Here is a 226,195-nt window from a genome sequence, read left to right as displayed (position 1 = left end):
GACGCGGGCCCTGCGGTGGGGCGGGAGGTCGCGCCACTCGGGTGCGGCGGCGGCCGCGGCGGCCGCGTGCGCGGCCTCGTCCACGTCCTCCGCCGAGGCGGCGTGGCCGGTGGTGAGGACGCTTCCGTCGGCCGGGTCGACGGTGTGGATCGGACGTCCGCCGCCACGTCGCCACTGTCCCGCGATGAGTATCTCGTCGGCTGGGATGCGCGGCATGAAGGGCCTCCGGGTGGGGTGCGTCTAAGTGCTAGAAATCTAAGGGCTTAAATATTTTTCCCGCAAGGGGCCGCCGTCGGAAATTTTCGACGACGTCAGGAGTAAGCCTTGCCTAACCTCGGCTGGCTACCGGTAGAACTTAAGCGCTGAGAAATTCAGCGCCTACATAAGTAGGGCGCGCACCTCTCCAGCCCTCACCGCCGCCGGGCACGCGGTCGCTCCGCCGTGCCGTGCGGCCCGAACCGTCCCGTGCGGCCCTGTAGCCTCCCCTCCGTACGGGATCCGGAGACCTCACCATGACGATCGACGCAGCTCGCGACACCCCAGGCCGACATGGCGACCAGGCCGAGCTCGCGGCCGCCATCGGCGCCCGCTTCGAACGCCTGCCCCTGTGCCGCTGGCAGGTGATGGTCCGGCTCGTCGTCGGCGCCGTCACCTTCTTCGAGGCGTTCGACCAGCTTCTGATCGCCTACGCCCTGCCGGACCTGCGCGCCGAGTGGCACCTGGGCACGACCCAGGTCACGGCTCTGATGACCGTCGGATCCATCGGCATGCTGGTCGGCGCCCTGGTGTCGGGCAGGCTCGCGGACCGCATCGGCCGGGTGAAGGTGATCGCCGGCTGCATCGCCCTGTCGGGCCTGTGCAACCTGGCGCTGACGCTCTGCACCTCGCCCGAGCCGTTCATGGCGCTCCGCTTCGTCCAGGGCATGGCCATCGGCGGCGAGGTACCGATCGCGGCCACCTTCATCGCGGAGATCACCCGCGCCCACAAACGCGGTCGCTTCGTCCTCCTGTACGAGCTGGTCTTCCCGGCGGGCCTGACCGCCGGCGCGCTGCTGGCCGCCTGGCTGGTGCCGGTGCTCGGCTGGCGCTGGGTGTTCGGCCTGGCGGCCGTCCCCGGCCTGCTGTGCTTCGCCCTCGCCCGCTACGTGCCGGAGTCGCCGCGCTGGCTCGCCGACCACGGCAGGCACGAGGAGGCGCTGACGACGATGGCGTCGATCGAGCGGAAGGTCGAGAGGATCACCGGCGCCCCGCTGCCCGCCCCCGCTCCCGCGTCGCGCGTCCGGTCGGCCGCCGCGGGCAAGGGCGGCGGCCTGCGCGAACTGCTGAGCGGCAGGTACGGCAGGCGCACCCTCGTCATCGGAGCTCTCTGGTTCACGGGCTACTTCGCGAACTACGGCATCACGTCCTGGCTGCCGACCATCTACAAGGACCACTTCGACCTCAGCCTGTCCACGGCACTGCTCTACTCGACGGTGACGAGCTGCGCGGGCCTGGTCGGCTGCCTGGTCGTCGCCCTCACCGTCGACCGGGTCGGCCGCCGCAACACGGTGATCTGGTGCATGGCGGCCGCGGCCCTCTGCCTGCTGCTCCTGGGCCTGACCGCCGGCGGCTCGGCGGCGAGCGTCCTGGTCTGGACGTCCCTGGCGGCGGTCTTCCTCTTCGGCTCCAACATCTGCCTCTACCTGTACACCCCGGAGCTGTTCCCCACCCGGATCAGGGCGCTGGGCTCCAGCGTGGGCGGTGCGGCGAACCGCCTGGGCGTCATCCTCGGCCCGGTCGTGGTGGGTGCCATCTACGCGGGCGGGGCGCTGGGCGGGGTCTTCGTGACCCTGGCGGTCGTCTCCGTCGCCGGCTCCCTGGTGGCGGCGGCCTGGGCGGAGGAGACCAGCGGCCGCACGCTGGAGGACATGGCGCCGTAGCCGGCGCTCACCCGGCGTGCGTGCGCGCGATCCCCGCCGCGAGCCGGCGCACCAGCTCCCGGGCCGCCTCCGGGGCGACGACCTCGATGTGCTCGCTGAACTGCAACAACTGGCGTACCGCGTCGATCCGGTCGTACGCCACGGTGACCTCGACCCGCCCGTCCGCCCCCGGTTCGCCCGCCGTCCTGAGCCTGGCGCCCAGGATCCGGCGGGCGAGGTCGAGGCTGCCGGCGTCGACGCGGGCGGTGACCACGACGCGCTCCTCGCTCTCCAGCGCCTCGCCCAGCTCCCGCGCCGTGCCCACGAGGTCGGCACCGGGCCGCAGCCGGCGGGCGCTGTCGAGTACGGTCCAGCGCTGGAGACGGGAGAGGGCGAACATGCGGGGCCGCCCGTCGCGGTCGGCGACCAGGTACCAGCGCCCGCCCCGCTGCACGAGCCCGTACGGGTCGACCACGAGGTCCCGCGCGGTCGTGGCGCCGCTGCGCCGGTAGACGATCCGCAGCCGCCTGGCCGTACGCACGTCGCGGACCAGGCCCGCCACGTCGGGCAGGGGCGCGGCCTCCTCGAACCAGGGCCGGTTGTCGATCGCGATCACGTCGGTGAGGGCCAGCGGCAGGTCGTCCCGGGCGGGCGGCGGTGACCGGCGTGAGGTGAGCTTGCGCAGCGCCGACCGGGCGGCCGCCTCGCCGCCGAGCTGGCGGGCCCGGTCGAGATCGAGCCCGACCGCCCGCAGCAGGTCCGCCTCTCCGGTCGTCAGCTTCGCCAGGTCCACCTGGTCGCCGGGCAGCAGGCTGATGCCCCCGTACTTGCCCCGCTCGGTGAAGACGGGGATGCCCGCGTCGACCAGCGCCCGCACGTCGCGCAGCACGGTCCTCGTCGAGACGCCCAGCTCCTCGGCCAGCGCCTCGGCGGTGGTTCGCGGATGCGCCTGCAAGGCGGCGAGCAGCTCGATCAGGCGCTGGGGCCGGCTCATGGCGACAGCTCCCTCGTAGGACTCACTCCGCCGGATCTCCTCGTCGGAACACGACAATCCCTGTCATGTTCTCACGCGAGGCTGTACCGCGAGGGCCGGAACCGGCCCGCCCGGAAGGAGCCCGACAGCCATGCCCGCACCGAATCTCTTCCTCGTCTACGTCACCGACGTAGAGCGCGCGACCGCCTTCTACTCCGACCTGTTCGACATCAAGCCGGTGATGACCACACCCCGCTACGTTCCGTTCGAGGTCGCCCCGGGCGTGCTGTTCGCGCTCTGGAGCGGCGGCGCGGACCAGGTCGCCCCGGGGACGCCGCGCACCTCGGAGGTCGGCCTCATGATCCCGGGCTCCTCGGCGGCCATCGACGGGATCCACGCCGCGTGGGTGGCCAGGGGCGTCACGGTGGTCGAGGAACCCCACGACGAGGTCTTCGGCCGCACCTTCGTGATCGCGGACCCGGACGGCAACCTGATCCGGGTGTCGCCGGTCGACTAGCTGTGTGGGCATGGATAGCAGAGGGTGCGGGGTGGGCATCAACTCGCCGTCGCGCTGGAATGTGCTTGTGCCGCAGGGACAGGATCGTCCCTGACGCGCGAATGTCCCAGCGTGATCAGTGGATTGTTGACTGGAGGTCTGCGTGCCGAGTGAGGCAGTTGAGTCGTGGCAGCGTGTTGTGTCCTGGCTACGTGAGTACGCCCCGGTCAGTCACCGCGCTCTGGGGGATGCGGCGAGCGAGGAGGAGATCGCTGCTGTCGAGGAGAAGACGGGTGTTCGGTTCCCGAAGGCCCTGCGTGCCTATCTGAAGGTCAACAACGGGACCGTCACCCGGCTCGACGCGTCGAACGGCCTGACGGGGTCCTGCCCTGAAGGCGAGTTCCTCGTCGGCGGATGGGCGCTGCTGCCTCTGTCGAGTATCGAGCGGCTGCATCATCAGATGATGCCTGGTCCGAGCGAGGATGAGGACTATTGGAGGAAGGGCTGGATTCCCTTCGCCGCCGAGTCCTACTCGTGTGGTGAGATGTACGGCTTCTTCATCGACGCGGAGACAGGTTCGGTGGGGCAGTGGAGTGACGGCGACGTAGAGACCATGGGTCTTTTCCCGGACCTGTCGGAATTCTTCGCATCGGTTCTCGAGGATCTGGAGCGGATCCTCGGTCCGGAGGAAACCAGTCAGCGGATCCAGTGTGGCTGCGTCACCCTCAACTGAGGCACACGGGGAGCTTCTGGGTCGTGGTGGTCGGCGCCCATCCGGTGATCGTTTCCGGTCAGCGCACTACCGAGCCGAGCGGCACGCCGGCGTCTCCTCCTACCGCCGCGGCAGCCGCCGGATCAGCAGGCCAGTGACCGCAGCCAGGGCCCCCAGCAGCCACGAGCAGTCGATCAGCGCCCGCGTGAAGTCGGTGGCCGACAGGGAAGCCGCCGTCTCCTGCGGGTCGGCGCCGAGCAGGGCGACGAAGAGCGTGCCGAACACGGCCACCCCCAGCGAGATGGCGGCCTGGTTGACGGTGAGCAGGATGGCGGAGCCCGCACCGGCGTCCTCCGCGGGAACGGTTGCGAGGATGCTGCCGACCAGCGGTGCCGCCACCAGTCCGCCGCCCGCACCGGCGACGAGCAGCGCCGGAGCCATGGTGAGCGCGGCGAGGGGCGGGTCCGGTGCGGGGCCGGGCAGCAGAGTGACGATGAGGACGAGGTATCCGACCGCCATGGCTCCGGCTCCGGCGACGAGCACGGCCTTCCCGTACCGCGCCACCAGTCTCCGGCCCACCATCGAGGCACCGGCGAACCCGACGCCGAGCGGCAGGAACGCGATGCCCGAACCGAGCGGCGACAGGTGCAGCCCGTCCTGGAAGACGTAGGCGAGCAGCAGGAACAGCCCGTAGTTGCCGCTGTAGAAGAAGACGACGACGGCCAGTCCCAGACTGAATCCGCGCTTGCGCAGAAGGGAGGGCCGCACGAGCGGCATACCTCCCGAACGGGCACTTCGCTGCTCCACCCGCCACAGCGCGGCCAGCGCCAGCGCCGAGCCGCCGAACATCGCCCAGATCCACGGCGGCCACCCGCCCGCCTGGCCCCGGATGAGCGGATAGATGAGCAGGGTCATGGCGATCGCGGTCAACAGCAGCCCGGGAATGTCGAGTTCGTGCCGGTCCCCGGGCCGTGACTCGGGGAGCAGGGCGGCAGCACACGCCGCCGCGACCAGCCCGATCGGCACGTTGACCAGGAAGACGGAACGCCAGCCCAGGCCGAACACGTCGAGTTCGAGCAGCAGCCCGCCGAGAATCTGCCCCGCGATCGCCCCCATCCCCAACGTCGCCCCGTACAGCGCCAGGGCGCGGGGCCGTTCCTGCGGCGAGAAGACGGTCTGGATCAGCGCCAGCACCTGAGGCAGCATCAGAGCGGCCGCCAGCCCCTGCCCGATGCGCAGCAGGATGAGCGCCCCGGCCGTCGGCGCCGCCGCGCACGCCGTCGACATCACCACGAACGCCACCAGGCCCGTCACGAACACCCGCTTGTGCCCGTACGTGCCGCCCAGCCGCCCTCCGGTGGTCAGGGCGACGGCGTACGCCAGCACATACCCGCTGATGACAAGCTGGAGATCGGCGAACCCCGCGTTCAGATCGCGCTGAATGGAGGGGGCGGCGACGTTGACGATCAGTACGTCGAGGATTCCCATGAACGTGGCGGCGAGCAGCACGGCCGTCGCACCTCGCCGCCGCCCTCGCCCGCCATCGCCGACTGCCGTGTCTGCTCGGTCCATGGCCGACACCTACCACCCTCGGGGCGGCGGACCGGATCACCCGGCCCCGGTGTCCGGCGATTCCGCCGGGATGCCGCCGTGCCCCTCACGCCGTCCGCGCCTCGCGAGCAGCGGCCGTACCCAGCTCGCACCAGACGTACTTGCCCCGGTTGCCCTCGCGGGCCAGCGGCTGCCAACCCCACACGTCCGCGCAGGCCCGCACCATCGCCAGCCCCCGCCCGTCCTCACGGTCCAGGGCCCGGTCGAAGGGCTGCGGCGGCTCCGGCGGCGAGGGATCCGCGTCCCAGGCGCCGAGGCGGAGGACTCCGGTCCCGGACCAGCGCACCCGGAGGGCGGCGGGCCCCTTGGTGTGCCGTACGGCGTTGGAGACCAGCTCCGTCGCCAGCAGTTCGGCGAGGTCGACCAGGCGGATCAGGCCGTGCATCGTCAGGATCAGCCGGAGGGTACGGCGGCAGACGGTGACTGCGCGGGGGTCGTTCGGGATGTAGAGGGAGTACTCCCACGGATCGTTTTCGGGCATGTCGGCTCCTGTGACGGGGAGGGTGGAGGCGGTGCGGTGTCATGCCGCGTCCGTCACGGCATGACGGAGCGGTGCGCTTCCAGCACCATGCGTTGCACGTTGCTCACTTCGCGTCACTGACGGTAGGGCATATATTTATTACTCAGCAAGCCGATCGCGTAATCTTGCCGCGAACGAGCCAACCACGGGCGTTCGTTGAGCGAGGAGGAAGCTGTGCCGCCCAGACGTACGCCCACCGCGCGCCAGGAGCGCCTGGGGTCTGAACTACGAAAGATGCGGGAAGCCGCGGGCCTCAAGGCCACCGAGGCGGCCAGCCTACTGGGCGTGAACTCCGTCCAGATCAGCCAGATCGAGTCCGGGATCGCGGGCGTGAGCGAGGAACGCCTGAGGCGACTCGCCGCGCATTACGCCTGCACGGACGACGAGTTGGTCTCGGCTCTGGCCGCGATGGCGACGGACCGCACGCGCGGCTGGTGGGAGGAGTACCGGGGATCACTGCCGAACTCGTTCTTGGACCTCTCGGAGTTGGAGCACCACTCCTCCCTCCGGTGGGACGTGGATTTCCTGCACATCCCGGGGCTGCTTCAGACCGATGACTACGCCCGCTCCCTCTTCTCCTACGTGAACCCGCAGTTCTCGGCGGACGAGATCGAGCGCTGGGTGGAGCACCGCAGGAAGCGCAGGGTCATCATCGAACGGTCGCGGCCGATCCCGTACGAGGCGGTCATCCATGAAGCGGCCCTGCGGATCAAGGTCGGCAACGACATCCAGGCGAGAGCACAGCTCGCCCACGTCCTGGATCTCTCCGCGTCCGACCACGTCACCGTGCGCGTCATCCCCTTCTCGGTGGACGGCTTCGCCGGAGCCGGCAGCGCCATGGTGTACGCGGGTGGACCCGTCCCCAAGCTGGACACCGTTGTACGCGACGCGCCTCACGGCACCCTTTTCGTCGACGCGGAAGCCCAACTGGGTCACTTTCGAACACTTTTCCGTAGGGTGGGAGAAGTGGCGTTCGAGCCGGAGCGTTCCCGTGACTTCATCCATGAGCTGGCGAAGGAGCTGTGAGACCTGATGACCCCCGGCGCATGGAAGAAGTCGTCCCACTCCGGCGGGGGTGAAGGCAACGCCTGCGTGGAGGTGGCCCCCCGTCCCCCTCGGATAGCCGTCCGCGACTCCAAGGCGCCCGACCGCGCCGTACTCACCTTCCCCGCCGCCTCCTTCGCCGCCTTCCTCGACACCCTCCGGAAGCCCGCCCGGGAATAACCGGAGACCCCCTCCTGTTACGTCGCCGAGCGACCCCGCCACGCCACACGCAACAGGAGGCACCCCGCCATGCCCGCAGACGCCGCAGACGCCGCCGAGGAGATCCGGGGCACCGCCCAGGGCACCGCCCCCGTCCCCCTCTCCGTGCTGGACCTGGTGACCGTCGGCGCCGGACGGACCGCCACCGACGCCCTGCGGACCAGCGTGGACATCGCGCGCCTGGCCGAGCGGCGCGGTTTCCACCGGTACTGGGTCGCCGAGCACCACTCCATGCCCGGCGTCGCCTCCTCCTCCCCCGCGGTGATCCTGGCCCACCTCGCCGCCCACACGGACCGCATCCGGCTCGGCTCGGGCGGCGTCATGCTGCCGAACCACGCCCCCCTCGTCATCGCGGAGCAGTTCGGCACGCTGGAGGCCATGGCCCCCGGCCGCGTCGATCTCGGCCTCGGCCGCGCCCCCGGCACGGACGGGGCCACCGCCGCCGCCCTGCGTCGCACGGACCGGCTGAACGAAGGCGCCGACGACTTCCCGCAGCAGCTCGCCGAGCTGATCCGGTTCCTGGACGACGACTTCCCCGACGGGCATCCGTACGGGCGTATCCACGCCGTGCCGGGGCCCGTGCAGGCCACCTCGCCCGGGGGCGTGCAGTCGGCCCACCGGCCGCCGGTGTGGCTGCTCGGCTCCTCCGGGTTCAGCGCGCGGCTGGCCGGCACCCTCGGGCTGCCGTTCGCCTTCGCGCACCACTTCTCCGCGCAGAACACCGTCCCGGCCCTCGACCTGTACCGGGACTCCTTCCGGCCGTCCGCCGTCCTGGACGCGCCCTACGCGCTCATCGGCGTCTCCGCGCTCGCGACCGACGACGAGAAGGAGGCCCGCCGCCAGGTGCAGGCGGCCGCGCTGAACATGGTGCGGCTGCGCACGGGCCGGCCGGGGCTCGTGCCGACGCCCGAGGAGGCCGAGGCGTACGACTTCAGCCCGATGGAGGAGGAGTTCGTGCGGTCCTGGAACGCCAACGTCATCCACGGCACCGCCGACGAGGTGCGGACCGGCCTGGACGACCTGCGCAAGCGCACCGGCGCCGACGAACTGATGCTCACCGCCAACGCCCACGGCGGCGACGTGCGTCTGCGTTCCTACGAGCTGATCGCCGACGCCTACGGTTTGCCGGCCGCCTGAACCCCGGCCGCGCCGGGCCCGGCGGAGCCCAGCAGCGCGGAGATGCGGTCCGGTGCCACCGGTCGGGAGTACAGCCAGCCCTGACCGGTGTCGCAGCCGATGCGGCGCAGGCGGGTCGCCTGGTCGGAGGTCTCCACGCACTCGGCGGTGACGGTCAGGCCGAGCCGGTGGGCGAGCTGGACCATCGCCTCGACGATGACCTCGTCGGCCGGGTTGCCCTCGGCGGTCGCGGCCGACCCGGCACCGCCGACGCCCTCGTACTGGAAGCCCCGCACGAAGGCGCCGTCCAGCTTCAGGACGGAGACCGGGAGCCGGCTGAGGTACGCCAGGTTCGAGTAACCGGTGCCGAAGTCGTCGATGGCGATGTGGACGCCCATGTCGCTGAGCGCCTTGAGAACCTGGAGCGGGCGGCCCGCCGAGCCCATGACCGCCGACTCGGTCAGCTCCAGCTGGAGCAGGTGCGGGGCGAGGCCCGTCTCCTCCAGGGTGCGGGCCACGTCCGCCACCAGGTCGGAGTCCCAGACCTGGCGGACCGCCACGTTGACGCTGACGAAGATCGGCGGATCGTCCGGGTGGGCCAGCTGCCACCTGCGCGCCTGGTGGCAGGCCGTGCGCAGGATCCAGCGGCCGAGCGGAACGATCGAGCCATCCTCCTCCGCCAGTGCGATGAACCGATTCGGCGCCAGTACGCCGAACTGAGGATGATTCCAGCGGATGAGCGCCTCGACGCCCCGCACCCGGCCGTCCTCCATGCCGACCAGCGGCTGGTACTCCAGCGCGAACTCGCCGCGCTCGATGGCCGGACGGAGCGTGGCCGCGAGCGCCTGACGGGTCATGCGGGTGGCGTTGCGCTCCGGGTCGAAGAGCGTCCAGCGGGCCCGGCCGTCGGCCTTGGCCCAGTACAGGGTCGTGTCGGCCGCCTGCATCAGGGCGGTGGGGGTGGTACCGGCGGTGTGGCGTTCGACGACGCCGACCGAGGCGGTGACCGAGAGACGGCGCTCGGACAGCTCGAACGGCGGCTGGAGGGCCGCCAGGACGGCTTCCGCCAGATCGGCGACCTGTTCGGTCCCGGTGGAGTCCTCCACGAGCAGGGCGAACTCGTCGCCGCCGAGCCGGGCCACCAGCGGGGCGCCGCCCGAGCGAGTACCGGCGGCCTCCTCCGCGCACCGCGTCAGCCGCTCGGCCACGGCGGCCAGCAGGCGGTCGCCGACACGGTGGCCGTGGGTGTCGTTGACGGCCTTGAAGCCGTCCAGGTCCAGGTAGCAGACACCGATCCGGCCGGTGCCGCCGTGCTCGTAGGTCTCCGCCTCCAGGGCGGCGGTCAGCCGCTCGAAGAACAGGGCGCGGTTGGGCAGCCGGGTCACCGGGTCGTGCATCTGGAGGTGGCGCAGCCGCGCCTGGAGTTCGCGCCGCGCGCTGACGTCGGCGACGGACAGCAGCAGGCCCGGGGTGTCCCCGGCGTCGGCCAGCGGCTCGACCGTCACCTGCGCCCACAGGGAGTGCCCGTCGGCCCGCTTCAGCCGCCGGGTGCAGCGCAGCCGGGGCTGCCGGCCGCGCAGCACCTCGCGGTACGCGTGCCAGATACCGGCGTCGGAGGCGAGGTCGACGAGGTCGGCCGCCACGCAACCCACCAGCGCGCCCGGGTCGTTGCCGAGCAGGGTGCCGAGGGTGTCGTTGGCGCTGACGACCAGGCCCTCGGCGTCGACGACGGCCATGGCGAGAGGGGCGGCGGTGAACACCGAGCGATAGGCCGCGGGTCTCTCGCGCCCCGTACGAGGAGCCAGGTCATGGTCACTCTCCGTGACGGCCGACCGGTCGAGGGCTGCCGCGGACGTCGGCCCTTCGGAGGTTCCGTTCACCGCTCGCTCCCGCAGTGCCTCGATCTCTGTTCGTGCTCTGTTGGTGCAGGAAAGTGTGCCGATCATAGAGGCTGACACCGGACCCTTCCAGCCGCCTTTCCGCGTTCCGGACCAAGCGGCCACTCTGAGAGATCGTTTCTGCTCACACCTGGACGGGTTCTTCGCGCCTCCGACCAGTTGTGACGTTCCGTGAGTGCTGCCGGGGTGTCGACCGGGAGGCCGACGGCGAAGCCGCGGACGGCTCACCCATCCGGTGCAGGCGAACAGGGCGTAATACGACAATCATGCACAAGCTGGGTGCGGTGTCCCGTCGACCGCCCCGGAGGTTCATGTGCCACGCCTGCGCACCACGGCGGCGGTGTGCACCACCATGTCGGCCCTCGCGGCGACCTCCCTGATCACCGCCCCCTCGGTCGCCGAGCCGTTCTCGCCGGAGCCCTGCGCCCTCGAGCGCACCGAGGTGCACCACTCCGAGGGCCTGGACACCTGGAACGCGGCCTACCCGCGGCCCGCCCGCGCCCTGGACGCGGTGATGATCTTCCTGTCCTTCCCCGACTCCCAGCCGCTGACGTCGCCGGCCGAACTCACCGCCGACCACTTCCCGGCCACCAGCCGTTTCTTCCAGCAGGCCTCGTACGGCGCCTTCAACCTGCGCCCGCACCCGATGCGGAACTGGATCCCGATGCCGAGCCCGTCGACGTCGTACGCCATACGGCGCGACTGGAGCCCCGAGCACCGGGCCGCCTACCTGCGTGACGCGCTGCGGGCCGCCGACCGGCACGTCGACTTCTCCCGCTACGACGTCGTCTACTTCGTCGCGGACCCGGACGCGCCCGGCGTGGACTCCGACGCCACGAAGGTCGTCAACCTGGAGCGTCCGATGCGGGCCGACGGCACCGCCCTGCGGCGGGTCGTCACGGTCTTCGAGAACCATCCGCCGGACCGGCTGGTCCTGGCCCACGAGACGGGGCACGTCTTCGACCTGCCCGACCTCTACCACCGGCCCCTCGACGGCGAGGGCGACTGGGACACCCACGTCGGCGACTGGGACCTGATGGGCAGCCAGTTCGGACTCGCCCCGGACCTGTTCGGCTGGCACAAGTGGAAGCTGGGCTGGCTGGAACCCCGGCAGGTGACCTGCGTGCGGGGCAGCGGCCCGACCCGGCTGACCCTGGAGCCGCTGGCGGCGGGGCCGGGGGTCATGGTGACCGGCGCGGCCGGGGCGCCGGCCTTCGGTCTCGGGCGGGGGACGAAGCTGGCCGTGGTGCGCACGGGCGCGGACACCGTGCTCGCCTTCGAGGTGCGGACCCCGGTCGGCAACGACGCCTCCGCCTGCCGGGCGGGGGTGCTGGTGTACCGGGTGCACAGCGGGGCGGAGTCCGGGGGCGGGCCGATCGAGGTGATCGACGCCCATCCGGAGACCGAGTCCTGCTGGGCCGACTCGGTCTACCCACCCCTGGCCGACGCCCCGGTGGGCCTGGGCGAGAGCTTCACGGTGCCGGGCGAGGGCGTCCACGTGGCGGTGGAGGGACGCTCGGAGTCCGGGGCGTGGACCGTACAGATCACACCCGGGTGAGGGGTGCCCCGACGCGAGGAGCCGCGGAGCGCGGCGAATCCGTGCAAAAACAACGATGGCGAGGCGGTTCGCGCTTTCCGCGAACATGCCTCGCCATCGCCAACGTGCGCCGCCAGGGACTCGAACCCCGGACCCGCTGATTAAGAGTCAGCTGCTCTAACCAACTGAGCTAGCGGCGCCTGCTGACGTCGTAGACCTTAGCATCCTGGTCGGCGGAGGGAAAAATCGAAATCCGCACCGCCGAACGCGCGGCCCGCACGGCCGCCCAGAGCAGGATTTCCGGGCCCGGCAGCCACGGCATGCGGGTGTCCGGCGCCACCAGCCACCGCGAACCGGAACGGGCGGGCCCGCCCGCGGGGGCCGGCACGGTCACCGCGTCCCCGGCGCCGTGACACAGCAGCGGCGGCACCGCGCCCGTACGCCCGTCACCCCTGCCGCGGGCGCTCCACTCCTCCCATTCGAGGAGCGAGGGCAGCCGCTGGGCGGTGCCCGGCGCGGCGAACAGCAGCATCCGGCCCCGGAACTCCGCCACCGGGCCGGACCCCGGGCCGTCGTCCCACATCCGGTCCAGCATCCGGCGCCCGAAGATCGCGGGGGCGCTCACCACGTCGAAGGCGGAACCGCAGGGCAGGACGACCGGGGCCTCGGGCCGGTCCTCCCACAGCGCCAGCGTGCTGCGCGGATACGCGCTCGCCGAGGCCAGCCAGGCGGCACCGTCCGAGGTGACGTCCGAGACGTGGGGCGTGGCGTTGCGTGTGCTGCTCATGCCGCATACATCTACCGGGCGTGAGGGAGTCGCTCCGCTGGGTTGCGGGAAATGGGGACAGGACGACAGGGAAGGGAGTATCTTGCCCACCCTCCTGGCATATGCGAACGGGCTACTCCGCCGACTCGCCGCGCATCAGATCGCGTCCGAACTCCACCATCTTCTTCGCGTAGTCCTCGGTCCACTCGGCGCGCTCGGCGATGTCCGCGGCGGTGAGCCGGTCGAACCGTCGCGGGTCGGCCAGCTGGGCCGCCGCGACCGCCTGGTACTCCATCGCGCGGTCCGCCGCCGCGCGGAAGGCCTGCGTCAGCTCGGTGGCGCGCTCCAGCAGCGCCCGGGGGTCGTCGATCGACTCGAGGTCGAAGAAGTGCTCGGGATCGGCGGCCGCCTCCGCCGGCTCGAAGAGCAGGGGCGCGGGGCGTAGCCGCGGTTCGTTCCGACGCGGCGTGGGCTCCGCCATGTCTTCTCCTCCTCGTACGTCACGACGACCCTCCCCCGCACGCGGGGGCACTCCGTCGGAGTGGGCCACCGTCCATTGTCCCGCGCCCGCGCAAGAGGGCGGGGCGTGCCCGGCGCGGCGCCCGGACACACCCCGCCCTCCGGGGCGGGACCACGCGGCTCGCTAGCCCGCGTACGTCTCGAACTCGGCGACCTTCGGGGTGCCCGAGGCGCCGGTGATCTCGAAGGTGATCTTCGTCAGGGAGACCGCCGGGAAGCTGATCACGCCCGCCCCGCTGCCGGTGGCCAGCACGGCTCCGGTGCCGTGGTCGACCAGCCGGTAGGAGCGGATGGCGCCCTCGGAGCCCGCCGCCTCCCGGATGGCGACCTTGGAGACCGTGGTGGGGGACGACCACTTCACGGAGACCGAGCCGGTCGTCCCGGCCGGCGACCAGTACGTACCCAGGTCACCGTCGCGCACGTTGCCGTAGCTGGTGCCGCTCGCCTTGGACGAGCCGTCGGCGCCGGCCCCGAGGCTGAGGTTGGTGCCGTTCGGCGGGTCGGTCGGGTCCGGGGAGGGCTCGGTCGGGTCGGTCGGGTCCGGGTCGGTGGGGTCCGGGGACGGGTCGGGGTTCTGCGGCGTGCAGCTGCCGTCGGACACCTTGAGGCCCTTGTTCGCGCCCGCCGTGGCGCTCACCACGGCGGGTACGCAGGAGGCGGCGTCCAGGCCGTAGGAGTACGGGATCGAGACCGTGGTGTTGGACTTCGGGTCGGGTCCGGCCGGGTTGGTGTCCTCGCCGGGCTCGGACCAGGTCACGTTGTCGAAGATGTTGCCGCTGACCTGCCAGTAGCCGGCCTGGTCGGTGTAGAAGGTGCCGAGGACGTCCTTGGAGTCCTCGAAGTAGTTGTTGTCCACCTTGGCCTTGGCGCCGGCCCGGGAGTTGATGCCGGACTCGTTGAGGCTCACGTAGTGGTTGTTGTAGATGTGCGAGGTGCCGCCGCGCAGCAGGGGGGTGCGGGAGTCGATGTTCTCGTACTTGTTGTGGTGGAAGGTGACGTACCCGTTGGACACGTCGCTCTCGCTGGAGCCGATCAGTCCGCCGCGGCCGGAGTTGCGCAGGACGCTGTAGGACAGGGTCACGTACTGGGTGTTGTCCTTCATGTCGAAGAGGCCGTCGAAGCCCGCCGACTCGCCGCCCGAGGCCTCCAGGGTGGTGTGGTCGACCCAGACGTTGCGGACGTCGCTCTCCATGCCGATGGCGTCGCCGCCGTTGGACGTGGGCGAGCCCGACTTCTTGACGTTCCGGACCGTCACGTTCTGGATGATGATGTTGCTGGACTCCCGGATGTGGATGCCCAGCTGGTCGAAGACGGCGCCGCCGCCGACCCCGACGATGGTGACGTTGCTGATCTGCTTCAGCTCGATCTTGTCGGCCGCCGTGCTGCAACTGTCGCCCGACACCTTGCTGGTGTTGCCGTGGTTGATGGTGCCCTCGACCTCGATGGTGATCGGGGTGGCGCTGTCCGCCCGGCCGCACAGGGCCTGGTGGATCGCGGTGCCGGTGGTGGCCCGGACCGTCTGCCCGCCCGCGCCGCCGGTCGTGCCGCCGTTCTGGGTCGCGTAGCCGGTGGCGCCACCGGCCGCGGCCGCCGCCTCGGGCATGGCCAGCACCACCCCGGTCGCGGCGGCGAGGGCCAGTGTCCCCAGCGCCGCCTGGAGTCGCAGCGCGACGGGTCGTCTCATCCTCGGTCTCCCCTTCGTCTTCACATGCCGGAACGAACGAACTGTCGTGATCATGTCAATACGACAGTCGGGAAAGCGCTTTCTCGCCGTGAGAATAGGGTTCGCTCCGAGACCTGACAAGGGTTCAGGTATTTTCAGGTAGTGGAACGATAGACATGTACATGAATCGCACCGGCGTCGATGTGCACCCCGGGCGGAGCTGAGGTACGCTCAAGCTGCCTGATCACGGGGGTCAACCCCCAAAAACCGGCAGTGCGTTGGTGGTCCAAGGAAAGACGCCTCACTTCCCGTGAGGAAATGCAGGTGCAAGGCCTGCCCAGCGCTCCATGGAGAACCCCGGCCCCGCAGCAGCGGGACCGGGGTTCTCGCGTGTCACGACCCCTGACGGGAACCTCAGGCCTGCACCACCGGCTCCCGGGTGAAGAGCGCGCCCAGTTCCGGGGCGTTGACCCGGCGGTCCGCCAGGCGCAGGCCCTCCCAGATGGTGACCTGGTTCGCCGTCAGGACCGGCTTGCCCAGCTCCTTCTCCAGGGCCGGGATGTGGGCCGCCGTGTGCAGGGCGGTGTCCGGCAGGAGCACCGCCTCCGCGTCCGGGCGGTCGGCGGCGCGGGCCAGCGCCAGCACCTCCGCCTCGGTCCAGGTGCCGACCTCGGCGGCCGTGATGATGCCCGAGCCGACCACGGCGACCACCTCGATGCCGGCGGCCCCCAGGAACTCCGCGAAGAGCTGTGCCACGTCCTGCGGATAGGTCGCGCCGATCGCGACCCGCCGCGCCCCGACCTCGCGCACCGCGTGCACGAAGGCGAACGAGGTCGACGAGGCCGGCAGTCCGGCGGTCTGGGCCAGGCCGCGCACCTGTTCCTGCGCGCCCTCCCAGCCGTGCACGAAGCTGCCGCTGGTGCAGGCCCACACCACGGCGTCGGCCCCGGCCAGCCGCAGCTCCTCGACGCCGGCCGCGAGCCGCCGCGGAGAGCCCATCTCCAGCAGGGCGTCCACCCGGTGCGCGTCCTCGCCGATGTCCGTGTGCACCAGGTCCACCCGGATGTCGCTGCCCAGCAGCTGCTCGATGCGTGGATAGTCGTCCTCGCCGGAGTGGCCCGGGTACAGGAACCCCAGTGCTGTCATGTCCACCCTTCCTGCTGCTGTTCGGTGTCCGGGCCGTCCGTGACGCCCGGGATGTCCGCCACTGCGGGGCCGGCCGGTCCCGGCACCGCGGGGCCGGTGCGCGCCGACGGGTCGGTCAGCGTCTGGTACGGCCCCACGGCACAGGTACCCAGTCGGCGCAGCGCCGCCCACATCGTCACTTGGTTGGCCGAGATCACCGGGATCCGCAGCTCGGCCTCCAGCTGCGGGATGACGTCGTAGGTGGGGAGGTTCGTGCAGGAGATGAAGAGGGCGTCCGCCGCGCCCTCGCCGGGTACCGCCTGGCGCGCCATGTCGGCCACGTCGCGGTACGGCACCTTCCAGATGTGCCGGGTCAGCCCCATGAAGGCGCAGCCCGTGACCGTCACTCCGGCCTCGGCGATGTACGCCTCCAGCGACCGGGTGACCGACACGGTGTACGGCGTCACCAGCGCGAGCCGGCGCACGCCCAACTCGGCCAGCGCGTCCAGCAACGCGCCGGAGGTGGTCACGGACGGGACCGCGCCCGCCCAGGTCATCGCCTCGCACATCGCCCGTTCGCCGGCGACGCCGCCGACGAAACTGCCCGAGGTGCAGGCGTAGGCGACGACCTCGGGGGCGATGGCGTTGAGGGTGCGCACCGCCTCACCGAGGGTTTCGTGCTCGCTGACCATCCGCGCGAGGTCCAGACTGACCTCGACGGGCACGAAAGGGGTTCGCGTCATGTGCAGCGAGACCTCGTCGGGCACCCATCGCCACAGCTCGCGATCGAGTGCGAAGTCGAACGGGGCGACCACGCCGACCCCGCGTTGCGGAGCTGGTCCGCCGAGAAAGGAGATGTCCATGGCACGCACCGGCCTCACACTGAGGAAGGAGAGGGCAACGCACCGTTACGCACGGCCGTGTTGACGAAGGTAGGTTGCGGTGCGAGCGTGGTCAATCCGCCCGCGTCACTCCCAGGTCAACAGCCGGTTAACTTCCGCGTCAACACCCGAACCGCCGCAGTTTTCCCCGTACCTCCCCCGTACCGGAGACACGCCTGCCGATGAGCACGCCCACGCTTCTCGTCCTGGATGCCGAACCACTCCCCCGGCTGGGCCGGCTGACCGGCCGGGCCCGGATCGAGCACACCGACGCGAAGTCCCTCGCCGAGCGGTTGCCGCACGCCGACGTGCTGCTCGTGTGGGACTTCAGCTCGCACGCGGTGCGCGAGGCGTGGCCCGGCGACGGCCCGCGGCCGCGCTGGGTGCACACGGCGAGCGCCGGGGTGGACCATCTGATGTGTCCGGAGCTGGCCGATTCCGGGACGGTGGTGACCAACGCGCGCGGCGTCTTCGACCAGCCGATCGCCGAGTACGTCGCCGCGCTCGTCCTGGCGATGGCGAAGGACCTGCCGACGACACTGCGGTTGCAGGGTGAGCGGACCTGGCGGCACCGCGAGTCGATGCGCGTGGCCGGAACGCGTGCCTGTGTGGTCGGTTCCGGACCGATCGGGCGGGCGATCGCGCAGACGCTCAAGGCGCTCGGCATCACCACCGCGCTGGTCGGCCGCACCGCTCGCACCGGTGTGCACGGGCCGGACGAGCTGGACCGGCTGCTGGCCCGCGCCGACTGGGTGGTCGCGGCGGCGCCGCTCACCGACGACACGCGCGGCATGTTCGACGCCCGGCGGTTCGGGGTGATGCAGCCCTCCGCCCGGTTAGTGAACGTGGGGCGGGGTCAGCTGGTCGTGGAGGACGACCTGGCCGAGGCGCTGACCAGGCGCTGGATCGCGGGTGCGGCGCTGGACGTGCTGAGCCGGGAGCCGCTCTCTCCGGAGAGTCCGCTGTGGCGGGTCCCCGACCTGATCATCTCCCCGCACATGAGCGGGGACGTGGTCGGCTGGCGGGACGAACTGGGGGCGCAGTTCGTGGAATTGTTCGAGAGCTGGGCGGCGGGCCGGCCGCTGGCGAACGTGGTCGACAAGAAGCGCGGATACGTGCCCGGACACTGACGTCCCAGGAAGCGGGAGGGTGCATGACGGACCTCGACCTCACCGAGCTGACCGCAGTACAGCTCGTCGACGGTTATCGCAAGGGTGTCTTCAGCCCCGTCGAGGTGACCCGGGCGGCGCTGGACCGGGCCGAACAGATCCAGCCGGAGGTGAACGCCTTCGTCCGGCTCACCGGCGAGGAGGCGCTCGACCGGGCCCGGCGGGCGGAGGAGCGGTGGCGGCGCGGGGAGCCGTGCGGGCGCCTGGACGGGGTGCCGGTCACGGTGAAGGACATCCTGCTGACGCGCGGTCAGCCCACCCTGCGCGGCTCCCTGGCCGTCTCGCCGGACGGCCCCTGGGACGAGGACGCGCCCTCCGTCGCCCGGCTGCGCGAGCACGGCGCGGTGTTCCTCGGCAAGACGACCACGCCCGAGTACGGCTGGAAGGGCGTGACGGACTCGCCGCTGTCCGGCATCACCCGCAACCCGCACGACCCCGCCCGTACCGCGGGCGGCTCCAGCGGGGGCGCGGCGGCGGCCGTGGCGCTCGGGGCGGGGCCGCTGGCGCTCGGCACGGACGGCGGCGGGAGCGTGCGCATCCCGGCCTCCTTCTGCGGCGTCTTCGGCCTGAAACCGACGTACGGGCGGGTGCCGCTCTACCCGGCGAGCGCGTTCGGCACCCTCGCGCACGTCGGCCCGATCACCAGGGACGCGGCGGACGCGGCGCTGCTGCTGGACGTCATCGGCGCCCCCGACGCGCGGGACTGGTCGGCGCTGGGGCCGGCGCCCGGGTCGTACACCGAGGCCCTGGCCGGCGGGGTGCGGGGGCTGCGGGTGGCGTACTCGCCCTCGCTCGGCGGGCAGGTGGCGGTGCGCCCGGCGGTGGCGACGGCCGTCCGGCGCGGGGTGCAGCGGCTGGCGGAACTGGGCGCGTTCGTCGCGGAGGTGGACCCCGACTTCTCGGACCCGGTGGAGGCCTTCCACACGCTGTGGTTCAGCGGGGCGGCCCGCGTGGTGCAGCATCTGCGGGCGGGTCAGCGGGAGCTGCTCGACCCGGGGCTGCGGGAGATCGTCGGGGCGGGCGCCCGGTACTCGGCGCTGGAGTACCTGGCCGCGGTGGACGTCCGGATGGAGCTGGGCCGCCGGATGGGCCGCTTCCACGAGGAGTACGACCTGCTGGTCACGCCGACGCTGCCGATCACGGCGTTCGAGGCGGGCGCGGAGGTGCCGAAGGGTTCCGGCCACCGACGCTGGACGGGGTGGACCCCCTTCACGTACCCCTTCAACCTCACCCAGCAGCCGGCGGCATCGGTCCCGGCGGGCACCGACGCGGACGGCCTCCCCATCGGCCTCCAACTGATCGCCGCCCGCCACCGCGACGACCTGGTCCTCCGCGCGGCCCACGCGTTGCAGGGGGCGGACCCGGCGTAGTCCCGTCCGGGGGAATCCCGGGTGGGGGGGTGGGCCCGGGCCGGGGTGATTCCAGCCCGGCTCCGTCCATGCCCGGCGCCGTCCAGGCACGACGCACCCCAGGCACGACGCACCCCAGGCCCGGCGCACCCCAGGCCCGGCGCATCCCAGGCCCGGCGCATCCCGGGCCCGGCAGGCAGCGGCGGACCGGCATGAGGGGCGCCCACCCCGAGCGGGGCCCACCCCGCGCGGGGCCCGGCCTGAGGGGAACCCCGACCCCCGCAACGCGTGGCACCCGCTCGACCCGGGCCACCACGCACCGCCCGTCGAGGGCCGCGACCGGCCGGCCCGGCGCAACCCAGGCCCGGCGCATCCCAGGCCCCGCAGGCAGCGGCGGACCGGCACGAGCGGCGCCGAGCCCGAGCGGGACCCGGCCTGAGGGGAACCCCGGCCCCGGCAACGCGTGGCACCCGCTCGACCCCGGCCACCACGCCCCGCCCGTCGAGGGCCGAGGCCGGCCGGCCCGGCAGGGGGCGTCGGCACGCCCGCACGGCCCCCGCCCACGCCATGACACAACGCCCCACGAAGACACGGCATCCCGCCCGACGGCAGAACCACGCCGCAGGCGAGATGACCGACACCGCGAGGGGGCAGGGTCCCTTGGCGGTAGGCCGGGCCGCCCAGCCGGGGGCCCGGGCCGCCCAGCCGGGAGGCCGAGACACCCAGCCGGGGGGCAGGGGCCCCGGCGGGAGACCGGGCCCCGCCGGGGCAGGGGCACCCAGCCGGGGGGCCTCCAGGGCACCCCGCGACGGGCCCCGCCCTCCCCGCCCCACCGCCGGAGGCTACGCGCGGCGGAAGCTGAGGGTCTCCCCCGCCGCCCCCGTGCGCCACAGGTCGTTGCAGGCCTCGGCCATCGCGGGCAGGCCCTCGACGATCTGGCCCCAGACGGTGCCGGGGACCCAGCCGACGTCGGCGTTGAGCAGGAGGTTGTTGCGCTCGTAGAACAGGGCGAGGTCGACGAGGGTGGTGCCCGCGCGGACCTCCCGGTCGTAGCCGTACGCCTTGGTGCCCAGTTCGGCGCCGGCGAAGGCGAAGTAGCACAGGTCGCCCGGAATGGGCGTTACCGTCGGATTCTCCAGTGGTGGCTCGGATGTCGCGAAGGGCGGGAAGAGGGCGTAGATCTCGTTACGCGCGTATTTGGCGTGATACACGTCGCTGCCGAGAGGGAGGGCGTCCCAGACGGCCTTGCAGGTGATCGGGGCCCGGTCGTCGAGCAGTTGGGCCGTGCAGGTGATTCCGCGCTTGACCAGCGAGACTTCGATGTAGCGATCAGCCATGCCTCCATGGCAGTGCCCCGCGGCCCCGCGGTCAAGGGCGCGGGGCCGAGGTATCGGACTGAAAACGGTCGGCATAACCCATCACGCTTCGGGTAGCTGCGCGCCCATGGCTCCACCACACAGAACCCCGCCATGGGGTATATCCGACCAAAGGTCCAGGACAGCCGGGCCCACACGCCGGTCGCTGCTCGCGGGGGTCGCGGCGCTCGGCGCACTGGGAGCGGCCGGCTGCTCGCGGGTGGCCACCGCGTCCGACGTGGAAGGCGGTGACCTTCTCGACCGGCTCAGGGCACAGGGCGTCGCCCGGCTCGGCATCGCGGGCGAGATCCCCTTCGGCTACATCGACAAGAACGGTGAGCTGACCGGCGAGGCACCGGAGCTGGCCAAGGTCATCTTCAAGCGCCTCGGAGTGGACCGGGTGCAGCCGGTGCCGACGGAGTTCGGCTCGCTCATCCCGGGGCTGGCGTCGCAGCAGTTCGACGTCGTGGCGGCCGGGATGTACATCAACCCCGAACGCTGCCAGCAGGTCATCTTCTCCGACCCCGACTACCAGATGCTCGACGCGTACATCGTGCGCAAGGGCAACCCGCTCGGGCTGCGCGACTACAAGGACGTCGTCGAGAAGAAGGCCAAGTTCGCGACCGGCACCGGCTACGCCGAGATCGCCTACGCGGTGGAGCACGGGTACAAGGAGGACGACATCCTGATCGTCCCCGACCAGGTGGCCGGCCTCAACGCCGTCGAGTCCGGGCGCGTGGACGTCTTCGCGGGAACGGCGCTGACCGTCCGCGAGGTGGTCAAGAAGTCCAGCAAGGCGGAGGCGACCGAGGCGTTCGCGCCCCTGGTCGACGGCAAGCCGCACGTCGACGGCGGCGGTTTCGCCTTCCGCCCGGACGAGACGAACCTGCGGGACGCCTTCAACGTCGAACTGCAGAAGCTCAAGAAGAGCGGCGAACTGCTGCGCATCCTCAAGCCCTTCGGTTTCACCGAGAACGAGATGACCGATCTGACCGCGAAGGAGCTGTGCGGCGGATGACCTCGGGACTGTGGGAACTCGTACTCCAGGGCGTCTGGGTCACCATCCAGCTGCTCTTCTTCAGCACCCTGCTGGCGACGGCCGTCTCCTTCGTGGTCGGCATCGCGCGCACCCACCGGCTGTGGGTCGTCCGCTTCCTCGCGGGCTTCTACACCGAGGTGTTCCGCGGCACCTCCGCGCTGGTGATGATCTTCTGGGTGTTCTTCGTGCTGCCCCCGGCCTTCGGCTGGCAGCTGGTGCCGATGTGGGCGGGCACGCTGGCGCTCGGCCTGACCTACGGGGCGTACGGCTCCGAGATCGTGCGCGGCTCGCTCGCCGCGGTCGACCCGGCGCAGCGGGAGGGCGGCATCGCGCTGAGCTTCACTCCCTGGCAGCGGATGAGGCTGATCCTGCTGCCGCAGGCCGTGCCGGAGATGATCCCCCCGTTCTCCAACCTGCTGATCGAGCTGCTCAAGGGCACCGCCCTGGTCTCGATCATGGGCATGGGAGACCTGGCGTTCAGCGGCAACCTGGTGCGGCTGGCGCTCCAGGAGAGCGCGGAGATCTACACGTACATCCTGCTGATCTACTTCGTGATCGCCTTCCTGCTCACGCGCGTGATGCGCGGCCTGGAGAAGAAGCTCAAGGCGGGTGTCGGCAAGGCACCGCGGAAGAAGACGGTGGCCGTGCCCGTGCCTGAGGGAAGTGGTGTGTCGTGAACTGGGACTGGAGCGCGGTCTCCGACTTCATGCCGCACTTCTGGGACGGTCTGCTGGTCACCCTGCAGATCCTGGTCCTCGGCTCGCTGGTCTCGTTCGGCCTGGGCCTGGTGTGGGCGCTGCTGATGCGGGTGCCGAGCCGCTGGGTGACCTGGCCGATCGGGGTGGTCACCGAGTTCATCCGGAACACTCCGCTGCTGGTGCAGCTGTTCTTCCTCTTCTACGTGCTGCCCGAGTGGAACATCACCTTCTCGGCGCTCACCACCGGTGTGGTCGCCATCGGCCTGCACTACTCGACGTACACGATGCAGGTCTACCGGGCCGGCATCGAGGCGGTGCCGGTCGGCCAGTGGGAGGCCGCGACGGCGCTCAACCTGCCGCTCGCGCGGACGTGGACGGCGGTCATCCTGCCGCAGGCCATCCGCCGCGTGGTGCCCGCCCTCGGCAACTACGTGATCTCCATGCTCAAGGACACGCCGCTGCTGATGGCGATCACGGTGCTGGAGATGCTCGGCGAGGCCCGGCTGTTCTCGCAGCAGAACTTCCAGTTCACCGAGCCCCTGACGGTGATCGGTGTGGCCTTCATCATCATCTCCTACCTGGCCTCCCTTGCCCTGCGAGCCCTGGAGCGACGCCTTGTCCACTGACACTCTCCCCAACCCCGAGAAGAGCCCCGACCGAGGCGGCTCCGAGCTGATCCGCCTGGAGCGGGTCACCAAGCGGTTCGGGGACAACACCGTCCTCGACAACCTCGACTTCGCCGTGGACGCGGGCAAGCACGTCACCCTGATCGGGCCGTCCGGCTCGGGCAAGACGACGATCCTGCGGCTGCTGATGACGCTGCTCAAGCCCGACGAGGGCACGATCACCGTGGACGGGCAGAAGCTGTTCCCGGCGACCGAGAAGGAGCGTCGGGAGGTGCGCAAGCAGATCGGGATGGTGTTCCAGCAGTTCAACCTGTTCCCGAACATGACGGTGCTGCGCAACATCACCGAGGCGCCGGTCACCGTGCTCGGCCTGTCCAAGGACGAGGCCGTGGAGCGGGCCAAGGAGCTGCTCGACATGGTGGGCCTCGGCGACAAGTGCGACGCCCACCCGGCCCAGCTCTCCGGCGGTCAGCAGCAGCGGGTGGCGATCGCCCGGGCGCTGGCGATGCGGCCGAAGGTGCTGCTCCTCGACGAGGTGACCTCGGCGCTCGACCCCGAGCTGGTCGCGGGCGTCCTCGACCTGCTCCGGGACATCGCCCGCAGCACGGACATCACCATGCTGTGCGTCACCCACGAGATGAACTTCGCCCGGGACATCTCGGACCAGGTGCTGATGTTCGACTCGGGCCGGGTCATAGAGGCCGGCCCGCCCGAGAAGATCTTCAGCGAGCCGGAGCACGACCGGACGCGGGAGTTTCTCAGCGCGGTCCTGTAATTGCACGGGGCGCCTGCCCCAACGTCCGAGGTCGGGGCGTTGGGGCAGGCCACCGGCATGTGCCAGAGGGCCTGCGCCGCAGATGAGGGCCCCGGAATCCGGTCAACAAGCCCTCACGAGAGGCTTCTTGGCGGCTATCGTGAAAGCCGGGATGCACCAGCGAGCGCAGGGGGAGACCACCGTGGCGCTGCAGCACAGGCCGACCGCGCCGCACCACTCGGCCCAGGACGCCCTGCGCGTCCTGGAGACGGTGACGCGGCACAGCTCCGGAGTCACCGCCGCCGAACTGGGCCGCGGCTCCGGTCTCGACCAGGAGCGGCTGACCGCGCTCCTGCGCATGCTGCGCCGCGAGGGCTACGTCGAGCAGACCGCCGACGGCGCGTACGTCAGCGGTGAGGCCCTGGCCCGCCTGGGCTCGGCCGACGGACGCGAGCAGGCGGTGCGGGACAAGCTCCAGCGCACCCTGGACCGGCTGCGCGACTCGGTGGGCGCCGCCGTCTACATCAGCCGGTACGTCGACGGCGAGGTCAGCGTCACCCAGTACGCCGACAGCCCGGCCACGCCCAAGGTCAACGAGTGGGTGGACTTCCGGGTCTCGGCGCACGCCACCGCGGTCGGCAAGAGCCTCCTGACCCAGCTGGACCACGCGGGCCGCCGCGACCATCTGGCCCGGCACAGGATGGCCCGGCTGACCTCGCGCACCATCACCAGCGACGCGCTCCTGATGTCACGGCTGGAGTCCCAGCCGCCCACCGTGCCGGTCCTCGACCTCCAGGAGTACGCGGTGGGCACGGTCTGCGCGGCCGTCCCGATCACGGCCGGCTCCTCCGTGGGCTGTCTGGCCCTGTCGCTCCCGGTGGAGCAGGCGCACCGGCTGCGCGAGGCGGCGGACGAGCTGAACCGGAACGCGGCGCCGGTGCTGCTGTCGCTGACGATCTAGCGCGGCCCCGGTGGCCGGGGGTGGTCGGGAGCACCCCCAGGGACCGGGTAGTATTTTCGTCGTCGCCGACCGCGTGAAGCGGACGGCGGGAGTCATGCGCCGCTAGCTCAGTTGGTTAGAGCAGCTGACTCTTAATCAGCGGGTCCGGGGTTCGAGTCCCTGGCGGCGCACAGCACAAGATCCCCCTCGCTCCGGCGAGGGGGATCTTGCTCGTTCGCGCCCGATCAGAAGGTGACGTCCGAGCACGCGTAGAACGCGTTGCCCGTGTCGGCGATCGTCCAGACCGCGACGATCACGTGGCGTCCGCTCAGCCCGGACGGCACGGTGCCGGTGTGGGAGAGCGTGGCCGGGGGCTGCTGGTTGTTGTAGGGCACCGTGAAGAACGGTGTCAGGTTGAGGTCGGACCGGGCCAGGTTGTGGTTCTGGTTCCAGCCCGGCTTGGTGACGTAGTACTTGAAGTCGGTCGTGGCGTGCCGGGCGGTGAACTGCCAGCGGAAGGTGTAGCTCTGCCCGCCGTTCACCTTGGTGGCGGGCCACGCCTGGCCGTTGGGCTGCTTGGGGCTGTCCAGCGGGGCGAACGAGCCGACCCCCGCGGAACAGATCTTCCCGTCGGCCGGCCCGGCCGCCGGGAAGCCCTTGGGGCCCTCGACGCTCTGCGGCTCCCACTGGATGGAGCCGCACCCGCTGACGGTGCCGTTCTGGCACACCTTCTGCCGGCTGACGGGCAGGTCGGTGTAGCCGTGACCGGTGGCGCCGCCGGACGAGAGCACGAGGGCTCCGGTGGTCGCCATACCCACCGCGGCGGCGTAGATCTTGGTCCTTGTGCGCATACTGCTGCTCCCTGTGACGTGTGGGGAAGTTCAGTGAGCCGTGCAGGTCTAGACCAAGTCTCAGATTATTGCCGTTAGTTGAACATGTCCATACCAATAGCGGAACCCGCCCGCCGCTCAGTGCCCGGTGTCCCCGCGCCCCGCGCAGAACGCCACCGTCAGGTCCTTGACCAGCATCTTGCGCTCGTAGTCGTCCAGTTCCACCAGCCCCCGCACGGTCAGCCGGGTCACCGTGTCCTCCACCGAGTCCACGACCGAGGTCAGCACGCTGGCCCGCTGGGCCGCGTCCAGCGCGGCGATCCGGCGCCGGTGCATCGCGGCGGCGACCTCCGGGGCGTACTCCACCCGGACCGGCCGCACCGAGAACACCTCCAGACCGACCGGCGCCGCGTCCGCCGCGACCAGCCGGGTCAGCGTGTCGCCGGCCACGTCGGCCGCGCTGCGGACCGTGCCCAGCGGCTCCACCGGGACCCGGGCCAGCGCGGCCTCGACGCACTCGCGCAGATACGTCTCGTGGTCCTCGACGCCCAGCGTGGCCTTCGCGGTGTCCCGCACCCGCCACACCACCAGCGTCACCGCCCTCAGCGCGACCCCGTTGCCGTCGGCCGCGGGCATCGGCTCGCTGCGCCAGTGCCGCAGCCGCACGTCGACCCGGCGGCGCAGCAGCAGCGGGTTCACCCACATCAGGCCGGTGCGCCGGACGGTCCCCCGGTAGCGGCCGAACAGTCCGAGCACCCAGGCCCGTCCGGTCCGGCCCCGGGCCAGCCCGCCGAACCCGAACATCCCGAGCGCCCCCGCGGCCGCGTACGCCGCCCACTGCGCGGGCCCGAGCCCGGCACCGGCGTACGCCGGCAGCCCCAGCGCCTGCGCCGCGAGCGGCGGTACGAGCCCGGCCCACCAGGAGGTGACCGCGCACCCGGCCGCCCCGCAGAACCCGGCGGCCACCCCCGCCGCGCCGGGCAGCACCCGCGCCGGACGCTCGGTCAGCTCCGGGTCGACCTGCGGTACCGGACGCGGTCGCGCCGCCTCGGGCCGCCGCGTCCGGGGCTGCTCGCCGGTGCCCTGCCGACGGCCCACGACCGCGGGCCGCAACGGCACCGGCGCCGGATCGGGGTCGTCGCGGAACAGCAGGTGGACGGGGATCTCGGTGGTGGCCTCGGTCCGGATCAGCCGGGCGGGCCGGTGGCCGGTCTCCGCGGCCGGCGAGGGACCGTCGGCGGCCGGGGCCGTGCCCTGCGGGTTCGTTGACGATGTCGTACTCATGCGTGCTCCAGCCTCCGCGCCAGACGCCTCATGAACGGGTGATCACCTCGGGGCGGGCGGTCAGGAGAAGAGCCGCCGCCAGGTCTCCGGGCCCGGATAGCCGTCCGCCGCGCCACCGCGCCAGCCCTGGGTGCGCTGGAAGGCCTGGACGGCCCGCCGGTCCGCCTCGCTCCAGCGCGGACCCGGTCCGGTCGTGTAGTACCTGCCGAACCCCTTCCGCACGAGCTGCCCGCCGAGCCGGGTGACGTACGGGTTCTCCGCACCCGGCCGGAACATCGCCCGGCCCGGGTAGCCGGCCACCCCGTGCGAGGCGGGGCCCGTGGCCGCGGCCGGGACGTCCTTGCCGCGGCCCTCGGCCAGCAGCCGCCAGGTACCCGGACCCGGCAGTCCGTCGGCCTCCCGGCCGCGCCAGCCCTGGGCCAGCTGGAACGCCTCGGTCGCCCTGCGGTCCGCCTCCGACCAGCGGGGACCGGGCCCGGAGGAGTAGAAGCGTCCGGCGCCGCGCGCGGTGAGCATCCGGCCCAGCTCGGTGACGTGCCGGTTGTTGGCGCCGGGCCCGAAGGACGACGCCCCCGGGTAGCGGGAGGCCGCGGCCGGCGCCCCGCCCGCCGTGCTCACCGGGCTCGCCGCGACGCCCTTGTAGCGGTAGGGCAGGTACTTCGCGGAATTGCTCCAGTAGGCGTAGGGCGTCGCGAGCTTCCGGGCGTTGGGCGGGGTCTGCTCGTAGGCCGTGTAGGCGGTGCGCGTGCCGTCCGTCCAGCCGCCGAAGATCACCACATGGGAGCCTTTCTGGGGGTCGGACGCGTTGTGGAAGAGCAGAATGTCGCCGGGCTGGAGTTCGCTCTTGGTGATCCGGTCGGCGACGGTGCCGAGGCTTCCGGTCCATTCGTTCGTCGGCAGTTTCCAGGCCATCGAGACATAGCCCGAGCAGTCCTGCCGGTATCCGTCGGACCAGTAGGCGGTCATGCTGTACGGCACCTTCGCGGTGACCCAGGTCTTGGCCCGGTTGATGATCTCCGTACGGCTGATGGTGGCCAGCTGCGTGCCGGGCGCGGGCGCGGGCCGGCCCGCCGGACCGTGCAGCGGGGCCCTGCCGCCCTGCGGGGTGTCCGGCTCCTCATCTGCGGGGACGCCCGGTCGCAGGGGTGCGTGGGCGGCGGCCGGGAGCGCGGCGGCTCCGCTCGCCCCCACTGCGGCGGCGGTGGCGGTGGCCACGATCAGCGTGCGCCGGCCCGTCGGGGAATGCGGCGGGACGCGCGTCCGGTGCCGGCAACCGGGGCAGTCGCAGTCGCTCGCGGCGTCGAATTCCTCGAATACGGGAGTCTCCATGCGATTCCCCTCACACTCCCGATCGAAATGTCCGCGGCGGTGCACTTCGGTACATGTCCGTCAGTTTCTCAACTGGTCTCCTCATTCGCATGTTGACGGTCCGAATGATGTAACGGGTCCCCTCGGGGCGGACTCCCGGGTGGTCCGGAGCACCGTCCGGCATCGGGTAGAGTTGTGCAGGTCAGCAGGCGCCGCTAGCTCAGTTGGTTAGAGCAGCTGACTCTTAATCAGCGGGTCCGGGGTTCGAGTCCCTGGCGGCGCACAGACGGCCGAAGGCCCCTCGTATCACACGGGGGGCCTTCGGCATATCCGGGTTCCGAACGCCTTGCGATCATGACGATCACCGTAGAAACCTGGTCCGGTTCGGGGGGCCGGACGCCGAGGGGCGTCATGCAACCGGGGGCTCTCGTTCCATGTCTATATAAGGTGTGTGTCGGCCGAGGGGGGCCGTTGCAGGCAAGGACCAACGAAACACGCATGACCCGCGTGTGGGGGGACAACACATGACGTCGACGCCGACGGGCGACGGACAGGGCCACGACCCGTCACAGACCACCCAGCTCAGGGTGCCCGGGCACAGGACCTGGAACACCGGTTCATTCCGCCGGATACGCAAGACCCTGCCGAAGTACGACTACGAGCACTACAGCCGGCTGGCGGGCCCCCTCACCCAGCCCGATCCGACCAAGCCGTACAAGGTCCAGTACCGCTCGCTCATATCCCAGGAGCCGCACCGCGTCCGGGTCGCGCTGATGCTGGCCGCCGCCCCGCTGCTGTCGGTGGTGCTGCTGGTCTGGCTGCTCCAGCCCACGCACTGGACCGAGCGCGACTACCCCGCCTTCGACTGGCTGCCCACGCTCGACATCGTGATGCTCGTGGCGATCGGCCTGATCGAACTCTTCCGCTGCCTGAACGTCCTGTCGAACGCGCACGCCACCCTGGTCGCCCGCGACCCGGTCCCGGTGGTGCCCGAGACCGGCACCCGGGTCGCCTTCCTCACCTCCTTCGTGCCCGGCAAGGAGCCGCTGGAGATGGTGACGAAGACCCTGGAGGCGGCCGTGCGGATCCGCCACCGCGGTCTGATGCACGTCTGGCTCCTCGACGAGGGCGACGACCCGGAGGTGAAGGAGGTCTGCGCGCGCCTGGGCGTGCACCACTTCTCCCGCAAGGGCGTCTCCAAGTGGAACCGGAAGAAGGGCCCGCACCGCGCCAAGACCAAGCACGGCAACTACAACGCCTGGCTGGACGCGCACGGCAACGACTACGACTTCTTCGCCTCCGTCGACACCGACCACGTGCCGCTGCCCAACTACCTGGAGCGGATGCTCGGCTTCTTCCGCGACCCGGACGTCGGCTTCGTCATCGGCCCGCAGGTCTACGGCAACTACGACAACCCGATCACCAAGGCCGCCGAGTCGCAGCAGTTCCTCTTCCACGCGCTGATCCAGCGCGCGGGCAACCGGTACGGCTCCCCCATGTTCGTGGGCACCTCGAACGCGGTGCGCATCAGCGCGCTCAAGCAGATCGGCGGGCTGTACGACTCGATCACCGAGGACATGGCGACCGGCTTCGAGATCCACCGCCACAAGAACCCGGCCACGGGCCGCAAGTGGCGCTCGGTCTACACCCCGGACGTGCTCGCGGTGGGCGAGGGCCCGAACGCCTGGACGGACTTCTTCACCCAGCAGATGCGCTGGTCGCGAGGGACGTACGAGACGATCCTCAAGCAGTACTGGAAGGGCTGGTACTCGCTGCCGCCGAGCAAGCTCTTCAACTACACGATGATGATCATCTTCTACCCGATGTCGGCCCTGAACTGGATCCTGGCGGCGCTGAGCTGCTGCCTGTTCCTGGGCCTGGGCGCCTCCGGCGTCAACATCGACCCCGCGGTCTGGCTGATGCTCTACGGCAACGCCTCCGCGCTCCAGATCGGCCTCTACGTCTGGAACCGCCGGCACAACGTCTCGCCGCACGAGCCGGAGGGCTCCGGCGGTGTGGCCGGCATGATCATGTCCGCGCTGTCGGCGCCGCTGTACGCCAAGGCGCTCATCGACTCCGTGCTGCGCCGCAAGAGCAAGTTCGTGGTGACCCCGAAGGGCGACTCGGCCAGCCCGGACACCCTGTTCGGGACCTTCCGGTACCACTGGTACTTCATCGTGATCTTCGCCGCGTCGATCACCGCCGGCTTCGTCCTCGGGCACTCCCACCCCGCGATGATCATCTGGGCGACGTTCGCGCTGCTGATCACCGCGTCGCCGATGTTCGCCTGGCGCCACGAACTGCGGAAGGCGAAGAAGCGGCCGCCGGCCGTCGCCGCCGAGCCATCGCCGGGGGTCCCGGCGCAGCACATGGCGCCCGAGCAGGCGTACACGCCGTACGCCCCGCACGCGCCGCAGCAGAAGCCCAGCTGGGCAGCCTCCGCCGACGGGGGCGACGACCAGACCATGCAGATCGCCCTTGGTGGACTTGGGGGACGTAAGGAATGAAAGACCGTGCCGGCCGCCGCCGCGCCCGTCGCTTCGCGATAGGTACGGCGGTGGTAGTAGCGCTGGCCGGAATGAACGGACCGTGGCTCTACCGCTTCGGAACCGAGAAATACCACCAGTACAAGATCAATCAGCCGGAGTACAAGGCCGCCAACGGCAAGTGGGAGATCGTCGAGTTTCCCGAGAAGTACCGGCAGAACACCATCCACGCGGCGCTGCTGCGCACCGGCAAGGTGCTGCTCGTCGCCGGGTCGGGCAACAACCAGGACAACTTCGACGACAAGAAGTTCGACACCCGGATCTGGGACCCCGTCAAGGGCACCATCAAGAAGGTGCCGACGCCGGCCGACCTGTTCTGCACCGGCCACACCCAGCTCGCCAACGGCAACCTGCTGATCGCGGGCGGCACCAAGCGGTACGAGAAGCTCAAGGGCGACGTCACCAAGGCCGGCGGCCTGATGATCGTCCACAACGAGAACCCGGACCAGCCGATCACCCTGCCGGCGGGCACCAAGTTCACCGGCAAGGAGAACGGCAAGACCTTCGTCTCCAAGGACCCAGTCCTGGTGCCCCGCGCCAAGAAGGTCTTCGACCCGCAGACCGGCGCGTTCGTGCGCAACGACCCGGGCCTCGGCCGGATCTACGTCGAGGCGCAGCGCAGCGGCGCCAAGTACGAGACCGGTACGCAGGACAACTACCGCGTCCAGGGCCTGTCGGGCACGGACGCGCGCAACACCTACGGCATCGCGCAGAAGCTCGCCCTCGACAAGAAGGACTTCCAGGGGATCCGGGACGCCTTCGAGTTCGACCCGGTCGCCGAGAAGTACATCAAGGTCGACCCGATGCACGAGGCCCGCTGGTACCCGACGCTCACCACCCTGAGCGACGGCAAGATCCTCAGCGTCTCCGGCCTCGACGACATCGGCCAGCTGGTCCCGGGCAAGAACGAGATCTACGACCCGGAGACCAAGGAGTGGACCTACACCGACAAGGTCCGCCAGTTCCCGACGTACCCGGCGCTGTTCCTCATGCAGAACGGCAAGATCTTCTACTCGGGCGCGAACGCCGGCTACGGCCCCGACGACGTGGGCCGCGACCCCGGCATCTGGGACGTGGACACCAACAAGTTCACCAAGGTGCCCGGTCTCAGCGACGCCGACATGCTGGAGACCGCGAACACCGTGCTGCTGCCGCCGGCGCAGGACGAGAAGTACATGGTGATCGGGGGCGGCGGGGTCGGCGAGTCCAAGCTGTCCAGCGAGAAGACCCGGCTCATCGATCTCAAGGCGGACGACCCGAAGTTCGTGGACGGACCGGCCATGGAGAAGGGCACGCGCTACCCGCAGGCCTCGGTCCTGCCCGACGACAGCGTGCTGGTCTCCGGCGGTTCGGAGGACTACCGGGGCCGCGGCGACTCCAACATCCTGCAGGCCCGGATGTACCACCCGGGCACGAACGACTTCGAGCGGGTGGCCGATCCGCTGGTGGGCCGGAACTACCACTCCGGTTCGATCCTGCTGCCCGACGGGCGCCTGATGTTCTTCGGGTCGGACTCGCTCTACGCGGACAAGGCCAACACCAAGCCGGGCGAGTTCGAGCAGCGGGTCGAGATCTACACGCCGCCGTATCTCTACCGGGACTCGCGGCCGGATCTGTCCGGCGGGCCGCAGACCATCGCGCGGGGAGAGTCGGGGACGTTCACCTCGCGGGCGGCGTCGACGGTGAAGAAGGTGCGGTTGATCCGGCCGAGCGCCTCAACGCATGTCACTGACGTGGATCAGCGGTCGATCGCGTTGGACTTCACGGCGGACGGGGACAAGCTGACGGTGACGGTGCCGGAGAACAAGAACCTTGTTCAGTCGGGGTGGTACATGATGTTCGTGACCGATGGGGAGGGGACGCCTTCCAAGGCGCAGTGGGTGAGGGTGCCGTAGCGCTCCCGCGGGTTGTGTCCCCAGGGTGCGGGAGCGCGGTGGCTTGTCGCGCTCCCGCGGCGGAGCCGCACATGTCACAGCCCCGCGCCCCTCAGGGGCGCTATCCCTGTGCCAGTTTCAGGGCGTAGTCGGGGTACCACTCGCCCGCCTTCGGGCCGCCCTTGCATTCGCCGTCCGACTCCCCGGGGCGCTTGACCCAGACGTAGGCGTCGACCAGGGGGTCGGACGTCTTCGTCGTGGGGGTTTCGCCCAGGGCGCGGCCCGGGGGGTTGCACCAGCGTTCGTCCGGGTTGCCGCCGGTGTAGGGGCCGTTGCCGTTGCGGCTGGTGTCGATGACGAAGGGCTTGCCGCCGACCTTGGCGGAGAGCTGCTTGCCGTAGGCGACGGAGTCCTCGGTGGTGTAGAAGTTCGACACGTTGACCGAGAAGCCGTCCGCCTTGTCGATGCCGGCCCGCTTCAGCGGGTCGAAGATCTGGTCGGGGTGGCCCCAGCCGGCGTTGCCCGCGTCCAGGTACACCTTGGTGTTCTTCAGGGCGGTGAGCTTGCCGATGGCCTCGTTGAGGAGGGCGTAGCGCTCCTCGTGGAACTGCTCCGGGGTGCAGCCGTCCACCAGGTGGAGCACGGCGTCCGGTTCCAGGACGACCGTGGCGGAGCGGTCGCCGATGCCCTTGGCCACGCCGTCGACGAAGTCACGGTAGGCGTTGCCGTCGGCGGCGCCGCCGCCCGAGTACTGGCCGCAGTCGCGGTGGGGGATGTTGTAGAGGACGAGCAGCGCGGTACGCCCGGCCTCGTCGGCGGCCTCGGTGAAGCCGCGGGCCTGTTCCTCGGGGTTCTCCGGGCTGAGCCACTCGCCGGTCGGCTGCTGGGCGATCTTGCGGATCTGCTCGGCCTGGTCCTTCTTGCCGGCCTCGGCCAGCGAGGCGACCTGCTGCGCGGCGGTGCCGTCGGGGTTGACCCAGAACGGGTCGGCCTCCTTGGGCTGCTGCGTGATCCCGGCGCCCGCGTTGCCGCCCTTGTCCTCTCCGTCGCCGGAGGAGGAGCAGCCCGCGAGCAGCAGTGCCGCGCCGAGCATCGCCGCCGCCGTCCGCCTCGTGGACAACGTCGCGGCCCCCCTGCTGCCGTACATCCAACCCCCCTGGGTGCGTTGCGAGGCTCAATCCTGACATACGCCTCCGGCACTCGAGCGGTTCCGGGACCGGGCGCCGGTTGCTGTGCTAGGAGTCGGCTCCGGTGAGGTAGGCGGAGACGACGACGTTGGCCGTGTAGCTGTTGGTGGTGCGGTCGAAGGTGCCGCCGCAGGTGATCAGGCGGAGTTCGGCGCGGCCCGTGGTGCGGGGGCCGTAGGCCTGCTGGGCGTCGAAGCCGGTGCGGGTGAGGACCTGGACGTCGTCGACGGTGAACTCGGCGGTCCCGCCGTCGTCGCGGGTCACCCGGACCGTCTCGCCGGGCTCCAGGGCGCTCAGCTCGTAGAAGACGGCGGGCCGGGTCTCGGTGTCGACGTGGCCCACCATCAGCGCCGTCCCGGCCGCGCCCGGGGTGACGCCGGCCGCGTACCAGCCGACGGAGCCCGCCCGGTCGAACGGCGGGGGTTCGATGGCGCCCTGGGCGTCGAGGTCGCTGGGCAGGACCGGGGCGCTGATGTCGAGGCCGGGGACGTCGAGCTGCTGCGGCCGGGCGTCGTCGAGGGGTGCGTGGGCGGGCGGCAGCGGTACGTCGGGGGGCCGGCCGGCCGCCGCCATGTCGCCGGTGGCGGGCCGGGATATGCCCTCGCGCACGTCGGTGGCCTCGCGGCCCCACAGCCACAGCCCGAGGAGCAGTACGGTCCAGGCGATGCCGGTCACCAGGCGGCCGCCGGGGGCGGTGGTGCCTCGCGCGTCCTGTCGGGACATGGTCAGTCCGTCCCGCGGCTCCGGCTGCGGACGCCGCGCAGTGCGACGGCGACGGCGGCGATGCCCGCGAGGACCAGGCCGGTCACGGTGTGCGCGGTGCCGGGGGGCTCGGGGCGGGCCTCCTCGCCGCCGCCGTCGGCGGCCAGCCGGGCGCTGCCGCCGCCGCCCGCGGGGACGGGGGCGACGGGAGAGGCGGGTGCGGCCGGGCGCCGCCGCTCGACGTTGACGGTGCCCTCGCGGGCGTCGCCGCCGCACGTGACCCGCACGGCGTAGACGCCTGCCTCCATGCCGGAACGGACCGTGCCGGTGCCGACGAGGACGCCGTCGTCCGCGGCCACGGTCAGCCGTGCCTCGGAGACGAACGCCGCCGACACGGCGACCGCCGTCCTCTCGGTGCAGTCGGGCACGCGCAGCTCGACATCGCCGCCGGGCGCGGGCGAGGACGGAGACACCGAGACGCCCCCGCCGTCGGTCGCGTACACGGGCGAGACCGGTGCGAGCGCCGCCGCCAGGGCGGCCCCGGCACAGAGAGTGACCTTCAGTGAGCCCATCGTGTACCTCCAGTTGTCTGGAGACTCCCCCGCGGGACCCGCCCCCGCATCCTGCGCGGGGGGCGGGCTGCTCCGTTCGGGTCACACCGGGCGATCTCGGGTTTACCGAAGGCCGGGTCAGACCCGTTCGACGAGGTCCGCGATGGAGTCGACCACCTTGGAGGGGCGGTACGGGAAGTGCTCGACCTGCTCGGGCCGGGTCAGGCCGGTCAGAACCAGGAAGGTCTGCATGCCCGCCTCCATGCCGGCCAGCACGTCGGTGTCCATGCGGTCGCCGATCATCGCGCTGGTCTCGGAGTGGGCGCCGATCGCGTTGAGCCCGGTGCGCATCATCAGCGGGTTGGGCTTGCCGGCGAAGTAGGGCTGCTTGCCGGTCGCCTTGGTGATCAGCGCGGCGACCGCGCCGGTCGCCGGGAGCGGACCCTCGGTGGAGGGGCCGGTCTCGTCGGGGTTGGTGCAGATGAACCGGGCGCCGGCGTTGATCAGCCGGACCGCCTTGGTCATGGCCTCGAAGGAGTACGTACGCGTCTCACCGAGGACCACGTAGTCGGGGTCGTGGTCGGTGAGGATGTAGCCGATGTCGTGCAGGGCCGTGGTCAGACCGGCCTCGCCGATGACGTACGCCGACCCTCCGGGCCGCTGGTCGTCCAGGAACTGGGCGGTGGCCAGCGCCGACGTCCAGATCGACTCGATCGGCACCTCCAGGCCCATCCGGCGCAGCCGGGCGTGCAGGTCGCGCGGGGTGTAGATCGAGTTGTTGGTGAGGACCAGGAAGGGCTTGCCGGACTCCCGGAGCCTCTTGATAAAGGCATCGGCCCCGGGAATCGGCACGCCCTCGTGGATGAGGACGCCGTCCATGTCGGTGAGCCACGACTCGATGGGCTTGCGGTCTGCCATTGCGACGAACTCCTGGCGTGCGGTGGGGCATGGGCGGGGGCGCCGGAACCACGGCGTACCGACGCCCCACAGCCTAATCAGGAGCCGGTCGGAGCGACCCCGCCGATCACCCGGAACCAGTTGTCGTCAGCTGCCGGTGGCGGACTTCCACGCGTCGACATACGAGGTGAGGTTCTCCTCGATGTCGTTCCAGTCGGGTTCGAAGACCTCGACGCCGTCCATCAGCTTGGCCAGGGCGATCGCGTTGGCGTCGGTGGCCTTGACGTCCTGGCGGGCCGCGAAGCCGCCGCCGACCTCGCTGACCTGGCGCTGGGCCTTCCGGCCGAGCATGTAGTCGAGGAGCTTCCTGCCGTTCTCGTCGTGCGGGGCGTCGGAGACCAGGCCGGCCGCGTAGGGCAGGGCGAAGGTGGTGGGCCTGCCGCCTTCGCGGGCGGGGAACCAGATGCCGAGGTTCGGCATGGACTTGGACTGGGCGAAGTTCATCTGCACGTCGCCGTTGGCGGCCAGCAGCTCGCCCTTGTCGACCTTGGGGGCGAGCTTGCCGGTGGAGGCGGACGGGCCGACGTTGTTGGCCTGGAGCTTCTTGAGGTAGTCCATGGCCGGCTTCTCGCCGCCGAAGTCGTGCATGGCCTTGATGAGGACGGCGGTGCCGTCGCCGGCGACGCCGGGGGTGGAGTACTGGAGCTTGTTCTCGTACGTCGGGTCGAGCAGGTCCTCCCAGGTGGCGGGGGCCTGCTTGAGCTCCTTGGTGTTGTGGACGAACCCGAAGTAGTTGTTGACGACGGCGGTCCAGGTGCCGTTCGCCGCCTTGTCGGCGCCGCTGACCTGGTCGACGCCCTTGGGGGCGTACTTCTGGAGCAGGCCCTTGCCGTCGGCCTGCTGGATGAAGGGCGGGAGGGTGACGAGCACGTCGGCCTGCGGGTTGCGCTTCTCGCGGGTGGCGCGCTGGACCATCTCGCCGGAGCCGCCCTCGACGTACTCGACCTTGATGCCGGTCTCGTTCTCGAAGTCCTTGAAGACCTGGTCGTACCAGCCGTCGCCGTTCTCGCCCTTGAGGCCGTCGGCGCTGTAGACGGTGACGACGTTCTCGTCGGAGGCTGCTGAGTTGCCGCCGCAGGCGGTCAGGGGGAGGGCGAGGAGGCAGACGGCGGCGAGCGGCAGGAGGGGCTTCCCGGGCATGGCGAGGTGAACTCCTTGCGGGAGACGGGAGACGGGAGACGGGAGACGGGAGAAGAGGGAAGAGCGACGGCGAATTCGGTCGGCTAGCGGTAGGAGGCCCTGGTGCGGATGCGGGAGACGGCGAGCAGCACCAGCAGGGTGGCCGCCATCAGGACCACGGCGACGGCGGAGCCGGTGAAGAGGGCGCCGCGGTCGGTGGCCGCGTAGACGAGGACCGGCAGCGGGGTCCAGTCCGGCGGGTAGAGCATCATCGTGGCGCTCAGCTCGCCCATGGACAGGGCGAAGCAGAGGCCCGCGGCGGCGGTCAGGGACGGCAGCAGCAGCGGCAGCCGCACCCGCAGCAGGACGCGCGCGGGGGAGGCGCCGAGGGAGGCGGCGGCCTGCTCGTACGCCGGGTCGAGGCGGGTGATCGCCGCGGACACCGACTGGTGGGCGAAGGCGGTGACCAGCACGGTGTGGGCGACGATCACGATCCAGCGGGTGCCGTTGAGGAGGAAGGGCGGCTGGGAGAAGGCGACCAGGATCGCCAGGCCGACGACGACGGAGGGCACGGCGACCGGCAGGACGAAGAGGGCGTCCATGATCTTGCGGTGGCGCTTCTTCAGCGCGGCGGCGGCGAGCGCGGCCCAGGTGCCGGCGGCCAGCGCCAGCAGGCTCGCGACGAGCGCGGTGACCAGGCTGGTGGTGAGGGCCTGGAGGGCCTCGCCGCGGGTCGCCGCCTGGTAGTTGGCGGTCGTCGGGCCGGACGGCAGGATGCTGGACCAGTGGGTGGCGAAGGACGCGCCCAGGACCACGAGCAGGGGGAGCGCGAAGAGGGGCAGGAAGAGGACGAGGAAGAGCACCCACACGGCCCACCTCGCCTTGCGGCTATGCACCAGCACGGCGGCTCACCACCCGGTAGAGGCCGTACAGGCCCACGGAGATCAGGACGTTGACGACGGCGACCACGCAGGCGCCCGGGTAGTCGGACTCCAGCATGGCCTTGCTGTACACGAGCGTCGGCAGGGTGGTGACGCCCTTGGCGCCGGTGAAGAGCACGATGCCGAACTCGTTGAGGCACAGCACCAGGACGAGGCTGCCGCCGGCCGCGAGGGCGGGCAGCGCCTCCGGCAGGATGATCCGCCGGACGATGCGCGGGGCGCGGGCGCCGAGCGAACTGGCCGCCTCCAGCTGGGCGGTGTCCAGCTGGGAGAACGCGGCGAGCAGCGGGCGCACCACGAAGGGCGTGAAGTACGTGATCTCCGCGAGCAGCACGCCCCAGGGCGTGGTGAGGAACTGGAAGGGTCCCTCGGACGCCCCGGTGGCGTCGGTCCACAGCCCGTTGGCCATGCCGACCGTGCCGTAGATGAACAGCAGGGCCAGCGTGATCAGGAAGGACGGGAAGGACAGGAAGACGTCGATGAAGCGGGCGACCGCCTTCGCCCCGGGGAACGGCACGAACGCGATGACCAGCGCGAGCACGAACCCGAGCACCAGGCACCCGGCGGTGGCGGCCACCGCCAGCCACACGGTGGTCCACAACGCCTCCCGGAACGCGTACGAGGCGAACACGTCGGCGTACGGCTCCAGGGAGGTCCCGCCACTGTCGGGCTGGAAGGACTGCTGGACGACGAGGGTGAGCGGGTAGAGGAAGAAGAGCCCGAGCAAGATCACTGGAGGCAATGCCCACAACAGCGCCCCGGAGGGGCGCGGGGCTGTGCTCGATTTGCGGCCGCCGCCGCCGGGGAGCGACCAGCCACCCACGGCCCGCGGCTTACGAGCAACCTCAGCCATGGTCCACCCCAGCGGGCAGCAGCACTCCGTCGTCCGGCGCGAAATGCAACGTCACCTCGTCGCCGTGAGCGGGCGGATCCCTGAGCTCACGCAGGTCGGCCATCACCCGATGTCCACCCACGTCGACGAACAGCCGATGTGTAGCCCCCCGCCACTGCACCTCCCCCAGCGTCCCGGTGAGCCGGTTGGGCCCGTCCCCGAGCCCGACGAGATGCGGCCGCACGCACAGGACGGCCGACGCGCCCCGCACGGCACCCCCCGTGTCGACCTTGATGTCCGCGCCCGCGAAGGACACTCCCCCGGTTCCGACGGTCACCGGCAGCAGGTTCGCGCCGCCCACGAAGGACGCCGTGAACTCGTCGGCCGGCGCCCGGTACAGCTCCCTCGGCGTCCCGCACGCGCGCAGCCTCGCCCGGTCCATGACCGCGATCCGGTCGGCGAGGGTCAGGGCCTCGACCTGGTCGTGGGTGACGTAGAGGATCGACACGTCGGGCAGCTCGCGGTGCAGGCGGGCCAGTTCGGCGAGCATGCCGGAGCGGAGCTGGGCGTCGAGCGCGGAGAGGGGTTCGTCGAGGAGCAGGACGCCGGGCCGGATGGCGAGCGCGCGGGCGATGGCGACGCGCTGCTGCTGGCCGCCGGACAGTTCGCGGGGGTGGCGGCGCGCGTAGCCGCCCATGCCGGTCATGTCCAGCGCCTCGGCGACCCGTTCCCGGATCTCGCCCCGGGGGACCTTGCGGGCGCGGAGTCCGAAGGCGACGTTGTCCTCCACCCGCATGTGCGGGAAGAGCGCGTACTGCTGGACGACCATGCCGATGCCCCGCCGGTGCGGGGGCAGGTCGGTGACGTCGCGGTCGCCGAGGAGCACCCGCCCCGAGGCGGGCCGTACGAACCCGGCGACCGCCCGCAGCGCGGTGGTCTTACCGGATCCGGACGGCCCGAGCAGCGCCATCACCTCGCCTGGTTCGACGGTGAGGTCGAGGGCGTCGAGGACGACGTTGCCGTCGTAGGCGACGGTGACCGAGTCGAAGCGGATGCCGCTGCTCGTGGTGCTCATCAGCCGTCGACTCCCCGCAGGAGGGCGGGCAGGCCGGCGACCGAGTCGAGGACGTGTCCGGCGCCCGCCTCGCGGAAGGCGTCGTCGCCGTGGGCCCCGGTGCGCACCCCGGCGACCAGTCCCGCGCCGGCCCGTACGCCGCTGAGCACGTCGTACGAGGTGTCGCCGACGACGGCGACCTGGCGTACGGCGTCGGCGGCCTTCGTGCGCAGGAACGCCTCCAGCACCATGTCCGGGTACGGCCGTCCTCGTCCGCCCGCGTCGGCGGGGCACAGGGTGAGCGGCACCAGGTCGCGCCAGCCCAGCGCGTCGAGGATGGCGTCCTGGGTGACGCGGGCGAAGCCGGTGGTCAGGACGACGGTACGGCCGTCCGCGGTCAGCTCCTCGACGGCCTCGCGGGCGCCGGGGACGGGGGCGATCAGGCCTCCGTCGACCAGCTCGCCGTACGCCTTCTCGAAGGTGGTGTTGGCGTGCTGGGCGCGGTCCTCGTCGCCGAACAGGTGCCGGAAGACGGAGATCTTGGACTCGCCCATGGTGGCGCGGACGTAGTCGAGCTTCTCGGCGTGGTCCGGGGTGCCGGGCTCGACGCCCAGTTCGCGGGCGGCGGCGTCGAAGGCGCGCTCGACGAGGCCGCCGTCGGCGACGGTGGTGCCGGCCATGTCGAGGACGACGAGGCGGATGTCTGTGGTGGTCATGGTCATGGGTGCTGTCACCAACCCAGTTCGTTCGCGGTGGTTTCGGCTATCGCGGGTGAGCAGGTCATGCCGCGCCCGCCGGGCCCGGTGACCAGCCACACCCCGTCGCGCACGCGCTGCCGGTGCACGACGCGGCTCGTGTCGGTGCACTGCGCGTACACCCCGGCCCACCGGCGGCGGACCTTGGGCAGCGGCCGGCCGAGGAGGGACTCGACGACGCCGGTGAGGTGGTCGTAGGGGTCCTCGACGGTGTCGAAGGCGAAGGGGTGCTCGTACTCGTGGGTGTCGCCGATGGTCAGTCCGCCGTCGGCGCGCTGCACCATCAGCAGCTGCATCCGGTGTTCCGCGGCCGTGGCCGGCTGCGGCTGCCGCGCGTTCAGCTCGTCCAGGGCGGGCGAGCCGTAGGCGGGGTAGTAGCGGAAGCTGTCGGCGTCGGCGACCGAGGTGGTGAGCGCTTCGCCGAGGGGGTCGGTCTGCATCATCTGGAGGCGGACCCGCCGCACCGGCAGGTCCGGCCCGGCCAGCTCGCGGACCAGGCCGCCGAGCCACGCGCCGGTGCACAGGACGACGGCGTCACCGGTGTGGACGTCGCCGTGGTCGTCGCGGACGGCGTTCTCGCCGATGACGTCGCGGACCTCGCGGCCGGGCAGGAAGGTGTACTTCGGGGACCGGTTGAGTTCGGCGCGCAGGGCGAGCTGGGCGGTGCGGGGTTCGACGGCGGCGTCCCGCTCGCAGTACAGCGCGGCGTCGAAATCGCCGCGCAGGGCGGGGTTCAGGGCGCGCGCCTCACCGGCGGTGAGCAGCTTGTGGCCCCGGGCGGCTGCGTCCGGGCGGGCCACGGCCGCCTCGGCGACCGCGCGTTCCAGGTCGCCGCGGACCGGGGTGAGGGAGCCGTTCGGGCGGAAGCCCAGCGCCGGGATCCGGGCGCCGATCTCCGCCCACAGCTCCCGGGCCCGCAGCGCCGTCTCCAGCTCCTCGCCGCCCGCGCGGCCACTGACCCAGATCTGGCCGAAATTGCGCAGCGAGGCGCCGCGGGCCTCCGTCTCGCGCTCGATCTGTACGACCTCATGGCCGCGGTTCACTGCGTGCCAGGCGTGCATGGTGCCCACCACGCCGGCTCCGACGACTATCACTCTCACGACGGCCACGCTCCTTGCCAAGGGGGAACCGGAGGAATCCGGCTGACAACGAGAGCGTGAACTGGTCATCACGTTTGGGCTAGACCCGTTATCTTTTCGTTATGAATCGAGAGGCTGGCCGAGTAGTGGTTTTCAGCCGCGCAGGTGGGTGGTGAAGGAGAAGCGGTCGCCCCGGTAGAGCGTCCGGACCCGCTCCAGCGGGAGCCCCTCCGTGTCCCGGGAGACGCGGTGGATGAGCAGCATCGGCAGGGCCGGCGGAGTGCCGATGAGCAGCGCCTCGCGCGGGGTGGCGAGCACGGTCTCGATGCGTTCGTCGGCGTCGCCGAAGGCGATGCCCTGCCCGGCGAGGTGGGAGTAGAAGGACGAGTCCGGGTCGAAGGTGCTGTCCAGGTCGGGGAGCCGGGCCACGGAGAGGTAGGTGCTCTCCAGGCCGACCCGCTCGTCGTCGGCGAGCAGCACCCGCTCCAGGTGCCAGACGGGCTCCCCGCGCGTGAGGCCGGTCTCGGCGGCGAGCGCGTCGGGGCAGGGGAAGCGGTCGAGGGTGACCAGCGCGCGGCCGGGGGTGCGTCCCTGGCGGCGTACGCCCTCGGTGTAACTGGCCAGGGAGAGCGGCTGCGCCAGCTTGGGACCGGCGACCACGGTGCCGCGCCCCTGGCGGCGCAGCTTGCCCTCGAGGACCAGTTCGCGCAGCGCCTGCCGCACGGTCTCGCGGGCGACCTCGTACCGCTCGGAGAGGTCCCGCTCGGTCGGGATGGCACTGCCCTCCCCCAGCTCGCCGACCAGACGGTCGATCCGCGCCTTGACGGCGTAGTACTTCGGCACGCGGCCGTGCTCCGGGATCCCGGAGCGGACGGGGGCGCCGGGGGCCTGGTCGTTCGGATAGTCCACGCAGGGATGGTCGCAGACGGGGGTGGGCACTGGTGGGGCGGTGGGCCGGCGGGGTCGGTGGGATCGGTGGGGCGGGTGTCAGCGGCGGCGTCCGCGGGTCAGCAGTACGGCCGTGCCGCCGGCGGCGAAGAAGAGGAGGGTGACCGCCAGGGCCGTCTCGACCCGGCCGGGTCCGGTGCCGGCGAGTTCGTCGGCGGAGGGGGTGCCGGTGCTCCGGTCCTCCGGGGTGGCGCCGGCGTCGGGGGAGGCGTCGGGAGAGGTGCCGGGGGGCACGTCGGCGGGGGCGCCCGGCCCGACGCGGAAGCGGTAGTCGTTCGACTGGCCGATCCACTCGCCGTCGCCGTCCCGGCGCTGGACGACCGCCGCGTTGGCGGTGACCTCGCCGGGGGCGGTGTCCGAGGTCAGCGAGAGGCGCAGCTTCACGGTGAGGGTCTTGCCGGGGGCGACGGTGAAGCCGGCGAAGGGGTCGGTGGCCGCGCCGTCGCCCTCATTCACGTCGTTCACGTCCTCGTCCTCGGCGCCCTCCTCGCCCTCACCGAACGCGCCGATCAGTTCGTGCCGGTCGGTCTTCTCGAAGCGGACGGTACGGGGGTCGGCGCCGTCGTAGAACTCCAGTTGGGGCTGCGAGGGCTCCAGGGCGCCCTCCTTGTCGACGAGGACGACGACCGGATGGACGCCCGAGCAGGTGCGGGAGGTGGTGTTGGTGAGGTCCAGGTACCAGACGCCGAAGCCCCCGCCGGGTTCGTAGCGGTCGGGGCCGCCGTGGACGCGGGTGGTGAGCGGGAAGGTGTGGTCGTCCGGGGCGGTGCAGGCGGGCAGGGGTGCCGGGGACTCCGCGTGTGCGGGGACGGCGGGCACGAGAACGGCGGACACGGCGGCGCAGGCGGCGAGCAGGGCGGCTGCCGCCACCGGGCGGGGGGACGTGGGCGTGAACAGTCGCATAAACACATGAGCGTGTCGGAGGGTCCGGCCCCACGGCACCGCCGTTCGGGGCACGCCCCTCGAACGGCGGCGGCGATGCGCTCGTTCGGCGTACCCGGCTCAGCCGCCGTCCCCCCGCCCGAACAGCGGCGCGAGCAGCAGCTGGGCCGCGCCCTCCGCGACCCCGCGCACCCCGCCGGGCGCGATCCGCACCGGTACGGCACCCTCCTCGCCGCCCTCGCGCCGGGCCCGGGCGTCGAGCACGGCGCCCACTCCCCGGACGAAGGCGTCGGGTGCGGCGGCGACGGTACGGCCGCCCAGCAGGACCAGGTCGATGTCGAGCAGCCCGGCGAGGTTCGCGGCGCCCGCGCCCAGCACCCGCGCCGCTTCCGCGAGGTCGCCGCGGCCGACGGCGGCGAGGCACAGGGCCTCTATGCAGCCGCGGGCGCCGCAGGTGCAGGGCGGCCCGTCCAGCTGGATCACCTGGTGCCCGAACTCCCCGGCCCCGGTCCGCGCGCCCCGGTGCACCCCGCCGCCGATGACGAGGCCCGCACCGAGCCCCGTACCGAGATGCAGGTAGGCGAAGGACCCGCCGTCGCCGCCCACCGCGCCGCCCCTCGCACCGCCCGCACCGCCCGCCGTGAGGCCGAGCGCCGCCGCGTTGGTGTCCTTGTCCACGACGACCGGCACGCCCAGGCGCCGCTCCAGCGCGTCCCGCAGGGGGAAGCCGTCCCACTCCGGGAAGCCGGTGACCCGGTGCAGCACACCCCGGACGTGGTCGAGCGGACCGGGGAGGGCGACGCCGAGGCCGAGGAGGGTGGGCGCGGCGGCGAGGGTGCCGTCCGGCGGGCGCAGGGTGTCCGCGGTCAGCTCCCGCGCCGCCCCGGCCACCGCCTCCACCACGTCGGCCGCCCCCGCGCCGAGGTCCAACGGCGCACGCCGCTCCCCCACCACCGTTCCGTCGAGGTCGACCAGCACCGCCCGCAGCTCGTCCCGGTCCAGGTGCACGCCGACCGCGTGGCCCGCCTCCGGCACCAGGCGCAGCACCGTGCGCGGCTTGCCGCCCGTGGACGCCCGGCGGCCGGCGTCGGCGGCCAGGCCCCGGTCGCGCAGCCGGGCGGTGATCTTGCTGACCGCCTGCGGGGTGAGCCCGGTCCGCTCGGCGAGTTCGAGCCGGCTGATGCCTTCCTGGCCGGCCCCTCGCAGCAGGTCGAGGACGAGGGCGGTGTTGTGGCTGCGCAGGGCGAGCAGATTGGCCCCACCGGCCCCGCCCCGCATGCCGCCACCCCGCGCCGCCCGCCCGCCGGCGCCTCCACCGACGCCTGCGCCGACGCCTGCGTCGACCCTCCTGCCCTCACCCGCGCCGGGGTCCCCACCACCGCCCGAACCGACGTCCCCACCACCGCCCGGACCGGCGCCCGCGCCGATGTCGCCGCCCAGGCCCCCGCCCGCCGCCGTACCTCCGCCGTTCGCTCCGTTCACGCCCCCCATTGTCCCCGGCGCTTGCACTTTGGCAACACCGTTGCGAAAGTGGGGGGCATGACTGGTACTCCTCCCGCCCACGCCCCCGGCGGTCCGCTGCGGGTCGGCCTCGTCGGCTACGGCCTCGCGGGCTCCGTCTTCCACGCCCCGCTGATCGCCGCCACCGAGGGCCTGACCCTGGACACCGTCGTCACCTCGAACCCGGAGCGGCAGCGGCAGGCCCGCGCCGAGTTCCCGGACGTACGGACCGTGGCGACCCCGGACGAGCTGTTCGAACGGGCCGCCGAGCTGGACCTCGTCGTCATCGCGTCCCCGAACAAGACGCACGTGCCGCTCGCGACGACGGCCCTGAAGGCCGGTCTGCCGGTCGTGGTGGACAAGCCGGTCGCGGGCACGGCGGCCGAGGCGCGCGAGCTGGCGGCACTGGCCGAGGAGCGCGGCCTGCTGCTCTCCGTCTTCCAGAACCGCCGCTGGGACAACGACTTCCTGACCCTGCGCGAGCTGATCGCCGAGGACGCCCTGGGCGACGTGTGGCGCTTCGATTCGCGCTTCGAGCGCTGGCGACCGAAGCCCAAGGGCGGCTGGCGCGAGTCCGGCGACCCGGCGGAGATCGGGGGCCTGCTGTACGACCTCGGCAGCCATGTCGTCGACCAGGCGCTGGTCCTGTTCGGCCCGGTCACGCAGGTGTACGCCGAGTCCGTCGTCCGGCGCGCGGGCGCGGAGGCGGACGACGACACGTTCATCGCCCTCACCCACGCGAGCGGCGTCCGCTCCCACCTCTACGTCTCCTCCACCGCCGCCCAGCTCGGCCCCCGCTTCCGGGTGCTCGGTTCGAAGGCCGGCTACGTCAAGCACGGCCTGGACCCGCAGGAGGCGGCGCTGCGCGAGGGCGCCCGCCCCGGCCCCGGCTGGGGCGAGGAGGACGAGGCGCTGTGGGGCCGGCTGGGCTCCGGCGAGTCCCCGGTGACCGGCGGCGGGGAAACCGCGCCGACCGTCCCCGGCGACTACCCGGCCTATTACGCGGGCGTGGCGAAGGCCCTGCTGGAGGGCGGCCCGAACCCGGTGGACGCGCGGGAGGCGGCCGACGCCCTGGACGTACTGGAGGCGGCCCGCCGGTCCGCCCGCGACGGAGTGGTGGTGGCCCTGTGAGCGCCGGACGGAACGAGACGCCCGTACCGGACGTGGCGGAGCTGGAGGAGCAGGAACGCCGCCTGGTCTTCCGCCGGTTCACCCACGACGACGCGTGGACGCTGGGCTCCCTGCTGGTGGAACTGGCCCGCGAGCGGCAGGCGCCCGTCGCCATCGACATCCACCGCGCCGGGCAGCAGCTCTTCCACGCCGCGCTGCCCGGCTCCACCCCCGACAACGACGCGTGGATCGCGCGCAAGCGCCGGGTGGTGGAGCGGTACGGCTCGGCGTCGTACCTGGTCGGCTCACGCTTCCGGGCCAAGGGCACGACGTTCGAGGAGTCGTCGCGGCTCGACCCCGACCGGTACGCGGCGCACGGCGGCTCCTTCCCGGTCACGGTGGCCGGCGTCGGCGTGGTCGGCTCGGTCACGGTGTCGGGGCTGCCGCAGGTGGACGACCACCGGCTCGTCGTGGAGGCCCTGGAGCGCTTCCTCGGCGAGTAGCCGGGGGGGCCGGACGCCGCCCGCCCGGCCCCGTACGCCCGTACGCCCGTACGGCGGCACCCCGGGAATCAAGCCCTGTCCCCTCCGGTTGGCACGCGGTGTACGCATGACGACCACCACGCCCCACCGGAGGGATCGCGGCTGATGAGCGACACGAAGGCTTCTTTGCGGGAATCGGTCGGACGCTACGGCGTCTGGAGCGTGCAGCTGCGCGCCGACGGCCCGTCGGGGGCCGCCGAACGCGCCGAGGCGGCGGCCGAGTTGGAACAGCTCGGCTACGGCGCCCTGTGGCTGGGCGGCAACACCTCGGCCGCGCACGCCACCCCGCTGATCGAGGCGACCTCACGACTCGTCGTCGGCACCAGCATCCAGAGCATCTGGGAGCACGAGGTGGCCGAGACGGCGGCGAGCTTCGCCGAGCTGGAGGTGTCGCACCCGGGCCGCTTCGTGCTCGGCCTCGGGGTGAGCCACGGCCCGCGCGTGAAGGAGTACAGCCGCCCGTACTCGACGATGGTCGACTACCTCGACGGCCTGGACCGGGCCGGGATGCGATCCGGTCACCGGGTGCTGGCCGCGCTCGGCCCGAAAATGCTGGACCTCTCCCGGGACCGGGCCGCGGGCGCGATCCCGTACCTGGTCACCCCGGAGCACACCGCGCAGGCCCGCGAGCGGCTCGGCGAGGGGCCGCTGCTGGCCCCGGAGTTCAAGGTGGTCCTCGACTCCGACCCGGCCCGCGCCCGTACGACGGCCCGGACCTATCTCGCCCGGTACCTGGAGCTGCCGAACTACACGAAGAACTTCCTCAACCTGGGCTTCACCGACGACGACGTCGCCGGCGGCGGCAGCGACCGCCTGATCGACGCCGTCTTCGCCTGGGGCGACGAGGCCACGATCCGTGCCCGGATCGACGCCTTCCTCGACGCCGGCGCCGACCACGTGGCCCTCCAGGTGGTGGAGGACGACATGACGCGGACCCCCAGGGAGGGCTGGCGGCGGCTCGCCGCGCTGCTGGGCTGAGCGGTCATCGGTGCCCCGAGCTGACGCCGAGCGTCTCGCAGTGGAACGGCACACTGCACGAGCCGTCGTACCGGGTGCTCCAGTACGACGGCATCGCACCCTGAGCCTGCCCGAGCCCGCGAGGCGTCAGGCGTCCTTCAGTTCCTGCCGCTGCCGTCCCAGCCCGTCGATCTCCAGCTCGACGACGTCCCCGGCGCGCAGGTACGGCTTCGGCTCGGGCTGCCCCATCGCCACCCCCGCCGGCGTCCCGGTGTTGATGACATCACCGGGACGCAGCACCATGAACTGGCTGACGTACCGCACGACCTCGCCGACGGGGAAGATCTGGTCCGCCGTCGTCCCGTCCTGCCGCAGCTCGCCGTTGACCCAGAGCCGCAGCGGCAGCCGCTGCGGGTCGGGGACCTCGTCGGCGGTCACCAGCCAGGGGCCCAGGGGGTTGAACGTCTCGCAGTTCTTGCCCTTGTCCCAGGTGCCGCCGCGTTCGATCTGGAACTCCCGCTCCGACACGTCGTGCGCGACCGCGTACCCCGCGACGCACGCGAGCCCCTCCTCCGCCGAGTCCAGGTAGCGGGCGGTACGCCCGATCACGACCGCCAGCTCCACCTCCCAGTCGGTCTTGACGGAGCCGCGCGGCACGAGCACGGTGTCGTGCGGCCCGACCACCGTGTCCGCCGCCTTGAAGAAGACGACGGGCTCGGCGGGCGGTTCGGCCCCGGTCTCGCGGGCGTGGTCGTGGTAGTTCAGCCCGATGCACACGACCTTGCCGATGTGCGCCACGGGCGGCCCGACGCGCAGCCCGGCGCCGTCCAGCGCGGGCAGCTCACCGGCCTCGGCGGCGGACCGTACCCGGCCGAGCGCGGCCGAGTCGGCGAGCAGCGTTCCGTCGATGTCCGTCACCACGCCCGACAGGTCACGCAGGATCCCGTCGGCGTCGAGCAGCGCGGGTCGCTCCGACCCCGCCGTACCGACTCGCAACAGCTTCATGATCCCCAACTCCTCGGTCTCGGGCAGCCCGCCCGATGAGGTGCGGCCCGGGTGCGGCAGGACGCGACGCCATCGGAGGGTTGGTCGATCCTCCAAGGTCAGGGTCCACTCCGCAATACCCCGTTCACGTACTGGACCGTAGCCTCGCCGGCACCGGTGCCTCACCGGTACAGGGCGGCCCGCTCCACGACGCTCCACGTGGTGCTGGTGACGACGTACAGCGCGGCGGCCAGCGGCACCACCGCCACGGTGACGAGCGTGAAGAAGGACATGAACGGCATGACGCCGGTGATCGCCCCGAGCCCCGGAACCCGCTGCCCGTCCGCCTCCGCCTCCGGCAGCAAGGGGCGGTCGGCCATCGTCCGCTTGGTCAGCCGGTAACTGAAGAAGGCCACCCCGGCGACGACGGCGAACAGCACGGCGTACACGAGACCGGCGCCCCCGAAGGGCCCGCCGTCGCCGAGCGCGTCGGCCCATCGCCCGCCGAGCGGGGCGGCGAGGAGCTGGTGGGAGAGGAGCGCGTTGGCCTCGCCGCCGATCGAGGAGCTGGAGAAGAGGTGGTAGAGGAGGAAGAACGCGGGGATCTGGCACAGGCTGGGCAGGCAGCCCGACAGCGGGGACACCTTCGCCTCGGTGTGCAGGTCGAGGACGGCCCGCTGCAGTCGCTCGGGGTTCTTCGCGTGCGTGCGGCGCAGTTCGGCGATCTTCGGCTGGAGTTCGGCGCGCGCCTTCTGCCCGCGGGCGGCGGCCCGGGACAGCGGGTGGACGAGGAGCCGCACGAGGGCGGTGAACAGGACGATGGCGGCGGCTGCGGCAGACCCGCCGAACAGCGGCTGGAGCAGGTCGGCGAGGTGCTCGACCAGGCTGGCGAAAACGGACATGAGTGGGTGAGCCCTCCGAGGGTCTCGTCGTGCCGGGACTGGGACTGCGGCATGACGACACGCCCCGCGCGGGGGTGACTTCCATGGCTTCGGTCGCCTCGGTGGCTTCCGTGACTTCCGTGGCTTCGGTGAAGCGGGTGCCCTACGCGGTGGTCGCCGGGAGGGCGTGTCCGGGCGCTCGGGGCCGGCGGCGGCCGGCGGCGTCGGGATCGCGTTGGGGCAGGAACGCGGTACGCAGGTCCCGGTCCCTGATGGCCGTACGCACCCGGGTCCGCGGCACGGCGGGCACGCAGCGCGCGGCGATGACGGCGCAGACGGCGAGCGCGGAGCCGACGGCGGCGGTCGCGGCGAGCGCGACGGTCGCGGAGAGGCTGCCCACGTCGACGAGCGCGACGGGGAGGAGGACGAGCAGCAGGACGAGCAGGGGGCGCGGGACGGCCCGTTCGGCCCGTTCCTGGGTCATCGGCGGCTCCTCCTCTCCCCTGCGTTCTCGCACGCGTACGGTCTCGTACGCGCGTTTGCCCCAGTTATACAGGACTTGGCTCGTACGGGAGGCGACTCGGGCGCTAGGCGGGACCGGCCGCCGACCGCTGCGGCTCGGTCTCGATCGGCTGGAGCAGCCGACGCGGTCCGAGCAGCGCCCGGCTGACGGGGTCGGCCGGGTCGGGGTCGAGTCCGGGGCCGGGCTTCATGTGGATGTCGCGGACGGCCACGACCGTCCCGCAGGCCGGGCAGGTGCCGTACGGACTGAGTTCCGTGCCGCAGTCGGCGTGCCAGAAGGTGCGCATCGGCTCCCCGCCGAGGTGCTCGCGCCCCCAGACCCCCAGTGCCCGCAGGGCCGGCCACAGGGCGATGCCGCGGTCGGTGACGACGTACTCGTCCCGGGGCGGCGACTCCTGGTACCGGCGCTTCTCCAGGATGCCCTGGGCGGTGAGCGCCTGGAGGCGGTTGGCCAGGACGGCGCGCGGGATGCCGAGGTGGACGAGGAAGTCGTTGTAGCGCCGGACGCCGTAGAGCGCGTCGCGGATCACCAGCAGCGTCCACCGCTCGCCGACGACCTCCAGCGCGCGGGCGATCGAACACTCCTGTGCCGCGTAGTCCTTGCCCAGTGCCATGCCGTCCACTGTAGCCACTTTCCCGTTGTTGGTTCATTGACCGAACCGATAATGCTAGGTTGAACCAACGGGTCAGTTCATTGACCGAACTCCAGCGGGCCGAATCGAGAGGGCGCAGCCATGAGCGACACCGGCACGGAACCGACCACGGCCGTCGCCCCCGGAGGGCCGGTGACCGACCGGGCCTCGCCCCCACACCCCGGCCGTACCCTGGCCGTGACCAGCGCGGCGACCGCCGTGGCCCTGATGACGTACACCGCGCCCATGGTCACGCTCCCGCAGACGGCCGCCGACCTGCACACCCCGGTCTCCGCCCAGGCCTGGCTGCTGAACGGCACCCCGCTGGGCCTGGCCGCGCTGCTCCTGGTGGCCGGCAGCCTGGCCGACGACTACGGGCGCCGCCGGATCTTCGTCTCCGGCACGCTGGCCCTCGGCGTCACCACGGTGCTGGGCGCGTTCGCCTCCACGACCTGGCTCTTCACGCTGGCCCGCATAGCGCAGGGCGCGTCGAGCGCGGCGCTGCTGGCCAGCAGCCTCGGCCTGCTCGTGCACGCCTTCCCGACGCCCGCGGGGCGGCTGCGCGCGACCGGCGTGTGGGGCGCCTTCGTGAGCGGCGGCATCGCGACCGGCCCGCTCGTCGCCGGGGCCATCCCGGACTGGCGGGTGGCGTACGGGGTGCTGGGCGCCGTCGCCCTGGTGGTCGCGGGACTGGGGACGCGAGCCCTGTCGGAGTCGCGGTCGCCGCGGGGTGGCCGGCCGGACCTCGCCGGGGCGGTGACGTTCGGGGCGGCACTGGTCGCGCTGGTGGCCGCGCTGACGCTGGGCCGGGAGGGCTGGCTGCGGGCACCGGTCGGGCTGCTGCTGGCGGCCGCCGTACTGCTGGGCACCCTGTTCGCCGTACTGGAGCGCCGGGCGGCCACCCCGATGATCGACCTGTCGCTGCTGCGCCGTCCGCGCTTCCTGGCCTCGTCCGCGGGCGGGCTCTTCACGGGCCTCGCGATGATCGGCCTGTTCAGCTTCCTGCCGGCGCTGCTGCAACAGGCGCTCGGCCTGTCCGCGCTGGACACGGCCTGGCTCTTCCTCGTCTGGTCCGGCCCGTCCTTCGTGGTCTCCCTCCAGGCCCGCCGCATCGCCCACCGCGTCTCCCCGCGCCTGCAACTGGCCGCCGGCTTCGCCCTGCACGCGGGCGGCGCCCTGTCGATGCTGGGCGCGGTCGACGCGGGCTCCTGGCACCGGCTGCTGCCCGGCCTGGTGGTGGCGGGCGTGGGCAGCGGCCTGGTGAACGCCGCGCTGCCGCTGCTCGCGGTGGAGTCGGTGCCGGTGGGGCGGGCCGCGATGGGCTCGGGCGCGCAGCAGACGTTCCGCTACATCGGCTCGTGCGCCGGGGTGGCCCTCACGATCGCGATCGTGACGTCGGCGGGCGGCCTGGGCCGGGGCGCGGACACCGCGCTGTGGGTGTCGGCCGGGCTGGCGGTGGCGGCCGGGGTGCTGGTCGGGGCCCTTCGGGAGCGGGACTGACCCGGCGGCGGCCGAACCGCCCGGTGGCCCGCCCGGCCACCGCCGGTGTCCGCCACCCGGGTGCCTCACCTTCGTCACCTCCCGGCAGTACGGTGTCCCCCATGCGCCCCGACACGCCCGCCGAGAACGTCGACCACGCCGCCGAAGCGGCCCGCCTGGAGCGGACCGCCGGCCTCTACCCCGAGGACGCGGAGGCCCTGCTGCTGCGCGCCGCGGCCCACTTGGAGCTGTCCGGCGACCGCCCCGCCGCGACCGCGCTCTACGACCGCCTGCTGTCCCCCGGCTCCCCCGCGCTGGAGAACCCGTCCCTGGTCCGCGCCCTGAAGGCGTCGAACCTCTGGGAGTACGACCACGAGGCGGAGGCCAGGGCGATCATCGACGGGGTCCGCGCGGCGGCACCGCGCGACCCGGCGGCCTGGGTGATCGTGGCCGAGGCCCTGGAGTCCCACGACGAGCTGGAGGCGGCGCACGAGACGCTCACCGAGGGCGCCCGCCTGCTCCTGACGGACGGCGCTGAGCCCCCGTACTCGACCCACCCGCTCCTCTACGGCCGCCACCGCGTCCGCAGGATGCTGGGCCTGCCCCACGACGAGTGGGACGCCTTGGCCGACACCCTCCACACCATGCCGGTCTCCCTGGACGAGCTGCACGACCCGAAGCGGGTCTGGTCCCTGGGCTCGGACGACCCCGCGGACCTGGAGGCGGAGATCTCCCGCCTCCGCGCCGAACTGGGCGCCTACCGCGAGGCACTGTCCCGCCCCTTCCCGGTGGCGATGCTGCACTGGCCGGCCGGTGAACTGACGGAACTCCTCGAGGCGTACCCGGCCCTGGCCGCCGAGTACCCGTCCTACGAGGAGCACCTGGCGACCATAGAGGCGGCCCTGCGCGAGCTGGCCTCGTCCGGCACCCCGAACCTGGGCGTGGTCCCGGGCACGGTCCCGTCCTACGAGGCCTTCGCGGCGTCGGAGAGCGCGTCCCCGGCCGACCCGTCCCTGCTCCCGCAGTACGCGACGACACTGGCGGCCCGGGGTCTGGCGGTGGCGTGGCCGCCGCAGCGGGGGTCGGCCTGCTGGTGCGGGTCGGGACGGGCGTACGGGGAGTGCCACGGCTCGGACTAGGGCCTGTCCGACGACTTTCGGTACGGGTCAGGCGTCGCGGTAGCGGGTGGCCAGGTCGGTGCTCTGGCCCCCGAACGCGGCGAGGTCGGCGGCGAAGACGTTCTCCAGGAGGCGGTGGTCCTCCACGCCGGGCGCGCTGACGGTCTCGCCGAGTTCCAGACCGCGCAGGGCGCCGGTGACGACGTCGGCGGCGCTCATGCGCGGGACGCCGCTGAGGTCCATGCCCTGCACGGAGTGGAACTCGGTGGCGACCACGCCCGGGCACACCACGTGGACGCGGACACCGGAGTCCTCGACCTCGGCGGCGAGCGTCTGTGACATCGCCACGAGGTAGGCGAGCGCACCCCCGTAGACGGCGCGGCGCGGCATCTGCTCCTTGCCGGCGGGGCCGGAGAAGGCGATCATCCCGGCGACGTTCACGACGGTGCCGCCGCCCCGGCGCTGCATACCGCCGACGGCGGCGCGCATGAGCTGGGTGGGGGCGAGGACCTTGACGTTCACCAGTTCCCGGGCCTTGTCGGCGGGCAGGTCGGCCAGCGCCATGTAGTGGGCGACGCCCGCGTTGTTGACGAGGACGTCGAGCGGCTCGTCGGCGCAGTACGCCGCCACCGCGTCGATACCGGCCTCGGTGGACAGGTCGGCGGCGACCGTGCGCACGGCGACCTCGGGATGCGCGGCGGCGAACGCGGCGAGGCGGTCCTCCCGGCGGCCGACGACGATCAGGTCGTAGCCGTCGGCGGCGAAGCGTTCGGCGAAGGCCCGGCCGATGCCGGAGGTCGCGCCGGTGACGAGGGCGAGCTTGCTCATGTGGGGTTCCTGTCGGTGGCGGGCGCGGCGGCCTGCGGGGTCGGGAGGTTCAGGACACCTCCCACCCTCGCCCCGGCCCGCCCGCCGAGCCAGTTCCCCGCGTATCCAGGGGAGTGACAGGGCCCCCTCTCCGGGTCCGGAGTCGGCCTAGCGTGGACGTATGAACGAGCAGCCGAATCTGCTGGGCGAGTTCCTGCGCGCCCGGCGCGAGCTGGTGACCCCCGAGGAGGCCGGCATCCCCGTCAGGGGCGTGCGCCGGGTACCGGGCCTGCGGCGCGAGGAGGTGGCCATGCTGGCGGGCATCAGCGCCGACTACTACCTGCGCCTGGAACGCGGCCGGGACCGCAGGCCGTCCCTCCAGGTCCTCGAATCGCTCGCCGGGGTGCTTCGGCTCGACGACGACACCCGCGCCCACCTCTTCGGCCTGGCCGCCGACCGGCCCCGCCGCACCCGGCGCCGGCACCGGGAGACGGTGCCGCCCAGCACCGCCCGGTTCGTCGAGCTGCTGCCCGTGCCCGCCTTCGTCGAGGGCCGCCACCTCGACGTCGTCACGGCCAACCCGCTCGCCGCCGCGCTCTCCCCGCGCCTGGTCACCGGCGGCAACCGGCTGCGGGACGTGTTCCTCGACCCGGCCGAGCAGAGCCTCTTCCCCGACTGGGAGGGAGCGGCGGCGGCCCTCGTCGCCGGCTTCCGGGAAGCGGTCGGCACGGACACCGACGACCCCCGCTGCATCGAGCTCGTCGGAGAGCTGTCCCTCGCCAGCCCGCTCTTCCGCAGACTCTGGGCCCGGCACGACGTACGCCCCCGCGGCAGCGCCACCGTGCTCTTCCGGCACCCCCAGGTCGGCGACCTCACCCTCAGCCGCGAGAAGCTCCACATCACCGACACGGACGGCATGATGCTGGTCGCCTTCCACCCGGTCCCGGGCACGCGGGACGCGGAACGGCTGGCGCTGCTCGGGGCGACGGCGGCGGGACGCTGATCTCTCCGTCTCCCCGGGTCGGCTTGGTCGGACCGATGAGTTCCCGCGGTGCCGGACGTCTACAGGTGCGACATCCCTGACGGACACCGCCGGAACCCAGGCGGTTACCGCGGCAAACGAGGAGACGGACGCCATGAGCACCGACCAGACCCCCGCCCCGGCCCGGACTGCGACCCCGGCCGACGGTCGCTCCTACACCCTGACCCGCACCCTGGACGCCCCCGCGTCCACGGTCTGGCAGGCCTGGACCACCCCCGACCAGTACGCCCAGTGGGCCCACGCGGCCCCCGGCTCCGTCGAGATGGACGTCCGCCCGGGCGGCCCCTGGAAGGCCACGATGCGCACGCCCGACGGCACGGAGTTCCCCCTCACGGGCTCCTACGTCGAGGTCACCGAGAACCAGGCCCTCACCATCGGCATGGACGTCCCGGGCCGCCCGGACCAGGCGACCATGACCGTCGAACTGACGGAACAGGGCCCGCGCAACACGCTGCTCGTCCTGCGCCAGACCTGCGACTCGGTGGAGGAGCGGGAGATGGCGGAGGAGGGGAGCGGGATGCTGCTGGACGGGTTGACGGCGTTCCTGGCGGACGGGACGAAGGGCTAGGTTGGGTCGCCGAGTGGCTTCGCGCTCTCGCGCCTCGCATCACAGGTGAGACGTCAATGGATCAGCAAAAGTGCGAGACTCTTGACGTCGAGAGGCTCGCACGTGACCATCGCCTCTCCCTGAACGACTCCTAGGAGGAGCGGCATGCCCCGCAGCGGCCAGACGCGACCGCGGTTCGCCTCGCCTTTGACCTCGATCGAGATCTGCGCGGGCGCTGGGGGGCAAGCCGTCGGACTGCACAACGCCGGCTTCGATCACCGCGCTCTCGTTGAGTGGGACGCGCACGCCGTGGCCACCTTGCAGGCCAACGTTGGTGGCTGGCCCGGCTGGGATCAGCGCAAGGCTGACGAAATCCGGCCTATGGATGTCAAGGATTTCCTGGATTCCGACGTAAGAAAAAATCTCGGCCTTGAGCCAGGAGAACTCGATTTGCTCGCCGGAGGCGTACCGTGCCCTCCGTTCTCCCTGGCCGGACACCGGCTGGGCCCAGACGATGAGCGCGACCTGTTCCCAGCAGCGCTGGACATCATCTCGGCTCTCCTGCCAAAAGCAGTGATGATTGAGAACGTCAGAGGGATCCTGGAACCGCCGGAAACCTTTATCGAGTACAGGAATTCTATTCTTGACACTCTGCGGGACCTTGGATACCTAGTTCCTGACATTGATCAGAATCAGTCAGCAACCAGCCAAGACGTAGTCATGCGCAAAGTCTGGCGACGCCTTGACGCAAAGGACTTCGGGGTTCCGCAACTCCGGCCCCGTGCGATCCTGGTGGCGATTCACCGATCTGCAGTAAGGCCAGGACACGTAGGATTCCAGTGGCCGACTGGAATAAAGGGCGATGAAGTCACCGCGTTTGAGAAGCTTGAGAAGAGCATGCTCGCGCGCTGCAAGCCTTTCTGGGACAAGAACGTAGATGGCGAGCGCGCCCGGGACGGCGAGCATTCCGGGAGGACCGTGTTCGAGGACTGGAAGAGGCGGATCACCCGGGCTTCGGCCGCGGGCAAGACCGTTGCCCCGACTCTCGTAGGTGGCTCCCGCAAGCACGGCGGGGCTGACCTGGGACCCACCCGCGCCAAGCGCGCATGGGCGGAACTCGGAGTCGACGGGATGGGTATCGCCAATGACCCAGAAGGCTGCGCTCCGGAACGCGACCTCTTCCGCCCTGCGGGTCCCATGCTCACGGTAGCTCAGGCGGCGGCCATCCAGGGATTCCCTGAGGAATGGAAGTTCCAGGGACGGAAGACGGCGCGTTACCGTCAGGTAGGGAACGCCTTCCCACCGCCAGTAGCCGAGGCTGTAGGACGCGCTATCGCCGCGGTCCTGCTCCCTGAATACGGTGACGCCCTCACCAGGGACTATGAAATGGAGCCAGCGGAATCGACTGCCGACGAGAGCATTCCACAGCAAATGGAAATCTCAGTCCCCGCCGACCGTCTCCCCCAGCCGTCGCGCAAAGACCGTCATGGCGATTTTGTCGGCACAGGCGCCTGACGGCTCGTGCTCCCAGAAGCGGAGAACGAGCCAGCCAGCTTCCCGCAGCCTTTCATCAGTGTCCCGGTCTCTCTTTACATTTCGGACGACTTTTTCTGACCAGTAACCGGAATTCGTCTTGGGCGGGACATAGTGTTCCGGGCAGCCATGCCAATAGCATCCGTCGATGAATACCGCGACCTTCGCCGAACGGAAGACCATGTCAGCAGTCCGGCGAAGGTCCGGGAGGGGGCGAGCGGCCACCCTGTATCGGAGCCCTGCGGCGTGTACGAGCCGCCGGATCAGGATTTCCGGCTTCGTGTCGCGGCTGCGGATCGCCTGCATGTTGCGGCGGCGGGCTGCGGAGGAAGCCCAGGATCCTTCCGGGGCCTCCCATTCGGCTTCGGGGGACACACCGCAGAGGGTAGTCCCGCACGGCTCGGGGACGCAGCCAGCCCTAGCGTCCTCCCATGTGACTCAACAGCGCCTCCATGTCACTCGACGCGAGCCCAGCCGCCACCGACGGCTCCTCCTCAAGATCGGCGAGCTGCTGCACGGTGGGGTCGTCCAGGATCCGTCCCATGAATTCCAGCTTGCGCTCCAGGCTCGCCGCCACAACCTCGTCGACGGAGTTCCGCACCGCCAGGACCGTGACCCGGGTCTCCGTACCGGGAGCCAGCCCGAGACGGTGGATCCGGTCAAGGCTCTGCAGGAACCTTCCGGCCATGAAGTCTCGGTCCACATAGACCGCGTCATGGCAGACGTGGTGCAGGCTGATTCCCTCCCCCAGAGTGGCCGGGTTGGAAATGAGCACCATGCACGCTGGGTCCTCCCTGAACCGGCGAATCTGCTCCTCGCGGTCAGGCGTACCTCCGTAGACCACTGCCGGACTGTACTTCTCCAGCATGCGCTCAAGCGTGGTGAGGCTCCTGACGAACGTCGTCCATACCAGCGTCTTACGGCCCTGGGCAGCGTTCTCCGCGATGATCGCCACAGCTTCCTTGTACTTCGGCGAAAGCTCGTAGTCGGGGAGATTCTGCATGAGCGAGTAGAGCGAACTTCCTTCGGGAATCTCCATCGGGGGCAGTTGATAAGCGAGCGGCTCGTACCGGCTGGCACCTTCCAGGAGCAGGGCGGGGCTCGTGGCGGCCATGAGAAGACGGAGGGCCGTCTTCCCAAGGGAACTCAGATCCTCTCGCGCAGCGCCGCTCCTTTCGCCGCCAACGATCGCTGTGTAGATCTCGTCATGCAGCGGCGGCATATCAACGAAGCGCAAGCCCAGTTGTACGGGAGGCAGGCCGAGTTCGTGCTTCGTCGTGCGGGTGAACAGGGGCCGGAGAACAGTGCTGGCATGCGCGAGATCCCCTCCGGCCACGGCCTGCACCACTGTGCGCTGGCCATGGCCAGGCCAGACGAATCCCAAGAGATTCTCCAGGTCCCGTGAGCCGTTGGGGGCCGGCGTACCAGTCAGGATCAGCCGACGCGTGGCCAACGGCCCCAGAGCCATACAGGCCGCCCCATACGTGCCCCGGGCCCCCAGCTTCATCCTGTGCGCCTCATCCAGAATGATCATCGAAGGGCCTGACTTGAGCCATCCAGCCAGCATGGGCAGTGACCGGTCGAGACGTTCGTAGTTCACGACGAGCACCTCAGCCCACTGATCCAGCGACCCGTCGAGGACGTTGATGCGCAGTGGATGGGTGAGGCACTCGGCGGTCTCGAATCGCCAGGATTCGTAGGCCGACTTCGGGCACACGACCAACAGTCGGCTCACTCGGCCGGCCGTCTTCTGAGCCGCGTATACCGCAAGCGCGACCCGGGTCTTGCCGGCGCCGGGCACGCTGAAGTTGGCGCCGTGCTGAAGGGACAGGAGCTTCGCGATATCCCTGCGCTGGAACTCGCTGAGTTCGCCCTTCCACGTATCGCCGAGAAGCACGGGCACGTCATCGGACGCGACCTCGCCAGCCGTCTGCTGCCCAGCAAGCCGCTGCTGCACGGTGTGGGCATCCTGAACCACTCCGGATACCAGGTCCCGAAGGTCATCCGCCCACTCCACACCACCGGGGTCTGACCAGGTACCGAGCAGGCCGAGGTCCGCGAGCAGCTCGTCCAGAGAGACCGAGGCGCTCAGCGGGCCAAGCTGACCGCCCGTACGAAAGCGGGCGGCCAGTTGTACGAGTTCCTGCTGGAACGATTCGGTAGTCCGCAACACCACCCGGGTCCGGGTCTCATCAAATCCGAGACGCAAGGACTTCACGCTGACGGGATTGGTCACCGGGAGCCCTCCGCAGTGACCGCTTCCAGCAGCCAGGCCACGCCGTCTCCCGGCTGAGGCACCCCGCGGCCCGCCTGCTGCGCGAGCTTGAGCAGGCTGCCACGCAGCTGGACCACAGCGTCATCGAACGCCTCCTCGTCCAAACTGCGGGAGGTCCGTGCCTGCACCAGGTCGTTTACGCACTGGTCGATGCTCGCGCAGGCTTCCGCCAGCCTGGCCGGGGCAAGCTGCTTGCGCTTGCGCAGCCGGGCGCTGCGGCCCGCCGCCTCAATCGCATCGTCGAACGCCTTCTTCGTACTGTCCCAGGTGTCCTGCGCGATGGTCTTCCGCTCGTCACCCAGGTCCGCAGTCCCGTTCCTCACCACTGCGGCGGTGCGGAGGAGCTCGTCGTTCATCGCCCGGGCCTCCGCCACGGCGGATGAGGCGGCGGGCACCTCCAGGCCCAGACCGGGGATGGACACCGACTGCGGCTGCGCGGCCGCCGCCCCGCCCATGGGCAACTGCTGCTCAAGCCCCGCCTTCAGGAAGTCCTCGTTGATGTGACGGACGTCCGTCTTGGAGAAGTCGAGGAGGATCGCGGCCAGACGCAACTCCTTCAGGACCTCGGCCTGGTCACGGTCTACCGTCTCCAGCTTCACGTACAGCCGGTGCAGTTCCTTGAGCCGCTCCTGCGCGCCCTCCCAGTCCACCAGCCGCAGTCCGTTGCCGCCGCCGGTGCGGCTGCGCTCGTTCAGCTCGCGGATCGTGCTGAGGATCCACCGCTCCTGGTGGTAGGTCCGCACCTGAATCCGGAAGTCCTTGGCGATCTGCTCCGGCGTACGGCCAAGCGCCGCCTGCTCCTCCATGGCGATGAGGCGGTTGATGTAGGAGTAGTCACGCCGGTGGTCCTTGCGAAGCTGCAAGGACAGCTCGACAGCGTTGATGTCAGCCCAGGTGAACGAGGCCGGCAGCACGCCGACGCGCATCGACTGCGCCCCGAGTTCGCGAAGCGCGGCGGCCCGGGTGTTGCCGTTGACCAACACCCCTTGCCGGGTCACCAGCCCGGGGTCGTTCTGCCCGAACTGGTCAAGGCTGTCCTTCAGCGCATCGAAGTCCTTGTCCCGCACACTCGTGTTCTCGGGGTCGGCCTTGAGCAGGAACCCGAGATAGTCCTGACTCTCCGCGCTCCAGGCATCCTTGTCCAACGCCGCGTCCCGCTCCGCGTCGTGGCTGCGCTGAGCCCGGATGCGGTGGGTGCCAGGGTTATAGAAGAGGCTGCTGAGCGGCAAGTCGATCACTTCGACATGGGCCTGCTGACCGTTCCAGTCGACGGTCACGGTCTCCCGGGTGCCGCCAGACGTCTTGACTTCCTCGACCTTCTTGCTGATCAGCTCGCTGAACTCCGCCGCCCGCGGTGGGGCCGGAAACTCGCGCATCATCGTTATCCCCGTCCTGTCTCAGTCGTCCGTACCGTCAAGAGCGTCGGCCACAGCCTTACGGGAGTCATCCGGCAGGGTCCGGTACATACCCCACAGCACCTCCAGCGAGCTGTACGTACGCTGGTCGTTCTTCACCCAGCCGCTCAGCACGCTCCGCTCAAGGGGAGCCAGCGACTCGATCCGGGAAAGCACCTCCCCCAGGTGCACGGCCCGGTCCACGGTGCCCCGGCCGCACCGCTGGCACTCGGTAACCAGCTGGTGGGTGACGCTGCCGTCCGCCAGCGTCACCTGCCGCCTGGCGATGTTGAGCACCGCCTGCGTGACACCGTCCTCGTACGCCTCGCCGGCCGCGATGCCGCACGTACGGCACAGATATCCGTCAGCCTGCATCACCTTCGCCCGCTGAGCGTTGGTGATGCTCGACTTGTGGCTCGGCCCCTTGGCCTGGCCCGGCACCCACACGTCCTTGCCACGCGTCACGAACCGACGCTCCTGCGGCAGCAGCTCCGGATCCTCGCGGGCCGTCGAGATCTCCCAGCCGTAGTCACGCAGGCCACGCATGCGCCGGTCGATCTGCGCGACGTCGGGGAAAGCCTCCCGCAGCTTGGCCACGGTGAAGATCTCGTCCTCCCCTACTACTTGGATCAGCCAGAGCGCGGCACGCGCCATGCTCCCGAGCTTGTGCTTTCCGACACTGGTCTCCTGCCAAGACGGCATCGTCATGACGGTCCCCTCCCCTAGAAAACGCACACGATTAGACGGCCTGCATCCAGCCCAAATGGCATGTACGCGCCATTCACGAACCGCGATTCCCTCTCCCTCACCAATGGCACCTGACTCCTAAATCGTGGCACATCGAAACCGCTTTGAACCCTCTCGACGGAACTTGCGCACTAACTGGCAAGAGAAGAATCAAAAACCGCCAGGCGGCGGCCAGTTGGCCTCCGGCACAATGGCGAACGACAGCACCAACCAGCGGCCAAAATCATCTGGTTCAGCCAAAAAACGGGGGGTTTGCCACCATGGCAGCGCGCAGCAGCAGTCGCCGTCCCTTCGCGTGGACGGAGAAGGAACTCGACGAAAGCGTGCCGCCAGACAGGCGGCGACTCGCTGCGGCACTGCAATCAATCTGCCGCCACCTGACCGTCACGGCTCCTCACGGGGCGGTGGTCATCCACCCGACACAGGCCCAGGCAGCCGAGTACTTGCACGTCAGCGAGACCGCACTGACGCGATACCTCCAGGGTCGGCGCATCCCACCAGCCGGGGTGGCCTCCCTGATCTTCGACATTGCTTGCCGGGACGCCGGAGGCAGCCAGACCATCCGCACCACAAAGGATGAGCTGCTGGAACTACGAGCCAGAGCCGAGCAGGAACGATGCGGCAACTGCTCGCGACACAGAGACGCGGCGCGTGTCGCTGGACAGAAACTCCGGGCCCTGCAGGAATCCCATGAACGGCTGGAACGGTCGGCGGCAGAAAGAGCCCGGGAACTCACGGAACTCCGCCAGCGCACCGCCGCACTGAAGCAGGAGACGCAACGGGCGAGGTCCTCTGACCCGACGCCGGTAAGCGAAGCCGGCCCGCGAACGGTTCAGGGGGCGGCTTGCACCGCAAGTCTGTTGCCGGTCCCCCCACGACGAGGGGACCGGCAACAGAGCAAAAGCGGAACCCTCGCTGCCCGCAACGTCGGCCACCGCGCTGAAGAGCTGCTCCACGGCGGCCGGCCGGACAGCACTCTCGCGCTTCTACGGCATACGGCCGAGGCATACACCCCGGCGGAAGTGGCCTTGCTAGTAGCTCTGCTGCGGACACAGGGGCAGGACGACCTGGCTGACAACCTGGTGCACATCTATGGCCGCGACCACAACGACCAGGACGTAGTGCGGGCAGCGCTGATACTGCACGAGCAACAGGCCGTCGAGGACGCGGAAGCACTTCTGCGGACGGCCGCCGCCCACCCAGGGTCGGCTCTCGCCCGAGCAGACGGGTACGGGCTGCCCAGATAGCAGGGCCCGGCTCGTCAGTGCCGTGCCGAAGCGGACCGAAACCAGGCTTGCCGCCGAGTGGGAACGCAGTACTGCTGGCTGAGCCCTGTGCACCCGCGCGCTGCCCTCAGGCGGCAACGCCCGGCTCAGCCTCGTAGTGCGACTGGGCTTGGTCCAGAATGTCGTCTGGATCGAAGCCACACGAAGCCGTCCAGTGCAGCAAGTCAGCGATCAGCTCCACAGCCGACTCCTTGAGGACGGCGTCTCGCAAACGACCCTGTCGAGTGGTGGTGCCCCCAGGTCGGTAGCCCTCCAGCGCCGCTACGGCCCGCTCCATCCGCTGACAGGCCTGCTCAGGCCCAAGTGCGATCTCGCACCACACCGATTTCCCGGCCGCCGTCAGCACCGTCCCCCGGTCCGCCGTCACCACGGCTAGCAAGTGCAGTCCACGCCCGCATTCATCGTCACAGCCGGCTGGGGACACTGAGGGCATCGAATGGCTCTTGTCGTGGACTTCTACACGCAACCGTTCGGTGCCCCACTCCAACACCAACGTGGCGGAGGTGCCTTCCCCTACGTGCTTGATGACATTTGTGGCCAGCTCTGTGACCACCAACTCCGTATCCGCCGCTGCATGAGGCACGCCCCACTGCCGCAACTGCGCTTTAGCGGCCTGCCGCAGCAGCCTCACCTCGTCAGGAACTGCCCTGAAAGGCACAACAGTTCGGGCCTGACGCTTCCTCACCTCGTTGCCGGACATGCTCATCTTCTCCCTCCCAGGCCACACACATGCCGCACCCGTCGTGTCCGGATGACTGCACTGCGTAGCGATCCGTAAGCGAGAATGACACAGAGAAGTCTCTCTATGTAACTTCTCACGAGACCCATCTGAGTGAATCTGATGGTGGGAGTTACCCTCGCTGCCTAGCCTGAGCAGGCCCGGAGCGACCGCCCGGCGCACGCGCAGGAGGAAGTCCGCATGACCGCGAGGACCACCACACGCCGCCGTCAACTCGGCGCGGCATTGCGAAAGTTGCGCGCCAGCAAGGGCCTGACCCTGGAAGAGGCTGGCCGACTGGTTGGGGTCTCCAAGGCCACGGTGAGCCGCTACGAGACGCAGGCGGGACCGGTGAGGTGGATCGTGGTCGATGCACTGTGCCGTGAATATGGAGCTGCCGAGGCCGAGCGCGAAGCCGTCGTACGGCTGGCCAGGGACGCCAAACAGCAGGGGTGGTGGAATTCGTTCGCCGACTCCATCCCCGAGAGCATGGACTTGCTGCTCACCCTTGAGGACGAGGCCGTGCGCGAGAACCACTTCGCATGCGTCTACGTACCCGGGCTCCTCCAGACTCGCGCCTACAGCACCGCCCTTCAGCGGGCCAATGAAATCCCCTTGCCGCCGGATGAGATCGAACGGCTGGTGGACATTCGCATGAAGCGGCAGGAGATCCTCACCCGCCCGAAGCCCCTGCATCTGTGGGCGATCATCGACGAGTCCGTTATCCGTCGTGTTGTGGGCTCACCGCAAGCGATGAAGGAGCAGCTCGACCGGCTGCTCGCGGCGAACGATGCACCTCACACGACGTTGCAGGTGCTTCCCTTCGCCAAGGGCGCCCATGCCGCTGCTCTCGGAAGCTTTGTCATGATCGGCGGCGCGGAGCCGGCACTCGACGTCGTGTACGTCGACTTCCATACCGGCTCCCTCTTCATGGAGAAGGAGGAGGAACTGGAGCGCTACCGACTTGCGTTCGAGTACCTCCGCGCACAAGCGTTGGACATGGAAGCTTCGTCTGCCTTGATCCAACGCGTCCGCAAGGAGCTGTGAATGTTTCTCCCTCTCCAGGGTGCCTCTGACCCGGCATGGTTCAAGTCGTCGTACAGCGGCGGCAATGCCACCGAGTGCGTCGAGTGCGCGTACGGCTCACCCCGAACGCTGATACGGGACTCGAAATGCGCGGATGGCCCTGTCATCGCCGTGGGCACTGAGGCTTGGCATCTCTTCATCGACGCGTTGTAAGCGAACCCGGGATGCCTGGGGACTCTGCGTCAGACCGGGACCTGCACAACAGGCCCTACACCGCGGCTGCCAAACGGATATACAACGCCCAGCACCCGTGAGGGCATGCCGTCACCCACCGCCAGTCAGGAAGCTCGAGCACCACCGATCCCCCTCACCACAACCCGCCCCCCACCATCCCCAAAGATTTCCCCCACCGCTCCCCTCCCGTTCGCCAAGCCTGGCTACCTTCGCCTCGCCCCGTCCGGTACAGGAGAGGTACACCCATGAGCAGCCCGGTCCACCGAACCGAGACACGGCAGTCCGTGGCCACCATCGTGTCGGCCCGGCAGCGTCGGGAAAGTGGACGAGACGGGGGTGCGTCCGGGCGGTCGGCGGAACAGGCGCTGCTCGGGATCCAGGGGAGCGCCGGTAACCGAGCCGCCACCGCAGCCGTGCAGCGGGCCCGGGGCGCCGACAAGGGCAAGGCGCCCGAGGGGGCCGGTGCCGGGGGTGACGGGGCGAAGACGCGGCGGAACTACCGGGATCGGATCGCCGGGCTGCTCGACCGGTTCAAGAAGAATCTCGAACCCATCGACACCTGGATCAAGGGCGTCCAGACGCCCACCAACGCCGGCTTCACCCAGCAGGCCGCCGTCTCGGCCAACGAGGGGCTCAAGCACTCCGCCGCCGCGTCGGGGACCTCCGCCGCGTCGGGGAACCTCCTCACCGAGGCCGCCGGCACCGTGGTCAGCGGTATGGACGCGTACAAGAGCATGAAGGACGCCAAGAAGGCCGGGGACGGGGCCGAGCACCACACCGCGAACAAGAGGGCCAAGACCAAGGGGACCGACGCGGTCGTCGGGGCCGCCGGTTCGGGGGCCTACAGCGCGGCCATCGCCAAGGAAGTGACGAAGATCCAGAAGGCGGCGGACGCCGCCGTCACCTCCGAGGCGAGCGGTATCGCCAGCGCCGCCGTCGCCGGGATGAAGAGCGTCCGGTCCGTGTTCCGGGTCGGCGGGGCGGCCCGCAAGTACAAGCGGGTGAAGGAGCTGGGCGATCCGCAGCTCGTCCACGCCGAGTCACTGGCCCGGCTGAACGAGTCGCGGGAGCACGCCAACTGGGCCGCGGCGGAGGCGTACGTCGCGCTGGACGCCTACTGGAAGCATGAGGGCGAGGGACGGCTGGAGCTGATCGGCGAGGCCGTCGACGCCGCCTGGGAGGCGATGGGGGAAGCCCGTGACGCCGCCGAGACGCTCCAGCGCGCCGAGAAGAACGTGGAGAAGCTGGGCACGGTCCAGGGGTACGCGAAGAAGAAGCAGCTCACCAAGATCGGCAAGGAGACGGTCGGTGGCGCGTTGGGTGAGTCCACCAAGGCCGCGGCCGGGGTCGTGACGGCGGTCGCGGCGGGAACGGCCGGGCTCGCGTCCAATCCGGTCGGCTGGGGCCTCGCCGGAGCCGGCGCCGGACTCGTCCTCGGCGTCACCCTGTACAAGGCGCTCCGCGCCGCCACCAAGCGGTACGAGGAAGTCCGCCACCCGGAGGTCTGGGCCAAGGAGGGCGAGACCCCTGCCGAGGCGGCCTCCCGCAAGGAATCGCTCCAGCACGCCCTGAAGTTCTGGAAGAAGGTGTCCAAGGGCGAGCGGGCGGCCATGGCGCGGGAGATCTACGCCCTCGCCGCGGGGCCCGACATTGCCGGGAGCGGCGGTACGACCGAGGAGATGCGGCAGTCCGGCATGTCCCTGCTCATCGCGCTCAAGTCGGGTCCCGCCGACCACAAGCTCGACCAGGAGGCGTGGGTGGCGAGCCTCAACGACCCGTCCAGGACGGATGGCTGGATCAAGGAGATCGCGGAGCAGCTGGCGTCGGGGTGACACCCACCTCCGTCAATTACCAGGGTGTTATGCCACAAGGCCAACCCCTTTTCGGCCAAGTGGGGTCAGCCGTCATCCGCGCATTTTTCGCCCCAATCCCCCGGCGGCCCCAGTTCATGGTCACGAGGCCGGCACGAGGCGTGAGCACAAGCGGTAGGGTCCCTTCCCGTACGTCGAACGACGGTCGTGGGTACGGGAGTTCGAGGCAGGTCAGGGCCCTCGCGGTCCGGGGTGCCCCGAGTCCGCGTCGTCGTCACCCCCAGCTCGTACAGGCCTCGTGTGTTGCTTGGAGACCCATGTCGTGCGTCGCCCTCACCGTCCCACGGATCGCCGACTCCTCGGCGCGCGGTGGTCCCGGCAGACAGCACCGGTTCTCTTCGGCCTGTTGACGACCCCGGCCGTGCCACGGGCGTGCCGGTGCGTCGTCCCGCGCCTCGCGCTCGGCGCCTTCGCGCTCCGCGCCTTCGCGCCGCCCTCCGCCGGTCTCGGCCCACCCCCACCGACGGCTTCCGATCCGTGAGGACCTGATGACTGAACTGATAGTGAGCGCCACCGCGTTGCTGGCGGTGGCCGGAGTCGGGGCCGCGTGGTATTTCCGGCGCAAACGCGACGAGGCCCGCCGCCGGGCCGATCAGCTGCGCGAGCACGCCGACCGGCTCACCCTGCAACTCGTCGCGGCCGAGCAGTGCGTGGGGCACCTCGCGGCCAACGTGATCCCCGCGGCGGCCAAGGGCGGTGAAGGACCCGAAGCGGGCGGGCTCCTCGTGCCGGCGCAGCTCGAAGGGACCCCGCTCGCCGAGCGGCTGCGTGCCGTCCCCGGGGCGGTCGCCTCGGCCGTGGCGGACGTGCGGGGGCAGGAGCGGGCTGCGGCCGCCCATGCCGCGGCCCAGGCCGCCGAGCAGGTCCGGCAGGACACCGAGCGGCACGTCGCGCAGGTGCGGCACGAGTCCGTCGGCGTGGCCCGGGCCGCCGTGCGCGGCTTCGCCAACAACGTCGTGGCCCGGTCGGCGCGGCTCGGCCGGGCCGTCAGCCAGGGCGTACGGCGGCACATCTCGGACGAGGCGTACGCGACGCTGGTGGAGATCGACCACCTCGCGCAGCAGATGCTGCTCACCGCGTCGGGGTACTCCGTACTCGCCGGGGACAAGCTGTCCCGGCGCTGGCCCGCCACCTCGCTGACCGACATCACGCGGGCGGCGATGGGCCGGATCGAGGGGTACGAGCGGATCAAGCACCCCGACATGGGGTCCGTGGTGGTCGAGGGACGCGCGGTGGAGGCGGTCGTGCACGCGCTCGCCGTCCTGCTGGACAACGCGCTGCGCTACTCCCCGCCCGCCGCAAGTGTCCACGTCTCCCTCGAACAGGGGCACCACGCCTGCTTCCTGATCGTGGACGACGCCGGGCTGCGCATGGACGACGAGCGGCTGCTGTGGGCCGGCAACGTGATGTCCGGCGAGCAGCGCGACGACATCACCCGCCTCGGCGCCCACCCCCAGACCGGGCTGCGCGTGGCGTCCCTGCTCGCGGAGAACTACGGCTTCCGCGTCGAGCTGACCGCGCCGAACATCTACCAGGGGACCCGGGCCATGGTCGTCCTGCCGAAGAACCTGCTCGTCGATCCCGCGGCGGGACGAGGGGCGGGGAGCGGGGCGGGGACTGCCGCCGGGGCTGTATCAGGAACGGCGGCGGGGTCCGTCACGGGGACGGCTGAGCCCGTCGCCGCGACCGCCGCCCCGTCGGCCACCGCTCCCACGCCCCCGGCGCCCGCGCCCGCCCCCACTCCCGCCCCGGCCCTCACCACCGAGCCCGCGCACCAGCCCACGCACGAGCCCACGCCGGAGCACGAACCAGCCGCCCCCAGCCCGGAACCCGCACCGGTACCAGCACCAGCACCGGAGCCCGCACCGGCATCAGCACCTGCGCCCACGACCGCGCCCGCCACCACCCCCGCACCCCCCACCACCACCGCCAGCGGCCTCACCGTCCGCCGCCGCTCCCCCGCCCCGGCCCCGTCGCGCCCACGCCCCGCACCGGCCGCCGACACCGAGCCCGGCCGTCCGGCCGTCGCCGCCGCCTGGGCCGCCGGCACCCGGCGCGGCCGCGACGGGGAGCCCGCACCGGCCGCGACGGATGCCGGGAGCACGGACCGGGGCACTCCCCGCGAGGCCGCCCAAGCCTCCCCCACCGCCGCCCACAACGCCCCCCACCCGGCCGCCCGCGACGCCGCTCACGACGAAGGACACTGATCGTGCAAGACACACACACCAACAGCCTGGGCTGGCTGCTCGACCAGGAACTCGGCACCGTCGAGGGCGTCCGCTACGCCGTGTTGATGAGCAGCGACGGGCTGCTGAAGGCCCGTACGGCGACGATCGGCCAGGACGACGGGGAGAAGTTCGCGGCGCTGACCGCGGCGCTGCGGGCGGCGGGCAAGGCCTGGGACGAGTTCACCGGCGGGGCGGGCATGCGCCAGCTGCTGATCGAGTCGGTCGGCTGCATCGGACTGACGACCACCGCCGCGAAGAACACCATGCTGTCGGTGTGCACGACCGGGCCCGACGCCGACGTCGGGCTGATCTCCCACCACATGGTGCGGCTCGCCACCCGGGTGGGGCACGAACTGGGCACGGCGGAACGCGTGCCGGTCGCCGAGGGCGCGACGGGCGCGGGAGGCGCGGAAGGCGGCTCGACGGCATGACGGGGCCGCGGCGTGACCCCGACATGGTCAGGCCCTACGTCCGTACCGGGGGCCAGGTCCGCGCGCGCGAGGACGTGCGCCCGGAGAGCGTGGTCATCGCCGCGACCGGCCCCACGGACACCCTCGCCCCGGACGCCCGCCGGGTGATGCGGCTGTTCGCCGGCGCGGACGGCGGCCTGGCCGTCGCCGACATCGCCGCCGCGCTGGAGCTGCCGCCCTCCACGGTGCGGATCCTCGTCTCCTCGCTGATGGACTCCGGCCACCTGTCCAGCCCGGTCGCCGCGACCGAGCACCAGCCCGACTTCGACCTGCTGCAGGAGGTACTCCGTGGACTGCGCTCCATGGTCTGACCCGCCCGTCACCTACGTCCCGGCCTCGGTGACGCGGTCGGCCAAGATCGTGGTCGCGGGCGGCTTCGGTGTCGGCAAGACGACGTTCATCGGCAGCGTCTCGGAGGTACGGCCGCTGCGGATGGAGGAACCCATCACGCAGGCCAGCGCCGGCGTGGACGACCTGCGCGGCACCCCGCACAAGACGACGACGACCGTGGCGATGGACTTCGGCCGCATCCACATGGCCGACGGGCGGCTCGCGCTGTACCTGTTCGGGCTGCCGGGGCAGTCCCGGTTCCAGCCGCTGTGGGAGGACCTGGCGGAGGGCGCCCTCGGCTGTCTCGTGCTGGCCGACACCCGTGACCTCGACGCGTCCCACGACGCCCTCGGGCTCCTGGACGGCGCCGGCATCCCGTACGCCGTCGCGATCAACACCTTCCCCGGCGCGCCGGGTTACCCCGAAGCGGAGCTGCGCGAGGCGCTGGCCCTGGAACCCGCCACCCCGCTGACGGCCTGCGACGCCCGCGACCGCACGTCCTCGCTGCACGCCCTGATCACGCTCACCGAGTACCTCTCCGAGCACCAGCAACAGCGCGAGCACCGCTCCGCCGCCCTCTTGGAGTCCCGCCCATGACGTCGCCCTCCGCCGAGCCCGCGCCGACGAGCCCAACGGGCCGGATCGCCCTGTACGAACCGGAGTTCGCGGCGGATCCGCACGCCGCGTACCGGCGCATGCGGCGCACCCACGGTCCGCTCGTCCCCGTCGATCTGGCGCCCGGTGTCCCCGCGACCCTGGTGATCGGCTACTACCAGGCCCGCCGCATCCTCAACGATCCGCTGCGCTTCCCGGCCGACCCGCGTGCCTGGGAGAAGCTGATCCCGGCGACCTGCCCGGTCCGGCCGATGATGGAGTGGCGGCCCAACGCGCTGCGCTCGGGCGGCGCCGAGCACGCCCGCTACCGGTCCGCCAACACCCACGCCATCGAAAAGGTCGACCAGCACGGACTGCGCGCCCTCGTCGAGAAGGTCGCCGACGGTGCCATCGACGGGTTCCGCACCGCCGGCTCGGCGGACCTGCTCACCCAGTACTCGTTCCCCATCGCCTTCAGCGTCCTGAGCGCGCTGCTGGGCTGCCCGGACGAGATCGGGCAGCGCATCGCCGACGGCATGGCGAAGATCTTCGACACCACGAACGCCCAGCGCGGCAACGAGATCCTCGCCCAGGCCGTCTCCGACCTCGTGACCCTGCGCCGGCAGCACCCCGGCGACGACATCACGTCCCGGCTGACGCTGCACCCCGCGGAGCTGACCGACGAGGAGATGGGCCATCAGCTCGTCACGCTCTACGGTGCCGGGATCGAGCCGCTGACCAACCTGATCAGCAACACGATCCTGAAGATCCTCACCGACGAGGAGTTCTCCGCCGACCTGCACGCCGGGCTGTCCACGGTGCGCGACGCGCTCGACGCCGTCCTCTACACCGACCCGCCGATGGCCAACTACTGCATCTCCTATCCCCCGTATCCCATCGACGTGGAGGGGGTGCTGCTGCCGGCCGACCAGCCGGTGGTGATCTCGATGGCGGCCGCGAACAACGACCCGGCCCTGACGGAGGGCGTGCCCGAGGGCCGGCACACGGGCAACCGGGCCCATCTGGCCTGGAGCATCGGCCCGCACTCCTGCCCGGCCCGTTCGCACGCCTACCTCATCGCGGAGACCGCGGTCACCCACCTCCTGGACGCGCTGCCGGAGACGGACCTCGCCCGCCCCCTCGCCGACCTCACCTGGCGTCCCGGCCCGTTCCACCGGGCCCTGGAATCGCTGCCCGTCACCTTCCCCGCCGCACACTAAGGAGCCAGGTCATGGCGACCCAGCAGTCTCCCCTCGTCCTCGACCCCACCGGTGCCGGTCACCACGCCGAGCACCGCGCCCTGCGGGAGCGCGGCCCGGCCACGCGGGTGGACGTGCTCGGCGTGGAAGCCTGGTCGATCACCGACCCCGCCCTGCTCAAACAGCTCCTGACCAGTCCGGACGTCTCCAAGGACGGGCGGGCGCACTGGCCCGCCTTCGGTGAGGTGGTGACCACCTGGCCGCTCGCCCTGTGGGTGGCGGTGGAGAACATGTTCACCGCGTACGGCCAGGGCCACCGCAAGCTGCGCCGGCTGGTGGCCCCGGCCTTCAGCGCCCGTCGCATCGAGGCGATGCGGCCGGCCGTGGAGGGGATGGTGGCGGGGCTGATCGACCGGCTCGCGGAGCTGCCCGCCGACCAGCCGGTCGATCTGCGGCAGGAGCTGGCGTATCCGCTGCCCATCGCGGTGATCGGTCACCTCATGGGCGTGCCCGAGGACCAGCGGGAGGGCTTCCGCGCCCTCGTCGACGGCGTCTTCGACACGACGCTGAGCCAGGCCGAGGCGATGGCCAACACCGCCCGCCTGTACGGGGTCCTGGACGAGCTGATCGCCGACAAGCGGGCCACGCCGGGCGACGACATGACGTCCCTGCTCATCGCGGCCCGGGACGACGAGGGGGACGGTGCCCGGCTCTCCCCCGGGGAACTGCGCGACACGCTGCTGCTGATGATCAGCGCCGGCTACGAGACCACCGTCAACGTCATCGACCAGGCCGTGCACACCCTGCTGACCCAGCCCGACCAGCTGGAACTGGTCCGCAAGTCCGCCGTCACCTGGGGCGACGTGGTGGAGGAGACGCTGCGTCACGAACCGGCGGTCAAACACCTGCCATTGCGGTACGCGGTCACGGACATCGCCCTGCCGGACGGGCGGACCATCGCCCGCGGGGAGGCGATCCTCGCCTCGTACGCCGCCGCCAACCGGCACCCGGACTGGCACACCGACGCCGACACCTTCGACGCGACGCGCGTGGTCAAGGAACACCTGGCGTTCGGGCACGGCGTGCACTTCTGCCTCGGCGCGCCGCTGGCCCGCATGGAGGTCGTGCTCGCGCTGCAGAGCCTCTTCGACCGCTTCCCCGGCATCCGCCTCGCCGATCCGGCGGAGGAACTGCCGCCCGTGCCCTCGCTGATCAGCAACGGGCACCAGCGGCTGCCGGTCCGGCTGTACGCCGACTGAACCGCCGGGACGGCGCGCCCCGGCGTTCGGGGCGCGCCGTCCACCGGCCGGGAGGCTCCGCGGATCAGCCGAACATGCCCGGCTCGTAGTCGCCCGCCGGCTGCTGGGTGATGACGTTCATGCGGTTGTAGGTGTTGATGATGGCGATCAGTCCGACCAGCGCGGTCAGCTGTTCCTCGTCGTAGTGCTCGGCGGCCTTCGCCCACGCCTCGTCGGTGACGCCGCCGCCCGAGTCGGCGATGCGGGTGCCCTGTTCGGTCAGTTCGAGGGCGGCGCGCTCGGCGTCGGTGAAGACCTTGGCCTCGCGCCAGGCGGCGATCAGGTTGAGGCGCAGGGAGGTCTCCCCGGCCTTCGCGGCGTCCTTGGTGTGCATGTCGAGGCAGAAGCCGCAGCCGTTGATCTGGCTGGCGCGGATCTTGACCAGTTCCTGGGTCGCGGCCGGCAGCGTCGAGTCGGTCACGGCCTTGCCGGCCGAGTTGATGTGGCGCAGGAGCTTGCCGGCGAGGGGGTTCGAGAACAGGGCGAGTCGAGCTTCCATGAGAGGGTCCTCCGTCGTGGGTCGTCCGACCGGTCCGGCCGGGTGGCCGGTGGTGCGCTCTGGGGCTACACCGCTACGACGGAGCGCGCGGGGGTGATGTGACAGGCTGCGGAGATCCGCGCATGTGACCTGCGTCTCACCCCTTCGCGGCGGGTCCTTCGGGCCGTTCGGGCCGTTCCAGCAGCCTGAGCAGGGCGGCCGTGACGTCGGCCGGGCGTTCGTCCATCACCCAGTGCCCCGCGTCGTCCAGCATCGTCAGTTCGGCGCGGGGCACGGCCGCGGCCAGCCCGGTCGCGATGTCCGGGCTCAGATACGGGTCCGCGCGGCCCCAGACCACCGCCGTCGGGCAGGTCACCGCGCCCAGGCGGCGGCGCAGCTCGGGGCGGGGCGGGGTGCGGTAGTCACCGAAGTAGTGGAGCAGCCAGCGGCGGCCCTCCGGGGTGTCCATCCAGTCGACGTAGCCGTCCAGGAGGCGGGCGTCGAGATGGCCCGCGCGGACGAGCGGGGCGAAGGTGCGGCGGTGCAGGGCGGCGTACGGCAGGCGCATGGCCGCGGGCCGGAGTGCGGGGGTGCGTCCGGCGATGCCGATCAGGCTGAAGACGGCGTACCAGCGGCGGGTGAACGTGGCGTGCGCGCGGCTGTTGAGGACGGCCAGCCTGCGTACCCGCGCGGGGTGGGTCTCGGTGAAGCCCAGGGCGAGGAAGCCGCCGTAGTCGTGACCGACCAGGTTCACCGAGTCGAGCCCCAGGGCGTCCAGGAGCCGGCCGAGCCGGGCGACCTCGGTGTCGTAGTCGAAGGGCAGGTGGAGCGGGCGGTCGGACTCGCCCCAGCCGAGGAGGTCCGGGGCGACGACCCGGTGGCGGGCCGCGAGGGGCGGGACCTGGTGGCGCCAGCAGTGGTGGCTGGCGGGGTAGCCGTGCAGGAGCAGCACGGGTTCGGCGTCGAGCGGCCCCGACTCCCAGCAGGCCACCCTCGCTCCGTCCACCCGGACCGACCGGGCGCGGGGCCGGTCCGTGCCGGGACTCTGCGTGTTCATCGGCTGCGCGCTCCCTCGGTCGTCCGTCCCCCCTCAACCGTGCGGATACCCGGAAGTGACGCGGCCAGGGCGCGGCTTGCGGCCGAACGGGGGGTACGCCCGCGCCGACGGGCGCGGGAGAGGCGCTCACCCCGGCGCGTGCGCCGGGCACGACGGTGATTAGCCTCGGAAGCATCAGTCGGTGGCGTGGCAGGAGGCAGAGATGGCGAAGGTTCCCAGTGCGGCGGTCGCCGCGGGCGGTCTCGTCGGCGGGTTCGGCGTGGCCCGCTGGACCAAGCGGCGGGAGCTGGGCGGGGCCGTGCTGGCCGTGGCGGGGGCCGCCGCCGCACAGCAGTGGCGGCAGCGGGCGGGCGGCGCAGCCGCCGGTGCCCTGACGGCCGCCTACGTGGCGGGCTTCGCCGGATCCCACCCCCTGGCCAAGAAGGTGGGCGCCTGGCCCGCCGTCCTCGGGGTGGCCGGCGCGGTGGCCCTGGCCTCCTGGGCGGTGGCCGACCGGCACGCCTGAGCGTTCTGGCGTCAGGAGCGCCGGGTCCGCCCTGATGCCCTCACCGTCCCGGCCTCGCGGGTCCCACCCCGGGCCGGGGAGGTGTGCACCTGGCCCGCCTCCTCGGCGTGGCCGACGCGGTGGCCCTGGCCTCCTGGGCGGTGGCCGACCGGCACGCCTGAGCGGTCTGGCGTGAGGCCGGCCGGCGAGCCTGAGCGGTGCGCCTGACCGGTGCGCCGCGCGGGAGTCGGTCAGGTGCGGTGGGTCAGGACGTTGATGATCTTTCCGTTCGGGTCCCGTACGAAGAAGCGCCGCACGCCCCACTCCTCGTCCTGAGGCTCCCGTACGATCTCCGCGCCCGACGCGGCCACCTGGGTGTAGACCGCGTCGACGTCCTCGACCTCCACGCTCAGGTCGGGGACGACGGGCGCGGTGCGTTCCTCGCTGAAGAGGCTGATCTGGGCGGTCGGGTTGGACGGCGAGGCCAGGGTCGTCACCCAGCCCATGTCCATGACCTCCTCGAAGCCGAGGAGCCCGTAGAAGTCGCGGCTCGAGTTCCACAGCTCCTCGGACTCGATGTGCAGGTTGGGGACGATTCTGCGGATGGTCATCGGGTGGCTCCTGATCCCGTTCTTCCCTAGGGCTGCGCCTTCACCGAGGACAGCGGTTCGGCGATGTCCTCAAGCGAACGGCGTTCCGCCTTCACCGCCAGGAACGCCGCCACCAGACCGGCCGCGCACATCAGCCCGGCACCGACCTGGAAGGCGAGAACAGTGTCCCCGACCACGCCGGACTCCGTCAGGTCGGCGAAGAGCAGCGGGCCGCTGATGCCGCCGGCGGCGGTGCCGAGGGCGTAGAAGAAGGCGATGGCCATGGCCCGGGTCTCCATCGGGAAGATCTCGGAGACGGTCAGGTAGGCGCTGGACGCGCCGGCCGACGCGAAGAACAGCACCACGCACCAGCAGGCCGTCATCGTCGTGGCCGTGAGCGAGCCGCGGTCGAACAGGTACGCCGTGCCGAAGAGCAGCACGCCGGACAGCAGATACGTACCCGAGATCATGATCCGGCGCCCGACCGTGTCGAAGAGCGGGCCGAGGAGCAGCGGGCCGAGGAAGTTGCCGGCGGCGATGACGGCGAAGTAGTAGCCGGTGCTGCCGGTCGGCACGTCGAAGAAGGTGATGAGGATGGTGCCGAAGCCGAAGGTGATGGCGTTGTAGAGGAAGGCCTGGCCGATGAAGAGGGAGAGGCCGAGGACGGCGCGGCGCGGGTAGCGGCTGAAGACGGTCTTGGCGATCAGACCGAAGCCGATGCTCTTGCGCTGGTGGATGGTGATCTCACCGGCCGGCGGCGGCAGCTTCTCGCCCTTCTCCGCCTCGATCTCCCGTTCCACGGACGAGACGAGGGTGTCCGCCTTCTCGCCCTGGCCGTGGATGAACTGCCACCGTGGGCTCTCCGGCACGTGCCGCCGTACGAGCAGGATGACCAGGCCGAGGACGACGCCGAGGCCGAAGCTGAGCCGCCAGCCGAGGTCCTTGGGGAAGATGTCGGTGTCCAGCATCACGATCGACAGCAGCGCGCCGCCGATGGCGCCCAGCCAGTAGCTGCCGTTGATGATGAGGTCGACCCGGCCCCGGTACTTGGACGGGATCAGCTCGTCGATCGCGGAGTTGATGGCCGCGTACTCGCCGCCGATGCCGAAGCCGGTGAGGAAGCGGAAGAGGAAGAACCACCAGGACTCGAAGGACAGGGCGGTCAGCGCGGTCGCCGCCAGGTAGACGACCAGGGTCGTGATGAACAGCTTCTTGCGGCCGTAGCGGTCGGTCAGCCAGCCGAAGAACAGGGCTCCCGAGCACGCGCCCGCCACGTACAGGGCGGCGGCGAGGCCGGTGATCTGGGCGGAGCTGATGTCGAGGCCGCTGCCGTCCTCGGCGATGCGTCCGGCGACATTGCCGACGATCGTGACCTCCAGACCGTCCAGGATCCAGACGGTGCCGAGGCCGATCACGATCATCCAGTGCCATCGCGACCAGGGCAGGCGGTCCAGGCGGGCCGGGACGGCCGTGGTGACGGTCCCGGCGGAGGCGGGCACCGGACCCGACGCCGATTCTGCTGTCATGGCTCCCTCTCCGTCGAGCGAACGCCTCCCTTGTGCCCGGCACCGCAGGGAACACGCCCGCCGCGCCGGGTGGCAGAAGGCCCGCCGGACCGGCGCCGGACGGGGCCTACGCCCCCAGCATGCGGGAGACCGTGTAGATCAGCAGCCCGGCCAGCGAGCCGACCACCGTGCCGTTGATGCGGATGAACTGGAGGTCGCGGCCGATGTTCGCCTCGATCTTCTTGGTGGTGTGCTCGGCGTCCCAGCTCGCCACCGTGTCGGTGATCAGGGAGGTGATCTCGCGGCGGTAGGTCGTCACCACGTACACCGCGGCGCCCTCCACCCACCCGTCGACCTTGCCCTGCACCTTGGGGTCGGAGGCCATCCGGGCGCCCAGGGAGAGCAGCGAGGCCCTCACCCGCAGCCGCAGTTCGCTGCGCTCGTCCTCCGCCGCGGAGACGATCATGGATCGTACGGCCGTCCAGGCCGACGCGATCAGGTCCTGGACCTCGCCGCGGCCCAGCACCTCGGTCTTCAGCCGCTCCACGCGCGCGCGGGTGTCCGTGTCGGACTGGAGGTCGGAGGCGAAGTCGGCGAGGAAGCGGTCGAGGGCGCCGCGCGCCGGGTGGGCGGGCATGTCGCGCATCTCGGTGACGAAGCGCAGCAGCTCCTTGTAGACCCGCTCGCCGACCCTCTTGTCCACGAACCGGGGCGTCCAGCCGGGCGCCCCGCCCTGTACGGCGTCCATCACGGAGTCGCCGTGCAGCACCAGCCAGTCGTGGGCGCGGGAGACGACCAGGTCGACGGCGCGTTTGTGGCCGCCGTCGGTGACGATCCGGTCCAGCAGCTTGCCGATGCCGGGGGCGATCTCCTGGGCGTCGGCCCGGCGTGTGATCGCCTCCCCCACCACGGCCTGCACGTCGGAGTCGCGCAGCACCGTGAGGGCGCCGCGCAGGGCGGCGGACAGCTCGGCCGTCACCCGGTCGGCGTGTTCGGGCACGGCGAGCCAGGCGCCGAGCCGGCTGCCGATGCCGACGGCGCGCAGCCGCTGCCGCACGACGTCCTCGGAGAGGAAGTTCTCGCCGACGAACTCACCCAGGGAGACGCCGAGCTGGTCCTTCTTCTTGGGGATGATCGCGGTGTGCGGGATGGGGATGCCGAGCGGGTGGCGGAAGAGGGCGGTGACGGCGAACCAGTCGGCGAGGGCGCCGACCATGCCGGCCTCGGCGGCGGCGCCGACATAGCCCGCCCAGGCGCCCGCGCCGCGGTGGGAGGCCCACTCGGCCAGCACGTACACCACGGCGACGAACAGCAGCAGTCCGGTCGCGGTGAGCTTCATCCGGCGTACGCCGCGGCGCTTCTCCTCGTCGGCCGGGCTGAAGGAGGTCATCGCGCGGTCACGGAACGCCCCCGCGCCGGTACCCGTGCGCTCCCCTGAGCCGCCGGGAAGTTCCGCCTTCGTGCGTTCCATCCGCTCCACCCGTTCGCTGATCCGTCCCGCTCACATTGTCCCTTCCTGACCGACTCCTGGAACGGAACACAAGTTCCCGGCGTCTCTCCTGGAGGGGTAACGCAGGGGGCTCGTGCGGCCTTTCCCCGGCCCATGCCTCATCATGGGTTCATCGGACCGGAGCCTCGGGGCTCCCCTCGCCCGAGGAGAACAGCACAACATGACCCGGGGTCGTGACGGGGGTGCGGGGGCACCTCCCACCAAGCACCGTGCCCTGCTGGCGGCGGTCGTCACCTTGATAGTGGCGATTTCCGCGGCCATATACGCCGGAGCGTCCGCGGACGACGGCAGCACGGAACAGTCGCCGCTCGCGGGCGGTCGATTCCCGCGCGGCGACGCCGCTCCCGCCTCCACCGGCTCGTGGGTCGGCGCGTGGTCCACCTCGCCGGCGGCCGCCGAACCGGGCACCGAGACGACGGGCATGGCGGGCCGTTCGGTACGCAACGTCGTGCACGCGGGCGTCGGCGGCACCAGCGCGCGGATCACCCTGTCCAACCTGTACGGGCAGTCGCCGCTGACCGTGACGCACGCCTCCATCGCCCTGGCCGCCGGCCCCGACACGGCCGCCGCGGTCGCCGACACGATGCGCCGGCTCACGTTCCGCGGCAGCCCCCGGGTGATCATCCCGGCGGGCGGCCAGGTGATGAGCGACATCGCCCGCATCACCGTCCCGTACGGCGCGGACGTCCTGGTCACCACGTACTCCCCGGTGCCGTCCGGCCCGGTCACCTACCACCCGCAGGCCCGGCAGACCAGCTACCTGGCCGCCGGCGACCGCACGTCGGACGTCACGGCCGTCGCGTACACCACCGGGACGCCGTACTGGCGCTACCTGACGGCGCTGGACGTGCTGAGCAACGAGGCCCGGGGCACCGTCGTCGCGATCGGCGACTCGATCACCGACGGCTTCGGCTCCGAGGTGAACGCCAACAACCGCTGGACCGACGTGCTCGCCGAGCGGCTGCACGACGCGGCCGGCGACGGGCGGGACGCGCCCCGCTACAGCGTCGTCAACCAGGGCATCAGCGGCAACCGGATCCTGACCAGCAGGACGGGCCGGCCCGCCGACAACCCGAGCGCGCTGAGCCGTTTCGAGCGGGACGTGCTGCAACGCACCAACGTCAAGGTCGTCGTGATCGTCCTCGGCGTCAACGACATCCTGAACAGCCCGGCACTCGCCGACCGGGACTCCATCCTCGTCGGCCTGCGCACCCTGACCGACCGGGCGCACGCGCGGGGGCTGCGGGTCGTCGGCGCGACGATCATGCCGTTCGGCGGCTACCGGAACTACACGCCGGCCCGCGAGGCCATGCGGCAGCAGGTCAACGAGGAGATCCGGTCCGGCCGCGTGTTCGACGAGGTCGTCGACTTCGACAAGGCCCTGCGCGACGCCTACGACCCGCGCCGGCTCCGTGGCGACTACGACAGCGGGGACCACCTGCACCCCAGCGACAAGGGGTACGCCCGCATGGGCCAGGTCCTCGACCTGGACTCCCTGAAGGGCGCGGTCCCCGTCGAGGCGTGAGCCGCCCCGGCAGACCGGCGCCGGCGGCGGCTCAGGAGTCCCGGCGGCGTTCCAGCTTCTGCTGGCGGCGCTCCTCCTTGATCCGGAGCTTCTCCGCGCGGGTCAGCTTGCGTTCCACGCCGACGCCGCCCCAGAAGGCGAAGCCGGTCACGATCACGCGCGGGGCGCCCGGGTCGCCGGGGACGCCCTCCTCGCGGTGGTCGAAGCCGCCCATGATCCCCATGCCGCGGACGATCACCTCGACCCCGGGCGGCACCACCACGTTCATCCCGCCCATGATCGCGACGCAGTTGATCACGACCTCGCCGTGCGCGAAGTCCGCCTCGCGCAGGTCGATGTCCCCACCGCCCCAGAACGCGAACGAGCTGAACCGCCGGGGCACCGTCCAGCGCCCCTTGCGCTGGAACCCGGACATCACCGCGACCGCCCACGTCGACGAGGGCTCGCCGCCGGTGATCCGGCCCGCCCAGTCCCCCGTGGCCGCCGGCTCCTTGGTCATCGACACCTTGGGCACCGCGACCGCCGTACCCACCGGCAGGTCCCGGGTGATCGGCGCCAGCTCCCCGTAGGTCCGCGCGCTGTACGTGGCGTCCAGCCGCTCCTCGAACTCGGTCATGTCGAGGCGGCCCTCCGCGAGGGCGTCCCGCAGGACCTCGGCGACTCGTTCACGGTCGGCGTCGGATGCGCGGAGCTCCGGGGCGTCGTCGGTCATGTACAGCAGCCTACGAGGTCACCGCGCCGGGCACTACGCGCTCGCGCGTTCCGCGTACATCTTGGCGATCACCGCTTCGATGTCCGGTTCCCGCACCGACAGGTCCACCAGCGGATACTCCGCGGCGATCCGCGCCACCAGCCCCGCCGCCGACGCGGACGCCGGGAACGCCAGCCACTGCCGCGGCCCCTCCACCCGCACCACCCGCGCGGGCGCCGGCGCCTCGATCGGCGGCAACTCCCGCTCCAGGTCCACCACCAGCGTCCGCTCGCTCTCCCCCGCCTCGTGCAGCCCCGCCAGCGGACCGTCGTACATCAGCCGCCCGTGGTCGATGACCATCACGCGCGAGCACAACTGCTCGATGTCCTGGAGGTCGTGCGTGGTCAGCAGCACCGTCGTGCCGCGCTCCGCGTTCAAGTCCCGCAGGAAACCCCGCACTTTGGCCTTCGACACCACGTCGAGGCCGATCGTCGGCTCGTCCAGGTACAGCACCTCGGGGTCGTGCAGCAGCGCCGCCGCGATGTCGCCGCGCATCCGCTGGCCCAGCGAGAGCTGCCGCACCGGCACGTCCAACAGCTCCTGCAGCTGGAGCAGTTCCACGCAGCGGTCCAGGTTCTCCCGGTAGCGGGCGTCCGGGATCCGGTACATGCGGTGCATCAGCCGGTAGGAGTCGATCAGCGGCAGGTCCCACCACAGCGTCGTCCGCTGCCCGAACACGACCCCGATGCGGTGCGCCAGCCGCGTCCGCTCCCGGGACGGGTCGATCCCCGCCACCCGCAGCCGGCCCCCGCTCGGCGTCAGGATGCCGGTGAGCATCTTGATCGTCGTCGACTTCCCGGCGCCGTTCGGCCCGATGTAGCCGACCATCTCGCCGCGCGCCACCGTGAAGGACAGCCCGTCCACGGCCCGCACCTCGTGCCGCTCCCGCTTCAGGAAACCCGTCTTCCTGCGCACGTCGAAGACCTTCTCGACGCCGTCCAGCTCGATGAAGGCCCCGCCCTGCGGCGCGGCGCTCTCCCCCTCGGTCATCGCCGTCGGCTCCCTCACTCGTCAGCTCCCTGTACTCCGGTACGAAAGCAGCCCCGCCCGCCAGGCCAGCCCCGCCAGCGCGCAGCAGACCACCGCCACCAGCGGTGACGTGAACGCCACCCACTCGGGCAGGTCCAGCGGGAAGGGCCGGTCCAGCACATACCCCGCCGGCAGCCAGTTGACGAAGGCCAGCGGCACCACGAAGGTCACCCCCCGCACCAGGTCCAGCGCGAACACGGTCGGCGGATACTGCAGCATCGTCGTGCCGCCGTAGGTGAACGCGTTCGACACCTCCGCCGCGTCCTGCGCCACGAACTGGAACGCCGCCGCCGCCACGAACACCGCGCAGAAGATCCCCGCCCCGCTCAGCAGCATCACCGGCATCAGCAGCAGCTTCGCCGCCGTCCAGTCGATGTCCAGCAGCACCAGCGCGTAGACCAGCACCAGCACCCCCTGCGTCACCCGGCCGAGGCGGCGCAGCGCGAACCGGTCCGCCGCCACCTGCGCCAGCACCGGCGCCGGGCGCACCAGCAGCGTGTCCAGCGTGCCGTCGCGCACCCGCCGGCCCAGCCGCTCCATCGAGCCGACCGCCAGGTCGGCCAGCCCGAAGGACACCCCCGCCACCCCGTACAGGAACGCCACCTCGCCCAGCGACCAGCCGCCCAGCGCGTCGACGCGGGAGAACATCAGCAGGATCGCCACGAAGTCCAGCGCGGTCGCCGCGAAGTTCCCGAACGTCGTCAGCGCGAACGACGTCCGGTAGGCCATCGTCGACCTGATCCACATCGTGGCGATCAGGCCGTACGTCCGCACCCCCTCCGCCACCCGGCCGCGTTCCCGGGCCGCGCGCGCCGTCTCAGCCACCCTGGACCACCACCCGCCGCGTCGCCGCCGACTGCGTCAGCCGCCCCACCGCCAGCAGCGCGACCGCCCACCCGGCCTGGAAGACGAACGTCGCCGGCGCGTCGGCCTCACCGAGCAGCACGTCGGCCGGCGCCTGGAGCAGCGACGACCACGGCAGCATCCGGACCACCTCGCCGAGCGCGCCCGGGAACACGTTCAGCGGAAGCAGCATCCCCGAACAGAAGAACCCCGCGAGCCACGCCATCTGCGTCACCCCCGCGCCGTCCATCAGCCAGAACGCCGAGAGCGCCACCAGGTACCGCAGCGCGAAACTGACCGCCGCCGCCAGCACCACCGCCACCAGGAACGCCGCCCACCTCGACACCTCCCCCGGCAGGGCCACCGGGAAGAACAGCGACCCGAACGCGAACGGCACGACCCCGCGCCCCAGCAGCTGGAACACCGCCCGCCCCAGGTCCGCCGCCAGCCACCACAGCTGGAGGTCGGCCGGCCGATACAGATCGACGGCGATGTCACCCGTACGGATGCGCTCCATCAATTCGTCCTCGAACCCCCCGCCACCGATCGCCAGCGCCGCCAGCAGGGCCTGCCCCAGCCAGACGAACGTCACGGCCTGCGCCTGGTCGTAGCCGCCGAGCTGCGGGTTCTCCTCCCACAGGGCCAGATAGGTGTAGACCAGAATCAGTCCGAAGACCGTGTTGGTGAACACCCCGGCGGCGGTGGCCGCACGGTAGGTCGCGTACCGTCTGAATCCCCCCGCCGCGACGGCCACGTACAACCGCCCCGAGCCCACGCCCACGGCCCCTCCCCCTCCGACCGGCACCAAAGCGCAGGAGCCTAGTGCGACGGCGACCCCCCGTGCCACGGAATTTCACGGGTGTGCCGCCGAGCGGGAACGGAACCCGCGGTGCGAGAGTCTTCACCAGAGGGCCCAGAAGACCCAGAGGGCGCAGAGGCGCACAAGGCCGTACGAGTCCAGACCGTACGACGCGAAACAGGAGTCCGTGCACGACATGAGCGACGAGCCGCAGCCGCAGCAGCCGCAACAGGGCTGGGCGCCGAGAGAGCCACAGGCGGCCGGCGACGGGGACGCGAAGAAGCCCAAGCGGCCGAAGCGGACCGGCTGGCGCAGGCTGATCCCGACCTGGCGCATCGTGCTGAGCACCTGTGTGATCGGCCTCCTGCTGCTGGTCGGCGGCTTCTTCCTCGGCTACCACCTGGTGCAGATCCCGGCCGCCAACGCGGCCGCCACCAAGCAGTCCAACGTCTACCTGTACGCCGACGGCAGCGTCCTCGCCCGCGACGGCGAGGTCAACCGGGAGAGCGTCGGCCTCGCCCGCATCTCCAAGGACGCCCAGCACGCCGTCCTGGCCGCCGAGGACCGCGACTTCTACAGCGAGTCCGCCATCGACCCGGGCGCCATGGTCCGGGCCGGCTGGAACACCGCGACCGGCAAGGGCAAGCAGTCCGGCTCCACGATCACCCAGCAGTACGTCAAGAACTACTACCTGGCCCAGGAGCAGACGGTCACCCGCAAGGTGAAGGAGTTCTTCATCTCGATCAAACTCGACCGCGAGAAGAGCAAGAGCGAGATCCTCGAGGGCTACCTCAACACCAGCTTCTTCGGCCGCGGCGCCTACGGCATCCAGGCCGCCGCCCAGGCCTACTACGGCATCGACGCCAAGGACCTCACGGCCGGCCAGGGCGCCTACCTCGCCTCCCTCCTCAACGCCCCCAGCCAGTACGACGTCGTCGCCCACCCCGAGAACAAGGGCGCCGCCGAGTCCCGCTGGAACTACGTCATGAAGGGCATGGTCGACAAGGGCTGGCTGAGCGCCTCCGAGCGCGCCGCCGCGAAGTTCCCCGTGCCCAAGCAGTCCACGGTCTCCACCAGCATGTCCGGACAGCGCGGCTACGTCGTCAACATCGTCAAGGACTACCTGGTCCAGAACGGGATCGTGGACGAGGAGGAACTCGACCGCGGCGGCTACCGCATCACCACGACCCTCCAGAAGGACAAGCAGAACGCCTTCGTCAAGGCCGTCGACGACAAACTGATGTCCCAGCTGGACAAGAAGGAACGCAAGGTCGACAACTACGTCCGCGCGGGCGGCGCCTCCGTCGACCCGAAGACCGGCAAGGTCGTCGCGATGTACAACGGCATCGACTACGTCAAGCAGTACACGCCCAACGCCGTCCGCCGGGACTTCCAGGTCGGCTCCACCTTCAAGCCCTTCGTGTTCACGTCCGCCGTCGAGAACCACTCCGAGACACAGGACGGCGACACGATCAACCCGAACACACGCTACGACGGCACCAGCGAGCGCCCCGTCAAGGGCTGGAGCGGCGGCCGCTACGCCCCCGAGAACGAGGACCACCGCGACTACGGCGACGTCACCGTCCGCGAGGCCACCGACAAGTCCATCAACGCCGTGTACGCCCAGATGGCCGTCGACGTCGGCTCCGACAAGGTCATGGAGACCGCCATCGACCTCGGGCTCTCCAAGAACACCCCGGAACTGACGCCCTCCCCCTCCATCGCCCTCGGCGTCGCCACCGCCAGCCCCCTCGACATGGCCGAGGCGTACGCGACCCTCGCCAACCACGGCAGGCACGGCACGTACACGCTGGTCGAGCAGGTCATGAAGGACGGCAAGCACGAGGTCGAGCTGCCCGAGCGGCGCGAGCGCCAGGCCGTCAGCCGCGAGTCCGCGGACACCACGACGTCCGTGCTGCGCAGCGTCGTCGAGAACGGCACCGCCACCGCCGCCCAGGCCGCCGGCCGTCCCGCGGCGGGCAAGACCGGCACCGCGGAGGAGGACACCGCCGCCTGGTTCGCCGGCTACACCCCCGAACTGGCCACCGTCGTCGCCGTCATGGGCCAGGACCCGAAGACCGCCGCGCACAAGTCGCTGTACGGCGCGACGGGGTTGGCCAGGATCAACGGTGGCGGCGCGCCCGCCGAGATCTGGGGCCAGTACACCCGCAAGGCGCTGGAGGGCGAACCGGTCAGCGACTTCGACCTCCAGCTCCAGACCGGTGCCGACGTCACCGCGCCCCCGTCCGCCGACGCCTCGGACGAACCGGGCTCCGGCGACGAGAGCGGCAGCAGCGAACCGGACGACGAGTCCACCGGCGACGAGGACTCCGGCACCGAGACCCCGGGCGACGGCAGCGGCGGCACCAGCACCTCGCCCGGCGACTCCGGCGGCTCGGGCGACTCCGGCGGCGAGACCGGCGCCCCGACCACCGGCGGACCCTCGGGCGGCGCCAGCACGGAGCCGGGCCCCACGGGCGGCGGCGGAGGCGACGACTCGGCGAACGGCGGCACCACCGAGGGCGGCGGCGGGGACACCGACGGGGCGGGGGGCGGCGGCTCCGACCCGACCGCCGGCACCGTCGCCGGCGTCCCGGTGACACCCCGGCGTCAGTGACCCGAGGTCGCCTTGAGACCCACGACGGCGACCAGCAGCAGACAGATGAAGAAGATCCGGGCGGCGGTCACCGGCTCACCCAGCACGACCATGCCGAGCACCGCCGCCCCGGCCGCACCGATCCCCACCCACACGCCGTAGGCGGTACCGATGGGGAGCGTCCGGGCCGCGTACGACAGCAGCACCATGCTCGCGACGATCCCGGCACCGGTGAACAGACTGGGCACGAGCCGGGTGAAACCGTCGGTGTACTTCATCCCGATCGACCAGCCGACCTCGAGCAGACCGGCGACGAGCAGCAGAACCCAGGCCATGACGGCACCTCCGTGAAACGAAAAGGAACGGTGGTGCGTCGTCTTTTCGCTCAACCCGGTACGGCGCGTCTCGTCGGGTGCCTCCAAGGTAGCAAAGACAGCGGAGAGGGGCGGTGACACCGGTCACCGCCCCTCTCCGTACAACGGGCTCCGTACTGCCGGCCCTACAGATACAGCCCGGTGGAGTCCTCGGACCCCTCGAACCGGTCCGCGGCCACCGCGTGCAGGTCACGCTCCCGCATCAGCACGTAGCCGACCCCCCGCACCTCCACCTCGGCGCGGTCCTCCGGGTCGTACAGCACCCGGTCGCCCGGCTCGACGGTCCGTACGTTCTGCCCGACGGCGACGACCGCCGCCCAGGCCAGCCGCTTTCCGACCGCAGCCGTGGCGGGGATCAGGATGCCGCCCCCGGAACGCCGCTCGCCCTCACCGGTGTCCTGCCGCACGAGTACGCGGTCGTGCAGCATCCGGATGGGCAGCTTGTCGTCCTGGGAGCCGTGCTCGTTTCTCTTGGCGCTCACGCCCCGAACCTACCTGCCCCGGCTCAGCGCCCGCGCCGCCGGGTACTGCCCAGGGCGAGCAGCCCCACGACCCCGACCACCACGAGCGCGACGGGCACGACCCGCTCAAGACGGGGCGCGCCCTCCTCGTCCACGAACTGCGACTTCACGTCGCTGACCGCGCTGTTGACCTTGACGTACGCGCGCCCGAGGGTGTGGTCGACGCTGGAGGCGACCTTGGCCTTGGCGTCGCCCACGATCGTCTTCGGGTGCACCCGCATCCCGAGCTCGTCGAGCGTCTCGGCCAGCACCTCGCGTCGGCGCTTGATGTCCGCCTCGATCTGCGCCGGGGTCCTGCTGTCCGACGTGTCCGCCACCGTACGCCTCCGAAGTCCTCTGACACTGTCCCGCACAGTCTGTCAGCTACTCGCTTCTCCGCACTGTCAGGACCCCCGGTTACGCTGATTCGATGAGCGAGCGACTCCAGCCCGGGGACCCGGCCCCCGCCTTCACCCTCCCGGACGCCGACGGCAACGAGGTGTCCCTGTCGGACCACAAGGGCCGCAAGGTCATCGTCTACTTCTACCCTGCTGCCCTTACCCCCGGCTGCACGAAGCAGGCGTGCGACTTCACGGACAACCTGGAGCTGCTGGCCGGCGCCGGGTACGACGTGATCGGCATCTCCCCCGACAAGCCGGAGAAACTCGCCAAGTTCCGCGAGGCCGAGTCCCTGAAGGTCACCCTCCTCGCCGACCCCGACAAGAAGGCCCTCGACGCGTACGGCGCCTTCGGCGAGAAGAAGAACTACGGCCGCACCTACATGGGCGTCATCCGCTCCACGATCGTCGTGGACGAGGAGGGCAAGGTCGAGCGGGCCCTGTACAACGTCCGCGCGACGGGCCACGTCGCCAAGATCATCAAGGACCTGGGCATCTGACCCCTCTTCCCTGCGGGGCCCGTACCGGACCTTTCCGGTACGGGCCCTTCCGCATGCCGTGCGTGACTGTCCGATAGTCGGTTCGTTACTCCGTACGAGGCTGCGAACGCGTGGCCGGGATGGAGGGGACCTGGTGGGGGCGAGTGCGTACAGCAGGGAGCGGCTGGAGGAGGCTGCTCGGGGGGCTCGGACGTTGTCGGAGGCGTTGGTGTGGTTGGGGGTGGATCCGAGGAGTTGGAAACGGCGGTACATCTTCGATCGGATGCGCAAGCTGGGGGTGGACGTCTCACACTTCGGGCGCGAGGGAGTGAAGTGGACGAGGGAGATCCTGGAGCCGGTGATCGCCGAGTCGGCGAGTGTCAACGAGGTCCTCCGTCGACTGGGACTCGACCCCGTGGGAGGGCATCACACGAACCTCTCCCGGCGGATCAAGGCGTACGGAATCGACACGTCGCACTTCACGTCGGTAGCCCGCACCGAACGGCAACGCCACAACCGGCGGCGCCGGACTGCTGACGAAGTCCTCATTGAGGACACGTCGGACCACGCAAGGCGAGTCCCGGGCAGCCGCCTCAAGAGGGCGATGCGCGAATTGGGGACGGAGGAACGGTGCGCTCTCTGCGGAATCGAGCCGGTGTGGTTCGGGGAGCCATTGCCTCTCGAGGTCGACCACATCGATGGCGACTGGCGGAACAACCGCATCGAGAACCTTCGAATGCTCTGTCCGAACTGCCACTCAACAACGGACAGTTACCGGGGCCGCAGCAAGAGGAGCACCTCGTGATCACCGGCACGCGGTACACCCGCGAGTTGTTGGCCGAAGCAGCCGCCAGATGTTCCGACATCTACGAGGTCGTCACCTTCATCGGCACCCAGCCCTACCGCAATCTCCGTCGGCATCTGTACAACCGCTTCGAGCACTTCGGCATTGACATCTCGCACTTTCCCCGTAGGAGGCGAGGTGTGGCGCCTCACCCAAGACCAACTGTTGACGAGCTACGAAGCGCGGTCGCAGGAGCGATCTCCATCGCAGGAGCCCTGGAGTCCCTGGGGAGACCCGGCAACGGTCGGTTTCGCAGGCTGTTTCACGAGTGGGTCGCGGAAGACGCCATCGACACGTCCCACTTCCTTGGGCAGGCACACCAGCGGGGCAGGACAAGCTCGACAGCCAAGGGTGCTGCGGACATCCTGGTCCAGCGGGACAACGGCCGCCGGACGAAGACCTCTCTGCTGCGCCGTGCGCTTCGCGAAGTCGGCGTTCCCGAGGAGTGCGCAAGGTGCAGGGTTGCTCCGGAGTGGCTCGGCAAGCCCATGACGCTGGAGGTCGACCACGTGAACGGGGACTGGCGCGACAACCGACGTGAGAATCTGCGCCTGCTGTGCCCGAACTGCCACGCGATCACCAGCACCTGGTGCAGAGGCGGGCGCCGAATGGCCCGCGGAGCCCAGTAGAGTAGGTGCCGCTGCGGGCCCGTACCCCAGCTGGCAAAGAGGGCGCCGGTTTAGGTCCGGTGTGTCGTGGGTTCGAGTCCCACCGGGCCCACAGGTAGGGCGAGCCCCGCACCTTCGATTCGTTGGTGCGGGGCTCGCTTTCTGACTCTAGCCGAGCAGCTCCCGCACCACCGGCACCAGTGCCCGGAACGCCTTCCCCCGGTGGCTGATCGCGTTCTTCTCGGCCGCGCTCAGTTCCGCGCACGTGCGGGTCTCGCCCTCCGGCTGGAGGATCGGGTCGTAGCCGAAGCCGCCCGTGCCGGCGGGGGTGTGGCGGAGGGTGCCGCGGAGTTGGCCCTCGACCACGCGCTCCGTGCCGTCGGGCAGGGCCAGGGCGGCCGCGCAGGCGAAGTGGGCGCCCCGGTGTTCGTCGGCGATGTCGCCGATCTGGGCGAGGAGGAGGTCCAGGTTGGCCTGGTCGTCTCCGTGGCGGCCGGCCCAGCGGGCGGAGAAGATGCCCGGCGCACCGTTCAGGACGTCGACGCAGAGGCCGGAGTCGTCGGCGACGGCGGGCAGGCCGGTGGCCTGGGCGAGGGCGTGGGCCTTGAGGAGGGCGTTCTCGGCGAAGGTGACGCCGGTTTCCTTGACGTCGGGGATCTCCGGGTAGGCGTCCGCGCCGACGAGGTCGTGGGGCAGGCCCGCGTCGGCGAGGATGGCCCTCAGTTCGGTGATCTTTCCGGCGTTTCGGGTGGCGAGGATCAGGCGGGTCATGGGGACCAGTATCGCCGGACCGCGCCGCCCGGGCTGGGGGCCCTCCCCTACGGCGTGCAGACCTTCGTCAGTTCGCCGGCCGCGTCGGTGACGGGGCTGAGGTCGGGGGTCTCGTCGCCGTTCTGCACCGAGGTCCGGACGTTGTCGACGGCCTTGCCGAGGTCGTCGACGGCCTGGTTGACGTCCGTGTTGTCGGTCTGGTCGCCGATCTTGTCCAGGTTCTTGTCGATGGAGTCGAGGGACTCCTCCCACTGGGTGGGGTCGGACGTGTTCTCCACGGCCTGCTGGAGTTCGGTGACGCTGTCGGCTATCGCGTCCGCCGTGCGTACGCAGTCGAGGGCCTTGTCGACGGCGTCGCAGCCGGTGGTGAGTCCGGCCGTGAGGGCGACGGCGGCCAGCGTGGCGGCGACGGTGGCGGTGCGGCGAAGGCTGCGGTGGCGGCTCGCGGCCATGGATCTCGTCCTCCCCTTGGCACCGGGCCGGGCGGCCCGTGTGCGGTGCGGCGTCGGGCGTACGGCCGGTGTGGCCGTACGCCCGTGGTGCTGTACTGCTAGGGACGCGGTCGCGGGCGCGTGAGTTGCGTGCCCGCACACACTTCCTTGAGCCGCCCTTGGCTCTCTCTTTACCTTTCCAGGGTCTCGTCGAGCGCCTTGCGCTGGAGTTCGGCGAGGTCGGCGCAGCCGGCGGTGGCGAGGTCGAGGAGCGTGTTGAGTTCGTCGCGTGCGAAGGGCTCGGCCTCGGCGGTGCCCTGGACTTCGACGAAGCGGCCGTCGCCGGTGCAGACGACGTTCATGTCGGTGTCGGCGCGCACGTCTTCCTCGTAGCGCAGGTCGAGGAGCGGGGTGCCGTCGACGATGCCGACCGAGACGGCGGAGACAGTGCCGGTCAGCGGCTTGCGGCTGGGCCTGATGAGCTTCTTGGTCTGGCCCCACGCGATGGCGTCGGCGAGGGCGACGTAGGCGCCGGTGATGGCGGCGGTGCGGGTGCCGCCGTCGGCCTGGAGGACGTCGCAGTCGAGGACGATGGTGTTCTCGCCGAGTTGCTTGTAGTCGATGACGGCGCGCAGGGAACGGCCGATGAGGCGGCTGATCTCGTGGGTGCGGCCGCCGATGCGGCCCTTGACGGACTCGCGGTCGCCGCGGGTGTTGGTGGCGCGGGGAAGCATGGCGTACTCGGCGGTGACCCAGCCTTCGCCGCTGCCCTTGCGCCAGCGGGGGACGCCTTCGGTGACGGAGGCGTTGCAGAGGACTTTGGTGTCGCCGAAGGAGACGAGGACGGAGCCTTCGGCGTGCTTGCTCCAGCCGCGTTCGATGGTGACGGGGCGGAGCTGCTGGGGGGTGCGGCCGTCGATGCGTGACATGCGGGTGAGCCTAGCGGCCCATGCGGAAGGGGCCTTGACCGCAGTGGAAATGCCGCTGCGGTCAAGGCCCCTTGCCGGTGAACCCGATGGGTGGGGTCACATCATGTCTTCGATTTCCGCGGCGATCGGGTCGGCGTCGGTGCCGATGACGACCTGGATGGCGGTGCCCATCTTGACGACGCCGTGGGCGCCGGCGGCCTTCAGGGCGGCTTCGTTGACCAGCGCGGGGTCGTTGACCTCGGTGCGGAGGCGGGTGATGCAGCCCTCGATCTCGTCGATGTTGTCGATGCCGCCGAGGCCGGCGACGATCTTCTCAGCCTTGCTGGCCATGTTCTTTCTCCCTGATCCGGACCGCTTTGTCGCAGTAACCCACAGTTGGCCCATCTTCGCGAGCCATTGTGCGGCGGGTGCCGAATGATGGCGTCACGGCGACGGAGCCGTCTGTCAACTGGTCTACACCAGTGTACCGGCGACCGGATGGAGACCGGATGAGTGCCGACAGTGCGGTCAGCCCCGCGCGCGCCCGTTGGAACAAGGCGTTCCAGGGCCTGCAGAAGATGGGCCGCAGTCTTCAGTTGCCCATCGCGGTCCTGCCCGCCGCCGGCATTCTCAACCGGCTCGGACAGCCGGACGTCTTCGGGGACGACGGTCTCGGCTGGTCGAACGTCTCGAAGGTGATGACCGGGGCGGGTGGCGCGCTGCTCGACGGTGCGCTGGGGCTGCCGCTGCTGTTCTGTGTGGGCGTGGCCATCGGGATGGCGAAGAAGTCGGACGGTTCGACGGCGTTGGCGGCGGTGGCGGGGTTCCTCGTCTACTGGAACGTGCTGCGGCAGTTCCCGGAGGACTGTCCGGAGGGGTCGGAGGCCATCCCGCAGATCGGGTGCCGGCTGACCGACGGGTCGGAGACGGTGACGGCGTTCACCTACCAGAACCCGGGGGTCTTCGGCGGCATCGTGATGGGGTTGCTGGCGGCCTATTTCTGGCAGCGCTTCCACCGTACGAAGCTGGTGGACTGGCTCGGCTTCTTCAACGGGCGCCGGCTGGTGCCGATCATCATGGCGTTCGTGGCGATCGCCTTCGCGGCGCTGTGCCTGTGGGTGTGGCCGCCGATCGGCAGCGCGCTGGAGAGTTTCAGCGACTGGCTGAACGGACTGGGGGCGTGGGGTTCGGGCATCTTCGGGGTCGCGAACCGGGCGTTGCTGGTGATCGGCCTGCACCAGTTCCTGAACGTGCCGATGTGGTTCCAGTTCGGCTCGTACACCAAGCCCGACGGCACGGTGGTGCACGGCGACATCAACATGTTCCTGGCGGGCGATCCGACGGCGGGTCAGTTCACCACGGGCTTCTTCCCGATCATGATGTTCGCGCTGCCGGCGGCGGCGCTGGCGATCACGCACTGCGCGAAGCCGCACCGGCGCAAGGAGGTCGGGGGCCTGATGCTGTCGGTGGCGCTGACGTCGTTCGTGACGGGGATCACGGAGCCGCTGGAGTACTCGTTCCTCTTCATCGCGCCGGCGCTGTACGCGGTGCACGCGGTGCTGACGGGTGTGTCGATGGCGGTGACGTGGGCGCTGGGCGTGAAGGACGGGTTCAGCTTCTCGGCGGGGCTGATCGACTACGTCATCAACTGGAATCTGGCGACCAGGCCGTGGCTGATCATCCCGATCGGGCTGTGCTTCGCGGTGGTGTATTACGCGGTCTTCCGGTTCGCGATCACAAAGTTCGACCTCAAGACCCCGGGCCGGGAGCCCGAGGACGAGGTGGAGGACGTCACGAAGGTGTAGACCTCACGCACCCTCACGTACCCTTTGACCGTGGTCTCGCGAAGGCCCCCGGACCTCCCGTCCGGGGGCCTTCGGCACGCCCTCGCACGCTCCTGAACTGGGGCCTCGCTCCGGCACTGCGCGTAGCGCTCCGGTAGCGGAATCGCGGGTTCCTTACGCGGCCTTCATCGTGCTACAACAGGTCTACACCACTGAGTGGTGTAGACCTCAGACGCCGCCGTCCCCTTCCTTCCCGTATGACCGGGCGGCGCGCCCTGCCCCCTGGAGGATGTTGTGACCACGCCCAGCGCCGCGCCCGCGGCCGACAAGAAGAAGGGCGCCGGCGTGATGTCTGTACTGCAGCGCATCGGCCGCAGCCTCATGCTGCCGGTCGCAGTGCTGCCCGCCGCCGCCCTGCTGGTGCGCCTCGGCAACGCCGACATGCTGGGCCGCCCGGAGTTCCCCACGTTCCTGACGAAGATCGCCGGGTTCATGGCGGCCGGCGGCAACGCCATCCTCGACAACATGCCGCTGCTGTTCGCCGTGGGCATCGCCATCGGCTTCGCCAAGAAGTCGGACGGCTCCACGGCGCTCGCGGCGGTGGTCGGCTACCTGGTCTTCAAGAACGTGCTGGCGACGTTCACCGACAAGAACCTCCCGCAGGTGGCGCAGGCCGTCGACGGCAAGGTCGTCATGACGGACGCGCCGGTGGACGCCAAGGTCCTCGGCGGCGTGGTGATGGGTCTCGTGGTCGCGCTGCTGTATCAGCGCTTCTACCGGACCAAGCTGCCCGACTGGGCGGGCTTCTTCGGCGGCCGCCGTCTGGTTCCGATCCTGTCGGCCTTCGCGGGCCTGGTTCTCGGCATCGTCTTCGGTTACATATGGCCTGTACTCGGCACGGGTCTGCACAACTTCGGCGAGTGGCTGGTCGGCTCCGGCGCCGTCGGCGCGGGCATCTTCGGCGTCGCCAACCGCGCGCTGATCCCGATCGGCATGCACCACCTCCTGAACTCCTTCCCCTGGTTCCAGGCGGGCGAGTACGAGGGCAAGAGCGGCGACATCGCCCGCTTCCTGGCCGGTGACCCCACCGCAGGCCAGTTCATGACCGGGTTCTTCCCGATCATGATGTTCGCGCTGCCCGCGGCCTGCCTGGCGATCGTGCACTGCGCGCGCCCCGAGCGCCGCAAGGTCGTGGGCGGCATGATGTTCTCGCTCGCGCTGACGTCGTTCGTCACCGGCGTGACCGAGCCGATCGAGTTCACGTTCATGTTCATCGCTCCGGTGCTCTACGCCATCCACGCGGTGCTCACCGGTGTCTCGATGGCGCTGACCTGGGCGCTGGGCATGAAGGACGGCTTCGGCTTCTCGGCCGGCGCGGTCGACTTCTTCCTCAACCTGGGCATCGCGAACAACCCATGGGGCCTGGCACTGGTGGGACTGTGCTTCGCGGCCGTCTACTACGTGGTCTTCCGGTTCGCGATCACCAAGTTCAACCTGCCCACACCCGGGCGCGAGTCGGACGAGGAGCTTGCCGAGCTGCAGAAGGCGGAAGCCAAGTAGCAGCGCACGCCGGCCGGTGCGCACCGGCCGAACAGCAGGAAGCCCCGGAGGGTGCCCTCCGGGGCTTCCTGCTGGCTAGACCTCGTACACCGCCCCCGTCGCCGCGACCTCCACCGCCCCGTCGTAGGCCTCGCGCGCGTCGGCCAGGTTGATCCGGGGGTCGGTCCACGGGGGGATGTGGGTGAGCACCAGGCGGCGGGCGCCGGCGCGGGTGGCGGTCTCGCCGGCCTCGCGGCCGTTGAGGTGGAGGTCGGGGATGTTCTCCTTGCCGTGCGTGAAGGCGGCCTCGCACAGGAACAGGTCGGTGTCCCGGGCGAGTTCGTCCAGCACGGGGGTGACGCCCGTGTCGCCGGAGTAGGTGAGCGAGCGGCCGCCGTGCTCGACGCGGATGGCGTAGGCCTCCACGGGGTGGGCGACCCGCTCGGTGTGCACGGTGAACGGGCCGATCTCGAAGGTCGACGGCTTCACCGTGTGGAAGTCGAACACCTCGCTCATGGACGAGGCCGAGGGGGTGTCGGCGTAGGCGGTGGTGAGCCGGTGCTCGGTGCCCTCGGGTCCGTAGACCGGGAGCGGGGCGCAGCGGCCGCCTTCGTGCCGGTAGTAGCGCGCCACGAAGTAGGCGCACATGTCGATGCAGTGGTCGGAGTGCAGGTGGCTGAGGAAGATCGCGTCGAGGTCGTAGAGACCGCAGTGGCGCTGCAGCTCGCCGAGGGCACCGTTGCCCATGTCGAGGAGCAGCCGGAAGCCGTCGGCCTCGACGAGGTAGCTCGAGCAGGCCGATTCCGCGGACGGGAACGACCCCGAGCAGCCGACGACGGTGAGCTTCATGAAGCAGAAACCTCCGCTGGCGCGTATGGAGAGACGGGGGTCGTGCGGTTTGTCGAGCGTAAGGCGCAAAACCCCGGGTCGCTCCTCCACCAGGGTGCGTTGTGGGCGAACTCACCTGCGGTGTCACCGGTTCGGCTGGAACCGGGGCGTGTGGGGGCACTGAAGGGGCGCGCGTGGAGAGTGCGCGCCGGTACCGTCTCGGTATGCAGACGTCCTGGTGGCTCGCCCTCGCGGCGGTGGTCCTGCTCGCAGCCGTCGCCACGGTCGTCGACGGCTGGGGCCGCGGGCGTCGCCCTCCGCGGCCGGGCGGCAGCCGGCGGCCGCCGGGGCGCCCCACGGGTCCCCGGGCCCGGTCCACGCGTCCGCGGCCCGCGGAGATCTGGTGGGCGAACGTGCCGTACGAGGACACCGCCGGTGCCAAGGACCGGCCCTGCCTGGTGATCTCGGTGCGGGGTCGGCGGGTGCTGGTCGCGAAGATCACCACCCGGCAGCGGGACGGGCGGACCGGGGTGATCACGTTGCCGCCGGGCTCGGTCGGGGACGCCCGGGGCCGGACGAGTTTCCTGGAGACCGACGAGTTGCGTGAGGTGCCGGTGGGCGACTTCCGGCGCCGGGTGGGTGTGGTGGACCCGGTCCTGTGGGACCAGGTCCGTCACCTCGCGCGGTAGACCTCAGCCGTCGGTCAGGCCCAGAGCTGGCCGTGGAGGGTCTCGATGGCCGCTTCGGTGGTGGCCGCCGTGTAGACGCCGGTGGAGAGGTACTTCCAGCCGCCGTCGGCGACGACGAACACGATGTCCGCGCTCTCGCCGGCCTTCACCGCCTTCTTGCCCACACCGATCGCGGCGTGCAGCGCGGCGCCGGTGGAGACGCCCGCGAAGATGCCCTCCTGCTGGAGGAGTTCCCGGGTGCGGGTGACCGCGTCGGCGGAGCCCACCGAGAAGCGGGTGGTGAGCACGGAGGCGTCGTACAGCTCGGGTACGAAGCCCTCGTCGAGGTTGCGCAGGCCGTACACCAGGTCGTCGTAGCGCGGCTCGGCGGCGACGATCCTGACGTCCGGCTTGTGCTCGCGCAGGTAGCGGCCGACGCCCATCAGCGTCCCCGTCGTCCCCAGACCCGCCACGAAGTGGGTGACCGAGGGGAGGTCGGCGAGGATCTCCGGGCCGGTCGTCGCGTAGTGGGCGCCGGCGTTGTCCGGGTTGCCGTACTGGTAGAGCATCACCCAGTCCGGGTGCTCGGCGGAGATTTCCTTGGCGACCCGTACCGCGGTGTTGGAGCCGCCCGCGGCCGGCGAGGAGATGATCTCCGCGCCCCACATGGTGAGCAGGTCCCGGCGCTCCTGCGAGGTGTTCTCGGGCATCACGCAGACGATGCGGTAGCCCTTGAGCCTGGCCGCCATGGCCAGGGAGATGCCGGTGTTCCCGCTGGTCGGCTCGAGGATCGTGCAGCCCGGGGTGAGCCGGCCGTCCTTCTCCGCCTGCTCGATCATGTGCAGTGCGGGGCGGTCCTTGACGGAGCCGGTCGGGTTGCGGTCCTCCAGCTTGGCCCAGATGCGGACGTCGTCGGACGGCGAGAGCCGCGGCAGGCGCACCAGGGGGGTGTTGCCGACCGCCGCCAACGGGGAGTCGTACCGCATCCCGATCAGGCCATACCGCCGGCGACGGCCGGCAGGATCGTGATGCTGTCGCCGTCGCTGAGCTTGGTGTCGATGCCGTCCAGGAAGCGGACGTCCTCGTCGTTCAGGTAGACGTTGACGAAGCGGCGGAGCTGGTCGCCGTCCACGATGCGTGCCTGGATGCCCGTGTGCCGGGTCTCGAGGTCGGCGAAGAGCTTGGCGAGGGTGTCCCCGTTGCCCTCCACCGCCTTCTGACCGTCGGTGTACTGGCGGAGGATGGTCGGGATGCGGACCTCGATGGCCATGGCTGAGGGCTCCTGTCGGAAGTTCGTGGTGGGTTCGGAGGGCACGCGGCGGCACACGTCGGCACGCCGCGGCGCACGGCGCCGAAGGGCCGTACGGCGGCGGCGGAAGATCAACAGATGGCGCTGTTCAGCCTGCACAGGTCGACGTGCAGCCGCGCCACGAGCAGCATGCCCGGCGCCTTGTCGCTCACGTCGAGAAGAACCATGGGCTCATCGTATCGATTCCCGGTCCGGCCCCCGGAGTGTGATATCGCATGGTGGACGATTTTCGTCCACGATGCGATATCAGTAGGCCTCCACGACCTTGACCTCCTCCTCCGTGACCTCTCCCGCCACGATCCGGAAGGAACGGAACTGGAAGTCGCCGGCGCCGTCGGCGTCCGCCGTGGAGACCAGCACGTAGTGCGCGCCGGGCTCGTTGGCGTAGCTGATGTCGGTGCGGGAGGGGTAGGCCTCGGTGGCGGTGTGCGAGTGGTAGATGACCGCCGGCTCCTCGTCGCGGTCGTCCATCTCGCGGTAGAGCTTGAGCAGGTCCTGCGAGTCGAACTCGTAGAAGGTGGGCGAGCGGGCCGCGTTCAGCATGGGGATGAACCGCTCGGGGCGGCCCTCGCCCTCGGGACCGGCCACCACGCCGCACGCCTCGTCGGGGTGGTCCTCGCGCGCGTGGGCGACGATCTGGTCGTACAGGGCCTGGGTGATGGTCAGCATGCGGCCAGGATAAGCAGAAGGGCCGACCCGTACCGAGGGGTGGTACGGGTCGGCCCGTATGCCGGACGTCCTGAGCGGTGGCCGTGCCGGGTGCCACGAGCACCCCGTGCGGCCGGACGTCCGCGAGGCGCGCGAACGCGCAGGTCAGCCGAGCTTCTCCAGCTCCGGTTCGCCGTGCCGCTCGGTGATCTGCGGGTTGCGGCTCTTGAGCACGGCCCAGCCGATGCCGAGGGCGGCGGCCCAGCCGGCCATCACGTACAGGCAGACGCGGGCGTCGGCGTCGTAGGCGATGAGGCAGGTGACGAAGAGGAGGAAGGCGATGGCGATGTAGGAGCAGACGGAGCCGCCCGGTGCCGGGAAGGAGGAGGCGGGCAGGCTGCCCGCGACGACCTTGCGGCGGTACCGGACATGGCTGAACAGGATCATCAGCCAGGTCCAGATGCCGGCCGCGGTGGCGACCGAGGTGACGTAGCCGAAGGCCTTCTCCGGGACGACGTAGTTCAGCACCACGCCGATGCCCATGAAGACGACGGAGACCGCGATGCCGAACGCCGGGGTCTTGGTCGACGACAGCCGGCTGAAGACCTTGGGGGCCTCGCCGTTGTCCGCCAGGGTGCGCAGCATGCGGCCCGTGGAGTACATGCCGGAGTTGCAGGAGGACAGGGCGGCGGTCAGCACGACGAAGTTGACGATGCCCGCGCCGGCCGGGATGCCGATGACGGCGAACGCCTTCACGAAGGGGCTGACGCCCTCGGCGAACTCCGTCCACTTGACCACCGCCAGGATGACGGTGAGGGCGCCGACGTAGAAGAGCGCGATGCGCCAGGGCAGGGTGTTGATCGCCTTGGGGAGGGTCTTCTCCGGGTTCTCCGACTCACCGGCGGTGACGCCGACCAGTTCGACGGCGAGGTAGGCGAACATGACGCCCTGGAGGGTCATCAGGGACGAGCCGATGCCGTTCGGGAAGAAGCCGTCGAACTGCCACAGGTTGGAGACGGCGGCGGTGTCGCCGGCCTGGCTGAAGCCGAGGGTGAGCACGCCGAGGCCGATCACGATCATGCCGATGATGGCGGTGACCTTGACCATCGAGAACCAGAACTCGATCTCGCCGAAGAGCTTCACCGAGATGAGGTTGGCTCCGAAGAGCACGACCAGGAAGACCAGGGCGGAGACCCACTGCGGGATCTCGGGGAACCAGTAATGGATGTAGATGGCGGCGGCGGTGAGTTCCGCCATGCCGGTGACCACCCACATCAGCCAGTACGTCCAGCCGGTGAAGTATCCGAAGAAGGGGCCGAGGAACTCGCGCGAGTACTCGGCGAAGGAGCCGGAGACGGGACGGTAGAGCAGGAGCTCGCCGAGCGCCCGCATGATGAAGAAGATGATCACGCCCGCGAGGGCGTACATGAGGATGATGCTGGGGCCGGCCTTGGCGATGTTCGCCCCGGCGCCCAGGAAGAGACCGACGCCGATGGCGCCGCCGATCGCGATCATCTGGACCTGGCGGCTGTTGAGTCCGCGTTCGTAGCCCTCTTCCGGTGCCTTCTCCGTGTCGACCTGCGCAGAGGTCATGTGTGATGCGCCTTTCTCCATGCCGATCCGGACCTTCGGTCGGTCTCGGATCGGGTCGCGATCCCCCCGGATGATGGAGCTGAGCGGGCCTCACATCCCGCTCGGTGCCTGGCCGGCGGTCGCCGGCTCGGTGGCGCACCCGGCCGAACATTCGGGTGGTGTTCGCCGGGCGGTCGTGAAGATTTACCACGACCGCGGCGCCGATCACAGGGACCGCTTGTGACGCGTCACACAGACAAAAGGGGACACAGGGCGCCCTGGGGGTGCAAAAAAGGGCGCGCTTTTGGGGCGATCGTTATCCGGATTTGAGGCTCCACTGAGCGGACACGAAGGGTGGCCGAACCGCCACCTTCCGGACACAAGGTCCGCGGTCAGGGCATGAGGGTCGCGACGAGCGACTCCTGGAGCCCGCCGAGCCACAGATACGCCATCACCATCGGCTTGCGCGGATCCTCGTCCGGGAGCCGGTAGAGCAGGTCGGTGTCGTCCTCGTCGGCGATCTCCAGCCGGGAGCCGATCGCGAGGCGCAGGTCGTTCAGGGCGCCCAGCCACTGCCGGGACTCCTCCACCGACAGCTTCAGCACCGCCGCGTCCTTGCCGGCCGACCGGGAGGCCACGGCGTCCAGCGCGCGGATCACGGCGAGCGCGGTCTCCCGCTTGCCGGCCCGCAGGTCGTTCTCGGTGTACCGGCGGAACTCGGCGGACGACGCCCGCTGCTCCTCGGCCTCCCGGGCCTGCGGGTTGCCCTCCGGGTCGCCGTAGGCGTCCGGGAACAGGCGGCGCAGCACCGGGTCGGAGGGCGGCTCGCTGGGGCCCTCGGCGAACAGCTCGGCGAGCGGGTCGTCGGAGGCGTCCTCGGCGGGGCCGGGGCCGATCAGCTCCAGGAGCTGCACGGCCAGCGAGCGGATGATGGAGATCTCGACGTCGTCGAGGGCGACGGCCGCGCCGCCGCCGGGGAGCGGTTCGAACTGTCCTGACATGGCGGCGATTCAGCTACTTCCGTCCTGCGGGCGGGCGAGGGTCATTTCCGGTCCTGCTGGAGAGTGGCCCACAGGCCGTAGCCGTGCATGGCCTGGACGTCCCGCTCCATCTCCTCGCGCGAGCCGGCGGAGACGACCGCCCGGCCCTTGTGGTGAACGTCCATCATCAGCTTGGTGGCCTTGTCCTTGGAGTAGCCGAAGTACGACTGGAAGACGTACGTCACGTAGCTCATGAGGTTGACGGGGTCGTTGTGCACGATCGTCACCCAGGGCACGTCGGGCTCGGGTACGGCGAAGACCTCCTCCGCCGACTCGGTCTTCTCGATCTCCATGGGTGCGGCTGCCGTCACAGGGCCCATGCTGCCACCACAGGGGGGCACCCGCACAAACGGGCCTGTGGCGGGCGCCACGCGAACAGGCCGGACCGTGAAATCGTCAGAGTGACGAAATGGGGGTACGATCCGTCGTATGAACACAGCGGACCTTGGGCTGCCGGTCGACGTTCCCTCCACGGCGCTCTTCACCGACCAGTACGAGCTGACCATGCTGCGCGCCGCCCTGAAGGCGGGCACCGCCGGGCGGCGCAGCGTGTTCGAGGTCTTCACCCGCCGGCTGCCCGACGGGCGCCGCTACGGCGTCGTGGCGGGCACCGGGCGGGTGCTGGACGCGGTGGAGAACTTCCGCTTCGACGCGGACGTGCTGCGCTTCCTGCGCGAGAAGGACATCGTCGACGAGCAGACCCTGGACTGGCTCGCCCGGTACCGCTTCAGTGGCGACATCTGGGGCTACCCCGAGGGCGAGGTGTACTTCCCCGGCTCGCCGATCATGCGGGTCGAGGGGACCTTCGGCGAGTGCGTGCTGCTGGAGACGGTGATCCTCTCCATCCTGAACCACGACTCGGCGATCGCCGCCGCCGCCTCCCGGATGTCCTCGGCCGCCGGGGACCGCCCGCTGATCGAGATGGGCGCCCGCCGCACCCACGAGCTGGCCGCGGTCGCCGCCGCCCGCTCCGCCTACGTCGGCGGCTTCGCCACCACCTCCGACCTGGCCGCCGGCTTCCGCTACAACATCCCCACCGTCGGCACCTCGGCACACGCCTTCACCCTGCTGCACGACAAGGAGCGCGACGCCTTCCGGGCCCAGGTCGACGCCCTCGGCCGGGACACCACGCTCCTGGTGGACACCTACGACGTCGCCGAGGCCGTCCGTACGGCGGTGGAAGTCGCCGGGCCCGAGCTGGGCGCCGTGCGCATCGACTCCGGCGACCTGCTGCTGGTCGCACACCGGGTGCGCCAGCAACTGGACGAGCTGGGCGCCACCCGGACGAAGATCGTCGTGACCTCGGACCTGGACGAGTACGCCATCGCCTCGCTGGCGGCGGCGCCCGTGGACGCGTACGGCGTCGGCACCCAGCTGGTGACCGGGTCCGGGCACCCGACGGCGTCGATGGTCTACAAGCTGGTCGCCCGCGAGTCCGGCGGCGACGGCACGCCGCTGGTGCCGGTGGCCAAGAAGTCCAGCGGCGGCAAGACGTCGATCGGCGGACGCAAGTGGGCCGCCCGGCGACTGGACGCCGACGGCCACGCGGAGGCCGAGGTGATCGGCACCGGGCCGGTGCCCGCGGACCTCGCCGACCGGCAGCTCCTGGTCGAGCTGGTCAAGGGCGGCGAGGTGGTCGCCCGCGAGCCGCTGGACGCCGCCCGGGACCGGCACGCGGCCGCGCGCGCCGGGCTGCCGCTCTCCGCCACGCAGCTCTCCCGAGGGGAACCAGTCATTCCGACGGAGTACGCGCACGAGGGCTCGGGTAACTAAAGCTGGTACGGACCGCCAGGGCCCGCACCGCCCGTTCCCACCGACCCCACAATCGACCAATCGACCCAGTCGAAGGACACCGACCATGCGCCGCGCCTTGATCGTCGTAGACGTGCAGAACGACTTCTGCGAGGGGGGCAGCCTCGCGGTGTCCGGCGGTGCCGACGTGGCCGCCGCCATCACCGAGCTGATCGGGCAGGCGCCCGCCGGCTACCGCCACGTCGTCGCCACCCGCGACCACCACATCGCACCGGGCGGCCACTTCGCCGACAACCCCGACTACGTCCACTCCTGGCCGGCGCACTGCGTCGCCGGCACCGAGGGCGTCGGCTTCCATCCGAACTTCGCGCCGGCCGTCGCCTCCGGCGCCATAGACGCCGTCTTCGACAAGGGGGCGTACTCGGCGGCCTACAGCGGCTTCGAGGGCGCCGACGAGAACGGCACGCCGCTCGCCGAGTGGCTGCGGAGCCGGGAGATCGACGAGGTCGACGTGGTGGGCATCGCCACCGACCACTGTGTGCGGGCCACCGCCCTGGACGCGGCCCGCGAGGGCTTCCGCACCCAGGTGCTGCTCGACCTGACCGCCGGGGTGGCCCAGGCGACCACCGAGCGGGCGCTGGAGGAGCTGCTGGAGGCGGGCGTGGAGCTGTCCGGGAAACCGGTCGTCCAGTAGCCCGCTACGTCTGGGCGGTCGGCCGTCTGAGCAGGGCGCGGATCGGGTGCCACAGCTCCTGGACCAGGTCCGGGCCGCCCGCCACCCCGGCGACCGGCGCCGTGCGCCATATCAGGCCGTCCGGGTGGTGCAGGACCGCGGTGATCTCGTCCGGGGTCGGCGGGGCCGCGTTGCCCCGCAGGTAGACCGCGCGCAGCCCCAGGTTGCGCAGCCTGGTCAGGGCGCGCGCCCGGTTGCGGGCGTGGACGAGAAAGCGCACGCTGCCCTCCGGGCAGGCGGGGCTGGGCAGGTTCAGTGCCACCACCACCGTGCCGTTCGGCAGCTTGCAGAAGCCTCCTGCGGCCATGCGGTCATACCCCCGTGTCAGCCGGCGTCGGTCCGGGCGTCGGACCCGGTGTCAATAAGAGAACCACAGGACGCACCTAAACACGGATCGGCGGTGACCCGCCAGGGGGTCACCGCCGAACACCGTCTGACCTGCACTAATGCTGTTTACCTGCCTGCGGAGCCCACTTCCAGCTCGATCGTCGAGCCGTCCTTGGCCTCCTTCAGGATCTTGATCTTCGTGTTGGTGTCAGTGACCTTGACACCGCCGGTGGGGTTCGCCGGGTCGTAGTAGGTGTTCGTGCGGTCGTTGAAGACCGAGACGCCCTTCGAGCCCGGGACGTACTTCGCGACGTCCGCCTGGTGCAGCGTCATGCCGTCCGTCTTGTAGAGGCTGAACGGCGAGTCGTACGCCTGGATGCGGTTGCGCATCAGGGTGCCGTCCTTCCACTTCAGCGCGGTCGGGTGCGAGTCGATCGGCAGGACCAGGCCGGAGCCGGGGTGCTGGCTGGTGTTGTTGTCCGCCTGGGAGGTGTCCCACTTCCAGATCAGCAGGCCGTTCTGGTACGGGTAGTGCTCCACCCAGTCCGGGCGCTCCGAGAAGCCGAAGTTGTACGGGCCGGTCTTCAGCGTCTTGTCGTACGACACGTACTGACGGTTCTCGGCGATGTAGTACTGCGCGTAGTCCTTGGTGAAGGACGCGCCCACGCGGGAGAAGCCGTTGGCGGTCCAAGCGGCGTCCGCGGACTCGGCGTTGTCGGTGAAGAGCGCCTTGCCGTCGGCCGTCACCGTGATCGCGTCGGCCGTGAAGCCCTTCTGGGCCACGCCGCCGTCGGTCTGGTAGCGGAAGCGGAGGTCGATCTTCTTGCCGGCGTAGGCGTCCAGCGGGTAGGCCAGCTTGCCGTAGGCGTCGGCCGTGCCGTGCAGGGCCGGCTTGTCGGCGGCGTCACGCGGGATCGGCTGGCCGTCGAACGTGCCGTCGATGGCGGTCCAGTTGGCGCCGCCGTCGGTGGACACCTCGGTGTAGAGGTAGTCGTAGTTGGCCTCGATGTCGTACCAGCCGTCCAGGGTGAGGGCGGCGGACGACTTGCCGGTGAGGTCGACGCTGCGGGTCAGCGTGTTCTTGAGGTTGTCACCGCTGCCGCTCCACCACTGGGTCTTGCCCTCGGCGGGGGTGACGATCTCGGTGGTGACCGCCTTCTTCGGCAGCTCGACGACCAGGCCCTGCTTGTGCTTGGTGTTGTACTCGGCCAGGCCCAGCTTGTGCCAGGAACTGACGCCCGCCTTGGCGGTGTCGTAGTTCAGCCAGCCCAGCTGGAGCTTGTCCCAGGCGTTCATGTCGCCGGGCAGGTCGCCGATCTCGTTGCGGCCGGTGCCCAGCCACGAGCCGGACGACATCAGCGTCCAGAAGCCGGTGGAGTTGTCGCCGCCGGCCGTGTCGTAGTGGTCCGGCAGACCGAGGTCGTGGCCGTACTCGTGGGCGTAGACGCCGAGTCCGCCGTTCTCGGGCTGGATCGTGTAGTCGCCGACCCAGACGCCGGTGGAGCCGATCTGCGAGCCGCCGAGCTTGTTCTGCTCGGGGCCGGTGGCGCCGGCGTCGGTGCCGAAGGCGTACCAGCGGTGCGCCCAGATGGCGTCGGTGCCCTGGGCGCCGCCGCCCGCGGACTCGTCCTCGCCCGCGTGCACGACCTGGAAGTGGTCGATGTAGCCGTCGGGCTCGTTGAAGTCGCCGTCGCCGTCGAAGTCGTAGCGGTCCCACTCGTCGAAGCGGGCGGCGTCCGCCTTGATCTGGGCGTCGGTGCGGCCGGCCGCCTTCTGCTGCTCGACCCAGGCGTTCAGGCCGTCGCTGACGACGTTCCACACGCTCGGGCAGTTGGTGTCGCCGCAGGCGTTGTTGCCGTAGCGCGCCTCGTTGTAGGGGACCTTGACCCAGTCGGAGACCTCGCCCTCGACCGAGTAGCGGCCGGAGGACTGCTTCTCGTAGTACGTCTTGACCGAGTCGACGCCCTTGCCGGAACCGAAGTACAGGTCCTGGAAGTGCTGCTGGTCGTAGTCCTCCTTCCAGGCCGTGGAGTTGTCCGTCTTGCGGTTCGGCTTGGCTATCTTGTTGTGCAGCGGGCCGGCCTCGCCGCCGTAGCGGCTGTCGACCTTGTCGCCGAACTCGACCAGGATGGTGAAGATCTTGTCGGTCTTCTCCCGGCCCAGCTCGACGTACTTGCTGTCGCCCTTCTTGCTCTTGAGCTGGACGACGTTGGAGCCGTCCTTCTTCTTCACCGAGGCCTTGCCGGATATGACCTGGTTCAGGGCCTCCTCACGCTGAGCGGCCTGCGTGTCGCTCAGCGGGCCCTTGAGGTCGTGGGAGTCCGTGCCCTTCTCCGGGTGCGGGTCTTGGCGGTCCACGGCCGAGGGCCGGGCCGGCGAGTCCGCCTGGGCCACACCGGCCGCGGACAGCGTGGCGGTCGCTGCGGCGAGTGCGACGGTGGTCGCCGCCGTTCTGAACGTCCAGGATCTGCTGGTCACTTGAGTTCCTCCCCCGCGTCCACGCGCGCGGATGGGGGGACAAGGACAGAGCAAAGTCCGCGCACACGTGCTCAACGCGTGTAGTCAAGTGACGACATTTGACTAGAGGTTCACCAGAAAAGACAGACCTTGACTTGAGCAGAACAAGTGCACTATGCGGAGACCCCGTTCGCTTTGCGGACACCCGACCAGGGCCGCCGGCCCCTTGGGCGGGCGCGCGGCACCGTCCACTTCCCGGACGCCATGAATCCGTGCGCCCCCCGTGCATCGGCCATGTCGGTTAGGTCATGCTTACTGCTGGTTCCACTCGGGCACACAGCGGGTTAGAGTCGCTTGGCCGAACGCCCGGAAGCCGGCGGACAGCCAGGCCGACAGCCCGTCTCACCCCCAAGATTGTCTTCCGAGGACACGATGGCCATGCCCCGTCCGACTGCCGCACAGTTCGCCTACGGTTCGTGCACCGTGATCTTCTCGACACTCGCCATGCTGCTGCTGTCACAGACGAGTTCGGGTCCCTCAGTCGCCGTCATCGCCGTCGCCGCGCTCGCCCTCGGGCTGCTGGTCGCCATGACGGTCCCCCAGCCCAGGACACGCACCGTGTCCCCCGTTGCCGCCCGCGGGCCCGCCGCGGACCGGACGCCGGTGCCGGCGGCCCGGATCTCCGCGGGGGCGGGCGAGTCGCGGGGACGCGCCGCGTAGGAGCCGGCGGCCGGGCCGTCGGCGGGGCCGTCAGCGGGTGCTGACCACGACCGTCTTGGCGGCCTTGTCGTGCAGGCCCTGTTTGTAGGGCCGGTCGAAGAAGCTCCAGCCGCCCGCGATGATCGTCCAGACGCAGGCACAGCAGAACGCGAACGGGATCCACAGCACCAGGGCACGGATCAGCGACGTCTGCACCGAGGGCGTCGCTCCGTTGTCCAGGTTGGCCACCCGCATCCCGAGCCACTTCTTGCCCAGGGTCTGGCCCGTCCTGCTGATCAGGTAGGTGTCGTAGGCGATGTAGAGCACGGCGGCGATCACGGACTGCCAGAGCGAGTTGCCGACCTCGATGTCCTCGCCGTCCACCGTGTACTCCTGGACGTTGAAGGCCCAGCTGAGCAGCCAGACCACGATGCCCACGAGGATCATGTCGATGATCCGCGCGAGGGTGCGGCGACCGCTGTCGGCGAGCGGAGGCATCCCGGCGAGGGGGTCGCCGGGGGCACCGGCACCGCCGTAGGGGTCACCGCCGTACGGGCCACCACCGCCGGGGGGTGGAGCACCGTAGGGGCCACCACCGCCGGGAGGCGGAGCACCGTAGGGGCCACCACCGCCGGGAGGCGGAGCACCGTAGGGGCCACCGCCGCCGGGAGGCGGAGCACCGTAGGGGCCACCGCCGCCGGGAGGCGGAGCACCGTACGGGCCACCGCCGCCGGGAGGCGGAGCACCGTACGGGCCTCCTCCGCCGGGGGGCGGGGCACCACCCGGGGGCGGGGTGCCGTACGGGCCGCCCTCGCCGGATCCGGGCTCCGGGCCCGGTCCGGGGGACGGAGGCGGTTTCCTGAACGGGTCGTCTTCCGGCGGCTGCCCGCCGGATCCGGGGGGCGGTTCGCTGCTCATGTCCCGAGTCGAACTCGGACTCTCTTTCCCCGCATCCGGCGAGCGGCCGTCCGGAGTACGCCGTCAGGGGAAGCGGCCAAGGGTCCGTCGCCGGGTGCGGGTGCGCTGTGGTCGCTCGCGCAGTTCCCCGCGCCCCTTCGGGGCGCGTCCAGTGCACGTCCCTCGAGGGGCGCGGGGAACTGCGCGACCAGCCACGACGCACCCGCACCCGGCACGAGACGCAAACCCCCTGCCCCCGACCCCGCCCCGCCCAGTCAGCCCGCGACAAACGTGCCGGCGGCCTTGTCGTGCCAGCACTGGTGCCACGGCCGGTCGAACAGGCACCAGGCGACGCCCACCACACCGACGACCAGAAGGCCGGGCACGCTGTAGACCAGCCAGCGACGCAGCGCGGCGCCGAAGGACGGCGCCTCGTGGGCCTCGATGTCCCGTACCTCCAGGCCGAGCAGCCGCTTGCCCAGGGTGCGGCCCCACTTGGCGGTGGGCAGCGCCTCGTAGACGACGCCGAAGACGAGCAGCACGGCCAGCACGATCCCCAGGTACAGCGACGTCGTGCCGTCGAGCAGCCAGACCGTGACCGTCTCACCGGAGAGCTTCGCCTGGTCGATCTTGTCGTTGACGTGGTCGATCGCCTTGGTGCCGAGCGGTACGGCGGCCACGGCGGTGACGCCCGCGAGGACGACGGTGTCGACCAGCCGGGCGGCCAGCCGCTTGCCGAGACCGGCGGGCCGGGCCGCCGCCTGGCGCCGGGCCGCGGCCTGGAACACGTCCTCGACCGGCGGCTTCCACGGCGCGACGGGCTGCTCCTCGCCGCCCGCCCCGGCCAGCCGGTGCACCTGCTGCGCCCACGAGGACTGACCGCCGCCGGGACCGGCCGCGACCGGCGTGGCGGGCTGCGGCGCGGACCCCTGGTGAGGGACGGGCGCCTGCGGGGGTACGGCCGGACCGGCCGGGCTCGCGGGCGCCTGCGGGGACGGAGCCTGCGGGGAGGCAGCCCGGGCGGCGGCCGCCTTCCCGGCGCCGAAACCGGGTCCCTCCGCTGCGGTCGCACCGCCGGGTTGCGCGCCCGCGCGGGGCTTGACCGCGCGGAAGGTCATGGTGCCCTCGTCGTCGTCGGCGGGAGACGCGGGCCCGGGAGCGGGGGCGGGGGCGGGGGCCGGAGCGCCGCCCGCGGCCGGGGCGTCCTGCGGGCCCGCCGCCGGGCGGCGGAAGACGAAGGTGTTGCCGCCCCGGCCCTCCGCCTCGCCGGACGCGGGCTCCGCCGGGACGTCCGCCCGCGCGGCACCGGCACCCGCGCCGGAACGCGCGTCGGCGGGGGCGGCCTCACCGGCCGGGCCCTCCTGCCGGGCATGCGGAATCCTCGGGTCGGTCCCCTGCGCCGGGCCCGGCCACGCGACGGACCGGCCCGGGGCGTCCGGATGGCCGGAGCGGTGGGCGCGGTCGGCGCCCCAGGCCGTCGCGGGTTCCGGACGGCTGCCGTGCTGGGACGCCGCGGGCGGCTGTTCCGCGACCGGGTCCTCGTCGAAGAAGTGCGGGCCGGTCTCCTCGACGGAGGCCGAGGCCGGCGCGCCGGGCGGCGGCACGAGCGACTCGCCGTCCTTGGGGGCGGGCCGGCTGGTGCCCGACACCCAGGAGGCGCCGTTCCAGTACCGGACGTATCCAGGAATGGACGGGTCCGGGTAATACCCTTCGCGGGGCCTGTCGTCGCCGGGGGCCGGGGTTGGGGCGCTCATGTCCGTCGTCCCGTATCTGCTCGGGGGTTGATAGAGGGGCACCAAACATCTATCAGACGGGCGCAATCCGCACCGCCGGTCCCGCCGGACCCGCCCCTTTCCGGGCAACCTCGTGCATGGACCTTCACACCTGGGACAGAGGTGGTGGGAAAAAAGTTCCGCGAACCCGCGTAACGCTCGCGGCTCCGGCCGCTCTCACTCGTGCGGGCCCGCTCCGGGCGGCCCGTGCGGATCCGTACGAGAGAGGAACAACCCGCCATGCACCCCACCGTCGTGGAACGCGAACTGGAGCTGAGGCTCGTCCTGTCCCCCGAGCACGGCATCGCCGTGCCGGCCCTGCTCGGCTACCACACCGACGACCCCTACGCCGTGCACATCACCTTCCACATCGACTCCGGTCACCCGGTGCACTGGACGTTCGCGCGCGAACTCCTGGTGGAGGGGGTCTTCCGGCCGTCCGGGCACGGGGACGTGCGGGTGTGGCCGTCGAAGGCGGAGGGCCGCAGCGTCGTACTGATGGCGCTGAGCAGCCCCGACGGGGACGCCCTCCTGGAGGCGCCCACCGCCCAGGTGTCCGCCTGGCTGGAGCGGACGCTGCGCGCCGTGCCGCCGGGCACCGAGGGCGGGCAGCTCGGCATCGACGACGGACTGGCCGAACTGCTCGCCCGGTGAGCCCCGCCGCGGGTCAGAAGAGCTTGCCGGGGTTGAGGATGCCCAGCGGGTCGAAGACGTGCTTGACGGCCCGCTGCATCTCCAGTCCCACCGGGCCGATCTCGCGGGCCAGCCACTCCTTCTTCAGGACGCCCACGCCGTGCTCGCCGGTGATGGTGCCGCCCAGCTCCAGGCCGAGGGCCATGATCTCGTCGAAGGACTCGCGGGCCCGCCGCGACTCGTCGGGGTCCCGCGCGTCGAAGCAGACGGTGGGGTGGGTGTTGCCGTCGCCGGCGTGGCAGCAGACGCCGATCGTGAGGTCGTACTTGGCGGCGACGCGCTCGATGCCCGCCAGCATGTCGCCGAGCCGGGAGCGCGGGACGCACACGTCGTCGATCATCGTGGTGCCCTTGACCGCCTCCAGCGCCGTGAGGGACAGGCGCCGCGCCTGGAGCAGGAGTTCGGACTCGGCGGCGTCGTCGGCGGGCACCACCTGGGTGGCGCCGGCGGCCTCGCACAGCGCGCCGACGGCGCCGAGGTCGGCGGCGGGGTCGTCGGTGTCGAAGGCGGCCAGCAGCAGGGCTTCCGTGGTCTCCGGCAGACCCATGTGGGCGAGGTCGTTGACCGCCTTGACGGTCGTCCGGTCCATCAGTTCGAGGAGGGACGGCACGTGGCCGCCCTCCATGATCCGGCAGACCGCGTCGCAGGCGGCGGACGCGGAGGAGAACTCGGCGGCCAGCACCAGCTGCTCGGGCGGCTTGGGACGCAGGGCGAGCACGGCCCGTACGACGATGCCGAGGGAGCCCTCGGAGCCGACGAACAGGCGGGTGAGGTCGTATCCGGCGACGCCCTTGGCGGTGCGGCGGCCGGTGGACATCAGGCGGCCGTCGGCGAGGACGACGTCCAGGCCGAGCACGTACTCGGCGGTCACCCCGTACTTGACGCAGCACAGGCCGCCGGAGGCGGTGCCGATGTTGCCGCCGATGGTGCACATCTCCCAGCTGGAGGGGTCCGGCGGGTAGTACAGGCCGTGTTCGTTCACCGCGCGGGAGAGCGTGGCGTTGACGACGCCCGGCTCGACGACGGCGACGCGGTCGACCGGGTTGATCTCCAGGATGCGGTCCATCCTGGTCAGGGAGAGCACGACGCAGCCGTCGGTGGCGTTGGCCGCGCCGGACAGCCCGGTGCGGGCGCCCTGCGGGACGACCGGGACGCGCAGCTCGGTGGCGGTGCGCATGACGTGCTGGACGTCCTCGACGGTGCGCGGCAGGACGACCACCGCGGGCACGCCGGACGGGCAGAAGCTCGCCATGTCGTTGGCGTAGGAGGCCGTGACGTCGGGATCGGTGAGGACGGCCTCGACGGGCAGCCCGGCGAGCAGCCGCTCGACGAGCGGGCTGCCGGCCGCAGGGGCTCCGTCGGCTGCGTCTTGAGGCGCTTCGATACGGCTCATGATCACAGGTTCGCACTCGGGGCCATCGGTGTGAACCCCGTGGACGCCGCCCGGCGCAAGCACGGTGTGCTCGTCATATGGGCGCACAGTGGGCGCCATGGAGATCGAACACGGGTGGCGTTCCCGCCGCACGCGCCGGGTGCTGATCGCCTCAGTCGCCGGAGCCGTCGTACTCGGCGGGGTCCTGGTGCTGCTGCCCCGGGAGGGGGACGACGCCGCCCCGCCCGCGCCCGGGCCCGCGGCCATGGCCCGGGGGGCGGTGACCACCGGGGTGCCGGCCGCGCTCCCGGACCTCGCGGTGCTGATCGGGGACCGGGAGTCGCACCTGCGGGCGCATCCGCTGGACGGGGTGTCGTGGGCGGTGCTGGGGACGGCCTACGTCGAGCAGGGCCGCCGGACGGAGTCCTTCGCGAACTGGGCGAAGGCCGAGAAGGCGCTGAACACCTCGCTGAAGGTGGGGGCGCAGCGCAACCCGCAGGCCCTCGAGGGGCTGGCGGCGCTGGCGGTCGCGCGCCGGGACTTCCCCGCGGCGAAGAGGTGGGGCGAGCGCGCGGCCGGGGCGGCGCCGAAGCGGTGGACGGCGCACGCGGTGCTGATCGACGCCTACACCGGGCTCGGCGACCACAAGGGCGTCGGCCGGGCCCTGGACCGGATGCTGGAGCTGCGGGCGGGCACGCCGGCCGTGAAGGCGCGGGCCGCGGCCGTGTACCGGGACCGGGGCTGGCGGGAGGACGCGGCGGCGCAGATCTCCGACGCGGCGGCAGCGGCGCAGGCGCCGGCCGAGCGGGCCGCGTATCTGGAGCAGGCCGGGCGGCTGGCGTTCGAGCGCGGGGACCTGCATGGGGCGCTGCGGTTCTTCGAGGAGGCGCTGCGCACCGACCCCGACCAGCGGGCCGCGCAGGCCGGGCAGGGCCGGGCGATGGCGGCGCTGGGCCGGACGACGGACGCGCTGACCGCGTACCAGGCGGCGCTGGCGAAGCGGCCGAGCCCCGAGTACGCCCTGGAGCTGGGCGAGCTGTACGAGTCGCTGGGGCTGGAGCAGGCCGCGCTGGTGCAGTACGACCTGCTGCGCGCGCGGGTGCGCGGCGCCGAGGCGGCCGGGGCCGACGAGGCGCTGGTGCTGGGGCGGTTCGAGGCGGACCACGGGGACCCGGCGGCCGCGGTGCGGCGGCTGCGGGCGGAGTGGGGGCGGCAGCCGGGGACCGCGGTCGCCGACGCGCTGGGCTGGGCGCTGCACCGAAGCGGTGAGCACGACGAGGCGCTGGAGTTCGCGACGCTCGCGACGGACGGCGAGAAGGGCGGCGGGGTGCGCAGCGCGCTGTACGTGTTCCACCTGGGCATGATCGAGAAGGAGCTGGAGCGGTACGGGCCCGCGCGGCGGCATCTGCGGGAGGCGCTGGTGATCAACCCGCACTTCTCGCCGCTGGGGGCGGCGGAGGCGGAGCGGGCGCTGAAGGAGCTGGGCGAGCCCTCGGAGGAGGGCCCGCCCAGCTGACGGGCACGGTGGCGGCGGCCGTCTGAGGTTGCCGCGGCCGTCAGAGGTTGCCGCGGCGTCAGAGGTTGCCGCGCTTCTCCTGCTCGCGCTCGATCGCCTCGAACAGGGCCTTGAAGTTGCCCTTGCCGAAGCCCATCGAGCCGTGCCGCTCGATCATCTCGAAGAAGACGGTCGGGCGGTCCTGGACCGGCTTGGTGAAGATCTGCAGCAGGTAGCCGTCCTCGTCCCGGTCGACGAGGATCTTCAGCTCGCGCAGGGTCTCGACCGGCACCCGGGTCTCGCCGGCCCACTCGCCGAGCGTGTCGTAGTACGAGTCGGGGGTGTCCAGGAACTGGACGCCGGCCGCGCGCATGGAGCGGACGGTCTGCACGATGTCGTTGGTGTTCAGCGCGATGTGCTGGACGCCGGCGCCGCCGTAGAACTCGAGGTACTCGTCGATCTGGGACTTCTTCTTGGCGATCGCGGGCTCGTTGATCGGGAACTTGACCTTGAGGGTGCCGTCGGCCACGACCTTCGACATCAACGCGCTGTACTCGGTGGCGATGTCGTCGCCCACGAACTCCTTCATGTTCGTGAAGCCCATGACCTTGTTGTAGAAGCCGACCCACTCGTTCATCCGGCCGAGTTCGACGTTGCCGACGCAGTGGTCGACGGCCTGGAAGGTGCGCCGGGCGGGCGGCTCGACCATCGGGTCGGCGGCGGCGTAGCCGGGCAGGTAGGGGCCGTCGTAGCCGGTGCGCTCGACGAGGGTGTGGCGGGTCTCGCCGTAGGTGGCGATCGCGGCGAGGACGACGGTGCCGTGCTCGTCCTTGACCTCGTGGGGCTCGGCGAGCGAGCGGGCGCCGTGCTCGACGGCGTACGCGTGGGCGGCGCGCGCGTCCGGCACCTCGATGGCGAGGTCGACGACGCCGTCGCCGTGCTCGGCCACGTGCTGGGAGAGGAAGGTGCCCCACTCGGTGGACGGCTTGATCACCGAGGTGAACACGAAGCGGGCGGAGCCGCTCTCCAGGACGTAGCTCGCGGTCTCCCGGCTGCCGTTCTCCGGTCCGGAGTACGCGACCAGCTTCATGCCGAAGGCGGTGGAGTAGTAGTGCGCCGCCTGCTTGGCGTTGCCTACGGCGAAGACGACCGCGTCCATTCCCTTGACCGGGAAGGGATCGGCCTGCCGGGCGGTGTCGGGAGTGTGGTGTGTGGTCTGCGTCATAGCCGCAGGTTCTCCCCTGCCTGCAAGGTGCGCAATAGTTCGCGTATTCAGTGGGCAATCTGACTAGTGAATCGCCGGTCTATGCGGGCGATCTGTACAGGATGACCAGCGGGATGACCAGCGGGGACGGCTAGCCGGCCCAGCGGGATGACCAGCGGGGACGACCAGCCGGGATGACCGGACGGGAGGGTGCGGGTATGGCCGGTGCGGCGGGTGCGGGGATCGATCGGCTGGACGGGCGGATCATCGGGCTGCTGGCCCGGGAGCCGCGGATCGGGGTACTGGAGATGTCCCGCCGGCTCGGGGTGGCGCGGGGCACCGCGCAGGCCCGCCTCGACCGGCTTCAGTCGAACGGAGTCATCCGCGGCTTCGGTCCCGAGGTGGACCCGGCGGCGCTGGGCTACCCGGTCACCGCGTTCGCGACGCTGCAGATCCGGCAGGGCCAAGGGGCCGACGTCCGGGCGCACTTGGCGACGGTGCCCGAGGTGCTGGAGCTGCACACCACCACCGGTACCGGGGACATGCTGTGCCGTCTTGTGGCCCGCTCGAACGCCGATCTCCAGCGTGTGATCGACCTGGTCGTCGGTTTTGATGGCATCGTCCGGGCCTCCACGGCGATCGTCATGGAGAACCCCGTCCCGCTGCGGATCATCCCGCTGGTGGAGCAGGCGGCCGAGGACACCGGCAGAGGCGACTGAGACCGACCCGATCCCGGAGGTGAGCGGACGTGAACTTCTGGGACTTCGTGGGCAGCCGCCACCAGCAGTTGCTCGCGGACGCCTATCAGCACGCCAGCGCCGTCTTCCAGTGCATGGTGGTGGCGACGCTGCTCGGGGTGCTGATCGGCGTGGTCACCTACCGCAGCGAGTGGGCGGGGAACCTGGCGACCCTGTCCACGTCGACCATCCTCACCATCCCGTCGCTGGCCATGATCGGTCTGCTCATCCCGATCGTGGGTCTGGGCGTGCCGCCGACGGTGACGGCCCTGACCCTGTACGGGCTGCTGCCGATCGTCCGGAACTCGATCGTCGGCCTGCGCGGGGTCGATCCGGCGCTGGTGGACGCGGCCACGGGCATCGGGATGTCGCGCCCGGCCCGGCTGCTGCGGGTGGAGCTGCCGCTGGCCTGGCCGCCGATCCTCACCGGCATCCGGGTCTCGACGCAGATGCTGATGGGCATCGCCGCGATCGCCGCCTACGCCTCGGGGCCCGGCCTCGGCAACGAGATCTTCCGCGGCATCGCCTCGCTGGGCAGCAAGAACGCGCTGAACCAGGTGCTCGCGGGCACGCTCGGGATCATCATCCTGGCTCTTCTGTTCGACGCCGCGTACGTCCTGCTCGGACGCCTGACCATTCCCAGGGGGATCCGTGCCTGAGACGACCGAGACCGCCTTCTCGTCCGACGCCGCCGGGAGCGGGAGCACCACCGGGGCCACCATCGAGCTGCAGTCCCTCACCAAGGTCTACCCGGGCAACCCGCAGCCGGCCGTCGAGAACGTGTCGATGGAGATCAAGGCCGGCGAGATGGTCATCTTCGTCGGCCCGTCGGGCTGCGGGAAGTCCACCACCCTGAAGATGATCAACCGGCTGATCGAGCCCAGCGGCGGACGCATCCGCATCAACGGCGAGGACGTCACCGACATCGACCCGGTCAAGCTGCGCCGCAAGGTCGGCTACGCGATCCAGGCCTCCGGGCTCTTCCCGCACATGACCGTCGCCCAGAACATCGCCCTGGTGCCGCGGATGACCGGCTGGTCGAAGGCGCGGATCAAGTCGCGGGTGGAGGAGATGCTGGACCTGGTCGGTCTCGACCCCGGGGAGTTCCACAACCGCTATCCGCGCCAGCTGTCCGGCGGCCAGCAGCAGCGGGTGGGCGTGGCGAGGGCGCTGGCGGCGGATCCGCCCGTCCTGCTGATGGACGAGCCGTTCGGCGCGGTCGACCCGATCACCCGGGACCACCTCCAGGACGAGCTGATCCGGCTCCAGCACGAGCTGCACAAGACGATCGTCTTCGTCACCCACGACTTCGACGAGGCGATCAAGCTGGGTGACCGGATCGCGGTGCTGCGCGAACGCTCCCACATCGCGCAGTTCGACACCCCGGAGGCGATTCTCACCAACCCGGCGGACGACTTCGTCTCCGGCTTCGTGGGCGCGGGCGCGGCGCTGAAGCGGCTGAACCTGAGCCGGGTGCGGGACGTGGCGATCACCGACTACCCGACGGTGACCGTGGAGGACCCGCTCCAGCACATCTTCGACCGGCTCCGGGACGCGGGCACCAACGAGATCCTGCTCCTCGACCGGCACCGCCGGCCCTACAAGTGGCTGCGGCGCGGCGACCTGATGCGGGCGCGGGGTTCGCTGGCGCGGGCCGGGACGCTGGTCCACGACACGGTGACCCGGGACGCGACGCTGCGGGACGCGCTGGAGGCGGTGCTCACCGACAACGCGGGGCGGGTCGCGGTGACCGGGCGGCGCGGGGAGTACACCGGCGTCGTCGACATGGAGACGCTGATGAACTCCGTGCACGAGCTGCTGGAGGCCGACCGGCTGGACGCGCTGGAGCACCGGCACGACCTGGAGGAGACCCGGACCGATCAGACCCATGCCGAGCAGGAGGGCTTCGGGGGGATCGGGGGCCGGGCATGAGCGGATCCTCCCGCTCCCCCGGCGGCCGGCGTCCGGAGGGCGAGCACGAGGCCGGCGGCGTGGCCTTCCGGGACGACGCCGGGGACGAGGCGGAGCACGAGGCCGAGCGGGAGCCCCGGCAGGCGTCCCCCGCGGCGGCCCCGCTCCGGGTCGGGTGGCGGAAGCTGACGCTGCTGCCGGTGGTGCTGATCGCCGTACTGCTGGCAACGTGGCTGTGGTTCCGGCAGGCGGACCTGGACGCGCTCAGCCGGAACGCGCTGTCGAACGGCCAGGTCACCAAAGCACTGTGGCAGCACGTCCAGCTCACGGCGATCTCCACCTTCTTCGTGCTGATCATCGCGATCCCGCTGGGCATCCTGCTGACCCGGCGGATGTTCCGGAAGGCCACGCCGGTGGCGATGGCGTTCGCCAACATGGGCCAGGCGACCCCCGCGATCGGTCTGCTGGCGCTGCTGGTGATCTGGCTGGGCATCGGCCGCCGGGCCGCCCTGATCGGCATCATCATCTACGCGGTGCTGCCCGTGCTCTCCAACACGATCGCCGGCCTGAAGGCGAACGACCCGACCCTCCTGGAGGCGGCCCGCGGCATCGGCATGTCCCCGCTGGGCGTCCTCAACCGGGTGGAACTCCCCCTCGCCGTCCCCCTCATCCTGGCCGGCGTGCGCACGGCCCTGGTCCTGAACGTCGGTACGGCGACGCTGGCGACCTTCGGCGGGGGCGGCGGCCTGGGCGTGCTGATCACCACCGGCATCACCAGCCAGCGGATGCCGGTGCTGGTGCTCGGCTCGATCCTCACGGTGGCGCTGGCGCTGCTGGTGGACTGGCTGGCGTCGCTGGCGGAACTGCTGCTGCGGCCGCGGGGCCTGGAGGTGGGCACATGAGACGGCCCCGAGCCGGCGCCGTGAGCAGGCGTACGTGTCTGATGCTGGCCGCCGCCGTCCTGGTGGCCTCCGCCGGGTGCGGACTGACCAGCGGCTCCCCCATGGTCGACGACGTCGGACCCGGCTCGATCGGGCGGGGCCGGCCGCTCGCGGACGCCGATCTCACGGTCACCTCGAAGGAGTTCACCGAGCAGCTGGTACTGGGCGCGATCATGGGCATCGCCTTCGAGGCGGCCGGTGCGGAGGTGCTCGACCGCACGGGCATCCAGGGCTCCGTCGGCACCCGGGCGGCGGTGGAGAACGGCGACGCGGACGCCACGTACGAGTACACGGGCACCGCCTGGATCACGTACCTGGGCAACAGCAAGCCGATCCCCGACCCCCGGCAGCAGTGGCAGGCGGTGAAGGACGCGGACGCGAAGAAGGGCCTGACCTGGCTGCCGCCCGCGCCGATGAACAACACGTACGCGCTGGCGATGAACCAGGCGAACTACAAGAGGTACGGGACGAAGACGCTCTCGGAGGTCGCCCAGCTGTCGAAGTCGAACCCTGGCGCGGTGACGCTGTGCGTGGAGGGCGAGTTCGCCAACCGCGCGGACGGGCTGCCGGGGCTGGAGAAGGCGTACGGCATGTCGCTTCCCGCCGGCAACGTCACACAGATGGACACCGGCATCATCTACACCCAGACCGCGAAGGGCGCGTGCACCTTCGGCGAGGTCTTCACCACCGACGGCCGGATCAAGTCGATGAACCTGGTGGTGATGGAGGACGACCGCAAGTTCTTCCCGAACTACAACGCGGCCCCCATGGTCCGGACCGCCACCCTGAAGGCGTGGCCCGCGATCGCCTCGGTCCTCGACCCGGTCACGAAGGCGCTCACCAACGACGTCGCGCAGACCCTGAACGCGAAGGTCGACGTGGACGGCGAGGATCCGCACCAGGTGGCGCTGGACTGGATGAAGGAGAAGGGGTTCGTGGTGGAGGGGTAGCACTTCTCAGCAAGCGGGGACGTCACCCTTGCCGGCCTCCAGGGCCTTCAGCGAGTCGACCGCACCCTTGAGGGTGGTGACCGGGATCAGCCGCAGCCCCTTCGGCAGCTCGGCCTGCGCGTCGGAGCACTCGGCCTTCGGTACGAGGAAGACGGTCGCCCCGTCCCGCCGCGCGGCCTGCGTCTTCAGCGGCACGCCGCCCACGGCGCCGACCTTGCCGCCGGTGGTGATGGTGCCGGTACCGGCGACGACCCGGCCACCGGTGAGATCGCCGGTACCGAGCTTGTCGACGATGCCGAGGGAGAAGAGCAGCCCGGCGCTGGGCCCGCCGACGTCCTCCAGCCGCAGGTCGACGTCGATGTCCTCGTCGCCGAGGCGCAGGTAGTCCAGGGCGGCCGTGGTCGCCGCGTCCTGCGACTCCTTCATCTGCTCCTGGTTGTACTGCTCGATCTCGCCGACGTCGTCGCCGCTCGGGTAGACGGCGTCGCGCGGCATCACGGCCCGGTCGGTGTCGAACCAGCTCCCCAGCACGTCACCGAGGTGCACACTCGCGTCCGGCCCGGTCGCCTCGATGGTCGTCATCCGCAACTGCCCGCTCGTCTCGCGCGTCGGCGCCCCCTTGATGGTGATCACCTCGGCCCCCTGGTTCTTCCCCAGCACGTCCGCCGTCAGCCCGGGCTGCGCCACGGAGAACGGCAACGGCGCGAAGAGCGCGGCGGCCAGCAGCCCCACGACGGGGACACCGCAGGCGGCGAGGAACTGGGGGCGGGAGAGACGTGAGAGCACGGGGTCAATCTAACGCGGGGGCGCTGTTGCTCGGGGTGGGGGCGGGCGCGCGGCTCCTCGTGAGCATGCCGCTCAATGCCATTCCGCAGGATCGAGGGAGGCGGCGACGAAGCCGTCCCCCTGGGAAACGATCAGGTCCGGCTGCTCCACCAGCCGCGCCACCCTGCCGGGATCGAATTCACGGAACTCGAACACGAAATGCTGCGAAATGGCGGGCCGATCCAACGGGAATCCGTCGAGGTCGACCGCCGAGTTCGCCCGATCGACACCCTGACAAAGAACGGACACGAATAGTGGAAAGTAATCCACCTCCAGGAGCCGATCCGCCTCCTGGATCACACCCACGATCCCACTGCCGCCTGTGATCTCTCCACACAGATCATCCAGGCAGTCGACCAGGGCGTCCCAGTTGTTCCCGTAATAATTGGGGAATCGCAGAGTTTCCGCGAAGGACTGATGGACTCCCCGCTCATCCAGAAGCCGCCGGGAGTCGAAGTAGTAGCAGCGCCCTCCCCTCCCCTCCAACCGGGAAATTTGCTCCTGGACCACGGCGGACCTGTGAGCCACGAAAACGACCAAGGGTTCTGAGGTGTTCACGCGACCGCGGAGGGACGGCGCACTCATCGCATCTGCTCCATGAAGCGTTCAAAATCGGCGACAGCATGCTGCAGGTCTTCACGACCGGCATCGTCCGGCGGGAGCTGGTGCAGATGCGCGTCGGCGAACCGCTTGGCCGCGATATGAACGGCGGCGGCAACATCCGCAGCAGGCGAGCGGTCTACGAGCGATCCCTGGCAGGCCGTGTCGACCACCCCGTTCCGCCCCCGCATGAACGTGAGCGAAAACGACGAATCGACCGCTGCCGACTCGTACGAGCACCCCTTCCCGGCCAGGAAAGGACGCAAGCCATCCAGAAGCAGGGTCGCAGCGAGGTAGATCATCATCGATCCGCCGGGACCACGGTCGCGTGAACTCACAGACCCACTGCTGCCTCGGACGTCGATATGCCCGAGATCGAAGCCGGACGGGGGAGGCGCTTCGGCCTCGTCCACGGAGAATTCGAACTCCATCGGGTCCCTTCTGCGTACGAAATGAAGCAGCCCACGCGCATCAGCAACAACCCGTATGCATAAGTGAACCTACAAGGTGCGAAAGTTCGAGAGGAAGCTGGGCCACGACATCAGGCCGGTGAGAGGTCCAGCTCGGCCCGGACCGTCTTGCCGGGCAGGGCGACGCCCCGTGAGACGCGGTCCACCACCTCCCAGCGGTCGGCGAGGGCGTCGACCAGGAGCAGGCCCCGGCCGGTGTCGTCCAGCGGGCTCGGGGCCGGCGTTTCTCCGGGTGCGGGTGGCCTGCGTTCCGCCCGGGTGTCGGAGACCTCGATCTGGAGGTGCACGTGCGGGGCGTGGATGAGGCGCAGTTCGAAGTCGCGGCCCGGGACTCGGCCGTGGGTCACGGCGTTGGCTGCCAGCTCCGCGACGATGAGGGTGGCGGTGTCGGAGAGGGCGGTCCTGTACGGGATGCCCCACGCGTGGAGCTGGGTGGCCGCCAAGTGCCGGGCGAGGCGGGAGCCGAGTGGGGTGGAGCTGAAGCGCTGGGTGAACATCCGTACGGTGACTGGTAGTTGGTGGGGCGGGAGTGGCGTCATGGGGTCACCGTGGCGTTCGGCCGCGTACTTCACCAGGTCAGCCACTCGTACGCTCCGTCAGCGTACGAGTACGAAGAGTGGACAGTGGTGGTGACGGGCTGTAAGCCTGGGCGTCTTCAAAGTGTGCGGCGGGGAGAGCGTGCGGAAGGTGGCCGCCATGGCGGACGGTGCGGTGGATGCGGGCGTGGTCGGCGGGGGCGGTGAGCCCGACGTGTCCGACAGCCTCAGGACGTTCGGGGCGGTGGTCCAGGGGTTCCGGAAGCGGGCCGGGATGACGCAGGAGGAGTTGGCCGAACGGGTCCGGTACTCCGTGCAGACGGTGGCGTCGGTTGAGCAGGGGCGGCGGTTTCCCACGGCGGAGTACGTCCGGCGGGCCGAGGACGTGCTGGATGCGGGCGGCATCCTCAGCGGCGCCGTGCGGCATCTGTCGCGGCAACCGGGGCTCGCGAGTTGGTTTCGGCAGTGGGCGGGGCTGGAGGCCACCGCCGTCAGCCTCAGCACGTATGAATGCCGACTGGTGCCGGGGCTGTTGCAGACGGAGACGTATGCGCGCACGCTCTTCGAGAATCAGCTGCCTCCTCTGAGCGACGAACAGATTGAGGCACGATGGGTGGCGAGGACCGAACGGCAGAAACTGCTGCGGGAGCGGCCGAACACGGCGTTCAGCTTCATCGTCGAGGAGCATCTGTTCCTGCGCCGCATGGGCGGGACAGATGCGACCCGACACCTGATCGACCACGTCATGGAGCTGACAGCCCTGCGCAATGTCGAAGTACAGGTGATGCCGTTGGTGCGGGCGGCTCATGCCGGCCTGGCCGGTCCCATGCAACTGCTGGAGACCCCCGAGGCCCGCTGGTTCGCCTACAACGAGGGGCAGCGCGGGGGCCTGTTCGTCTCCGACCCGAAGGAAGTGAGCGTCCTCCAGATGAGGTATGCCAGGATGCGCTCACAGGCTCTCTCACTCGAAGACTCCCTGGGCCTGTTGCAGGAGATGCGAGGAGCCCGATGAGCAGCACTGAGCTGGCATGGTTCAAGAGCAGCTACAGCAGCAGCGGGGACGGTGACTGCGTAGAGGTCGCAACTTGTCCTGCCGCCGTCCACGTTCGTGACACCAAGGACCGGCGCGGCCCCCAGCTCGCCCTCTCCCCCACCGCCTGGCGCGACTTCGTCGCCCACGCCTCACGCGACTGAGGCACGGCACGTCACCGCAGGGCCTCCGCCACCTCACGGGCCGCGTGCATCACGCGTTCGCCCACGCGTTCCGGGACCACCTCCGAGAGCATGACCACGCCCACGCTGCCCTCCACGCCCGTCACCCCGAGCAGCGGCGCGGCCGCCCCGCAGGCGCCGGCCTCCAGTTCGCCGTGGGTCAGGGTGTAGCCGGGGTCGTCCGCGGCGTCGCCTGGCTGGCGGGCGGAGAGGATGGCCTTGCCGGCGGCGCCGCGTTCCAGGGGGTGGCGGAAGCCGGCGCGGTAGGCGACGTGGTAGTCGGTCCAGGTGGGTTCGACGACGGCCACGGCCAGGGCCTCCGCTCCGTCCACCAGGGTCAGGTGGGCCGTGGCTCCTATGTCCTCGGCCAGCGAGCGCAGGGCCGGCATGGCGGCCTCGCGGACGAGGGGGTGCACCTGGCGGCCCAGGCCGAGTACGCCGAGCCCGACCCGGGCGCGGCCGCCCAGGTCACGGCGTACGAGTGCGTGCTGTTCCAGCGTGGCGAGCAACCGGTAGACGACCGTCCGGTTCACCCCCAGCTTGTGCGACAGCTCGGTGACGGTCAGCCCGTGGTCCGTGTCGGCCAGCAGCTTGAGGACGCGCAGTCCCCGGTCGAGCGTCTGAGAGGTCTCCGCGGTCACGACGCCCACTCCTTAGTGGTGAGGTCGGCGGCCCCCTCGCGGCGGATGCGTCACCGAGTCCCGTCAGTGACGCGCTTCAGAGGCCGCCGATCGGCTGACGGTCCGGCCTCTTACCCGGGCCCCGTCGCTTCACGGCTGCGCTCCGCGGCGGCGCTGCCACGGGGCGTGTGCGTAGCGGGACAGTAACGACCAGGTCCGCTCAGCGGAAGGCTCCGTCCAGAATCCGGGCGGCAACCGTTATCCACTGCCGGTGTTTGTCCCGGTACGTACCGCACACGCCGCCGAGGGGGGCGGCGTCACTTCATGCGCGTCGCCCACTCCTGCACCTTGGCGATGCGCTGGCGCAGTTGTCCGCCGGTGGCCTCGGCGCTGGGCGGGCCGCCGCACACGCGGCGCAGTTCGGTGTGGATCACGCCGTGCGGCTTGCCGCTCTGGTGGACGTAGGCGCCGACCATCGTGTTGAGCTGCTTACGCAGCTCCATCAGCTCCTTGTGGGAGACGACCGGGCGCCGCTCGGCGGGCAGTTCGAGCAGGTCGGCCTCGTCGTCGGGCTTCTTGCGGCTGTGCGCGATCTGACGGGCCTGGCGCTTCTGGAGGAGGAGCTGGACCTGGTCGGGTTCGAGGAGCCCGGGGATGCCGAGGTAGTCCTGCTCCTCCTCGCTGCCGGGGTGGGCCTGCATGCCGAACTCGGCGCCGTTGTACATGACCCGGTCGAAGGTGGCCTCGGACTCCAGCGCCTCGAAGGAGAACTGCTCCTGCTCGCCGGTGTCCTCGTCCTGCTCCCGGTTCGCCTCGTCCATCTCCTTCTCGGACTCGGCGTACGGGTCCTCCTCGCCGTCCTTCTTGGGCTTGTCGAGGACGTGGTCGCGCTCGCGCTCCATTTCGTTCGCGAACGTGAGGAGGTCGGGCACGGTGGGGAGGAAGACGGATGCCGTCTCGCCGCGGCGGCGGGACCGTACGAAGCGGCCCACCGCCTGGGCGAAGAAGAGGGGCGTGGAGATGGTGGTGGCGTAGACGCCCACCGCCAGGCGCGGCACGTCGACGCCCTCGGACACCATGCGGACGGCGACCATCCAGCGGGAGTTGTCCTGACTGAAGGTGTCGATGTTCTTGGACGCGCCGACGTCGTCGGAGAGTACGACGGTGGCCTTGTCGCCGGTGATCTCGCGGATCAGCTTGGCGTAGGCGCGGGCGGAGTCCTGGTCGGCGGCGATGACGAGCGCGCCGGCGTCCGGGATGGCCTTGCGGACCTCGGTGAGCCGCTGGTCGGCGGCGCGGAGTACGGCGGGCATCCACTCGCCGCGCGGGTCGAGCGCGGTGCGCCAGGCCTGGCTGACGGCGTCCTTGGTCATCGGCTCGCCGAGCCGCGCCGCGATCTCGTCGCCGGCCTTGGTGCGCCAGCGCATGTTGCCGCTGTAGCTCATGAAGATGACGGGGCGCACGACGCCGTCGGCGAGCGCGGAGCCGTACCCGTAGGTGTAGTCGGCGGCGGAGCGGCGGATGCCGTCGTTGCCCTCCTCGTACTGGACGAAGGGGATCGGGTTGGTGTCCGACCGGAAGGGCGTGCCGGTGAGCGCGAGGCGCCGGGTGGCCGGCTCGAACGCCTCCAGGCAGGCCTCGCCCCAGGACTTGGAGTCGCCGGCGTGGTGGATCTCGTCGAGGATGACGAGGGTCTTGCGCTGCTCGGAGCGGTTGCGGTGCAGCATCGGGCGGACGCCGACGCCCGCGTACGTGATGGCGATGCCGTGGTACTCGCGGCTGAGCGGGCCGGCGCTGTACTCGGGGTCGAGCTTGATGCCTATCCGGGCCGCGGCCTCCGCCCACTGCTTCTTCAGGTGCTCGGTCGGCGCGACGACGGTCACCTGCTGTACGACGTGATGGTGCAGCAGCCAGGACGCCAGCGTCAGGGCGAACGTGGTCTTTCCGGCGCCGGGGGTGGCGACCGCCAGGAAGTCCCGGGGCTGTTCGTGGAGGTACTTCTCCATCGCCCCTTCCTGCCAGGCCCGAAGCTTGCTGGCGGTGCCCCAGGGGGCACGGCCGGGGAAGGCCGGGGACAGGTGGTGCGAGGTGCTGGAGCTGGCGGTGGTAGTCACGGTCTCCGAAGGGGGTAGAACGGCTCGGCCACGTATGACAACCGGGCCACCCTACCGGCGCCCCGCGGTGATCGACGCGCGCACCGGGGTGGGTCACCCCCGGGTGGGACGGACGTCACAACCACCCCGGCGCACCCACCCGCCGCACCCGGCTCACCGCGACGGCCGGCCGCGCACCGCCGGCGCCGGACTCACCGCGCCGCCCCCGGGCTCACCGCGCCGCCCGCAGCCGCGTCGCCACCCACGCCCCCACCAGCGCCACGCCCGCCATCGGCAGGAACACCGCCGCGAAGGCCGCCGGATGGGAGCCGGTCGCCTGCGTGGCCGCGTGGCTGACCGTGCCGCCGCCGAGGGCGGCGAAGGCGGCTCCGCCGACCGACAGCAGGACGACGTTGGAGAGGCCGTCGGAGATCTGGAGGGCGGCGGAGTTGCTGCCGGCCTCCTCGGGGGCGGAGAGCTTGAGCAGGAGCACGCTGGTGGAGGAGATCACCAGGCCCATCCCGAAGCAGCCGAAGCCCCAGGCGACGGCCACCGTCCAGGCGGGTACGGCGTCGATCAGCACGCTGGGTGCCGTGGTGATGGCCGCCGCCACCAGGACCATGCCGAGGGCCATCAGGCGCTCGCGGTGGGGTTCCAGGCGCGGCCGGGACTGGAGCCAGGACCCCGCGGCCCAGGTCGCGCCGCCCGCCGCGAGGGACAGGCCGGCCAGCGTGGGGCTGAGGCCGCGCTGGGTGACCAGCATCAGCGGTACGAAGGACTCGGCGGCGATGAAGGACCCGGCGGCGATCCCGCGCAGCAGCACCACGGAGGGCAGCCCGCGCACCGCCCGGTACGTGCCGCGCGGCAGCAGCCCGAGGACGGCCGGGACGAGCAGCGCGACGCCCACCGCGCCAGGCAGCAGCGAGACCCAGCGCAGGTCCTGGGCGGCGTACTGGAGCAGGCCCGCGCCCACTGAGATGGCGAGGGCGAGCCGGATGCGGCGGCCGTCGAAGGAGGCGGGCGCCTTCCCGCCGCCGACGGGACCGGACGCGCGGGCGCGTATCTGCGGCAGCGCGAGCGCCAGCGGGACGACGACCAGCACCGGGATGCCGACGAACACCCAGCGCCAGCCGAGCTGCTCGGTCACCGCGCCGGAGGCGAGCGGGCCGACGATCGACGGGACGACCCAGCCCGCCGCGAACGCCGCCATGATCGCGGGCCGCAGCCGCTCCGGGTAGGCCCGCCCGACGACCACGTACAGGGCGACGATCACCAGGCCGCCGCCGAGCCCCTGCACGGCCCGCCCGAGGATGAAAAGCCACATCGTGCCGGCCGTCCCGGACAGCACGAGGCCCACCGCGAAGGCGGCGATGCCGGAGGTCAGGGGCGCCAGCGGGCCCCGCCGGTCCGACCACTGGCCGGAGAGCACCATCCCGAAGAGACTCGTCGTGAAGTACCCCGAGAACGCGAACGCGTACAGCGACACCCCGTCCAGCTCCCGCGCCGCCACCGGCATCGCCGTACCGACCGCCGTCGCCTCGAAGGCGATCAGCACGATGACGGAGACGATGCCGATACTCAGCGCCCGGTAGGCGCGGCTCAGCACGGTCTCGTCGGGAACGGCGGGATCGGAGGGAACGGCGGGTGCGCCGGCGGTCGCGGCGGGGACGGCGACATCGGTGTCGCGGGACTCAGGGACGGTCATGGTCGCCAGCGTAAGGGCCACAGGGTCACTTGACCCCTGTCGGGAGGCGGTACCGGACCGGGACCTTGGTCGTACGACCCCGCCCGTTCATGAACGCGGTATGGCAGTCGTGTTGCGGCCCCGCCGGACTCCTTGAGCACCCGCCCCGGCCGCCCTACGGTCGGTCACGAGTGAAGGACACGGCCGTGTGCCCGAGTGGTTCAGGGGCTCGCCTGCAAAGCGAGTTACGTGGGTTCGAATCCCGCCACGGCCTCCACGGTCTCTGCGGCTGCCGCGTGGTGCAGCAGCCACAGGCTGAAGACGAGGGTCGAGACGTCCGGGGTGAGGGGGCGTGGGGTCGGGTCGGCCGGGTGCCAGGTCGATACCGCGCCCGTGGCGCCGTCGACCACCACGTCGGCGCCGTCGGGGAGCCGGCCCAGCCGGACGAGGTGGGCGGGCGGTCCGTCCGGGGACTGCGTGCCGTAGTACTCGGCGAGGGTCGGCAGTGCCATCCCGTCGGTGTCCGCGGCGAGCGGGAAGGTGTCCTCCGGCAGGCCCGTCTCCCGCAGGAAGCGGCGGGTGGGCTCGTGGGTGAGGGCCGGGGGGAAGTCGACGTCCTCGAAGCGGGCCACCCTGCCCCGGCCGAACTCTCGGGTCAGCAGCCGGTAGGGCAGGTCCAGGGCGAGGCCGGACGTCGTGCGCCGGCCCGCCGACAGGAGCAGGGAGCCGATCAGCGCCGCCGACGTCCAGAACAGCGGCGTCTCGCGCCCCGGCGGCACCGGGCAGCGGGAGGGCTCCCGCGCCGAGGCCGTGGTGAGACGGGCCAGGGTCAGCAGGGACGGCCCGCGCGGCGGTGCCTTCGTCGTCTTCGTCGTGACCGCGTGCATCGTCTCCCCCGAGGCGCTTGGGTGCGGTGGGAGCGGCAGTCGTCCCCACCGCTTCGCAGCCTAGGGCCTGCCACTGACAACGCCCCGTCGCACGGGACCCGTGCGTCCCGATGTGTAGGACGCGTCCCGTGCCGCGCGCGTTGCCTCCCGGGCGAAGGGCGTCGGGAAGGGCGTCAGGTCGCCGTGACCACCGCGGCCTGGGGCCGGATCGGGAGCCGGTTCACCGGGCGGCCCGTGGCCGCGCGTACGGCGGAGGCGACGGCGGCCGGAGAGGCCACCACCGGCACCGCGCTGACCGCCTTCGCGCCGAAGGGGGCGACCACGTCGCGCTCCTCGACGAGCTTCACGATCCGGATGTCCGGGGTGTCCAGCGCGGTCGGCAGGGCGTAGCCCGTCAGGTCGGGGTGGCGGATCAGGCCGCGCGGGGTGCGGAGGTTCTCCGTGAGCGCGATGCCGACGCCCTGCGTGACGCCCGCCTCGATCCGGGCGGTGAGCTGGGCCGGGTTGAGCACCCGGCCGACGTCCTGCGCCACGGCCAGCTCCACCACCCGTACCGAGCCGATCTCGATGTCGACGTCGACCACCGCGCGGATCGCGCAGAAGGACATGCCGACGAAGGCGTCGCCCTGGCCGGTCTCGTCCAGCGGTTCGGTCGGGTGCGGGCGGCACTGGGCGGTGGCCCACAGTTCCTTGCCGTCCAGCGCCTCGGCGACCGTGGTGGACAGCACGCCGTCGTAGGAGGTGATCTTGCCGTCGGCGATCTGGAGCAGCTCGGTCGACATCCCGAACTGGTGCGCCAGGGGCTGGAGGAGCTGGGTGCGGACCATCTTGGCGGCCCGCTCCACCGCGCCGCCCGACACCCAGGTGTGGCGGCCTCGGCAGCCCGCGCCGGCCGGGGGCTGGTCGGTGTCGACCGGCGCCACCTGCACCTCGTCGACGCCGAGGGTGTCCTGCACGATCTGCCGGGCGAGGGTGGTGAAGCCCTGGCCGGTCTCGACCGCCGCGCACAGCACCGTGGCCACGCCGTCCTGGACCTTCACGGTGGCGGTGGAGACCTCGTCGGCGCCCTCGGCGCCGAGCATGTGCACCATGCCGATGCCGTAGCCCACGCCCCGCCGCACCGCGCCCGGTTCGCCCGCGCCCTCGGGGCCGCCGGGCAGCAGCCACTCGTCCTCGGGCGTGTCCTTGGGGAGGGCGGGGAGGGGGAAGTCGCGGACCGCCTGGAGGAGTTCGGCGACCGGGGCGGGGCAGGTGACGGACTGGCCGGTGGGGAGCACGTCCCCGGTGGCCAGGACGTTGCGCAGCCGCACCTCGGCCGGGTCGAGGCCGAGCTTCTTGGCGATCTTGTCCATCTGTGCCTCGTAGGCGGCGCAGACCTGCATGGCGCCCTCGCCGCGCACGTGGCCGGAGGGCGGGTTGTTGGTGCGTACGGCCCAGCCCTCGATGAAGGCGTTCGGGACGACGTACGGCCCGCAGGCGAAGGCCACCGCGGCGGCCAGGGCGTCCGACGAGGTGTCGGCGTAGGCGCCCGCGTCGAGCAGGATCTGCGCCTCGACCTTCACCACCCGGCCCTCGGCGTCGGCGTGGTGGCGGTAGCGCAGGAGGGTGGGGTGCCGGTGGGCGTGGCCGAGGAAGGACTCCTCGCGCGTGGCGGTGAGCTTCACCGGGCAGCCGGTCTTCAGCGCGAGCAGGCCGAGGGGCAGTTGGAAGCCCTGGTCCTCGCGGTCCGCGGTGGCGCCGGGCACCCCGGTGACGACGATCTTCACCTGTTCGGGCGTCAGGCCGTAGCACTCGGCGGCCGCGTCCCGGTCGCCGTGCGGGTCGGTGGAGGCCAGGTACAGCTCCACGCCTCCGTCGGGGCGCGGCACGGCCAGGCCCGCCTCGGCTCCTATCGGCGCCGGGTCCTGGCGGCCGATGCGGTAGAGGCCCTCGACGACGATCTCGCCGGCCGCGTCCGGGTCGCCGTGGCGCAGCGGGATGTGCCGGATCAGGTTGCCGTCGGGGTGCAGCGGCTCGGCCTCGAAGGCCTGCTCGGGGTCGATCACCGGGTCGAGCACCTCGTACTCGACGATGACGGCGGCGGCGGCCATCCGCGCGGTGTCGGGGTGGTCGGCGGCGACGGCGGCGAGGGGCTCGCCGTGATGGCGTACCACCTCGGAGGCGAAGACCGGGCGGTCGGCGCGGCCGCGTCCGTGCAGCACGGCGCCGGGCACGTCCTCGTGGGTGACGACCGCGCGGACGCCGGGCATCTCCCGCGCGTGGGTGGTGTCGATGGACACGATGCGCGCGTGCGGGTGCGGTGAGCGCAGTACGGCCGCCCACAGCAGGCCCTCGGCCCACAGGTCGGCGGCGTACGGGAAGGTGCCCTCCGTCTTGGCGCGGGCGTCGGCGGGCGGCAGGGAGACGCCGAGGCCGTGCGGGATCGGCTCGGCGACGGGGGGCGCCGCCTCGGCGGGTCCCGCGGCCTCCGCGGTCGCGGTGTCGTTGCTCACGCGTGGCCTCCGTCCTGGCCGTGGTCACCGAAGGACCGGTCGTGGGGTCCCGCCGCCGGGTCCGGCGCGCCGGGCGGTGGCTGGGGTTCGAAGGCCGACGCGTTGACGCCGCCCGCGCCCGGGCCTGCCTGGTGCGGGATGCGGGGCTCGTCGCCGTCCGCGCCGGTGTGCGCTTCGGCGCCGGCGTGTGCCTCGCGTTCGGCGACGACCTCCTGGACCGCCTCCAGGACACCGCGGTACCCGGAGCAGCGGCACAGGTTGCCGCACAGGGCCTGGCGGGCCTCCAGGTCGGTCGGCGCCGGGTTGCCCTCCAGGAGGTTGTGCACGGTCATCGCCATGCCGGGCACGCAGAAGCCGCACTGCACGGCGCCGCGCCGGGCGAGCGCCCGCTGCACGTCCGACGGCTGTCCGTCGGCGGCCAGGCCCTCGACGGTGCGCACCTCGCTGCCGGCCGCGGTCACGGACGGGACCAGGCAGGAGGCGACGAGGCGTCCGTCGACCTGCACGTTGCAGGCGCCGCACTCGCCCTGCGAGCAGCCGTCCTTGGCGCCCGCGAGGCCGAGCCGCTCCCGCAGCACGTAGAGCAGCGACTCGCCGATCCAGGCGTCGGTGACGGGCCGGTCGGCGCCGTTGACCCGCAGCACGTACGAGGCGAGGGGGTGCTCGTCGTGCGTGCCGGCCGGGGCGTGTTCGCCGGTCGCGGGCGGGGCGGCCGGTACGTCGGTGTGTACGTCGGCGGGCGCGTCGCTCGCGGCCTCGGCGGAGTCGGCTCCGTCCGCCGGGTCGGTCCGGTCGCCGGTCGCGGCGGCCGGGTCCGTCACGGGCTCCTCCGCGGCCTGCGGCACGGATTCCGCGGTCCCGCCCTCCGCGGCGCCCTCCGAGCGCCCAGCGGGGCCCTCAGGGGCCTCCTCGGCACCGTGCGGACCGTCGGTCGCCGTGGCTTCGGCCGCCGGTGCCACGGGGTCCGTCTCCTCGGCGGGTTCGGCGGGTGCCTGGGCGTACGGGCCGGCCGGGTGGTGGGGCGGGCGCGACGTACTGGACGTCAGCTGCTCGCCGGTGCCGGGGCCGCCCTCCGCCGTGTCGCCGCCCCACGGCTGCCCGGTGGGCTGGGGCGCCCAGGGCGCGGGGGCGCCGCCCGGCAGGGTGGCCGGAGCGCCGGTGCCCCACTGCTCGGCCAGGGACGAGGTGGTGAACTCGCCCGACTCGTCCGGAAGGTCGCCGCCGGCGACGGGGATGGACCACTGTCCGGTCACGTCCTGGCCGGATCCCGGCTGCGCGTCCTCGGGGGGCGCGGCCTCGGAGAAGTCCCACTGGCCGGTGGCGCCGGGCCGGTAGGTGAACCGTTCGCCGTCGCCCTGCCCGGCGTTCGCGTCGTAGGGCGCGGCACCGCCGTAGGGGTCGTGCGGCGGCGGGTAGTCGGCGTGGCCCTGGGCCTGCTCCTGTCCGGTGTCCGGCAGGTGCCACTGGGTGCCGTCCACGGGGGCGGACGGCATGGTCCAGGAGCCGGTGGCGGCCGGGTCGGTGCCGGTGGCGGGCGCGACCGTGATCTGCGGCGGCACGTAGCCGTGGCCGGGTGCGGCGAGCGGGCTGTCCGAGGAGGCGAAGAGCGCGTCCACGCCGCCCTCGGGAAGCTTCACGAAGGCGGTGGCGCCGTCGTCGTAGTCGCCCTGGGGCAGCGGGTCCCAGCGGCCGCCGCTCGGGGGCGTGCCCTCTCCGTGCCGGTCGCCGTGCTGGTCCTCGTACCGGTCGCCATGCCGGTCGTCGTACCGGTCGCCGTGCTGGTCCTCGTACCGGTCGCCATGCCGGTCGTCGTACCGGTCACCGTGCTGGTCGTCGGTCACGACAGCGCCCTCCCCAGTGCTCGTCGGGCCAGCGCGGCGACGGTGCGCCGCAGGTGCAGTACGGCGGGCGGGAGCTGCGCCACGGAGCCGTCCTCGGCCGGGGCCGCGTCGGGGATGCAGGCGGCGGCGACGTACTCGCCGAAGCCGTGCAGCGCCTCCGGGACGATCGCGCGGCCGTTGTCCCAGTCGATGAGCGAGGCCACCCACTGCTCGGCCTCCAGGGGCCGCAGCGGCATCGGCGCGATGGCGCCCACGGCACAGCGCACCCCGCGCCGGGCGGGGTCGAGGACCAGCGCCACGGAGGCCGTCGCGCGGCCCGGTCCGGTGCGGCCGGTGGCCTTCAGGAAGACCTGCGGCGCGTGCAGCAGCGGCATGCGCACGTAGCCGATCAGCTCGCCCGCGCGGAGCATCTCCATGCCGGCCAGCAGGTGCGAGACCGGCATCTCCCGGCGGGCGCCGTCCGGGCCCGCGATGATCAGCGTCGCCTCCAGGGCGGCCAGCACCGGCAGCGCGTCCCCGGTGGGGGCGGCCGAGGCGATGTTGCCGCCCAGGGTGCCGGCGTTGCGGATCTGCGGCGGCCCGGCCGCCCGCGCGGCGGCGGCGAGCGCCGGGATGAGCGCTGCGAAGTCGGGGCGGCCCATGCGGGCGTGCGTGAGGCCCGCGCCGAGCAGCGCGTGGCCGTCCTGGTACTGCCAGCCGCGGATCTCGCTGATCCGGCCGAGGCCCACCAGCGCGGCGGGCCTGAGCTGGCCGGAGTTGACCGCGGCCATCAGGTCGGTGCCGCCCGCGACGGGCACGGCGGCGGGCATGGCGGCCAGCGCCGCCACGGCCTCGTCCAGAGTCGTGGGCAGCGTGACGGCCTGCGCCGCCTGCGGTGCGTGCGTGGTCAAACCGACTGCCCCTTCCCGCTGTCCCACCTGGTCCCGCCCATGTGGCCGTACGGTACGACCTGACAGGGCGGACGTGGCAACTCTGGCACATCTTTGCAGGGGCCGAACGCAGGGGTCCGCTAGGAGGCATTCGCCCGACTCGTCCACAAGACGGGCGGTTTACCTATGGATCTCCGGCGATCGGAACTACGGGCGATGCGTGCGAGTTGCCACTCTCAGGTGACGTTCAGGGGCTTTCTCCTTACTTGTTCGGCGGTGGCCCGTCGAGCGGCCGGCCGAGCACGCCGGGCCGCCGCTGCCAGGGCAGCGGACCGCCGGGCGGCCGGTAGCCGACGCCCAGGGCGTCAAGTCGCCGGTAGTGGGCCGCCATCCGCTCCTCGAAGGCGCCGAAGTCCCGGTCGGCCGGGTCGGGCAGGGCGCTCCAGGACACCTCGGCGAACGCGGCCAGCCTCGGGAAGGTCTGGTAGTCGACGCGTGCCTGGTTCTCCATCACCTCGGTCCACACGTTCGCCTGGGTGCCGATCACATGTCCGGACTCGTCCGGTGTCAGTTCCGCGGGAACCGGCTCGAACCGGTACACGTCCTCCAGGGTGCGCACGAAGCCGATCGGCACGGGCTCGTCCGCACCGGCGTGCTGCCGGTGGTCCAGGTACACCTGCTGCTCGGGGCACATCACCACGTCGTGTCCCGCGCGTGCGGCGGCGATCCCGCCCGCGTACCCGCGCCAGGAGGCCACGGCCGCGCCCTTGGCAAGTCCGCCCTCCAGGATCTCGTCCCAGCCGATGAGCCGGCGTCCGCGTTCGCTCAGCCAGGTGTCGAAGTGCTGGATGAACCAGGCCTGGAGTTCGTCCTCGTCGGCGAGGGCCAGTTCCTTGATACGGGCCTGCGCGGTGGCCGAGCGCCGCCACTGCTCCTTGGGGCATTCGTCGCCGCCGATGTGGATGAACTCCGAGGGGAAAAGCTCCAGGAGTTCCTCGAACACGCCCTCGTAGAAGCGCAGTGTGTTCTCGGTGGGCGCGAGTACGTTCGGGGAGACGCCCCAGGTGTCCCAGACGGAGAGGGCGGTGGTGTCGATCACATCGGTGTTGCCGAGTTCCGGATACGCGGCGATGGCGGCCTGCGAGTGTCCCGGTACGTCGATTTCCGGGACGACGGTGATGTGCCGTTCGGCGGCGTAGGCGACGATCTCCCGGATGTCCTCCTGGGTGTAGTAGCCGCCGTGGGGTTTGTCCTCCCACAACGGCGAGGCACGGTGGCCGTATTTGGTGCGCGCCCGCCATGAGCCGGTCTCGGTGAGCTTCGGGTGCCGCCTGATCTCGACGCGCCAGCCCTGGTCGTCCGTCAGGTGGAAGTGCAGGACGTTGAGTTTGTGGGCGGCCATCAGGTCCAGGTAGCGCAGGACGCCGTCCTTCGGCATGAAGTGCCGGGCGACGTCCAGCATCAGCCCGCGCCAGCGGAAGCGGGGCGCGTCCTCGACGACGACCGACGGCAGCCGCCACCGGCGGTCGGGCAGCGGCGCGCGCCGGAAGGCGTCCGGGCCGAGCAGCTGCCGCAGCGTCTGGGCGCCCCAGAAGAGGCCGGCCGGACCGCCGCCGGTCAGCCGCACGCCGGTCGGTGCGACGTCGAGGCGGTAGCCCTCGTCGGGCAGTGCGGCGTCGAGGGACAGGCGGATCACGCCGTCGTCCCCCGTGCCGGGGGCCAGCGGCAGGCCGGTGGCCGCGCCCAGCGTGGCGCGCAGCCACCGCTCGGTGGACCCGGTGCCCTCGTCCGCCACCACCCCGGTGTCCGGACCGAGGGCGAAGAAGCCGCCCTCGCCTGAGGTCACTTGCACGGGCTGGGGAATCACGTCCGTCACGTCAGTCCTTTACCGCTCCGCCGAGGCCGGAGACGAGTCGTCGTTGCACGAGTACGAAGAAGACCAGCACCGGAATCGTCATCACCGTGGACGCGGCCATGACGCCGCCCCAGTCGGGATCGTCCGGCTTGTAGAAGACCAGCAGCGCCATCGGCAGCGTCGACTGCGAGGTGTCGCTGATGATGAACGACTTGGCGAACAGGAAGTCGTTCCAGGTCGAGATGAAGGAGAAGACGCTGGTGGCCACGAGCCCCGGGAAGACCAGCGGGAAAAGGATCTGCCAGAGGAATCGCGAGCGGCTCGCCCCGTCCATGTAGGCGGCCTCCTCCAGGGCTTCCGGCACCGCTTTCACGAAGCCCCGCAGCATCCAGATCGCGAAGGGCAGCGAGAAGGCGATGTGGGGCAGGATCAGCGACCCCAGGGTGTTCAGCTGACCGGCGTCCCGCATGAGGAAGAACAGCGGGATCGTGAGCGCCTCCACGGGCACCATCTGGGCCACCAGGAACATGATCAGCAGGGTGGTCCGGAAACGGAACCGGAATCGCGTCACCGCCGTCGCCGCGAGGAACGCGATCAGCGCCGAGGCGACCACGACGGTGCCCGCCACGAGCAGACTGTTGAGAAAGTAACGACCGAATTCCTGCTGCCCGAAGACCCGCCGGAAGGAATCCAGCGTGGGCGTCAGCGTCCACGGCCGCGGCTCGGCCGACTCGATCTCACCGGCCGGTTTGAAGGCGCTGAGCACCATCCAGTACAGCGGGAAGGCCACCACGACCGCGATCAGCAGCGCCGACACCTCGGCCGCCAGCCGCCACGGACGACGCACCCGCGCGCGTGGAAGACGCAGTGGAAGATTCACAGTTCCTCCCCCTGGCGGCGCAGCAGCCGCAGGTAGACCAGCGTCACGGCGAGCAGGATGAGCAGCATCACGACGCCGATCGCCGAGCCGAGGCTGTACTGCGAGGACGCGAACGCCTTCTGGTAGGCGTAGACGTTGAGGACGAGGTTCTGGCCGGCGATGCCGCCGCCGTTCGTCATGACGTAGATCTGGGTGAAGACCTTGAAGTCCCAGATGACCGACTGGATGGTGACGACCACCAGGATCGGCCGGAGCATCGGAGCCAGCACCGAGCGCCAGATCCGCCACTGCGAGGCGCCGTCCAGCGCGGCCGCCTCCAGCACCTCCGCGGGCACCGCCCGGATCCCGGCGTAGACGGTCACCATGACGAACGGGAAGGAGCACCAGACCACTTCGAGCAGGACGAGCAGGAAGGCGCTGTAGCGCCCGTACGTCCAGGAGTGGTCGCCGAGTCCCAGCATCCGGTTGACCGGCCCGAAGTCCGGGTCGAACAGCAGCAGCCACACCGTCGACCCGGTCACCGCCGGGGTCGCCCACGCGCCGAGGGCGGCCAGCATCAGCACGAGCCGCGGCACGGCCCGCACCCGCGTGAGCAGCACGGCCAGCGCACACCCCACGGCGAGCGTGGACACCACGCAGGCGGCGGCGAACACGACGGTGGCGAGCAGCACCCGCCAGAACTCCCCGTCCCCGAACAGCTCCGCGTAGTTCCCGAACCCCCGGAAGGTCGTCGCCTCCCCACCGGACACCTGCGCCTGCGTGTACTCCAGGAAGGAGATCAGCCCGAGCTGGTAGACGGGGTAGACGAGCAGCCCACCGAGGACGACAAGAGCGGGCGCGAGATAGATCCAAGGGGTCCTGGACGCGCCCCCGAAGGGGCGCGGGGAACTGCGCGAAGTACCCCGACGCACCCGCACTCGCCCCCGAACAGCACCACCCGAGCTGTGAGGCGAAACCGTCATCCGGCGGAGCCGAACGCGTCGTCCATCTTCGCAGCCGCGTCCCCGGCGGCAGCGCCGACGTCCTTCTTGCCGCTCACGACCTCCTGGAACATCGTCGGCAAGACCTGCGAGGAGTCGATCGTCGCCCAGGCCGGCGAAGCCGGAACGAACTTCGTACCGGCGCCGAGCGTGTCGACGAACGGCTTCACGAACGGCTCCTCCTTCGCCACCTGTTGCCGCACGTCCGTGAAGGTCGGCAGGAAGCCCATCGCGTCGAACAGGTCGGCCTGCGCCTTCTTCGACGCGAGCCGCTTCATCAGGTCGACGGCGAGGGTCCGGTGCGAGGTGCTCTTGAGGACGCCGATGTTGTTGCCGCCCGCGAAGGCCGGGGCTATGGAGCCGGGCTCGACGCCGGGCAGCGGCACGACCGCGTACTTGCCCTTCACCGTGCCGGCCTCCACGGCCTGGTGGCTGAAGTCGCCGCCGATCGCCATGGCCGCCTTGCCGGAGGCGAAGGCGGTGACGGTGTCGTTGCCGCCCATGCCTGCGCACTTGGCGGCCGGGCAGTTGTCGTCGCCGAACAGGGACGTGTACGCCTCGATGCCCTTGCGGGCGGCGGCGCTGTCGATCGCCGAGGCGTACGAGCCGCCCTTGCCGGTGGCGAGTTCGCCGCCGTTGGCCCAGATGAACGGCATCGCGCCGTAGGTGTAGGCGCCGCCGACCGCGAGGCCGTACAGGCCGGGCTCGGCCGCCCTGACCTGCTTCGCGGTGGACGCCACCTCCGCGAGCGTCCGGGGGACGTCGAGGTTCAGCTTCTCGAAGACGTCGGTGCGGTAGTACAGGGCGCGGACGCCGACGAAGTAGGGGGCGCCGTAGACCTTGCCGTCGACGGTGACCGACTGGCGGGCCGTGGGGTCGGTGTCCTTGGCCTCGGCCCAGTCCCCGAACTCCTCGGTCACGTCGGCGAGTCCGCCGTCCTTCACGTAACCCGCGGTGTCGGTGTTGCCGAACTCGATGACGTCCGGGGCGCTCTTCGGGTCGTTGAAGGCGGCCTTGATGCGCTGGGCGCGCGTCTCGACGGGGATGTACTCGACGGTGACGTCGGTGTCCGCGTGCGCCTTCTCGAAGTCGGCGAGGACCGCGTCGACGGCCTTCTCCTTCGGCTTGGTGTTGACCTCCTGGAAGAGCCAGACCCGTAGTGTGCCGCTCTTCTCGTCCTTGCCGGAGGAGGAGTTGTCGGAGGTCTGGGGGGCGCAGGCGGTCGCGGAGACGACGGCGACGGCGAGCAGGAGGGCCAGGCGTGGGGCGAGCTTCATGGAGTGTTTCCTCCGGACGTGCGTTGCAACATATGCAATGACGGTTTCGCTCTGCACAACAGTCAGGAGGGTAGGGAGTACATGAACATGTCCACAAGAGGTCTGAACCAATTCGTGACGCTCGACGGCGCCGGAACGCACGAAGGCCCCCGGAGTGCGCGCGGGCACACTCCGGGGGCCTTCGGGAAGTCTCTGCGGGCGGGGCCGCCGCTACTTGTCGACCGCTACTTCTTGTCGCCGCCCTTGCCCTCGTCCCCGCCGCCGCTCATGGACTCGTAGATCTCCTTGCACATGGGGCAGACCGGGTACTTCTTCGGGTCACGGCCCGGCACCCAGACCTTGCCGCACAGCGCCACGACGGGAGTGCCGTCGAGGGCGCTCGCCATGATCTTGTCCTTCTGGACGTAATGGGCGAAGCGCTCGTGGTCGCCGTCGCCGTGGGACGTCTGCGGCGTCGGCTCAACGAGGGTCCCCGTACCAGTCCCGCGCTCGGGCTCGAGAGTGCTCATAGACGCCAAGGGTACTGAAGCTCACACGCTTCAGTTGAGCGACGGGTCGTCCGGATACGTGGCCACCATCGCCAGGTCGCCCCGCTGGCGGCGCAGCACCTCGCGCCAGAGCCGCTCCGGGAAGGGGGAGGAGATGTCGCCGGGTTCGGACTCGACCACGTACCAGGCACCCTCCGCCAGCTCGTCCTCCAGTTGGCCCGGCCCCCAGCCGGCGTACCCCGCGAAGATGCGCAGGGCGCCCACGGCGGGCGCCAGCAGTTCCGGCGGCGCCTCCAGGTCGACCAGGCCGATCGCGCCGTGCACCCGGCGCCAGCCCAGCGGCGCGCGCTCGCCGGACGCTCCGCCCGGGACGACGGCGACCCCGAGGGCCGAGTCGAGGGACACCGGACCGCCCTGGAAGACCACGCCCGGTTCGCCGGCCAGGTCCGCCCAGTCCTCCAGGATGTCGCCCACGTCGACCGGTGTGGGACGGTTGAGGACGACACCGAGGGAGCCCTCCTCGTCGTGGTCGAGAAGGAGCACCACCGCACGCTCGAAGTTCGGGTCCGCCAGGGCGGGTGTTGCCACGAGCAGCCGCCCCGTGAGCGAGGACACCTCGGTCATGCCTGACATGATCCCGCATGTTCCCCTCCCGTGGGGAGGCAATCGGGGGCACGGGGGTGAACACGCACCCCGCGCACGCCCCACGGCCGTGACCCCCCGTACGCGCCGGGGAACGCCGCGTGTTGTGACGAATCCATGACGTAGCCCGACCATGCACAGGCTTACAGAAGGGGGGTACAAGGCGATTACCCTTTCCCTTCTGGCCCCTGCCCGTAACCCACGGAACGCGAGATTCATGACCGTCAACGGCGCTGATGACGTACTGCTTGTCCACGGCGGAACCCCGCTGGAGGGCGAGATCCGGGTCCGCGGTGCGAAGAACCTCGTGCCGAAGGCCATGGTGGCCGCCCTGCTGGGCAGTGGGCCGAGCCGGCTGCGCAACGTGCCGGACATCCGCGACGTGCGGGTCGTACGCGGACTGCTGCAACTGCACGGGGTGACGGTCCGTCCGGGCGACGAGCCCGGCGAGCTGGTGATGGACCCGACGCACGTGGAGAGCGCGAACGTCGCCGACATCGATGCCCACGCGGGTTCGTCGCGCATCCCGATCCTGTTCTGCGGCCCGCTGCTGCACCGTCTCGGCCACGCCTTCATCCCGGGCCTGGGCGGCTGCGACATCGGCGGCCGGCCCATCGACTTCCACTTCGACGTGCTGCGGCAGTTCGGCGCGAAGATCGAGAAGCGGGCGGACGGCCAGTACCTGGAGGCCCCGCAGCGGCTGCGCGGCACGAAGATCCGGCTGCCGTACCCGTCCGTCGGTGCGACCGAGCAGGTGCTGCTCACGGCCGTGCTGGCCGAGGGCGTCACGGAGCTGTCCAACGCGGCGGTCGAGCCGGAGATCGAGGACCTGATCTGCGTCCTGCAGAAAATGGGCGCGATAATCGCGATGGACACCGACCGCACGATCCGCATCACCGGCGTGGACGAGCTGGGCGGCTACACCCACCGCGCCCTGTCGGACCGCCTGGAGGCCGCGTCCTGGGCGTCGGCGGCGCTGGCGACCGAGGGCGACGTCTACGTCCGCGGCGCCCAGCAGCGGTCGATGATGACGTTCCTCAACACCTTCCGGAAGGTGGGCGGCGCCTTCGAGATCGAGGACGAGGGCATCCGCTTCTGGCACCCGGGCGGCAGGCTCAAGTCCATCGCCCTGGAGACGGACGTGCACCCCGGCTTCCAGACGGACTGGCAGCAGCCCCTGGTGGTCGCGCTGACGCAGGCGACGGGCCTGTCCATCGTCCACGAGACGGTCTACGAGTCCCGGCTGGGCTTCACCTCGGCGCTCAACCAGATGGGTGCCCACATCCAGCTCTACCGCGAGTGCCTGGGCGGCTCCGACTGCCGCTTCGGCCAGCGCAACTTCCTCCACTCGGCGGTCGTCTCCGGACCGACCAAGCTGGAGGGCGCCGACCTGGTCATCCCCGACCTCCGCGGCGGCTTCTCGTACCTGATCGCCGCCCTCGCGGCCCAGGGCACCTCCCGGGTCCACGGCATCGACCTGATCAACCGCGGCTACGAGAACTTCATGGAGAAGCTCGTGGAGCTGGGCGCGAAGGTGGAGCTGCCGGGCAAGGCACTCGGCTAGACGGCGCGAGCAACGCCGATGGGGCGGTCACCCGGAGTCCGGGTGACCGCCCCATCGGCGTTGTGCTGTGTGCGCCCCGTCAGGGGCGCGGGGAACTGCGCGACAAGCCACGATGTCGCCGCACCCGTCCACGGCCCGCAGGCCACGCGGACGGTCCGCGCAGTCACCCGGCACTCCAGGCGGAGCGCCTACTTGCCCTTGGCGGCTTCCTTGAGCTTGCTGCCCGCGGAGACCTTGACGCTGTAGCCGGCCGGGATCTGGATCGGCTCGCCGGTCTGCGGGTTGCGGGCGGTGCGAGCGGCACGGTGGGTGCGCTCGAAGGTCAGGAAGCCGGGGATCGTGACCTTCTCGTCGCCCTTGGAGACGATGTCGCCGACGACGTCGGCGAACGCGGCCAGCACGGCGTCGGCGTCCTTGCGGGTCACCTCGGCGCGGTCGGCCAGCGCGGCCACCAGCTCACTGCGGTTCATGTTGTTACTCCCGTGTTCTTCTTGCCGTTGAGGCGTGCCACGCGGCGGAGCCGCATGTTGGGCACAGCGATGCCGATGCTGCCAGGGGCCTCTGACACTCCCCGGACCCGGGTCGGTCGTCGGACCCTCGCGCCCAGGGAGGCATCCTGCCTCCACCTGCGGCGGTAAAGCCAATCCGGCACCCCCAGGAGTCGTGAGAACACCCTTGGGAGTCACACGATGAGAGGGCCTGAGCCTTGCGCCACACTAGAGGGCCGTCCGAGGCGTGCCGCCGCGCGACGCGCCGGTGGAGCCGCCCGTGGTGGTGATCCTCACCACCACGCCACAGGCCGCATGCCCCCGCTTGGGGAACCTACGCCACCACTCCGGCGGACTTCGCCGCCTCGCGCACGGCGCCGGCGACGGCACCGGCGACCTTGTCGTTGAAGACGCTCGGAATGATGTAGTTCGGGTTGATCTCGTCCTCGGTGACGACGTCCGCCAGGGCGTGCGCGGCGGCCAGCATCATCTCGGTGTTGACCGTGCGGGACTGGGCGTCCAGCAGGCCGCGGAACACACCCGGGAAGACCAGCACGTTGTTGATCTGGTTCGGGAAGTCCGAGCGACCGGTGGCGACGACCGCCGCGGTCTGGCGGGCGATGGCCGGGTCCACCTCGGGGTCCGGGTTCGCGAGCGCGAAGACGATCGCGCCGTCCGCCATGGCGGCCACGTCGTCGCCGTCCAGGACGTTGGGGGCCGACACGCCGATGAAGACGTCCGCGCCGTGCACGGCCTCCTTGAGGGTGCCGGTGAGGCCCTCGGGGTTGGTGTTGTCGGCGATCCAGCGCAGCGCCGACTCGGGCGCGGCGTCGACCAGGTCGGCGCGTCCGGCGTGCACGACGCCGTGGATGTCGGCGACGACGGCGTTCTTCACCCCGGCGGCGAGCAGCAGTTTGAGGATGGCCGTACCGGCGGCGCCGGCGCCGGACATGACGACCCGTACGTTCTCGATGCCCTTGTTCACCACACGCAGGGCGTTGGTCAGGGCGGCGAGGACGACGATGGCGGTGCCGTGCTGGTCGTCGTGGAAGACGGGGATGTCCAGGGCCTCGCGCAGCCGGGCCTCGATCTCGAAGCAGCGGGGCGCGGAGATGTCCTCCAGGTTGATGCCCGCGAAGCCCGGGGCGATGGCCTTGACGATCTCGACGATCGCGTCGGTGTCCTGGGTGTCCAGGCAGAGCGGCCAGGCGTCGATGCCGGCGAACCGCTTGAACAGGGCCGCCTTGCCCTCCATCACCGGCAGCGCGGCCTTCGGGCCGATGTTGCCCAGGCCCAGCACGGCGGAGCCGTCCGTCACGACCGCAACGGAGTTGCGCTTGATGGTCAGGCGGCGGGCGTCCTCGGGGTTCTCGGCGATCGCCATGCAGACGCGGGCCACGCCCGGCGTGTAGACCATGGAGAGGTCGTCACGGTTGCGGATGGGGTGCTTCGACGCCATCTCGATCTTGCCGCCGAGGTGCATCAGGAAGGTACGGTCCGAGACCTTGCCCAGGCTGACGCCGTCGATGCCCCGCAGCTGCTCCACGATCTCGTCGGCGTGCGAGGTCGAGCCCGCCGCGATGGTGACATCGATGCGGAGCTTGTCGTGGCCGGAGGCCGTGACGTCGAGGCCGGTGACGGATCCTCCGGCGGACTCCACCGCGGTGGTGAGCTGCGAGACGGCGGTTCCGCCCGCGGGCACCTCCAGCCGGACCGTCATCGAGTAGGAGACGCTGGGCGCCGTTGCCATGGCCGACTTCCTCTGCTTTCACCGTGTAACTGGGTTGTGCCGTCCGATCGTCGCACCTACCACTGAGTACGCGGTAGCCGCCCCGGATTGCGAACTTTGTGTTCGCGGCCCGGTTTCGGAAAACGACTTCCACCATACGAGAAGTCGCGCGTCGGGGAAAGAGGCCACCGCAACACGCCGAGCTGCCCGCGAAGGAACCCGCGGGACGGGAATTGCCTTGCGGGGATCGTTTGTTACCTTGGACGTGGCACCGGCTCGATCCAAGCCCCCGGGCCCAACCATCGTCGCTACGAGCGACCACTTGCCGCGAGGCGAGCATGGCGGGTCGGTGCCACCTAGACGAAGAGACGAGAGGCCCGCGCCGTCCACGGCGCGGGCCTCTCGCACGTCCGCCTCAGTCGCGGAGCAGGTCCGGCACCCCTCGGGCGTCTGGCTCGTCCCGCTCGCTGGAGACCACCGTGAGCTGCTGGGTGGCCCGGGTCAGGGCGACGTACAGGACCCGCAGCCCGGCGGGCGACTCGTCGGCGATCTCGGCCGGGGAGACGACGACCGTGGCGTCGTACTCGAGCCCCTTCGCCTCCAGGCTGCCGAGCGCCACCACACGGTCACCGAGCCCGGCCAGCCGGCGCCGGGCCTCCTCGCGCCGGTTCATGGCGACCACGACGCCGACGGTGCCGTCCACCAGGCCGAGCAGCCGGGCCGCCTCCGCGCGGACGGTGTCGAACAGGGAGTCCTCCGCGACGACGAAGCGCGGCTCCACGCCGGTCGAACGCACGGCCGACGGCGAGGTGGCGCCCGGCATGGCGAGGGCGAGCACCCGGGCCGCCAGTTCGGCGATCTCCGCCGGGTTGCGGTAGTTCACCGTCAGCTCGAAGCGGCGCCGCGGACGGGTGCCCAGGGCCTCGTCGCGGGCCTCGGCCGCCTCGTCGGGGTCGGACCAGGAGGACTGGGCCGGATCGCCCACGACGGTCCAGGTGGCGTGCCGGCCGCGGCGGCCCACCATCCGCCACTGCATCGGGGTGAGGTCCTGCGCCTCGTCCACGATGACGTGCGCGTACTCGGTGCGTTCCTGCGCCAGCCGCTCGGCGCGCTCCCACTGGGTCTCCTCGCGCTGCGGCATCAGCTCGTCCAGGCCGGTCAGCTGGTCCAGCGGGTCGGCCTCGCGCCGCTTGCGGGGGCGGGCCGGGGTGCCGACGATCGCCTGGAGTTCGTCGAGCAGGGCGACGTCGTGCACGGAGCGGCCCTCGCGCCGCAGCGAACGGGCCACCTTGCGGACCTCGCCCGGGTTCAGGACGCGCCGGGCCCAGCGGCCGAGGCGCCGCTCGTCCGCCATGGCCGCCAGGACGGCGCCCGGGGTCAGCTCCGGCCACCAGGCGTCCAGGAACTCGGTGAAGGAGTCCTCGGAGCTGACGTCCTCGTCGAAGGAGGAACGCAGCTCGGCGGCCAGCTCCGGGTCGCTGTGCCGGGTCCCGGCGCCGGACTTCTCCCACAGGGCGTCCAGCAGCAGCCGGCGGGCGCGGGGGCGCAGCAGGTTGACCGGGGCGGTGCCGCCGAGGACGGTACGGCGGATGGAGGCCAGTTCCTCGGCCTCCAGTTCGAGTCGGCGGTTGAACGCGACGACCCTCAGCAGGGTCGGCGAGTCGGCCGGCTCCAGCGCGCCGCGCGCGGCCTTGCGCAGCACCCGGAGCATGCGCGAGGACCCCTTGACGCGGGCGGTGGCCGGGGAGTCGTACAGCGTGGCCTCGCCACCCGCGGCGTCGTCGGCCAGGGAGCCGATCGCTCGGATGGCGACCTGGCCCTCCTCGCCCAGGGAGGGCAGTACGCCCTCGGTGTACGCCACCAGCAGCGGGGTCGGCGAGACGATCAGGATGCCGCCCGCGTAGCGGCGCCGGTCCTGGTAGAGCAGGTACGCCGCCCGGTGCAGGGCGACGGCGGTCTTGCCGGTGCCGGGGCCGCCCTCCACGTAGGTCACGGAGGCGGCGGGGGCGCGGATCACGCGGTCCTGCTCGGCCTGGATGGAGGCCACGATGTCCCGCATGGTGTGCGTGCGGGCCTGGCCGAGCGCGGCCATCAGGGCACCGTCGCCCACCACGGCCAGTTCCTCGCCGGCCAGCCGGGCCGTGACCTCGGGCCGCATGAGGTCGTCCTCGACGCCGAGGACGCGCCGCCCCTTGGAGCGGATCACCCGGCGGCGCACGACCCGGCCCGGATCGACCGGCGTCGACCGGTAGAACGGGGCCGCGGCGGGCGCCCGCCAGTCGATGACCAGCGGCGCGTACTCCTGGTCCAGGACGCCGATGCGGCCGATGTGCAGGGTCTCGGCGATGTCGGCGGTGTTGTCGGGCCCGAGGGCGCCCTCGGCGGGCTCGACCGCCGTGTACGCGCCGTCCGGGCCCTTCTTGCCGTCCTTGCCGAGGAGCAGGTCGATGCGGCCGAACAGGAAGTCCTCGAACTCGTTGTTCAGGCGGTTGAGGTGGATGCCGGCCCGGAAGACCTGCGCGTCGCGCTCGGCCAGCGCGCCGGGCGTGCCGACGTGACCGCGCTGGGCGGCGTCGTGCATGAGGAACTCGGCCTCGTGGATCTTCTCCTCGAGGCGGCGGTACACCCGGTCGAGGTGTGCCTGTTCCACGCTGATCTCTCGGTCCCGTACGGAGTCCTCCCGTACGGGGTCGTGCACCGAGCCGACCGCTGAATCCTGTTGAGCCTGTGCGGCCACCGGGCCCCCTTCTGACGTGCTGGGCAGCCGTCAAAGGTACGCGAAGGGGGGCCCGGAAGCCACGGCACGCCTGGGAACCCGGCTACGCGTCCACCTCGACCAGCCGCTCACCGTCGAAGGTCATGACCTCGAAGTGGTCGATCTGGTTGGGGTCGAAGGCGGCGCCGCCGTGCACGTAGAGCGGCTTCTTGGCCTTCTCCGTGGTGGCGTCCGGGATGCCGTAGCCCCAGTCGGGGACCGTCCAGGAGCTCAGGGTCTCCCGCTCGCCGTTCTTGCCGACGGCGATCAGGGAGCACTTCTCGGGCCCCTTGACGTTCTTCAGCTCCAGGACCGCCTCGGTGCCCCAGGCCTTCTTCTCCAGGGCCACGGTGGCGCTGACCTCGGTGGCCGGGTCGGTCGCGGTGACCCGGTCGGGCATCGCGGCGAAGGCGGACTCGGCGGGGCTGCCGGTCTGCTCCTGGGAGGCCTCGGTCTTGCGTCCGCCCCCGTCGTCGCCACCGCCACCGCCCGTGGTGGCCACGGCGGCGAACGGGCCGCCGATGATCAGCGCGGCGGCGGTGCCCACCAGGTAGAAGTTGCGCCGGCGCTTGCTCGCGCGGCGCTCGGCGACCTCGTCGACGAGCTTCTCGGACAGCCGTGGGCTCGGCTTGGCGGTGAGCGACTCGGCGATGGCCGGCGTACCGGCACCGGGCAGGTCCGCGAGCGCGGCCATCATCGGTTCCATCCCGGCCAGCTCGTCGAGTTGCTGGGCGCACCACTCGCAGGTGGCGAGGTGTGCCTCGAAAGCGGTTGCTTCCGCGTCGTCGAGAATCCCGAGGGCGTAGGCGCCGACGGTCTCGTGTTCGTTCGGCGCCGGTGATCCCTGCATGGGGACAGAATTACCCGTATCCCCCGGACCGAACCCCTGAACTCCCCCGTACCCGCTCATCACGCCGTCACCCCCCGCTCCTCCAGTGCCAGCTTCATCGAACGCAGGGCGTAGAACACCCGGGAGCGAACGGTGCCGCTGGGTATGCCCAGTGTCTGCGCCGCCTCATTGACGGTACGCCCCTTGAAGTACGTCTCGACGAGGACCTCACGGTGAGCCGGGGTCAGGTCGTCGAGCGCGTCCGACAGCGTCATCAGCCACAGCGCCTTGTCGATCTCGTCCTCCGCGGGGATGACCTCCAGCGGCGACGGATCGACCTCCTGCGGCCGGGCCTGCCGGCTGCGGTGGCCGTCGATGACGATGCGCCGGGCGACCGTCACCAGCCAGGGGCGTACCGATCCGGTCGCACGGTTGAGCTGACCGGCGTTCTTCCAGGCACGGATGAGCGTCTCCTGGACGACGTCCTCGGCGCGCTGCCGGTCCCCCGCGACCAGCCGCAGCACATAGGCCAGCAAGGGGCCGGCGTGCTCGCGGTAGAGCGCGCGCATCAGCTCCTCGTCGGGTTCCGAGGACGATTGGGACATGCGATGTCGGGCCCTCGCACCACGTTCATTGGCCACGACGGAATCCTTGCGCACGCCCACCTCCGATGTCCGGGGGTTCCCCCAGTCGGTCGCTCGCCCATTCGGTACGGACGGGAAGTGCGGGGTGTTCAAAGTGAGATGACAGTTTTCTCGGGGCGGTGTGACGAAGGGGGCGTGGTGTCACTTATCGGGCGAGGGCGGCGCGGCGGCGGTGCCGGGCGACCCGCTCGCGGTTCCCGCAGACCTCGCTGGAGCACCAGCGCCTGCGGTGCCCGCGGGAGGTGTCCACGTAGAGGATCGGGCAGTTGTCTCCCTCGCACTGCCTGAGGCCGGCCCGCGCCACGGGGTCGGTGAGCAGTTCCACGGCGTCCCGGGCGAGGGCGCCGAGCAGCGCCGCGCACTGCGGCGGCCCGGTCAGCTCCCGGGTCAGCGCGCCGTCCTCGCCGTGCACCGCGCGCGGGGCCGGGGGCGCGGCCAGGGCCAGGTCGTTGACGCGGGCCAGCGCGAGGTCGTAGCGGCGGGTGCGGGGGGCCGGCCGGGCGCGCACCAACCGGGCGGTCTCGCGGCGCAGTTCGCGGAAGCCGGTCAGCCAGCCGGCGTCGGCGTGGGCCAGCGGGGTGCCGGGCGGGACGAGCCCGGAGCCGGCGATCCAGGCGCGCAGCACGACCACGGAGCCGAGGCGCTCGACGGGATGGGTGGTGGCGATGAGGTCCAGGCAGATCCGCCCGGTGTCGAAGCGCAGCTCGTACGGGTCGATGGCCGTACTCATTGCCATGTTCCTGTCACCGCCTGGGGGTGGCCCGCCGGGACACGGGCTGGGAAGGGGAGCAGGTGGACCGCTCCCTCTACAGTGCCTGCCCGCACTCGCGCCCGGAACCCCTCGTACCGGTGAGGCGTGGACGCGTACGCGCGCGCCCGCGCACCCGGGCCGCGTGGCGGTCCCGCACGTGCCGTCGGCCGTCACCGGTCACACGCGCCCGGCCACACGCGCCCGGCGCCACGGCCCGCCGCAGTGGCACCCGACCGGTCTACAGGGCCGCCGCACACCGCCGTCGAGGACGCCCGCCCCGGGACGCCTCGTCGCCCGCGACCCGTCGCCTCGGCCCGGCACACGGCCCCCGACACGCGGCCGTCGCCGCGGTCCGTCAGTCGTCCGCCGTGTACTTGGCGTCCGTCGCCGGGTCCAGGGCCAGGCGGTAGCCGCGCTTGACCACCGTCTGGATCAGCTTCGGGGCGCCGAGGGACGTGCGCAGGCGGGCCATCGCCGTCTCGACGGCGTGTTCGTCGCGGCCGGTGCCGGGCAGGGCGCGCAGGAGTTCCGCGCGGGACACCACCCAGCCCGGCCGCCGGGACAGCGCCCGCAGCAGGGACATGCCGGCCGGCGGTACGGTCCGCAGCTCCCCGTCGACGAGCACCGCGTGTCCCCGGATCTCCAGCCGGAACCCGGCCACGGGCAGGGCCCGGGACCGCCCCGGGAGTTCCTGGCACAGCAGCTGGACGAGCGGGCCGAGCCGGAAGCGTTCGGGCTGGACGGTGTCGACGCCGTGCGCCTGGAGCGGCACCGCGGTGACCGGTCCGACGCAGGCGGGCAGCACGTCGTGGCCGAAGGCGGCGAGCAGTTCGGGCAGCAGACCGCGCTCCTCGGCGCGGCCCAGGAGCGAGGACGCGGCGGGCGCGCTGGTGAACGTCACGGCGTCCACGCCCCGCGACACGGCGGCGTCCAGCAGCCGGTCCACGGGCCCGATGTCCTCCGGCGGCAGCCACCGGTACACGGGCACGCCGACGACCTCGGCGCCCCCCTCCCGCAGCGCCTCGACGAATCCCGGCAGCGGCTCGCCGTGCAGCTGTACGGCGATCCGGCGGCCGTCGACACCCTCCTCCAGGAGCCGGTCGAGCACCTCGGCCATGGACTCCGACGACGGCGACCACCGCTCGGTCAGTCCCGCCGCCCGGACCGCGCCCTTGACCTTGGGCCCGCGCGCCAGGAGTTCGACCGCGCCCAACCGCTCCAGCAGGGCGTCGCCGAGTCCCCAGCCGTCGGCTGCCTCGACCCAGCCCCGGAACCCGATGGCGGTGGTGGCGACGACGACGTCCGGTGCCTGGTCGATGAGCTGCTTGGTCGCGGCCATCAGCTCGCTGTCGTCGGCCAGCGGCACGATCCGCAGCGCCGGCGCGTGCTGGACGGCGGCGCCGCGCCGCTGGAGCAGGGCACCCAGTTCGTCGGCCCGGCGGGCGGCGGTGACGCCCACGGTGAATCCGGCCAGGGGCCCGTGGTCGGGTCGCTGCTGTTCGTCGTCCATCGCTCGCCGCGCTCCGATCCTCACGCCCATCTGCGTACTCGCGTGCCGGCCGAGCCTGTCAACGGTGCGTGACAGGCTCGGTTCCGCTTCATGTCACCAGTGTTACGTCACACCTCGGCGTAGCTGAGCTGGGCCTTCGTGTCCGCCGGGTCCGCCGGGCCGTCCGGCACCCGCGGGGCCGGACGGCGAAGGTATACCGCCCAGGTGACCGCGAAACACACCGCGTAGAAGGCGAGGAAGGCGACGAAGGCCCCGGTGCCCGAGCCGGAGGAGAGGAACGACTGCCGGAAGGCGAGGTTGATGGCGACGCCGCCGAGCGCGCCCACCGCGCCGATCAGTCCCATGGAGGCACCGGAGAGGCGCCGCCCGTGGGCCACCGCCGCCTCACCCGTCAGCCCCTTGCCCAGCGCCTTGTTCTGGAAGATGCCGGGGATCATCTTGAACGTCGACCCGTTGCCGAGCCCGCTCAGCACGAACAGCACCACGAACACGGCCACGAACAGCCCGAGCGACTTCGCCATGCTGGCGGCGATCAGCACCGCGGTGGCGGTGGCCATCGCCACGAAGTTCCACAGGGTGATCCGGGCGCCCCCGTACCGGTCGGCGAGCCTGCCGCCCAGGGGCCGGATCAGGGAGCCGAGCAGCGGGCCGATGAAGGTCAGGTAGGCCGCCTGGAGCGGGGTCCGCCCGAACTGGGTCGTCAGCACCTGACCGAAGGCGAAGCTGTACCCGATGAACGAGCCGAACGTGCCGATGTACAGCACGGACATGATCCAGGTGTGCGCGTCCCGCGCGGCGTCCTTCGCGGCCCCGGTGTCGTTCTTCACGGAGGCGAGGTTGTCCATGAAGCAGGCGGCGAGGACCGCGGCCACCAGGATGAGCGGGATGTAGATGCCGAGCAGCACCCGCGGCCCGCCGCTCGCCCCGATGATCGCGAGCGCGGCCAGCTGGATGACCGGCACACCGATGTTGCCGCCCCCGGCGTTGAGACCGAGCGCCCACCCCTTCCTGCGCAGCGGGAAGAAGGCGTTGATGTTGGTCATGGAGGAGGCGAAGTTGCCGCCGCCGATGCCGGCCAGCAGCCCGACCAGGAGAAAGGTGGAGAAGGACGTCCCCGGCTCCATGACGGTGAAGGCCGCGACGGTCGGCACGAGCAGGAGCCCGGCGGAGATGATCGTCCAGTTCCGCCCGCCGAAGACGGCGACGGCGAAGGTGTAGGGCACCCGTACGACGGCGCCGACGAGGGTCACCACGGACGTCAGCAGGAACTTGTCGGCGGGCGTCAGCCCGTACTCCGGCCCCATGAAGAGGACCAGCACGGACCAGAGCGTCCAGACGGAGAACCCGATGTGCTCGGAGAGCACGGAGAAGAACAGGTTCCGCCGGGCGATCCGCTCCCCCGTCTCCTTCCAGAACGTCTCGTCCTCCGGATCCCAGTACTCGATCCAGCGGCCGCCTCGGAATGTCATGACGCCTCCACGGTGCTGCACAGCTCGATTGCCCCGAAGGTAGGAAGGGCGCGTTTCGGGCCGGTGGGGCTGTGGATGACCGGAAGGGAACGTTGCTCTCACCCGGCACCGGTGCCGGATGAGAGGTCGCGCCGGTCAGCCCTGGGGGTGCTGGGGCTGCCAGTGGGGGTTCTGCTGGGGGTGGGGCTGCTGCTGGGGCGCGGGCTGCGGAGGGTACGGCTGCTGCTGCGGGTACGCCTGGGGCGGGTACGGCTGCTGCCCGCCCTGGGGAGGCGCGTAGGGCTGCTGGGGGTACGGCTGCTGGGGCTGGGCGTACTGGGCGGGAGCCGGCTGCGCGTAACCGCCGGGGGCGCCGTAGCCACCGGGGGCGGGGTATCCGCCAGGGGCGCCGTAGCCACCGGGCGCGGCGTGGCCTGCCGGCGCCCCGCCGAACGGGTTCCCGTGTCCCGGGAGCTGCCCGCCGGGCGGCAGGTACCGCACCCGCCCGGTCTCGTCGGCCGTCGGGACGAACCCCGCCGCCTGCAACCGGGCCGCGAACCTCGCGTTGCGTTTGCGGGTGACGAGGAAGCCGACGCCCAGGAGGGCGAGGACGGCCAGCCAGATGACCGCGGCCACGACGAAGTCGTCGGACGAACCGCCCGAGCGGTAGGCGAGGACCACACAGCCGATGGTGACGCCGAGCGCGCCGTACCCCATCCGCTTCTCGGCGCTCTTGCCGGTGAGGTCGAAGTTGATCCGCGCCTTGAGGAGTTCGAAGGCGTCGGGCACGAGCGGCGGCACCGAGACCCCGTCGCCCGCGTTCGGGTACTGCGCCCAGTTCTGCGCGGCGCGGGCGCGGGCCTGCGGGCTCGGGTCGGGCACGAGCAGCATGGTGAGCGAGCCGTTGCTCCCGCCACCCTGGCGGGCGTCCGCGTACTCGTAGCCGAACTGCTGGGCGACGAAGGCGAGCTTGGCGAGTTTCTTCACGGACGCCATCGGGCTGGTCAGCTCGACCGGCTCGCCGCTCGCCATCAACCGCAGCATCTTCTGCGTCTGCCGCTTGCTCATCCCGCCTGTTCCCCCTGACCGGCTCACGCCACCGTGTTCACTTGCGCAACCGATGCAGTCTCGCACGCCGCCACGAAGGCCGTCAGCCCCGGTGTGCCGCCCGTGCCCTCGGCCGCCCGCGCGCCGCCTTCCCGCCGCCGTCCGGCCACAGCTGCGGCTTGCGCTTGGCGGCCACGTCCTCCATCCAGCCGAACCAGACGACGCAGCTCCCGATGAGCAGCCAGGCGAGGACCAGGACCGGCCAGGGGCTCTCCAGCAGCCAGGTGAAGTGCTCGTACATGACGTCGAAGCCCCACAGCTGGTCCCACACGGTGGCCGCGATCAGGATGCACACGTTGTGCCACAGGTAGATCGTCACCGCACGGGAGTTGAGCAGGGTGACCACCCGGTCCCAGCGGCGCAGCCGACGCGGCCACTCGGTCCACGACGGGCTGACGTGCAGGAGCAGCAGCACCGTGGCGAAGGACCAGACGGCCTGGGCGAAGGGGATGGAGTCCAGGTCGTAGCCGGACTTGAAGCCCTCCCCGAAGGCGTACCAGAGGCCGAGCGCACCGATCAGCGGGGCCACCGACGGCACGACGTAGCGCGGCAGCCGCTTCAGGACGCCTTCCTGGTGGGCCATGCCCAGGATCCAGCAGGCCCCGAAGGTGCTGAAGTCGGTGAGCGCGGACGGGATCCGCTCGCCCGGCAGTTCGAGGTAGCCGAACTGGAAGGCGGCCGAGAGCGCTATGGGCGCCAGGATCGTCGGCCACGGCAGCGCACGCAGCGCGCGCAGCAGCAGCGGGGAGAGCAGGACGTACCAGAGGTAGGCGCGGATGTACCAGAGCGGCCCGGCGAGGTCCGAGGCCCAGTTGTCGCCCAGCAGCCCGTGGATGCCGGACAGGCCCTCGGCGTACGGCGGGTCGCTCAGCGGCAGGATCCAGAAGGTGAGGTGGAGCCACCACCACCCCGGGTGCCCGTCGTCGTTCGGCCCCCAGCCCTGGAGCAGCATGCCGGTCACGCCCACCGCGCCGAGCAGCCACAGCGGCGGCAGCAGACGGCGCATACGGCCGCGGACGACCTGCACGGCGGGGCGCTTGAGGGAACGGGCCATCAGGTTGCCGGCCAGGGCGAACATCACGCCCATGGACGGGAACAGCACGGGCAGCCACGCCCAGCCCGTCAGGTGGTAGAGGACCACGCGGAAGAGCGCCACGGCACGCAGCAGGTCGAAGTACCGGTCCCGGACGGGCGCCCGCCGGGCCTGCTTCTGCTGGGGCAGCACCGGCGGGGCGGCGGCGGTGTCCGCGCCGACGGGGGCGTACGGAGGTGGTGCGGTCACGTACGGGGCTTTCCGGGGCGTAGCGGTCGGGTCGGGGAAGGGAGGGGCGGGGTCGTAGGGCGGGGTGGTCATCCGACCGGCCTCCCGTCCATGGCGCGGGACCGCGGGGCGGGTACGCCGGCGGCCCCACCGCCGGGTGGCGCGGACACTCCGCCGCTGCGGCGCAGCTTCTGCCAGCGCAGCCGGCCGCCGGTGAGGGCGGTGATCCAGGACTGGAGCAGCACCACGTACATGATCTGGCGGTAGAGGATCTGCTGGAGCGGCAGCGAGATGAGCGGTGTCAGCCGCTCCCGGTCCAGCCGGAAGGCGTAGGCCGCGCAGACCGCCTGGATGGCCAGGACGCCCAGCCAGGCGATGATCGTCTGCCGGGTCGGGCCGAAGACGATGCCGTAGAGCAGGAACACGTCGATGAGCGGGGCGAGCAGCGGGGCCAGCACCATGAAGAGGGAGACGAAGGGCAGGCCCACGCGGCCGAAGCGGCCCGAGGGGCCCTTCTCGATCACCGCGCGGCGGTGCTTCCAGATGGCCTGCATGGTGCCGTACGACCAGCGGTAGCGCTGGGACCACAGCTGGCTGACGGACTCCGGGGCCTCGGTCCAGGCGCGCGCGTTCTCGGCGTAGACGACCCGCCAGCCGGCCCGGTGCAGCGCCATGGTGACGTCGGTGTCCTCGGCGAGCGTGTCGTCGCTCATGCCGCCGAAGGGCGCGAGCGCGGAGCGGCGGAAGGCGCCGACGGCCCCCGGGATGGTCGGCATGCAGCCGAGGATGTCGTACATCCGGCGGTCCAGGTTGAAGCCCATCACGTACTCGATGTGCTGCCAGGCGCCGATGAGGCTGTCCTTGTTGCCGACCTTCGCGTTGCCGGCGACGGCGCCCACCCTCGGGTCGCCGAAGGGCTGGACGAGTTCGCGGACGGTGGACGGTTCGAAGACGGTGTCGCCGTCCATCATCACGACGATGTCGTACCGGGCGTTGGCCAGGCCGCGGTTGAGGGCGGCGGGCTTGCCCGCGTTGTGCTGGCGGATCACCCGGACGCCCGGCAGGCCCAGGCCCTCCACGATCCGGGCGGTGCCGTCGGTGGAGCCGTCGTCGATGACGATGATCTCGATCGGGTGGTCGCTCTCCATGAGGGAACGGACCGTGTTCTCGATGCACTTGGCCTCGTTGTACGCCGGGACCAGCACCGTCACCGGCCGGGTGACCGCCGGTCCCCAGCCGAAGCCCTTGCGGCGGACCCGGCGGGCGTGGACACCGGAGAGCAGCAGCATCAGCAGGAAGCGTCCGATGACCAGCGTGCCGATGATCGCCAGGCCCACCACCAGGACGTCGGTGAGCTTCTCCGAGGCCTGGACGAGGAAGACCCACGCCCTGCCCTTCCACAGTTCGGCGCCGGTCACCGGGCTCATCGCGCTGGGCGCGTCCAGGGCCTCGGTGAGGTTGTCGAACTCGTAGCCCTTCGCCTTGAGGTCGGGCAGGAACCGGTCCAGGGCCTGGACGGTCTGGTGGCGGTCGCCGCCGGAGTCGTGCATCAGGACGATGGCGCCCTTGCCGTCCTCGGGGGTGGCCCGGCGGATGATCTCCCCGACGCCGGGCTTCTTCCAGTCCTCGCTGTCCGTGTTGTTGACGACGGTGATGTAGCCGCGGCTGCCTATGTACTCGGTGACCGGCCAGGACTTGTCGTCCATGGCGTCCGCGAAGGAGGAGTAGGGCGGGCGGAACAGCGAGGTGCGGACGCCGGCCGCGCCGGTGATCGCCAGTTGGTTCTGCGACAGCTCCCAGTCGATCCGCTTCTTGGACTGGAAGGAGAGGTCGGGGTGGTTGAAGGTGTGCAGGCCCACCTCGTGGCCCTCGTCGACCATGCGCTCCACGAGGTCCGGGTAGCGGGAGGCCATGGTGCCGGTGACGAAGAAGACCGCGTGAGCGTCGTGCTTCTTCAGCACGTCGAGCACCCTCGGGGTCCAGGTCGGGTCCGGGCCGTCGTCGAAGGTGAGGACGAGCCGGTGGTCCGGCACGCTCAGACTCTCGGTGCGGCCGCCCCGGGCGTCGATGACCGGGCCGCCCTCCAGGATCTTCTCGGGGACGTGGGTGGTCGGCGCGGGGGCCTGGACGCGGTGGTCGGCGAGGATCTCGCTGTGCACGTAGCCGCGCAGCATGAGCATCGCCGCCAGGGCGACCAGGAGGAGCAGGGGGAGCAGCAGGCGCAGGGGCAGGCGGCGGACGCCCGCACGGGGGCTGCGCGCCGCCCCGTGACGGCGGGTGCGGGATGCCATCAGAGGGTGGTCTCCGGGGACAGGTTCGTGGACGTGGTGGTGCCGCCCGGACCGGCGGCGACGGGCGCCTCGGCGGCCCCCGCGAGAGGGGTCGTGTCGCGGGAGCCGTTGGCGTCGGCGCCGCCCTCGCCCGGGTCGGAGCCCGTGGTGGCACCGCCGGTGGGCGCGGTCGGGTCGACGGTGGTGTCGCCGCCGCCCGTCGACGCGGACGGGCCGGTGGTGACGGGCGGCGGGGCCTGCGTCGTCCCGGTGGGGCCCGGGTCCGTCGTTCCCCCGCCGCCGGGCTTCTTGTCGGTCCCGGTCTCCGTCACGCCGGAGTCGGCGGTCGTGCCGGGCTGCGGCGCGGTGCCGGCGGTGGTGCCGGGCGCGGGGGCTCCGGCGTCCGGGGTGCCGGTCACGCCGGTGCCGTCGGTGGGGCCGGTCTGCGGGGCGCCGGTGCCGGTGGCCTCGGGCGGGCCGGACCGCGAGGGCAGCGGGGTGGTGTCGACCTGGCCGGCGGGCTTGCCCTCCTCCTGGCCCGGCACGGGCAGCCAGGGGGCGTTGGAGTTGCCGGACATCAGGGTGGAGACGATGACGACGGCGTAGATCGCGCAGGCGACGCCGACGAATATGCCGAGGCGGCGGTAGAGGCGGCTGCGGCGGCCGGAGGAGTCGACGAAGACCGGTCCGTCGGAGGTCTCCCGGCCCTTTGCGCGGTGCCCGCCGTCGGCCCGGTGGAGCACACCGTCGCCGAGCAGGACGGCGTCGAGCTGGACCGTCACCTCGTGCGGGTCGTGGGTGTGCGGGGCGTCCGGGGCGTCGCCGTCCGCGGCCGCGTCCTCGTCCGGGGTCTCCTGCCAGGGGTCGCGGAGGAGGGGGACGGGAGGTCCCGGGGTGGCCGCGGCGACCTGGGGGGCCGGGGCCGTCGGAATGGCCGGGGGTATCGGGGTGGTAGGGGCGAACGGGGTCGCCTGGGCGGCCGCGTCGGTGTTGCCCCAGGTTATGCGCGGCTGCCCGCCGAAGGCGTCGGGGCCCTGGTACTCCCGGCCTATTCGGGAACCAAGTATCTCCGGCCCTCCGTGGCCGGCACTCCCCTGACGGCGCGCGCCGTCACCCGGACCGCTTCCGAACCATCCCGCACCGGACCCGCCGGACGCCGGCGCGGTCATCGGAGACCCTCCCGCGGGTGGGAAGGAGCGGGTTGGCGGAAGCACCTCGGTGGCGTCAGCATCGGGTCTTGCCTCCGGGAGATCACGACCCCCGGACTCGACCTCGGGCCACTCCGGTTGGGCGTCTTTTTGCCAATTCTTCACGCGCGCGCACTTCCCCCCACGGGACACTTCCGGGTGCGCATACGACTCCGAGCACTCGTCGGTAGAACCGGCCCCCACCAGGTTCGAGCGCCCCCTGTATCACACCGTGCTCAGGCAGAGAATGTAGCGCACGCGGAGGATCCGTGGTGGCCGCGTGTCAATTGTGGGCGGACATCACAGCGCCGTCGGCGGCCGGAATCCATCCCCCGGCGGGGGCCCGGAGCCAGTCGTTTTCGGCCGCGACCTGCGCCGCCGCCCGGCGCAACGCGTCCAGCGCGGGGTGCACCAGCCCCTTTCGCCAGACCAGTGAGACCGGCGACAGCGGCACGGGATCGACGAGCGGGCGCACGACGGTCGACGCCATGGCCGGAAAGCCCACCACCGCCAGGATCGGATGCCGCGTCTTGTCCATGATCCGCTGGAACTCCTCCTCCCCCATCGCCAGCGGAAGGGGTGGCGCCACGTCGATGCCGCGTCCCTCGAACAGGCGGTGCGCGAGGTCGGTCCACTCCGGCGTGCGCGGGTTGCCGGCCCCGGCGTACACCCGCTCCCCGGCGAGCGCGGAGAGCGGCACCTCGTCCAGCGCGGCCAGCGGATGGTCCTCCGGCAGGACGACCGCCATCGGCTCGTGGCGCACGGGCTGGTGGCCGAGCCCGGCCCGCAGCGCCGGGGGCAGTCCCGCGAACCGGCCGAAGGAGGCGTCGATGCGGCCCGCGATCACTTCGGCGGCGGCGTACGTCAGTCCGCTCTCGTAGCGCGCCATCAGTTCCTGGCCGGGGGCGAGTTCGCGCGCCCGTTCCAGGACGAGGCGGCCGGTGACCAGCCCCGGGGAGTTGAGATCGACCAGCAGCGGGCGGGCCTGTCCGAAGGCGGCCAGGAGTTCGTCCTGCGCTTGGAGGACGCGCCGGGCGTACGGCAGCAGCCGCTCGCCGTCGGCGGTCAGCGTCACCTGCCGGGTGGTCCGGACGAACAACTCGGCGCCCAACTCCCGCTCCAGGCGCCGTACGTCCCGGCTGAGGGCCTGCTGGGCGACGTACAGCCGGGCGGCGGCGCGGGTGAAGTGCAGGTCCTCCGCGACGGTGACGAAGGCGCGCAGCAGGCGGGGGTCGAGGTGGGCGGGTGCGGGCATCCGGTGAACTTACAACAGGGGTGCGTGAATGGCGACGGAGTAGGTGTTGGACCCCTCGATCGCCTCCGGGCCACGGTAGGTGCATGCCGCAACCGACCTTCGAACGCCCATCCCCGCAGGCCCCTCCCGTCGCCTTCCTCGCCGTCACCGCCGACACCCTGATCGCCGCCGACTTCCGCCCGCGCACCCGGCGCCGGCCGCCCGGCCCGTACCGGCGACTCCTCGCCACACCCGGCGCCCGAGCGTTCACGATCGGGAATCTCATGGCGCGGCTGCCCATGGGCATGTTCAGCGTGAGCGCCGTCGTCATGATCGCCGGCACCCGTGGTTCGTACGCCCTGGCGGGCGCCGTCACCGCGACGGGACTGGCGGCCACCGCCCTGGTCGCCCCGTGGACCGCGCGGCTCGTGGACCGGCACGGGCAGGCCAGGGTCGCCGTGCCCGCCACCCTGATCGCCGCGCTGGGCTCGCTCGCCCTGCTGCTGTGCGTGCGCCACGGCGCGCCCGCCTGGACCCTGTTCGCCTCCTACGCCGCCACCGCGACGACCCCCAACACCGGCGGCATGGCCCGCGCCCGCTGGAACCACCTGCTGAAGGGCGACGCCGACGCGCTGCACACCGCCAACTCCTTCGAACAGGCGGCGGACGAGCTGTGCTTCATGCTCGGGCCGGTCCTCGCGGCCTTCCTGTGCACGGCGTTGTTCCCGCAGGCGGGCACGCTCGTCGGGGTGGTGCTGCTGGTGAGCGGCATGCTGCTGTTCACCGCCCAGCGTTCGACCGAGCCCCCGGCGGCCCGGCCGCGCCCCACCGCCAAGGCCCCGCTCCGCGCCCCGGGCATCCCGCCGCTGCTGGTGGTGTGCCTCGCGATGGGCGGGGTGTTCGGGGCCATGGAGGTCGTCACCATCGCGTTCGCGGACGCACAGGGCCACCGCGCTGCGGCCGGTGTGGTCCTCGGACTCCAGGCGGCCGGTTCCTGCGCGGCCGGCCTGCTGTACGGCGCGATGAGACCGGCCGGGCCCGCGGAACACCGGCTGCCGTGGTGCGTCGCGGCGATGACGGCCCTGCTGACCCTGCCGCTGCTCGCGGCCTCGCTCACCGGCTCCCTGCCACTGCTGGCGCTCACCCTGCTGATCGCCGGGATGGCGACCGCCCCGACCATGGTCACCACCATGACGCTGGTCCAGCAGCGCACCCCCGAGGGCCGCCTGAACGAGGGCATGACCCTCGCGGTGACGGGCCTGCTCGGCGGCATCGCCTGCGGCAGCGCGGCGGGCGGCTGGACGGTCGAGCACACGTCGGCCGCGGCGGGCTACGGCATCCCGGTGACGGCGGCCGCGGTGGCCCTGATGCTCACCCTGCTGCCGCCCCGGCGGGCCCGCGCCGCCGGATGACGGCGACGGACTCGTCCCCGCCGTCGAACTCCCGCCGCGCCCGCTCGACCCCGGGCAGATTCTCGGCGGACCACTCGACGAGCGAGGCGAAGATCGGGGCCAGGCTGCGCGCACAGGCACGGGAGATCGCGGGGGCGCTGGGCGAGGAGGTGTCCTCGATGAGCCGCTCCCCTCGGAGCAGCGGCGAGAAAAACGTCGAGGGCGGCCTGGCTCGCGCTGCGCGAGCCAGGCCGCCCTCGACCTCGTGGAGATGGCGGGAATCGAACCCGCGTCCAACGGTGCGGAATCAGGGCTTCTCCGTGTGCAGTCCGCTTCGATTTTCTCAGCCCCGGAGATCACGCGGACAAGTCTCCGACGGGCTCAGTCACTGTTTGGTTTCCCTCTTCACCCCGTGACCGGGATCAAGGTTTAGTCCCCTAGCTGATGCCAGGATCCGGGTCGGGAACAGCCCCGGGCTGACACTCCCGTAGTAGGAGGCTCGCTCTGCTACCTGAGATCAGGCAGCGAGGGCGAAGGCCTGCTGGGAGGAATCGCGCTTGGTGTTGGCGATTATTTTTTTCGGCCTGTGGTTTACGAGATCATGGCCGCTTCCTCGACACGCTTCCCCTGCTTCGACAGCCGCTGTCGAAACCGATCATCCCCATGTTGATTTTTCAAGCCCTCCGAAGAGGGAGGTGCACCCGCTCCGAGGTGCGGATGCCATCGTACGTGACCAACGCACGCGGGTGCCAGCCTATTCCCGGCGGTCAGGCCCGCTGCTTGCGCCGGATCGCGGAGATCGTCCGCTCCGCCTCGCGGCGGTCCTGCTTCTCACGGAGCGTCTGGCGCTTGTCGTACTCCTTCTTGCCGCGCGCCAGCGCGATCTCGACCTTGGCCCGGCCGTCCTTGAAGTAGAGGGCCAGCGGCACGATGGTGTGACCGGTCTCCTGGGACTTCGACTCCAGCTTGTCGATCTCCACGCGGTGCAGCAGCAGCTTCCGCTTGCGGCGGGCGCTGTGGTTGGTCCACGTCCCCTGGCTGTACTCCGGCACGTGCACGTTGTGCAGCCACGCCTCGTGTCCGTCCAGCTGCACGAAGCCGTCGGCCAGCGAGGCCCGTCCCTGGCGCAGCGACTTCACCTCGGTCCCGGACAGGACGAGTCCCGCCTCGTAGGTGTCGAGGATCTGGTAGTCGTGCCGCGCCTTCTTGTTCTGCGCGATCAGCTTGCGCCCTTTTTCCTTAGCCATAGTGCAACCATTTTGGCACTACCGAGGGGGCTCACGGAAAGCCGATTACGCGGTCGGTCCCAGTCCGCTCAGTACCGTCCGCGCCCGTTCCAACGCGGCCGGCTCCGCCGGGTCGACCTCCAGGTCGGGTGTGATGCCCGTCCCGTCGACGCCGCGGCCGGAGGGGGTGCGGTAGTGCCCGACGGTCAGCTCGGCCACCGAGCCGCCGGGCAGCCGGCTCGGCATCTGCACCGAGCCCTTGCCGAAGGTGCGGGAGCCCAGGACGACCGCCCGGCCGCGGTCCTGGAGGGCGCCGGTGAGGAGTTCGGCGGCGCTCATCGTGCCGCCGTCGACGAGCGCGACCAGGGGTCTGGTGGTCTCGCCGCCGGTCTCGGCGTGCAGGGCCCGCTGCTCGCCGTCGACGTCGTACGTGGCGACCAGGCCGCCGTCGAGGAAGGCGGAGGCGGCGACGACCGCCTCGGAGACCAGACCGCCCGAGTTGCCGCGCAGGTCGAGGACGACACCCGCGCCGGACGGCAGCCGCCGCACGGCGTCGCGCACCTGAGCGCCGACGCCCTTGGTGAAGGAGCCGACCTTGATCACCGTGTCGCCGGTGGCGAGGGTGCGTACCGCCACGGGGTCCGTGGAGAGCCTGGCCCGGCGCACGGTCTCGCTCCACGCGCGTGTGCCGCGCTCCAGACCGAGCCGGACGGCGGTGCCGGCGGGCTCGGCCTCGGCGTCGCCGCGCAGTATGGCGACGACCTCGGTGACGGGCCGCCCGTCGACCCGCTCGCCGTCGACGCTGCGCAGCCGGTCGCCCTCGCGGATCCCGGCGTCGGCGGCGGGCGAGCCGGAGCGCACCCCGGTCACCTCGATGCGGCCGTCGCGCTCGCGGCGCGCGGAGAGCCCGACGCCGGTGTACCGGCCGTCCAGGGCGTCCTCCAACTCCTCGTACTCGCCGTGGGAGTAGACGGCGCCCCAGCGGTCCCCGCTGCGGCTGACCGCCCGTTCGGCGGCCTCCTCGGGGGACTTGCCGTCGGCCAGCGCCTCGGCCGCCGCCCTGGCCACCTCGTCGTGCCGCCCGGTGGGTGCGGCCGGGTGCGCGGTGTCCGACTCGGACTTCGGGTCGCTCCCGGAGAACGAGCCGGTGACCCCGCCCGCGACGAGCACACTCGCGAACACCAAGGTCAGGGCGGCCCCGTGGCGTACGCGGCGGGGCTGACAGAACAGGTCACGACCTGACATGCCGGTGAGTCTAGGACAACGCGCGAGGGCCGAACGGTCGCTTGACCGTTCGGCCCTCTTGGTATGTGTCACACCTTCAGGTACTTGCGCAACGCGAAGAACGCGGCCAACGCGGGCATCAGCAGGCTGGTGGCCAGGATGAGCGGCAGCTTCGTCAACACGGCGTCCCAGCCGATGAAGTTGATCAGGTTCAGCTTCTCCGACAGGGCGAGCCCGTGGTCGATGATGAAGTACCGGGCGACCACCAGGAAGCCGCAGGCGACACCACCGCCGATGAGCCCGGCGACGGCCGCCTCCATGATGAACGGCGCCTGGATGTAGAACCCGGAGGCGCCGACGAGCCGCATGATGCCGGTCTCGCGCCGCCGGCTGAACGCCGAGACGCGCACCGTGTTGACGATCAGCATGAGGGCGACGACCAGCATCAGCGCCATCACCGCGCGGGCGGCCCAGTTCATGCCGTTGAGGAGGCCGAAGAGGTTGTCCAGGATGCCCTTCTGGTCCTGCACGGACTGCACGCCCTCCCGGCCGTCGAAGGCGGTGGCGATGACCTGGTACTTCTCCGGGTCCTTGAGCTTGATCCGGTACGACTCCTGCATCTGGTCCGGCGTGAGGGAGCTGGCCAGCGGCGAGTCGCCGAACTGCTCCTTGTAGTGCTTGTACGCCTCGTCCTGCGACTCGTACGTGACCTTGTCGACGACGGTCATCTCGTCGAGGTCGGACATGATCTGCTTCTTCTGGTCCGCGGTCACCGCGCCCTTGGCGCAGTTGGGGTCGGACTCGGCGTCGCTCTTGTTGCAGAGGAAGACCGAGACGTTGACCTTGTCGTACCAGTAGCCCTTCATGGTGTTGACCTGGTCGCTCATCAGCAGCGAACCGCCGAACAGGGCCAGGGACAGGGCGACGGAGACGATGACCGCGAAGGTCATCGTCAGGTTGCGGCGAAGACCGACACCGATCTCCGAGAGCACGAACTGGGCGCGCATGGCGTCTCGTTAAGCCTTTCGTTCCTCGTCGTCAGTGCTGGTAGCCGTAGACGCCGCGTGCCTGGTCGCGGACGAGGCGGCCCTTCTCCAGCTCGATGACGCGCTTGCGCATCTGGTCCACGATGTTCTGGTCGTGGGTGGCCATGATCACGGTGGTGCCCGTCCGGTTGATGCGGTCGAGCAGCTTCATGATGCCCACGGAGGTCTGCGGGTCGAGGTTGCCGGTGGGCTCGTCCGCGATCAGCAGCTTGGGCCGGTTGACGAAGGCCCGCGCGATCGCGACGCGCTGCTGCTCACCGCCGGACAGCTCGCCGGGCCTGCGGTCCTCCTTGCCGCCGAGACCGACCAGGTCGAGCACCTGGGGCACCGACTTGCGGATCTCACCGCGGGACTTGCCGATGACCTCCTGGGCGAAGGCGACGTTCTCGCCGACCGTCTTGTTCGGCAGCAGGCGGAAGTCCTGGAACACCGTCCCCAGCTGGCGCCGCATCTGCGGCACCTTCCAGTTGGACAGGCGGGCGAGGTCCTTGCCCAGGACGTGCACCTGGCCGTGGCTGCAACGCTCCTCGCGCAGGATCAGCCGCAGAAAGGTGGACTTCCCGGAGCCGGAGGATCCCACGAGGAAGACGAACTCGCCCTTCTCGACCTCCAGGGAGACGTCCCTGAGGGCTGGGTGGCTCTGTTTGGGGTAGACCTTGGAGACGTTGTCGAATCGGATCACGGATGCACCACGGGTCGCCGGGGGTAGATGTGCGTGACCATACGCGAACCGGGGAGCGGACCGCAGTCACCGGTCTGGGTTGCGTATCAGTTGCACGTTTTGTCCCTGACGGGAGGGCGCGCGGGGTCCCCCGGAACCTGGCACAGTGGAAGGGGAACGTTCGTGTCGTTGCGGGCGTTGTTCTGACGGAGCCGGCGGCAAGGAGGGCGAGCGCATGACGTACGACCGGTTGGTGTGCGCGAACTGCGCGGCGCCCGTGAACGAGGGCCGGTGCCCGGTGTGCCGGGCGAACCGCGAGCGGATGCAGCAGGAGGGCCCCCTGGCGGGGCTGAACCCGATGACGCTGATCGCGCTCCTTGCGGTGCTGATCGCGGCGGTGGCCCTGCTGGCCCACCAGACCGTCTAGCAGACCGTCCAGCGGGCACGTAGGGACCCACAGGGCCTTCGAGGACATGGCAGAGGGGCCCGGAGCGCTGTGCGCTCCGGGCCCCTTCGCGTGAGTGTGCCGTGCGTAGCCTGGCGGCTACCGTCAGGCAGCGGCTCCGCCGCGGCCGTTCATCATGCGCGGCAGCAGGCGGAAGCCGATACCGCCCGCGATCATCGTGGCGGCGCCGACCAGCAGGAACGTGGTCTCCGCGGCGCCGGTCTCGGCCAGCTCGTCACCGCTGCCCTGGGCGGCGGTGTCGGAGGCCGGGGCCTCTTCGCCGGTGTCGGTCAGGGCCGAGGAGCCCTCGTCCTGGGTGACGTTGTCGTTGCTGCCGCCGTCGGGGGTGGTGTTGTCGCCGCCACCACCGTTGCCGCCGGTACCACCGGTGTTGCCGTTGCCGCCGTTGTCACCGGAACCGCCGTTGTCACCGTTGCCACCGTTGTCGCCGTTGCCGCCGTTGTCACCGTTGCCGCCGTTGTCGCCACCCTCGGTGGTGCCTTCGGACGTGCCCTCGGAGGTACCGACCGAGGTGCCCTCGGACGTGCCCTCGCTGGTGCCCTCGGAGGTGCCTTCGCTGGTGCCCTCGGACGTGCCCTCGGAGGTGCCCTCGCTGGTGCCTTCCGAGGTGCCCTCGGACGTACCCTCGCTGGTGCCCTCCGAGGTGCCCTCGGACGTGCCCTCCGTGGTGCCCTCGGTCACGCCGACCGAGGTGCCCTCGGTGGTGCCCTCAGTGGTCCCCTCGGTGTCGCCGCCGACGCTCACGCCGAGGTCGACGTTGGTGTCGCCGACACCCGCGCTGACGCCGATGTCGAGCGCCGAGGCGGCACCCGCGGCGGTCAGCGAGGCACCGGCGGCGATCACGGCGCCGGCCGCTATGCGCGCGACACGGATGCGCGTCTTCTTCGTCATGTGGTTGCTACCCCCAGTAGCCGATTAGTCAGTGAGGCCGCGCTCGGGGCCGTGATCGACGGGGGTGGCTGCGCTTATGTCCCCCGGTTCACATGCGCCCCAGAAATACGCATGCCGCGCCTCACCCTTGCGAATGTTCAAAGCAACGTCAAGGCCATTGCGTACGCGATGTCCAGGTACGGGACGTATGCCGGACACTAAGGGTGTGAGTGTGATGTAAAACCCAGACATCACCGGCGAACGGCGGGCAGAGAAAAGGCAACCTCCGCCCGGTGGACGGCAGTTGCCTTGTCGACAAAGCGGCGCGTGCGCGACCGCTTCGCGTTACTTCTCCTGCTGCTTGCGCCAGCGAATTCCGGCCTCGAGGAAGCCGTCGATCTCGCCGTTGAACACGGCCTCGGGGTTGCCCACTTCGTGCTCCGTGCGCAGGTCCTTGACCATCTGGTACGGGTGCAGCACGTACGAACGCATCTGGTTGCCCCAGGAGTTGCCCCCGTCGCCCTTGAGGGCGTCCATCTTGGCCTGCTCCTCCTGACGGCGCCGCTCCAGGAGCTTGGCCTGGAGGACGTTCATCGCGGTGGCCTTGTTCTGGATCTGGGACCGCTCGTTCTGGCAGGAGACCACGATGCCGGTGGGGAGGTGGGTGAGCCGCACCGCGGAGTCGGTGGTGTTCACGCCCTGGCCGCCGGGGCCGGAGGACCGGTACACGTCCACCCGGAGCTCGGACTCGTCGATCTCGATGTGGTCGGTCTGCTCGACCACGGGGAGGATCTCGACGCCCGCGAAGGAGGTCTGGCGGCGCCCCTGGTTGTCGAAGGGCGAGATGCGCACCAGGCGGTGCGTGCCCTGCTCGACGGAGAGGGTGCCGTAGGCGTAGGGCGACTGCACGGCGAAGGTGGTCGACTTGATGCCGGCCTCCTCCGCGTACGACGTCTCGTAGACCTCGGTCTTGTAGCCGCGCTGCTCGGCCCAGCGCAGGTACATGCGCTGGAGCTTCTCGGCGAAGTCGGCGGCGTCCACGCCACCCGCCTCGGCGCGGATGTTGACGAGCGCCTCACGCGCGTCGTACTCGCCCGAGAGCAGGGTGCGGACCTCCATCTCGTCCAGCGCCTTCTTCACGGCCGCGAGCTCGGACTCGGCCTCGGCACGGGTGTCCGGGTCGTCCTCCTCCTCGGCCATCTCGAAGAGCACGCCGAGATCGTCGAGCCGCCCGCGCAGGGCCTCGGCCTTCCGCACCTCCGCCTGGAGGTGGGAGAGCCGGCTCGTGATCTTCTGCGCCTCGTCCGGGTTGTCCCACAGGGAGGGCGCGGCCGCCTGCTCCTCGAGCACGGCGATGTCTGCCCTCATCCTGTCGAGGTCCAGGACGGCCTCGATCGACTCCATGGTCGAGGAGAGGGACTTCAGCTCTTCGGATACATCGACGACTGCCACGCGTCCAGCGTAACGGCTCCACCGACCGGCCCCGGCCGGACCGGGGCACGGGACGCGGGCGGCGGGCGTGCGGCCGCCCGGAGTCAGGGGGAGGCCGGGGCCGAGTTCCGTGTGTCCTGGGGGCCCGGGTCGGTCTCGTCGGCACTGGTCGCCAGCCAGGTGCCGACGCCGATCGCCGCCACCAGGGCGACCGCGCCGCCGGCCAGGGCGAGGCGGCGGCGGCGTGCGGCGGCGCGGTTGCGGGCCGAGCCGGGGCGTGGGGCGCCGGAGGCGCGTGGGGCGCGGGCGGTGCCCCGGGCGCCGCCCGCCAGCTCGTCCGGGGCGGGTACGCGCATCGAGGTGTGCGTGTCGCGGTTGGAGTCGGCCGGCTTCGCGCCCGGCACCAGGGGCACGGCTCCCCGGCGGCGTACCGGTTCCCCGGCGGGCGCCGAGGAGGTCGCGGGCTCCTCGGGCGAGTCCTCCTCCTGCTCGGCGTCGGGCTCGTCCACGTCCAGCGGGCCCATCCCGGCCAGCATCGGCAGCAGCTCGCGCAGCCGGACGCTCAGCTCGGAGGCGCGCAGCCGGGAGGCGGGGCCCTTGGCGAGGCACTGCACGAGGAGCTGCCACAGCTCGTCGGGGATGCCGGGGAGCGGGACGACCGTCTCGGTGACGTGGCGGCGCAGTACGGCGCCGGGGTGGCCGCCGCCGAACGGCGTGAAGCCGGCGAGCAGCTCGTACAGCACCGTGGCCAGGGCGTAGATGTCGACCGCCGCGCGCGGGGGCAGGCCCTCGACGATCTCCGGGGCCAGGTAGTCGGGCGTGCCGATGATCTTCGTGGCCCGGGTGCGCCGCGGGGTGTCGATGAGCTTGGCGACCCCGAAGTCCGTCAGCAGCGCCGGGTGGGAGCCGCCGGGGCCGAGCGGGCCCTGCATGTCGAGGAGCACGTTCTCCGGCTTGACGTCGCGGTGCACGACCCCGGCGGCGTGCGCGGCGGCCAGGCCGTCGGCGACGTCCGCGACGACGGCCACGGCGGCCTCGGGCGACAGGCGCCGCTCTCGGTCGAGGCGGGTGCGCAGGTCCGTGCCACGGACCAGGTCCATGACCAGGGCGAGGTCGTTGCCGTCGACCACCAGGTCACGGACGGAGACTACGTGCGGGTGCTCCAGACCGAGCAGGGCCGTGCGCTCCTGGACGAAGCGCGAGACCAGCTCCTGGTCGGACGCCAGGTCCTCGCGCAGCAGCTTGATCGCGACGGGCCCCTCGGGACCCTCGCCGAGCCACACCGTGCCGGCGCTGCCCCGCCCGAGGATCTGGTGGGCGGTGTACCGGCTGCCGATCTTCCGTGCCAAGACTGCTCCTACCGACGCGTGTTGCGCCTAAAAGTACGCGTCCGCGGAGCCAACCTTCACAACGGAGGCGGAAATCACCCGCCGGATGTCGACAAGTCTCCAGACTCAGCCGCCGGTGGAGCCGCCGCCGCCCGAACCGCCCAGGTCCCCGATCCAGTCGGTCGCCGTGGTGAACCAGTCGCTGAGCTGCTCCCAGTAGCCCTTGCCGGTGCCGATCCAGTCCTGGAGCGGGCTCAGCTCCCAGATGAGCCAGCCTGCCACGAACATGATGACGAGCGTGAACAGGCACCCCTTGAGGCAGCCGAGCCCGGGGATGCGCATGGGGTTCGCGCCGCGCTGCCGCGGCGGGCGCGGCTCCCGCCGGGGCGGCCGGGGCTCGGGCGTGGGCGGCGGCGCGTACCGCTGGGGCTGCTGCGGCTGCGGGGTGGCGTACCGCTGCGGCTGTTGCTGCTGCGGGTAGCCGTAGCCGGGCTGCTGGGGCGGCGGGCCCTGCGGGGCCTGCCGGGGCTGCTGCGGCGGGCGGGAGACCTGCCGCTGGGGGCGGCGGCGCAGCGGGTCCTGGTTCGGGTCGAGGTACTGGACCTGCGTCTGCTCGTTGCGGTCGCGGGCGGCCCGCAGCTGGTTCTGCCAGGGGTGCGGGTCGTCGGGCCCGCCGGGCTGTCCGCCCTGGCCCTGCCCGGGCGGCACCGGCGGCATGACGGCGGTCGGGTCGGCGGCCCCGCGGTTGGGGAGTACGGCGGTGGGGTCGGCGGCGCCGGACGGGTTGCCGGTGTGCGGCAGGACGCTGGTCGCGCCGTTCGGGTCGTAGCCGCCGTTCTGCGGCAGGACCTGCGTCGGGTCGGCGGCGCCGGGGTCGCCCGGGACCTGTGCGGGCGCCGGGTCGGGGACGAGGAGCATCCCCACGTTCTCGGCGGCGCCGATCTGCGCGTTGTTCGCGTGCACGCCGATGCCGTCGGCGACGACGCGCAGGCCGCGCGCGAGGTTCTCGGCGCTGGGGCGTTCGTCGGGGTTCTTGCGCAGGCAGCGCTCGATGACCGTCCAAAGCGGGTCGGGGACGGTGGAGGGGCGGCGCGGCTCGGCGCTCAGGTGCTGGTGCAGCACTTCCAGGGCGGAGCCGCCGCCGAACGGGGGACGGCCGGTGACCAGCTCGTACAGCAGGATGCCCGCGCCGTACACGTCGACGGCGGAGGTCTGGGGGCGGCCCTCGGCGGACTCCGGCGCGACGTACGCGGGCGTGCCGACGAACTCGTGGGTGCGGGTGAGGCCGGGCGAGTCGGCGAGGCGGGCGATGCCGAAGTCGGTCAGCATCGGGTGCATCTCGCCGCCGGTCTGCTTCAGCAGCACGTTGGCCGGCTTCAGGTCGCGGTGGACCACGCCGTCCGCGTGGCTGGCGGCGAGGGCGTCGGCGATCTGGGCGGTGAGCAGGGCGGCGGCGACCGGGGTGAGCGGCCCGTTCTCCCGCAGGTAGCGGTGCAGGTCGGGACCGGCGACGAGGTCCATGACGAGCGCCAGCAGTTCGCCCTCCACGACCAGGTCGCGGACCCGGACGATGTTGGGGTGGGTGAGCCGGAGCAGGACGGAGCGCTCCCGCAGGAAGCGCATCACGATGTCGGGGTCGCTCGCGAGCTCTTCCTTGAGGACCTTGATCGCGACGGTCTCGCCGGGCTGTCCGGCCACGGCCGCCTCGGCGCCCGCGGTCTCCCGCTGGCGCGCACGCCAGACGGTGCCCGTCGCGCCGCGACCGAGGGGCTCCTCGAGGAGGTACTTGCTGCCTACCGGCCGCACGTCATGCGCTCCTAGTTGCTTGCTGGCTGTTCCGACCCACTGTAAGGCCACGCTCCCGGCACCGGGCTGTCGTCATTCCGCGGTTGTTCCGTGGTGCCCATTGGCCTGCCGGTAAGCCTTACGTTCCGCTCCCGGGCCGTGTTCGAAGGAAAGACGCTCGACCCGGTCCCTTGGTTGCCGATGCCCGGACGTGACCGATCTCAAGCCGACGGTCTTCGATCACCGCCGAGGCACCTGTCAGGCATTTTTGGGGTCAGAGCCGACCAATCAAGATCATTTGGCGGCGGGAGGCGGGCGCGTTGTCAGTGGCAGGTGCGAGGATGCGTGGAGAACTGGCCGACGTGCTCGTGTGGCGGTGGGGGAAGTCCGCGGTGGGTGACCGTGGTGACGGCTTCTGCCCGGCGTGCGGGCGCCCGCGCGAAGGGACCGCTGACGGCGATGCAGATCCGGCTGACCGTCGTAGACCCGCTGGGCCCGCATGCTTCGGCGGGGGGCCGCGCCGCGAGCAGCGACGTGCTGGTCACCGCGCCGGCCGGCACCGCCCTGGCCGCCGTCGCCTCCGCGCTGGCCGCGGCGCTCCCCGGCGGCGAGACGCCGGGCACCGGCCAGGTGGTGCTGTACGCGGGCGCGCACCGGCTGGACACCCAGCGCAGCACCCTGGGCGAGCCACCGCTGATCGACGGCGCCGTGCTCTGCCTGGGCGCCCCGGGCGAGCCCGACCCGGACACCGAGCCGGCCGGCGTCCCCGCCCAGCTCCACGTGGTCGCGGGCCCCGACGCGGGGGGCGTCCACCTGCTGCACGGCGGACAGATCCGCCTCGGCCGCTCCGCCGACGCCGATGTCGCGCTCGACGACCCGGACGTCTCCCGGATGCACTGCGCGGTCACCGTCACCCCCGACGCCCGCGTCTCGGTCGCCGACCTCGGCTCCACCAACGGCACCACGCTGGACGGCACCCGCGTGGGCGACCGCCCGGTCCGCTTCGCGCCGGGCGCGCTGCTGCGGATCGGCGAGTCGGCCCTGCGGCTGGTGCCGGTCCAGCGCGAGGCGACGGCGCGGGCGGCGACGACGCCGGACGGAGAGGGGTACGTACGGCTGTCCGGGGCGGCGGCCCCCGCACCGGGCCGCGGCGACGCCGACGAGGTGGCGCACACGCGGGTGGCCGACGGGGGTCACGCGGGCGGCACGGACGGCGCCTCCCGCGCGGAGGGCGCCCGCCCGGCGGGCGCCCCCTCCCGGGACGCGGGTGTGACGAGCGGCACCGCGCGTGCGGGCGGTGCGGCGTCCGCCGGCTGGCACACCCCGGCCCACGGGACCGGAACGGACGGCGGCCGGAGTGCGGCACCCGCCGAGCCTCCCCAGGTGCCCGGCCAGGGCGGTGCGCCCCGCATAGAGAGCCACGGCACGGGTCCCACGGCCGGCTTCCCCCGGCAGGCCCCCGCGGGGGGCGAGACCCACGGCGGGGCGGCGTCCTACGGGGCGTTCGACCCGGCGGGCGGGTACGGAGCGGGAGCGTTCGGAGGGGGCGCCGCCGCTCCGGACGGGTCCGACGCGCGTGGTTCACGCGGTGGCGGGCACGGAACGCGCTCCACCGAGACCGGCCGCCCGGACGCGGGTGCGTCACGCGGTGGCGGGCACGGAACGCGCTCCACCGAGACCGGCTGCCCGGACGCGGGTGCGTCACGCGGTGGCGGCCATGACGGCACCACCGCCGCCCCGGGCGGCTCCGGCACCGCGACCTCACCCGACGGCAGGCCCCCCGCTCCGGCACCCCGCAGGGGCGAGCCCCGGACCGACCCCGCCGAGCGGTCCGCGCCCGGCACGGGAGCACCCCGCCCCCAGCCCGCCGGCGCGGGCGGATCGCACCCCGGCGCACCCGGGCACGGGGGCGACGACGATGGGGTCCCGGGCGGTGGCACCGGACGCAAGGGCACCCCCCTGCGCGGCACCGACCTCCCGCAGGGTGTGCGGCGGCGCGGCGGTATCGGCGCGTGGGCGCGACGGCTGACCGGCGGACGCGGGAGCGCGCAGGACGACACCGCCACCGGCGCGCACGCCTACGACGACGAGACGGCCGGCCCGGCACCGACCGCACCCGGTGGCACCTCCCACGCCCCGGAGACCTGGCCGGACGCGGCGTCACTGCTGCTGACCGCGCTCGGCCCCGGGCCCCGGCTGTGGGAGCGGGGCCCGGCGCACCCGGAGGCGCTGGCCGTGCGGCTCGGTACGGCCGACCGGGTGGCGCCCGGCGGTACCGAGCCGTTGCCCGCGGTCCCGGTGACCGCCGGGCTGCGCGAGGTCGGGGCGCTCGGCCTGGCCGGCCCGCGCGCCCGGCTCGCCGGGCTGGCCCGCTCGGTGCTGGCCCAGCTCGCCGCGCTGCACTCCGCGGAGACCCTGGAGATCGTCCTGATCAGCGCGGACCGCTCCCGTCCGCTCGCCGAGCGGACCGCCGAGTGGTCCTGGCTGGGCTGGCTCCCCCAGCTGCGCCCGGCGCACGGCCAGGACTGCCGCCTGCTCCTCGCCCACGACCGCGAACAGGCCACGGCCCGCGCCCACGAGCTGGTCCGCCGTCTGGACGACCACCTGTCGGACGCCCGGCCCAAGGCCAGGCCGGCGACGGCCCCCGGTGGCACCCGGCAGCCCTCCTGGGCCCGCCCCGACGACGGCACCGACCCGGCCGACGGCTTCGCGGGGCCGTACAGCGTGGTGGTCGTGGACGGGGACCCCGGCGGGGCCGACGTGCGCGAGACCGTGGCGCGGCTGGCCCTGGAGGGGCCGCGGGCCGGCATCCACGTCCTGTGCCTCGCCGAGACGGCCGCCGCCTCCCCCACCTCGCCCGTGGCGGAGACGTACGAGGCGGCCTGCGCGGTGTCACCGGTGTTCCGGGAGTGCGGTGCCGTGGCGCTGCTCAGCGGCGACGTGGCGACGACCCTGCGGCTGCTGCGCGTCGCGCGCACCTCCGGCGAGGCCCCCGCAGGCCCGGTCGGGCACGGCACCCTCGGCACGGTCGACGCCGTCTCCCTCGCGTGGGCGGAGCGGTTCGCGCGCGCCCTGGCACCCTTGCGCACCGATGCCCCCGCGGGCGGCGAGCGGCACACGCGGGTGGCCGCGCCACTGCCCCAGGCGGCCCGGCTCCTGGACGAACTGGGCCTCGCCCGCGCCACCCCGGCCTCCCTGATGGCCCGCTGGGCCGACGCCGCCGACGACACGCACGCCCTCGGGGGACGTGCCCACGCGGTCCTGGGCGCCGGACCGCGCGGCCCCGTCACGGTCGACCTCGCGGCCGAGGGACCGCACCTGCTGGTCGAGGGCCCGCCCGGCAGCGGCCGCACCGAGCTGCTGCGGGCGCTCGTCGCCTCCCTCGCCTCCGCCGACCGCCCCGACCGTCTCGGCGTCGTCCTGATGGACGGCCGCGACAGCGTGGGCACCGACGGCGGGCACGGCGAAGGACTGGCCGTCTGCACGGACGTACCGCATGTCACCACCCACCTCACCGCCAACGACCCCGTCCGCATGCGGGAGTTCGCCCAGTCGCTGAGCGCCGAGCTGAAGCGGCGGGCGGAGCTGCTCGGGCGGTCGGAGTTCCCCGAGTGGCACACCGGACGCGAGGTGTCGGGCCGCCTGGTCGCCCAGCGCACTCCTCCTGACGGCGCACCCGGCACCGCTTCGGCGGCCGACGACGGGGACCTCGACTCCCCGCCCAGCTCCACCATGCGGCTGCGCCCGGGAGCGGCCAGGCGCCGGTCCGGGGCCGTCCCGCCGCTGCCCCGCCTCGTGGTGGTCGTGGACGATCTCGACGCGCTCGTCACTCCCCCGCTCGGCTCGCCCGGACGCCCCGCGGCCGGGTCGGTCGTGCGGGCGCTGGAGGCCGTCGCGCGGGAGGGCGGACGGCTGGGCGTGCACCTGGTGGCCGCCACCGCGCCGGGCGGCCGTACGGCCCAGACGGAGCCCGCCCTGCGCGCCACCCTGCGCATCACCCTGGACACCCCGGCCCCGGGACCGGACGAACCGATGCCGGGACGCGGCCGGTTGACCCGCCCCGACGGACCATCCGTGGTCTTCCAGGCCGGGAGGGTCACCGGCCGCATCCCGCGCACCGCGACGCTGCGCCCCACGGTGATCCCGCTGGAATGGCACCTCATGGGCGACCCGCCCACCCGCCGCCCGGTACGCGAGCTGGGCAACGGCCCCACCGACCTGGCCCTGCTGGCCAGCGCGTTGGAACGGGCGGCCCGCGAGGTGGAGGCGGCTCAGGTCCCGTCACTCCTGTGACGCCGGGCACATTTCAGCCCGTCCGGCGTTTGAGGACGAGGCCGTCCAGGCCGACAGCGGGGGCGCGGGGGCGGCAGCCCCCGCATACGCCCACACCCACGCCGCCCACCTGGTCACGACGCGGTCACGATCTTCCCAACCACCGCGAACGCGGTCTTGCCGCCCTCACCCCCCTGGCGTACACCAGAGCGCACGGAAGAGCGCTCAACGTTCGACGAGGCACGAAGAACGGGGCAGTGATGCGCACGAGCAGCACCATGGGGCCACGCAGGACCCTCGGCACAAGCACCCGGATCGCCGCCACCCTCGCCGCGGGAGCGCTCGCGCTCTCGCTCACCGCGTGCGGTGGCGACGACGACAACGGCGGTGGCGACAAGGGCAGTCAGGGTGACGGCGGCAAGGACACGGCCGCCACCGTCACCCTCCCGAAGCTGGACGGCGAGAGTCTGGAGGTCGCCGCCGTCTGGACCGGCGCGGAGCAGGAGAACTTCAAGAAGGTCCTCGCCGAGTTCGAGAAGCGCACCGGCGCCAAGGTGACCTTCGTGCCCGCCCAGGACCCGATCATCAACTTCCTCGGTTCGAAGATCGCGGGCGGCGCCCCGCCGGACGTGGCGATGCTCCCGCAGCCCGGCGCCATCAAGCAGGCCGTCGAGAAGGGCTGGGCCAAACCCCTCGGCGCGGAGGCCGCCAAGGAGCTGGGCGAGAACTACTCGCCGGGCTGGCAGGAGATCGGCAAGGTCGGCGGCAAGCAGTACGGCGTGTACTACAAGGCCGCCAACAAGTCGCTGATCTGGTACAACGCACAGGTCTTCGAGAATGCGGGGGCCGCCGAGCCCAAGACCTGGGACGAGCTGCTCACCGCCGCCCAGACGATCTACGACTCGGGCGTGACGCCGTTCTCCGTCGGCGGCGCGGACGGCTGGACCCTCACCGACTGGTTCGAGAACGTCTATCTCTCGCAGGCGGGCCCGGAGAAGTACGACCAGCTGGCCAAGCACGAGATCAAGTGGACGGACCCCTCCGTCAAGGAGGCGCTGACCACCCTCGCCGGGATCTGGGGCAAGAAGGACTACGTGGCGGGCGGCGCGTCCGGCGCGCTCCAGACGGAGTTCCCGGCCTCGGTGACGCAGACCTTCACCGGCGGCGACCAGCCGAAGGCGGGCATGGTCTACGAGGGCGACTTCGTCCAGGTCAACATCGGCGAGACGGACGCGGAGGTCGGCACCGACGCGAAGGTGTTCCCGTTCCCGGCGGTCGGCGACACCGCGCCGGTGGTCTCCGGCGGCGACGCGGCCGTGGTCCTGAAGGACTCGAAGGCGGCGCAGGCGCTGGCCACCTGGCTGGCCTCGCCCGACGCGGCGACGATCCAGGCGAAGCTCGGCGGCTACCTCTCCCCGAACAAGAACGTCGAGGCGTCGGCGTACCCGAACGACGTGCAGAAGAAGATCGCCGAGGCGCTGGTCGCGGCCGGCGACGACTTCCGCTTCGACATGTCGGACCAGGCCCCGCAGGCCTTCGGCGGCACGCCCGGCAAGGGCGAGTGGAAGGCCCTCCAGGACTTCCTGAAGAACCCGAAGGACGTCGAGGGCGCACAGCAGCGGCTGGAGGCGGACGCGGCCGCCGCCTACGGGAGCTGACGGATGACGTCGGCCACGGCGGCGGGGACCTCACCGGGCCCCGCCGCCCCCAAGTCGCGCAGGAGCGTGACCGGCACCCGCAGGACCGTGGCGGCCCTGTTCCTGCTGCCCGCCCTGGTGCTGCTCGGCGCGCTCGTGGTCTACCCGATCGGGTACTCGCTGGTCCGCAGCTTCTACGACCAGTCCGGCGACTCCTTCGCCGGATTCGACAACTACCAGGCGCTGTTCACCGACGACGGCATCCGCACCGCCCTGAAGAACAACGTCATCTGGGTGGTGTTCGCGCCGACGGTCGCCACCGCGCTCGGCCTGATCTTCGCGGTGCTGACCGAACGGATCCGCTGGGGCACCGCGTTCAAACTGGTCGTCTTCATGCCGATGGCGATCTCGATGCTGGCGGCCGGGATCATCTTCCGCCTGGTGTACGACCAGGACCCGGACAAGGGCGTCGCCAACGCGGTGTGGGTCGGCGTGCACGACACGTTCGCCGAGTCGTCCGCGTTCCCGAAGGCGCACCCGGGCCGTGATTCACCGCTGGAACCGGCCGGCGGCGGCGCCTTCGTCACCAAGCAGCCGGTGGAGGCCGGCACCGCGGTCGTCCTCCCCCTCGTCGGCGTCGCCCCCGACCTGATGCCGGACGGCGCGCAGAAGGCCGTACCCGCCGAACCCGAGGACGGGAAGATCACCGGCACCGCCTGGCAGGACTTCACCCGCGGCAAGGGCGTCGGGAAGCTCAACGGCGTCGACGCGGCCGAACTGGGCTACGCCGGGATGACGATCGAGGCGGTTAAGGACGGCAAGGTCGTCGCCTCGGCGAAGGCGTCGGGCGACGGCACGTTCACGCTGCCCGCCGCGGCCGACGGGGCGCTGCTCAGACTTCCCGCCGACAACTTCAAGGAGCCCTACAACGGCCTGGACTGGCTCGGCCCCTCCCTCGTCACCCCGGCCATCATCGGGTCGTACGTGTGGATGTGGGCGGGTTTCGCGATGGTGCTGATCGCGGCGGGTCTCGCCGGGATGCCCCGGGAACTCCTCGAGGCCGCCCGGGTCGACGGCGCCAACGAGTGGCAGGTCTTCAGACGGGTCACGGTGCCGCTCCTGGCGCCGGTCCTCGCGGTCGTGGTCGTCACCCTGATGATCAACGTCCTGAAGGTGTTCGACCTGGTCTTCATCATCGCCCCGGGCTCCTCGCAGGACGACGCGAACGTGCTCGCCCTGGAGCTGTACCGCAAGGGCTTCGCCTCCGACCAGCCGGGCATCGCCAGCGCCATCGCGGTGTTCCTGCTGCTCCTGGTGATCCCAGTGATGTGGTTCAACGTACGGCGACTGCGGCGGGAGGTGCGGCGATGACGAAGGCGAAGCGTTTCCTGGGGGCGCGGCTGGCCGAGGGCGTCAGCGGCGGCCTGGTCCGGGTCTTCCTGATCGTCGTCGGCCTCTTCTGGCTGGTGCCGACGATCGGCCTGCTGCTCTCCTCGCTGCGCACCCCGCGGGACATGGCGGCGAGCGGCTGGTGGGAGGTCTTCACCAAGCCGTCCCAGCTCACGTTCCAGAGTTACGAGGACCTGCTGGCGAACGGCGACATCACCTCGTCCCTCCTCAACACCGTGCTGATCACCGTCCCCGCGACGGTCCTGGTCGTGGTCATCGGATCGCTGGCCGGGTACGCCTTCGCGTGGATGGACTTCCCGGGCCGCGACTGGTGGTTCCTGGCCGTGGTCGGGCTGCTGGTCGTCCCCGTGCAGGTGGCCCTGATCCCGATCGCCGAACTCTTCGGCAAGATCGGCCTGTTCGGGTCGATCGTCGGCGTGGTCCTCTTCCACGTCGGTTTCGGCCTGCCCTTCGCGGTGTTCCTGCTGCGGAACTTCTTCGCGGAGATCCCCCGGGAGCTGCTGGAGGCGGCCCGACTGGACGGCGCCGGTGAACTGCGGCTGTTCGTGCGGGTCGTGATGCCGCTCGGCGGGCCCGCGATCGCGAGCCTCGGCATCTTCCAGTTCCTGTGGGTGTGGAACGACATGCTGGTCGCGCTGATCTTCTCGGACTCCGGGAGCCAGCCGATCACGGTCGCGCTGCAGACGCAGGTACGGCAGTTCGGCAACAACATCGACGTGCTGGCGCCGGGGGCGTTCATCTCCATGGTGATCCCGCTGGCCGTGTTCTTCGCGTTCCAGCGGCAGTTCGTCTCCGGCGTGATGGCGGGTGCCGTCAAGTAGCCGCCGCGACAACACCCTTGAAGGGGCGGACCGGTCACCGGTCCGCCCCCTCATCCGTACGGGGCACCGGGCGCGGCGAGGATCCCCCGAATGCCGCAGCGGCCGTAACCAAGTCACTCCATTGGCCGTTCCCGGCGCGAAGGCCCGCGCCGACCCCGCCGACCCATGGATGTTCCCGTGCCCAGGTTCAGTGTCATCGTGCCCGCGTACCGGGTCCAGGAGTATCTGCACGCGTGCCTGGAGTCGGTGCTGACCCAGTCGTACCAGGACTTCGAGGTGATCGTCGTCGACGACGGGTCGCCGGACGCGTGCGGTGCGATCGCCGACGAGTTCGCGGACCGCGACCCGCGCGTACGCGCCGTGCACCTGCCCCGGAACCAGGGCCTCGGCCCCGCCCGCAACGCCGGCATCGAGCGGGCGAACGGCGACTACCTGGTCTTCCTCGACGGCGACGACACCCTCGCCCCGGACGCGCTCCGGGCCCTCGCCGACCGCGTGAAGGAGACCGGCGACCCGGACGTGCTGGTCTACGACTACGCCCGGACGTACTGGACCGGCGAGACCGTCCGCAGCCGGGCGGCCGCACACCTCACGGAGCAGGGCCCGGCGCCGTTCCGGCTGGCCGACCGGCCGGGGCTGCTGCACCTGCTGATGGTGGCCTGGAACAAGACGGTGCGGCGGGAGTTCGCCGAGCGCGAGGGCCTCACCTTCCCGCCCGGCTACTACGAGGACACCCCGTGGACGTACCCGGTCCTGCTGGCCGCGGAGTCCGTCGCCACCCTGGACCGGGTCTGCGTCCACTACCGGCAGCGCCGCCGGGGCAGCATCCTGGGCACGCCGAGCGAACGCCACCTGGACGTCTTCACGCAGTACGACCGGGTCTTCGCGTTCCTCGAGTCGCATCCCGAGCACGACCGCTGGCGGCCGGTGCTGTACCGCCGCATGTGCGACCACCTGGCGACCGTGTTCACCCGCCCCGACCGCCTCCCGCGTTCCCTGCGCGCCGAGTTCCTGCGCCGGGCGCGGGTCCACTGCCGCCGCTACCGGGTCGCCGGTGCCCTCGTCCCGGCGCCGGTCCGGGTGCGTCACGCCCTGCTCCGGCTGGGCCTGCGCCGCACCTGGGAGGCCCTGCGGCTGGCGTCCGCCCTGCGCCGACGGACGGCGACGGCCGCCGCCGGATGGCTGCGGGCCGCCCGGACCGGCGCCCTGCGCCTGCACTACCGCGGCCAGCGCCTCCTCCCGCTGCGCGCCGACCGCGCCCTCTTCGCCGTGGACGGCGGCGGGGGGTACGGCTGCAACCCGGGCGCGCTGGAGGAGGCGTTCCGCCGCTTCGCGCCGCACGTGCGCACCGCGTGGGCCGCCGCCCCCGCGCACCACCACACGGTCCCACCCGCGACCCGGCGTCTCACGCCCGGCACGGCCGCCTACTGGACGGCGCTGGCCCGCTCCCGGTACCTGGTGCACAACTCCGCCTTCGACACCGGCCTGGTCAGGCGCCGGGGCCAGGTACTGGTCCAGACGCAGGCCGGTACGCCGCTCGCGCACATGGGCCTGGACCTCCAGGAGCGGCCGGCCGCCGCGGGCGGCACCGACTTCACCCGGTTGCTGCACGAGGTCGACTCCTGGGACTACGTGGTCTCCGCCAACCGCCACTCCACCCTCACCTGGGAACGCGTCCACCCCGGCGGCTACACCACCCTGGAGTACGGCCAGCCCCGCACCGACGCCCTCCAGCGGGCGACCGCCGAGGACGTGGCCCGGCTCCGCGAGACCCTCGGGATCCCCGAGGGCACGGTGGCGATCCTGTACGCGCCCGCCCACCGCGACTACCGCCGCACCCAGCGCACGGCCCTGGACCTGGAGCGCGTCGTACGCCGCCTCGGCCCCCGCTTCATGGTGCTGGCCCGCGTCGGCCCGGGCCGCGGCGTCGGACCGGCCTCGCCCGTCGGCCGGGTCCTGGACGTGAGCGGCCACCCGAGCGTGGAGTCCCTGTGCCTGGCCTCGGACGCCCTCGTCACCGACTACGCGTCCCTGATGTTCGACTACGCGGGCCTGGACCGGCCGATCGTGCTCCACGCCGACGAGCCGGAGGCGTTCGAGGCGGCCCGCGGCACCTACGTCGACCTGCGCTCCGCCCCGCCGGGGCCGGTCGCGCGGGACGAGGACGAGCTGATCGGCGTCTTCGCCGGCGGCGACTGGTACGGCGCCCGGTCCACCCGGCTGCGGGCCGAGTTCCGCGAGCGGTTCTGCCCGTACGACGACGGCCACGCCGCCGAGCGCGTGGTGCGCCGGGTGGTGCTCGGCCAGACCCGGCTGCCTCCGGTGGTGCCGCCCGGCGCCCGTCGTCCGCCCGCGGCGGCGGTCGCCCGCACCCCGCTGGCCACGGTCCCGCAACCGGCCGGGCCGCGCACCGTCACCGACAGCCTCTGAGCGCCGTTGGTCCCTCGGGAGCCCGGGGTGCCACGCGGCTCACGGCCGGCGCAGGGCTCCCGACGGACCAGCACATCGAGAGGAAGAGCAGCATGCCCCGCTTCAGCATCATCGTCCCGTCCCATGGGGTCGCGGGGCGGCTCTCCCAGGCACTGGACTCGGTGCTCGCCCAGTCCTACGGCGACTTCGAGCTGATCCCGGTCTGCGACGCCCCGGACACCGCCGCGGCGGACGTCGCCGAGGAGCACGCCGGACGGGACTCGCGGGTGACGCCCGTGCACGCCCCGCCGTCGGCCGGGCTGGCCGGGGCGCGCAACGCCGGGATGCGGGCGGCGACCGGCGCGTACCTGCTGTTCCTCGACGGCGACGACGTCCTCGTGCCGGGCGCGCTGGCGGCGCTGGAGGCGCGGCTGGCGGACACCGGGGGCGTCGACGTGCTGTATTTCGAGTACGAGCGGGTGCCCTGGTGGGAGGGCGAGGTCACCAACCCGGCCGCCCCGCTGCTGGCGGGGGCCCCCGACGGCGCCTTCACCCCCGACCGCGCCCCCGGCCTGACCGGCGTGCGGCTGCCCGCGTGGAGCGCCGTCCACCGCCGCACCTTCCTCACCGAGCGCCGGCTCTCCTTCCCCGACGGGCACTTCACGGACATCGGCTTCGGCGCCCTGGTCGCGGCGCGCGCCGAGCGCGTGGCGGTGCTGCGCTCGGTGGTCGTCCGGCACCTGGTGCGGCGCCAGGGCAACCGGCTGAACCTGCCCGGCGCGCACCACGGTGACCTGCTCGACCAGGCCGAACTGGCGCTCGCGCACGCCGCCGAGCGGGGGTTGCCGGACGCGCGCCGCGGGCCGCTCTTCGAGCACCTGTTCGCCGCGATCCTGAAGACGGCGACGCATCCGCGGCGGCTGACGAACCGGCAGCGCCGGGTCTTCTTCCGGCGGGCGAGCCGCCTCTACCGCCGCCACCGCCCCGCCGGTTTCCGCCCGCCGGGCGGCCGGCTCGGCGTCCAGCACCGGCTGCTGGCGTGGGGGTCGTACGCCGGTTTCCGCGGCCTGCGCGCCACGAACCGGGCACTCGCCGGGGCGCTGCGCCGCCTGCCGTGGCCGCGGGGGCTGCGCACCCGGCTGCTGTACCGCCGCCACCTGCGCCGTCCGCTGGATCCGAACCTCGTCGTGTACTGCGCCTACTGGGGCCGCGGCTACGCGTGCAGCCCGGCCGCGATCCACGCCAAGGCCCGCGAACTCGCCCCGCACCTCAGGTCGGTTTTCCTGGTCGAGGCGGACCAGGCGCACACCGTGCCGGAGGGCGTCGACCACGCGGTCATCGGCGGCCGGCGGTACTGGGAGGTGCTGGCCCGCGCCAAGTACCTGGTGAACAACGCCAACTTCGCCGAGGGCGTGGTCAAGCGCCCCGGCAGCGTGCACGTGCAGACCCAGCACGGCACCCCGCTGAAGACGATGGGCGTGGACCAGTCGACGTATCCGGTGGTGGCCGCGGCCAGCGGCAGCTTCACCCGGCTGCTGGGCCGCGTGGACCGCTGGGACTACAACGTGTCCAGCAACCGGCACTCCACCCAGATGTGGGAGCGCGCCTTCCCGGGCTCGTACGAGCACCTGGAGTACGGCTATCCGCGCAACGACGTCTACTGCACGGCGACCGCCGAGGACGTGGCCCGCGTCCGCCGCGAACTGGGCGTCCCGGAAGGGGCGACGGCGGTCCTGTACGCGCCCACGCACCGGGACTACGAGAGCGGCTTCGGCGCGGGCGGCCTGGACCTGGAGGCGTTCTGCGAGGCGGCCGGCGAGGACGTGGTGGTGCTGCTGCGCGCCCACTACTTCTACGACCGGGGCGGCCGCGCGGGCAGCGGCCGGATCATCGACGTCACCGCGCACCGCTCCTCGGAGGACGTGTGCCTGGCCGCGGACGCGCTGGTCACCGACTACTCGTCGATCATGTTCGACTACGCCAACCTGGACCGGCCGATCGTCGTGTACGCCGATGACTGGGACGTCTACCGGGAGACCCGGGGCGTCTACTTCGACCTGATGGCGGCGCCGCCCGGACCGGTGGCGCGGACGCCTCAGGAGCTGGCCCGCGTCTTCGGCGACGGCTCGTACGCGGGCCCGGAGTCGGCTGCGCTGCGGGCGGCCTTCCGGGAGCGGTTCTGCGAGTTCGACGACGGCAGGGCCGCCGAGCGGATCGTGCGCCGGGTGCTGCTCGGCGAGCCGCCCGAGGCGCTGCCGCCCGTGATCCCGCTCGCGGAGCGCGTCCCGGCCCCCGCCGCCACCCTCGTAAGGAGCTGACCCCGCCGTGCCCCGCTTCAGCGTCATCCTTCCCTGTTTCAAGGTGCAGGGCTTCCTGCGCGAGTGCCTCGACTCGGTCCTGGACCAGTCCTTCCGGGACATCGAGGTCATCGCCGTCGACGACTGCTCGCCCGACGGCTCGGGCGCGATCCTGGACGAGTACGCCGCCCGCGACGACCGGCTGCGCGTGCTGCACCTGGAGGAGAACGTCGGCCTCGGCCGGGCCCGCAACGCCGGACTGCCGCACGCCACCGGCGACTACCTCTTCTTCCTCGACAGCGACGACACCCTGACCCCGGGCGCGCTGCGCGCCATGGCCGACCGGCTGGCGGAGACGGCCGGCCCCGAGGTCCTGGTCTTCGACTACGCGCGCACCTACTGGTGGGGCGGCACCCGGCGCAACGCCCTGGCCCGGGTGCTGGCCGAGGCCGGGGAGGGCACGTTCACGGCCGCCGGGCACCCCGAGATCCTCGACCTGCTGATGGTGGTGTGGAACAAGGTCTACCGGCGCGACTTCGTCGAGCGCGAGGGCTTCACCTTCCCGCCCGGCTACTACGAGGACACGCCCTGGACGTTCCCGGTGATGTTCAGCGCCGAGCGGATCGCCACGCTGGACCGCATCTGCCTGAACTACCGGCAGCGGCGGCAGGGCAACATCCTGTCCACCACCAGCCGCAAGCACTTCGACGTGCACGCGCAGTACGAGCGGGTCTTCGCCTTCCTCGACGCCCGACCGGAGCTGGCCCGCTGGCGGCCGTTCCTGCACGCCAAGATGGGCGAGCACTGCCTGGACATCCTGTCCAAGCCGGACCGGCTGCCGCCCTGTGACAAGGCCGAGTTCTTCCGGCGCACCGCCGAGATGTTCCGCGCGTACCGGCCCGAGGGCGCCGAGGTCCCGGCCGAGCTGCGGGTGCTGGCGGGCGGCGCGCTCGGCTACCCGTCCTACCGGCTGCGGCTGCGGTCCGGGCAGGCGGCCCGGGAGCTGGAGCGCCGGGCACGGCAGGCGGGGGGCGCGGTCGCCGGGCGGCTGCGCGGGGCCGGCAGCGCGCTGCGCACGCGCCGACCGCTGGACCCGGACCTCGCGGTGTACTCGGCGTTCTCGCACCGGGGCGTGCTGGGCGACCCCGCGGCGATCCACCGCAAGGCGCGCGAACTCGCCCCGCACCTGCGCGGGGTGTGGGTGGTGCGCGACGAGGAGACGGCGGCGCTGCTTCCGCCGGACACCGAGCACGTGGTCCTGGGCAGCGCCGGCTACCGGCGGGTGACCGAGCGGGCGACGTTCTTCGTCAACAACGTCAACTGGCCCGGTGCCGTGACCAAGCGCCCGGGCAGCGTCCACATCCACACCCACCAGGGCACCCCGCTCAAGTACATGGGCGTCGACCTGCTGGGCCGGCCCGGTGCCCGGCACGGCCTGGACGTGCCGCAGATGCTGCGCCGGGCCGACCGCTGGGACTACAGCCTGGTCGCCGGCCGGTACGCGGAACGGGTGTGGGAGCGGGCGTACCCGTGCCACTTCGCGTCCGTGCCCAGTGGCAGCCCGCGCAACGACGTGCTGGTGAACGCGGGTCCGGACGACGGCCGCCGGGTGCGTGAGCGGCTGGGCGTCCCGGACGGAGACACCGTGGTGCTCTACGCGCCGACCCGGCGGGAGTACCGGCGGGGCGGGCTCGTCGAACGCCTCGACCCGGCCCGGCTCGCCGCGGACCTCGGCGAGGGCCACACCCTGGTGGTCCGGCTGCACCCCTCGCTGGCCACCGGACCGGCCCGCGGCATGGGCCTGTCGGAGCTGCACCGGCGGGGCGTCCTGGTCGACGCGACGGACGAACCGCACGTGGAGGAGCTGATGCTCGCCTCCGACCTGCTGATCACCGACTACTCCGCCCTGCTGTTCGACTACGCCCTGCTGGACCGGCCCGTCGTGATCCACGCCGACGACTGGCGCGCGTACGAGGCGAGCCGCGGCGCCTACTTCGACATCACCGAGGAGGCACCGGGGCACGTGTCGCGCTCGTACCGGGAGCTGGCCTGGCTGCTGGCGTCCGGGGCGTGGCGGGACGAGGAGGCGGCGCGGCTGCGGTCGGCGTTCCGGGCCCGGTACTGCGAGTACGAGGACGGCCGGGCCGCCGAGCGGGTGGTGCGGACGCTGCTGCTGGGCGAGCCGATGCCCGGCCCGGAGCCGTCCGGCGTCCCCGGCGCCCGTTCGGTCGCCGCCGGCCACGACCTGCTCGCCTCCTCGTGAGACCGCGGCTGTGGGTGCTGGTCCTGGCCGCCGTGTTCGCCGCGCTGCAACTGGCGAACGTCACCGGCCGGGACACCCCCGACACCAAGAACTACCTGGCGTACACGCTGAGTCTCAGCGGTGAGGGCAAGCGCGGGGTGGCGACGGCCACGATCGACTACGTGTGCGCGAGCCGGGCCGAGCGGGCCCGGCGGGACCAGGGCGTGCACGTGGTCCGCTTCCACCGGCCCGACCCCACCGACCAGGTGGCGGCCGAGTGCCGGGAGCAGGAGTGGGGGGTGGTGGCGCCGCAGCTGGCGGCGGGCCGGACCGGCGGGCACACCCTGCCGTACATGCCGGACCGCTTCATGCGGATCTTCGAGGTGCGGCCCGGCTACCCGCTCCTCCTGGTGCCGTTCGTGGCGGTCTTCGGGGTGACCTGGGGCCTGTGGGCGGCGGGCGTCGTCATCGCGTGCGCGGGCGGGGTGCTGGCCTTCCTGATCCTGCGCACGCTGTCGGTGCCGGTGCCGCTCGCGCTGGGCGGGCAGGCGCTGTACTACGCGCTGCCGTGCGGGACGACCGCGATGCGCCCGATGACCGAGGGGCTGCTGATGGCGCTGACCCTGGCGGCGGTCTGGGGCTGTGCGCTGATGCTGCGGGCGGGGCGGACGCGGGCGGGGCTCGCGCTGGTGGCCGGGTCGCTGGCGGCGCTGTTCACGGTCAAGCACTCCCAGTCGCTGTTCCTCGGGGTGTGCCTGGCGGCGGCGGGCGCGCTGATCGCCTTGCGCCGCCGACGGGGCGGCCGGTCGTCCCGGGACGTGCTCGCGCTCGCGGCGGTGGGGCTGGCCGGGGCCGTCGGCACGCTGGTGCTGGCGCGCCTGCTGCACTACCCGTCGGTGTCGGACAGCGTGCAGGATCTGCTCACCGACCACTTCGCGCGGCCCGACCGGGAGCGTCCGTGGCCGGAGTTCTGGCAGCTGCAGGGCAACTTCTGGGTGGAGTGGCTGCGCCGGCAGGCGTGGCAGCCGCTGTTCGTCGCGGCCCTGGCCGCCGGGGCGTGGGGCGCGCTGCGGCGCGGGGGCGCGGTCGGCGGGTTCCTGGTCGCCGCGGCGTGCACCGGGATCCTCACCCAGGCCGGGCATCCGGACATCAACATCTGGGGCGAGCGGCTGATCGTGCTGGCCTGGCTGCTGCCCGTGGTGGGCATCCCGCTGCTGCTGGAGCCCGTGGTGCGGGGTGGCAGGGTGCCGCTGCCCGCGCAGGGGCCGGCCGCCCCGGTCCGGGCGGTCGGCTGAGCCTCACCCGTTGAGGTGACTTGGGTTCAGGGCGGTGACCCCGCCGGGAACATACGCCAAATGTCCCGAATGTCCCATCCTCTGATCCTTTCGTGAGCGCCGACGTCCTCGTCCGGCGGCCGGTACGCGGAGCGACGGCGCTGCGCGGTGGCCGCGGCCGGCGCCCCACCCCGTACCAGGTCGCCGGCTTCCTGTTCCTCCTGGTGATGTCGCTGGCGTACTGGGCGGTGCCGCTGTGCTGCGACGCGGGCCAGCACGCGGCGGTCGTGGAGCGCCTGAAGGCCGACCTCCTGGACCCCCGGCACCCGATGGCCGACCTGCCCGGCGCGGGCAGCGCGTACTACTCGCCGTACGCCCTCGCCCAGGGCGTGTTCGCGCGGCTGACCGGCCTGGGCGGCTGGGAGGTGGTGCGGCTCGCCGGGCCGCTGAACCTGCTGGTACTGCTGACCGGCCTGAACCGCTTCGTACGGGTGCTGAGCCCGCGGCCGTGGGCGCCGGTGCTGGCGCTGGGCGCGATGACGCTGCTGTGGGGCACCGAGCGGGCCTGGTGGAGCGGCTACCTCGGGCTGATGTCGATGACGGGCAACCTCGGCTACCCGTCGACGTGCGCGATCGGGCTCACCTTCTGGGCCTGGGCGCTGACCGGGGCGCGGGCCAGGGACGAGCGCCGGGTGCGGTACGTGGGGCCGAGCGGGCTGCGCGGACTGCCCGGGTACGCGGGGCTCGGCGCCCTGTACGGGCTGGTCCTCCTGATCCACCCGATCACCTCGGTGGCGGCGGCCCTGGGCGCGGTGGCGCTGGTGGCCGGGTGGCAGCGCGGATGGCGCGGCCCGGTCGTGGGGCGCTGGGCGCTGACGGGCGCGGTGGCGGTGGCGTCGGCGGCACTGTGGCCGTACTTCGACGTGTTCGCGCTGGCCGGCGACGACAGCGTGGACGCGCTGCACCGGGTGCTGTACCTGGACCTGCCCGGCGAGTTCTGGCTGGGGCTACTCGGGCTGCCGGCGCTGTGGGCGCGCGGACGCCGCTCGGCCCGGGACCCGCTGGTGCTGATGTTCGCGCTGGACTGCGCGGTGGTGGCGTACGGCTGGTGCAGCGGGCACTACACCTACGGCCGGATCCTCGGGCTCTCACTGGTGCCGGCGCAGCTCGCGCTGGCGGTGGAGCTGGCGGCACCGCGGCCGTGGGGGCGGTGGCGCGGGGCGCTGGGCGGGGTGGCGGCCGCGGGTGCCGCGCTGGGGTTCCTCACGGTCCACGCCGGGGCGGTGGTGCCGCGGGCGCTGGACCCGGTCGGCTTCGAGCAGCCGCCCGACTGGCCGGAGTACGCGTGGGCAGCCCGGCACATCGGCCCCGGCGAGGTCGTGGTCACCGACGGCTACTACGCCGGGCACGCCATCGCCGGGTACGGACCCAACCTCGCGGCCCCCGCCTGGCCGGACCCGGCGCTGGACGAACGGAAGCGCGGGCGGCGGGTGGCCGATGTCCGGGCGTACCTCGCGCCCGGTTCGACCCGCGCCGAGCGCGCCGCCGTCGTCCGCCGGTACGACGTCCGCTGGCTGCTGCTGACCCGCTGGCACCCGGTGCCCGAGGAGGCGGTCGTGGTGGCGTGGAGCGGGCGCACCGGCGAGGTCCTGGCGCGGGTCGGATGAGCGGGGGTGCCGCCGCCCGGACTACTCGATGACCAGCTCGACCGGGACGTTGCCCCGGGTGGCGTTGGAGTAGGGGCAGACCTGGTGGGCCTGCTCGACCAGCTTGCGGCCGGTCTCCTGGTCGAGGCCCTCGGGCAGCTCGACCCGCAGCGTGACGGCGAGCGCGAAGCCCTCGCCCTGCTTGCCGATGCCGACCTCGGCGGTCACGGCGGCCTCGCTGACGTCGACCTTCGCCTGCCGGCCGACGACGCCGAGGGCGCTGCCGAAGCAGGCGGCGTAACCGGCGGCGAACAGCTGCTCGGGGTTGGTGCCCTTGCCGTCGCCGCCCATCTCGACGGGGGCGCTGAGCGCGAGGTCGAGCTTGTTGTCCGAGCTGACGGCGCGGCCTTCGCGGCTGTGGGTGGCGGTGGCGGCGGCGGTGTAGAGCGCGTCCATGGGAAACCCGTGCCTCTCAGTGGGGTGCGTCGCACGTGGTGGCGACCGCTGACATCCACAAGTAGAGCACGCAACTTGAAAGCGCGCAACTAAATTGCACGCAACTGAATGACGTCTGGTCGGCTACCCTGGATGCCATGACCACGCCCGCGACCGACTGGCTCCGCCTGGACCAGCAGATCTGCTTCTCCCTGAACGCCGCGTCCCGCGCCTTCGGCGGCGTCTACCGCGTGGTCCTCAAGGACCTGGGACTCACCTACCCGCAGTACCTGGTGCTCCTGGTGCTGTGGGAGCACGGCGAACTGCCCGTGAAGAAGCTCGGCGAGCACCTCCGCCTCGACTCCGGCACGCTCTCGCCGCTGCTCAAGCGGCTGGAGGCGGCCGGTCTGGTCCGGCGGGAGCGCAGCGCGCGCGACGAGCGGTCGGTGGAGGTGCGGCTGACCGCGGAGGGCGTCGCGCTGCGCGAGCGGGCCGCCGAGGTGCCGCGCCGGATCGCCGCGGCGACGGGGCTGGACGTGACCGAGGTCCAGGACCTGCGCGACCGCCTCGACCGGCTCACCTCCGCCCTGGACGCGTACGGCACCGATCCGGCCCCGGCACCGTCCTGAGGGGTGCGGGAGCCCGCGGGGCGCCCGATGAAGGATCATGTCCACCCAGGACCACTCACGAGGGGACGGCCGCACATGACCTGGCTGATCACCGGCGGCGCCGGATACATCGGGGCGCACGTCGTACGGGCGATGACCGAGGCGGGCGAGCAGGCGGTGGTGTACGACGACCTGTCCACCGGCATCGCCGACCGCGTGCCCGACGGCGTCCCGCTGGTGGTGGGCTCGGTCCTGGACGGCGAACGGATCGCCCGGGCCCTGGCCGACCACTCCGTCACCGGCGTCGTGCACCTGGCCGCGAAGAAGCAGGTCGGCGAGTCGGTGGACCTGCCGCTGCACTACTACCGGGAGAACGTCGAGGGCCTGCGCGTCCTGCTCGACGCGGTCACGGCGGCCGAGGTCCCGTCCTTCGTCTTCTCCTCCTCCGCCGCCGTGTACGGCATGCCGGACGTCGATCTGGTGACGGAGGAGACCCCGTGCGCACCCATGTCGCCGTACGGCGAGACCAAGCTGGCCGGCGAGTGGCTGGTCCGCGCCACCGGCCGGGCGACGGGCCTGGCCACCGCCTCCCTCCGCTACTTCAACGTCGCGGGCGCGGCGAGCCCCGAGCTGGCCGACACCGGCGTCTACAACCTCGTCCCGATGGTGTTCGAGAAGCTGACCGAGGGCGCCGCCCCGCGCGTCTTCGGCGACGACTACGCGACGCCGGACGGGACCTGCGTCCGCGACTACATCCACGTCGTCGACCTGGCCGAGGCGCACGTGGCCGCGGCCCGCGCGCTCCAGTCCTCGCCGGGCCGCACCCTCACCCTCAACATCGGCCGGGGCGAGGGCGTCTCCGTCCGCGAGATGATCGACCACATCAACGCCCTCACCGGTCACGACCACCCTGCGACGGTCACCCCCCGCCGCCCCGGCGACCCGGCCCGCGTCGTCGCCTCGGCCGACCGCGCCGCCGTCGAACTGGGCTGGAAGGCCAAGTACGACGTCGAGGAAATGATCACGTCGGCATGGTCGGGCTGGGTACGGCTGCACCCGGAGGCGGCACGGAACTGAGCCGGCACGCCTGGCGGCCTGAAGCCGGGCCCCGGGAAAACCTCCGTGCGCACCGCCCGCGGCCGGCCCACCGCACACGGCCGGCCGCACGCGCGACGGGCCGGACGACCATGCCGGACCTTGCGGTGGAGGTGCTCCGGGCCGCCGCCCGGTGAGGGGGGCGGCCACGGAAGTCACAAGGGCCGCACGAACGCCTCTCGCCACTGGGGGGACGGGTCCGAGCCCAGCTCCGTCCAGTACTCACGGCCGGCGGTGATCCGGCCGGCGCTGACCGTCCAGAGCGACACGACGCGGTGGACGCCCATCGTCTCGTGCGGGACCTCCACCTCGGAGACCACGGTCTCGCCGTCGGCCACGACGCGCAGCACGTCTATCGACCAGCCCTCCGGATACTCCGCGTTGACCGCCATGAAGTCGGCGCGGCCCACGATCCGCTCCGCGCTGACCGGCCACTCCACGACCAGGTCGTCGGCCAGCAGGGCGCCGAGGCCCGCCCAGTCACGGGCCTGCATGCGGGACCAGAACTCCTGCACGATCGCCGTAGGTTCCATCCCTGCATACTCGCAGGCACCACCGACAGTCCCGCCCGGACGACCGGTCCGGCCTCGGCTCAGAGCGCCCGCAGGCCCGCCGCCGTGGCCCGGGCCAGCGCTGCCAGGTGGCCCTTCGGCAGCTTCGGGCTGCGGATGACCACCGAGCGCCAGTACAGCGGGCCCGAGATCAGGTCGAGGGCCAGGTCGGTGTCGAGACCGGCGGCCAGCTCACCGCGTTCCGCCGCCGCCGCGAGGATCTTGCTGGCGACGCCGTCCTGACCCTCCCGCAGGGTCTTTTGCAGCACCTCGGCGATCTCGGGGTTGCGGGCCGCCTCCGCCTGGAGGTCGGGGATGATCTGCGAGGCCACCGGGTGGCGCAGGGCCCGGGACGTGACTTCGTACAGCAGCCGCAGGTCGCCCTCCAGCGAACCCGTGTCGGGCGCGGGCAGGCCCTGCACGGCCAGCGCCGAGACGACGTCGAGCACCAGGTGCAGCTTGGAGCGCCAGCGCCGGTAGACGGCGGTCTTGCCGACCCCCGCGCGGCGCGCGATCCCCTCGATGGACATCCGCGCGTAGCCGACCGCCGCGAGCTCCTCGAAGACCGCCGCCCGGATCGCCTCCGTCACGTCCTCGCGGAGCACGGCCGCCCCGGCGGGGGCCCGGCGGCGGCGCGGGCGCGGCTGGGGCTCGTCGGCGGCGTCGGTCGTCATGCCGGACAGCATAGGGCGTAGCGACGAAACGGTTGCGTTCCGGCGTCAGCACGCCGTACGCTCCCGTTACGACGATACGGTCCCGTCCCGACGTCAATGAACGCCTCGAGACGTCCGGGTGAACGACGGGAATCGCTTCCACCCCCCGAGCGAAAGCAGCGCGGATGTGAGTCAGGTCCTCGACACACCGCCCCCCACGGCGGCCGCCCCCGCCGAACACGACCTCGCGGCCCTCGCCGCACGCCACGGTCTGACGGTCAGCGGCGCCCGCCCCTCCCTGCCCGAGTACGTCCGCCAGCTGTGGGCCCGACGGCACTTCATCGGCGCCTTCTCCACCGCCAAGCTCACCGCCCAGTACAGCCAGGCCAAGCTCGGCCAGGTCTGGCAGGTGATGACGCCCCTGCTCAACGCGGCGGTGTACTACTTCATCTTCGGCATGCTGATGAACACCAGCCGCGGAGTGGAGGACTTCGTCCCGTTCCTGGTCACCGGCGTGTTCGTGTGGACGTTCACCCAGAGTTCGATCATGGCGGGCACCCGGGCCATATCAGGCAACCTCGGCCTCGTCCGCGCCCTGCACTTCCCGCGGGCCGCGCTGCCGGTCTCCTTCTGCCTCCAGCAGCTCCAGCAGCTGATGTTCTCGATGGGCGCCCTCGTGGTGATCCTGCTGGCGTTCGGCGTCCCGCCCGGCCCCTCCTGGCTGCTGGCGATCCCGGCGCTGGTGCTCCAGTTCGTGTTCAACGCGGGCGTGGCCATGGTCATGGCCCGGGTGGGCTCCAAGATCCCGGACATGGCCCAGCTGATGCCCTTCCTGCTGCGCACCTGGATGTACGCCTCGGGCGTCATGTTCAGCATCCACCACATGACCGGCCCCGACAGCGACCTGCCCTCCTGGGTCGGCCCGCTGCTCCAGGTCAACCCGGCCGTCGTCTACATCGACCTGATGCGCTTCGCCCTGATCGACAGCTTCGGCGGGGACATGCTGCCGAACCACGTGTGGGCGATGGCCCTGGGCTGGGCCCTGGTCGCCGGGATCGGCGGCTTCATCTACTTCTGGAAGGCCGAGGAGACGTACGGTCGTGGCTGACAACACCCCCGCAGAGCGCGTCCCCACCGTCGTCGTCGACGGCGTCGACATCGTCTACCGGGTCAACGGCACCGGGGCGGGCCGCGGTTCCGCGACCGCCGCCCTCAACCGCATCCTGCGCCGCAAGAAGAGCGAGAAGGCCGCGGGCGTGCGCCGGGTGCACGCGGTGAAGAAGGTGTCCTTCGTGGCGTACCGCGGCGAGGCGATCGGCCTGATCGGCACCAACGGCTCCGGCAAGTCGACGCTGCTCAAGGCGGTCGCCGGACTGCTCCCGGTGGAGAACGGCCGCATCTACACCGACGGCCAGCCCTCGCTGCTCGGCGTGAACGCCGCCCTGATGAACGACCTCACCGGCGAGCGCAACGTGTACCTCGGCGGCCTGGCGATGGGCATGTCCCGCGCGCAGATCAAGGAGCGCCACCAGGACATCGTCGACTTCTCCGGGATCAACGACAAGGGCGACTTCATCACCCTGCCGATGCGCACGTACTCCTCCGGGATGTCCGCCCGCCTGCGCTTCTCCATCGCCGCGGCCAAGGACCACGACGTGCTGCTGGTCGACGAGGCACTGGCCACCGGCGACCGCTCCTTCCAGAAGCGTTCCGAGGAGCGCATCCGGGAGCTGCGCAAGCACGCCGGCACGGTCTTCCTGGTCAGCCACAGCAACAAGTCCATCCGCGACACCTGCGACCGGGTGCTGTGGCTGGAGCGCGGCGAGCTGCGGATGGACGGGCCCACGGAGGAGGTCCTGAAGGAGTACGAGAAGTTCACCGGCGGCCCGGACAAGGCGGCGAAGCCGAAGGCCGCGCCCAAGGCGGCAGCCAAAGCCGCGCCGCAGACGAAGGTCTCCGCCTGACGGCGCGCTTCCCCCGTGAGGCGTACTCTCGATTAACCCTTTTGCCCGTTTGATGCCACCATGTCCGAATAGATGCGACCCCAAGGAGTGCGCAGGGAGCGACCAAGGCTAAGGAGCCCCAGCGATGCCCGAGACCCCCGACCTCAGCGTCGTCGTCCACGGCCCCAACGTCCAGGACCACCTGCCCGCGCTCCTCGACTCCCTGGCCGCCCACGCGCTCACCGGCGTCGAAGTGATCGTCGCCGCCGTCGGGGACTGGGCCGGGGAGACGGCCGAGGGCCACACCCCCGCGTTCACCGTGCTGCCCCTCCCCGACGGCGCCCGCGACTCCGCGGCCCGCGCGGCGGGGGCGGCGCGGGCGCGGGGCCGGTGGCTGCACTTCGTGCACGCCAAGGACGGGCTGCCGCCCGGCGCCCCGCGCACCGTCGCCCAGCACGCCGCGGACCTCCCCGACACGGTGGACGTCCTGCTGTTCGACCACGTCCGCAGCACCTGGCGGGCCTCCGGCCTGCCCTCCCCCGACGGTCCCCGCCTCGCCCGCGCCGGACACGCCGACCTCGCCCTGGACGACCGCGCGGCGCTGCTCGGGCTGACCCCGCTGCTCGGGAACCGCGCCGTGCGCGCCGGCTTCTGGCGGGCGCACGAGCGCCTCCTCACCACCGACGACGAGCCGTTCGCCGCCCTGGCCGCCCTGCTGCTCGCCGACCGCGTCGCCTGCCTGCCCCAGCCGGCGTTCGAGGACCGCCGGCTGCGCGCCGAGAGCCTCCCACCGGTCACGCCGGAGCAGCGGTACGCCCTGGTCGACCGCTACGAGACGCTGCTCGGCCTCGCCGCCGACCGCCCGGCCGTCCGCGGCGCCCTGTACGACCTGATGGTCCGCGACTGCCTGCGCACCTTCGCCCGCGCGGAAATGCCGGACGACGTGGCGCGGGAGTTCTTCCGCAGGGCGTCGTCGGCCGCCCGGCGCCTGCGCCCCGACGGCCACCGGAGCCCGGCCGGACTCGAAGGCGTACGCCGGTCGCTGCTGGCCGACTGCGCGTACTCGAAGTACCGCGCCCTCCAGGCCGCCAACCACACGCGCCGCCGGGTGCGGTCGGCGGTGCGCACCGGCCGGCGCCTGGCCGGCGACCGGGTGCGCTCCCTCCAGTACCGCAGGGCACTGGCCCGCCCGATCGACCCGCACCTCGCCGTCTTCTCGGCCTACTGGGCCCGCGGTGTGGCCTGCAACCCGGCCGCGATAGCCGCCGAGCTGGCCGAACTCGCCCCGCACGTCCACCCGGTGTGGGTGGTCACGGCGGCGAACGCGGCGCTGCTGCCGCCCGGCACCGACCACGTCGTCCCCGGCACCCGCCGCTACTGGGAGGTGCTGGCCCGCGCCAAGTACCTGGTCAACAACGTCAACTTCCCGGACGCGGTGGTCAAACGCCCCGGCACCGTCCACCTCCAGACGCACCACGGCACCCCGCTCAAGCGCATGGGCCTGGACCAGATGCCGTACCCCGCCGCCGCCCGGGGCCTGGACTTCCCGGCGCTCCTCGAGCGCGTCGACCGGTGGGACTACAGCGTCTCCGCCAACGGCCACACGACCCGTATGTGGCAACGGGCCTACCCGTCCCGCCACGTCTCCCTCGACCACGGCTATCCGCGCAACGACGTCTACTACACGGCCGGCGCCGCCGAGGTCCGCGCGGTCCGCGAGCGCCTGGGCATCCCGCCCGGCCGCAGGGCGATCCTCTACGCGCCCACCCACCGCGACTACGAGGCGGGCTGGACCCCGCGCCTCGACCTCGCCGCACTGGTGGCCGACCTCGGCGAGGAAACGGTCCTGCTGGTCCGCGCCCACTACTTCTACGAGGGCGCTTCCACCCCGTCCGCCCCGCTGGCCGGCCTGCGCCGCACCGGCCGCCTCATCGACGTCTCCTCCTACGAACCCGTCGAGGAGCTGTGCCTGGCCGCCGACGCGCTGGTCACGGACTACTCGTCGATCATGTTCGACTACGCCAACCTGGACCGCCCGATCGTCATCCACGCCGACGACTGGGAGACGTACCGAACCACCCGCGGCGTCTACTTCGACCTGATGGCCGAGGCGCCCGGCCCGGTCGCCCGCGGCCAGGCCGAACTCACGGAGATCCTCACCACCGACGCCTGGCACGACGAGAGTGCGGCCAAGGCGCGGACCGCCTTCCGGCGCCGGTTCTGCGAGTACGACGACGGCCGCGCCGCCGAACGCGTCGTCCGCCGGGTCTTCCTCGGCGAGGACGAACGCACGCTGCCCCCGGTGCTGCCGATCGAGGAGCGCACCCCGGCGCCGAGCCCGGAGGAGGCCCACGCGTCATGAGAGCCGTCACGAGAGCCGCCACGAGTCCCGCCACCGACCCCGCCGCGGGCCTCCCGCCCGCGCCCTCGTCCGTGGACGCCCCGGACGTCACCGTCACGGTCATCGTCTACAACGACGCCGAGCGCCTCCCCCGCGCGGTCGCGTCCGTGCTGCGCCAGACCCACGCGAACATCGAGGTCGTCATCAGCGACGACCACTCGACCGACGCGACCCCCGAGGTGGCCCGCGCGCTGGCGGCCCGCGACCCGCGCGTCGTGTACCTGCGCCTGCCGGAGAACAGCGGCGGGTGCAGCGCGCCGCGCAACCGCGCCCTGGAGATCGCGCGGGCGCCGTACCTGATGTTCCTGGACAGCGACGACGAACTCCCCGAGCGCGCCGTCGAGACCCTGCTCGCCGCCCACCGCGAACGCGAACTCGACTTCGCGATGGGGGCGGTGCACCGGATACGCGTGGACGGCGGCCGCCGCACCACGTGGATGCCGCACCTGGTCGCCGAACGCCGCACCCTGGACGGCATCGAGGCCGATCCGCGGCTGTTCTTCGAGCACCTGTCGACCAGCAAGATGTACGCCCGCGCCTTCCTCGACCGGCACGGCCTGCGCTTCCCCGAGGGCATCCACTACGAGGACCAGCTCTTCTCGGCGCAGGCGTACTGCCTGGCCAGGACGTTCACCGTCGTCCCCGAACCGGTCTACCGCTGGTACGTCGCCCCGTACGCCGCCTCCGAGACGGCCTCCATCTCCAACCAGCGGCACCTGCTGAGCAACGTCCGCGACCGCGTCCACGTCCAGCGCCTCATCGACGCGTTCCTGACCGGGAGCGGGCACGAGTCGCTGCGCGAGGACAAGGACTTCAAGTTCCTCAAGCACGACTTCCGCATGTACGCCGGTGACCTCCCGTACCGGGACGACGCCTGGCTCGCGTCCTTCGCCGACCTCATGACGCCCTACCTCGACACGCTCACCGAGGGCGCCTACGCGCGCCTGCCCCGCGCCGAACGGGTGGTCCTCCGACTGCTGCGCGACCGGCGCCTGTCCGACGTACGCGTGGCGGCGCGGGGCCTCGGGCACGCCGTCGCACCGCGCCGGGTGACGCCGGACGGGGAGAGCGGCCGGACCTACTGGGGCGAGGAGGTCCCCGGGTCGGCCGAGGCCCGCCGCGAGCTGGACCTGACGGACCTGGAGCTGGACACCCGCCCGTTCTTCACCGCCCTGCTCCGGCACGAGATCACGGACCTCGCGCGCGGCCCCGGTGCGTCGATCGACCTCACGGTCCGCACCTACGATCCCGCGCTGCGCCTCCCGGTCGGCCCGCAGCGTGCCACCCTGTACCTCTCGCCGGGCCGCCGGCGCCTGACGGTCCCCTTCCGCCTCTCCCCGGTCCGCCCCGGCGTCTTCGAGGGCCGCGTCCGCCTCGACCTCGCGGCGGCCCGCCTGCCCGTGCACGGCTTCGAGGGGCTGCGCCACCCCGTACTCCGGCTGCGCCACCAGGGCCGCGTCCACACGGGCATCCTCCTGGCCCCGCTGCGCTTCCCGGCCCTCACCGCCCGCGTCCCGTACCACGCCGGCACCACCCCGCACCGGGTCACGGTGGAACCTGAGGGCCACAACCCGGGCCGCCTGCAGGTCCACTGGCAGCCGGTGGGCACCACGGCGACCCTCCTCCACCCGGCCGCCCGCCGCCTCTCCACCCCCCGAACCCGCCGAGCGGCCCGCTTGGCGGCAAACATCCTCCACTGAACCCCCCTCAGCTGAGGGCAGTCGCGCCGCCGGGACGGCACGGGCGGGCGCACCCTCCCCCCGCCCCACTCAGCTGCGGGCAGTCGTGCCGCTGGGGCGATGGGGGTCCCCCCGCTCGAGCGAAGCCGAGAGTGGGGGAGGGTGGGCGCAGCGGCACCCGGCAAGCGCCGGCCCGCGTCACCCACCCCCGCCCCACACGATCACCGGGCACCCGACCAACGCACGTCCACGCCCAACGCCCACCTCACCCCACCACCGCGTACAGCACCCACCCACCCGGCCCCCGCCCCACCTCCCGCAACCCCGCGTCCCCCCGCACCCCCACCCCCCGATCCACCACCCACCGCACGTCATAGGCCCGCTCGATCCCCCTCCGCACACCCCCCGACACCCCCTCCACCCCCACCGAGAAATACCTCCGCACCGCCCCCACCCGCTCCCCCTCGTCATCGAGGAAGAAGTCGGTGTACCCCGGCGCCACCGTGTACGCCCCGGTCGCCGGAATCCGCCGGGACGGAAACTCCCTCGCCATGACCACGTCCCCGTACCCCACCCACCGCGTGATCCAGCCGTACCCCTCCCACGGCTCCCGGTACTTCTCCGCCACCACCCCCGGCAACGCCTCCCGCCCGACCGCGTACCCCAGCACCCCCACCTGCCCCCAGACCCCCACCACCAGCGCCACCCCCAGCACCCCCGCCCACACCCACCGCACCGCCCGCCGCCCGGACTCCCCCACCTCCACCGCCACCGCGAGCTGCGCCGGAATCACCGCCGCGGGCAGCACCCGCCCCCACGACCAGTGCCCGGTCACCCCGCCCGCCGCGAACACCACCAGCCCCAGCGCGAAGAACAGCACCAGCACGTCCCGCCGGTCACGCCGCCACCGCACCACCAGCGCGGCCACCCCCACCAGCACCAGCCAGTACCGCGCCCACAGGTCCCGGTACAGCGACCGGTGCACCTCGTCCATCCCGTCCGCGGCTCCGAAGAGCGCGAAGAAGTCGTAGTACGGCCAGACCCACAGCACCACCACCCCCAGCGCCAGCGCCCCCGCCACCCGCGCCCACACCCGTCGCCCGGCATGCCGCGCGCCGATCACGACGGCGAGGGCGCCCAACGACGCGACGATCCCGGAGTACTGATGGACCAGCAGGATCACGGCCCACAGCACCCCGCACCCCAGCCAGGCCCCCCACCCGTCCGCCCGTGCCAGCCACGCCCACAGGTGAAACGCCAGCCCGAGGGCGAGCACACTCGGGTACGCCACCGTCAACGCGAGGGAGTGCAGCCCGAGAAAGCCGCTCCAGCTGAACTCGGTCGTCCCCCACAGCAGCAGCAGGCACAGCAGCGCCAACGGGGGCACCGCCGGGCGCGGGCTCAGCGTGCGGGCGTACCGCCACACCCCCGTGACCAGCACCGCGAGCGCCACCACCGCCCCGATCCGCAGCACGGTGAAGACGGAGAACCCGGTCACCCCGGTCACCCAGCCCAGCGGCACCGTCCACGGCGTGTAGTACGGGCTCGGCGTGTCCGCGTCGACCAGCGGGTTGCCGGGGTGGAGGAGGTCGTGCCGCAGGCGTTCGAGGGTGGCGGCGTGCATGCCCAGGTCACCGACCCAGGGCAGCCGGACCACCACCAGGACCAGCAGCAGGAGGACGAGGGCCGCCCCCGCCCGCGGCAGCGCGGTGCGCGTCAATGCGGAACGCCCGGTCACGCGATCACTTTATCCGCACAAGACGCACAAATAAGACACGGGCGGGACATAAAGGCGCCCCGGGCCGTCAAGACCCGGGGCGCCCGCCAAGCCCTGTTCAGGCGGCTACACCGTCACGCGTGCGTGCGCAGCAGCGTCCGCATCGTCCGCATCGCCACCGACAGGTTGGACAGGTCGAACGCGTCCGACCCGTGAATCTCCTCCAGCGTGGTGCGGGCCCGGCCCAGGATGGCCGCGTTCTTCTGCTCCCACGTCTTGAAGCGCTGCTCCGGCGTGGACGTGCCGTTGCCCGCCGCCAGGACGTCGGCGGTGAGCGAGGCGTGGGCCGCGTACAGGTCCTCGCGGATCGCCGCACGGGCCATGGACTGCCAGCGGTCGGTGCGGGGCAGATCGCTGATCCGGTCCATCAGCTGCGTGATGCTCAGCCGGTCGGCGAGGTCGTAGTACACGTCGGCGACCTCCAGCGGCTCCTTGCCCATGCGGTCGGCCACCGACACGATGTCCAGCGTCGGGAAGGCCGAGGAGAACCCGGCCACCCGGGTGGCCGTCTCGTCCGGGACGCCGGCGTCGGTCAGCTCGTCGAAGATGCGCTGGTACCACTCCGCGTCCGCGCCGCGCAGCAGCTTCGGCAGCTGCGACCAGACCTGCTCGACGCGCTCGGCGAAGAACTGCACCGTCTCGGCCAGCTCCAGCGGCTGCGGCCGGTTGTTCAGCAGCCAGCGGGTCCCGCGCTCGACCAGGCGGCGCGAGTGCAGCCGGATCCGGGTCTGCACCGCGGCGTCGACCTTGGTGTCCAGGGCCTCCACCGCGTCCCACACCGGGGCGGAGCGGAAGATCGCCCGGGCCGCGGTCTGCGCCCGCACGATCTCCTCCAGCGACGCGCCGGTCTCCTCGCGCATCCGGTGCAGATACGTCGTACCGCCCGTGTTGACCGTGTCGTTGACCAGGACGGTCGTCGTGATCTCCCGGCGCAGCGGGTGGCTGTCGATCCGCTCGAGGAACTGCTCGCGCAGCGCCGTCGGGAAGTACGCGTGCAGCAGGCCCTTGAGGTACGGGTCGTCGGGCAGCGAGGTGTGCAGCAGCTCCTCGGCGACCGTGATCTTCGTGTACGCCAGCAGCACGGCCGTCTCCGGGCCGGTCAGGCCCTGGCCGCTCTGGAGGCGCTCGCGAATCTGGCGGTCGGTGGGCAGGAACTCCAGCGCCCGGTCGAGACGCCCGTCCCGGACCAGGTGGCGCATGAAGCGCTGCTGGGCGTGGAGCATGTCGTTGGACTGGGCGAGCGCGTTGGCGATCGCCGTGTTCTGCGCGTAGTTGTTGCGCAGGACCAGCGCGCCGACCTCGTCGGTCATCTGGGCGAGCAGCTTGTTGCGCTGCTTGACCGTCATGTCACCGTCCTTGACCAGGCCGGTGAGCAGGATCTTGATGTTCACCTCGTGGTCGGAGGTGTCCACGCCCGCGCTGTTGTCGATGGCGTCGGTGTTGATCTTGCCGCCGGTGCGGGCGAACTCGATCCGGCCCAGCTGGGTCAGGCCCAGGTTGCCGCCCTCGCCGACGACCTGGGCGCGCAGGTCACCGCCGTCGACGCGGATGGCGTCGTTGGCCTTGTCGCCGACGTCCGCGTTGGACTCCGTGGAGGCCTTGACATAGGTGCCGATGCCGCCGTTCCACAGCAGGTCGACCGGGGCCGAGAGGATCGCCTTCATCAGGTCGGCCGGCGTCATCTTGGTGACGCGGGCCTCGATGCCCAGGGCCTCGCGCAGGTGGGCGTTGACCGGGATCGACTTGGCGGTGCGCGGGAAGACGCCGCCGCCGGGCGACAGGAGCGCGGTGTCGTAGTCCTCCCACGAGGAGCGCGGCAGGTCGAACAGGCGGCGGCGCTCGGCGTACGAGGTGGCCGCGTCCGGGTTCGGGTCGATGAAGATGTGCCGGTGGTCGAAGGCCGCGACCAGGCGGATGTGCTCGCTGAGCAGCATGCCGTTGCCGAACACGTCGCCGGACATGTCGCCGATGCCGACGACCGTGAAGTCCTGGGTCTGGGTGTCCACGCCCAGCTCAAGGAAGTGCCGCTTGACGGACTCCCAGGCGCCGCGGGCGGTGATGCCCATGCCCTTGTGGTCGTAGCCCGCGGAGCCGCCGGAGGCGAAGGCGTCGCCGAGCCAGAAGTTGTAGGACTCGGCGACCTCGTTGGCGATGTCCGAGAACTTCGCGGTGCCCTTGTCGGCGGCGACCACGAGGTAGGTGTCGTCCTCGTCGTGCCGGACGACGTCCGCGGGGTGCACGACCTCGCCGGCCACCATGTTGTCGGTGATGTCGAGCAGCGCCGAGATGAAGGTCTTGTAGCTGGCGATGCCCTCGGCCATCCAGGCGTCGCGGTCGACGGCCGGGTCGGGCAGCTGCTTGGCGACGAAGCCGCCCTTGGCGCCGACCGGCACGATGACGGTGTTCTTCACCATCTGCGCCTTGACCAGGCCGAGGATCTCGGTGCGGAAGTCCTCCCGGCGGTCCGACCAGCGCAGACCGCCGCGCGCGACCTTGCCGAAGCGCAGGTGCACGCCCTCGACGCGCGGCGAGTACACCCAGATCTCGAACGCCGGGCGCGGCGCGGGCAGGTCGGGGATGGCCTGCGGGTCGAACTTCATGGAGACGTAGTCGTGCGGCTTGCCGCCCGCCGCCTCCTGGAAGAAGTTGGTCCGCAGGGTCGCCTTGATCACGGTGAGGAAGGACCGCAGGATCCGGTCCTCGTCGAGGCTCGCCACCTGGTCGAGGGCCGCGTCGACCTCTTCGAGCAGGGCGTCCACGATCTCGCGCCCGGCGCGCTGGCGCTCGGGGGCCATCCGCGCCTCGAACAGGGAGATGAGCAGCCGGGTGGTGTGGACGTTGTTGCGGAGGGTGTCCTCCATGTAGTCCTGGCTGAACGTGGAGCCCGCCTGGCGCAGGTACTTGGCGTACGCCCGCAGCACCATGGCCTGCCGCCAGGTCAGTCCGGCGCTGAGCACGAGGGCGTTGAAGCCGTCGTTCTCCGACTGGGCGTTCCAGGTGGCGGCGAAGGCGTCCTGGAATCGCTCGCGGGCGTCGTCGCCGAGGTAGTCGGCGCCACCGGCCACCGACTTCGGCATCCGCAGGCCGAAGTCGTAGATCCAGGCCGTCGTGCGGTCCGCGCAGCGCAGCTCGTAGGGCCGCTCGTCGGTCACCTCGACGCCGAGCCGGCTGAGCACCGGGAGGACGGCGGACAGGGAGACCGTGCCGCCCTTCTGGTAGATCTTGAAACGCCGTTCCTCCGGGCCGGCGCCGACCGGCTCGTAGAGGCTCAGCGCGAAGGTGTTCTGCTCGTCGAGGCGCTCCAGGTGGCCGAGGTCGGCGACCGCGGAACGCGGGCCGTGGTCGGCCTTGTAGCCCTCGGGGAAGGCACCCCCGTAGTGCCGCAGCAGCTCGGCGGCGCGCTCCTCGCCGACCTCGGCGGTCAGCGCCTCGCCGAATCCGTCGGCCCAGGACCGCGCGGCCTCGACCAGGCGGGCCTCGATGCGCTCCTTGTCGGTCTCGGAGAGGTGCGGCAGCTCGGTGCCCTGCGGGACCCGGACGACGAAGTGCAGCCGGGACAGGATCGACTCGGTGTTCCAGGCGGTGAAGTCGACGCTGGTGCCGCCCAGCTCCTCCTTGAGGATGTCGATGATCCGCAGCCGGACGCCGGTGGTGTAGCGGTCGCGCGGGAGGTAGACGAGCGCCGAGTAGTAGCGGCCGTATTCGTCCTGGCGCAGGTAGAGCCGCAGGCGGCGGCGCTCCTGGAGGTAGAGCACCGAGGTGACGATCGGCTCCAGCTCCTCGACGGGCATCTGGAACATCTCGTCGCGCGGGTACGTCTCCAGGATCTGGAGCAGGTCCCGGCCGTCGTGGCTGTTGGGCGAGAACCCGGCGCGCTCCAGCACCTCCTCCACCTTGCGCCGCACGACCGGCACCCGGCGGACGGACTCGGTGTACGCGGCGGAGGAGAACAGGCCGAGGAAGCGCCGCTCACCGACGACGTCGCCGTTCTCGTCGAACTTCTTGACGCCGACGTAGTCCAGGTACGAGGGCCGGTGCACCGTGGCCCGGCTGTTCGCCTTGGTCAGCACCAGCAGCCGGTGCTCGCGCGCCTTGGCCCGGGCGTCGGCGGGAAGCCGCTCGAAGGAGGGGCTGACGGGGTGGCTCTCGTCGGTCTCGTGGTGCGGGTCGGAGCGCAGGATGCCCAGGCCGGTGCCGGCGACGGCGGCGAGGGAGTCGTCCTCGCGCAGCTCGTACTCGCGGAAGCCGAGGAAGGTGAAGTGGTCGTCGGCCAGCCAGCGCAGCAGCTCGCGAGCCTCCTCCAGCTCCCGCGGGGGCAGGTCGGCGGGGGTGTGCTCGGCGGGCAGCTCCTCCGCGATGCGGACGGCGGCGTCCCGCATCTTGCCCCAGTCCTCGACGGTCTCGCGGACGTCGTTGAGGACGCGCAGCAGGTCGGCGGTGATCTGCTTGAGGTCGCCGCGGTCGGTCTCGCGGTCGAACTCGACGTGGATCCAGGACTCGACGTGCGCGTCGTGCGGGAGGTCGGCGGTGGGCCGGCCGTCGAGCACCTCCACGAGCTTGCCGGCGACATCGCGGCGCACCACGATCTGCGGGTGGACGACGACGTGGATGCCGCGGCCCTGACGGGTCAGCTCGTTGGTCACGGAGTCGACGAGGAAGGGCATGTCGTCGGTGACCACCTCGACGACGGAGTGGCTGCACGTCCAGCCGTTCTCCTCGACCGTCGGGGTGTGCACCCGCACGTTCGCCGTGCCCTGCGGGCGGTTCTCGGCCAGCCGGTAGTGCGAGACGGCGCCGCCGAAGACGTCGACCGGGTCGCGGTCGGCCAGGTCCTCCGGAGCGGTGTGCCGGTAGTAACGCCGGAGGAACGCGAACACGGATGCGTGGTCCGGGGACGCGGCGCCCGGGGTGTCCGGGCTGCCCTTGTCCGTCGTCCCAGTCGGTAGGTGCCCCCCGACCGGGCTGTTCTCAGCTACCCGCGCAGCCCTTTCGAGCAGCTCGGCCTTGGCTTCGTCCAGCTTGGTCTGCATTGTCCTCTGGCTCCTGTCGCGCGCCGTTGCGTGACGTAGAAGAAAGTACGGTCTCCTGCCTTCCGGCACGACGTCGAGACGCGGGGTGTCCGGTCTGCTCCGACGCTATGCCGCAAGATGAGAGGAGCGGGGGCATATCAGCCAATGTCGCCGCACCGACCGGGTGTGACATCGCTCTCGCCGTCACCGTCCGGGGTGTGCGCGGCGGCGTGTGGGGAGCCTGCGGCGCCCCGTCCCGCTCGCGAGGACCAGCGACCGCCGCCCGGACACGGATGTGGTCCGTGCGTACCGGGCGCAGGGCAGGGGCACCTGTGCCCCCGCGAACTATCGCGCTGATCACGCCACCAGGCTATCGCCCCCGACGGGCCCCTCGTCACGAGCCGCATGTGTACAAAACCATGCCCGGAACTTGGACGTTCCGCACAGCTACGCGCGGCCCGGCGGCGGCCACGGACTCACGCGGCCAGCCGCTCCGCCTCCGCCACGGCCTCCGCCAGCGTGTCGACCACGGGCACCCCGACGCCCTCCAGGCTGGCCCGGCTGTGCGATCCCCCGGTGTACAGCACCGCCCCCGCGCCCACGTACCGCGCGGCGACCGCGTCGTCCGCCGCGTCCCCGATCACGACCGTCCGAGGGGGCTTCACCCCGGAGACGGCCAGCTCCTCGAGATGCCGCACCATGTGCTCCGCCTTGCTGCCCCCGGACGGCCCGGTCCGACCGTCGACCCGTATGAAGTGCGCCTCGATCCCGAACCCCTGGACCAGGGGGACCAGCTCCTCGTGGCCGTACATGCTCAGGATCGACTGGCTCCGCCCCGCCGCGCCCCAGCCCGCGAGCAGTTCGGCCGCCCCCTCGGTGAGCCCGCACGCCGCCCGGTGCCGGGTGTAGTGCCGGTGGAAGGTGGCGTCCATGACCGCCCACTCGGCCTCCGTGGGCAGGCGGCCCAGCAGCCGCTCGTAGAACTTCGGCACGGGCACGCAGTACAGCGCCCGGTACTTTTCCATCGTGATCGGCGTCATGCCCAGCTCGGCGAAGGCGGCGTTCGTCGCCCCGATGATCGCGTCGTTGTCGTGGAACAGCGTCCCGTTCCAGTCCCAGACGATGTGCGCCCCTGTCTGCATCCCCATGCCCGAAAACGTACCCGCCGCCACTGACAATCGGCAGGCCGCCGGGTCAGCGCCCGGCTTCCAGCAGGCCGGGGATCTCCTGCGTGGCGTACCAGAGCAGCTCGTGGTCCTCGGCGCCGTCCACCACGGACCGGGCGTCGTCGTCCCCGGCGTCCGCCGCCGCGAGGGCCCGGGCCGCGGCGGTCACGTCCGCCTCCGCGTCGCCGGAGTCGACGTGCACCGAGGCCACCTTGGCCAGCGGCAACGGCCCGGCCACCCGCACCGCGCCGTCGGGCGACCGGTCCGGGTCGGCCGAGACCGCGCCGTCGGGTGCGTCGACGGCGACCACGACGCGGTGCCACTGGGCGCCGGGAGCGGCCGCGAGCAGGCGCAGTGAGGCCTGGGCGGCCCGGCCCAGGGCGGCGTACTCCAGCTCCTCGACGTCGTCCGACTGGTACCACTCGCGCAGCGCCGGCGTGACGGCGTGGGCGGGGAGCGGCCCGGCCCCCAGCTCTCCCGCCCGGTGCGCCTCGGCGAGGCCGGACAGGGTCAGGGGGACGTAGACGCGCATGGGACCGCCGCTTTCGGGTCGGGGGCTTCGGGTCCGAGGAGCCCCGGTGGAGCCCCGGAGGGGTCTTCAGGATACGTGCGGGTGTCCCCTTTCGAGTTCCCACCCGTGACGCCCCGGGCGTCCACCCCCGGCCCGGAATTCACCCGCCCCGCCCGCTCCGCACCGGGCCTCGGCATCGGCCCGGTCACTCTGATAGGTGAACCTTGCGACCCCCGCGGCACGACCACCCGCCTCCTTGCCGTGCGGTGCCCCGACCCCGTACAAGATCCTCAACCACTAAGTTACTGCCCGGTATCGCCCGGGCCGCCGCCGAACGGGGACCCCCATGCGCAAGGTCATGACCAGGACTCAGCTCCCTCCCAGCAGCCCTCCCCCGTCCATCCCCGAGACCCTGCCGGTCCCCGGAGCCGCGACCCGGGCCCCGGGTGGTCTGCCGCCCCGCCGGCCCGGCGGGCGGCCCGTGCGCACCGCGCCGTCCGGTGGGCGTCCGCCGGGCTCCCCCGGCCGGTCCTCACGGGCCCGCACCAGGCCCGCGGACACCCGCCCGCCCACGGCGGGACAGGGCCCCTCCCGGGCGCCCGGGACGACGCCGCCGCCCCAGCCGGGCGCCCACCGGCTCGCCGCCGATGCCACGACGTCTCGCGCGACACGGCCGCTCCCGCCCCTCACCGGACCGTCCGCCGCGCCCCTCGTCCCCGCCCAGACCCCGCGCCGCCCCGTCCCGCAGGTCCGCCCCACGGACCGTTTCGCCGAGCTTCTCCTCCATGTGCTCAGCGGCCGGCGCCCCGTCCACTCGATGCTCCGCCACACCGTCGGCCGCGCCTACGACGACCTGGCCCACCCCGCCGAACGCGGCCCCCTGCGCACGCGCGGCGCCCTCCCCGTGGTCCGGGACATCGGCTACTTCGAGCCCCGGCCCGGCGCCCTGGAGGTATTCGCCCGCATCGGCGCGGGGGACCAGCTGCGCGCGATGGCCTTCCGGCTGGAACGGGGTCAGGACCTGCGCTGGCGCTGCACCGCGGTGGAACTGGGCGGCCCCCGCAGGCCGCACACCGACGACGACTGACGGCTGGCGACTGACGGCTGGCGGCTGGCGGCTGGCGGCTGGCGGCTGGCGGCTGGCGGCTGGCGGCTGGCGGCCGACGATTCCGCTGGCGACCGTCCACAGCCCGCCGCCCAGCCCGCACCGCCAACGCCGAAGGGCCGGCCACCACGGGTGACCGGCCCTTCCACCGCTGCGGCGCCCTGCGGCACCGCGCCGTCACTTCTTGCGGCGTCGCCCGCCCTTGGCCTGCTTGCGGCGCTCCGCGCGCGTCAGCCCGTCGGACTGGGCCGCCGCGGGCTCCCCGTCGGTGGTGAAGTCACCCTCGACGACACCACCCTCGCCGTCCACGGTCGGCGCGGAGAAGTGCAGGTCCCGGCGCTGCGGGGCGTCGAGGCCCTTGGCCCGGATCTCCGGGCGCGCGCCCGCCTGGGCCGGGACCGCGTCCTGCGCGCCCTTGTCCAGGGACGGCGCCGCGTCCTCGACCGGAACCTCCTCGACCTGCTGTTCGACCTGGACCTCCAGGTTGAACAGGTAGCCGACGGACTCCTCCTTGATGCCCTCCATCATGGCCTGGAACATGTCGAAGCCCTCGCGCTGGTACTCGACCAGCGGGTCCTTCTGCGCCATCGCGCGCAGGCCGATGCCCTCCTGGAGATAGTCCATCTCGTAGAGGTGCTCGCGCCACTTGCGGTCCAGGACCGACAGCACGACCCGGCGCTCCAGCTCGCGCATGATCTCGGAGCCGAGCTGCGTCTCACGCGCCTCGTACTGCTCCTGGATGTCGTCCTTGATGGACTCCTCGATGTAGTCCGCGGTCAGACCGGCCCGGTCACCGGCCGCCTCCTCCAGCTCCTCCACGGTGACCTTCACCGGGTAGAGCTGCTTGAAGGCCCCCCACAGACGGTCGAGGTCCCAGTCCTCAGGGAAGCCCTCGGCGGTCTCGGCCTGCACATAGGCGTCGATCGTGTCGTTCATGAAGTGCTGGATCTGCTCCTGCAGGTCCTCGCCCTCCAGGACGCGGCGCCGCTCGCCGTAGATGACCTCGCGCTGCCGGTTGAGGACCTCGTCGTACTTCAGGACGTTCTTACGCGTCTCGAAGTTCTGCGTCTCGACCTGCGACTGGGCGGACGCGATCGCGCGCGTGACCATCTTGTTCTCGATCGGCACGTCGTCCGGCACGTTCGCCATGGACATCACGCGCTCGACCATCTGGGCCTTGAACAGGCGCATCAGGTCGTCGCCCAGGGAGAGGTAGAAACGGGACTCGCCGGGGTCGCCCTGGCGGCCGGAACGACCGCGCAGCTGGTTGTCGATACGGCGCGACTCGTGCCGCTCGGTACCGAGCACGTAGAGCCCGCCCAGGTCCTTGACCTCGTCGAACTCCGCCTTGACGGCCTGCTCGGCCCGCTCCAGGGCGGCGGGCAGGGCCGCGGCCCACTCCTCGATGTGCTCCTCGGGGTCGAGGCCGCGCTGGCGCAGCTCCGCTTCGGCGAGGTCCTCGGGGTTGCCGCCGAGCTTGATGTCCGTACCGCGGCCGGCCATGTTCGTAGCCACCGTCACGGAGCCCTTGCGGCCCGCCTGGGCGACGATGGTCGCCTCCCGGTCGTGCTGCTTGGCGTTGAGCACCTCGTGCTGGACGCCGCGCTTGCTGAGCTGCTGCGAGAGGTACTCGGACTTCTCGACGGAGGTGGTGCCGACGAGGATCGGCTGCCCCTTGCGGTGCTTCTCCTCGATGTCGTCGACGACGGCCTCGAACTTCGCGATCTCGGTGCGGTAGATCAGGTCCGACTGGTCCTTGCGCACCATCGGCCGGTTGGTCGGGATGGGGACCACGCCGAGCTTGTAGATCTGGTGGAACTCGGCGGCCTCGGTCATGGCCGTACCGGTCATGCCGGAGAGACCGGGCTGTTCCTTCCCGTCGTGGTCGTGGCGCTTGTAGAGGCGGAAGAAGTTCTGGAGGGTGATCGTGGCGAGCGTCTGGTTCTCGTCCTTGATGTCCACCCCTTCCTTCGCCTCGATCGCCTGGTGCATGCCCTCGTTGTAGCGGCGGCCGGCGAGGATACGGCCGGTGTGCTCGTCGACGATCATGACCTCGCCGTCGAGGACGACGTAGTCCTTGTCCTTCTTGAAGAGTTCCTTGGCCTTGATGGCGTTGTTCAGGTAGCCGACCAGCGGAGTGTTCACCGACTCGTAGAGGTTGTCGATGCCCAGCCAGTCCTCGACCTTGGCGACGCCCGACTCGTGGATGGCGACGGTGCGCTTCTTCTCGTCGACCTCGTAGTCACCGGTTTCCTCGATGCCCTTGAGGGTGTTGCCGGCCTCGCCCTTCTTCAGGCGGGTGACCAGCTTGGCGAAGTCGCCGTACCACTTGGTGGCCTGGTCGGCCGGGCCGGAGATGATCAGCGGCGTACGGGCCTCGTCGACCAGGATGGAGTCGACCTCGTCGACGATGGCGAAGTTGTGGCCGCGCTGGACGAGTTCGTCCTTGGACCATGCCATGTTGTCGCGCAGGTAGTCGAAGCCGAACTCGTTGTTCGTGCCGTAGGTGATGTCGCAGCGGTACATCTCGCGACGCTGGGCCGGCGTCTGGTTGGCGAGGATGCAGCCGACCGACAGACCGAGGAACTTGTGGACGCGGCCCATCATCTCGGAGTCGCGCTCGGCCAGGTAGTCGTTGACCGTGACGATGTGCACGCCCTCGCCGGACAGAGCGTTGAGATAGGCGGGCAGGGTGCCGACGAGGGTCTTGCCCTCACCGGTCTTCATCTCGGCCACGTAGCCCATGTGCAGGGCGGCGCCGCCCATCATCTGCACGTCGTAGTGCCGCTGGCCCAGGACGCGCTTGGCGGCCTCGCGGACGGTGGCGAAGGCTTCGGGCAACAGGTCGTCCAGGCTCTCACCGTCGGCGTAGCGCTGCTTGTACTCGTCGGTGAGAGCCCGCAGCTCGGCGTCGGAGAGGTCAGCGAAGTCCTCTTCGATGGAGTTGACCTGGTCCGCGATGCGGTGCAGCTTGCGCAGGATCTTGCCTTCGCCTGCACGCATGATCTTTGAGAGGACGGACACGGGGGTTGGTCTCCTTGCCGGTCGGGCCTGGGACGGTCGGTTTCCTGTCACGGACTGAGCAACGGCCATCGTATGCGAGGACCCCGTCACCCCGGGAGGCCCGCCGTAACGGGACCGTCCACTCCTTGCATCCAGCTTCGCTGTCTGCCGTCACCGCGTTCAACGTCCGGGCCCCGCCGATGGTGCCGCGCCCTCCGGTGAATTGAACGGAAAGTGACCACATGTTCACGCAGGGCAAAAAGATGGCGCCCGCCACCGGAGGCCGCGCAGAATCGGCCGATGGAACCCGTCACCCTCACCACGGAACGCCTGGTCCTGCGCGCGGTCGGCCCCCAGGACAACGATGCCGTGTACGCCGCCTGCCAGGATCCCGACGTCCAGCGCTGGACGACGATCCCCTCGCCCTACCTCCCCGAGCACGCGCGGAGCTTCACGGAGCAGATGGTCCCGGACGGCTGGGCCAACGCCTCGGTGTTCACGTTCGGCGTCTTCCTCCCCGCCGGTGACCTGGCGGGCATGATCGGCGTCACGATGATCTCCCTCGGCGTCGGGGAGCTCGGGTTCTGGAGCGCCAAGGAGTTCCGCGGCCGGGGCTACACCACGGAGGCATCCCTCGCCGTCGCGCGCTGGGCCTTCACGGAGCGGGCGATCGACCGCCTGGAGTGGCGCGCCGAGGTCGGCAACACGGCCTCCCGCGCGGTGGCCGAGCGGGCGGGCTTCACCATGGAGGGCACGTTGCGCTCCGCGGTCAACAACAACGGCGTACGCCGAGACTGCTGGATCGCCTCCCTGCTCCCCTCGGACCTGGCCCTCCCGTCGACGGCGCCTTACTTGCCGGCACAGACCGCGTAGACGCGCATAGCTGCATAGCTGCATAGCTGCATAGCTGCATAGCTGCGGGCAATCGTGCCGCTGGGGCGGCACGGGTGGGCGCAGCGGCACCCCGCAACGCCGGGCTGCGCACCCACCTCCGGCTCACCCCAGCACGGGGCGCCCTCGCAAGCGACCGGCACTGTCAGACCCACCCTCTATCGTGCGGACGTATGACGACCCTCCCGCCCCCCGCCACGGAACTGTCCGCAGACGAGGCCCGCCGCCTCGCCCTCCGCGCACAGGGCTTCCTCGGCGCCCCCGACCGCCGCGCGGGCGTCCGCGGCGTCCTCCGGCACCTGGGCGCGGTGCAACTCGACACCATCTCGGTCCTCGCCCGCTCCCACGAGCTCATCCCGTACGCCCGCCTGGGCGCGGTCGGCCGCAAGACGGTCGAGGACGCCTACTGGAAGCCAGCCTCCATTGGCGCGCCTCCGGCACGACCGCACGCCTTCGAGTACTGGTCGCACGCCGCCTGCGTCCTCCCCATCGAGGAGTGGCCCCACTTCGCCTTCCGCCGCCGCGCCTACCGCAACCGCCCGCACTGGAACCACTCCCTCCCGGACGGCACCTACGACCAGGTCGTCAAGCAGCTCCGCACCGAGGGCCCGCTCACCGCGACGGACCTGGGCGGCGCGAAGCGGACCAGCGAGTGGTGGGACTGGTCGGGCACGAAGGTCGCCGTCGAGCGCGCACTGATGTACGGCGAGGTGGTGTGCGTGGAGCGCCGCGGCTGGAAGCGGGTGTACGACCTCGCGGAGCGCGCGGTCCCGGCCGCGCTGCTCCATGACGACCTTGACGACACCGAGTGCCTGCGCCGCCTGGTCCGCCTGGCCGGCGAGTCCCTGGGCGTGGGCACGCGCGCGGACATCGCGGACTACCACCGCCTCAAGGCCGAGCAGGTCGACTCCGTGATCGCCGACTCCGGTCTGGTGCCGGTCACGGTGGCGGGCTGGTCCAAGCCCGCCTGGGCGGACCCCGCCGCCCTGGAGACGGTCCCGCGCGGGCGGCACCGCACCACGCTGCTCTCGCCCTTCGACTCCCTGATCTGGGAACGGGCGCGCACGGAGCGGATCTTCGGCTTCACCCACCGCCTGGAGGCCTATGTGCCCAAGCCCAAGCGGGTGCACGGCTACTTCGCGATGCCGGTGCTGGCCGGCGGACGGCTGGTCGGCCGCGTGGATCCGGCGCGAGAGGGACGCACCCTGGTCGCCAAGCAGGTCAGGCTGGACGGCCCCAAGGCGGCTCCGGCGGTGGCCCAGGCCCTGGTCGAGGCGGCGAGCTGGGTCGACTGCACGGACGTAAGGGTGGAACGGGTCGACGCCCCGCACCTGCGCGAGGCCCTGACGGCGGAGCTGGCCCGCCTGCTCGCCTGACCGGAGTCAGCGGATCTCGAGAATCTTCTCCCGCATCGCGTACACCACGGCCTCCATCCTGGAGTGCAGCTGCAGTTTCTCCAGGATGTTGCGGACGTGGTTCTTCACGGTGTTCTCGGAGATGAAGAGTTCCTTGGCGATGTCCCGGTTGTTCATTCCGGTGGCGACGAGCTTGAGGACCTCCAGCTCGCGATCGGTGAGCCGCGGCGCCGGCACCAGTCGGCGTTCGTCGGTCCGCTGGATCATCGATTTGAACTCGGTGAGCAGTTTCGATGCCATGGACGGACTGATCTGCGACTGCCCGTCGGCCACCGCGCGAATGGCGGTGGCCACCTCGTCCGTGGAGATCTCCTTGAGGAGATAGCCGGTCGCGCCCGCCTTGATCGCGTCGTAGAGGTCGGCCTCCTCATCACTGATCGTCAGCATGATGATCTTGGCGCTGGGGGCCACTTCCTTGATGGAGGTGCAGGCCTCGATCCCGCCCCGCTTGGGCATCCGCACATCCATCAGGATGATGTCCGGCAGCAGGTCGGCGGCCTTCTCCACGGCCTCGGCGCCGTCACCGGCCTCGCCGACGACCTGGATGTCCTCCTCGGCCGCGAGCACGATCTCCAGACCCCGGCGGAAGAGGGCGTGGTCGTCCACGACCAAGACCCTGATGGGTTCCTCGCGTGTGGAGCCCACGTCCGCGTCCGGCCCCATGCCGGCGGCCCCGTCGTCGATCCCGTGGTCGACGCCCGCACCCCGCATCGGTCCGAAACTGTCCGCCATCGTTCCTCCCCCTGAAGGCTTTGGCCCGTGGTCCTGCGCCATCGCCAACCCAGAGCAACGGCCCACCGGTTGGGCCGTTGCCGCCATGATTCCATGTCCGACGGACAACGGGGTGACCGCGCGGGTCCCGAAGGGGTCGCACACCCTCGCGCACCGTCGCACACCGGTGCCCCTGGGGGCGCACACGCGCTCCAGGGGCACCGGTCCGCTGTCACCCGGCGGTGGTCAACCGCCGAGCGCGTCGCCCGCGTCGGGGGCGTGCGCCTGGGTGACCATCGTGTCCGTGGTGAGGTGGATCACGCCGTAGTCGTAGGCGTGCCGCCGGTAGACGACACTGGGTTCCTTCGTGTCGGAGTCGACGAACAGATAGAAGTCGTGCCCGACCAGTTCCATCTCGTAGAGCGCCTGGTCGAGGGACATCGGCGCGGCCACATGGGTCTTCTCGCGGACGACGAGCGGCCCGTCGCCCTGGACCTCCAGCGAGCCGATCTTCTTGGTGGGGACGCCGTCCTGCTTCTCCGTCGGGACGACGTCGCCGTTCCCGTTGAGCGTCGCCGCGCCGGGTACGTGGTCGGCGACCTCGGCCGCCGGGATCCGGCGTGCGCCGCGGCGTGAGAAGCGCTTGTCGTGCTGCTTGCGCAGTCGTGCGTCAAGCTTCTCCGCCGCCAGGTCGAGCGCCGCGTACGGGTCGCTCGCCGCTGCCTCCGCCCGGATGACCGGACCGCGGGAGCGGAGCGTGATCTCCACTCGGTCACAGCGGTCGGCCTGTCGGGGGTTCGGCTCCTTGGACACCTCGACGTCGAGGCTGATCACCTTGCCATCGAGCTTCTGGATCTTCTCCAGCTTCAGCTTCTCGGCCACGTGCTTCCGGAACCGCTCGGGCACCTCGGTCTTGCGGCCCTTGACGACGATGTCCACGCAGAACTCCGTTCCCGGATCGCTCCGCTTCACGGCGGAGCATCTCCCTTTTGCACCAGGTTCCGGTGTGCTCCGGAACCTCGGACTCGGTGACGTCCACCTCCTCCCCCGCGAGCGAGATCTCCACTCCCCCGGTGCGGGTGATGCCGGCAAAACCCGCAGCACGGCATTCGGATTTGAGAGGTGTGGCCTGCGCCTTTGCCTCACAACCGAACATATCTCGCCCGGGCGGATGTCGTCACCCTCTAACGCGACGTACCTCCGTTCCAGTGAATAGGACCCCTCATTACCTGCAACGACGTAAGTTCTCAGTCAGTTCCGGTTTATTTTCGAAAGAATCAGGTGAAGCCGCGACCACTGCCGCGCAGATCGCTTCACGGATCGTGCCATCTCCTCCGTTGGAACCCGCCATTTGCGGCCCGGTCTTCCGTTCCTCTCTGCCTTCCCCCGCCACCGACGGATACACAGCCGATCTCGCCTTCCCGTACGTGTCCGGCCCCGTCCGCGACTCAGCCGCGCGCACGGCACGTGCCGCCTCGGTCAGGGACGCCCCCGTCGTCATCAGGTCGTCGACCAGGACGACCGGGCCGCCGCCGCACAGGAGCCGGCCGCCACCGGGAGCCACCGCCAGGGCACCGGCGAGGTTGTCCAGCCGCTGCCGGGCGTCGAGGTCCGCCTGGTCGGACACGGTGTGCCGCTGCCGCAGCAGGGCGGCCACCCGGGCGGGCACCCCGGTCCGCCGCAACTCCCCCGCCGCCGCGAGGGCGATCCGCCGCGCCGGATCGTGCCCGCGTCTGCGCACCGCCCGGCGCGCCGACGGCACGGGCACCAGGAGCACCGGGCCCGGTGAGCCACCGGCTCCCCCGACGCCGGTCCACGCCTCGCGGAGCCCCGCCCGCACCGCTCCCGCCAGGGCCTCGCCGAGCGGCGGCGCGAGGGCCAGGACACCCCGCTCCTTGTGGGCCAGCAGCACCGCCCGCACCTCGTCCGCGTAGGGCGCGGCCGCGTGCACCGACGGCAGCCCGGGCGGCTCCGGCACCGGCCGCACCCGGCGCGGCGCGGACCCGCTCAGGGCGGTACTGCACCGTGAGCACAGCACCGTCCGGGTCCGGCCGCAGCCGCCGCACTCGGCCGGCAGCACCAGGTCCGTGAGGTCTCGCCACCAGTCCCGCAATCGCCACATGGCCACCACTGTGCCAAGCCCGGCGAAACCCGGCCAGGCCTGTGGAAAACGCCGGTCGGCTCCCTGTGGAAAACCGCCGGGGACGCCGAAGTCCCGGCCAAGCCTCAGCCCGGATAGACGGGCGCCGTCCCCTCCGTGACCTTCTGCCACTGGAGCCCCGAAGGCAGCCGCACGATCAGGTCCTCGGAGTAGGCCACGAGCGGCAGCCGCTCGTCCTCGGTCGCGGCGATCTCCTTGACGCCGGTCAGGGCGGCGGGCACCGAAGCCTCCGGCGTCGAGCCGTCGACCTGGACGTATCCGATCTGCTGGACGCCGCCGCGCTCGCGCCCGACCACCACGAGCCTGCTGTCACCGGCCCACGACATGGCCGTGACCTCCTCCAGCTCGGGAGTGGCGGAGCGCAGTTCGAGGACGGTGACCGCGGGCCGTTCGCCCATCCTCTCGTCCCGTTCGATCCGCCCGATGAGCAGCGACCGCTCGCCGTCCTTCTCCACGACGAGCGCGATCCGCACCCCGTCGGCCGCCGCCCGCACGGCCTGCACCCGCCCGTCGAGCCCCGGCGTGCGCACCTCCACCGGCTCACCGGCGCCCTTCTCCAGCAGCAGCAGCCGAGGGTCGGCCGGGTCGCGGTCGGCGATCCACAGGTCGCCCTGCGCGTCCCAGCTGGGCGGGGTCAGCCGGTCGGCCTCCGCCTTGCCCTTGCTGAGCAGCACGGGATCGCCGAGCGAACCGCCCGACACCAGGGAGCCGACGTACAGCGACTTGTTGTCGAGGCCTATACCGGCGGCGCTGTGCTCGTCGCGCGACACCGCCACCGCCCGCAGCGCCTTCTCGCCCTCGCCGAGCGGGCCGGGCACGGGTTCCGCGCGGGTCCCGTTGCTGCCCGCGGCGATCCGGACCAGGCGGTCCTCGTCGTCGACGAAGTACAGGTAGTCGGGCCGCTGTGCCGAGCCCCGCGCGGCGACCGTCTCCGCGCGGTCCTCGCTGAGCGAACACAGTTGCTCGCCACCCGCGCGCAGCTCGACCTCCTCCACGGCCGGGGTGAGGTTCTGCAGCGTGTACAGGAGCTGGGCGGCCATCTCGTCGCACTGGTCCTGATCGACGCGGGCGGCCTTCTCGTTCAACGGGACGGTGAGCTTGCTGCGGTCGTCGGGCGCCAGCGAACCGGCGTTCCTCGCCAGCGCCGTCCCGGTCGGGAAGCTCGACCTGACCACGGGCCCGAGCAGGCTCGACGGTCCGGCGATCAGGGAGCTCACCACCTGGGTCATGGGGTCCACCCGCCGGCGGACGTACACGGGGTCGGCCACGGCCGCCGGCTGCGGGCTCGCGCCCTCGTCGGACACCGAGCGCACCGCGGTGTTCGAGGCGAAGTAGTACCGGTTGACCGACATGTAGTTGCGCTGGAAGTCCGACTTGCCCATGACGACGCCCTGCGGCAGCTGGTCGATGCGCCACTGCTTGGTCTTGCCGTCCCGGGTCAGGTGCACCGACTTGCGGTACGCCCCGTCGGCCGGGGAGTACGACTGCCGGGCGTCCACCGTGGCGACCCTGGCGCCTGTCAGGGTCACCGAGTAGTCGTTGGCGTCCTCGCGGCTGCCGGAGTGGTCCGACTCGGTGCCCGGCCCGCCCGCGAGCACGGTCGCCGACTCGTCCGGCCGCCAGTTCTCCGCGGCGTCGCCGGTCAGGTACTTGCGTGCCGTCTCGTAGTGCGGATCGTCGCTGGTCAGGGCCTCCAGAAAGCCCTGCACGATGTCGGAGGGCGGCGCGTCCTCCCGCGGCGGCATCGCGAACACCCGCACCTGCGGGTCCTGCCGCGGCGTGGACTCCACCCCGCGCAGATCCCCGCTGTCCGGCATGGACGCGCATCCCGCCAGCAGCACGACGCCGCCGACGGCGTACCCCACCACACGTGCCGGCCTGCGCCGACCGCCTCCCCCGCGGTCAGCGCCCACGAGATGCCTCCCCTTGCCTGCTCGGATCCTCCGACCGGATGTCCTGACGGCCGTCCGCCTCCGCGGGACCGCCGTCCTGTCTCCGGGCGCCCGGCGCGGGCCTCGGCACCACGCGCGCCCCGTTGCCCGGCAGTGCCGTCGGGTCGGCCGTGGGGGCCGCCATGGCCGACCTCGACGGTATCGGGCCCCGCGCGGGCACCTGGGACGTCTGTACGGCGGACGCCTGCGCCGGGACACCGACCGCCTTGTCCGCGCCGTGCGGTGTGGCGGTGTCGTCGAGACCGGCGTCGTGGAGTCCGCGGTTGCGCCGCGAGTCCGCCGGCTCCAGCGGTATCGGCGAGCCCCGCAACGGCTCGTCCGCGGTCCTGGGCAGCGTCAGCCGGAACTGCGAGCCGCCGCCCGGTTCGCCCCAGGCCTGGAGCCAGCCGCCGTGCAGCCGCGCGTCCTCCAGGGCGATCGACAGCCCCAGCCCCGTACCGCCGGTGGTACGCGCGCGTGCCGGGTCGGCCCGCCAGAAGCGGCTGAACACCCGCGTGGCCTCGCCCGGCTTGAGCCCGACGCCGTAGTCGCGCACCGCGACGGCGACCGCGCCGCCCGCGGCGGCGAGCTTGACGACGACGTCCCGCCCCTCACCGTGCTCGACGGCGTTGACGACGAGGTTGCGCAGCACCCGCTCGACACGCCGGGCGTCCGCCTCCGCGACGACGGGCTGCTGGTCGCCGACCACGCGGATCGGCGTGCCCTTGCGCTCGGCGAGCGGCTCGGCACCGCTGACGACCCGCCGTACGACCTCCCTGAGGTCTATCGGCTCGGCCTCCAGGGCGGCGGCACCCGCGTCGAAGCGGCTGATCTCCAGCAGGTCCGCGAGCAGCGTCTCGAACCGGTCCAGCTGATCGGCGAGCAGTTCCGCCGACCGCGCGGTGACCGGATCGAAGTCCACGCGCGCGTCGTGGATGACGTCGGCGGCCATCCGCACGGTCGTCAGCGGCGTACGCAGCTCGTGCGACACGTCGGACACGAACCGCCGCTGCATCCGCGACAGGTCCTCCAGCTGGCTGATCTTGAGCTGGAGGTTCTGCGCCATCTTGTTGAAGGCCTCGCCGAGCCGCGCGATGTCGTCCTCGCCGGTGACCTTCATACGTTCCTGCAGCCGCCCCGCGGACAGCCGCTCGGCGATGCTGGCGGCCATCCGTACGGGTGTGACGACCTGGCGCACGACGAGCCAGGCGATGGCCCCGAGCAGTACGACGACGAAGAGCCCGGCCGTCGCGAGCGTGCCTCTGACCAGGCTGAGGGACTTCTCCTCCTGGGTGAGCGGGAAGAGGTAGTACAGCTGGTACGGCTCGCCGTTGGGGTCGTTGACCTGCTTGCCGATGACCAGTCCGGGCTGGGAACCCTGGTCGGAGTTGTAGACGATCCGGGTGTAGCTCTGGGCCGCCGCGGTGCCGCCGTCGATCCGCTCCCGCAGGTCTTCCGGGACGCTGACCGCCCAGTCGACCGATCCGGAGGCACGCGGGCCGCGTCCGCTGCCGCTCTCGCCGCCCATGGGGAGCGTGACCACGTCGAAGGCGCCCTGGCCGCCGCTGGAGAGCGACTTCACCAGTTCACTCATCCACTGGATGACGTTCTGCGGGGGCCGGCCGTCCGCGGGGTTGCCGTCGTCCCCGTCGGCGCCCGCCGCCTCCTCGGCCTTCTGCTTGGCCGCCGTGAACCCGCCGGTGGCCTGGCTCTGGGACGCCTTCACCTTGGCGTCGAGCAGTCCGTTGCGGACCTGTCCGATCACCACGAAGCCGAGCAGGAGCACCACGCCCAGCGACATCAGCAGCGTGGTGACGACGACCTTGAGCTGGATGTTGCGCCGCCACAGCCGCATGACGGGCAGGAGCGGACGCCGCACCCAGCGCATGAACAGCCGGATCACCGGGCTGCCCTGCACCCCGCCGTGCAGCAGCCCGCTGTCCAGCAGGCGGCCGAAGCGCGAGCGGGCGGGCGGGGAGCCGACAGGCCGTCCGGCGCGGGCCTCGGACCCGGGCGCCGAAGCGGCACTGTCCCTGGTCATGTCAGCTCGGTCCGGCCTTGTAGCCGACGCCGCGTACGGTCACCACGATCTCCGGCTTCTCCGGGTCCTTCTCGACCTTGGAGCGCAGCCGCTGCACATGCACGTTGACCAGCCGGGTGTCGGCGGCGTGCCGGTAGCCCCAGACCTGCTCCAGGAGCACCTCGCGCGTGAACACCTGCCACGGCTTGCGGGCCAGCGCCACGAGCAGGTCGAACTCCAGCGGCGTCAGCGCGATCGACTGCCCCTCGCGCTTCACGGAGTGACCGGCCACGTCGATGACCAGGTCGCCTATGGCGAGCTGCTCCGGTGCCGGTTCCTCCGACCTCCGGAGCCGCGCCCGGATACGGGCCACCAGCTCCTTGGGCTTGAACGGCTTCACGATGTAGTCGTCGGCGCCCGACTCGAGACCGACCACGACGTCGACGGTGTCACTCTTCGCCGTCAGCATCACGATCGGCACACCCGACTCCGCCCTGATCAGGCGGCACACCTCGATGCCGTCCCGACCGGGCAGCATCAGGTCGAGCAGTACCAGATCGGGCTTGGTCTCCCGGAAGGCGGCCAGCGCCTTGTCGCCGTCGGCTACGAAAGATGGCTCAAAACCCTCACCACGCAGCACAATGCCGAGCATCTCGGCCAGTGCGGTGTCGTCGTCGACGACAAGGACTCGTCCCTTCATAAACGACATCATCCCATTAGCTAATCGTTACCTGGCGTGACCTGGCACACAGCTCGGCGAGGGCCTCGCCGGTCACGGGCGAAACCACGCCTTCCTCGGTGACGATCGCCGTCACCAGCTCGGGCGGAGTCACGTCGAACGCCGGGTTGTACGCCTGGGTCCCCAGGGGTGCCACCGGAATCCCGCCTCCCGCTCCTGTCACCGGCACCTGAGGCACTGTGACCTCGGTCACTTCGTATCCGGGACGCTGTTCCACCTCGATGGCGGTCCCGTCCGGCGTGTGCGGATCCACCGTCGTGACCGGCGCCACCACGATGAACGGTACGTGGTGGTAGCGCGCGAGCACCGCGAGCGGATAGCTCCCCACCTTGTTCGCCACCGATCCGTCGGCCGCGATCCGGTCCGCGCCGACCAACACGGCGTCCACCTCGCCCGCCGCGAACAGCGAACCCGCCGCGCTGTCGGTGAGCAGGGTGTACGTCATGTCGTTGCGGGCCGCCTCGTATGCCGTCAGGCGAGCACCTTGCAGCAAGGGACGCGTTTCGTCCACCCACAGGCGTCGCAGCCGCCCCTCCCGGTGGGCCGCGAGCGCCACCGCGAAGGCCGTGCCCTCCCCGCCCGACACCAGCGAGCCGGAGTTGCAGTGCGTGAGAACGCGGTGTCCGCCGGCGGGCAGCAACTCGTCCAGCAGGGCCAGTCCGTGCGCGGCCATCCGCGCGCTGGCCTGGGCGTCCTCCTGGTGCAGGGCCCGCGCCGCCGTCAGCGCCGCCGCTGCCGCCTCACGTGTGTCGCCGGTTCTGGCGAGCGCCTCCCGGTGCGCGTCCTGCGCCCGGCGCACCCCGACGGCGAGGTTCACCGCGGTGGGCCGGGCCCCGGCCAGCGCGGCCGCGGCCTCCTCCACCTCGAAGCCCCGGACTGCGGCGAGCGCCACCCCGTAGGCGCCCGCGACACCCAGCAGTGGCGCCCCGCGCACGGCGAGCGAACGGATCGCCTCGACGAGTCCGGCCGGGTCCGTGCAGACCAGCTCGACCTCCTCGGTCGGCAGCCTGGTCTGGTCCAGCAGGACCAGCACCGGGCCTTCGGGGGGCTCCTCCCAGCGGAGCACAGGGATCTCGGTCGGCCGCTTGTCCTCGCCGTTTCGCGCGTCCTGATCAGCCATGCGGTCAGTCTGCCCCCTATCCGGCGGACAATTGAAGGTGTGCAGCCCATACCGCGCCCGGTCCGCACCCGGGCACCCCATGGCACGATGGCTGCCAACCTGCCGCCGCGCCCGCGGACGGGCACCGTGAAGGAGCGACGATGAACGACACTCCGGGCTGGGCCTCGCCCGGATCCGCCCCGTCCGACGGGCGGGAGCCCGGCGCGTCCGGCCCCGCCGAGCCCGCCGACCGCCCCGGCGGCCCCGATCAGCCCGCGGACCAGCCGGGCGCGGAACCGACGAGCCCCGGCACGAAGTGGTCCAAGGAGCAGCCGCCCCCCGGCCAGTGGTCCGCCCCCACCGGCCCCGGCGACCAGGCGCAGACCCCGCCTCCGCCACCCCCCGGCCCTGGCTGGGGCGCTCCGCCTCCCGGACCTCCCGGCGGCGGCTACGGAGGCCCCTACGGCGGCCAGGGCGGGGGCTACGGCGGTTATGGCGCCCCCGGTGGACACAGTGGCTGGGGAGGCGGCTGGGGCGGCCCGCCGCCCGCGGCCAAACCCGGCGTGATCCCGCTCCGCCCGCTCGGTGTCGGCGAGATCCTCGACGGCGCGGTCTCCACGATGCGCACCTACTGGCGCACGGTCCTCGGCATCTCCCTGACCGTCGCCGTCTTCACGGAGATCATCGTCGTGCTGCTCCAGGGCCTCGTCCTGGACAACACCGGCACCGAGGCCCTCAACGACCCCGACGCCTCCCTGAGCGAACTCGGCGACGCCCTCACCGAGACCACGATCAACTCGGGTGTCGTCTTCCTGATCTCCCTGATCGGCACCGTCCTGGCCACCGCGCTGCTGACGACCGTCACCAGCCGTGCGGTGCTCGGCCGTCCGGTGACCGCCGGCGAGGCCTGGCGGGACGCCCGCCCCCAGGTGCTCAAGCTGTTCGGCCTGATCATCCTGCTGCTGCTCATCGTCGCGGGCATCGTCGTCGTCGGCATGGCGCCCGGCCTCCTCGTGACGGCCACCGCGGGCGACGAGGCCGGCGTGGCCCTGACCGTCCTGGGCGTCATCGCCGGCGGTGTCGTCGCGGTGTGGCTGATGGTCCGCTTCTCGCTGGCGTCCCCCGCGCTGATGCTGGAGAAGCAGGGCATCAAGAAGGCGATGAGCCGCTCCGTGAAGCTGGTACGCGGCTCCTGGTGGCGGGTCTTCGGCATCCAGCTGCTCGCCACGATCATCGCCAACGTCGTCGCGTCGATCATCGTCATCCCGTTCGCCTTCCTCGCCGCCACCCTCGGCGGCGACGGCGTCAGCGGCTTCCTGGAGGGCACCGGGGACCTCGGCTGGACCTTCCTCATCGTCAGCGGCATCGGCTCGGTGATCGGCTCCATGATCACTTTCCCGATCACGGCGGGCGTCGCCGTACTGCTGTACATCGACCAGCGCATCCGCCGCGAGGCCCTCGACCTCGAACTGGCCCGCGCCGCGGGCACCCAGGGCTCCGGCGCCCCCGGCGCCGTCCCGGGGAGCTGACGGGGTGAGCCCAGCGGGGGGAGTTCTCACAGAGGTGTCGCACACCGCCGTACGCACGCTGTCGCGCACCGGCGACAGCCTGGTGCGGTCGCTGTCGCGCTCCGGCGACGAACCGCCGGTGACCATTCCGCGCGACCCCGCGCGGGAGGCCGCCGAGCGCGAGCTGTCCAAGGGCATGTACCACGAGAACGACCCCAGCTGGTTCCAACGGGCCCTGGACACCTTCTGGGAGTGGATCGACGAGCTGTTCGCCAGGGCGTCCACGGCGACGCCCGGAGGAACGCTCGGCCTGGTCGTCGTCGTCCTGGCCGTCGTGGCGGTACTGGGCGCCCTCTGGTGGCGCCTGGGCACCCCGCGCCGCGGACCGGCCTCCGCCCCCGCCCTGTTCGACGACCGCCCCCGCAGCGCCGCCGAGCACCGCGCCGCCGCCCAGGCACACGCCGCCCAGGGCCACTGGAACCAGGCCGTCCAGGAGCGCATGCGGGCCGTCGTCCGCGCCTTGGAGGAACGCGCCCTGCTCGACATCCGGCCCGGCCGCACCGCCGACGAGGCGGCCACCGAGGCCGGCCGCGCCCTGCCCGCCCACGGCGAGCGGCTGCGGGCCGCCGCCCGGGACTTCGACGACGTCACGTACGGCGGCCGCCCCGGCACCGAGCAGGCGTACCGGCGCCTCACCGAACTCGACCACGACCTGGACCGCAGCAAGCCGCGCCTGGCGGGCAGCACGCCCGGTAACAGCGGGGGCGGCACGGACACCCGCCGGGGAGCCGCCGGATGACCACCGAGGCCACCATCCCCACCACCTCGGCCTCGCCCACCGCCCGCCAGATCTGGACGCGCGGCCGAGGCGTCGCCCTCGCACTCGTCCTGCTGCTCGCCGGTGCCGTGGCGATCGCCGTCGTCCGCTCCGGCGACCACCACGGCGAACTCGACCCGCGCTCCGCCGACCCCTCCGGAAGCCGCGCGGTCGCCGAACTCCTCGCCGACCGGGGGGTCTCCACGCGTGTGGTCACCACCCTGGACGCCGCTCGCGCCGCGACCGGCCCGGACACCACCCTGCTGGTCGCCGCCCCCGACCTCCTGACCGAGCGTCAGCAGACGCGCCTGCGCTCCGCGGTCACCGGGTCCGGCGGCCGCACCGTCCTCGTGGCCCCCGGCGGCCCCGCCGTCGAACGTCTCGTCCCCGGCGTCACCGCCGACCCCGCGCTCAGCTTCGACTCGACGCTGGCCCCCGCCTGCGATCTGCCCGCCGCCCGGCGCGCCGGCACCGCCGACACGGGCGGCCTCCGCTACAGCACCCACGTCGAAGCCGACGCCTGCTACCCCAGCCGGCGCCTGGCCACACTGCTGCGCGTCCCCGACACCTCCGGGGAGGGCACCCCGGGCGACACCGTCGTACTCGGCGCCCGCGACATCCTCGTCAACGACCGCCTCGACGACCACGGCAACGCCTCGCTCGCCCTGCAACTCCTCGGCTCCCGCGACCATCTGGTCTGGTACCTCCCCTCGCTCTCCGACGTCCCCGACCCGGACGACGAACGCAGCTTCTTCGACCTGCTCCCCTCCGGCTGGCTCTGGGGCACCCTGCAACTGTTCATCGCCGCCGCCCTCGCCGCCCTGTGGCGGGCACGCCGGCTCGGCCCCCTGGTGCCCGAGAAACTCCCCGTCGCGATCCGCGCCTCCGAGACCGTCGAAGGCCGCGCCCGCCTCTACCGCAAGGCCAACGCCCGCGACCGCGCGGCCACCGCTCTTCGCTCCGCCACCCGCACCCGCCTCGCCCCCCTCGTAGGCGTCCCCGTCTCCCAGGCGCACACGCCCGAGTCCCTGCTCCCCGCCCTCTCCGCCCACCTCCACGGCGACGGACAGGCCCTGCACGCCCTCCTCTTCGGCCCGCCGCCCGGCGACGACGCGGCCCTGATCGCCCTCGCCGACCAACTCGACGCCCTCGAAAGTGAGGTACGCCGTCCATGATGGACCCGACCACTGACAACGCCGGGCAGAGCGGGGACCCGGGCAACGCCCGCACCGCCCTCGAAGCCCTGCGCGCCGAGATCGCCAAGGCCGTGGTCGGCCAGGACGCCGCCGTGACCGGTCTCGTCGTCGCGCTCCTGTGCCGCGGCCACGTCCTCCTCGAAGGCGTCCCCGGAGTCGCCAAGACCCTCCTCGTCCGCGCCCTCGCCGCAGCCACCGAACTCGACACCAAGCGCGTCCAGTTCACGCCCGACCTGATGCCGAGCGACGTCACCGGCTCCCTGGTCTACGACGCCCGCACCGCCGAGTTCTCGTTCCAGCCCGGCCCGGCGTTCACCAACCTGCTCCTCGCCGACGAGATCAACCGCACGCCTCCGAAGACCCAGTCGTCCCTCCTCGAAGCCATGGAGGAGCGCCAGGTCACGGTCGACGGCACCCCCCGGCCGCTCCCCGAGCCCTTCCTTGTCGCGGCCACCCAGAACCCCGTCGAGTACGAGGGCACCTACCCCCTCCCGGAAGCCCAGCTGGACCGCTTCCTCCTCAAGCTCACCGTCCCACTCCCCTCCCGCCAGGACGAGATCGACGTCCTCACCCGGCACGCCACCGGCTTCAACCCACGCGACCTGCGCGCCGCGGGCGTACGCCCGGTCACGAACGCCGCCGACCTCGACGCCGCCCGCGCCGAGGTCGCCAAGACGACCGTCTCCCCGGAGATCACCGCCTACGTCGTCGACATCTGCCGCGCCACCCGCGATTCGCCGTCCCTCACCCTCGGCGTCTCCCCACGCGGAGCCACGGCACTGCTCTCGACCTCCCGCGCGTGGGCCTGGCTCACCGGCCGCGACTACGTCACTCCGGACGACGTGAAGGCCTTGGCACTCCCCACCCTGCGCCACCGCGTCCAGCTCCGCCCGGAGGCCGAGATGGAGGGCGTGACCGCGGACTCCGTCATCAACGCGATCCTCGCCCACGTCCCCGTCCCCCGCTGATGGCACTCACCGGACGCGCCGCGCTCATCGCGGCCCTGGGCTCCGTCCCGATCGGCATCTGGGACCCCAGCTGGACGGGCATCCTCGCGGTCAACGCGCCGCTCGCGGCCGCCTGCGCCTGCGACTTCGCACTGGCCGCCCCTGTACGGCGCCTGCGCCTCACTCGTTCCGGCGACACATCCGTACGCCTGGGTGACACCGCGGACGTCACGTTGACGGTCACCAACGCGTCCACGCGCCCGCTCAGGGCCCGACTCCGCGACGCCTGGCCGCCCAGCAGCTGGCAACCCGGCACCGAGGTGGCTGCGTCCCGCCACACCCTGACGGTGCCGGCCGGCGAACGCCGACGCACGACCACCCGCCTACGGCCCACCCGTCGCGGCGACCGTCACGCGGACCGCGTCACGATCCGGTCGTACGGCCCCCTGGGGCTCTTCACCCGGCAGGGCACCCACCGGGTCCCCTGGACCGTGCGCGTCCTCCCCCCGTTCACCAGCCGCAAGCACCTCCCCTCCAAGCTGTCCCGCCTGCGCGAGCTGGACGGCCGCACCAGCGTGCTCACCCGGGGCCAGGGCACGGAGTTCGACAGCCTGCGCGAGTACGTCCCCGGCGACGACACCCGCTCCATCGACTGGCGCGCTACTGCCCGGCAGTCCACCGTCGCCGTACGCACCTGGCGCCCCGAACGCGACCGCCACATCCTGCTCGCCCTGGACACCGGCCGCACTTCCGCCGGCCGCGTGGGCGATGCCCCTCGCCTCGACGCCACCATGGACGCCGCTCTGCTCCTGGCGGCCCTGGCCTCCCGCGCGGGCGACCGCGTAGACCTCCTCGCGTACGACCGCCGGGTGCGCGCCCTCGTGCAGGGCCGGGCTGCGGGCGACATGCTCCCCTCCCTGGTCAACGCCATGGCGAACCTGGATCCCGAGCTCGTGGAGACCGACGCCCGTGGCCTCACCGCCACCGCACTCCGCTCGGCTCCGCGCCGCTCGTTGATCGTCCTCTTCACCACTCTCGACGCGGCGCCGATCGAGGAAGGGCTCCTGCCGGTCCTGCCGCGACTGACGCAGCGCCACACGGTCCTTCTGGCCTCGGTGGCAGACCCGCACGTCGCAGGGATGGCCAAGGCTCGCGGCCACACGGACGCCGTGTACGAGGCCGCCGCGGCCGCACAGGCCCAGGCCGAACGCCGTCGCACAGCCGACCAGCTCCGTCGACACGGCGTCACAGTCGTCGACGCCACCCCGGACGACCTGCCGCCGGCCCTCGCCGACGCCTACCTGGAACTGAAGGCGGCCGGACGCCTGTAAAGAAATGAAGGCGGGGCCCTTTGGCCCCGCCTTCATTTCCCACAGAACGCAGAAAGCCCCGCACCGTTCCCGGTGCGGGGCTTTCCACAATGATTGTTCGGCGGCGTCCTACTCTCCCACAGGGTCCCCCCTGCAGTACC

At 71.8% G+C, this 226,195-nt stretch carries 201 protein-coding genes, 5 tRNA genes, 1 other RNA gene and 1 riboswitch (1 of these 208 cut by a window edge); of the genes, 85 read left to right on the top strand and 122 right to left on the bottom strand.

Going from position 1 to position 226,195, the window contains the following annotated elements; all coding sequences use genetic code 11:
* Window positions 1-216 carry the 5' portion of an aldehyde dehydrogenase gene (locus ACGF3J_RS01035; protein ID WP_393853323.1) on the bottom strand. It extends 1,272 nt beyond the left edge of the window, so only the first 216 of its 1,488 coding nucleotides appear in the window; its start codon is at window positions 214-216; the stop codon falls past the left edge of the window.
* A gap of 296 nt (window positions 217-512) precedes the next feature.
* Between ACGF3J_RS01035 and ACGF3J_RS01030 the strand changes: the two genes are divergently transcribed.
* On the top strand, window positions 513-1,919 hold the full coding sequence (locus ACGF3J_RS01030; RefSeq protein ID WP_161332539.1) for an MFS transporter: 1,407 nt from the start codon (window positions 513-515) through the stop codon (window positions 1,917-1,919).
* Window positions 1,920-1,926: 7 nt separating this feature from the next.
* Here ACGF3J_RS01030 and ACGF3J_RS01025 read toward each other — a convergent pair whose 3' ends face one another.
* Window positions 1,927-2,892 (bottom strand): YafY family protein, encoded by a 966-nt coding sequence (locus tag ACGF3J_RS01025; RefSeq protein ID WP_161332540.1) that lies wholly within the window; start codon window positions 2,890-2,892, stop codon window positions 1,927-1,929.
* A gap of 130 nt (window positions 2,893-3,022) precedes the next feature.
* Between ACGF3J_RS01025 and ACGF3J_RS01020 the strand changes: the two genes are divergently transcribed.
* Both ACGF3J_RS01020 and ACGF3J_RS01015 read left to right on the top strand, forming a co-directional pair.
* On the top strand, window positions 3,023-3,388 hold the full coding sequence (locus ACGF3J_RS01020; protein ID WP_161332541.1) for a VOC family protein: 366 nt from the start codon (window positions 3,023-3,025) through the stop codon (window positions 3,386-3,388).
* 142 nt (window positions 3,389-3,530) lie between these two features.
* Window positions 3,531-4,100, top strand: a complete 570-nt coding sequence (locus ACGF3J_RS01015; RefSeq protein WP_346346336.1) for an SMI1/KNR4 family protein — start codon at window positions 3,531-3,533, stop codon at window positions 4,098-4,100.
* Window positions 4,101-4,199: 99 nt separating this feature from the next.
* On the opposite strand, the gene ACGF3J_RS01010 is transcribed toward ACGF3J_RS01015, so the two are convergent.
* Window positions 4,200-5,588: an MFS transporter gene (locus tag ACGF3J_RS01010; RefSeq protein WP_393853322.1), complete on the bottom strand. Its 1,389-nt coding sequence runs from the start codon at window positions 5,586-5,588 to the stop codon at window positions 4,200-4,202.
* Window positions 5,589-5,736: 148 nt separating this feature from the next.
* Window positions 5,737-6,171, bottom strand: a complete 435-nt coding sequence (locus tag ACGF3J_RS01005) for an ATP-binding protein (protein ID WP_161332543.1) — start codon at window positions 6,169-6,171, stop codon at window positions 5,737-5,739.
* 213 nt (window positions 6,172-6,384) lie between these two features.
* Here ACGF3J_RS01005 and ACGF3J_RS01000 point away from each other — a divergent pair, with 213 nt between their 5' ends.
* The 3 genes from ACGF3J_RS01000 (at window position 6,385) to ACGF3J_RS00990 (ending at window position 8,610) form a co-directional block, all read left to right on the top strand.
* Window positions 6,385-7,236: a helix-turn-helix transcriptional regulator gene (locus ACGF3J_RS01000; RefSeq protein WP_161332544.1), complete on the top strand. Its 852-nt coding sequence runs from the start codon at window positions 6,385-6,387 to the stop codon at window positions 7,234-7,236.
* A gap of 6 nt (window positions 7,237-7,242) precedes the next feature.
* Window positions 7,243-7,434, top strand: a complete 192-nt coding sequence (locus ACGF3J_RS00995; RefSeq protein WP_161332545.1) for a DUF397 domain-containing protein — start codon at window positions 7,243-7,245, stop codon at window positions 7,432-7,434.
* 69 nt (window positions 7,435-7,503) lie between these two features.
* Window positions 7,504-8,610, top strand: coding sequence for an LLM class flavin-dependent oxidoreductase (locus tag ACGF3J_RS00990; RefSeq protein WP_161332546.1), 1,107 nt, complete (start codon window positions 7,504-7,506; stop codon window positions 8,608-8,610).
* On the opposite strand, the gene ACGF3J_RS00985 is transcribed toward ACGF3J_RS00990, so the two are convergent.
* Window positions 8,589-10,469, bottom strand: a complete 1,881-nt coding sequence (locus ACGF3J_RS00985; protein ID WP_161332547.1) for an EAL domain-containing protein — start codon at window positions 10,467-10,469, stop codon at window positions 8,589-8,591. The two genes, ACGF3J_RS00990 and ACGF3J_RS00985, sit on opposite strands and share 22 nt — an antisense overlap.
* 370 nt (window positions 10,470-10,839) lie before the next feature.
* On the opposite strand from ACGF3J_RS00985, the gene ACGF3J_RS00980 reads away from it, so the two are divergent.
* Window positions 10,840-12,045, top strand: a complete 1,206-nt coding sequence (locus ACGF3J_RS00980) for a M6 family metalloprotease domain-containing protein (protein WP_161332557.1) — start codon at window positions 10,840-10,842, stop codon at window positions 12,043-12,045.
* Window positions 12,046-12,150: 105 nt separating this feature from the next.
* On the opposite strand, the gene ACGF3J_RS00975 is transcribed toward ACGF3J_RS00980, so the two are convergent.
* From ACGF3J_RS00975 to ACGF3J_RS00950, 6 genes are all read right to left on the bottom strand, one after another.
* A tRNA-Lys gene (locus ACGF3J_RS00975) sits at window positions 12,151-12,224 on the bottom strand.
* On the bottom strand, window positions 12,215-12,811 hold the full coding sequence (locus ACGF3J_RS00970) for a bifunctional DNA primase/polymerase (protein ID WP_161332548.1): 597 nt from the start codon (window positions 12,809-12,811) through the stop codon (window positions 12,215-12,217). The genes ACGF3J_RS00975 and ACGF3J_RS00970 overlap by 10 nt, the downstream gene beginning before the upstream one ends.
* Before the next feature lie 112 nt (window positions 12,812-12,923).
* The gene (locus tag ACGF3J_RS00965; protein ID WP_161332549.1) at window positions 12,924-13,271 is read right to left on the bottom strand and encodes a hypothetical protein; all 348 of its coding nucleotides are present in this window, start codon (window positions 13,269-13,271) and stop codon (window positions 12,924-12,926) included.
* A gap of 162 nt (window positions 13,272-13,433) precedes the next feature.
* Entirely contained in the window at window positions 13,434-14,993 is a 1,560-nt protein-coding gene (locus ACGF3J_RS00960; RefSeq protein WP_393853321.1) for a polysaccharide lyase family 1 protein, read from the bottom strand.
* A 393-nt stretch (window positions 14,994-15,386) separates the two neighbouring features.
* Window positions 15,387-16,118, bottom strand: a complete 732-nt coding sequence (locus ACGF3J_RS00955) for an aspartate/glutamate racemase family protein (protein WP_161332551.1) — start codon at window positions 16,116-16,118, stop codon at window positions 15,387-15,389.
* Complete coding sequence (locus ACGF3J_RS00950) at window positions 16,115-16,960, bottom strand: decarboxylase (protein ID WP_393853320.1); 846 nt, start codon at window positions 16,958-16,960, stop codon at window positions 16,115-16,117. The genes ACGF3J_RS00955 and ACGF3J_RS00950 overlap by 4 nt, the downstream gene beginning before the upstream one ends.
* A 200-nt stretch (window positions 16,961-17,160) precedes the next feature.
* Between ACGF3J_RS00950 and ACGF3J_RS00945 the strand changes: the two genes are divergently transcribed.
* Entirely contained in the window at window positions 17,161-18,108 is a 948-nt protein-coding gene (locus tag ACGF3J_RS00945; RefSeq protein WP_161332553.1) for a D-2-hydroxyacid dehydrogenase, read from the top strand.
* Between the two features lie 23 nt (window positions 18,109-18,131).
* Complete coding sequence (locus ACGF3J_RS00940; protein WP_161332554.1) at window positions 18,132-19,517, top strand: amidase; 1,386 nt, start codon at window positions 18,132-18,134, stop codon at window positions 19,515-19,517.
* Window positions 19,518-20,338: 821 nt separating this feature from the next.
* Here the strand turns inward: ACGF3J_RS00940 and ACGF3J_RS00935 are convergent.
* Window positions 20,339-20,833, bottom strand: a complete 495-nt coding sequence (locus tag ACGF3J_RS00935; protein WP_122619917.1) for a DUF3830 family protein — start codon at window positions 20,831-20,833, stop codon at window positions 20,339-20,341.
* 106 nt (window positions 20,834-20,939) lie between these two features.
* Between ACGF3J_RS00935 and ehuB the strand changes: the two genes are divergently transcribed.
* The 6 genes from ehuB (at window position 20,940) to ACGF3J_RS00905 (ending at window position 25,099) form a co-directional block, all read left to right on the top strand.
* Complete coding sequence (gene ehuB / locus ACGF3J_RS00930; RefSeq protein ID WP_202558750.1) at window positions 20,940-21,869, top strand: ectoine/hydroxyectoine ABC transporter substrate-binding protein EhuB; 930 nt, start codon at window positions 20,940-20,942, stop codon at window positions 21,867-21,869.
* Window positions 21,866-22,567, top strand: coding sequence for an ectoine/hydroxyectoine ABC transporter permease subunit EhuC (ehuC, locus tag ACGF3J_RS00925; RefSeq protein WP_161331219.1), 702 nt, complete (start codon window positions 21,866-21,868; stop codon window positions 22,565-22,567). Before ehuB ends, ehuC begins: the two co-directional genes overlap by 4 nt.
* Window positions 22,564-23,214: an ectoine/hydroxyectoine ABC transporter permease subunit EhuD gene (gene ehuD / locus ACGF3J_RS00920; protein WP_161331220.1), complete on the top strand. Its 651-nt coding sequence runs from the start codon at window positions 22,564-22,566 to the stop codon at window positions 23,212-23,214. The genes ehuC and ehuD overlap by 4 nt, the downstream gene beginning before the upstream one ends.
* Window positions 23,204-23,989, top strand: a complete 786-nt coding sequence (gene ehuA / locus ACGF3J_RS00915) for an ectoine/hydroxyectoine ABC transporter ATP-binding protein EhuA (RefSeq protein WP_393853319.1) — start codon at window positions 23,204-23,206, stop codon at window positions 23,987-23,989. Before ehuD ends, ehuA begins: the two co-directional genes overlap by 11 nt.
* Window positions 23,990-24,170: 181 nt before the next feature.
* Window positions 24,171-24,929: an IclR family transcriptional regulator C-terminal domain-containing protein gene (locus tag ACGF3J_RS00910; RefSeq protein WP_161331222.1), complete on the top strand. Its 759-nt coding sequence runs from the start codon at window positions 24,171-24,173 to the stop codon at window positions 24,927-24,929.
* A 96-nt stretch (window positions 24,930-25,025) separates the two neighbouring features.
* Window positions 25,026-25,099 (top strand) — tRNA-Lys (locus tag ACGF3J_RS00905).
* 54 nt (window positions 25,100-25,153) lie between these two features.
* On the opposite strand, the gene ACGF3J_RS00900 is transcribed toward ACGF3J_RS00905, so the two are convergent.
* From ACGF3J_RS00900 to ACGF3J_RS00890, 3 genes are all read right to left on the bottom strand, one after another.
* Window positions 25,154-25,759, bottom strand: coding sequence for a lytic polysaccharide monooxygenase (locus ACGF3J_RS00900; protein ID WP_161331223.1), 606 nt, complete (start codon window positions 25,757-25,759; stop codon window positions 25,154-25,156).
* Window positions 25,760-25,876: 117 nt separating this feature from the next.
* Entirely contained in the window at window positions 25,877-27,022 is a 1,146-nt protein-coding gene (locus ACGF3J_RS00895; RefSeq protein ID WP_161331224.1) for an SPFH domain-containing protein, read from the bottom strand.
* Between the two features lie 60 nt (window positions 27,023-27,082).
* On the bottom strand, window positions 27,083-28,351 hold the full coding sequence (locus ACGF3J_RS00890) for a peptidoglycan-binding protein (protein WP_161331225.1): 1,269 nt from the start codon (window positions 28,349-28,351) through the stop codon (window positions 27,083-27,085).
* Between the two features lie 188 nt (window positions 28,352-28,539).
* Between ACGF3J_RS00890 and ACGF3J_RS00885 the strand changes: the two genes are divergently transcribed.
* From ACGF3J_RS00885 to ACGF3J_RS00875, 3 genes are all read left to right on the top strand, one after another.
* Window positions 28,540-28,613, top strand: a tRNA-Lys gene (locus tag ACGF3J_RS00885).
* Window positions 28,614-28,854: 241 nt separating this feature from the next.
* Window positions 28,855-30,837 carry a glycosyltransferase family 2 protein gene (locus ACGF3J_RS00880; protein WP_161331226.1) on the top strand — a complete coding sequence of 661 codons (1,983 nt, stop codon included), beginning with the start codon at window positions 28,855-28,857 and terminating at the stop codon, window positions 30,835-30,837.
* Window positions 30,834-32,771 (top strand): galactose oxidase-like domain-containing protein, encoded by a 1,938-nt coding sequence (locus tag ACGF3J_RS00875; RefSeq protein ID WP_393853318.1) that lies wholly within the window; start codon window positions 30,834-30,836, stop codon window positions 32,769-32,771. The genes ACGF3J_RS00880 and ACGF3J_RS00875 overlap by 4 nt, the downstream gene beginning before the upstream one ends.
* 100 nt (window positions 32,772-32,871) lie before the next feature.
* Here ACGF3J_RS00875 and ACGF3J_RS00870 read toward each other — a convergent pair whose 3' ends face one another.
* From ACGF3J_RS00870 to ACGF3J_RS00810, 13 genes are all read right to left on the bottom strand, one after another.
* Window positions 32,872-33,897, bottom strand: a complete 1,026-nt coding sequence (locus tag ACGF3J_RS00870) for a glycoside hydrolase family 6 protein (protein WP_393853317.1) — start codon at window positions 33,895-33,897, stop codon at window positions 32,872-32,874.
* A gap of 88 nt (window positions 33,898-33,985) precedes the next feature.
* The gene (locus tag ACGF3J_RS00865; RefSeq protein ID WP_161331229.1) at window positions 33,986-34,660 is read right to left on the bottom strand and encodes a class F sortase; all 675 of its coding nucleotides are present in this window, start codon (window positions 34,658-34,660) and stop codon (window positions 33,986-33,988) included.
* Between the two features lie 2 nt (window positions 34,661-34,662).
* A complete protein-coding gene (locus ACGF3J_RS00860; protein WP_393853316.1) occupies window positions 34,663-35,211 on the bottom strand; it encodes a hypothetical protein in 549 nt (182 codons plus the stop codon).
* A 117-nt stretch (window positions 35,212-35,328) separates the two neighbouring features.
* Window positions 35,329-36,108, bottom strand: coding sequence for an HAD-IIA family hydrolase (locus ACGF3J_RS00855; protein ID WP_125493642.1), 780 nt, complete (start codon window positions 36,106-36,108; stop codon window positions 35,329-35,331).
* Window positions 36,109-36,234: 126 nt separating this feature from the next.
* Window positions 36,235-37,287, bottom strand: a complete 1,053-nt coding sequence (locus ACGF3J_RS00850; protein WP_161332412.1) for a 2-aminoethylphosphonate ABC transporter substrate-binding protein — start codon at window positions 37,285-37,287, stop codon at window positions 36,235-36,237.
* Window positions 37,288-37,370: 83 nt separating this feature from the next.
* A complete protein-coding gene (locus tag ACGF3J_RS00845) occupies window positions 37,371-38,168 on the bottom strand; it encodes an ABC transporter permease subunit (RefSeq protein WP_346346327.1) in 798 nt (265 codons plus the stop codon).
* Window positions 38,155-39,060 (bottom strand): 2-aminoethylphosphonate ABC transporter permease subunit, encoded by a 906-nt coding sequence (locus ACGF3J_RS00840; RefSeq protein ID WP_161332413.1) that lies wholly within the window; start codon window positions 39,058-39,060, stop codon window positions 38,155-38,157. The genes ACGF3J_RS00845 and ACGF3J_RS00840 overlap by 14 nt, the downstream gene beginning before the upstream one ends.
* Window positions 39,053-40,114, bottom strand: coding sequence for an ABC transporter ATP-binding protein (locus tag ACGF3J_RS00835; RefSeq protein WP_161332414.1), 1,062 nt, complete (start codon window positions 40,112-40,114; stop codon window positions 39,053-39,055). Before ACGF3J_RS00835 ends, ACGF3J_RS00840 begins: the two co-directional genes overlap by 8 nt.
* Complete coding sequence (locus ACGF3J_RS00830) at window positions 40,114-40,815, bottom strand: HAD family hydrolase (RefSeq protein WP_161332415.1); 702 nt, start codon at window positions 40,813-40,815, stop codon at window positions 40,114-40,116. Before ACGF3J_RS00830 ends, ACGF3J_RS00835 begins: the two co-directional genes overlap by 1 nt.
* A gap of 8 nt (window positions 40,816-40,823) precedes the next feature.
* Complete coding sequence (locus ACGF3J_RS00825; RefSeq protein WP_161332416.1) at window positions 40,824-41,948, bottom strand: TIGR03364 family FAD-dependent oxidoreductase; 1,125 nt, start codon at window positions 41,946-41,948, stop codon at window positions 40,824-40,826.
* 132 nt (window positions 41,949-42,080) lie between these two features.
* On the bottom strand, window positions 42,081-42,836 hold the full coding sequence (locus ACGF3J_RS00820) for a GntR family transcriptional regulator (protein WP_161332417.1): 756 nt from the start codon (window positions 42,834-42,836) through the stop codon (window positions 42,081-42,083).
* Between the two features lie 78 nt (window positions 42,837-42,914).
* Window positions 42,915-43,778, bottom strand: a complete 864-nt coding sequence (locus ACGF3J_RS00815; protein ID WP_161332418.1) for a hypothetical protein — start codon at window positions 43,776-43,778, stop codon at window positions 42,915-42,917.
* A gap of 99 nt (window positions 43,779-43,877) precedes the next feature.
* Window positions 43,878-45,035 (bottom strand): ROK family transcriptional regulator, encoded by a 1,158-nt coding sequence (locus tag ACGF3J_RS00810; RefSeq protein WP_161329230.1) that lies wholly within the window; start codon window positions 45,033-45,035, stop codon window positions 43,878-43,880.
* Between the two features lie 261 nt (window positions 45,036-45,296).
* On the opposite strand from ACGF3J_RS00810, the gene ACGF3J_RS00805 reads away from it, so the two are divergent.
* The 3 genes from ACGF3J_RS00805 (at window position 45,297) to ACGF3J_RS00795 (ending at window position 47,887) form a co-directional block, all read left to right on the top strand.
* Complete coding sequence (locus tag ACGF3J_RS00805) at window positions 45,297-46,388, top strand: Gfo/Idh/MocA family oxidoreductase (RefSeq protein WP_161325788.1); 1,092 nt, start codon at window positions 45,297-45,299, stop codon at window positions 46,386-46,388.
* Window positions 46,385-46,870, top strand: coding sequence for a heme-degrading domain-containing protein (locus ACGF3J_RS00800; protein WP_161325785.1), 486 nt, complete (start codon window positions 46,385-46,387; stop codon window positions 46,868-46,870). The genes ACGF3J_RS00805 and ACGF3J_RS00800 overlap by 4 nt, the downstream gene beginning before the upstream one ends.
* A 144-nt stretch (window positions 46,871-47,014) precedes the next feature.
* Window positions 47,015-47,887 (top strand): LLM class F420-dependent oxidoreductase, encoded by an 873-nt coding sequence (locus ACGF3J_RS00795; RefSeq protein WP_161325784.1) that lies wholly within the window; start codon window positions 47,015-47,017, stop codon window positions 47,885-47,887.
* A 126-nt stretch (window positions 47,888-48,013) separates the two neighbouring features.
* Here the strand turns inward: ACGF3J_RS00795 and ACGF3J_RS00790 are convergent, their stop codons facing one another.
* The 4 genes from ACGF3J_RS00790 to ACGF3J_RS00775 form a co-directional block, all read right to left on the bottom strand.
* Window positions 48,014-48,871 (bottom strand): fumarylacetoacetate hydrolase family protein, encoded by an 858-nt coding sequence (locus ACGF3J_RS00790; protein WP_161325782.1) that lies wholly within the window; start codon window positions 48,869-48,871, stop codon window positions 48,014-48,016.
* A 161-nt stretch (window positions 48,872-49,032) separates the two neighbouring features.
* Window positions 49,033-49,752: a YidC/Oxa1 family membrane protein insertase gene (locus tag ACGF3J_RS00785; RefSeq protein WP_161325781.1), complete on the bottom strand. Its 720-nt coding sequence runs from the start codon at window positions 49,750-49,752 to the stop codon at window positions 49,033-49,035.
* Window positions 49,753-49,894: 142 nt separating this feature from the next.
* Window positions 49,895-50,215, bottom strand: a complete 321-nt coding sequence (locus ACGF3J_RS00780; RefSeq protein ID WP_161325780.1) for a DUF6412 domain-containing protein — start codon at window positions 50,213-50,215, stop codon at window positions 49,895-49,897.
* 103 nt (window positions 50,216-50,318) lie between these two features.
* Window positions 50,319-50,867 (bottom strand): helix-turn-helix domain-containing protein, encoded by a 549-nt coding sequence (locus tag ACGF3J_RS00775; RefSeq protein ID WP_161325779.1) that lies wholly within the window; start codon window positions 50,865-50,867, stop codon window positions 50,319-50,321.
* 120 nt (window positions 50,868-50,987) lie between these two features.
* Here ACGF3J_RS00775 and ACGF3J_RS00770 point away from each other — a divergent pair, with 120 nt between their 5' ends.
* Together ACGF3J_RS00770 and ACGF3J_RS00765 are read left to right on the top strand one after the other, a co-directional pair.
* Window positions 50,988-52,385: an MFS transporter gene (locus ACGF3J_RS00770; protein ID WP_161325778.1), complete on the top strand. Its 1,398-nt coding sequence runs from the start codon at window positions 50,988-50,990 to the stop codon at window positions 52,383-52,385.
* 101 nt (window positions 52,386-52,486) lie between these two features.
* Complete coding sequence (locus ACGF3J_RS00765; protein WP_393853315.1) at window positions 52,487-53,503, top strand: SEC-C metal-binding domain-containing protein; 1,017 nt, start codon at window positions 52,487-52,489, stop codon at window positions 53,501-53,503.
* A 27-nt stretch (window positions 53,504-53,530) separates the two neighbouring features.
* Here ACGF3J_RS00765 and ACGF3J_RS00760 read toward each other — a convergent pair whose 3' ends face one another.
* A complete protein-coding gene (locus ACGF3J_RS00760; protein WP_393853314.1) occupies window positions 53,531-54,310 on the bottom strand; it encodes an SDR family NAD(P)-dependent oxidoreductase in 780 nt (259 codons plus the stop codon).
* A gap of 160 nt (window positions 54,311-54,470) precedes the next feature.
* Between ACGF3J_RS00760 and ACGF3J_RS00755 the strand changes: the two genes are divergently transcribed.
* The 3 genes from ACGF3J_RS00755 to ACGF3J_RS00745 all read left to right on the top strand — a co-directional run bounded on the left by ACGF3J_RS00755 (window position 54,471) and on the right by ACGF3J_RS00745 (window position 57,393).
* Complete coding sequence (locus ACGF3J_RS00755) at window positions 54,471-55,292, top strand: helix-turn-helix domain-containing protein (protein WP_393853313.1); 822 nt, start codon at window positions 54,471-54,473, stop codon at window positions 55,290-55,292.
* Between the two features lie 133 nt (window positions 55,293-55,425).
* Complete coding sequence (locus tag ACGF3J_RS00750; RefSeq protein ID WP_393853312.1) at window positions 55,426-55,899, top strand: SRPBCC domain-containing protein; 474 nt, start codon at window positions 55,426-55,428, stop codon at window positions 55,897-55,899.
* A 144-nt stretch (window positions 55,900-56,043) separates the two neighbouring features.
* Window positions 56,044-57,393: a DNA cytosine methyltransferase gene (locus tag ACGF3J_RS00745; protein ID WP_393853311.1), complete on the top strand. Its 1,350-nt coding sequence runs from the start codon at window positions 56,044-56,046 to the stop codon at window positions 57,391-57,393.
* Here ACGF3J_RS00745 and ACGF3J_RS00740 read toward each other — a convergent pair.
* The 4 genes from ACGF3J_RS00740 to ACGF3J_RS00725 are packed head-to-tail and all read right to left on the bottom strand — an operon-like array spanning window position 57,319 to window position 61,788.
* Window positions 57,319-57,786: a very short patch repair endonuclease gene (locus tag ACGF3J_RS00740; protein ID WP_393853310.1), complete on the bottom strand. Its 468-nt coding sequence runs from the start codon at window positions 57,784-57,786 to the stop codon at window positions 57,319-57,321. The genes ACGF3J_RS00745 and ACGF3J_RS00740 overlap by 75 nt on opposite strands.
* A gap of 43 nt (window positions 57,787-57,829) precedes the next feature.
* A complete protein-coding gene (locus tag ACGF3J_RS00735) occupies window positions 57,830-59,647 on the bottom strand; it encodes a DEAD/DEAH box helicase (RefSeq protein ID WP_393853309.1) in 1,818 nt (605 codons plus the stop codon).
* A complete protein-coding gene (locus ACGF3J_RS00730) occupies window positions 59,644-61,065 on the bottom strand; it encodes a hypothetical protein (protein ID WP_393853308.1) in 1,422 nt (473 codons plus the stop codon). The genes ACGF3J_RS00735 and ACGF3J_RS00730 overlap by 4 nt, the downstream gene beginning before the upstream one ends.
* A gap of 18 nt (window positions 61,066-61,083) precedes the next feature.
* Window positions 61,084-61,788 (bottom strand): hypothetical protein, encoded by a 705-nt coding sequence (locus ACGF3J_RS00725; protein WP_393853307.1) that lies wholly within the window; start codon window positions 61,786-61,788, stop codon window positions 61,084-61,086.
* 299 nt (window positions 61,789-62,087) lie between these two features.
* On the opposite strand from ACGF3J_RS00725, the gene ACGF3J_RS00720 reads away from it, so the two are divergent.
* Complete coding sequence (locus tag ACGF3J_RS00720; RefSeq protein ID WP_393853306.1) at window positions 62,088-63,074, top strand: hypothetical protein; 987 nt, start codon at window positions 62,088-62,090, stop codon at window positions 63,072-63,074.
* 106 nt (window positions 63,075-63,180) lie between these two features.
* Here ACGF3J_RS00720 and ACGF3J_RS00715 read toward each other — a convergent pair whose 3' ends face one another.
* The gene (locus tag ACGF3J_RS00715; protein WP_393853305.1) at window positions 63,181-63,813 is read right to left on the bottom strand and encodes an ATP-binding protein; all 633 of its coding nucleotides are present in this window, start codon (window positions 63,811-63,813) and stop codon (window positions 63,181-63,183) included.
* A gap of 219 nt (window positions 63,814-64,032) precedes the next feature.
* Between ACGF3J_RS00715 and ACGF3J_RS00710 the strand changes: the two genes are divergently transcribed.
* The 9 genes from ACGF3J_RS00710 to ACGF3J_RS00670 all read left to right on the top strand — a co-directional run bounded on the left by ACGF3J_RS00710 (window position 64,033) and on the right by ACGF3J_RS00670 (window position 73,042).
* Window positions 64,033-64,878, top strand: coding sequence for a helix-turn-helix domain-containing protein (locus ACGF3J_RS00710; protein WP_393853304.1), 846 nt, complete (start codon window positions 64,033-64,035; stop codon window positions 64,876-64,878).
* On the top strand, window positions 64,879-65,070 hold the full coding sequence (locus tag ACGF3J_RS00705; RefSeq protein WP_393853303.1) for a DUF397 domain-containing protein: 192 nt from the start codon (window positions 64,879-64,881) through the stop codon (window positions 65,068-65,070).
* A 266-nt stretch (window positions 65,071-65,336) separates the two neighbouring features.
* Entirely contained in the window at window positions 65,337-66,923 is a 1,587-nt protein-coding gene (locus tag ACGF3J_RS00700; protein WP_393853302.1) for a hypothetical protein, read from the top strand.
* Between the two features lie 527 nt (window positions 66,924-67,450).
* On the top strand, window positions 67,451-69,169 hold the full coding sequence (locus tag ACGF3J_RS00695; protein WP_393853301.1) for an ATP-binding protein: 1,719 nt from the start codon (window positions 67,451-67,453) through the stop codon (window positions 69,167-69,169).
* Between the two features lie 2 nt (window positions 69,170-69,171).
* Window positions 69,172-69,621 carry a roadblock/LC7 domain-containing protein gene (locus tag ACGF3J_RS00690; RefSeq protein ID WP_161326840.1) on the top strand — a complete coding sequence of 150 codons (450 nt, stop codon included), beginning with the start codon at window positions 69,172-69,174 and terminating at the stop codon, window positions 69,619-69,621.
* Entirely contained in the window at window positions 69,618-69,971 is a 354-nt protein-coding gene (locus ACGF3J_RS00685; RefSeq protein ID WP_125494343.1) for a DUF742 domain-containing protein, read from the top strand. Before ACGF3J_RS00690 ends, ACGF3J_RS00685 begins: the two co-directional genes overlap by 4 nt.
* Window positions 69,949-70,587: an ATP/GTP-binding protein gene (locus tag ACGF3J_RS00680; protein WP_161326839.1), complete on the top strand. Its 639-nt coding sequence runs from the start codon at window positions 69,949-69,951 to the stop codon at window positions 70,585-70,587. The genes ACGF3J_RS00685 and ACGF3J_RS00680 overlap by 23 nt, the downstream gene beginning before the upstream one ends.
* On the top strand, window positions 70,584-71,804 hold the full coding sequence (locus ACGF3J_RS00675) for a cytochrome P450 (protein ID WP_161326838.1): 1,221 nt from the start codon (window positions 70,584-70,586) through the stop codon (window positions 71,802-71,804). The genes ACGF3J_RS00680 and ACGF3J_RS00675 overlap by 4 nt, the downstream gene beginning before the upstream one ends.
* Window positions 71,805-71,815: 11 nt before the next feature.
* The gene (locus ACGF3J_RS00670) at window positions 71,816-73,042 is read left to right on the top strand and encodes a cytochrome P450 (RefSeq protein WP_161326837.1); all 1,227 of its coding nucleotides are present in this window, start codon (window positions 71,816-71,818) and stop codon (window positions 73,040-73,042) included.
* A 64-nt stretch (window positions 73,043-73,106) separates the two neighbouring features.
* On the opposite strand, the gene ACGF3J_RS00665 is transcribed toward ACGF3J_RS00670, so the two are convergent.
* Both ACGF3J_RS00665 and ACGF3J_RS00660 read right to left on the bottom strand, forming a co-directional pair.
* Window positions 73,107-73,580: a carboxymuconolactone decarboxylase family protein gene (locus ACGF3J_RS00665; protein WP_161326836.1), complete on the bottom strand. Its 474-nt coding sequence runs from the start codon at window positions 73,578-73,580 to the stop codon at window positions 73,107-73,109.
* A 136-nt stretch (window positions 73,581-73,716) separates the two neighbouring features.
* Entirely contained in the window at window positions 73,717-74,616 is a 900-nt protein-coding gene (locus ACGF3J_RS00660; protein ID WP_393853300.1) for an alpha/beta fold hydrolase, read from the bottom strand.
* Between the two features lie 202 nt (window positions 74,617-74,818).
* Between ACGF3J_RS00660 and ACGF3J_RS00655 the strand changes: the two genes are divergently transcribed.
* Window positions 74,819-75,121, top strand: coding sequence for a hypothetical protein (locus ACGF3J_RS00655; protein ID WP_393853299.1), 303 nt, complete (start codon window positions 74,819-74,821; stop codon window positions 75,119-75,121).
* 230 nt (window positions 75,122-75,351) lie between these two features.
* Here the strand turns inward: ACGF3J_RS00655 and ACGF3J_RS00650 are convergent, their stop codons facing one another.
* The 3 genes from ACGF3J_RS00650 to ACGF3J_RS00640 all read right to left on the bottom strand — a co-directional run bounded on the left by ACGF3J_RS00650 (window position 75,352) and on the right by ACGF3J_RS00640 (window position 78,666).
* Window positions 75,352-75,711, bottom strand: coding sequence for a VOC family protein (locus ACGF3J_RS00650; RefSeq protein ID WP_161326833.1), 360 nt, complete (start codon window positions 75,709-75,711; stop codon window positions 75,352-75,354).
* 26 nt (window positions 75,712-75,737) lie between these two features.
* On the bottom strand, window positions 75,738-77,216 hold the full coding sequence (locus tag ACGF3J_RS00645) for an MFS transporter (protein ID WP_386932432.1): 1,479 nt from the start codon (window positions 77,214-77,216) through the stop codon (window positions 75,738-75,740).
* 106 nt (window positions 77,217-77,322) lie between these two features.
* On the bottom strand, window positions 77,323-78,666 hold the full coding sequence (locus tag ACGF3J_RS00640) for a DUF445 domain-containing protein (RefSeq protein ID WP_393853298.1): 1,344 nt from the start codon (window positions 78,664-78,666) through the stop codon (window positions 77,323-77,325).
* A gap of 199 nt (window positions 78,667-78,865) precedes the next feature.
* Here ACGF3J_RS00640 and ACGF3J_RS00635 point away from each other — a divergent pair, with 199 nt between their 5' ends.
* Complete coding sequence (locus ACGF3J_RS00635) at window positions 78,866-80,230, top strand: SGNH/GDSL hydrolase family protein (RefSeq protein ID WP_161326830.1); 1,365 nt, start codon at window positions 78,866-78,868, stop codon at window positions 80,228-80,230.
* 31 nt (window positions 80,231-80,261) lie between these two features.
* Here ACGF3J_RS00635 and ACGF3J_RS00630 read toward each other — a convergent pair whose 3' ends face one another.
* From ACGF3J_RS00630 to ACGF3J_RS00615, 4 genes are read right to left on the bottom strand one after another with little or no spacing between them, the layout of a single operon-like run.
* Window positions 80,262-80,942, bottom strand: coding sequence for a DUF1707 domain-containing protein (locus tag ACGF3J_RS00630; protein WP_393853297.1), 681 nt, complete (start codon window positions 80,940-80,942; stop codon window positions 80,262-80,264).
* A gap of 33 nt (window positions 80,943-80,975) precedes the next feature.
* The gene (locus tag ACGF3J_RS00625; RefSeq protein WP_161326828.1) at window positions 80,976-81,971 is read right to left on the bottom strand and encodes an ATP-binding cassette domain-containing protein; all 996 of its coding nucleotides are present in this window, start codon (window positions 81,969-81,971) and stop codon (window positions 80,976-80,978) included.
* Between the two features lie 21 nt (window positions 81,972-81,992).
* Window positions 81,993-82,835: an ABC transporter permease gene (locus tag ACGF3J_RS00620; protein WP_352155542.1), complete on the bottom strand. Its 843-nt coding sequence runs from the start codon at window positions 82,833-82,835 to the stop codon at window positions 81,993-81,995.
* Window positions 82,828-83,634, bottom strand: coding sequence for an ABC transporter permease (locus tag ACGF3J_RS00615; RefSeq protein WP_393853296.1), 807 nt, complete (start codon window positions 83,632-83,634; stop codon window positions 82,828-82,830). Before ACGF3J_RS00615 ends, ACGF3J_RS00620 begins: the two co-directional genes overlap by 8 nt.
* Window positions 83,635-83,848: 214 nt before the next feature.
* Between ACGF3J_RS00615 and ACGF3J_RS00610 the strand changes: the two genes are divergently transcribed.
* Window positions 83,849-86,269: a transglycosylase domain-containing protein gene (locus ACGF3J_RS00610; protein WP_202557602.1), complete on the top strand. Its 2,421-nt coding sequence runs from the start codon at window positions 83,849-83,851 to the stop codon at window positions 86,267-86,269.
* Here the strand turns inward: ACGF3J_RS00610 and ACGF3J_RS00605 are convergent.
* The 3 genes from ACGF3J_RS00605 to ACGF3J_RS00595 all read right to left on the bottom strand — a co-directional run bounded on the left by ACGF3J_RS00605 (window position 86,263) and on the right by ACGF3J_RS00595 (window position 87,460).
* On the bottom strand, window positions 86,263-86,583 hold the full coding sequence (locus ACGF3J_RS00605; RefSeq protein WP_055417143.1) for a multidrug efflux SMR transporter: 321 nt from the start codon (window positions 86,581-86,583) through the stop codon (window positions 86,263-86,265). The genes ACGF3J_RS00610 and ACGF3J_RS00605 overlap by 7 nt on opposite strands.
* Before the next feature lie 32 nt (window positions 86,584-86,615).
* A riboswitch (guanidine-III (ykkC-III) riboswitch) is annotated at window positions 86,616-86,685 on the bottom strand.
* A gap of 62 nt (window positions 86,686-86,747) precedes the next feature.
* Window positions 86,748-87,050 (bottom strand): co-chaperone GroES, encoded by a 303-nt coding sequence (locus ACGF3J_RS00600; protein ID WP_202557607.1) that lies wholly within the window; start codon window positions 87,048-87,050, stop codon window positions 86,748-86,750.
* Between the two features lie 77 nt (window positions 87,051-87,127).
* Complete coding sequence (locus ACGF3J_RS00595) at window positions 87,128-87,460, bottom strand: DUF3618 domain-containing protein (protein ID WP_161326825.1); 333 nt, start codon at window positions 87,458-87,460, stop codon at window positions 87,128-87,130.
* A gap of 92 nt (window positions 87,461-87,552) precedes the next feature.
* Here ACGF3J_RS00595 and bcp point away from each other — a divergent pair, with 92 nt between their 5' ends.
* The 4 genes from bcp (at window position 87,553) to ACGF3J_RS00575 (ending at window position 89,563) form a co-directional block, all read left to right on the top strand.
* On the top strand, window positions 87,553-88,020 hold the full coding sequence (gene bcp / locus ACGF3J_RS00590) for a thioredoxin-dependent thiol peroxidase (protein ID WP_122619862.1): 468 nt from the start codon (window positions 87,553-87,555) through the stop codon (window positions 88,018-88,020).
* Between the two features lie 133 nt (window positions 88,021-88,153).
* Window positions 88,154-88,804 (top strand): HNH endonuclease signature motif containing protein, encoded by a 651-nt coding sequence (locus ACGF3J_RS00585; protein WP_161326824.1) that lies wholly within the window; start codon window positions 88,154-88,156, stop codon window positions 88,802-88,804.
* On the top strand, window positions 88,801-89,472 hold the full coding sequence (locus ACGF3J_RS00580) for an HNH endonuclease (protein ID WP_161326823.1): 672 nt from the start codon (window positions 88,801-88,803) through the stop codon (window positions 89,470-89,472). Before ACGF3J_RS00585 ends, ACGF3J_RS00580 begins: the two co-directional genes overlap by 4 nt.
* A 15-nt stretch (window positions 89,473-89,487) precedes the next feature.
* Window positions 89,488-89,563: transfer RNA gene (locus ACGF3J_RS00575), tRNA-Leu, on the top strand.
* A 56-nt stretch (window positions 89,564-89,619) separates the two neighbouring features.
* Here the strand turns inward: ACGF3J_RS00575 and rdgB are convergent.
* From rdgB to ACGF3J_RS00555, 4 genes are all read right to left on the bottom strand, one after another.
* Entirely contained in the window at window positions 89,620-90,222 is a 603-nt protein-coding gene (rdgB, locus tag ACGF3J_RS00570; RefSeq protein ID WP_125493673.1) for an RdgB/HAM1 family non-canonical purine NTP pyrophosphatase, read from the bottom strand.
* A gap of 47 nt (window positions 90,223-90,269) precedes the next feature.
* Window positions 90,270-90,674: a hypothetical protein gene (locus ACGF3J_RS00565; RefSeq protein WP_161326822.1), complete on the bottom strand. Its 405-nt coding sequence runs from the start codon at window positions 90,672-90,674 to the stop codon at window positions 90,270-90,272.
* Window positions 90,675-90,844: 170 nt separating this feature from the next.
* Complete coding sequence (gene rph, locus ACGF3J_RS00560; protein WP_393853295.1) at window positions 90,845-91,582, bottom strand: ribonuclease PH; 738 nt, start codon at window positions 91,580-91,582, stop codon at window positions 90,845-90,847.
* A 96-nt stretch (window positions 91,583-91,678) separates the two neighbouring features.
* Window positions 91,679-91,912, bottom strand: a complete 234-nt coding sequence (locus tag ACGF3J_RS00555; RefSeq protein WP_003975905.1) for a glucose PTS transporter subunit EIIB — start codon at window positions 91,910-91,912, stop codon at window positions 91,679-91,681.
* 158 nt (window positions 91,913-92,070) lie between these two features.
* On the opposite strand from ACGF3J_RS00555, the gene ACGF3J_RS00550 reads away from it, so the two are divergent.
* On the top strand, window positions 92,071-93,366 hold the full coding sequence (locus ACGF3J_RS00550; RefSeq protein ID WP_161326820.1) for a PTS transporter subunit EIIC: 1,296 nt from the start codon (window positions 92,071-92,073) through the stop codon (window positions 93,364-93,366).
* A 273-nt stretch (window positions 93,367-93,639) separates the two neighbouring features.
* Complete coding sequence (locus ACGF3J_RS00545; protein WP_161326819.1) at window positions 93,640-94,905, top strand: PTS transporter subunit EIIC; 1,266 nt, start codon at window positions 93,640-93,642, stop codon at window positions 94,903-94,905.
* Window positions 94,906-94,980: 75 nt separating this feature from the next.
* Here ACGF3J_RS00545 and ACGF3J_RS00540 read toward each other — a convergent pair whose 3' ends face one another.
* On the bottom strand, window positions 94,981-95,733 hold the full coding sequence (locus tag ACGF3J_RS00540) for an MBL fold metallo-hydrolase (RefSeq protein ID WP_161326818.1): 753 nt from the start codon (window positions 95,731-95,733) through the stop codon (window positions 94,981-94,983).
* Between the two features lie 203 nt (window positions 95,734-95,936).
* Between ACGF3J_RS00540 and ACGF3J_RS00535 the strand changes: the two genes are divergently transcribed.
* On the top strand, window positions 95,937-96,401 hold the full coding sequence (locus ACGF3J_RS00535; protein WP_161326817.1) for a type II toxin-antitoxin system PemK/MazF family toxin: 465 nt from the start codon (window positions 95,937-95,939) through the stop codon (window positions 96,399-96,401).
* Window positions 96,402-96,415: 14 nt separating this feature from the next.
* Here the strand turns inward: ACGF3J_RS00535 and ACGF3J_RS00530 are convergent, their stop codons facing one another.
* The 7 genes from ACGF3J_RS00530 to clpS form a co-directional block, all read right to left on the bottom strand.
* Complete coding sequence (locus tag ACGF3J_RS00530) at window positions 96,416-97,366, bottom strand: PLP-dependent cysteine synthase family protein (RefSeq protein ID WP_161326816.1); 951 nt, start codon at window positions 97,364-97,366, stop codon at window positions 96,416-96,418.
* 5 nt (window positions 97,367-97,371) lie between these two features.
* A complete protein-coding gene (locus ACGF3J_RS00525; protein WP_161326815.1) occupies window positions 97,372-97,650 on the bottom strand; it encodes a MoaD/ThiS family protein in 279 nt (92 codons plus the stop codon).
* 110 nt (window positions 97,651-97,760) lie between these two features.
* Entirely contained in the window at window positions 97,761-97,856 is a 96-nt protein-coding gene (locus ACGF3J_RS00520; protein WP_317774922.1) for a putative leader peptide, read from the bottom strand.
* A 79-nt stretch (window positions 97,857-97,935) separates the two neighbouring features.
* Window positions 97,936-98,358 carry a Mov34/MPN/PAD-1 family protein gene (locus ACGF3J_RS00515; RefSeq protein WP_122619851.1) on the bottom strand — a complete coding sequence of 141 codons (423 nt, stop codon included), beginning with the start codon at window positions 98,356-98,358 and terminating at the stop codon, window positions 97,936-97,938.
* Between the two features lie 144 nt (window positions 98,359-98,502).
* On the bottom strand, window positions 98,503-99,930 hold the full coding sequence (locus ACGF3J_RS00510; RefSeq protein WP_125493663.1) for an amino acid permease: 1,428 nt from the start codon (window positions 99,928-99,930) through the stop codon (window positions 98,503-98,505).
* Window positions 99,931-100,301: 371 nt separating this feature from the next.
* Window positions 100,302-100,910, bottom strand: coding sequence for a DUF2017 domain-containing protein (locus tag ACGF3J_RS00505; protein ID WP_161330768.1), 609 nt, complete (start codon window positions 100,908-100,910; stop codon window positions 100,302-100,304).
* 41 nt (window positions 100,911-100,951) lie between these two features.
* On the bottom strand, window positions 100,952-101,269 hold the full coding sequence (clpS, locus tag ACGF3J_RS00500; RefSeq protein ID WP_122619849.1) for an ATP-dependent Clp protease adapter ClpS: 318 nt from the start codon (window positions 101,267-101,269) through the stop codon (window positions 100,952-100,954).
* Between the two features lie 109 nt (window positions 101,270-101,378).
* On the opposite strand from clpS, the gene ACGF3J_RS00495 reads away from it, so the two are divergent.
* Together ACGF3J_RS00495 and ACGF3J_RS00490 are read left to right on the top strand one after the other, a co-directional pair.
* Entirely contained in the window at window positions 101,379-102,722 is a 1,344-nt protein-coding gene (locus ACGF3J_RS00495; protein ID WP_161330769.1) for a nicotinate phosphoribosyltransferase, read from the top strand.
* 85 nt (window positions 102,723-102,807) lie between these two features.
* Window positions 102,808-103,395, top strand: coding sequence for a nicotinamidase (locus ACGF3J_RS00490; RefSeq protein ID WP_161330770.1), 588 nt, complete (start codon window positions 102,808-102,810; stop codon window positions 103,393-103,395).
* Window positions 103,396-103,399: 4 nt separating this feature from the next.
* Here the strand turns inward: ACGF3J_RS00490 and ACGF3J_RS00485 are convergent, their stop codons facing one another.
* Together ACGF3J_RS00485 and ACGF3J_RS00480 are read right to left on the bottom strand one after the other, a co-directional pair.
* Window positions 103,400-103,741, bottom strand: a complete 342-nt coding sequence (locus tag ACGF3J_RS00485) for a hypothetical protein (RefSeq protein WP_161330771.1) — start codon at window positions 103,739-103,741, stop codon at window positions 103,400-103,402.
* Between the two features lie 146 nt (window positions 103,742-103,887).
* Window positions 103,888-106,239 (bottom strand): immune inhibitor A domain-containing protein, encoded by a 2,352-nt coding sequence (locus ACGF3J_RS00480; RefSeq protein WP_161330772.1) that lies wholly within the window; start codon window positions 106,237-106,239, stop codon window positions 103,888-103,890.
* A gap of 417 nt (window positions 106,240-106,656) precedes the next feature.
* Here ACGF3J_RS00480 and ACGF3J_RS00475 point away from each other — a divergent pair, with 417 nt between their 5' ends.
* Window positions 106,657-106,938, top strand: coding sequence for a hypothetical protein (locus tag ACGF3J_RS00475; RefSeq protein WP_202558615.1), 282 nt, complete (start codon window positions 106,657-106,659; stop codon window positions 106,936-106,938).
* 30 nt (window positions 106,939-106,968) lie between these two features.
* Here ACGF3J_RS00475 and ACGF3J_RS00470 read toward each other — a convergent pair whose 3' ends face one another.
* A complete protein-coding gene (locus tag ACGF3J_RS00470) occupies window positions 106,969-107,835 on the bottom strand; it encodes an RDD family protein (protein WP_393853294.1) in 867 nt (288 codons plus the stop codon).
* Between the two features lie 254 nt (window positions 107,836-108,089).
* Complete coding sequence (locus ACGF3J_RS00465; protein WP_393853293.1) at window positions 108,090-109,568, bottom strand: RDD family protein; 1,479 nt, start codon at window positions 109,566-109,568, stop codon at window positions 108,090-108,092.
* 258 nt (window positions 109,569-109,826) lie between these two features.
* Between ACGF3J_RS00465 and ACGF3J_RS00460 the strand changes: the two genes are divergently transcribed.
* Complete coding sequence (locus tag ACGF3J_RS00460) at window positions 109,827-110,240, top strand: SsgA family sporulation/cell division regulator (protein WP_161330881.1); 414 nt, start codon at window positions 109,827-109,829, stop codon at window positions 110,238-110,240.
* A gap of 13 nt (window positions 110,241-110,253) precedes the next feature.
* Here the strand turns inward: ACGF3J_RS00460 and ACGF3J_RS00455 are convergent, their stop codons facing one another.
* Window positions 110,254-111,678 (bottom strand): FAD-linked oxidase C-terminal domain-containing protein, encoded by a 1,425-nt coding sequence (locus ACGF3J_RS00455; protein WP_161330880.1) that lies wholly within the window; start codon window positions 111,676-111,678, stop codon window positions 110,254-110,256.
* 91 nt (window positions 111,679-111,769) lie between these two features.
* Here ACGF3J_RS00455 and ACGF3J_RS00450 point away from each other — a divergent pair, with 91 nt between their 5' ends.
* Window positions 111,770-113,167: a tetratricopeptide repeat protein gene (locus ACGF3J_RS00450; protein WP_393853292.1), complete on the top strand. Its 1,398-nt coding sequence runs from the start codon at window positions 111,770-111,772 to the stop codon at window positions 113,165-113,167.
* Between the two features lie 58 nt (window positions 113,168-113,225).
* On the opposite strand, the gene hppD is transcribed toward ACGF3J_RS00450, so the two are convergent.
* Window positions 113,226-114,371, bottom strand: coding sequence for a 4-hydroxyphenylpyruvate dioxygenase (gene hppD / locus ACGF3J_RS00445; protein ID WP_161330850.1), 1,146 nt, complete (start codon window positions 114,369-114,371; stop codon window positions 113,226-113,228).
* Between the two features lie 173 nt (window positions 114,372-114,544).
* On the opposite strand from hppD, the gene ACGF3J_RS00440 reads away from it, so the two are divergent.
* Genes ACGF3J_RS00440 through ACGF3J_RS00420 form a run of 5 tightly spaced genes read left to right on the top strand, consistent with a single transcriptional unit; the run spans window position 114,545 to window position 118,889 of the window.
* A complete protein-coding gene (locus ACGF3J_RS00440; protein ID WP_237552708.1) occupies window positions 114,545-115,069 on the top strand; it encodes an Lrp/AsnC family transcriptional regulator in 525 nt (174 codons plus the stop codon).
* 29 nt (window positions 115,070-115,098) lie between these two features.
* Window positions 115,099-115,746, top strand: coding sequence for an ABC transporter permease (locus ACGF3J_RS00435; protein ID WP_161330849.1), 648 nt, complete (start codon window positions 115,099-115,101; stop codon window positions 115,744-115,746).
* Window positions 115,739-117,019, top strand: a complete 1,281-nt coding sequence (locus ACGF3J_RS00430) for a betaine/proline/choline family ABC transporter ATP-binding protein (protein ID WP_393853291.1) — start codon at window positions 115,739-115,741, stop codon at window positions 117,017-117,019. The genes ACGF3J_RS00435 and ACGF3J_RS00430 overlap by 8 nt, the downstream gene beginning before the upstream one ends.
* Entirely contained in the window at window positions 117,016-117,900 is an 885-nt protein-coding gene (locus ACGF3J_RS00425) for an ABC transporter permease (protein ID WP_161330847.1), read from the top strand. The genes ACGF3J_RS00430 and ACGF3J_RS00425 overlap by 4 nt, the downstream gene beginning before the upstream one ends.
* A complete protein-coding gene (locus ACGF3J_RS00420; protein WP_237552707.1) occupies window positions 117,897-118,889 on the top strand; it encodes a glycine betaine ABC transporter substrate-binding protein in 993 nt (330 codons plus the stop codon). Before ACGF3J_RS00425 ends, ACGF3J_RS00420 begins: the two co-directional genes overlap by 4 nt.
* A gap of 6 nt (window positions 118,890-118,895) precedes the next feature.
* Here the strand turns inward: ACGF3J_RS00420 and ACGF3J_RS00415 are convergent, their stop codons facing one another.
* The 4 genes from ACGF3J_RS00415 to ACGF3J_RS00400 form a co-directional block, all read right to left on the bottom strand.
* Window positions 118,896-119,675: a S16 family serine protease gene (locus ACGF3J_RS00415; protein ID WP_161330846.1), complete on the bottom strand. Its 780-nt coding sequence runs from the start codon at window positions 119,673-119,675 to the stop codon at window positions 118,896-118,898.
* Between the two features lie 72 nt (window positions 119,676-119,747).
* Window positions 119,748-120,224 (bottom strand): barstar family protein, encoded by a 477-nt coding sequence (locus ACGF3J_RS00410; RefSeq protein ID WP_346346222.1) that lies wholly within the window; start codon window positions 120,222-120,224, stop codon window positions 119,748-119,750.
* 71 nt (window positions 120,225-120,295) lie between these two features.
* Complete coding sequence (locus ACGF3J_RS00405) at window positions 120,296-120,745, bottom strand: hypothetical protein (protein WP_161330845.1); 450 nt, start codon at window positions 120,743-120,745, stop codon at window positions 120,296-120,298.
* Window positions 120,746-120,855: 110 nt separating this feature from the next.
* Window positions 120,856-121,323, bottom strand: a complete 468-nt coding sequence (locus ACGF3J_RS00400; RefSeq protein WP_237552709.1) for an ATP-binding protein — start codon at window positions 121,321-121,323, stop codon at window positions 120,856-120,858.
* 157 nt (window positions 121,324-121,480) lie between these two features.
* On the opposite strand from ACGF3J_RS00400, the gene ACGF3J_RS00395 reads away from it, so the two are divergent.
* A complete protein-coding gene (locus tag ACGF3J_RS00395; protein ID WP_161330852.1) occupies window positions 121,481-122,332 on the top strand; it encodes a helix-turn-helix transcriptional regulator in 852 nt (283 codons plus the stop codon).
* Complete coding sequence (locus ACGF3J_RS00390; RefSeq protein WP_161330844.1) at window positions 122,329-122,514, top strand: DUF397 domain-containing protein; 186 nt, start codon at window positions 122,329-122,331, stop codon at window positions 122,512-122,514. The genes ACGF3J_RS00395 and ACGF3J_RS00390 overlap by 4 nt, the downstream gene beginning before the upstream one ends.
* Before the next feature lie 11 nt (window positions 122,515-122,525).
* Here ACGF3J_RS00390 and ACGF3J_RS00385 read toward each other — a convergent pair whose 3' ends face one another.
* From ACGF3J_RS00385 to ACGF3J_RS00375, 3 genes are all read right to left on the bottom strand, one after another.
* Window positions 122,526-123,173 carry an IclR family transcriptional regulator gene (locus ACGF3J_RS00385; protein ID WP_122619831.1) on the bottom strand — a complete coding sequence of 216 codons (648 nt, stop codon included), beginning with the start codon at window positions 123,171-123,173 and terminating at the stop codon, window positions 122,526-122,528.
* A 296-nt stretch (window positions 123,174-123,469) separates the two neighbouring features.
* A complete protein-coding gene (locus ACGF3J_RS00380; RefSeq protein WP_161330843.1) occupies window positions 123,470-125,266 on the bottom strand; it encodes a DEAD/DEAH box helicase in 1,797 nt (598 codons plus the stop codon).
* Between the two features lie 211 nt (window positions 125,267-125,477).
* Window positions 125,478-126,950 carry an MFS transporter gene (locus tag ACGF3J_RS00375; protein WP_393853290.1) on the bottom strand — a complete coding sequence of 491 codons (1,473 nt, stop codon included), beginning with the start codon at window positions 126,948-126,950 and terminating at the stop codon, window positions 125,478-125,480.
* A 181-nt stretch (window positions 126,951-127,131) separates the two neighbouring features.
* Here ACGF3J_RS00375 and ACGF3J_RS00370 point away from each other — a divergent pair.
* Window positions 127,132-127,206: transfer RNA gene (locus tag ACGF3J_RS00370), tRNA-Cys, on the top strand.
* Here the strand turns inward: ACGF3J_RS00370 and ACGF3J_RS00365 are convergent.
* From ACGF3J_RS00365 to ACGF3J_RS00320, 10 genes are all read right to left on the bottom strand, one after another.
* A complete protein-coding gene (locus ACGF3J_RS00365) occupies window positions 127,175-127,816 on the bottom strand; it encodes an SUKH-4 family immunity protein (protein ID WP_161328401.1) in 642 nt (213 codons plus the stop codon). The two genes, ACGF3J_RS00370 and ACGF3J_RS00365, sit on opposite strands and share 32 nt — an antisense overlap.
* A 173-nt stretch (window positions 127,817-127,989) precedes the next feature.
* Window positions 127,990-130,308: a molybdopterin cofactor-binding domain-containing protein gene (locus ACGF3J_RS00360; RefSeq protein ID WP_161328402.1), complete on the bottom strand. Its 2,319-nt coding sequence runs from the start codon at window positions 130,306-130,308 to the stop codon at window positions 127,990-127,992.
* The gene (locus tag ACGF3J_RS00355) at window positions 130,305-131,984 is read right to left on the bottom strand and encodes a 2Fe-2S iron-sulfur cluster-binding protein (protein ID WP_237552486.1); all 1,680 of its coding nucleotides are present in this window, start codon (window positions 131,982-131,984) and stop codon (window positions 130,305-130,307) included. The genes ACGF3J_RS00360 and ACGF3J_RS00355 overlap by 4 nt, the downstream gene beginning before the upstream one ends.
* 161 nt (window positions 131,985-132,145) lie before the next feature.
* A complete protein-coding gene (locus tag ACGF3J_RS00350) occupies window positions 132,146-133,039 on the bottom strand; it encodes a xanthine dehydrogenase family protein subunit M (protein ID WP_122619826.1) in 894 nt (297 codons plus the stop codon).
* Window positions 133,040-133,280: 241 nt separating this feature from the next.
* Window positions 133,281-134,894: a beta-N-acetylhexosaminidase gene (locus ACGF3J_RS00345; RefSeq protein ID WP_161328404.1), complete on the bottom strand. Its 1,614-nt coding sequence runs from the start codon at window positions 134,892-134,894 to the stop codon at window positions 133,281-133,283.
* A gap of 1 nt (window position 134,895) precedes the next feature.
* Entirely contained in the window at window positions 134,896-135,753 is an 858-nt protein-coding gene (locus ACGF3J_RS00340) for a carbohydrate ABC transporter permease (RefSeq protein ID WP_346346087.1), read from the bottom strand.
* Entirely contained in the window at window positions 135,750-136,715 is a 966-nt protein-coding gene (locus ACGF3J_RS00335; protein ID WP_161328405.1) for a carbohydrate ABC transporter permease, read from the bottom strand. The genes ACGF3J_RS00340 and ACGF3J_RS00335 overlap by 4 nt, the downstream gene beginning before the upstream one ends.
* Window positions 136,712-138,010 (bottom strand): extracellular solute-binding protein, encoded by a 1,299-nt coding sequence (locus tag ACGF3J_RS00330; protein ID WP_161328406.1) that lies wholly within the window; start codon window positions 138,008-138,010, stop codon window positions 136,712-136,714. Before ACGF3J_RS00330 ends, ACGF3J_RS00335 begins: the two co-directional genes overlap by 4 nt.
* A 224-nt stretch (window positions 138,011-138,234) precedes the next feature.
* Entirely contained in the window at window positions 138,235-138,519 is a 285-nt protein-coding gene (locus ACGF3J_RS00325; protein ID WP_030402030.1) for a DUF3039 domain-containing protein, read from the bottom strand.
* Between the two features lie 30 nt (window positions 138,520-138,549).
* Entirely contained in the window at window positions 138,550-139,122 is a 573-nt protein-coding gene (locus ACGF3J_RS00320) for a YqgE/AlgH family protein (RefSeq protein ID WP_161328407.1), read from the bottom strand.
* A gap of 235 nt (window positions 139,123-139,357) precedes the next feature.
* Between ACGF3J_RS00320 and murA the strand changes: the two genes are divergently transcribed.
* Window positions 139,358-140,704 carry a UDP-N-acetylglucosamine 1-carboxyvinyltransferase gene (murA, locus tag ACGF3J_RS00315; RefSeq protein WP_161328408.1) on the top strand — a complete coding sequence of 449 codons (1,347 nt, stop codon included), beginning with the start codon at window positions 139,358-139,360 and terminating at the stop codon, window positions 140,702-140,704.
* Window positions 140,705-140,892: 188 nt separating this feature from the next.
* Here the strand turns inward: murA and ACGF3J_RS00310 are convergent, their stop codons facing one another.
* The 13 genes from ACGF3J_RS00310 to ACGF3J_RS00250 all read right to left on the bottom strand — a co-directional run bounded on the left by ACGF3J_RS00310 (window position 140,893) and on the right by ACGF3J_RS00250 (window position 157,938).
* Entirely contained in the window at window positions 140,893-141,174 is a 282-nt protein-coding gene (locus ACGF3J_RS00310) for an HU family DNA-binding protein (RefSeq protein ID WP_003990598.1), read from the bottom strand.
* Between the two features lie 352 nt (window positions 141,175-141,526).
* The gene (locus ACGF3J_RS00305) at window positions 141,527-142,942 is read right to left on the bottom strand and encodes an NAD-dependent malic enzyme (RefSeq protein WP_122619819.1); all 1,416 of its coding nucleotides are present in this window, start codon (window positions 142,940-142,942) and stop codon (window positions 141,527-141,529) included.
* Window positions 142,943-143,336: 394 nt separating this feature from the next.
* Entirely contained in the window at window positions 143,337-145,658 is a 2,322-nt protein-coding gene (locus ACGF3J_RS00300; RefSeq protein ID WP_161328409.1) for a UvrD-helicase domain-containing protein, read from the bottom strand.
* A gap of 82 nt (window positions 145,659-145,740) precedes the next feature.
* Window positions 145,741-146,526, bottom strand: a complete 786-nt coding sequence (locus ACGF3J_RS00295) for a zf-HC2 domain-containing protein (RefSeq protein WP_161328410.1) — start codon at window positions 146,524-146,526, stop codon at window positions 145,741-145,743.
* Between the two features lie 59 nt (window positions 146,527-146,585).
* Window positions 146,586-147,110, bottom strand: coding sequence for a sigma-70 family RNA polymerase sigma factor (locus tag ACGF3J_RS00290; protein ID WP_007450155.1), 525 nt, complete (start codon window positions 147,108-147,110; stop codon window positions 146,586-146,588).
* Between the two features lie 184 nt (window positions 147,111-147,294).
* Window positions 147,295-147,885: a CGNR zinc finger domain-containing protein gene (locus ACGF3J_RS00285; RefSeq protein WP_393853289.1), complete on the bottom strand. Its 591-nt coding sequence runs from the start codon at window positions 147,883-147,885 to the stop codon at window positions 147,295-147,297.
* Between the two features lie 370 nt (window positions 147,886-148,255).
* The gene (locus tag ACGF3J_RS00280; RefSeq protein ID WP_161332725.1) at window positions 148,256-149,410 is read right to left on the bottom strand and encodes a uroporphyrinogen-III synthase; all 1,155 of its coding nucleotides are present in this window, start codon (window positions 149,408-149,410) and stop codon (window positions 148,256-148,258) included.
* Window positions 149,411-149,517: 107 nt separating this feature from the next.
* Window positions 149,518-150,879 carry a NarK/NasA family nitrate transporter gene (locus tag ACGF3J_RS00275; protein ID WP_161332724.1) on the bottom strand — a complete coding sequence of 454 codons (1,362 nt, stop codon included), beginning with the start codon at window positions 150,877-150,879 and terminating at the stop codon, window positions 149,518-149,520.
* A 135-nt stretch (window positions 150,880-151,014) separates the two neighbouring features.
* Window positions 151,015-151,926: a hypothetical protein gene (locus ACGF3J_RS00270; RefSeq protein ID WP_161332723.1), complete on the bottom strand. Its 912-nt coding sequence runs from the start codon at window positions 151,924-151,926 to the stop codon at window positions 151,015-151,017.
* 82 nt (window positions 151,927-152,008) lie between these two features.
* Window positions 152,009-153,319 carry an acyltransferase family protein gene (locus tag ACGF3J_RS00265; protein ID WP_161332722.1) on the bottom strand — a complete coding sequence of 437 codons (1,311 nt, stop codon included), beginning with the start codon at window positions 153,317-153,319 and terminating at the stop codon, window positions 152,009-152,011.
* On the bottom strand, window positions 153,316-155,517 hold the full coding sequence (locus ACGF3J_RS00260; protein ID WP_161332721.1) for a polysaccharide deacetylase family protein: 2,202 nt from the start codon (window positions 155,515-155,517) through the stop codon (window positions 153,316-153,318). The genes ACGF3J_RS00265 and ACGF3J_RS00260 overlap by 4 nt, the downstream gene beginning before the upstream one ends.
* A complete protein-coding gene (locus tag ACGF3J_RS00255; protein ID WP_161332720.1) occupies window positions 155,517-156,665 on the bottom strand; it encodes a translation initiation factor IF-2 in 1,149 nt (382 codons plus the stop codon). Before ACGF3J_RS00255 ends, ACGF3J_RS00260 begins: the two co-directional genes overlap by 1 nt.
* A gap of 301 nt (window positions 156,666-156,966) precedes the next feature.
* Entirely contained in the window at window positions 156,967-157,938 is a 972-nt protein-coding gene (locus ACGF3J_RS00250; protein ID WP_161332719.1) for a LysR family transcriptional regulator, read from the bottom strand.
* 83 nt (window positions 157,939-158,021) lie between these two features.
* Here ACGF3J_RS00250 and ACGF3J_RS00245 point away from each other — a divergent pair, with 83 nt between their 5' ends.
* Entirely contained in the window at window positions 158,022-159,329 is a 1,308-nt protein-coding gene (locus ACGF3J_RS00245; RefSeq protein ID WP_393853288.1) for an MFS transporter, read from the top strand.
* A gap of 242 nt (window positions 159,330-159,571) precedes the next feature.
* Here ACGF3J_RS00245 and ssrA read toward each other — a convergent pair.
* The 5 genes from ssrA to ftsE form a co-directional block, all read right to left on the bottom strand.
* Window positions 159,572-159,971: a transfer-messenger RNA gene (gene ssrA, locus ACGF3J_RS00240) on the bottom strand.
* Window positions 159,972-160,075: 104 nt separating this feature from the next.
* Window positions 160,076-160,555, bottom strand: coding sequence for an SsrA-binding protein SmpB (gene smpB, locus ACGF3J_RS00235; protein WP_052841735.1), 480 nt, complete (start codon window positions 160,553-160,555; stop codon window positions 160,076-160,078).
* 45 nt (window positions 160,556-160,600) lie between these two features.
* On the bottom strand, window positions 160,601-161,779 hold the full coding sequence (locus ACGF3J_RS00230) for a S41 family peptidase (protein ID WP_393853287.1): 1,179 nt from the start codon (window positions 161,777-161,779) through the stop codon (window positions 160,601-160,603).
* 68 nt (window positions 161,780-161,847) lie between these two features.
* Window positions 161,848-162,765, bottom strand: a complete 918-nt coding sequence (gene ftsX / locus ACGF3J_RS00225; RefSeq protein ID WP_064728178.1) for a permease-like cell division protein FtsX — start codon at window positions 162,763-162,765, stop codon at window positions 161,848-161,850.
* 31 nt (window positions 162,766-162,796) lie between these two features.
* Window positions 162,797-163,486: a cell division ATP-binding protein FtsE gene (gene ftsE, locus ACGF3J_RS00220; RefSeq protein ID WP_043372426.1), complete on the bottom strand. Its 690-nt coding sequence runs from the start codon at window positions 163,484-163,486 to the stop codon at window positions 162,797-162,799.
* Between the two features lie 214 nt (window positions 163,487-163,700).
* Here ftsE and ACGF3J_RS00215 point away from each other — a divergent pair, with 214 nt between their 5' ends.
* Window positions 163,701-163,892, top strand: coding sequence for a hypothetical protein (locus ACGF3J_RS00215; protein ID WP_161330910.1), 192 nt, complete (start codon window positions 163,701-163,703; stop codon window positions 163,890-163,892).
* Between the two features lie 123 nt (window positions 163,893-164,015).
* On the opposite strand, the gene ACGF3J_RS00210 is transcribed toward ACGF3J_RS00215, so the two are convergent.
* The 4 genes from ACGF3J_RS00210 to ACGF3J_RS00195 form a co-directional block, all read right to left on the bottom strand.
* Window positions 164,016-164,822, bottom strand: a complete 807-nt coding sequence (locus ACGF3J_RS00210; RefSeq protein WP_393853286.1) for a hypothetical protein — start codon at window positions 164,820-164,822, stop codon at window positions 164,016-164,018.
* A gap of 324 nt (window positions 164,823-165,146) precedes the next feature.
* On the bottom strand, window positions 165,147-166,253 hold the full coding sequence (gene prfB / locus ACGF3J_RS00205; protein WP_161330908.1) for a peptide chain release factor 2: 1,107 nt from the start codon (window positions 166,251-166,253) through the stop codon (window positions 165,147-165,149).
* 83 nt (window positions 166,254-166,336) lie between these two features.
* Window positions 166,337-167,581: a serine/threonine-protein kinase gene (locus ACGF3J_RS00200; RefSeq protein ID WP_393853285.1), complete on the bottom strand. Its 1,245-nt coding sequence runs from the start codon at window positions 167,579-167,581 to the stop codon at window positions 166,337-166,339.
* Between the two features lie 105 nt (window positions 167,582-167,686).
* Entirely contained in the window at window positions 167,687-169,366 is a 1,680-nt protein-coding gene (locus ACGF3J_RS00195; protein ID WP_161331569.1) for a serine/threonine-protein kinase, read from the bottom strand.
* A gap of 438 nt (window positions 169,367-169,804) precedes the next feature.
* On the opposite strand from ACGF3J_RS00195, the gene ACGF3J_RS00190 reads away from it, so the two are divergent.
* From ACGF3J_RS00190 to ACGF3J_RS00150, 9 genes are all read left to right on the top strand, one after another.
* Window positions 169,805-173,638, top strand: a complete 3,834-nt coding sequence (locus tag ACGF3J_RS00190; protein WP_393853455.1) for an FHA domain-containing protein — start codon at window positions 169,805-169,807, stop codon at window positions 173,636-173,638.
* Between the two features lie 239 nt (window positions 173,639-173,877).
* Window positions 173,878-175,275, top strand: coding sequence for an ABC transporter substrate-binding protein (locus tag ACGF3J_RS00185; protein ID WP_161328075.1), 1,398 nt, complete (start codon window positions 173,878-173,880; stop codon window positions 175,273-175,275).
* 3 nt (window positions 175,276-175,278) lie between these two features.
* Window positions 175,279-176,625: a carbohydrate ABC transporter permease gene (locus ACGF3J_RS00180; protein WP_202557911.1), complete on the top strand. Its 1,347-nt coding sequence runs from the start codon at window positions 175,279-175,281 to the stop codon at window positions 176,623-176,625.
* On the top strand, window positions 176,622-177,485 hold the full coding sequence (locus ACGF3J_RS00175) for a carbohydrate ABC transporter permease (RefSeq protein ID WP_393853284.1): 864 nt from the start codon (window positions 176,622-176,624) through the stop codon (window positions 177,483-177,485). The genes ACGF3J_RS00180 and ACGF3J_RS00175 overlap by 4 nt, the downstream gene beginning before the upstream one ends.
* A gap of 177 nt (window positions 177,486-177,662) precedes the next feature.
* Entirely contained in the window at window positions 177,663-179,915 is a 2,253-nt protein-coding gene (locus ACGF3J_RS00170; RefSeq protein WP_346346057.1) for a bifunctional glycosyltransferase family 2 protein/CDP-glycerol:glycerophosphate glycerophosphotransferase, read from the top strand.
* A 92-nt stretch (window positions 179,916-180,007) separates the two neighbouring features.
* Window positions 180,008-182,212, top strand: coding sequence for a CDP-glycerol:glycerophosphate glycerophosphotransferase (locus ACGF3J_RS00165; protein WP_161328078.1), 2,205 nt, complete (start codon window positions 180,008-180,010; stop codon window positions 182,210-182,212).
* Between the two features lie 7 nt (window positions 182,213-182,219).
* Window positions 182,220-184,454 (top strand): CDP-glycerol glycerophosphotransferase family protein, encoded by a 2,235-nt coding sequence (locus tag ACGF3J_RS00160; protein WP_393853283.1) that lies wholly within the window; start codon window positions 182,220-182,222, stop codon window positions 184,452-184,454.
* On the top strand, window positions 184,451-185,728 hold the full coding sequence (locus tag ACGF3J_RS00155) for a hypothetical protein (protein ID WP_161331559.1): 1,278 nt from the start codon (window positions 184,451-184,453) through the stop codon (window positions 185,726-185,728). The genes ACGF3J_RS00160 and ACGF3J_RS00155 overlap by 4 nt, the downstream gene beginning before the upstream one ends.
* A gap of 92 nt (window positions 185,729-185,820) precedes the next feature.
* Window positions 185,821-187,374: a hypothetical protein gene (locus ACGF3J_RS00150; RefSeq protein WP_161331560.1), complete on the top strand. Its 1,554-nt coding sequence runs from the start codon at window positions 185,821-185,823 to the stop codon at window positions 187,372-187,374.
* Between the two features lie 21 nt (window positions 187,375-187,395).
* On the opposite strand, the gene ACGF3J_RS00145 is transcribed toward ACGF3J_RS00150, so the two are convergent.
* Window positions 187,396-187,809 (bottom strand): organic hydroperoxide resistance protein, encoded by a 414-nt coding sequence (locus ACGF3J_RS00145; protein WP_393853282.1) that lies wholly within the window; start codon window positions 187,807-187,809, stop codon window positions 187,396-187,398.
* Between the two features lie 137 nt (window positions 187,810-187,946).
* Here ACGF3J_RS00145 and ACGF3J_RS00140 point away from each other — a divergent pair, with 137 nt between their 5' ends.
* Window positions 187,947-188,417 (top strand): MarR family winged helix-turn-helix transcriptional regulator, encoded by a 471-nt coding sequence (locus tag ACGF3J_RS00140; RefSeq protein WP_161331562.1) that lies wholly within the window; start codon window positions 187,947-187,949, stop codon window positions 188,415-188,417.
* A gap of 75 nt (window positions 188,418-188,492) precedes the next feature.
* A complete protein-coding gene (galE, locus tag ACGF3J_RS00135; RefSeq protein WP_393853281.1) occupies window positions 188,493-189,473 on the top strand; it encodes a UDP-glucose 4-epimerase GalE in 981 nt (326 codons plus the stop codon).
* Between the two features lie 173 nt (window positions 189,474-189,646).
* On the opposite strand, the gene ACGF3J_RS00130 is transcribed toward galE, so the two are convergent.
* Both ACGF3J_RS00130 and ACGF3J_RS00125 read right to left on the bottom strand, forming a co-directional pair.
* Window positions 189,647-190,024, bottom strand: coding sequence for a nuclear transport factor 2 family protein (locus ACGF3J_RS00130; RefSeq protein WP_161331564.1), 378 nt, complete (start codon window positions 190,022-190,024; stop codon window positions 189,647-189,649).
* Window positions 190,025-190,083: 59 nt separating this feature from the next.
* Window positions 190,084-190,716 (bottom strand): TetR/AcrR family transcriptional regulator, encoded by a 633-nt coding sequence (locus ACGF3J_RS00125; protein WP_161331565.1) that lies wholly within the window; start codon window positions 190,714-190,716, stop codon window positions 190,084-190,086.
* A gap of 166 nt (window positions 190,717-190,882) precedes the next feature.
* Here ACGF3J_RS00125 and ACGF3J_RS00120 point away from each other — a divergent pair, with 166 nt between their 5' ends.
* The 4 genes from ACGF3J_RS00120 (at window position 190,883) to ACGF3J_RS00105 (ending at window position 196,739) form a co-directional block, all read left to right on the top strand.
* Window positions 190,883-191,803, top strand: a complete 921-nt coding sequence (locus ACGF3J_RS00120; RefSeq protein WP_161331566.1) for an ABC transporter permease — start codon at window positions 190,883-190,885, stop codon at window positions 191,801-191,803.
* The gene (locus ACGF3J_RS00115; RefSeq protein WP_161331567.1) at window positions 191,796-192,659 is read left to right on the top strand and encodes an ABC transporter ATP-binding protein; all 864 of its coding nucleotides are present in this window, start codon (window positions 191,796-191,798) and stop codon (window positions 192,657-192,659) included. Before ACGF3J_RS00120 ends, ACGF3J_RS00115 begins: the two co-directional genes overlap by 8 nt.
* Window positions 192,660-192,783: 124 nt before the next feature.
* Complete coding sequence (locus ACGF3J_RS00110) at window positions 192,784-195,000, top strand: CDP-glycerol glycerophosphotransferase family protein (RefSeq protein ID WP_161331568.1); 2,217 nt, start codon at window positions 192,784-192,786, stop codon at window positions 194,998-195,000.
* Complete coding sequence (locus ACGF3J_RS00105; protein ID WP_393853280.1) at window positions 194,997-196,739, top strand: glycosyltransferase family 2 protein; 1,743 nt, start codon at window positions 194,997-194,999, stop codon at window positions 196,737-196,739. Before ACGF3J_RS00110 ends, ACGF3J_RS00105 begins: the two co-directional genes overlap by 4 nt.
* Window positions 196,740-196,983: 244 nt before the next feature.
* Here ACGF3J_RS00105 and ACGF3J_RS00100 read toward each other — a convergent pair whose 3' ends face one another.
* From ACGF3J_RS00100 to ACGF3J_RS00085, 4 genes are all read right to left on the bottom strand, one after another.
* A complete protein-coding gene (locus ACGF3J_RS00100) occupies window positions 196,984-198,456 on the bottom strand; it encodes a hypothetical protein (RefSeq protein WP_393853279.1) in 1,473 nt (490 codons plus the stop codon).
* Between the two features lie 113 nt (window positions 198,457-198,569).
* Entirely contained in the window at window positions 198,570-203,525 is a 4,956-nt protein-coding gene (locus ACGF3J_RS00095) for an NAD-glutamate dehydrogenase (protein ID WP_161327891.1), read from the bottom strand.
* 455 nt (window positions 203,526-203,980) lie between these two features.
* Window positions 203,981-204,652: an HAD family hydrolase gene (locus ACGF3J_RS00090; RefSeq protein ID WP_161327890.1), complete on the bottom strand. Its 672-nt coding sequence runs from the start codon at window positions 204,650-204,652 to the stop codon at window positions 203,981-203,983.
* Between the two features lie 46 nt (window positions 204,653-204,698).
* Window positions 204,699-205,202, bottom strand: a complete 504-nt coding sequence (locus tag ACGF3J_RS00085) for a DUF6912 family protein (protein ID WP_161327889.1) — start codon at window positions 205,200-205,202, stop codon at window positions 204,699-204,701.
* A 325-nt stretch (window positions 205,203-205,527) separates the two neighbouring features.
* Between ACGF3J_RS00085 and ACGF3J_RS00080 the strand changes: the two genes are divergently transcribed.
* On the top strand, window positions 205,528-206,268 hold the full coding sequence (locus ACGF3J_RS00080) for an Rv3235 family protein (RefSeq protein WP_393853278.1): 741 nt from the start codon (window positions 205,528-205,530) through the stop codon (window positions 206,266-206,268).
* A 195-nt stretch (window positions 206,269-206,463) separates the two neighbouring features.
* Here ACGF3J_RS00080 and secA read toward each other — a convergent pair whose 3' ends face one another.
* Window positions 206,464-209,310 (bottom strand): preprotein translocase subunit SecA, encoded by a 2,847-nt coding sequence (gene secA / locus ACGF3J_RS00075; RefSeq protein ID WP_161328048.1) that lies wholly within the window; start codon window positions 209,308-209,310, stop codon window positions 206,464-206,466.
* 279 nt (window positions 209,311-209,589) lie between these two features.
* On the opposite strand from secA, the gene ACGF3J_RS00070 reads away from it, so the two are divergent.
* Both ACGF3J_RS00070 and ACGF3J_RS00065 read left to right on the top strand, forming a co-directional pair.
* A complete protein-coding gene (locus ACGF3J_RS00070) occupies window positions 209,590-210,162 on the top strand; it encodes a GNAT family N-acetyltransferase (protein WP_161328049.1) in 573 nt (190 codons plus the stop codon).
* Between the two features lie 191 nt (window positions 210,163-210,353).
* Window positions 210,354-211,556 carry a winged helix-turn-helix domain-containing protein gene (locus ACGF3J_RS00065; protein ID WP_161328050.1) on the top strand — a complete coding sequence of 401 codons (1,203 nt, stop codon included), beginning with the start codon at window positions 210,354-210,356 and terminating at the stop codon, window positions 211,554-211,556.
* A gap of 6 nt (window positions 211,557-211,562) precedes the next feature.
* On the opposite strand, the gene ACGF3J_RS00060 is transcribed toward ACGF3J_RS00065, so the two are convergent.
* The 7 genes from ACGF3J_RS00060 to mtnA all read right to left on the bottom strand — a co-directional run bounded on the left by ACGF3J_RS00060 (window position 211,563) and on the right by mtnA (window position 220,277).
* A complete protein-coding gene (locus tag ACGF3J_RS00060; protein ID WP_161328051.1) occupies window positions 211,563-212,327 on the bottom strand; it encodes a response regulator transcription factor in 765 nt (254 codons plus the stop codon).
* A 225-nt stretch (window positions 212,328-212,552) separates the two neighbouring features.
* Window positions 212,553-213,245 (bottom strand): ribosome hibernation-promoting factor, HPF/YfiA family, encoded by a 693-nt coding sequence (gene hpf / locus ACGF3J_RS00055; RefSeq protein WP_161328061.1) that lies wholly within the window; start codon window positions 213,243-213,245, stop codon window positions 212,553-212,555.
* Between the two features lie 286 nt (window positions 213,246-213,531).
* Window positions 213,532-214,428 (bottom strand): ComF family protein, encoded by an 897-nt coding sequence (locus ACGF3J_RS00050; RefSeq protein WP_393853277.1) that lies wholly within the window; start codon window positions 214,426-214,428, stop codon window positions 213,532-213,534.
* A gap of 104 nt (window positions 214,429-214,532) precedes the next feature.
* Window positions 214,533-216,380, bottom strand: a complete 1,848-nt coding sequence (locus ACGF3J_RS00045; RefSeq protein ID WP_346346053.1) for an LpqB family beta-propeller domain-containing protein — start codon at window positions 216,378-216,380, stop codon at window positions 214,533-214,535.
* On the bottom strand, window positions 216,370-218,439 hold the full coding sequence (gene mtrB, locus ACGF3J_RS00040; protein WP_161328053.1) for an MtrAB system histidine kinase MtrB: 2,070 nt from the start codon (window positions 218,437-218,439) through the stop codon (window positions 216,370-216,372). Before mtrB ends, ACGF3J_RS00045 begins: the two co-directional genes overlap by 11 nt.
* Before the next feature lies 1 nt (window position 218,440).
* Window positions 218,441-219,130, bottom strand: coding sequence for a two-component system response regulator MtrA (gene mtrA / locus ACGF3J_RS00035; RefSeq protein ID WP_193776289.1), 690 nt, complete (start codon window positions 219,128-219,130; stop codon window positions 218,441-218,443).
* A 4-nt stretch (window positions 219,131-219,134) separates the two neighbouring features.
* Window positions 219,135-220,277 carry an S-methyl-5-thioribose-1-phosphate isomerase gene (gene mtnA / locus ACGF3J_RS00030; protein ID WP_161328054.1) on the bottom strand — a complete coding sequence of 381 codons (1,143 nt, stop codon included), beginning with the start codon at window positions 220,275-220,277 and terminating at the stop codon, window positions 219,135-219,137.
* Window positions 220,278-220,417: 140 nt separating this feature from the next.
* On the opposite strand from mtnA, the gene ACGF3J_RS00025 reads away from it, so the two are divergent.
* Genes ACGF3J_RS00025 through ACGF3J_RS00005 form a run of 5 tightly spaced genes read left to right on the top strand, consistent with a single transcriptional unit; the run spans window position 220,418 to window position 226,055 of the window.
* A complete protein-coding gene (locus tag ACGF3J_RS00025; protein WP_161328055.1) occupies window positions 220,418-221,785 on the top strand; it encodes a glycerophosphoryl diester phosphodiesterase membrane domain-containing protein in 1,368 nt (455 codons plus the stop codon).
* Between the two features lie 4 nt (window positions 221,786-221,789).
* Window positions 221,790-222,563, top strand: a complete 774-nt coding sequence (locus ACGF3J_RS00020; RefSeq protein WP_161328056.1) for a DUF4129 domain-containing protein — start codon at window positions 221,790-221,792, stop codon at window positions 222,561-222,563.
* Complete coding sequence (locus tag ACGF3J_RS00015; protein WP_161328057.1) at window positions 222,560-223,756, top strand: DUF4350 domain-containing protein; 1,197 nt, start codon at window positions 222,560-222,562, stop codon at window positions 223,754-223,756. The genes ACGF3J_RS00020 and ACGF3J_RS00015 overlap by 4 nt, the downstream gene beginning before the upstream one ends.
* Entirely contained in the window at window positions 223,756-224,745 is a 990-nt protein-coding gene (locus ACGF3J_RS00010; protein ID WP_161328058.1) for a MoxR family ATPase, read from the top strand. The genes ACGF3J_RS00015 and ACGF3J_RS00010 overlap by 1 nt, the downstream gene beginning before the upstream one ends.
* Window positions 224,745-226,055: a DUF58 domain-containing protein gene (locus tag ACGF3J_RS00005; protein WP_161328059.1), complete on the top strand. Its 1,311-nt coding sequence runs from the start codon at window positions 224,745-224,747 to the stop codon at window positions 226,053-226,055. The genes ACGF3J_RS00010 and ACGF3J_RS00005 overlap by 1 nt, the downstream gene beginning before the upstream one ends.
* Window positions 226,056-226,195 lie beyond the last annotated feature (140 nt).

This window comes from Streptomyces sp. NPDC048171, assembly GCF_043202655.1.
Classification (GTDB): Bacteria; Actinomycetota; Actinomycetes; order Streptomycetales; family Streptomycetaceae; genus Streptomyces.
The sequence above is the reverse complement of the archived record's forward strand: the minus strand, read 5'-3'. Positions and strand labels throughout refer to the sequence as shown.

Excerpts from the sequence above, each read along its gene's own strand:
- ACGF3J_RS00965 (WP_161332549.1), bottom strand. The coding sequence starts at position 13,271 with ATGGCGGAGCCCACGCCGCGTCGGAACGAACCGCGGCTACGCCCCGCG.
- ACGF3J_RS00860 (WP_393853316.1), bottom strand. The coding sequence starts at position 35,211 with ATGGGCTCACTGAAGGTCACTCTCTGTGCCGGGGCCGCCCTGGCGGCG.
- ACGF3J_RS00775 (WP_161325779.1), bottom strand. The coding sequence starts at position 50,867 with ATGGCACTGGGCAAGGACTACGCGGCACAGGAGTGTTCGATCGCCCGC.
- ACGF3J_RS00005 (WP_161328059.1), top strand. The coding sequence starts at position 224,745 with ATGGCACTCACCGGACGCGCCGCGCTCATCGCGGCCCTGGGCTCCGTC.
- ACGF3J_RS00125 (WP_161331565.1), bottom strand. The coding sequence starts at position 190,716 with ATGACGACCGACGCCGCCGACGAGCCCCAGCCGCGCCCGCGCCGCCGC.
- ACGF3J_RS00630 (WP_393853297.1), bottom strand. The coding sequence starts at position 80,942 with ATGACCGACGACGCCCCGGAGCTCCGCGCATCCGACGCCGACCGTGAA.
- ACGF3J_RS00695 (WP_393853301.1), top strand. The coding sequence starts at position 67,451 with ATGACTGAACTGATAGTGAGCGCCACCGCGTTGCTGGCGGTGGCCGGA.
- ACGF3J_RS00375 (WP_393853290.1), bottom strand. The coding sequence starts at position 126,950 with ATGACCGTCCCTGAGTCCCGCGACACCGATGTCGCCGTCCCCGCCGCG.
- ACGF3J_RS00305 (WP_122619819.1), bottom strand. The coding sequence starts at position 142,942 with ATGGCAACGGCGCCCAGCGTCTCCTACTCGATGACGGTCCGGCTGGAG.
- ACGF3J_RS00990 (WP_161332546.1), top strand. The coding sequence starts at position 7,504 with ATGCCCGCAGACGCCGCAGACGCCGCCGAGGAGATCCGGGGCACCGCC.
- ACGF3J_RS00540 (WP_161326818.1), bottom strand. The coding sequence starts at position 95,733 with ATGAAGCTCACCGTCGTCGGCTGCTCGGGGTCGTTCCCGTCCGCGGAA.
- ACGF3J_RS00280 (WP_161332725.1), bottom strand. The coding sequence starts at position 149,410 with ATGGACGACGAACAGCAGCGACCCGACCACGGGCCCCTGGCCGGATTC.
- ACGF3J_RS00390 (WP_161330844.1), top strand. The coding sequence starts at position 122,329 with ATGAGCAGCACTGAGCTGGCATGGTTCAAGAGCAGCTACAGCAGCAGC.
- ACGF3J_RS00865 (WP_161331229.1), bottom strand. The coding sequence starts at position 34,660 with ATGTCCCGACAGGACGCGCGAGGCACCACCGCCCCCGGCGGCCGCCTG.
- ACGF3J_RS01005 (WP_161332543.1), bottom strand. The coding sequence starts at position 6,171 with ATGCCCGAAAACGATCCGTGGGAGTACTCCCTCTACATCCCGAACGAC.
- mtrA (WP_193776289.1), bottom strand. The coding sequence starts at position 219,130 with ATGATGTCGTTTATGAAGGGACGAGTCCTTGTCGTCGACGACGACACC.
- ACGF3J_RS00675 (WP_161326838.1), top strand. The coding sequence starts at position 70,584 with ATGACGTCGCCCTCCGCCGAGCCCGCGCCGACGAGCCCAACGGGCCGG.
- ACGF3J_RS00710 (WP_393853304.1), top strand. The coding sequence starts at position 64,033 with ATGACCGCGAGGACCACCACACGCCGCCGTCAACTCGGCGCGGCATTG.
- ACGF3J_RS00130 (WP_161331564.1), bottom strand. The coding sequence starts at position 190,024 with ATGGAACCTACGGCGATCGTGCAGGAGTTCTGGTCCCGCATGCAGGCC.
- ACGF3J_RS00175 (WP_393853284.1), top strand. The coding sequence starts at position 176,622 with ATGACGAAGGCGAAGCGTTTCCTGGGGGCGCGGCTGGCCGAGGGCGTC.
- ACGF3J_RS00255 (WP_161332720.1), bottom strand. The coding sequence starts at position 156,665 with ATGACCGCGCCGGCGTCCGGCGGGTCCGGTGCGGGATGGTTCGGAAGC.
- ACGF3J_RS00270 (WP_161332723.1), bottom strand. The coding sequence starts at position 151,926 with ATGAGCAAGCGGCAGACGCAGAAGATGCTGCGGTTGATGGCGAGCGGC.
- ACGF3J_RS00065 (WP_161328050.1), top strand. The coding sequence starts at position 210,354 with ATGACGACCCTCCCGCCCCCCGCCACGGAACTGTCCGCAGACGAGGCC.
- ACGF3J_RS00790 (WP_161325782.1), bottom strand. The coding sequence starts at position 48,871 with ATGAAGCTGTTGCGAGTCGGTACGGCGGGGTCGGAGCGACCCGCGCTG.
- ACGF3J_RS00700 (WP_393853302.1), top strand. The coding sequence starts at position 65,337 with ATGAGCAGCCCGGTCCACCGAACCGAGACACGGCAGTCCGTGGCCACC.
- ACGF3J_RS00095 (WP_161327891.1), bottom strand. The coding sequence starts at position 203,525 with ATGCAGACCAAGCTGGACGAAGCCAAGGCCGAGCTGCTCGAAAGGGCT.
- ACGF3J_RS00955 (WP_161332551.1), bottom strand. The coding sequence starts at position 16,118 with ATGACAGCACTGGGGTTCCTGTACCCGGGCCACTCCGGCGAGGACGAC.
- ACGF3J_RS00090 (WP_161327890.1), bottom strand. The coding sequence starts at position 204,652 with ATGGGGATGCAGACAGGGGCGCACATCGTCTGGGACTGGAACGGGACG.
- ACGF3J_RS00980 (WP_161332557.1), top strand. The coding sequence starts at position 10,840 with ATGTCGGCCCTCGCGGCGACCTCCCTGATCACCGCCCCCTCGGTCGCC.
- ACGF3J_RS00565 (WP_161326822.1), bottom strand. The coding sequence starts at position 90,674 with ATGGCCGCGAGCCGCCACCGCAGCCTTCGCCGCACCGCCACCGTCGCC.
- ACGF3J_RS01025 (WP_161332540.1), bottom strand. The coding sequence starts at position 2,892 with ATGAGCCGGCCCCAGCGCCTGATCGAGCTGCTCGCCGCCTTGCAGGCG.
- ACGF3J_RS00210 (WP_393853286.1), bottom strand. The coding sequence starts at position 164,822 with ATGACGAAGAAGACGCGCATCCGTGTCGCGCGCATAGCGGCCGGCGCC.
- ACGF3J_RS00555 (WP_003975905.1), bottom strand. The coding sequence starts at position 91,912 with ATGGCCAGCAAGGCTGAGAAGATCGTCGCCGGCCTCGGCGGCATCGAC.
- ACGF3J_RS00365 (WP_161328401.1), bottom strand. The coding sequence starts at position 127,816 with ATGCACGCGGTCACGACGAAGACGACGAAGGCACCGCCGCGCGGGCCG.
- ACGF3J_RS00450 (WP_393853292.1), top strand. The coding sequence starts at position 111,770 with ATGGAGATCGAACACGGGTGGCGTTCCCGCCGCACGCGCCGGGTGCTG.
- ACGF3J_RS00215 (WP_161330910.1), top strand. The coding sequence starts at position 163,701 with ATGACGTACGACCGGTTGGTGTGCGCGAACTGCGCGGCGCCCGTGAAC.
- ACGF3J_RS00320 (WP_161328407.1), bottom strand. The coding sequence starts at position 139,122 with ATGACCGAGGTGTCCTCGCTCACGGGGCGGCTGCTCGTGGCAACACCC.
- ACGF3J_RS00260 (WP_161332721.1), bottom strand. The coding sequence starts at position 155,517 with ATGGCATCCCGCACCCGCCGTCACGGGGCGGCGCGCAGCCCCCGTGCG.
- ACGF3J_RS00285 (WP_393853289.1), bottom strand. The coding sequence starts at position 147,885 with ATGGCAATGAGTACGGCCATCGACCCGTACGAGCTGCGCTTCGACACC.
- ACGF3J_RS00185 (WP_161328075.1), top strand. The coding sequence starts at position 173,878 with ATGCGCACGAGCAGCACCATGGGGCCACGCAGGACCCTCGGCACAAGC.
- ACGF3J_RS00950 (WP_393853320.1), bottom strand. The coding sequence starts at position 16,960 with ATGGACATCTCCTTTCTCGGCGGACCAGCTCCGCAACGCGGGGTCGGC.
- ACGF3J_RS00750 (WP_393853312.1), top strand. The coding sequence starts at position 55,426 with ATGAGCACCGACCAGACCCCCGCCCCGGCCCGGACTGCGACCCCGGCC.
- ACGF3J_RS00855 (WP_125493642.1), bottom strand. The coding sequence starts at position 36,108 with ATGGCAGACCGCAAGCCCATCGAGTCGTGGCTCACCGACATGGACGGC.
- ACGF3J_RS00290 (WP_007450155.1), bottom strand. The coding sequence starts at position 147,110 with ATGTCCCAATCGTCCTCGGAACCCGACGAGGAGCTGATGCGCGCGCTC.
- ACGF3J_RS00890 (WP_161331225.1), bottom strand. The coding sequence starts at position 28,351 with ATGGAGACTCCCGTATTCGAGGAATTCGACGCCGCGAGCGACTGCGAC.
- ACGF3J_RS00525 (WP_161326815.1), bottom strand. The coding sequence starts at position 97,650 with ATGGCCATCGAGGTCCGCATCCCGACCATCCTCCGCCAGTACACCGAC.
- ACGF3J_RS00995 (WP_161332545.1), top strand. The coding sequence starts at position 7,243 with ATGACCCCCGGCGCATGGAAGAAGTCGTCCCACTCCGGCGGGGGTGAA.
- ACGF3J_RS00530 (WP_161326816.1), bottom strand. The coding sequence starts at position 97,366 with ATGCGGTACGACTCCCCGTTGGCGGCGGTCGGCAACACCCCCCTGGTG.
- mtnA (WP_161328054.1), bottom strand. The coding sequence starts at position 220,277 with ATGGCTGATCAGGACGCGCGAAACGGCGAGGACAAGCGGCCGACCGAG.
- ACGF3J_RS00460 (WP_161330881.1), top strand. The coding sequence starts at position 109,827 with ATGCACCCCACCGTCGTGGAACGCGAACTGGAGCTGAGGCTCGTCCTG.
- ACGF3J_RS00605 (WP_055417143.1), bottom strand. The coding sequence starts at position 86,583 with ATGGCCTGGGTTCTGCTGCTCGTCGCCGGTCTGCTCGAGGTCGGCTGG.
- ACGF3J_RS00050 (WP_393853277.1), bottom strand. The coding sequence starts at position 214,428 with ATGTGGCGATTGCGGGACTGGTGGCGAGACCTCACGGACCTGGTGCTG.
- rph (WP_393853295.1), bottom strand. The coding sequence starts at position 91,582 with ATGTCACGCATCGACGGCCGCACCCCCCAGCAGCTCCGCCCCGTCACC.
- ACGF3J_RS00250 (WP_161332719.1), bottom strand. The coding sequence starts at position 157,938 with ATGCCCGCACCCGCCCACCTCGACCCCCGCCTGCTGCGCGCCTTCGTC.
- ACGF3J_RS00725 (WP_393853307.1), bottom strand. The coding sequence starts at position 61,788 with ATGACGATGCCGTCTTGGCAGGAGACCAGTGTCGGAAAGCACAAGCTC.
- ACGF3J_RS00730 (WP_393853308.1), bottom strand. The coding sequence starts at position 61,065 with ATGATGCGCGAGTTTCCGGCCCCACCGCGGGCGGCGGAGTTCAGCGAG.
- ACGF3J_RS00295 (WP_161328410.1), bottom strand. The coding sequence starts at position 146,526 with ATGCAGGGATCACCGGCGCCGAACGAACACGAGACCGTCGGCGCCTAC.
- ACGF3J_RS00685 (WP_125494343.1), top strand. The coding sequence starts at position 69,618 with ATGACGGGGCCGCGGCGTGACCCCGACATGGTCAGGCCCTACGTCCGT.
- ACGF3J_RS00105 (WP_393853280.1), top strand. The coding sequence starts at position 194,997 with ATGAGAGCCGTCACGAGAGCCGCCACGAGTCCCGCCACCGACCCCGCC.
- ACGF3J_RS00810 (WP_161329230.1), bottom strand. The coding sequence starts at position 45,035 with ATGCGGGGCGGGGCCGGTGGGGCCAATCTGCTCGCCCTGCGCAGCCAC.
- ACGF3J_RS00785 (WP_161325781.1), bottom strand. The coding sequence starts at position 49,752 with ATGTCCGTTTTCGCCAGCCTGGTCGAGCACCTCGCCGACCTGCTCCAG.
- ACGF3J_RS00335 (WP_161328405.1), bottom strand. The coding sequence starts at position 136,715 with ATGACGGTTTCGCCTCACAGCTCGGGTGGTGCTGTTCGGGGGCGAGTG.
- ACGF3J_RS00180 (WP_202557911.1), top strand. The coding sequence starts at position 175,279 with ATGACGTCGGCCACGGCGGCGGGGACCTCACCGGGCCCCGCCGCCCCC.
- smpB (WP_052841735.1), bottom strand. The coding sequence starts at position 160,555 with ATGGCTAAGGAAAAAGGGCGCAAGCTGATCGCGCAGAACAAGAAGGCG.
- ACGF3J_RS00705 (WP_393853303.1), top strand. The coding sequence starts at position 64,879 with ATGTTTCTCCCTCTCCAGGGTGCCTCTGACCCGGCATGGTTCAAGTCG.
- ACGF3J_RS00110 (WP_161331568.1), top strand. The coding sequence starts at position 192,784 with ATGCCCGAGACCCCCGACCTCAGCGTCGTCGTCCACGGCCCCAACGTC.
- rdgB (WP_125493673.1), bottom strand. The coding sequence starts at position 90,222 with ATGACCCGCCTGATCCTCGCCACCCGAAACGCCGGAAAGATCACCGAA.
- ACGF3J_RS00660 (WP_393853300.1), bottom strand. The coding sequence starts at position 74,616 with ATGAACACGCAGAGTCCCGGCACGGACCGGCCCCGCGCCCGGTCGGTC.
- ACGF3J_RS00765 (WP_393853315.1), top strand. The coding sequence starts at position 52,487 with ATGCGCCCCGACACGCCCGCCGAGAACGTCGACCACGCCGCCGAAGCG.
- ACGF3J_RS00940 (WP_161332554.1), top strand. The coding sequence starts at position 18,132 with ATGACGGACCTCGACCTCACCGAGCTGACCGCAGTACAGCTCGTCGAC.
- ACGF3J_RS00080 (WP_393853278.1), top strand. The coding sequence starts at position 205,528 with ATGCGCAAGGTCATGACCAGGACTCAGCTCCCTCCCAGCAGCCCTCCC.
- ACGF3J_RS01020 (WP_161332541.1), top strand. The coding sequence starts at position 3,023 with ATGCCCGCACCGAATCTCTTCCTCGTCTACGTCACCGACGTAGAGCGC.
- ACGF3J_RS00945 (WP_161332553.1), top strand. The coding sequence starts at position 17,161 with ATGAGCACGCCCACGCTTCTCGTCCTGGATGCCGAACCACTCCCCCGG.
- ACGF3J_RS00485 (WP_161330771.1), bottom strand. The coding sequence starts at position 103,741 with ATGGCCGCAGGAGGCTTCTGCAAGCTGCCGAACGGCACGGTGGTGGTG.
- ACGF3J_RS00665 (WP_161326836.1), bottom strand. The coding sequence starts at position 73,580 with ATGGAAGCTCGACTCGCCCTGTTCTCGAACCCCCTCGCCGGCAAGCTC.
- ACGF3J_RS00840 (WP_161332413.1), bottom strand. The coding sequence starts at position 39,060 with ATGGCTGAGGTTGCTCGTAAGCCGCGGGCCGTGGGTGGCTGGTCGCTC.
- ACGF3J_RS00970 (WP_161332548.1), bottom strand. The coding sequence starts at position 12,811 with ATGAGCAGCACACGCAACGCCACGCCCCACGTCTCGGACGTCACCTCG.
- mtrB (WP_161328053.1), bottom strand. The coding sequence starts at position 218,439 with ATGACCAGGGACAGTGCCGCTTCGGCGCCCGGGTCCGAGGCCCGCGCC.
- ACGF3J_RS00470 (WP_393853294.1), bottom strand. The coding sequence starts at position 107,835 with ATGAGCAGCGAACCGCCCCCCGGATCCGGCGGGCAGCCGCCGGAAGAC.
- ACGF3J_RS00780 (WP_161325780.1), bottom strand. The coding sequence starts at position 50,215 with ATGACCCAGGAACGGGCCGAACGGGCCGTCCCGCGCCCCCTGCTCGTC.
- ACGF3J_RS00510 (WP_125493663.1), bottom strand. The coding sequence starts at position 99,930 with ATGACCTCTGCGCAGGTCGACACGGAGAAGGCACCGGAAGAGGGCTAC.
- ACGF3J_RS00245 (WP_393853288.1), top strand. The coding sequence starts at position 158,022 with ATGCCGCAACCGACCTTCGAACGCCCATCCCCGCAGGCCCCTCCCGTC.
- ACGF3J_RS00330 (WP_161328406.1), bottom strand. The coding sequence starts at position 138,010 with ATGAAGCTCGCCCCACGCCTGGCCCTCCTGCTCGCCGTCGCCGTCGTC.
- ACGF3J_RS00085 (WP_161327889.1), bottom strand. The coding sequence starts at position 205,202 with ATGCGCGTCTACGTCCCCCTGACCCTGTCCGGCCTCGCCGAGGCGCAC.
- ACGF3J_RS00265 (WP_161332722.1), bottom strand. The coding sequence starts at position 153,319 with ATGACCACCCCGCCCTACGACCCCGCCCCTCCCTTCCCCGACCCGACC.
- ACGF3J_RS00190 (WP_393853455.1), top strand. The coding sequence starts at position 169,805 with ATGCAGATCCGGCTGACCGTCGTAGACCCGCTGGGCCCGCATGCTTCG.
- ACGF3J_RS00880 (WP_161331226.1), top strand. The coding sequence starts at position 28,855 with ATGACGTCGACGCCGACGGGCGACGGACAGGGCCACGACCCGTCACAG.
- ACGF3J_RS00310 (WP_003990598.1), bottom strand. The coding sequence starts at position 141,174 with ATGAACCGCAGTGAGCTGGTGGCCGCGCTGGCCGACCGCGCCGAGGTG.
- ACGF3J_RS00495 (WP_161330769.1), top strand. The coding sequence starts at position 101,379 with ATGAACACAGCGGACCTTGGGCTGCCGGTCGACGTTCCCTCCACGGCG.
- bcp (WP_122619862.1), top strand. The coding sequence starts at position 87,553 with ATGAGCGAGCGACTCCAGCCCGGGGACCCGGCCCCCGCCTTCACCCTC.
- ACGF3J_RS00505 (WP_161330768.1), bottom strand. The coding sequence starts at position 100,910 with ATGTCAGGACAGTTCGAACCGCTCCCCGGCGGCGGCGCGGCCGTCGCC.
- ACGF3J_RS00770 (WP_161325778.1), top strand. The coding sequence starts at position 50,988 with ATGAGCGACACCGGCACGGAACCGACCACGGCCGTCGCCCCCGGAGGG.
- ACGF3J_RS00610 (WP_202557602.1), top strand. The coding sequence starts at position 83,849 with ATGAGCGACGAGCCGCAGCCGCAGCAGCCGCAACAGGGCTGGGCGCCG.
- ACGF3J_RS00465 (WP_393853293.1), bottom strand. The coding sequence starts at position 109,568 with ATGAGCGCCCCAACCCCGGCCCCCGGCGACGACAGGCCCCGCGAAGGG.
- ACGF3J_RS00140 (WP_161331562.1), top strand. The coding sequence starts at position 187,947 with ATGACCACGCCCGCGACCGACTGGCTCCGCCTGGACCAGCAGATCTGC.
- ACGF3J_RS00010 (WP_161328058.1), top strand. The coding sequence starts at position 223,756 with ATGGACCCGACCACTGACAACGCCGGGCAGAGCGGGGACCCGGGCAAC.
- ACGF3J_RS00745 (WP_393853311.1), top strand. The coding sequence starts at position 56,044 with ATGCCCCGCAGCGGCCAGACGCGACCGCGGTTCGCCTCGCCTTTGACC.
- ACGF3J_RS00875 (WP_393853318.1), top strand. The coding sequence starts at position 30,834 with ATGAAAGACCGTGCCGGCCGCCGCCGCGCCCGTCGCTTCGCGATAGGT.
- ACGF3J_RS00535 (WP_161326817.1), top strand. The coding sequence starts at position 95,937 with ATGCAGACGTCCTGGTGGCTCGCCCTCGCGGCGGTGGTCCTGCTCGCA.
- ACGF3J_RS00420 (WP_237552707.1), top strand. The coding sequence starts at position 117,897 with ATGAGACGGCCCCGAGCCGGCGCCGTGAGCAGGCGTACGTGTCTGATG.
- ACGF3J_RS01030 (WP_161332539.1), top strand. The coding sequence starts at position 513 with ATGACGATCGACGCAGCTCGCGACACCCCAGGCCGACATGGCGACCAG.
- ACGF3J_RS00145 (WP_393853282.1), bottom strand. The coding sequence starts at position 187,809 with ATGGACGCGCTCTACACCGCCGCCGCCACCGCCACCCACAGCCGCGAA.
- ACGF3J_RS00070 (WP_161328049.1), top strand. The coding sequence starts at position 209,590 with ATGGAACCCGTCACCCTCACCACGGAACGCCTGGTCCTGCGCGCGGTC.
- ACGF3J_RS00935 (WP_122619917.1), bottom strand. The coding sequence starts at position 20,833 with ATGGCTGATCGCTACATCGAAGTCTCGCTGGTCAAGCGCGGAATCACC.
- galE (WP_393853281.1), top strand. The coding sequence starts at position 188,493 with ATGACCTGGCTGATCACCGGCGGCGCCGGATACATCGGGGCGCACGTC.
- ACGF3J_RS00640 (WP_393853298.1), bottom strand. The coding sequence starts at position 78,666 with ATGGAACGCACGAAGGCGGAACTTCCCGGCGGCTCAGGGGAGCGCACG.
- ACGF3J_RS00760 (WP_393853314.1), bottom strand. The coding sequence starts at position 54,310 with ATGAGCAAGCTCGCCCTCGTCACCGGCGCGACCTCCGGCATCGGCCGG.
- murA (WP_161328408.1), top strand. The coding sequence starts at position 139,358 with ATGACCGTCAACGGCGCTGATGACGTACTGCTTGTCCACGGCGGAACC.
- ACGF3J_RS00600 (WP_202557607.1), bottom strand. The coding sequence starts at position 87,050 with ATGCTGCACGACCGCGTACTCGTGCGGCAGGACACCGGTGAGGGCGAG.
- ACGF3J_RS00625 (WP_161326828.1), bottom strand. The coding sequence starts at position 81,971 with ATGACCGAGGGGGAGAGCGCCGCGCCGCAGGGCGGGGCCTTCATCGAG.
- ACGF3J_RS00900 (WP_161331223.1), bottom strand. The coding sequence starts at position 25,759 with ATGCGCACAAGGACCAAGATCTACGCCGCCGCGGTGGGTATGGCGACC.
- ACGF3J_RS00475 (WP_202558615.1), top strand. The coding sequence starts at position 106,657 with ATGCCCCGTCCGACTGCCGCACAGTTCGCCTACGGTTCGTGCACCGTG.
- ACGF3J_RS00670 (WP_161326837.1), top strand. The coding sequence starts at position 71,816 with ATGGCGACCCAGCAGTCTCCCCTCGTCCTCGACCCCACCGGTGCCGGT.
- ACGF3J_RS00395 (WP_161330852.1), top strand. The coding sequence starts at position 121,481 with ATGGCGGACGGTGCGGTGGATGCGGGCGTGGTCGGCGGGGGCGGTGAG.
- ACGF3J_RS00715 (WP_393853305.1), bottom strand. The coding sequence starts at position 63,813 with ATGTCCGGCAACGAGGTGAGGAAGCGTCAGGCCCGAACTGTTGTGCCT.
- ACGF3J_RS00835 (WP_161332414.1), bottom strand. The coding sequence starts at position 40,114 with ATGAGCACCACGAGCAGCGGCATCCGCTTCGACTCGGTCACCGTCGCC.
- ACGF3J_RS00870 (WP_393853317.1), bottom strand. The coding sequence starts at position 33,897 with ATGTACGGCAGCAGGGGGGCCGCGACGTTGTCCACGAGGCGGACGGCG.
- ACGF3J_RS00520 (WP_317774922.1), bottom strand. The coding sequence starts at position 97,856 with ATGGTTCTTCTCGACGTGAGCGACAAGGCGCCGGGCATGCTGCTCGTG.
- ACGF3J_RS00440 (WP_237552708.1), top strand. The coding sequence starts at position 114,545 with ATGACCGGACGGGAGGGTGCGGGTATGGCCGGTGCGGCGGGTGCGGGG.
- ACGF3J_RS00230 (WP_393853287.1), bottom strand. The coding sequence starts at position 161,779 with ATGTCAGGTCGTGACCTGTTCTGTCAGCCCCGCCGCGTACGCCACGGG.
- ACGF3J_RS00650 (WP_161326833.1), bottom strand. The coding sequence starts at position 75,711 with ATGACCATCCGCAGAATCGTCCCCAACCTGCACATCGAGTCCGAGGAG.
- ACGF3J_RS00850 (WP_161332412.1), bottom strand. The coding sequence starts at position 37,287 with ATGCCCGGGAAGCCCCTCCTGCCGCTCGCCGCCGTCTGCCTCCTCGCC.
- ACGF3J_RS00325 (WP_030402030.1), bottom strand. The coding sequence starts at position 138,519 with ATGAGCACTCTCGAGCCCGAGCGCGGGACTGGTACGGGGACCCTCGTT.
- ehuC (WP_161331219.1), top strand. The coding sequence starts at position 21,866 with ATGACCTCGGGACTGTGGGAACTCGTACTCCAGGGCGTCTGGGTCACC.
- ACGF3J_RS00645 (WP_386932432.1), bottom strand. The coding sequence starts at position 77,216 with ATGACAGCAGAATCGGCGTCGGGTCCGGTGCCCGCCTCCGCCGGGACC.
- ehuB (WP_202558750.1), top strand. The coding sequence starts at position 20,940 with ATGGCTCCACCACACAGAACCCCGCCATGGGGTATATCCGACCAAAGG.
- ACGF3J_RS00015 (WP_161328057.1), top strand. The coding sequence starts at position 222,560 with ATGACCACCGAGGCCACCATCCCCACCACCTCGGCCTCGCCCACCGCC.
- ACGF3J_RS00405 (WP_161330845.1), bottom strand. The coding sequence starts at position 120,745 with ATGGAGTTCGAATTCTCCGTGGACGAGGCCGAAGCGCCTCCCCCGTCC.
- ACGF3J_RS00275 (WP_161332724.1), bottom strand. The coding sequence starts at position 150,879 with ATGACATTCCGAGGCGGCCGCTGGATCGAGTACTGGGATCCGGAGGAC.
- ACGF3J_RS00425 (WP_161330847.1), top strand. The coding sequence starts at position 117,016 with ATGAGCGGATCCTCCCGCTCCCCCGGCGGCCGGCGTCCGGAGGGCGAG.
- ACGF3J_RS00755 (WP_393853313.1), top strand. The coding sequence starts at position 54,471 with ATGAACGAGCAGCCGAATCTGCTGGGCGAGTTCCTGCGCGCCCGGCGC.
- ACGF3J_RS00635 (WP_161326830.1), top strand. The coding sequence starts at position 78,866 with ATGACCCGGGGTCGTGACGGGGGTGCGGGGGCACCTCCCACCAAGCAC.
- clpS (WP_122619849.1), bottom strand. The coding sequence starts at position 101,269 with ATGGGCCCTGTGACGGCAGCCGCACCCATGGAGATCGAGAAGACCGAG.
- ACGF3J_RS00815 (WP_161332418.1), bottom strand. The coding sequence starts at position 43,778 with ATGCGACTGTTCACGCCCACGTCCCCCCGCCCGGTGGCGGCAGCCGCC.
- ACGF3J_RS00550 (WP_161326820.1), top strand. The coding sequence starts at position 92,071 with ATGAGTGCCGACAGTGCGGTCAGCCCCGCGCGCGCCCGTTGGAACAAG.
- ACGF3J_RS00655 (WP_393853299.1), top strand. The coding sequence starts at position 74,819 with ATGGCGAAGGTTCCCAGTGCGGCGGTCGCCGCGGGCGGTCTCGTCGGC.
- ACGF3J_RS00795 (WP_161325784.1), top strand. The coding sequence starts at position 47,015 with ATGAGCGACACGAAGGCTTCTTTGCGGGAATCGGTCGGACGCTACGGC.
- ACGF3J_RS00060 (WP_161328051.1), bottom strand. The coding sequence starts at position 212,327 with ATGGCGGACAGTTTCGGACCGATGCGGGGTGCGGGCGTCGACCACGGG.
- ACGF3J_RS00025 (WP_161328055.1), top strand. The coding sequence starts at position 220,418 with ATGAACGACACTCCGGGCTGGGCCTCGCCCGGATCCGCCCCGTCCGAC.
- ftsX (WP_064728178.1), bottom strand. The coding sequence starts at position 162,765 with ATGCGCGCCCAGTTCGTGCTCTCGGAGATCGGTGTCGGTCTTCGCCGC.
- ACGF3J_RS00165 (WP_161328078.1), top strand. The coding sequence starts at position 180,008 with ATGCCCCGCTTCAGCATCATCGTCCCGTCCCATGGGGTCGCGGGGCGG.
- ACGF3J_RS00720 (WP_393853306.1), top strand. The coding sequence starts at position 62,088 with ATGGCAGCGCGCAGCAGCAGTCGCCGTCCCTTCGCGTGGACGGAGAAG.
- ACGF3J_RS00805 (WP_161325788.1), top strand. The coding sequence starts at position 45,297 with ATGACTGGTACTCCTCCCGCCCACGCCCCCGGCGGTCCGCTGCGGGTC.
- hppD (WP_161330850.1), bottom strand. The coding sequence starts at position 114,371 with ATGACGCAGACCACACACCACACTCCCGACACCGCCCGGCAGGCCGAT.
- ACGF3J_RS00895 (WP_161331224.1), bottom strand. The coding sequence starts at position 27,022 with ATGAGTACGACATCGTCAACGAACCCGCAGGGCACGGCCCCGGCCGCC.
- ACGF3J_RS00960 (WP_393853321.1), bottom strand. The coding sequence starts at position 14,993 with ATGAGACGACCCGTCGCGCTGCGACTCCAGGCGGCGCTGGGGACACTG.
- ACGF3J_RS00490 (WP_161330770.1), top strand. The coding sequence starts at position 102,808 with ATGCGCCGCGCCTTGATCGTCGTAGACGTGCAGAACGACTTCTGCGAG.
- ACGF3J_RS00515 (WP_122619851.1), bottom strand. The coding sequence starts at position 98,358 with ATGCTGACCATCACCCAGGCCCTGTACGACCAGATCGTCGCCCACGCG.
- ACGF3J_RS00830 (WP_161332415.1), bottom strand. The coding sequence starts at position 40,815 with ATGACCATGACCACCACAGACATCCGCCTCGTCGTCCTCGACATGGCC.
- ACGF3J_RS00400 (WP_237552709.1), bottom strand. The coding sequence starts at position 121,323 with ATGACGCCACTCCCGCCCCACCAACTACCAGTCACCGTACGGATGTTC.